Here is a 229,274-nt window from a genome sequence, read left to right on the forward strand (position 1 = left end):
TCATGAAATCAGGCAGCCGGATGATCCACCCTCGACTCACTCCCGCCTCTATGGAAAGTTCCCGCAACAGTTCGGGGTGAGGCCCAATGATCGCCTTGTCGCGCAGCGCCCACCAATCACCCTTCTTCTCCAGCGTCACAAAGATCAACTTCCGAATATCATTCTGCTTCGCGTGGGAGAGGAGTTGCTTCCAAAGCAAAAGATCGCCGAACTTGCTGAGATAGGTAAGCCCGCCATGGGGAAATGAATCGTCGTCTTTCGACTCGTCCTCGAAACCAGGCGGAACCTTATTCGCGTAGCGAACACTGCCGCTCTTGAAAATGTCATCCAACTGGGATTGAGTTGAATATGCTTCACCTATTCTTTCTTCGAGAATTTCATCAAGCTCGTCACGAATCGGGTCGTTAAGTGACAACTCCAACTGAGCGCGATTGGCTTTTCCTAGCGCCGCACATGCGCCTTCCCGGGCAGCCTCTAAAGTGCGGACTATTGCGCCTTCTTCTACGTCAATTCCACGCTTGTCTAGTTCGAGCTCTTGGATCTGAGCTATCAATCCGTTGATGGATGATTTTGCTCGCTCCAACGCCTTGCTAGTGCGGTCACGCTCCGAAGCTATGGCGCGAAGTCGATTCCTTTGAAACTCGAGTCCAACTTGATGCGGAATCCAGATGCGCTCCTTAAGCTCCCTCAGTAGCCCCAAGAGCGCTTCTCTACCATCCTTAGGGAGCGCATAGATCTCAAGCAGTACATTGGTATCAAGGACTATGGTGGCTTCACGCCAAAGATCGCCAAATTCTTCGGGCTTCGGAATGTAGTACTCAGGAAATGCGCTCTTCATTACTTCCTCCTTGATTCAATCTGAGCGACCGTGGCGCTCCTCAGCCTCGAAACGGCTTCAATCTAGATCATGGTCCAAGGGTGGCCAGATACATCCATGCGCAGCCCCGGCTCAGCCTACTACAATGAGATCGATCCTTACCTATGCAACTGGCTGCGCAACCTGATCGCCGCGGGGCTGATCCCTCCCGGCGACGTTGATGACCGAGACATCCGATTTGTTTGCGCAGACGACCTGCGCGGCTACGGCCAATGCCACTTCTTCGCCGGGGTCGGCGGGTTCGCCTATGCCTGCCGGCTCGCGGGCTGGCCGGACGACGAGCCGATCTGGACCGGCGGTTTCCCCTGCCAGCCGTTCAGCGTTGCAGGCCGCCAGCGCGCGCAGGCGGACGACCGCCACCTCTGGCCGGAACTGCGCCGCCTTATTGCATCGGCGCGACCCGCTCTATTCGTGGGTGAGAACGTTGCTGGCCTCATCGCGCTGGGCCTCGACGGAGTGCTTGCTGATCTGGAAGCCGAAGGCTACGCCAGCCGGGCGGTTGGTGTTCCAGCTTGCGCCGTCAACGCCCCGCATCTGCGCCAGCGCGTCTGGATCGTCGGTCGCCGTTTGGCCGACCGCAGTAGCGAACGACGACAACAAGTCGCCCGAGGCGCACTTGGCGATGAAGTCGCGGATGCCGGGCGGGCAGCGGCGGACCATTACCAGTTTGCAAGTGGCGGCGAAGTTAGTCTGGCCGACCGCGACGGCGAACGATCCGGAGAAGCGCGGCGACTTTGCGGCCGAGCGACGCAATGGCCTGCCGGGCGTGGTGAAGGCGGTCTGGAGCACGCCGCGCGCGAGCGACGGCGAGAAGGGCGGCCCCAACCAGCAGTTCGGCAGTGGGTCGACCCGACCACTGACGGCGCAGGCGGTCTGGGCAACGCCGACGACGCGGGATCACAAGGACGCATCGAGCGTTGGCAGCGCACCGGAGAATGGGATGCTTGGCAGACAAGTCAAACCCTCGCCGGTCGCCGGGTACCTGAATCCGGAATTCGTCTTCTGGCTGATGGGATATCCGCCCGAATACCTAAGCTGCGCGCCGCTGGCAATGCGATCGTCCCGCAGGTCGCCGCCGAAATCCTCCGTGCTCTGCGCGGCTGACGCCGCGCTCGCGCGCGGCGCCAAGGCGTTGGCTCAGTCGACCGCCGCAAGACCAACGTAGCGGGCGTAGGCGTGGCCTTCGGGTCGGACATACAGAATCGGGTAGCCCGGCGCTTCGACCGCGACACAGTGCGCCGGGCGACTGTTGTATTTATTGATCCAGTACTGCAGTTGAAAGAAGTCCCGCTCGAAGTGGCGGTACTCGGCGCGGGTCATAAACTTGTGCTCGATGACCCAGACCGTTTCAGGCTCGCAACCGTGGCCGGCGAGTTCGCGTCGCATGGCGCTTGAGTTCGATGCCCTCTTGCTGAAGCTGACTTTGATTTGATAGGGCGGGCAAATGCGGGTGGTCATGGCGCTCTCCGTTTTGGGGTGGCGTCATGAACGCTTCAATCCGGGTAGAAGCCAAGCGATGGCGGCGAGATATTTTGCGGTCCGTTGCGGCCGTTAAGGTGTCGGACAAGGGTCTCGCTTACTCAGCGGCAAGCCCGACGGTGTGGGCGTAGTTGGTTCCCTTCGATTTCACGTAGAGCGTCGAGCGGCCGGGGCTTCGCACTTCAAGCACCTCGTGGCAGATGCCGTCGAAGTCGGCCAGCCAGTCGCGAGCGCGCAGCAGTTGCTTAGCAAAAGCGTCGTACTCTTCGGCGGTCAGGTCTTTGGTCGCAACGACCAGCGCGAGTTCGGCGCGGACGTTGAGGTCGCGCAGTTCCCGCTGAACCCAATACAGGCTTTCAGCCTTGCGCGTAAATCGGACCATTTGGTTGCGAGGCATAATGGTCGTCGTGGTCATGTCGGTCCTCCGTGGTGGGCGTGCGGACATGAACGCTTCATTCCCAGCAGAAGCCAAGCAATTAGTCGAACTATCGAGCGAAAAAGTCGACCTCGTTAAGGTGTCAGACGAGAACGACCATTTTCGGAACAAGAGCGACGCTCATCATCTGCGCGCCATCTTGGATTTCTTCGATTTTTCTGTCTCGACCCGGCCCGCCTGGGAGTTGCAGCGCTGCGCTCCGCCACCCCGAATCGGTGTCTCCCGCCCCCAGTGGACTTCGCTTAGATAGTCATCGCGGTACTCGACGGCGCGGTCCGCTTGCGCAGGCGAAAGTCCACGTCGGATGAAGTAGTCGCGCAGCTCCTCATCGGTGTCCGCCTCGTTGTTGCTGAGCTGATACTCAATCAAGTCGATGAGCAGCTCAGGCAGTGCGGCCAGCAATGGATCAGCTTGTCTCGTCGTGCTCTGGATCATGCCATGGTCTCGAAAGGGGGCGGCGGCCGGAGACAGTCCCCGGCCGCCAGCAGGGTCACTCGGCTTCGTCGCTGCGGCTAGCGCGGTCGTCCTCGGCTTCGGCGCGTGCTTCCGTCGCGATTCGATACACGCGGTCCGCTTTGCCGCTCTTGTCGCTGACGAGCGTGTACCCCTTCTTCTTGAGTGCGCCGGCAAAGAAGCCGCGCGTGGAGTGCTGCAACCAGCCAGTCACCTCCATCACTTGGGGGATAGTGGCTCCTTCGGGCCGAAGCAACATGGCGACGACTTGCTCGACGCGGTTCGCCTTATCCGGCTTCGGCGACTTCGGCGGCTTTGCCGTCTTACCCGGCTTAGCCGCAACCGGGGGCGGAGCGATGGCAAGGCTCGCTTCGCCGTTGTTGGTGCCGTCGCCGGCATCGGGCGAGCTTTCGCCGGGCACACCGATCGGCTCGGCAGCGGCGGCGGATTCGACGCCAGTCTCGGTCTCGATGTCGGCCTCAGTCTCGGCGTCGCCAGCGTCGCCGCCGGCCTCCGCGTCTGCCGGGGGCTGCTGGCCAACCGCCTCGTAGCCGATGTCGGTCAACGCATGGCCCGCGCCGTCGGCGACGATGAGGCCGTTGAGCAGCAGGCCGCGCATCACGCCCGCGCGCGCTCCACCGCCGAGATTTTTGGGGAAGTTCTCGACGCGTCCGTCGGTCTCGACGGCGAGGTCGAGGACGGCACGCTGGCTCGGGGTCAATTCGATCTGGGACATGGTGGTTTCCTTAGTAGGTGGGGTATGTGGATATGCGCGCCCCCTTGACCCGGGGCGCGCGGATAGATCACCCGGCGAGGACGTCGCCGATGGCGCTGCGGACGTCGATTTCGCCTTCGGCGATGGCGCATACAACGTCGTCGGGAAGCTTCTGGAGGAAGAAGGTGGCGCGGCGTTCGATCTCGCGCTGGGCCACGTCCGTCCAGTCCTTCAGCAGCGTGAGTTGCGCCAGCGCCGAGGGCGTGCCCGTCTTCATTCCGCTCAAATAGTCCTTCAGGATTTGCGTTCCGTCTTGCATGTCTGGCCTCCGTGGCCGTCGTTGGTGTGGCGACATGAACGCTTCCTTCGCCGACGAAGCCAAGCGAATGAAGCGGTAAATAACGATCGTTCTCGAACGTAGACAGGTGTCAGACAGCTGCCCCGGGCAGAGACAAGAACGCCCCATTTGGGGGCGTTTCGATTGCGCTTCGGGCAACGCGCTTCAGGCGATACGGCGTTGTCGGATGGCGGTCGGAATGAGCACGTCGCAGGCCTTTCGCTCAGTCCAGTGGTACGCCAGCAGCTTGATCTCGGGGATAGGCAAGGTGACCACGGTTTCGGCCCGCTGGTCGAGCGACCACTCGACGGCTTCGCCTTCGCCGAGCCAAACACCGCCCAGCATCGTGTGTCGCTCCGTGGTCAGCGCGTCGGCCTGGCTGCCATTGGCGGCGCGCACCGCGGCCGCGTAGCCGGCAAAGTAGGCGGCCGTCAGCGCGGCGTCGATACCCCATACCGAAACGCTGTGGAAATCGAGGCTATCGCTTCCGCGCGTTTCCAGCGGCGTGATATCCAAATGCTGTTGGGCGATGGTAGTGATTGTCCTTTTGTGCATGGCAGGCTCCTTGGCCGTGCGTGTTGGGTGCACGCATGAACGCTTCCGTCCGTCAGGAAGCCAAGCGGACCCGTCGTAGTTTTCGCGTTTCCACCGGCGCCGGACAACTGCCGTACAGCTAAGGCCGGAGAGTTGTCTGGCGGCTAAACAGAACGGACGAATATTCGTTCTTCTCGCAACTTCCGCTTTGCTTTCCCACAGAAGGAAGCGTTCATCCCGCTGCCGCGCTTGGCGGCGAACGGAAGGACAAGGGAATGGAAGACGTAGAGCGGGCAATCTTTACGCTGGGTACGCTGCCCGGACGCATCCGATGGTTGGTGGAACAGGCGCCGACGGACCTTGAGCCGGAGTGGTGGCATGGCGTTAGCAGAATTGAGGCGTGCGCGGCACTGGCCGGTTTCCTCGAACCCTGGACTCGCCTCGACCGTGCAGGGCGTACGGAACCCATCGAGCTCTGTTCTCGCGTGGCGGCTGCTGACATCGAACTTCGGGACTGGGAGCAACGGGTACGAAGCGGGTTCAACCCGATCAAACGGCGGCCCAAACTACGCAACGAAGCAGTCGCCAGCGCCCTTGCACAAGCGGCCCGCCAGATCGATGACTTTCTCCAGTGCCGACCGACGCTGACGCCGCGCCAGTGGGTCGAGCTCGCGTTCACGGCTGTCGAGCGGCTGCACGTATGGCGGCCCCGAGACGCCGAGTACCAGCACGGAATCAGCTTCGCGCTCAACGGACTGGAGCAAGCGCTAGGCCAGTTTCCTGAGTAGACCCCATGAGAGATGCGAGGCTGTCGGACACCTGTCTGGAAGTGCAAAGGTACCGACATGCGCTTGGCTTCTGCCAGAAAGGAAGCGTTCATGCCATCGCCGCAACGGAGCGGCGAGAACAAGGAACGACATCATGAAGATTGAGATTTCCGAAGCACATTTGTTTCGCAACGCGATGATCTTGCAGGACGCCTGTGCCATTCGACTCGGGGAGATGGGGGCGCAAGTCGCCGCCCCGCTAGACCCCGAGGAACTGGCAGCGGCCAAAGCTCTAGCGAACGGGGCTTGGCGTCTGATTGAAGGCCTGTTTGAAGCGCAAGGCATGGAGCTATCGCTCCGGCTCAACATGGATATGGTGCTTGACCACCTCAACGAACTAGCCGACGTCTGAACCAGCCTGAGAGCGAATACCCCAGCGCCTACCGGGCGCTGGGGCATTCCCTCTTCCGGAGCGTCGGCCAGCCGCTTCCTGTCCGTCTGCTGTCTCGCTTCTAGTTTGCGCGTGAAAGCACTTGGCTTCTGCCCGAACGGAAGCGTTCATCACGCCGCCGCACCGACGCGGCCCAACGAGGATGAATAGGTGAACGACGTTTGGATTGCGCAGGCGCAGCTTCGTAGCCTTGGTGACTGTCTGGAACGGATACTGCTTTCGAGTACTCCGGTACCCGACGACGACAATCGTTTGCCGCTCGTCAGGTGCTGCGCGCTCGCCGAGGACCTAGCCAAACGGACCACCTCCCTTCGGACGGAACGATTCGGCCCGGCAGAGATGGAGCAATGGGTGGACTATTGTCGGAAGGAACTGGCTCCGCTGGAGCGCCGGATTGACCAAGCAAAGGGTTGGTCCAAAAAGCGCTTGGTGCCCTCCGAGATCAGCGGGGACGAAGTGTCGCTGCGTTGGTTGCTCAGCGGCATCATTCGGTACTTCGATGGCTTGGAACCTGAGTTCTCGGCGCTGCCGGTGCATCAACTCAGCCGTGTGGTACGCGAGGTCCGATTGATGCAGGTCTGGGATGTCATCGATGCCGAGTACCAGCCAAAGCTGAGGTTGGCTCTGCGTCACTTGGAAAGTGCGATCTCGGCTGCGGAATGCGCTCCGCGAAACTGATCTCGCAGGAACGCTTTGAAACCCCTTGGCTTCTGCTCGGAATGAAGCGTTCATGTCATCGCCGCAACCACGCGGCGCAACAAGGAACGCGACGATGAGCGAGTACCGGGAGTTTCGCAGCACGATTAAGCAATTGCAGCGATTCGAGGCCTACCTGCATGAGCTGCTGCGCAGGGACGACACGCTGCCACTGGACCTAGACGACTTCGTGGCGGCCGGAACCATGGCGTGCCACTGTTGGGAAATCGCGAGGATGCTGTGCGAGCGCGCGCGTATTGAACTACCGAGCGAACCCGATTGGCTCGCGATTCTGGCCGAGGTCAACGAGGCGGCGGCGGCTCCCTAACGCGGAGTGGGAAAACCCCAGCGTCCCTCGGGCGCTGGGGTTTGCGTGCTTCGCCTTCACTAACCTCCGCGCCGGGGCCGGCGGGCACCGGATTCGATTGCTTCTATCGTGGGAATTTCCATCCGCGCCTATGGCCGCCATCGGGGCGTGTCGGACACGGCCGTACGCAAAGCCATCGCCGCCGGCCGCATCATGGCCGAGGCGGATGGCACCATCAATCCCGCACGCGCCGACGCCGAGTGGGCAGCTAGTACCCGGGCGCCGGACCCGCCGCTGGCCGCGCCTACGCGGCCGGCTCGGGCGCGCGCGGCCACCGTCGCCGAGGACGATGTAGCCGGCGTAGCGCCGGTCAGCACCAAGGGCGGCAGCAATACCTACGCGCAGGCACGCACCGCCAACGAAGTCCTCAAGGCGCAGCACCACAAGCTGCGCATCGCGCAGCTCAAGGGCGAGTTGATCGACCGCTCGCACGCGATGGCTCAGGTGTTCGCGCTGGCGCGGGCCGAGCGCGATGCCTGGCTGAACTGGCCGGCGCGGATCAGCTCGATGCTCGCCGCCGAGCTGGGCATTGACCCGCACCCCATGCATGTCGCGCTGGAGCGCGAGGTGCGGCAGCACCTGACCGAGCTCGCCGAGTTCAACGCCCGATTGGATTGATCTTTGTACGATGGTTTCGACCACGTTGAGAAGGCGTGGCGCGATGGCCTGACACCCGATCCGTTTCTCGACGTGTCCGATTGGGCGGACCGCGACCGGGTGCTGTCGAGCACCTCGTCCTCGGAGCCGGGCCGCTGGCGCACCGCGCGTACGCCGTACCTGCGCGACATCATGAACGACTTGTCGCCGGCCTCGGCGACCGAGCGCGTCGTCTTTATGAAGGGCGCGCAGGTCGGCGGCACCGAGTGCGGCAACAACTGGATCGGCTACGTCATCGCCTGCGCACCGGGGCCGATGATGGCCGTGGCGCCCACGGTCGAGATGGCCAAGCGCAACTCGAAACAGCGAATCGACCCGCTGATCGAAGAATCGCCGTCGCTGCGCGAGCGCATTGCGCCCTCGCGCGCGCGGGACGCCGGCAACACGATCCTGGCCAAAGAGTTCCGCGGCGGCGTCCTGGTCCTGACCGGCGCCAACAGCGCGGTCGGCCTGCGCTCCATGCCGGTGCGCTATTTGTTTTTGGACGAAGTGGACGGCTATCCACGCGACGTGGAGGGTGAAGGCGATGCAGTGGCGCTGGCCGAGGCCCGCACCCGTACCTTCACCCGCCGCAAAATCTTGCTGGTCTCGACGCCGACCATTGCCGGCGCCAGCACCATCGAGCGCGAATACCTCGCGTCCGACCAGCGACGGTACTTCGTGCCGTGCCCGCATTGCGCCCACGAGCAATGGCTGCGGTTCGAGCAGCTGCGCTGGACCTGGGGCGATCCGCGATCGGCACGCTACATCTGCGAGTCCTGCGAGCAACCGATCGGCGAACACCACAAGACCGCGATGCTGGCGGGTGGCGAATGGCGGGCGACCGCGCCGCAGAACAAAGGCAAGACGGCGGGCTACCACCTGTCATCGCTGTACTCCCCGGTCGGCTGGCGCAGTTGGGCCGACATCGCCGCCGCCTGGGAGGCGGCGCAAGGCTCGGCCACGGCGCTGAAGGCATTCAAGAACACCGAGCTCGGCGAGACCTGGGAAGAGGAAGGCGAGGCCCCGGATTGGGAGCGCCTGCTGGAGCGGCGCGAGAACTATCGGATCGGCACGGTGCCCGCCGGTGGATTGATGCTGACCGGCGGCGCCGACATCCAGAAGGATCGCATCGAGGTCTCCATCTGGGCCTTTGGCCGGGGTCGCGAGACCTGGCTGGTCGAGCACCGGGTGCTGATGGGCGATACCGCCCGCACTGTGGTCTGGAATGAGCTGGGCGCCATCCTGTCGGAGCAGTGGACCCACGCGAGCGGCGCGTTGCTGCCGCTGACCCGATTGGGCCTGGACACCGGCTTCGCAACGCAGGAAGCCTATGCCTTCGCGCGCAGCGTCAGCGACCCGCGGCTACTGCCGATGAAGGGCGTGGGCAGCGGCGCGGCGCTCATCGGTACACCGACCGCCGTCGACGTCAGCGTGCCGGGCAAGAGGTTGCGCCGGGGGCTGAAGCTGTTCGCCATTGCGGGCGGCATCGCCAAGCTGGAGTTCTACAACGCCCTGCGGTTGTCGATCGAGATCGGCCCGGACGGACAGCCGGCATTTCCGGCCGGCTACATCCATCTGCCCAAGATCGACGGCGAGTTCCTTCAGCAGCTGACGGCCGAGCACCTGATCAGCCGCCGGGACCGCCACGGCTATCCCGTTCGGACTTGGGAGAAGCGACGGGACCGGAACGAGGCGTTGGACTGCTACGTCATGGCGCGCGCCGCGGCGATGCAGGCGGGCGTCGATCGTTTCGAGGAACGGCATTGGGTTGAGCTGGAGCGCAGTCTGAAGATCGTGAAGGAATATGCATCAGTGGACACTGCGCCATTGAGGGATATCCCCCATAGCCACGCGATTGGCGGAGCCAGTACCGTCGCAACCGGGCATCGATCGCGCAGGCTGGTGCGGAGCCAATGGCTCGGTGCATGATGGGCAGTGCCAATCGGTGGGAGCCGATAGGACGGCGCACAGGGAATACTCAAGGAGCGGACTCATGATCCCGACATTCTTCAAGGGCAGCACCGACGTCAAGGACATGCTTCAGGACCTGGTGGACGACGGACTGATCGGGATTCATGGGGGACGCGTTGAGGTTCGTAAGCGCCTGACCGAGCTGGACGCCCTGCTAAGGCGCGAAGGGCTGCGGGGTTACAACACCTCCACCAGCATCAATCACCCCGATACAGAAATCGGCGTGGCGTTCTACATGGATCTGTTTACGCCAGCGGAAGCGCGAGCTTCGCTACTTCGTGGATATGAGCTCCGGAACCGCCAGCCGGTCCGGTAGCGCCAAAGGCGCCCGGCCCTTCGGTCGAGGCCGAACACCCCATTCCCCCTCATGAAAGAAGCCGCCCGCTGGGCGGCTTCGTCGTTTCTGCCCCTCCATTTTCCATGTCTTATCTTCCCTATACCCATGAGCAGCTCAAAGCGCTCAGGGCAGCGCTTGCCCGTGGCGAACGTCGCGTCAGCTTCGGCGACCGCCTGGTCGAGTACCGCAGCGTCGATGAACTGCTGGCGGCGATCCGCGAGATCGAAGCCGCCCTCGCCGGCACCGAAGGCCAGCCACGCCGCGTCCGCCGTTTGCGCGTGACCACGAACAAAGGATTCTGATGAGTTGGTGGTCCCGCCTCCGAACCTCGATGTTCGGAGGCTCGCCCGTGCACGAAGCATCGGGCTACGGCCGCCGCTCGACCGCCTGGCAACCCAGCAACCCGGGTGCCGTGGCCGCGTTGCTGGCGACCGGCGACGCGTTGCGGGTGCGCTCGCGCGACCTGGTCCGCCGCAACGCCTGGGCCAATGCTGCGGTCGAGGCGTTCGTCGCGAACGCTGTCGGCACCGGCATCAAGCCGCAATCGTTGCTGGCCGACCAGTCCCAACGCGAGAGTCTGCAATCCCTGTGGCGCGACTGGTGCGACGAGGCCGATGCCGCCGGCCTGACCGATCTGTACGGTTTGCAGGCCCTGGCCTGCCGCGCGTTGCTGGAAGGCGGCGAGTGCCTGGTCCGGTTGCGCCCGCGCCGCACCGAGGACGGTCTGTCGGTCCCCCTGCAGTTGCAGTTGCTCGAACCCGAGCACCTGCCGATGTCGCTCAACCGGGAGGAACCGAACGGCAACCTGATCCGCGCCGGCATCGAGTTCGACCGGCTCGGTCGACGAGTGGCGTACCACCTGTATCTGTCGCACCCGCAGGACGGGGCGATGGCGCCGATGTCGCGGCACGGCGGGATGGAAACGTTCCGGGTGCCGGCGTCGGAGATCCTGCACATCTTCCGGCCGCTGCGGCCGGGGCAAATCCGTGGCGAGCCGTGGCTGGCGCGCGCGCTGGTCAAGCTCAACGAGCTGGACCAGTACGACGACGCCGAGCTGGTCCGTAAGAAGACCGCGGCGATGTTCGCCGGCTTCATCACCCGCGACGGTCCGGAAGACCCCTTACCTGGCGACCAGCCGCCCGACGAGGCCGGCAATGCGCCGCTGGGTCTGGAGCCGGGCACGCTGCAGATTCTGGAGGCGGGCGAGAACGTCACCTTCTCGCAGCCGGCGGATGTCGGGTCGAGCTACGACCCCTTCCTACGCGCCCAGTTCCGCGCCGTCGCCGCCGCCATCGGCATTACTTACGAGCAACTCACCGGCGACCTGTCGGGGGTGAACTACTCCTCCATTCGCGCGGGTCTGCTGGAGTTCCGGCGCCGCTGCGAGATGGTCCAGCACGCGGTGCTCGTCTATCAGCTGTGCCGGCCGATCTGGAGTGCGTTCGTCGATGCGGCCGTGCTCTCGGGTGCGATCGACCTGCCCGGTTACCGCCGCCGCAAGCGCCAGTACCGCGCCTGCAAATGGGTACCGCAGGGGTGGAGTTGGGTCGATCCAGAGAAGGAGTTCAACGCGATGATCCTGGCGATCCGCGCAGGGCTGCTGTCGCGCTCCGAGGCGATCGCCAGTTCCGGCTACGACGCCGAGACGATCGACCGCGAGATCGCTGCCGACGCCGAGCGTGCCGATGCGCTTGGTCTGGTCCTCGACACCGATCCCCGCGTCGTCGCCCGCAATGGCGTCAAGCACGCCCCACCGCCGGCCGACGCGCCGGTCCAAGAATCGAAACCTACGCAATGACCGGACTGCCACACCTGGCCGCGCGTGTGTTCAACACGCCGCTGCTCATTCAACGCGCCAAGCTGGAAGTGATCCTGGGCGTGCTGGCGCCCAAGTTCGAGCTGCAAACCTTGCCACCGTCGCAGATGGCGCCGCCGGGCCCGCTGCCCCCGCCCACCTTGCAGACCCAGAACGGCGTTTTCGTCTTGCCGGTCCACGGCACCCTGGTGCAGCGAACGGTTGGGTTGGACGCGCTATCCGGACTGACCAGCTACCAGTCGATCGCGCGCCGGTTGGATGCGGCGTTAGCCGACGAGTCGGTCCGCGGCATCGTCCTCGACATCGACAGTCCCGGCGGCGAAGCCGCGGGCGTGTTCGATCTGGCCGACCAAATCCACGCCGCGCGAATCCGCAAGCCGATCTGGGCGGTGGCCAACGATGCTGCGTTCTCGGCCGCCTACGCGATCGCCAGTGCCGCCGACCGCGTCTTCCTGACGCGCACCGCTGGTGTCGGTTCGATCGGCGTGATCGCCCTGCACGTCGATCAGTCGCAATCCGATACGAACGCCGGATTGAAGTACACGCCGATCCATGCCGGGGCTCGCAAGAACGACGGAACGCCGCATGGCCCCCTGACCGATGAAGCCCGCAGTTCGATCCAAACCGAGGTCAACCGCCTCCACGAGCTGTTCGTCCTGACCGTCGCGGACCAGCGTGGCGTGAGCGCTGACGCAGTACGCAAGACCGAAGCGGCGCTGTACTTCGGTCAGGACGCCATCAACGTCGGCCTGGCCGACCGCCTCGGCACGCTTAGCGACGCCGTGCAGCAAATGCACACCGAACTCGACGCCACCGCGCGTCTTCCTTTCCTGGAGACCCCCACGATGTCCACCCCCGAAGCGACGGCGCCGGCCGTCGTTGATCTTGACGCTGCCCTGGCACAAGCCCGCAGCGACGCCCTGGCTATCGCCGAGCTGTGCGAGTTGGCCGGCCAGCCGCAGATGACTGCGACCCTGCTCGCCGAAGGCGTTACCCCCGCCGTCGCACGCCAGCGCTTGCTCGCAGCCAAAGCCGATTCCGCAGAGATCACCAGCCACTTGTCGCCGGGCGCGCCGATGGCGACCGCCGCGGTCTCGCTCGAAGACAACCCACTCATCCATGCCGTCAAAGCGCGCGCCGCAGCCGCGCGAAAGGAGCGCTGAGATGCGACTGACCACGTACCCGCCGGTCCACGAAGGTCAGAACCTGGGCGATTTGCTCAAGTTCGAAGCCGACAACCTCTACTCGCGCGACCAAGCCACCGTCGCCGCCGATCAGGTGCTGAAGCTCGGTCAGGTCATCGGTCGCATTACTGCGACCGGCGAAGTGGCCGCCCTCGATCCGGCGGCCACCGATGGCCGTGAGGTCGCGGCCGGCGTTGCCATCGTGCCCATCACGACCGCCACCGACCCGAGTCCGGACGGCTTGATCGTCGCCCGACACGCGACGGTTGCCGACCACGCCCTGGTCTGGCCGATCCGAGTCACCCCTGAACAACGCGCCGCCGCCACTGCGCAGCTGCGCGGCATCGGCGTCCTCGTGCGCCGCGGAGTCTGATCCATGTCGATGAACAACCCGTTCCACAACCCCGCGTTCTCGATGAGCGCGCTGACTACCGCGATCAACATCTTGCCGAACCAGTACGGCCGTCTGGACGAACTGAATCTGTTTCCGGTCAAGCCGGTGCGCACGCGCCAGGTGACGGTCGAGGAGCGAAACGGCGTGTTGTCGCTGCTGCCGACCCAGCCGGTCGGCTCGCCGGGCACTGTGGGCAAGCGCGGCAAGCGCGCCCTTCGCGCCTTCAACGTCCCGCACATTCCGCATGACGACGTGCTGTTGCCCGAAGAGGTCATCGGCGTCCGTGCCTTTGGCTCGGAGAGCGAGCTGCAAACGGTGGCCGGCGTTATGGCGGATCACCTGCAGACCATGCGCAACAAACACTCGATCACGCTGGAGCACCTGCGCATCGGCGCGCTGAAGGGCGTGATCCTCGACGCGGACGGCACCGAGCTCGCGAACCTGTTCGACATCTTCAACATCACGCCGAAGACGTTCGATTTCCAACTGGCCGATCCGAAAACGGACGTACGCGCCAAGTGCATCGAGTTGAAGCGCTACATGAGCAAGTCGCTTCAAGGCGAGCGCATGAGCGGTATCCATGTGCTGGTGTCGAGCGAGTTCTTCGACTTGCTGTCCGCTCACCCAAAGGTGCAGGAGGCCTACCAGCGCTGGCAGGAAGGCGCTGCTCTGCGCGACGACATGCGCTCGGACTTCCGTTTCGCCGGTGTCCGCTTCGAGGAATACGCCGGCGAGGCCAGTGACGCCGAGGGCACCACGCGTCGCTTCATCGAAGTGGGCGAGGCGCATGCTTTTCCGTTGGGCACCCTGGATACGTTCGCGACTTATGTGGCACCGGCGGACTTCAACGAGAGCGTCAACACGCTTGGCCAGCTGCTTTACAGCAAGCAAGCGCCGCGCAAGTTCGACCGTGGCACCGACCTGCACACCCAATCGAACCCGCTGCCGATGTGCCATCGCCCGGCGCTTCTGCCCAAGCTGAAGGCATGAGTCCGTGGACGTCTTCTCCACGATGGACGAAGTAGTCTTCGATACGCTCGGCGTCGTCGCGCGAATTGAACGCGATGGCGGTCACACGGTGAGATCGCACATTGTGGTGCGCGACGGCGTCGAGCGTCTCGGAGAGTTCCAGCAAGTCATCGGCCGATCCCGCCATGTGCTGGCCCGGAATCGCGAGTGGGTGTTCAGGCGCGGCGACGTGGTCGCGTTATCCGATCGTACGCAGATGGTCGAGGCGCTGATTGAGGACGACGGCCTGGTCAACGAAGCCGTCCTTCATGGCTAGTCCCGCCTCCACTTGGACCTTGTTGCAGCGGGTCGCCGACCGGTTGACCGACATCCGTATCGACCGCGAGTATCGAACCAACATCGGCTCGGCAGTCGCGCTGGAGCCGGCCCAACATCCCGACGACGATGCGCTCGGCCTGACCCTGGCGGCCCTGGGCATCCAGCGCGATGTCAGCAAACCCCATGGTCAGCATCGAGTTCTGCAGGCGTTGGCCGAAGCAACGGTACCGGCGTCGCTGGTCGACGCCCAGGCCCGGTCGCATGCGATCGCCGCGGACATCGAAGACGCGCTCGCTGACTGGATACCGTTGCCGAACGCCCTGCCGGTGCAGGTCGAGGACATCGTGTTTCTTGATCGGCCCGAAGGTCTGCCGGTGGTCGCCGTCCAGGTTGCACTGACGATCCGCTATCGCCGCTGATGGACCTGTCTATCGATGCGGATGCTGCGCTGGACGCCGCCAAGCGCATCAGCGAGATCCCGGCCAAGGTCACTCTGGCTCAGCGGCGAGCCTTGGGCACGTTGCGTCGCCGTTGGCCGGTGATCGCCCGTCGCGATATCCAGACCGAGTACGCCCTGTCCGCCACGCGTATCCGCGCAGGCTTGAGCGTACGAACGACCGCGAGCGGGATGGAACTGGTCGGCGTCGCCCGCGGTGTGGGCCTACGGAACTTCGCCTCAAAACGCAGCGCTGATGACCGCGGTCTGGACTACACCGCGGTCCGAGGCCGGCGCAGCTTCAAGCGTTCCGGCTTCCATCGCCGTCACGGCGGCGTCGACATCGCCTTCGAACGCACGCCGATCGCGGGTCCGAAGCGCGTGCCGCGCACCCCGATCCGTCGCCTGTACGGGCCGTCGCTGGCCCAGATTCTGCGCAAGGGCGACCGCCCTGAGCGCATGGGCCAGGCCGGCCTGGACGTGATCACCGCCGAGATCGATCGGCTGCTGCTGCGCTCACTGCGCCGCTGAACCGGCGGCCGTCTGGCCGCCCCGACACCCCTATATAGGAGCAACGCGACCGATGGCCGCGCAGGACCTGTTTTCCTTTCAGGGCAAGGTCTACCTTGCCCAACGCAAATCCAATGGCAAGTCCGGCCCGCTTCGTTGGGTCGGCAACGCCCCCCAATTGCAGCTTGCGCTGGAGGTCCAGAACTCGGACAAGACCGAGTCGTTCAGCGGCAACCGGATGCTTTACGGCCGCCTGGTCCAGAGCAAGACCGCCAACGTCAACCTGACCCTGGACGAAGCCACGCCGGAGAACCTCGCCGAGGGCCTGTACTCGATTCCTGCGACCTTGCCGGCGGGCGCAATCAGCAACGAGCTACTTCCGCCCGGCCTGAAGGCCAACGACCTGATCGCGCTCGACCGCGGCTGGATCAGCGAACTGTCGTTGACCGACAGCGCCACGCCGCCGGTCACGGTTCCCGCTGCGAATTGGTGGACCGAATCGGCGTCGTCGGGCCTGATTGGCCTGCGCAAAGTCGATGGCCTGACCCAACCGTTCAAGGCGACCTATCAACACGGCGAGACGGTCAATATCGCCCTGTTCAACACCCCGCCTCCGGAGCGGATGCTGTTCCTAGACGGCATCAATACGGTCAACGGCCGCCGGGCGAAGGTGACGCTGTACCGCGTCGCGTTCAATCCCATCGAGCAGCTCGACCTGATCTCCGAGGAGTGGGGCAGCCTGCAGCTGTCCGGTGCCGCGCTGTTCGATGAGGCCCGGGCGCTCGACCCGGACCTGGGCGGGTTCGGGCGGATCGAGATGGTGAGGGCGTAATGGCGCGCAAGATCAAACGCCCCAAAAGCCCGCCGGCCGATGACCTAATCGTGTTGCAGCCCAATCGGGTGCTGTCGCTCGGCGAGCACACTGTGACCGTGCGGGAGCTGGGGTTCTTCGAGAGCCTGCGGCTGCACAGCGAGATTGCCGCGCTCGTCGCCGACCTGGTCGAGCAAACCGACGACGGCAACATCGACCTGGGCCGCCTGCATCGGGTCTGCGCCCAGCATCCGGACGCTACCGTCGAGTTGCTCGCGCAGGTCAGTGATCAACCCGTCGAGCTCGTGCATTCGCTCAACGCCGCGCAAGGCGACTTGCTGCTGCTGACGTTCTGGGCGATCAACGCCGATTTTTTTCTGCAGCGCGTGATCGCGGCGCTGGAACTGCGACGCGCGACGCCGGCAGCGACTGGCCCAGCGTCCTCGCCACCCTGATCGACCACGGTCACGACTGGCCTTGGATCGAGCACGCCACCTCGCGCCAACTCGCCTTGTTCTACCGCGTCGCCATTCAGCGCGAACGCGCGCTGCGCGCCGAGCGCATCGAGGACGTCAATGCCGGCTTCGCCGGTGGACGCGACGTCACCGCCTTTATTCAATCCCTTCGGAAGACCCCATGAAGCTGATCGAGAACTGGCGCCACGCATGGCGCTTCGTAAGTGTGCAATCGATGACTCTGGCCATCGCCCTTCAGGGCGTGTGGCTGAACCTGCCCGACGACCTACGGGTGCATGTGCCCGGCCGGATCGCCGCCAGCGTAACGGCGAGCCTGCTCCTGCTCGGCCTGATCGGCCGCCTGTTCCAGCAGCGAGGTCCGGATGGCACGACTCTCCGCTGAGCAGGCCGGCGGCCAAAACGTCCTGGCGTTCCTCGACATGATCGCCCACGCCGAGGGCGTCGAGCGCTTCAGCGAACACGGCGGCTACGACGTGCTGGTCGGCGGCGGTCGATTTACCAGCTACGTTGAGCATCCGCGCAAGATGATCTGGCTGCCGAAGTACCGCATCCACTCCACCGCCGCCGGTCGCTATCAGTTCCTGTGGCGCACCTGGAACAACCTACGCAACCGCCTGAAGCTGCCCGACTTTGGCCCTGCCTCGCAGGACCACGGCGCCATCGAATTACTGAGTGAGACCGGTGCGTTGGCCGACATCAAGAAGGGCTGGATCAGCTCGGCCGTGCGTAGGTCCCGCAAGACCTGGGCTTCGTTGCCCGAGGCCGGCTATGGCCAGCGCGAGGTGCCAATGGAGAGCTTGCTCGCCGTATACGAAAAGGCGGGAGGCCAGATCGCATGATCGCGCTCAAAGTCTGGGCGACGACGCTATTGACCGCGTTGGCCGCCGTACTGGCGGCCTTCGGCTGGGGTCGTTGGCGAGGTCGCCAACGGGCCCGCGACGAGGCCGAAAGCCGTCTGGCTGCCAGTGAACAACAGGCGGCGATAGCCGAGCGCGTCGCGGAACATTCCCAAACCCGATCCGAGGTCGACACCCTTGTCCACCAACTTCCCGATGCCGAAACCACACCGGTGGCGGAGGCTGTGGCTGATTCTGCTGCTGACCGGCTGCGCAACGAATGGTCGCGTGACTGAGGCCGGCACCTCGGGCTGCGAATGGGTTCGCCCAATCTACGTCTCTCAGCAGGATGTCTTGACTGATCCAACGGCACGCCAAATTCTGGCTCACAACGAGACCGGTCGCCGCCTTTGCAATTGGAAGCCTGGCAAGAACTATCGGTCAGCACCGGAGTGATTCAGCATCTCCGGATGCGGCGATCATGTCCGCCCCATGTGGGCCCTGACCAGGCAGGTCGCGTTCCCAATAAGCGCAATTGCGATGCTCGCGATCCAAAGCCAATAGCCGATGTCTTTGGAAATAATCGCGCCGGAATGACCAGCCTCGTTGACGATGATTTCGTGGCGGAAGAGGAAAGCGCCGGCGGTAGCCAATGCGGCTGCGGCAAAAATCCCACCAGCTATAAAGTGCTTCTTCCAGAGCAGCAGCCAAGAAAGAAACAAAGCTGGATTGGCATACCACTCAAAGACACCAATTAGAGGACCAAGGAATCCCATCAGCAGTTTCTCGTAGGCAAGGCCACTGTGCATCTGGCTGCTCGCCGCCGACTGCACCGTGTATGCCGGCAGTACCAGGCACACAACGAAAGAGAGCAGGCTAAAGGCAAGAAACTTTTTGATCACCCGCCGTTCGGCTTCATCGGAAGGTCTGGCTGTACTTGTGCTCATTAGGCTTTGTCTTCCTTGGAGGGGCTTGGATCGAAACCGAAGAGTCTATCGGAACCCGTATTTAGCCACTGAGGCATGGGATTTTGTCCTTTGCACAAAGGCGACCAGTGCAAAGCACATTCTGCGAGGCCCGCTCTCGGGATCGGTATTGGCTTTGAATCTCTCGCGGCGACCTCCAGAGCGATTGTCCGCAGGAAACCGTGACCCGCCTCACCGTCCGCCTGCCGGCGCTCTCGGTATTCTGGGCTAAGCCTGGAGGGCTGTGGATGGAAGGATTCCGAAAGCACATTACCAACGCGCTTGCGTTGCTGGCGCTCTGGCTGGTCGCGACCGGCGCCATGGGAGCCGACTTCCGTCTGGAACGATTGGAGTCGTCGAGTGCTATCTCCTCGGAGCGCATTATCGATGGCACCCGCGATCGCGACTTCCGTTCGGTCAGCAGCACTGAAATCGTCAATCCCACGGCGGCCCCACAGTGGTGGCGTCTGGTCTTGGAGCGTTCGGTCGCAGACACTGAGCTGCCGCAACTGGTCTTCACCCATCCGAATCGTAAGACCATCGAGCTTTGGCAGCCTGGACAGGCGACCCCGCAACGTCGGGCCACGCTTGATGCGGAAGGTCGGGGAGTTCGGCCCTCGCGCTTTCATGTCTTCGCACTAGCTCCGACGCTGCGTGCTGGCGACATCCTTTACTTGAGGGTCGCCTCCGCAACCCGGACTCCGGCCGCGGTATCGATAGCCCCCTTTGGGCAGGTGTACGAAGCCGAGCTCGCCCATGTCCGCTATCGCACGTCGGTGCTAGTGGCTCTGGCGCTGATCTCCGTGTTGGCGTTTGGCTATTTCATAGCGCTTAGTGAGCGCGGCTATGCTTATCTCGGTCTGACCTTGGCGGCGCAGCTGGCGAAGTTGACGATCGACGGCGGCGAGATTGGCCAATGGCCCTGGCTGGCCGAGATGGCCGCTGATCGCCGGGCAAACATCGTCATCAGCACGGCCGCCGTTCTGGCCGGAGTTCGATTCATTGCGTTCTTCCTCGGCTTGCCCCAGCACCAGCCGCGTGTCGCGCGAGCATTGGATATTTGCAGCATGCTGCTGGGCGGATTGCTTTGCGTTTCGGTCATTCAGGTCTGGTCGGTCAGCGCCTACTTCGGTAACTCCGTGATGCTTGCGGCCTTCGCGATCATCGCCATAGGTGGGTTCCGGGCACTTCGGCGCCGCCAGCGCGAAGCGCTGTATCTGTTGATTGCGTGGGCACCGGTAATGGCCATCCTGGTTGCGCTCGTCGGCGGCTACCAAGCGTGGTGGCCGATGACCGATTGGATCGAGTCGTCGCTCCCGGCGGGTTTGGCGTTCAGCGGTTTCGGACTGTTCCTCGGATTGACCGATCGGCTGCGGCAACTGCGAAAGGACCGAGACACGGCGCAGCAGCGTTGGACGTTTGACAAGCTGACCGGGGTCATTACCCGCGATGCCGTCGAGGTGATGCTCTTGGAACAGATGGATCGCGCGCTTCGGTTCAAGCACCCCTTGGCGGTCATCTTCATTGATATCGATCGGTTCAAAGAAATCAACGATCGCTATGGGCACTCGGCAGGCGACGACGCGATCCGCGTCGTGGCACTACGCGCGCGCAACTGGCTGCGTACAGAGCACTTGATCGCTCGCTATGGCGGTGACGAGATGCTGGTGCTGCTGTACAACCACGATCAGTTCGCGGCTCTCCAAGTAGCTGAGGACTTGAGGCTAGCGGTGACGCAGCACCCGTTGGCGGTACAGGGCCAGCTCGTACCCGTCACGCTGAGCATGGGCGTTGCCGATATGCAGCCGGGCGATACGCTCACCGATTTACTGAATCGGGCAGACGCGGCCCTGTATCAGAGCAAGATGAATGGGCGGAGCCGTGTCACTGCTCACGGCATAGTGGCCGCCACGCCATTCGGCGCGACCTAGCCGGACTGTGATCGGGGAATCTGTGAGGCACATCAACCTCTAGTGCAAAGGCACTGGGGCTAGGGTCCGTGCGGGCTAGATTGGGGCACGGCCGATGGGGACATGGCCGTACCTATCCATCATCCCTAAGGACCTAAGCCATGAAGCTCCATCGACTCGTTGCCGTAGCCGTTTCGATCAGCCTGCTCTTCTGCGTCGGCTGCGAAGTGCCCACACCACCCAACATGATCGAGGCCAGTGCCAAGGCGGCAGGTGAACGGGCCAATCGCCTCCTGGTCGAATCGTCTAACACCGCATACGCCGCACCACGGCACTGAGTGCTTCGCGGCTTCCTTGCCGCCGTTTGATGAACCTCTTTAGAGCCGCTGAGGTCAGACCTCAGCGGCTCTAGCTTTCGTGGACGCCGAGCGCGTCCGTCTTCTCATCTCTCAAAGCGCTCTGGTCGCTGACGCGACCGGTGCGTTTTGGCGCGCGCGAACACTTCATGGCCAACCGCGACACCACGATCACACTGTTGATCAAGGCCAACGCCGCACAGCTCAATCAGGCGCTGGAGCAAGCGGGAGTGCGTGCCCGCGCCCTTGGTAACGAAGCCGAGAATGCGGGTCGCCGAAGCAGCAAGGGATTCCAGCAAACCCGGAACAGCGTGGCCGCCATCGGCCAGCAACTCGACCAAGCCAGGACGCAGCTTCTGGCGTTTGTCGGCTTGCAGAGCGCGGGCGACGCGGTCGGCGGCCTGGTCCGTGCGGCCGATGGATACGCCAATCTCTCGGCCAAGATCAAGCTCGCCACGACCTCGCAGGCCGCGTTCAATCTGGCCGACGACGCGGTCTTTGCGATCTCCCAGCGAACCTCGACTGCCCTCGATTCGACGGCCACCTTGTTCGGCCGGCTCAGCAGTGCGCTCAGGGACCAAGGCGGATCGCAGCGCGAAGTCCTCGGGCTGACCGAGACGATCAACAAGGCGCTCGCCGTCTCCGGCGCCACCGCGGCAGAAACGTCGTCGGTCATCGTGCAGCTGAGCCAGGCGTTCGCCGCCGGCCGGCTCAGTGGCGACGAGTTCAACTCGATCAACGATGCCGGCCCACGCTTGATGAAGGCGCTGGCAGACAGCATGGGCGTCACGGTCGGCGAGCTGAAGGCCTTGGCCGAAGCGGGCAAGCTGACCAGCGAGCAGCTCCGTATCGCCTTCTCCGGTCAGCAGGCGAAGAAGATCGCCGCCGAGTTCTCGCAACTGCCGCTCACGATCGAGCGCAGCTTGGTCCAGCTCGATAATGCGTTCACCCGATTTATCGGGCAGCAGGATCGGGCCAGTGGCGTTTCGGTCGCGGTCGCCAGTTCAATCCAAGGGCTGTCGCAGAACTTCGATAGCCTCTCGGCAGTGATCGGTGTGGTCGCGGTGGCGGCGCTAGGCCGGCTGATTGCGACGCTGGCCACGGCCGGTGCGGCGAAGGTATCCGCCCTGCGGAAGACGCAGCAACTGGCGCAGGAAGAACTGGCGCAGGCGCGCGCGGCCGAGGCGGCTGCACAGGCCGAGCTCGCACGCGCCCGGGCCCTGGCGATATCCGGCGCTGGCGCCACGCGGGTGACCAGTGCCGAGGCCGGACTGGCCGCCGCGCAGGCCCGGACCGCGGCGGCGACTCAGGCGGCTACGGCCGCCTTGGGCGCGAAGGCCATCGCGATCCGCAGCCTTTCGTCGGTGCTGACGTTGATGGGCGGGCCCCTCGGCTTGGCGATTACCAGCGTAACCCTGCTCGCAGGCGCGTTCGCGACGGCGAGCGCGAACGCCAGTGCGGCCCGGGCCGAATTCGAAAGCACCATCAAAGCCGCCCAGCGATTCCGCGAGCAGCAGGACGTCGATGCCGGGGTCGATGCCGGCAAGCGGTTGATTGCGCAGCGCGATCGGCTGCGCAAAGAGCTGGAAGATCTGGAAGGTATCCAGAAGGGTGGGGGTGGCTTCCACATCAACCAGGGGCAGAGCGCAGGGCGCCTTCTATACGGCGGCGAGCTGGAAGACGAAATCAAACGCGTGCGCTCGCAGTTGGAGCGAACCAACAAGGAGTTCGACCAAGTTCGAGGCTCGCTGGGCGAGCTGCGCGCCGCGCAGGCCAGTGGCGGACGCACCCGGGTACAGGTCACCAAGCAGGCCAATGACTTCACCAAAGCGCTGACCGAGCAGAACGAATCGCTCAAGGTGGAGCGGATCGAACGCGAGAAGGGGCTGCGGGCGGCCCTGGAGTACCAGGCGGTGAAGGCGGCAGGCGTCAAGGACGCCACGCAGCTGACCGATGCGATGCGCAAAGCGATTGACGTGCAGGTCCGCGAACACGAAGCGGCCGCGGCTGCCAGCAATGCGGGTCGTGCGCAGACCAAGGCTGTTCGCGATGCCGAGCGCCAGCGCAAGGCGGACGAGCGCAAGTTGGCTGCTGATCAGAAGAAGCAAGCGCACGCTGACGCCAAAGAGAAGAAGGACGATGGCGCACTGGATCGTACGGTCCAAGATGTCGACATCGCACTGTTGCGCAACCGCGGCGACGACGCAGCGGCGCGCAGGAAGGAGTTGAATCTTGAGTACAAGCAGGCGCTAGCCGATCTTCAGTCGAAAGGCCGCACCGCCGATGCGCTCAAGGTTCAACTGCGCATCGACACCGACGTGGCGAAGGTCGAGCTGGAAGACCTGCAAGCCCAGGTCGACCGCGTGTTCGGCGAGCAGTCCCGGCAAGAACAATCCATCCAGACACGTCAGCAAGCCGGTCTCCTGACCGAAATTGGTGCGCGTCGGGAGTTGATCGACCTGCATGCCCGCACCGCGGCCGAGGTCGAGCAGCTCTTGCCGAAGATGGATCAACTGGCAGCCAAGACCGGCGCGCCGGAATCGATCGAGCGGGTCCAGGATCTGACCGCGCAGGTCGCTGCGCTCAAGGTGCAGTCGAATGAGCTAGTGGTGACGCTCACCAACGGCTTCGAGTCTGGCCTAAGCAACGCGCTCGAAGGTCTGGCTACCGGCACGCTGACATTGCGCCAAGCGCTGACCGGCCTGGTGCAAGATATGGCGCAATCGCTCGCTCAGCTCGCATCGCAGCAGCTGGCAGCGATAGCGACCGCCAAGCTGATGTCGCTTGTCGGCAAACTGGCCGGTGGCAAGGGCACTCCGGATCTCGCTCAGCCCGATCCGGTGCAGGCCGCTGCTGCGGGTGCGGCCTACGCCGTGCCGATCACGGGCGCCTCAGTCGCGCTCGGGGCCGCCGGTACGGTGGTGATGAATGCAGCGATCGCGATGCAGACCGCGGCGACCACGATGCTGGCCGCCAATGCCACCAAGTCGGTGACGGGTTTTGCCGCAGGTGGCTTCACCGGCATCGGCCCGAAGTATGCTCCGGCCGGTGTCGTTCACCGCGGCGAGTTCGTGCACCGCCGCGAGGTCGTTCGGCAGCCCGGCGCGCGGTCGTTTCTGGAGCGGTTCAACCGTATTGGTATGGCAGCGATTGACGGGCTACGCGGTTATGCATCGGGCGGATTCGTCACGCTGGCTCCGGGTGCGCCGGCACTGTCACGCGCACCGATGGCCGAGCGAAGTTCAACCACGTCTGATGCCGGTCAGCGTCGATCACAGATCACTAACGTCCTGTACCTCGACCCGCGCGAGATCGTGAACGTGATGAGCACCCAGGCAGGCCGTCAAGTAATCCTGTCCACAATTCGCGCCAACGCGCCGACCGTTCGTCAAGACATAGCAGCACTTTAGCCCTGGCCGATCAGGTGCGGCTAGCCCGTTCCTCTAATTGGGCATGATTGTCCTCGCCCGTTGACTGTCCAACTTAAGAGGGGGGTTCTATGAGACTCAGCATGGTGACATTGACGGTCGTCGCCTTGGCAACCTTTTCATACCCAAGCCTGTCGGAGGTGAACGAGACCCATCGATTTACAATCGGCGAGGATCACGACAAAGCTTCGCTACAACCTATGTACGAGTGCGAAACGGCGCACTCTGCGGTGGTCCAAGACCGATGCGAAGTAAAGATGCCTAATGGCAGCCCCTTAGCTTATCGAGCTACCGCACCAATCCTGATCTCTAATCCCGACGGGGGACGCTGCGGATATTCGATCTATGAGTTCACATGCATCAATATGCCAGAACCATCGCGAGTCTCGAAGTTCACCATAGGGCAGTTTGATAGTGCTGCTCCAATAAAACCTAGGTACGACTGTGGAACCGACGCCGAAGTTGTGGCGCAGAACGCATGTACCATCCTGAATGCTGGAGTACCCGAAAAGTTTCCCTTCACGGTACAAAGGCAATCTACGAAATCTGGAAATCGATGCGGCTACTCGGTTTGGGAAATCAAGTGCCGAGATTACCCCGCCTCATTCCGTTCAATGGCTAATTAGCGCGAAGCTGTTTAGCGAACTTCGACGCCGCCTAAGATGGCGGCGTTTTTTGTGCGGATTACAGCGCACCGCTAGCACCCAAACTTTCCATTGCGATCGGTCCCAAGTGCCGGTTGCACTTCCTTTTTTCATGACATGACACTTCGCACCGGCATCGCATCCGACTACTTCGACTTCCTCAATCAGCTTGAATCGGCCTTGTGCAGCGAAGGGCACGCCTGGGGTTCGCTCTATGCGGGCGCCGGCAACGGCACACTGATGGGTTCGGACGGTTCGACTGGGGGCTACCGCGGCGGGGTCGCGTCCGTAGCGGAGGCTTTCACCGTCACCGCGCTCGACACCGAGCGCTTCCAAGTAGTCGGCACCGCCGCGGGCGATCTCGGCACCGCGCGGGTCGGCCAACTATTTGAAACCGATCGGCTGCGATTCCGGATCAACGCGGGTTCCGTCCCGTTTGTTGCGGGCGACCGCTTCACCCTGAATACCTCGCCGGCTTGGACGTTGGTGCGACGCTACGGGTGTCGGAACGCCAACGCACGGACTACCAACTTCGCCAATCCGATCGCCGTCTTCGACAACCGCATGGACACCGTAGCCACGCGTCCCGTCGCAGACCTACCGGCTCACGCTACGATCGAAATGATCGGGCCGACCTCGGTCAGGGCAATGACACTCGGCATCGGCGACAGCGGCGCGCGCGGCCCGGCCGCGTTCGCGCTGCAACGCTCCGATGACGGCGCGACTTGGGCGTCCGTGCAAGCCTGGTTGGAACAGACGTGGCCGACCGCCAAGATGCGGCGCACGTACCCGGTTACCAGCGCGGCACCGTCTGCACGGTTCTGGAGGGTGATGATCACCGCGGCAGCGGGGGGTGATCCGCTGGAAGTGAACGACGTCAGCTTCCACACCGATCTCAATGCCGACTTCGAGCTGGAGGACCGGGCGCAGTGGATCGTGCAGGCGCCGGGCCTGGACGGGCAGAAGGCGATCTTCTTCGGTGCTGAACTGTACGAAGATGCCGCGCGGGCGGCCTACAACCTCAATTGGTACGGTTTCCGCTCGCACAACCCGCTGCGCAGCCTGCGTACCCAGATTAACGTCAGCGGGCTGCGCTGCTTGCCGCTACGCAACGGCCCACTTGCCTACTGGCTGGCCATCAATGGCCAGCGCGTCGCCATCGTTGCCCGAATCGGCACTGTCTACGTCAGCGCCTATCTGGGCTTCGTCAACGCCTACGAGCCGCCGTCGATTCACGAGTACCCACTCGCAATCGGCGCGTGCGGCTCTGTGGAAATACTGACTCCGGACATGACCGATGCCAACTTCCGATGCTTCTTCGATCCTGGCCGCTATAGCCTGGTCGCGAATTACCCGGACAACGTCTGGCGGGTGCACGCCAATCGGTACGCTGTCGGAGCGAACGAGTATGGCGACAGTGAAACCCCGGGCAAGGTCTATCCGAGCGCCATGTCCACGTCCGGTGATCGCGCGTATCTGCGCGAGAACCTCGACGGTTCTTCGCCCATTCTTCCGCTGATCCTCGGCAGCTCGAATCCGCGACACGCGCTCGGCGAGTTCGACGGATGTGGTTGGACCACCGGGTTCAGCACCGCCTCGGAGTCACGCATCGACCATGAGAGTACGGCCTGGATGGCGTTCCAGAACGCCTTTCGCACTTCGCCCGATAACTACTTTGCCCTGAAGCTGGACTGATGGCGTACGCGACTTCCGCAGCAAGCGATCCCAATGAGCTGCTCGACAAGCTGCGTCTGTTCGCTCAGGGCGACGGTTGGATCGTTGATGGGCTGCGCGATCGCACGGCCAAGGTCGGGAAGGCACTGAGCCTGCATGCGGGCCAGTTGTACGCGACGTTCCTGACCGAGCTGACCGGTGGCGACGGCAACCGGCCTCCACCGTTCGTGGGGGCCTTCGGCCACACCGGCTATGTCGCAAGCGCCAATGCCGACGTACAGAACGAAGCCAGCGCGGTTGCCTGGACCAACTACGCCCAGGGGCCGTACAGCGCCGTTCACTTTTTCAGCCAAACCGCGCCCCAGCCTTACCTGCACATCGTGCTGGAAACCCAGGCCGGCACGTTCAAGCACTTTGGGACCGGCCGCCTGATCACGGCGGGGGCGGTTCACACCGGCCAGTACGTCTACGGCAGTCAGTGGTATTACGACGCCAACTACATCAACAGTCCCGACGATCAACGCCATGCCGTAGCGTTTGATGACAACTGGTACAACTTTGTCTCGCCGGTAACGCGGGTGCGCGCCGACTACGACGGCGCTGCGCCACGGTGGCATTCCGTATCGGACTCGGACACGGATACACGTCGGCTGCTGTGCGGCTGGCGGGGTAAATCGGCGCCGACCAATCTGCTGAAAGACCTGGGGCACAGCACGCTCACCGGGCGCGCACCAGGGCAGCCGCTATGGTGCGCGGTGCCGCGGGGCGCCGGTCTGTTCTCGGACATCGGCCACCCGCCGGATCTGCGCTTCATTCGTCTGGACAGCTACGCCCCGGGCGAGGAACTGACCCTGGGCAGCGACCGCTGGAAGCTGTTCCCGGTCCACCGCAAGAACGGACCCGCCGGCACCCCCAACAGCGGCGTCTACGGCTACGCCTACCGCATCACCGACTGAGCCGAACCCTATGCCGTGGACCGCCCTGTGGCCGCTGACCTTCAGCGGTCGGGGCGACTACTTCACCTCGCCGCCGGTCTGGGATGGCCGCGCCAGCGGCGCGCTCGGGTCGGAGCCGCGATTCGGTGCACGCTCCGTGGCGGTGCCGCAGCACGTCGCGGACCAACGCCGCGGCGCGCTGCAGGCAATGTTCGGCGACGACTTTTTCGACCGGATTCACGTCGAGCCGCGCGTACTCAACCTGGGTAACGTCAGCAGCGTGCAGCAGCGTGCCGTGCGCGTCTGGAACGCCTACCGCGCGCGTGCTCTGACGCTAACGGATGCCGCGCTGGTGGCTGGCGAAGGCATCGTGCTGACTGCGCCCGGTGCAACGCCGCTGCCGTTCGCTCCGCTATCGGAGCGGACGTGGCAAATCGCAGTCGGCACCGAAGGCCCGCCGGTCATTGCCGCAACGCTGTCGTTTCAGTTCGCCGGGTTCGGCGCGATCCCGGTCGTCATCACTGGTCAGCGCATCGTCGCCTGGGCCTTTGCCCCGGATTGGTCGCGCGGCGTGCTCGAACGGCTGGCGTGGAAGACCGACATCCTGACCAGCCCGACGCAGGTCGAGCAGCGCCGTAGCCTGCGCTCCACACCGCGCCGTTCGTTCGAGGCCACGATGATCGTGGATGGCCGCGAACGGGTGCTGCTGGACTTGGCCGTATTCGGCTGGGGCGGACGGACTTGGGCGCTCCCGATCTGGCCCGACGTGCAGTGGCTGCCGAACGAGCATGCTCTGGGTATCCGGGTAATCGCTTGCGACCCCCTGCATCGCGACTTCCGTGTTGGCGGCCTGGTGCAATTGCGCGGCAAGACCGCCTTCGAGGTCGAGGTGGCTGAGGTCGAGGCCATTGGTGCCGCCTCGATCACACTGCGGCATCCCACGACGAAGGCATGGCCGCGCGGCACCCGGCTGTATCCGGTCCGTACTGCGCGTTTGGCTGAGCCCCCGAAGGTCACCCGGCTTTCGGATCAAGCGGCATCGGTCAGCGCCCGCTTCGACATCGTCGAGTCCTGTGACTGGCCAACTGTGGCGGACGCATCGATGTATCGCGGCCATCCCGTGTTGGCGAAGCGGCCGGATGAAACCGAGGCCCTGTCGAGCGGCTGGCAGCGGGCGCTGTTGACGCTGGACAACGAGTTCGGCCGACCCTTCGTAATGGACCCGGCGGACTGGGCGGCGGTATCGCAGGCCCACCATTGGCGCATGCACGGCCGGGCCGAGCGGGCGACGGTCCGCTCCTGGCTGTACACCCTGCGGGGCCGCCAGCGCGCCGTCTGGCGACCGACCCATGCCGACGACCTGGTCCTGGTCGCCAACGTCGCCGGTACGGCCACGGCATTGGATGTCGCGAACGTGGGGCTCGCGCGGTTCGCTGGCCTGCGGCCTGGCCGACGCGACCTACGGATCGAGTTGCGGGACGGCCAGGCCTTCCACCGCCGGATCACTGCAGCGGTTGCGTTGGACGACGAGGTCGAGCGACTGACGATCGATTCCGCACTTGGTGTCGACATTCGTCCACAAGCGGTGCGACGCATCAGCTTCCTGGTACTCAGTCGTGGCGACAGCGAGGAGGCCGAAATCGAACACCACACCGACAGCGACGGCGCGGCCGATACTTCCCTTGTCCTTCGCGCTGTGCGCGACCCCGAAAGCGACGACAGCGGCCCCGCACCGGCATGAGTTTCGAGCAACTGGAACGATCGGCTGCCGCGGGCAACCCGCGGCGGCTGTACGAGTTCGTGCGCGGCGCCCGGCGCTGGCGCTACACCGGCGGCGACCGCGACTTCGCGCTCGACACCCAGATCTACCGGGCCGTCGCCGTTCGGGACGACGGTATTCGCCAGTCGGGGCATACCGCCAGCGACATGCTGACGATCACTGCGCCGGGTGATTTCGAGGTCGCACGTCTGTACCGCGGGCTGCCGCCGTCGAGCGAGGTGGCCGTTGTCGTCCGCGATGTCCACGAAGGCGATGGTGATGCGCACGTAGTCTGGATGGGCCGCGTGGCGGGCGTGAACCGGCCGTCGCTGGAAAGCACCGAGGTCCGGTGCCAGTCGCTCGATGCCGCGCTCGGACAGCCTGGGTTGCGGTTGGCCTGGACGCGCGGTTGCCCGTACACGCTCTACGACCGCAATTGCCGGGTTAATCCCGAGTCGTATCGCGTCCCGGCGTCGCTGACCACGCTCGCCGGCAACGTCGTCACCGCCGGCATCTTCAGCCAATACCCGGACGGCTGGTTCGCGGGCGGCTTCCTGGCGTGGGATCTGGGCGAGGCCGGTTTGGAGCGGCGCGGCATCCGCACGCATATCGGCGAGCGTCTGGTCCTGCTCGGCGCCGGAGACGGGCTGCGCGTCGGCCAGGCCGTTGTCGCCTATCCCGGCTGCGGCCGGTCGATGGCGATCTGCCACGCCAAGTTCAACAACGCCCCGAACTACGGCGGCGCGCCCGGGCTGCCGGGCAAATCGCCGTTCGACGGCACGCCCCTCTTCTGATTCGCGGAATCTCGTCATGAACATCTGGGTCCAGCTCGCGATCTGGGTCATCAGCTATTTCGTCTCGGCAGCCGCACGGCCGAAGCCACTGCAGCCCAAGCCGGCCGCGTTCGGCGACTTCCAGTTCCCACAAAGCACCGAGGGCACGCCGCAGTCGGTGGTGTTCGGCGATGTGTGGACACCGGACTGGATGGTGCTGGGCGTCGGCCAGTACCGGACCCAGCCGATCAAACAGAAGGGCGGCAAGAAGTGATCGTGACCCTGGATCACCTACGTCGCGCGCCGGGGTTCGGAGCGCGACCGGGCTTCTGTGCGCGAGGCGGACGCGAGTGGTTTGCCTACTACGGCCTGGACTGGAGCGCGTTCTTGCGCGACGGCATCGACGCCGAGGTCATCGAAGCGACTGGGGATGCCTTGGGCCTGCACCTGGTCGCGTTCGCGCGCGCGGAGGCCGAGCGTGGGCAGCAGTAAGAAGCAGACGGTCGGGCACCGCTATCTGTTCGGGCTGCACATGGGCCTATCGCGCGGTCCGCTGGACGAGCTCGTCGAGATCCGGGTTGGCGACCGCGAAGCCTGGAAGGGCTCGATCACCAAGACCGGGCGCCTCTTCATTAGCAAGCCCGACCTGTTCGGCGGCGACAAGGGCGAAGGCGGGGTCAAGGGCTGGCTCGATGTGCTGATGGGCGAGGCGGCCCAAGCGGTCCTGCCGGCGTTGGGCGCACTCCACGGGGTGCCGACGCCCGCGTTCCGCAACGTCACCACGCAGTACTTCGATGGCCAGATCGCGGCCAACAACCCGTACCCGAAGCCCTGGAAGATGCGCGTTCGCCGCGCGCTCGCGGGATGGGACGGCGCGCCGTGGTATCCCGAAAAGGCGGTGATCTGGCTTGCCAACGGCGCTATCCGGGCGATGAACCCCGCGCACATCCTGGTCGAGTGCCTGACCAATCGGGATTGGGGGCGGGGCCTGGACCGGGGCGTGCTGGACGAGGCGAGCTATCGCGCCGCCGCTGACACGCTGCATGCCGAGGGGTTCGGACTGTGCCTGCGCTGGAACCGGCAGTCACCGATCGCCGACTTCATGCAGGTCGTGATCGACCACGTCGGCGCCGCGCAGTACACCGATCGCTCGACCGGGCGGCTGACGCTGAAGCTGTTGCGCGACGACTACCGGGTCGACGACTTGCCGGTCTTCGATTACGAGTCGGGCCTGCTGGCAATCGAGGAGGATGAGGGGGCGGCGCAGGACGGTGCGATCAACCAACTGATCGTCACTTGGTATGACCCGGTCAAGGACGAAGAGCGACAGATCCGGGTCGAGGATCTGGCCGGCATCCAAGCCACCGGCGGCGTGGCCTCCAGCACCACGGAGTACAAGGGCCTGCCGACCGCAGAACTGGCGGGGCGGGTCGGCATGCGCGACCTGACAGTCGCTTGTTCCGGGCTCAAACGGTTGAAGCTGCGCTTCGACCGCCGCGGCGGCATCCTGGCGCCCGGCGGCGTGTTCCGTGTTCGCGAGCCGTTTCGCGGCCTGGACAACCTGGTCCTGCGGGTGGGGACGTTCGATGACGGTAAGCTCGCCGAGGGGGCGATCACGGTCGCCGCGGTACAGGATGTGTTCGGCCTGCCGGGGACGGCCTATCTGGAGCCGCAGCCGCCTGTGTGGACGCCGCCGGATCGCATTCCGCAGCCGTCGCCGAATCGGCGCTTGGTCGAGGCCAGCTACCGCGACCTGGCTACCACGCTCACTGCCGCGGAGTTGGCGGCTGTCCCGGTCGATGCCGGTGCCGTTCTGGCGGTCGCCGAACAAGCGGGCGGACTCGCACTGAATTACGTGCTGACCACCCGGGTCGGCAGCGGCGAATTCAGCGAGGCCGGCGTGGGCGATTGGTGCCCCACTGCAGTGCTTGCTGAGGCAATGACCGCCACCACCGTGGTGGTGCAGTTGGTCTCCGGTCGAGGGCTGGATCAGATCACGGCCGGCACGGCCGCGCTGCTGGATGACGAGATCGTCCGTGTCGTCGCCGTCGATCCGCAGGCGCAGATCACGACGCTGGCGCGTGGATGTGCCGACACCGTGCCGGCGCTGCACGCAACCAGCGCAAGACTTTGGTTCTATGACGACTACGCCGCTGCCGATCCGAACGACTACAGCGTCGGCGAGACCGTGCAAGCCAAGCTGCTAACGCGCACGTCAAGCGCGCAGCTCGATCCCGCGCTGGCGCCGGTGGACACGGTCAAGCTGGCCCAGCGCCAGGCGCGCCCCTATCCACCGGGTGATCTGAAACTCAACGGCCTGGGCTATCCGACGTCGATCGACGGCGACCTGGTGGTGACCTGGGCCCACCGCGACCGGCGACTACAAGCGGACCAACTAGTCGACCACGGGCAGGGATCGATCGGCCCGGAGGCCGGCACAGCCTATGTGTTGCGGATACTGGACGACATCGCCGGCGGCGTGCTGGACAGCCCGGCGGCGACGACCGGAACCAGCTACGCCGCGCCGCTCAAAGGCGCCTATCGGCTGCGTGCCGAAGTGGCCTCGACTCGCGACGGCCTGACGAGTTGGCAAAAGGCTACTCACACCGTCGACTTCAAGAACGGACTGCTGCGCTCGGAGACCGGCGATGAGCTGGTCTCCGAAGCGGGTGACTACCTGCTCATCGAGTGAACCATGGCGAATCAAAAACTGTCCCAACTACCGGCAGCTAGCGCGCTGACCGGCACCGAGATCGTGCCCATCGTGCAAGGCGGGCAAACGCGAAGCACTACTGCCGCCGCGGTCGCCGACCTCCGCAAGGGGGTGTGGCAGACGCCGACGCTCAACGCGCCGTGGGCGAACTATGGTGACGTCTTCGCGTCAGCCGGTTACCGACGCGATGGAGGCAGGGTCCAGTTGCGAGGGCTGGTGAAGGCGGGTGCTGGCGGAACCGCCATCTTCGTGCTGCCCACGGGCTACCGCCCCCCCACGCAGCAGATTTATACGGCCGTAAGCGATTCGAGCACCCAGGCACGTGTCGACGTGAAAACAAATGGAGAAGTGCTGGTATCGCAGCCGGGCGCCGGAGTGCTTGGCTGGCTATCCCTGGACGGCGTCGCGTTCTTCACCGATTCCTAGATCAAAAGCGAGAGGGCGCCGTAGCGCCCTCTTGTGTCAGTCGGACAATTCCGGAAAGCCAACTAGTGAGGCTTGCTCGATTCGGCGGCATCCGTAACCTGAAATGGCTCCGAAGGGAGCCAACAGCCACGCATCTGTCGAATCTTGGCGCGATAGGTTTCCGGCCCCGCGGGCCTACTCTGCCCAAGGAATGTCAATTGATCACCCGGAGGAACAGTAACCGTTGCAGTCGCAGGTTCCGGATGGTCGATAACCGTAACGTCGTCGCTCCAACCATCGACTGTCTGTTTTTCAATTGTGAAGTCGAGCGGGTACAACTTGATCGGCTGCTTTTCACCTTTATACGTAGCAAATCGCAAGGTTTTCTTCGAGTGATTGATCAGCACGTACTTTCCATATACATAGCCCCAATCACGAGCGCGCTCAGCATCCACCCCACTAAAGGTGATCTGAACCCCCTCGATTGGCTTGTCGCAATCACCGTTTGCAGACGATGTGGCAGGAATGACAAGAGCAACTGGCAAAAAAAACAAAGCCCATAGATTCATAAAGGGTCCTCAGATGAATACGCAACATGTCCGCCAGCGCGCCCGTGATCGTATCTCTTCTTAGAGGCGATTACGGCTGCGCGTGCGCCAGGTTCCAACAAAGCCTGCATCTTCTTGCGGTTCTCAGTCACGCACTCTACCTCGGTAGCATACGAATTCGCTTTAAGCGTTCGCTCCAATGACTCAGCATTAGGCTTGGCCGACTCCATCCACCGCCTCATATCGCGAACATGCTGGTACTCGTCGCGGACCGTATCGCGTTGAACAGCAGGATCTTTGTAGCGCCTGCGAAGATATACCAAAGTGTCTACACGAACTGAGAACTCATTCAGCCGGAACTGACCATTCTCGCAAGTGCAGTTGGGGGTAATAGCCCAGTCCACACCGGTTCTTCCAAGCGTGCCAGGATCGTACGGATGCTGAACGTCCCCGGGATAGGTGGCCATGCTGGCTCCTCGTGCAACCGCTCCCCACAACTTCTGCGTATCAGTCTCTTCCCATTGCAGGAGACCCATAGGATCTGACCACATGAGAGGAGATCCACTGACATAGGTGTAGGTATTGAGTCCGCCCTGCAGGCCTATCGGATCACTCTGGAGGTATCGACCGATCGACGGATCGTAGTCACGGAACATGTTGTAGTGGGTCGAACTTACCGCGTCGAACTGCTGTCCAGCAAATCTTAAGTCGAAGGTGAAGGCCTTGCCGTCCTTGTCTGGGTCTTGATTCGGTAGTCCAGCGCCGAAAGCATCTCCACCTATGTCCCAGTTCCAGACTGCACGCTGGCGGACTGGATCAACCACAACGCGAGGAGCGGCCAGATGATCCGCTTCAATATAGTGAAGCTTACCGGCAGCAATGATGCCAATAGGCAAATCTCCGAGCCAGACCACCTCTTGTACCGCTACACCCGAAGAGTCGTAGCGCCCATGGAAGCGACCAGTCTTATCGTAGACGGTGTAGTCAGTGGTGGCTCCAAGCTGTCGTTGGACCCGCTCACCAACACCGTTGTAGCGATATGAGGCCTTCAAGAGGCTGTTTATTTTTACGGTACTCATTCGGCCGGCTGCATTGTAGCCAAACTCTTTGCCTGTGCCTCCGATGCTGATCGTGTTTCCGGAGGCATCATAGGTCCGGGCGACGTCGTTCCATGCCGTTAACCGATCAACCGTGTAGACGTAGTTGGTGCTTGTCGCACCATTCGAAATCTCTGTCGTGCGGTTCTGGGTGAAGTCGTGGTAAAGGTAGGTCTTGAGGGGAGCATCTACTCCAGTCTTGATATCGGCAAGTTGATCGAGCGCGTCGTATCCATACTTTCGCAAGGCCGGTGTGGACTGATCGCCCTTCCGTAGTTCCACAAGATTGCCGACCTCATTGAAAATGAAGCCCGCCGAAAAGCCGTCCACCCCGGTGTCTTGGATACTGGAAGGCTGATAGTTGAGGTTGTACTGTCGGCGCAACCGGCGACCATTGCCAAAAACTAGCTCCCCAGCTGGGCCGAACGGGTAGTAGCTGATACTACTCAGCAGTGTCTGGATAGGCTGGCCCGGCCGCGTCACAGTGACGCTTGCGACATTGCCTTCGCTGTTGGCTCCGTACGCGACCAGAGTACCGCTTGGGTACGTGATCGATTTGAGTCGACCGCCTTTGGTGTACTCGTAGCGCGAGGTGAACGTCTTCCCATTGATCACTTGAATTTTGCGGGCGATTTGGCCATACCGGTCATAGCAGTAGTCGGTATAGCCGGTCCCGTCCGTGAGGCGCGCGAGACGTCCTTTAGCAAATGTTTCGCCAATGGCGCAAGCCGGCGCGGTCGTATCGTAGGCACGAGTAACGTTCAAGGTAGGATCGGCCGGATAGCTGGTCAGCAAGGACCGTCCGAGCGCGTCGTACGTGTAGTTCGTGATCCGGCCATCTGCATCCGTCGCCGATGTGCGGTTCCCACTATTGTCATAGGTATAGACGCTCGACCCCGTGGCGGGACTCCTCAGCGTCAGCACCTCGCCGAAGCGATTCCGGTCGTATCCCGTCTCTCGACCAAGGCCATCGTAAGTCGAAGTCAGCTCGCCCATTGCATCGTAGAAATGATCCGAGCCGGTGGCCCGGCCGGCCAGGTTCGCGCGCGTTCGGGTCGTCTGCTTGAACCAGTTTGCGCCTTCTGTGGTGTTCCGGCCCAAAGCGTCCGTCGTGTAGTTCGGAGTACCCCCGGCCCAGTACGTGAAGTTCGTTTGGCGACCGTAAGCATCCTTCACGGACTTGATCTGGCCCAGTTGGTTCCGCAGGGTAGTCAAAGTACGCGTGATGACGCCCGCCGGGTCCTTTACGTCCGTCTTTTCGGGGCGCCCCTCATTGTCCAGGGTGTAGTGGATTCGGGCACCGGTCGAGCTAATTACATCAGTTAGGCGACCGGCCGGATCGTATTCGAAGCGGGCGATGATGCCATCGGCGTCAGTGGTCTTCTTTAAGAGTCCGACTGTGTCGTACTCCATCTGCGTGATCGCATCATCCGTCTCCGTCGCATTGTCGCTTCCGCGCACGATCTGCCTGAGCAGCCAGCCGCGGGGGTGATACTCCAGATCCGTAACGATACCGTTGGCGTCACGACTGGAGATGGCTCGACCGCTCCGGTCGTATTTGAGAATCTCTTCGACCTGACCGAGGGCATTGGTCACCTTCCACACGTCCCCCCTTCTATGGCCGCAACTACCGGTGGGTGCTGCGCATCCCGCCTCATCCTGGGCGTAGTAGGCGAAGGATGTGATGTCGTTGACGTCCGTGCGCGGTCCGTCTACCTGCGTGACCAGTCCAATGATCGGGCAGAGGCCCGCCTGGATATCGGTTGCCTCGCAGTAGCTCGTCGCGCTGGTGCGGGTGGTTCCACTCAGCGGGTCCATCTTCGTTGCGGTGAGCTCTTGCCCACGTCCGTTATACGTCCACAGGCGCTTCGTCCAAAGCTGGCCGTCCCGGTTGTAGACGCGCTCCTCCGTCGGAACATCGAATGCCGGATGCCAATCAATCTGCGTCAGCCGTTCCTCACGATCTCCGATAGCTTCGCGCTTCTGCGCCACCAACCCACGGCTGTTGTAGTCGAAGTCCGCAGACGTGCGCCCGAAGTCACCGACTCTATCGGGAAAGCCGTTGGCATCGTAGGTGTAGGCGGCCGTCGCACTGGCGCAGCCATCCGTGCAGACCCGCTCAGCGTCAGTCGTAAGCTTTCGCCCATTAACCGTTGTGAATTTGTACTTGTATCGCAGACCGTTCGCATACACGACGTCTGTGGTGCCGTACTGTCCTCCCTCGACGACATAGCGCTCAGCTCCTTGGGAGTGCTCAGTCGAGTTGGGATAGCCAGCATTGTCGTAACCGAACTTTGCCTTCACCGACCCAGTCTCGTCCAGGATCTGAGTCAGCAGTCCACGCATCATGGTCTCAGTGCCTGCGTAGTATCGGTACTCCCGCTTATACCCTGAAGTAGCCACCACCTTTTCCAGCCGCCGTTCCGTATCCCCTGGGAAGGTCGGGTAGTCGGGAGCCACGTAGATATAGTCGTACCTGACTCCGTTGGGATCGGTCAACGACGAAATCTGCGCATCCCCATCGTGCAAGATGTGCAGGGACCGACCTTGCGGATCGGTGACTTTGGTAAGGAGGCCGGAGGCGTACTCAAGTGTAAGGTGATATCCGTCAAGGTAGTCGATGGCCAGCAAACGTCCGCCTGCGTCATAAGTCTCCACAGACCCATCGGCGGCATTGCTCAGCTCCCAGCTAATTGGCTGGCCAGCCTCCAGGGTTGGGGTCAAGACCATCTTGACCTCAGCGCTAGGCAGCCAAGCACCATCAACCCTGCGGAATATGATCTGCATGCCGTCATCACGATGGACAGTGATGGCTTTGCTGTCCGCCGAGAAGGCATTGAACTCGAGATTCCGACTGTATGTATGCCGCCAGTTCTCGCCCATATCGGCCGATTCGACCTCAGGCGCGCTGTTGTAATAGCGATGGAACTTAAGGCCCCGCCCCCCGGTGCCGGCGTAGTCGGTCTCGTCCTGAAACTTATTGGCTGCGTTCACAACGATAGGATTTCCGATGCAGTTGTTGCTGCAATCGCTCCGGCCCAGGTTCTTGCCGCTGTCTTCCTCGCGTTCTTTCAATGGCCAAAACGCGTTCGCCGTTCCGTAATAGTACGAATACCGTTCCAGGGGCGGATCATCATACGGCGGCAGATCGTAGCGATTGGCCATCTCTAAATGGATGGTCAGCAAACCCCCTGTCGCCTCCGGCGCGATGACCGCCTCCTTACAATCGGTGATGATCCAGGTCCTTTGATTGAACCCATCCTGCAGAGGAGGATACTCAATCAAGTCCTGGGCTCGATCGATCTTTTGTTGCTTGCATGCTGCCATGGCCTCACGAAGCGTATAGGTGCTTGGCCATGCGCCCATCCAAACCGGGCCCGGCGCATGCCCCCCCGGAAGTGCCTGGCCGGTCTCGACCGGGAACGCGGCCATGGCCGAGAATGAGGTCAAGGCAGTCAACGCCACAGCGAGGTTTGCAGCTAGCGGATTTAGTCTTTTCCCAACGAGCATCTTCATTCCTTGGAAGTGTGGTTATCGTCTTTGGCCATGCTCGCCGTGACGCCGCGGCGCATCAAATTCTCGGCCAGTCTTGAGCAAAGGCGTCTCTAGATCTGAGATGTCGCGGCTAGAATCGTTGGCTGGCTCTATTGGCCAGCGAGCCCTCCGGTCCGTTCCCGCAAACAACGAAGCTGCGTTCTAGGATCAGCGTCCGGTCTGCACTAGCGACGGTCTCGGGGCGGTCAGCAACGATTACCCTTGTGATCGCAAGTGAGCGCACCGCCTCGTTGACCAGTCGCTCACGGCCCACATCAAAATGGCTGGTCGCTTCATCGAGGAACAGAATGCGAGGTTGTCTAGACAAGGCCCGTGCGAGAACGATGCGCTGCTTCTGTCCGCCGGACAGAGTGCTCCCCAGGTCGCCGATGATAGTCTGACTTCGCATCGGCATCCTAGTTCGCCGCGGCTGCGTGAGGCTACTGCTTTCAAGCCAGACGTTGCTCTGAGCATCAATGACCTGCTTGCGGAAGAGGTCAGACATGGTCCTTCCCTTTGCGGCACGCCCTATCGCGGGGACCTTGGCGCGGGGGCTGGCAAAGAAGCTCCTCGCGTACGACGTGGACCGTTCTCGGAGCCGTAATGCCGACTCGTACTTCACCGGCGAATCGAGGCGGCAACAGGCGCACCTCAATCTTGTCACCGATCATTACTGCTTGACCCGGGCAACGAGTCAGGACGAGCATTGACGTTCGGCCTTTGACGTTCATGGACGAGCGTGCACCAAACCGTACGCGTCGCACGCTTCGCGCAGTTGACGACTGCTGCCGCTCTCGGTCTCCACACAGTACTCAAGTAGCTCTTGCGGCAGCATGTACGTGACGACTGATTCCAGCGCGCCATCGAGGGCTGGTGCTCGGACTTCCGTGGGCATTCCGGTATCGAGATGCCGCTGGCGGGCACGGGCGCACGCAGCGGAGATGCACGTTGCCCTGGAGGAAAACGGAACATGTTCGTCTTCGCCGTTGACGGAAACTCGCCAGTTCAGGGAGCCTCGGCAGATCGCATCAAAATGCACAACTCTTGTACCTACCATCCCTCGTACTCCTTGAGGACGCCGATTCGACGCGCAAATCCTTCTCCAACCCATTGCGGGTGATATGTGCGCTCCAACATCTGATCCGGATGCATGAAGAGGCCACGAGCTTCACGCTCGGCCGTGTTGCATAGCGCAGGGAACACCGCCCAGAAGGTTGGGTCGACGATTTCGTGACTTGGCAGGGTCAGCCAGGCGTGCAAGCTGACACGCGCACCCGGGGCGATTCCGGTACGCAGCATCTGCTCTAAGCCTTCAACGGGTGTGTGGCAAAGTCGCCGCCCATCCTGGTAGACGTAGCCCAAGGTGAAGGCGATACGGACCCGTAGCTGGGCCTCCAGCATTCCGCGCACCATGGCAGTCACGCCGTACCGCTCAGCTGCAATGACGTCTTCACGCAGTCGTCCTAAGCCGTAATCCCTGAGCCTCCGAGTGGACTCGATTGCTTCGGCCGAAGCGAACCGCATCGGGAGTGGCTCAAAGCGAGGTGGATTAAGTCCCCAGAGGACGGCACGCGCACGCGCCGCCTCGAACTTAGCTTCATAGACGCCAGTAGCGCTCTCCGGCGAACGCTTGGCTTTCTTGAACAGCCGGCCTAGCCAGTTTGGCAAATGGAGGGGCATATACGTTGATGACTGGAATTGAGACACAAAGCCCTCCTGACCGCCCCTGTCGGGACGGTACGGCTGAGGTCGGGTTGGAAGGGGGCGGGCTTAAACGGATCGGAAAGTCCGAGTCCGCGTCAACATTCGACTTTGCTTCGGTCAGACCGAGATTTTGCAGGCAGGGTGTAGGTGGCGAACGTTCTCGATCTCGCGCCGGATGGCCCTTCGCGAAGCGATTTGGTTAGCCGCTTGAGCTGCAGATACCAGCATATGGATACTGAAGATTGCGATCAGCTCGGGAAGCGCGTAGGCAGACCCGATAGCGAAGAGCACTGACGACATCACCGCAGCAACTACCCACGCCCAGAGCGCTCCTCTGGCCAAGTGATCAACTTGGCCCTTGAGCCATCGGACCTCAATGACTTCGGCCGTTCCCCAACGATCATGGAGAAACTGCCTTAGCTCCGACACATACCTTCGTTGAGCTACAGCAAGCCAGACGTGAAGGACAACCACCGCTAACCAAAGAATCGCAGCGAGCGCAGCCAAGGACGGCAGTGATAGCGTCACGGCGAGATGGAGCAGGCTGAGCAATAGCGCGATGCTGAGTGTGGAGGCCAGGGCAAGACGTTCGTGCGTCCTGTCGTCACTCGACCAAGCCGCGACTTCGTTATGAATGGGAATCGTGTTCATTCGGTACTCCGATCACCTATTGCGCGCCGGCAAGCTACAGCCGCTGTAATGAACGCGGCATTCGGCGCCATTGCTCCCTCTCTTGCAGCCAGCGAGGCTGTCTTGCTGAGCTGACGTCTCGTCGGGCGCTCTCGCCGTTGTAGAGGTGACGTCGCTGCTTGCTAGGGCAATGCATTGATCCCTGTAAGTCATGTACACGGCACACTTCGTTCCGCCGCGCGCCTTACAGTCCGCCACAGCCGACTTCTCGGCCCTCTTCTTGCTTGACTCGTTTGCACTTGACCCGAAGCTTCCCGCGCCATCATCTGCGAGGGCGCCCCATCGACTACTCCACTGCCTTGCAGGCGTGTTCGACGGAATCGGGCCGCAACTGGCCATAGACTGGGGCGACCCCATCGGCGCCGTAGCGTTGTAGGGCATCTCGCCCGACGGACACCCGCCCTCCGCGCGCACAGCGCTGGCGAGGATGAGCATCAAGCACGCTGGGACCAACTGGATTGCTCGCATGGCTATTAACCCCTGTCCTTCTTCTTGATCTCGTTGGAATGTTGCGGAGTGGTGTCGCTCATGGCTACCCGGACTGGCGGGCGCTGGACCTCGTCTCGGGTTTGCTGCGGAGCCGGCGGAAGCGGGCTACTCGCTGTGTTGGCGGTCGCCCCAGAGGCCCCGTACTTCCCGAATGCCGAGTTGGACATGACGCTACCGATCTGGCCCTGGAAAAAGACGGCAGCCATCGGCGGGACCGCGATGATGACCACGGTCAAGATCATTCCCACGCTTCCTTGCTGCATGGCCTGGTTACTGATGCCCTCGGTGCTGAGCCCGGGGATATTCACGAGCTTACTGAGCCACATGAAGGTGGCGATCCGGACGGTAAGATCGAGAAGCAGATTCGCTACGAAACTGAGCATGGCGAGGGAGAAGAGCGTGCCTAAACCGTACTTCAGCCAAGTGGTGAACATTCCCTTTGTTGCAGGGAACGCCAAGGCAAAGATGAAGAGGGGCCCGAGCCCGACCCAGAGATTGATTGCGAACGTCCACAGCAGGAGCATGCAGCCGGCCGCGATGGCCGGGCCCGCGGAGCCGATCGTAGCCCACGTCTTCGCAGACCGCTTCTCCTCTATGAGCTCCGGGTCAGGCTCGAGGAGCTGAACCCCATCAATTGCCGTCATCGCGACCTGGACGATGGCAAGGGACCTGTCGATACTGCTCGCAGTGGATTCGTTTTCCTTACCGGTCACAAGATAGTGGACGGCCTTGTCCATGTCCTTCGTGAGGAAGGAGTTGAGCGGGATGCTGTTGACCGCCATCGTGGTAGCGATGCCGAAGATCAAAGCGATCCTCGTTCCCTGAAGGACCAGCCCCATCATCGACTCTCGGGCTCCGCTGAGGATGCGATAGCCTTGGAAAAGTAGCCAGAGCGTCACCAGGCTGAGCCCGACGCCACCGACGAACGCCATCGATCTCCCCATGAGAGCGAGGCCAAAGTCTTCGACCCGAGACGTAATCCAGCCACTGACGAGCCGGAACAAGGAGTAGTCAGCTAGGCCGCTTTGCGAGGAGGGCGAAAGCCAACTGAGTACGTCGGTGGGCAGTTGCAGGAAGTCCATTTCGATTTATCCGTAGATCTCAGTTGCCGAGTGCGGACTTCACAACATCGGTGGGAACAATGCCGTCCAGAGCGCCCTTCTTGCCGCGCATGGCGCGCTTCGCGAGGCGGGTGTGGTCCCACTTGAGGGCCGCGATGTAGTCGTCATACGCCTTCATGCGCGCCTGCCAGTAGTCGAGTTCAAGCTGGTTCCTCGCGACAAAGCGGCTGGCTTCGTTCTCATTCGCAGCCAGGGCTCCCTGGCTGCTGCTGACGCTGTCGCGCTGGTTCTCGATCTGCCCGAACTCGCGGCTGCGCTGCATTAGCGTTCGTAGCATTGTTACGGAGTCGTTGTACTTGGCGTTCTCGGCGTAGACCATGCGCTGACAAATAGCCTGTTGCTCGCCGACGACGTTTCCATCCATCTGTGGCATCGCCGGACGGAACACCTTGGTCAGCTGATCCTTGATGCCCCGGCCGGGGCCGGGACACATGTCTTCCATCCCGTAATCGGCAGCGCGGGGCGGGAAGTTGTCCTCCATCTGCGTCTGTCCAAAGTTCAAACGCTGCAGCTTGATCACCTGCTGCTGATAGTGGCTGGCCGTTTCCTGCCATCGTTTGGCGTTCTTGCCGAACTCGACCGCGTCCTTGCTGATCTGCTCCATCTTGGCCATCAGACCGAACGGGTCCTTCACGACCATCTGTGCACTTGCCTGACCAAACCCGAGCCCGCAGGCGGCGATTAGCAGTGCAGCGACCTTCTTGACGGAGCGACGATGCGCTGTGTTTCGGGACTTCATAGCGACTCCATGTCTTTTCTGTGGATAGAGCTCAGCCGATGGATGGGTGTTGTCCAGAAGCCGAACTGGCTCGGTGGGCTATTGGCCCTGCAACTGGGCAATGCTCGTGAATTCTGTTCGGTAGTAGAGGAAGCGATGCTTGCCTTGGTCAATCACGATCAGCACAAGGCGCTTGCCTTTCCGCTGCTTGAACTTCCACTGGGCAACGCGAAAGCGGAATGCTTGACTGTCCAGCTGCATGACGGCTCCATCCAGACGAAGGCGTTGGACAATGTCTGCCAATGGCTCGATAGTGACCTCTAGACGGGACAGCGGCACATTTTCGCCGTTGCAATAGAAGTGAATGATCGCCTCGATGACATCCGCGTCCTCACTTGAAGTGTTAACGACGGGAAACGGAACTACGTTACTTCCATCCATGGGTTGTTCTTGACTCCTATTAGTCGTCCAGCAAGTAGGTCAGTCCGCTGTTGATCAAGTAAGACGTAAGTCCCGCGCTTTCAGGCAGGTCCAGCTTCTGCAGCGCTCTCACCTTGTGTGAAGAGACGGTCTTGTTGGTAATTCCTAGCGCCTCCGCGACACTGGACACCGATTCGCCCTTACAGAGCATGATGATCACGCTTGCCTCTCGCGGCGTCAGGTCTCGCCACGGGTGGCCCTGGTTCTTTTGGATGTCGACCTGGGGGTCCATATACTTGTGCTGCTGGGTAGCAGACTTGATCGCCTCTAGCAGCACCGACCTTGAGCTTCCCTTGCTTACGTAACTGAATGCTCCTGCATCCAAGACGGCCTCCGCTAGGAGTGCGCTATCCGATCCCGAGTAGGCGACCACACGGATGTCAGCAGCGCGGTCCAACACAGCTCGCAGGAGCGGCAACCGCTTCAGATTGCCTGGCATAACGAGGTCGAGGATCACGACAGCGGGGCCGTCGGTCACGCTACCGAGCACCTCAAAAAGCGACTCGCTATCCTTGGCCGATGAAATGGCCTCTTCCCGCACGTCCATCCGGTCCTGCAACAACTTGGTGACCATCAACACCGAAGAAAGATGATCATCTGCAACGACATACTTCATGCACTTATCCTTAAGCTTGTTCTGCTTGGTGGCCTCCGGCCCCAGTCGCTATGTGCGTAGTCTTGCCCCAACCAAGGGGTCTTGTCATTACTGCCAAAATCTGAGATCTCCATCATCTAGAGAACTTCGAGGCGCGTCCTTATCCTCACGGTGTTGGACGACGCCTTGCTCAGTAGTGCGGCAGAAACCCCATGAAGTGCGAGAAGCTTCCACGTCATGCGGAGTCGCTGACGCGCGGGCAGTAGGAATTTTCTGACAGCAAGTCGAGGCGCTGACTTACGCGTTGATCAGAGTAGCGGCGTGGGGTGGGTGCTTGTAGGCGCCCATAGAGGCTCAATTGGATGATCTGCAACTGACTGTTTGTTGGAATACAACGCTGGCGCGGCGGCTCCGATAAGTGGTTGATTTCGTGACGTTAACTCTCGTTGAAACCGCGTGCATTAACAGCGAGTGTCTGAGGCGGATCTAGTGCGACCGTTGGATGGGTGGCGGCCGGTCCTTCCGTTCTGCCAGCATGCGAGTCGCTTGGCGTCGGAGCCGACGTGCCGACCTAACGACGAGGGCCACGGACCAGCGGTATCAGGTGGCCCTGCTCCGGCTTTGCGAAGAGCGATAGCCCCGAGGGTTGTCTCCCTGGCGATCAGCGATGCCATGGAGCCGCGGGCAGATCGCCATGGCAAGTGCGCTTTGTCATCCGGCTGCCCAGTGCGCGCCGGAGGGCTCGAGCTGCTTTGTAAGCCGTCGAAATTGTGGCGAACAACGGACTTGTCCGATGTCCATCTCAGAAAATTCTGAGGCTTCGTCTCCGCAATTCGGCGATACTCGCGGTTTGCATGGTCGAAGCAGACCGTCTATCCCCTCCAGTTTTGTGAAGGAGCTTTCACGGATGACAACCCCTGGCAATTCCCACGAAGAACAGTTGGCCGACATCCCCTGGCCCCTGACCTTCGATTCGTTCTCGTTCGATGTGCGTTGCTACAACACGCTGGCGTCTAACATCATCTTCCACGGGCAGCAACTCGCGCTCAGTAAAGAAATCGATGGCCCATCCGGTCAGCCACGTTCGCCTGATTGGAAGAATCGATGGACTGGGGGCTTCATCATTCCCAAAGATCGGATGCCGCCTGAACCGGTAGCGATTCGTTGGACTTCGCTGGACGGCGAACAGCATTACGCGGAGATCGACCTCATCAAAGGCATCTTCCCTGAACAAGTGGTCCTCCATAACGTCCCAAGAGAGGACGTGAACGAGGACTGGGCACGTTTCGAGGGTGGCAGGACTAGCTCCCCCGACATCCTCATGGAAGTCAATGACAGAACGATCAGCGTCTATATGAGGGCGCACGTGCTGACCAAGTCCTTCCCAATGCCCGGGCGGGAAGACGTAAGAAGCCGCAGGGACTTGGTTCTGGCCTGGACTCAGACCTACTGAGGGAGCAGCACGTCATGGAAGAAGATAGCAAGAAGCACGTCGTCCACCTCGCTGAAGACGGCATTCCTAAAGACGATGTTTCGCACTACGTCGCCACGCCGGAGCATCTGAACAGCTACGACCGGGCCGCCGATGAACTCTACAAGTTCAAGGTTCCCGCATTGCTTGACACCAAGAATCCGCACTCATACCTCTTAGTCGGATTGATGGATGGCACCAGCAACGATGTCGAGCAGGATCCGGTACACGCCACCAACGTCGCAAGGTTCAGAGACCAACTTCGCGATCTGCAGAAGTCCGGCGCAAATATCGATTTCGAGTACATCGAAGGACCTGGAACCCAGCTCGACAAGATCGCGAACATCTATGACGCGGCTCGTGGCGTTACCAGCCTCGACCGCGCTGAGAAGATGTACACGAGCTTGGTGAATCGTGCTCAGCGAATCTATGAGCTTGATCCCGAGGCCAAGATCGCAATCCACGCAGAGGGGTTCAGCCGGGGCGCTAGTCAGGTCCCGCTGTTAACACGGATGATTCACGAACGCGGCATTCCGAACTTGGATCGCCCCGAATTGGTCCCAGACGAGCACGGGGACCTAACGAAAACCTATCGTCACTTTCATCAAGCGCCAGGGCGTACGCCGATGTCGGTCGGCCTGTACGACCCGGTGGCGACGGGTACGATGGAACTGTATGACCGGCGCTTGCCGCCTTCGGTAGTGTCGGGCTTCCAGATCAACGCCGCAGATGAGCGACGCGGCTTGTTTCCGGTTGATCGCGTCCTTCCGGCCGGACTGTCGGAAGACGGACGCTTTCTCAGCGTCAGCGTGGCGGGCGCGCATTCCGACATCGGCGGCAGCTATCTGCGGAATGGTCTCGGCACGCGCAGCCAAAACCTGATGACGGATTACCATAACGCCTTGTTTAGTGAACCACTGTTGCGGCGACTTCCAGAGACCTACGATCCGCGCCTCAATGTCATTCATCGTTCGGAAGAAGGTAATCTGCTGTTTCGCATCGCACCGAAGGTGGATCGCGCTTCGCCGAAGGGCGAACTAAGCACTCTGGTTCCAGACTACTCTCGCGGCATGCCGGCTGGACAAGTTGCGCATACCGCCGCGCACGCGGTGGAAGAGCTAGGCGAAGAGTATAAGCAGGTGGCCGAAGGCGCTCGCCCTGCCGTTCGCTCGCTTCCGACGCAGATGACTGCGCCAACGGCCGAAGAGGCGATGGCGGAGTGGCGCAAGCAGATAGGCAACGTCGAAATCCGGCCGCATCAGCCGTTCAGCGCCGGCGCAAGAGTTCTGGCGGCGGCCGGCGTCGCCGGCATTGCCGCGAGTGTGGTGGATGCCAAGGCCAGCGCCGACCGCGCCAGCACGTTGCTTTCGCAGGACAATCCGCTGGCCGCACAATCCGAACTGACCCACTATGCCGCGCGTGGCACGGGTGGCTGGATTGGCGGCGCGACGGCGGGCGTGGTCGCCACGGCGGCGGCCACCGGTCCCGGCGTCGTCGGCTTCATTGTGGTTGGCGGCGCGGCCGTGGCCGGCGCACACGTCGGCGAGCACGTCGCCACGGTGTTGGACAGCTACAAAACCTTCAAGCAGACCGACCTTCAGGGTGTTAAGTGGGAGTCCAACGGGCTCCAATGGGTGCGGAAGGACCTGGGCGATATGATCGACGACGGCCAGAACAAGGCCGTGAAGCAAGACTTTTCGGCCGATCCGGAGAAGGCAAACGAGCTGAACTACAAGGCCAGCAATTCCGCAACCGAACTGGCCATTGGGAAGTTGCAGCCACCGCGGAATCCGTACGCGCAGGCGGCGACGGACAACGATCCGCCGAGTCAGCGCCGCGCCGATTGGGAGCGTAACCCGCAGACCGGCACCTGGGATCGCAGGGTCGTCCTAGGGTTTGAGCAGCCTGGCGTGCCAATGGTTCGAGTCGATACGGCAAGCCCAGAACGTGCAGCCGAGCTCGATCGCTCCTCCCTGCAGGTCATCCGCGAGAACATCGCCAACGGGCCTGCCCCCATGGCTGCTCGCTATGAGATGGTGCACCGAAGCGAGGGCTGGGATCGGTTCGGCCCGGTGCCGCCCTCCATTCAGTCGGCGCTTCAGGAGGATTCGCTGGTCGCCTCGGATGGAAAGTTGTATCAGCGCTCCTCGGACGGGCAGTGGCAGCGCAATGGTGAGTCCCTGCTGGCCTCGGGGAATTTGCGTCAAGAATTGGAAAGCACGCGAGCGGCACTGCAGCCTCAGATGACGCTGCATGAGCAGCAGATCGCCGCAATGCCGACTCGCCAGCCGCCGACGTTGGAGGATATTGAGCGAAAAGACTTGTTGGCCACTTTCAAAGTGCACCAGGTCGAAGCCAAGCCGGAGCAATTGGAAGCGGCCCTGGAGGCGGTCAGGCGTACCCAACAGGAACAGGGCATCAATCCTCTGACGACCTCGCTTCACCTGGGACTCAACGCGCGTAAGGGGTTCGACATTGATAGCCCGATTGAACACGTCGGCCGTGACGCGGACGGGGTGAACCGCGTTCAAGCCGTAACAAGTCCCCTGGAAGTGCAAATGGCGATGTTGGATTTACGCTCGCCGCCGCCAACCACCCCTGAGGCTCCGGAACTGCGAATCGCTAACCTGTCGCCGCAGCAACACGAAGCTCTAGAACAAGTCGTGCGCGAGGCGAACCGGTTGGGACTGAAGCGCGACGACGTACAGTCAGCGGCCAAGCAAGCGGTGGCTGGAGCGATCGCAGGAGACCGTGAGCCGGAGATCGCCCTGAACCTGGCGAACGCTGAGCGAGAGCGACCTACCCTCAAACCCGACGTGCAGGGCGAGCCGGAGTCCCCGCCGACTGCAGTCGTGAAGCCAGTCGCGGACGTGCTCGCGGGTGAAGCGCCGCAGGGACTGCACCCGTCGCAGGCACACTCCGAGGGCGGGCGAATCCACGCTGAGCCTGTGGGGGCCGAGCCACAGCCTACTGCCGCTTATCCGGCCGCGCCCCTCAATCCGCCGACCATTGCCGATGCGCAGGCTTTCCGCGCGGTGGCCGAGGCTGCGGCGCAAGACGTCTTGACTGCCAGGCCCCCGGCGCCGGACGCACGCACGCCACAACCGAAGTCCGCGCCCAACTCACCAGCCGAGGCGCCTACCCAGCCTGCACCAGAGCTCGCACCGCCGGTCGTGGCTGAGGCGGCGAAGGTGCCCGAAGACGGCACCTTGCGTCGCGGCGATCGCGGACAGGATGTCGAGATGCTGCAGTTCCGCTTGCAGCGCGTCGGCTACCGCGGGACTGAGGAGAATCCGGTCCCAGAGCGGGGGCATTTCGACGCTGCGACCGAGCATGCCGTTCGCCAGCTGCAACGCGACCATGGCCTGCCCGATACGGGGCGTGTCGACCCGGACACCGTCCAGGCGCTTGCTGTTGCCCAGCAGGCCAAGATCGAGACGCAGAGGACCGCAAAATCAGAGGTCGAAGTACCCACTGCCGAGATGGGCCGGAAGCCAGTGGAGCCGCCATCGGTGCACGACAGTCGCGTCGTCGAGCCGACCGTGGCAGCCATGACTCCGCAGCCGTCCGGGGCGCCCCCGAAGGAAACCGCGACTGCCCGAACTGCGCCTTCGGTGGCGCCTAACGAAAAGTATTCCAACGGACACGACCAGCAGTACGCACAGAACGGCGAAGCCGCCGACAAGGCGATGCCAGAACGGGCAGCAGCGGCTCAGGATCTTTCTCGGCTGTCTCCAGCGGATCAAGCGATGTTCGCGAAGATACGAGGAAAAGTATCGGCTGAGGTACCCGACGAAACCGTTGCGGCGGCGATGCTCGCGGCCAAGCGCAACGGTATCCCGGACGCGGAGAGCATCGGGCCAGTCGGCGTCGCCAACGGGAAGCTTTGGGTGGGAGCGCACTTCCCTGGTTTCCATACTGGGGTCTCGGCCATCCACCCCGCCCCGCCCATGCAACACACCTTGCGCGAAACGCAGTCGTTCAATCAGCAGCGCGATCAGCAACTCGCAGAAGCCGCGCAGCGCGACCCCGATGATCCGAACCGTGGCCCGAAAATTTAGTCTAGCCATCTGCGAAGCCGCCGAAAGGCGGCTGAGCCCAACATTGGTCGCGACGAACAGAATCTCGAGGGCAACTATCGTCTTCTGCGTATCCAGGAATGCGCTTCGCTGGCAATTTTGACAACCACTGCGATCAAAGGCGAATTCGTCTCTCAGAGGCACGGCGGTCTTCCGACTCCGCAAGTTCGGCCCACTGTCTGGCGCTTTCGCGCATCATCGTCGCCGTCCTGGGCCACTCGACCTGCAATTTGTCAGCCGCGCAGGCCGCGGCTTGCGCCAGCGCGTGCTCCGGGGCTCCGCCTCCCTCGAAAGGGCGACTATGCACGCCACGCTTGTTGAATAGTTCGATCACCAAGCCCGCCTCAAGCTCGTCGTCCTGCAGGGTCTCGATGAGTTCACGCACCTCACTTGCAGGCCAAACCTCGTCGAACTTGTCGGCGGGCGCGTAGGCCAGCAGCTTCCCAATTTCCATGGCCGCCACGTCGCGGCGCCCCTTGTCGCCGGCCAACGTCAGCGCGGACTGAGTCCAGGTGTGCATCGCGGCATAGTCGATCGAGTCGTCTTCCCCAAGCCACGGGAGCCGCCGCCACGAGTCCAACACCTTGTACGCGATATCGGCTTTTGCCCGCTTCTGCAGGTCAGCGGCGCTATCGTCGTTCGCCGTCTCAATGCTGGAATGCTCGGTACTGGCACCAGCTTGACCGCCGTCGTCATCGGGGGCACCCCGCACCTCCCAATCTGCCTTGTACAGATCGCTCAACACCTCGACGAAGAATTCCGGTGACTCTCCAAGATGGGCATGGAGTGCGAACTCCTGCTCGTCCCCGTACGAATGTAACGCCGGTAGCCAGTTGTACTCCAAGCCCATCAACACGGTACGGTCGACGTCGGGTCGCTCCCGGAGCGCCTTGAATATCTCTCTCAGCCAATAGGTGTCTAGGCGCGCGATCTCGCCTGGATTGGTCAATGCCTCTCGCAGTGCGCTGGTGAGTATTTGAACCAGCAGGTGGGTGCTGGTGTCCTTCAGGCGGCCGCCAACAAACGCGATCAGCTCGATGTTCCGGCCGTACGTAGAAAGGTTGGCGATTACCGTGTCGAGCAACTGAGTATCGCTGGTCCTTACAAAGACATCGCGACGCTTCCAGTACTCGCCCTTGATCTCCGACCGTATGGAAGCTACGTAGTCGAACAACGCTTGCGTGTCGTCCCAGGCTTGCAACAACTGGGCGAGTTGCGCGGGCGTAGCGCCATCGTCCTGCGCAAGACCAATAGTTTCTTTGCCCCAGGATAGGCCAAACGTGGACGCCCCGTAGGCGGTCACAAGAGATGCGAGCCAAGCAACCGATTCGTCACCGCCGTAGGTCGCCAGAACTACTTCCTGACAGAACGTTGGCGATGTCGCACTGACTATTGAAGGCGCCAGTAGACCCACGGTTCTGACTGCGCGCGCGAGCCGCAGGATTTCGTCGAGGCCGTCTTTGGCGACTTCAGCCACTGCCGCATCGCGCTCGCGCTTAGAGCGATCCGATCGCTCTTCGAAGGTCTCTTCAGGAGATCCTAGGTCGACGAACGTGTTGTCGAAAAGATGTCGATTGAGAGTAATCAGATCCTCCGGTCGAAGCGCGGCTGCACTTTTCTGCAAACGATCCACCATGTCTGCGGGCATAGCCCAATTCGCGGTGGCGAAGCTCAGATGCTTGGCAATCAGCTCGCGTAGTCCTTCCCAGAGTGCTCTGTCCTGGCCGGCGCGCTTAAATTCGGAGGTCCGCGCATCGACCTTGTCCAGGAGTTCCTCGAATCTCGGCGCATTGCGACTCTCACCTGCCGCCTTAATAAGCTCAAGCCATCGCTCCGACTTCAACTCCGCCAGAGGCTGGGCGAGGCTAAAAACTGCGTCATGGTCGCTGTCCCTAGAGCCATAGGTGGGCACGGGCCGACTTGACGCACTCATCTCACGCCATTCTGGCTGCGAGGTACCGTGTGAGACGCGGTGGGCATCGGGCAACAGTTTGCTCAGCAGGACCCACCCGATATCTGGAAAGCGCTCACAGAGCTTGGCAAGCGCACGGTGCCTGTGATGTCCTTGCGCGTTTGTGTGGGGATTCCAAGGCAAGAATATCTCAGCCAAGGAACTAATTGGGCGATTGGTGAGCCGGCCCCCTGGATCGAGCTGCGCCATCCGCGCTAGAACTTGCGTCGTTCGCGTTAAGCGCGTTGGATCCCAAGCCAGCATCTCCAGCGCCCGAAGGGTTCCTAGATAGTAGGTGCGTCCGAACATCGGATCGTCGCTGCCCTCAAAAATCGGAGACAGCTTGGCGCCATCACCCGCGGTCAAGGTTTCGAGGGCCATCAAGAAAGGGTCCGGCGCCGCCTCCGCAAGCACAGGCAACAGCGAGTCAAGGCTCGCCAGCATCTGGTGATCGGTAGCAAGACCCGGTAGTTCGCCGAGTATGCCGTTCACGAAGTGCTGTGCCGAGAAACCGGATATGTACCCGAGCTTGTCGTCATTGACTGCGATGAGCCGCAATATCTCCGCTAAGCCATGCCGCAGCCATCCCGAGTAACGCCTGCGTTTGTCGTATATTTCAGCGTAGGCTCGTTTGTCAGTCGGCAATTCCAAAGCGGGATCCAGTTCGCCGAGTACCTCAAGGACGGCGGCGCGGAACCTATCTAGGAGGGACTTGTTGACGATCTTCAGGTCGAGACTCAGCTGCCACATATCGGCCGGTGCGCTGAGAGTCGTAAGTTTCCCGGCACGCAGCAGCGGGGCGTCATCTACCAAGAGTGCATCCTGGATCGCGTGCTCGATCTCCGTGTAGTCGGATGTGCCGTCGATTTGTGCGACGACTGCCGTGTCAGCGGCGCTGTCGTGGTTCCATGCGCCACAGCACAACGGCCCGACCAGCTTGCGTAATTCCTTTGGGGTGGCCCATTCCGGCAAATGGGATTGGGCTTGATCGGATGCACGGCGAAGAACGGTAATGCTGCAGTGGCAAGCGTTCGCCGCGCCGCGCGCTGCGTCGTCGGCCATTCCCATGCCGATCAGTGCTTCGGCGAACTCCTGCCTGCGTGCCCGTGGCAGATCCACCAATGCGCTGCCGCGAGAACTTGAGTGTGAGTTCCCGTACGGCACGACAACCATATGACCACGCTCGGCGAGTAGGTTAGCAATCTCTGCTGCCCGTCCTGTTGCTATCACGAATAGCCTGTTCTTCGTGTCTGTGAGGAATCTTGCCGAGGTCGGATCGGAGATGACCACACCTTTCGCCAGCATGGCGCTGCGCCTTGCGTCTTCTGCCGGAAGGGAAAGAATCGCAGCTTCAACGAACGCGGCGGCTTCGCCAGGCGAGTCCGCCTTGAAGCGGGTGACGCCGGGCGTCAACGCTGCCTGTGTCAATGCCTCGGCCTTCTCTTTGCGATTAGCCAAGAGCAGATCGGTACTGAGCGGCGGAGAGCACCCATTGCTGTAGTCCTCCCAGGCGTGCTCGATGCTTAGCATGTCGTCGGACACTTGCCCCATCTCACGAGCCAACCAGGCCGCGACCGATGGCGTCTGATCAAGCCAGTCCTCAAGCTGATCGGCATCGATCACCCTCACGTCCTTCCAGACCGCGCCGGATTTCGCCTCGTCGATGAAGGCTTGGCGCCCCGCCTTGTTCTTTCCGCTCCAGCGGCGCATCGTCACCGCAACATAAGAGATGTCTGCCCGGGGCCTTCCCATATAGGAATCTTTGGCATCCGGCGCGCTTCGCTTGTCGAAATCACGTTTACCCTTCGCATGCGGCGTTTGTTCGGTGGATAGCTCCCAGACAGACGCGCCATCGGGTACGAACGGATCCCTTCCGATCGCCTGCAATTCGCCATCCACGCCCGGACGAAAGGTTGATTCGCCAGACGGAAATAGGACGTCTTCGATGTTCTCAGAGGTCGCGCGGATAAGCCTGCGGATTAACTCAGGAAAGATCCGATCAGCGTGATACCTGCCTGAGAAATCGCTCAAAGTCTGTGCAGTAATCTTCAAGGGCAACCCCAAGTTGAAAAACAGTCGTTTGAGAATAGCGCGGAGTATCACGCACTCAACGGGACTTGTACCAAGCGTCCCGCTTGCCATTCACTGCTGAGCGGTAGCACCACTCAAAACATTTTGATTCGTGCAGCACCTGGCGCCAACTGCTGCATCCGTACTTCATTGGCTGTTGCACCGGGTATCGATCCCTGATCCAGGCGATAGCGGTGCCGAGTGGTGCCCAGCCATTGATCGCTAGTGCACCAGCGGCTTCATGAAGGACGTTGACAATGCCGGATGCTCGCCAATCGATGCTGCCGTCGGGCGCAATGCCGTTGACGATCAAGTCAATGCCTGCTTCGGACTGTAAGAAGGCCAAGGTCATAGCGCGCGCCTGGTCTACTTCGATCGCCCAAGAGCGAAGCTCAGCATAGTGCTGCTCGATACGTGCGTCAGCCTCTTGCAAATGGGCTAGCGCATGCTCGCAGCCTTCCAAAGTCCGCAGGTCGAAATTCTCGACGAAGTGATGTACGAGGTCGTTACGCAGCCCCACTAGATCCTTCAGCGACGCTCGGGTGCGATCGAAATCGGTAGCCGACAGGCTCAAGCTCGCGCGGAAGCTTACTGAGCTGACACCGGATACGCTATCGGTTGCTACGTCAGCTTGCTCTGCATCGCCATTTACGATTAGCCCGCCAATGAGCTGTCCGACTAGCGACCCAAGAGTGTTCTTGGCAGCTGCCTCAATGCGCGCCTGTTTGACATTCTGAAGCTCGGATGCCGGACCAGAAAGTTCGTAATGAGCCACGATAACCTTCATTAGCCGTTCGTATTGCTGCAACCGCAAGATGCATCGGCCGAACGTGCGTTGAACCCGCTCTTGCGCAAGAGCAATGTCGATCGGCGCTTTCTTTTCGAGGTCCACTACCGGTTGGCTTGTCATAGGTCATCCAAATCCTACGGTGCTGATCGATTGTAGTCGCTTCGCGGACTCGATTCGGACGGCGGACGCGCAGGATCCCGCATTGAAGGCGCCGCAGGGAGAGATTCAAATCGGCTTTCGAGGGGCTTGGGCGGTGCCTATGCTGTCTCGTCTTCTCTTAGATGTTGGATTGCACGCACCAAGTTGAAGACCCCCACTCCGTCGACGTGCTTCCTTCGCCGTGGGATCCGCTTCTCCCACCTTCCTGAGCCTGGCCAGAAGTCAAACCGCCAGCGCCCTTCCAAGACCAGATGGGCGCCGAGTTCGTCTGCTTGGTAGACAATGTTGTGTTCGTGCAGCGCTCCTGGTGAGTGCCGTCGGTTGAGTGCCTTACGGTAAGTTCGGTCAGTCTTCACCCGATCGGCTGGCAACCCCACTGGAACTGACTGAAGCTCCAGTTCCGTGCCACCGGAGCACCGATTACATTGGCGTGGAAGTCCGGGCGCATCCCCGTCCTTCATCAGGACCCCGCAAGACTCGCACAGCGAGCCGTCCGCCATCATGTCCGCATGTCGCCCATAGAGGTGTCGCTGCAGAGTTGACTGAGCTGATGCTAGACCTTCAGCCACCAGAGTTCACCCGGTCGGCCACCTCAGGTGGTTACAGCAGGCTGGGGTCATGTGCTGCCCGCGAGCCAGTTGCGGACCTTGTCTAACGAGGGGCCTAGGTTCCTGTCCGATCCCAGGTCAGCCGGCCAATCCTTGGGCCAAGGACAAGTTGCCATTCGGACTGCTTCGATCGATGCATATCCGCCCAGGTGTCCCCAAAGGGGCCCTCCACTCGGAGCAGCTTCCGGTGAACCAGGCGCGAAGGCTCCCCCCATTCATCCGCCTCTCGCTCCTCGATCAGAACGGCCACGGCTTCGCCGTCAGCATAGAAGTCCGGCTTGCTGGTACTCCGGAGTCGGCAGGGGTATCGGGAGATGCAGATCGGCATGGCCGACATATGGCAGCCGGACGCCCGTCACATTTTTAAGTCGCCGGGCGTAAGATCTGGCCAGATCCAGCCGGAGACCAGCCATGTGCTATTCCGCAAAGGTCCGAGCCGAGTACCGGGAGTACGTTAAGGAGTTCGGGGCGATCCTCTCGCTCGACCAGTACGTCGCAGAGTACTGGGAGCAGATGGGGGACGATTGGATTAAGAGGATGCCTTCTGCCATCCGCGCCTGGTTCCGCGGTCCTGGGACCGAGGCGAAGGCGCAGATCGGCCAGGCCATCGAGGATTGGACGGCCAGGCAGATCCCGGAATATGAGGCCGAGTTGGCGAAGCAGCTCGCCCGCCTGGAAGAGAACGAGCGGAAGCTGACTAAAAAGATCACCAAGACCGCTCAGGAGGAAGTCCGCAAAGCGACGGCAAAGATTGAGTCGACGGCAGCGATGCTGAAGTTGCTCACCAAACCGAATGTCGCGGCAGACACCGCCCGAATCTTCCCGCAGTCGATTGCGCCCATCATGGTGTGGGAGAACGGCCGGCGCGTGATCAAGATGATGCGCTTTCAGTGCCGCAAGGCGGGCGCGCCATCGAGCAGCGACTGGGTGATCGACCGAGTCACCAAGCAAAAGCGGATGTCGGGCGCGTACAACGCCCGGCGCGACAACTTGGAGCGCTACTGGCGACATCAGTTCGGCTATAGCCACGGCATCGTAATTGCCGACACCTTCTTCGAGCACGTTTGGCGACACAACATGGAAGGCCGAGAGCTGCGTCCAGGCGAAAAGCGAGAAGACGTGATCCTCGAATTCGTACCGGACACCGGCAAGACGATGCTGATCGCTTGCATCTGGTCGCACTGGGATGGTGCCAGTGCCGGCGAGCCTGACGAGCCAGACCTACAGTCGTTTGCGTTCATCACGGACGACCCGCCGCCCGAAGTCGCCGCCGCGGGGCACGATAGGTGCGTAATTCCGATCAAGCCAGAAAACGTGGACGCCTGGTTGCAGCCAAACCCCGAGAACCTCGCCACCCTGCATGCCATCCTTGACGATCGCGAACGTCCCTATTACGACCATCAGTTCGCCGCGGCAGCCTGATTAGGTCTGGCGTTCCGCCGGGTCCATTTTGCCTAGAGCGATCAGGAGCTCGTCGATCCGAGCGCACACATATTCGTGGGCATCACCATCGTTACCGGCTAGCTCGATAATCGGGTCCGCATAGCAAGCGAATGCGGGCCAGAACTCGGCGGCGTCCGGGTGCTGAAGAGCGGCTTCGACTGCATGTCGCTCCAGGGCTTTAAGGCTCCCGCCGAGGAGCGTGAGGGTTTCTGGCGTCATGGATATCTCCAAGGCAGCGTACGAAGGCGAGCGGGAACCTGCCTCGCAAGAAGTCATCGTTCTTAGCGGCCCATTTTTCGCACCAGCGCCGAGCCTGTGTCTCCGAGTCGGCAACCGCGTGCTTGCGCTGGTCCAACCGGCACCAGGCGTAGACCGTTACGAGCCACTGCCCGTTTCCGAGTGCAAGGATCTTGGCGACCTCGTACACGTCGAGGTGCAGAAACCAGATCTCGTCGTCCGGGCTGGGGTCGCCCGGTTTCCAATGGTGGATGCTCCGGGGGCGCCAACGCTCCCACCGATACTGTGATGGGAGTCGTGTCGTGGCCATGAGCAGATTCTGCGCCGGTCGGTCTCTGTGGCTGCGACCGGTGATCGGAGACGATGAAGCGTTCATTTGGATTGCTCCCAATCCGCCGGCCTCGGAACGGCCAGGAAGCCCGTATTTCGCCTCTAGCTACGAGCCCCACCGGCCCACGTCCGCCCTAGCTTGGCCCGCCCAAGGGGACGTCCGTCCGGTACTCGCGAGCGTGGCACCGTGTGCGCGACGGGAGCGACGTGAGGCCGGCTCGATCTGGGACCAAGCCAGCGGGGACAGGAGGGGGCAAGGAGGGAAACTGGGGGATCAGGAGAGTAGGTCCCCAGTTGCCGTGGGCGCGCCAAACTCCCTGCCTCAACTTTTTCTACGCCTCGTATCAACGACGAGTAGGCCTTATTTCCAAGGCTTTCGGCGCTTTCCATTGGTCGGCGAGTTATCCACAGGTAGGCCATTTGGCGATTTTATCGCCTCTCTCCGGGCTTTTTTCTCCAAGCCTGTGGTCGGCCGACCATTGCTCGCCCTTGAAAATCAGGCACTTACAAAGGCCAGTTTTTTCGATCTTTTGGGGCCGAGGCACCATCAAACCACTTGATCCGACCATTGCCGCTGATCGGGGTACGAAGAGGCTAGCTACACACGTTTTCAATCCATCAGTAGCCGCTGATAACCTGAGGCTTCTACTTCTTGGTGAACGTTGAGCTTAAGATTCGATCGCTTCTCAACGGATTGATGCAGGCAAATTTGCGTTTAGATACCTAGCCCCAATGTTGGCCTGTGAAATGACCTATCAGATGACTAGGTGACCAAGCAGAACCAGGGCGGGGTGAGACGCTTGCGCTCGCAGTCAACATGTCAACTTCGACAAGTGGGCCAGGCAGCACCTCGTCAAAGTCTGCCTCCGAGTGAATCCAGCGGAATCCCCACGGACTGGCGAGAAGTAAATCTGACGGGCTGATGGACCCTGTTCGTGCATCCCATAGATCTAGTCGATCGATTTCGCTAATTAAGGCTTCCATGTCGGATTTTGGCAGCTCCACGTCGTGTGGAGCGAATCCCGCTGCCTCGATGTATTTCCAGATTGCCTCCGTTGCGACTGTTTGGTTGGCCATGTATACGGCCAAAACCTTGCCACCCAACCTGCTATTAATACTCTGCTGGCGCAGGAAGTCGGGCGTAGCGGCCGCGCCCGGTGAGGAAGTACTTATGCTTAAGCCTACGCCCGGTCGGTACGAAACTGTCCACGGCATAGGCGGACTTGCGCTGAAACGATCGAATATCTCCCTCGGCGGGTCGAATAGTTTCATTGCGCACATCACGTGCGCCCTGAGATTCTCGAAGAAGTGCTTCCCGATCGTTATTGCTGCACCAACATCTTGGAATGACAGCTTAAAGGCATTGCCCCCATTGCGTTTGCGCAAGCGCAGCCCGTCACTCCTCAGAACATAGTCAGCATGGGCCACGCCATTGCGGATGTCGTCCCTAAAGGCCTCTGTCAGCAGAGATGAAAGACGAGTAAGACCAATATCGTTAGCTTGCTTCGCTAGGTCGCGGAACGTCGCGTTGGCATTTGGGCCAATGACTGCACGCGGCACCGTTCTGACACGTACTAGGTGCTGAAATGGCCAAAGGACGTAGGGTTTGAGTGAAACCACACCCATCATATTCTTGACTGTTTCGTAGAAGCCGCCCGCCTCCGAAAGCTGGCAGTAGAGCAAGAGGATCACGCGTAACTCTGCATGCGTGTAAGCGGCTCTATTGCTGGTGAGGTCCACCAACTCACCGTAGACCTCGTTCGCTGTACCCATAGTGTTCCAGCCCGAATCTTGCGCGCCACGAAATTCACCGCTGAGCGAGCCAGAAAAGTCCAACTCATTGATTTGTCTAGCGAACCCGAAAAGGTACGAGAGTTGAGCAGTCAAATCCTTCGAAAAAACTTCTACGCGCATCGGCAACTCCTTCTGGTGTGGACCTGTCCAGTTCTCCGCCGAAAGACAACGAGGCTTCTGACCGGGTGGCGCGTCGACAGCTCTCGCATATCCAGTAGTCTACTATCGGATCACAATGGTCTTCGGCTATAGGTGCATGTGCAGCGTTAGATCTATCTTTTCCCGCCTACGCTGACGATGGCCTGTAGGTGCGTCGAGTAGGTTAGTTTCGCGCTTCGACACCGAAGCCGCTTCGCGGCTCGGCACAATTCAGACATCGGACCTCTTCAGATCATGTCGATTTCTGTAAAGACGCAAAAGATGCTATGGGGACGGGCCGCGAACAGGTGCGCAATCTGTCGCAATGAGCTTGTTATGGACGCAAGTGAGACGGACGATGAATCAGTTGTTGGAGAGGCATGTCATATTGTTGCTTCTAGCCAGGACGGCCCTCGTGGCGATTTCCCGCTAACGCAGGAGCAGCGTGACAAGTACGCAAACTTGATCCTCTTATGCAACGTACATCACAAGCAAATCGACGATCAGTATCTAGCCTTCTCGGTTGAGAGACTCGTCACTCTCAAAAGAACTCATGAAGACTGGGTAAGAAGCCAGCTAGGATTCGACACGGCGAAACAGCGCGATGACGAATTCTATGCAGGGGTCATCGATGAGTGGGCGTTGCGCATTGATCTTGACAATTGGATTAATCGTGCCTCTCCGATTCTGTGCAACGGCCAGCCGTCGATCGATAAGGAGCTCCTCCAAGCGCTTGAAGATATAAGAGTCTGGCTTCTCTCAAGGCACTGGCCAGGCAGATATCCGACTATTGAATCCGCCTTCGTCAATTTTCGGCTTGTCGCTCAGGACTTCTGCATGACTTTCAAGGAGCATGCTGTGCCTAGGTGGGAAACGTCATTTCAGACGGAAAAGTTCTACAAGATCCCGCAATGGGACCCAGACCTCTATCGGAGGCTTGGCAATAGCTTTGACTCCCACGTCGCACTCGTGTGCGATCTGATGCTAGAGCTAACGCGATCCATCAACTATGTGTTCTCATCAATTCGCGATGGCCTGATACCGAGCTATCGATCAGAGGAGGGAGTTGTAGTAATTCAGAGCGGCCCACTCATGGACCTTTCCTACACGACATACCGGGTTGAGTACCGCGGCGCAGAACGCACTGCGCGCCCCTACCCAGGATTAGCGCAGTTTAAGATCGATCGTGAGAGTAGGGATGTTCATTTTGGTGAGGAGCGGGCGGAGGTCTAACAACTGATTCAAATCAGAGCCGCTTCGCGGCTCGCACGAGGCTAGCGTCGAGATCACATTTCATGTCTCAGTATCTTGAAATTTTGGTGGCGGAATTCGGAGAGATCGATGACTCAGCATGGTCCGAGGCCGAGCGAATCGCCATCGACAATTATTTGCAACTTCTGCAAACCTATCCTTCCAGGCCAATCGAAGGTTCTGTAACAATCCGCAATATAGGCCGGGGCGCAGATTGGTCGGTTATCGCCCTGGCAATCGGCGGACTGTTCCTTGCAATTCCCGAAGCTCACAAGAGGCTCCGAGAGTCGCTAGAAGAATGGCGCCGAATTTTTAAAGAATTCCAGTCAATCTCATCGTGGCTAGGGCTAGTCGGCAAGAAGTCGGTCCTTTACCCCGATCAGTATTTGTTCTTGATCGCTACATTTCATGTCGTGGACCGCTTTGAACCAGATGCAATCATCTTCTTGAATGCATTGCGGTTACCAGAGGACAGGCCAGACCTTACTCAAATGGGCTGCCTGCTCTTCTCGTTTTCTCTCGGAAACGTCGTTCACCAGGTGGCCGTGGATCGCGGAGGCCGCGTTCTATGGGAGAACGCTATATCCATTCCACAAATTGCATTGGGCAGCGATGCCTAAGCTGGAAATTCTTCGTGGGATAACGAGGTGTGATACCAGGTAGTGCATTCGAGTCGAAGCCGCTTCGCGGCTTGACGCTGTTCAGTCCAGGGTAGGCAGGCCAATGCACGCCATTCGTGTCGGCAACCTAGCGATATCTGAGTGAATATTCGTTATGGCGATTTGCCCCCCGCCACGATCAACTAGTTGACGCAACGTTAGAAACCCAGGGCCATTTCGACCTAAAGCGCCGCCAGTAAATTACGGACCTGACTTATGACTTTGCCGGTTACTCACGAGTCCATGAATTTTCTTATGCCGAGACTGGACCAGTCCTTAATGCTTCATCGAAGGCTAGCCGAGGAACTTAGTGCTAGCTCTGCGCCGAATTCGCTACGCAGTCGGCTCATCTACGATGCATATGCGCTGGCAATCGAACACCACGCTGCGATCGGCATGCTACTCAGAAGCGCATCCCTTCCTGCCTCCTACACGCTTATCCGCCCCTTGATGGAGTGCGCTGCAAGGGCAACCTGGGCGCTATTCGTGGCCCAACCTCCGAAAATTCATGATTTTTACATTCATCATGACACGCTAGATCTTGATGGACTCATGAAAGCACTCTCCAGCTCTCAAATTCCTAAGATCGAGAAACTAAAGGGAGAATACGATAGCGTCAAAAAAATCTTCCATAGCTGGACCCATGTCGGATCACACCAATTCGAGTACAGGAGAACCGGCGTTGTGCCGGAGCAATTGCCAGTCAACTTAATGCTTGCCGATAACATGCTTCTTCTTGCGGGCAATGCTTACGCGTTGGACGGGAATGACGTTGCGTTGAAGGACTTCATAGTAGAGCGCGGTATCGCGTTAGGGCTAGAGGTCGCCGCGTTCCATGGCGAGGAGATCATTTCTGAGTTTGGTCTACCGCCGCCGCCGTCGTGGCCTAGTGACCCAGACTGGCAGAATCTCAACTCTGCATAATATGGATCAAACAGGTATCGGAATGGACTTTCAAAGTCTGTCTGAGACGCGGGCATGGCAATCGAGATACTCAAGCCGAAGCCGCTTTGCGACCATTGCCGACCCTGAAAGCGAGATCTAGGGTTACCCCATCGATCCCGGGGCTTTAACCCAAGTCTGATCATCCAATTCTGCCGTCGGCCCGTTCGGTTTCACCGACGCAATGCCACCGTCACAAGCCTAGTCGTTCGAACAGAGTTCGCTGGTCCCGATCACTTGGCCATTTGAAGCCTTGAGGTTGAACATCGGCTTGCCGTTGCTGGAGTCCTTACATTCATAGCGTTCATCGAGCGCCGAGTTCTTCTTTAGCGATTCGATGTCATCCTCCGCAATACCCTACGCATTGCAGAGCTCACTCGTGAGGATGGTCTCGTTATTGCCTGCCTTCAGGACAGATCGAAATTGCGAGTCGGAACGGCAGAGTCCATAACGTGTTGCTATGGACTGCTCCTTTTGATCGAATTTGCCCAGATGGAATCAAAGGCCTGTCGAGGACACTGCCCTTAACCAGGCCAGATGAATCTCACCGAGCAATCGATACCGGCATGCAGGCGATGCGCGAGACAACCGACGTGGGCTCGCTCTATAGCTTGATGACAAGTGTGCTTTGTAATTGATTGATTGGCTGACGCCCTACCTCGCGCAAGCCGGACTTCCACACGGATCGCGGATCCGCCGTGACCAACCGTGGTCGCCTGTTACGTGTCCACTTCAAATCGCCGTTACCGTCGATTAGGTTACGAAGGGTAAGCAACCCCGTCATCTCAAAGGGACTTTAGAATGACCAGCCTGCCTCCTACCCGTAATCTGCTAGCCAGATTGAAAGAAATTGAGATACAGGAAGCGCTGTTCCGCTTAAGCCGGTTCAACCGTGTCTTTCAAGACATTGTCGCGTTTGTCGTTTGCGTTGGCGCTGTGATCCTGTACGCCTGCCTGGGATTGGTTATTGCAGGCTTGGCTGAGAAAGAAGCGTTGCGGACGTTCGTTCTTCTTGTCTTCGTTATTATGCTGCTGGCATTCGTTTCCTGGAGCATCACCAGCTCCGCCGAGGGGATCTGGAAGGGCTGGAAAATTACGCGTCGCTTCAACGCGGTCCAAGCAGACCAGATCGATCACGACGAGGCCGCGGCTCTTCAGTTCCAGGAATACATTTCGTCAGCCACTGCGGAGGATGTCGAAGAACGTAAGGCTCGGATAGAGCAGCATCTCAAGGAGGCGAAGGCGAGAGGTGCATTTGCAGGCGCCGTCACCGCGCTGTTGACCGCTCTGGGATCTTTGAAGAAGTTCCTCTACACCCCTGCGGCGGACAATCCGTTTGACTTCACCTTGATGGGCGCGGCACTGGGGCTCGGCGTATCCGTAGGCCTGGCCTTCTGGCTTTATGCCGAAGAGGGCTTCGGTCGGCTGGCGTTCGAGCTGGAGCGCGCCGCGGTGGCGAAGCGGCTGCGCTCGCCGGCCGTGGCCGCCCCAGCGCCCGCCATGCAGACAATTCGAGCCAACGTAGCGCAGTCTCCGAAACGGACCACAAAGAAGCGGCCAGTCAGATAGGCCCAACGATCCCCCCAGCGGGGTGTACTTCGGTAGACCGGCGCAGATTTCTGAATCGGTTGTCTCAAGGGCAACTCCTTATCAGCGACTCTTGCCTCCCGTCTCCACCGACCCGTCGAGCACGAAGTGGCGGCGGCCAGCGCTCTGTCGTCCCACAGGGGCCCAATCGTAGTTGGGAGCCAAGAGGCGTTCACGGCGGGCGAACTGAACGAGCTGCAGAATTTGCGGCGATGGTCCAAAGCTCCGACGAACTAAAAGTCGAGCGCCTTTCACTTCCCGCCGCGAAGCGCTCGTTAACCGTCGTCCAGGTGGGAGGAGGTTAAAACCGTGTCAAAGTTTATAGATGCCCATCCTATGAAGCCGTTCACGGCGGACCAATTGAGCAAGTTGCAGAACGCGCCCGCTGACGAGTTCGGGGTCACGCACCACGACATTCTGTTCAACGAGAAGGACGACAAGGTTTATTGCGTCCTGGATGCCCCTAGCGCCGAAGCGGTCCATAAGCATCACGCCAAGGCCGGCATCACCTGCGATTGGGTCCACGAAGTGAATTCCACGCGCGGGTGACGAAGGCCCGTCGCTCGTCATAGCCGCGCTGGTCGTTTGGCACTGCCCCCGCGGCAGTGCCATGCGCAATGGCGCCTGACAGTTCACGCTACGCATCGAGGATGGGCATGAGCTTTCGACCTACTCGGCGCCGGTTTCGTCCGGGCTTCGGGCCGGCCATTGCAGGCGTGCGCTGAGGCCGCCGGTTTCGCGGTTGCGCAGGCTCAGGCTACCGCCGTGGCGCAGCGCGGCTGCGCGCGCCATCGCCAGGCCCAGCCCGAGACCGCCGGTGTCGCGGCTGCGGGAGGTTTCCAAGCGCTGGAACGGCTCTTGCAGACGTTCGCTTTGGTCGGGCGGAATGCCAGGGCCCTCGTCGTCCACTTGCAGCACGATCCAGGCGCCTTCGCGCCAGAGGCCCACGTATGCGCCGTCGGCATAGCGAACGGCGTTCTCGATCAAGTTGGTCAGGGCGCGGCGCAGGCCCAGAGGTTCGACGACGGCGCGCACGGGATCGATGCGCGAGGCTTGGGCGGGTTTGCCCAGGGCTTGGGCGTCGTCGATGCATTCCTCCACCAGTTCGGCCAGGTCGGTGTCGATGCGCGGTTCGGCCTGGGATTGGCCGCGAGCGTAATCGAGCACCTGCGCGATCATCGCGTCCATCCGCTCAAGGTCGGCGGCCATGCGCGCAGCCTGTTCCGGCGGCGACATTTCCACGCGCAGGCGCAACGCGGTCAGCGGCGTGCGCAGATCGTGGGCCACGGCTGCCAGCATGTGCGCCATGTCATCGGCTTGACGGCGCAGGCGCGCATGCAGGGCGTGCATGGCCTCGCGCGCGATTTGCACTTCGCGGATGCGGCGGTCCTGCCCAGGCGCCCCGGCGCGCAAGCCCGTGGATGATGCCGAAACTCGATCCAGGCTCAGCTGTTCGGCTTCGGCGGCCAGCCGCCGCAAGGGTTGCGACAAGCGCCGCGCCAACCACCACGCCAACGGTGCGAGCAGGGCGGCGCTGAGTGCGAACGCCAGCAGGATGCGCAGACGCCAGACCTGGGTCGGCGTGTGCGCCGGGCCGACCACGCGCCAGCAGTCGTCGGCCTGGCGCAGCGCCAGCTCGAAGGCCGGCAGGTCCACGCGGGGATCGGTCAGCGCATCGCGCATCGCAGCATTCTTCTGCGCCCGCGATGTGCGGCCGGTAGCGATGATCTGCGGCTTGAGCTGATACTGCGTTCGTTCCGAGGTGGTGTGCACCCATCGTGCGTGCAGCCGCTCGATCGGTACATTCAGGACGTCGGCTGCGACTTGGGTCAGCGTGGTCTCTGTCGGCTGCGAAGGCGTTGCGCAGTCGCGCCGTATCTTCAACCGCTCGTCCTGGACGGTTCCGTCGGCGCGCAGCGCGGCGATGGCGGCGCCGAGGTTGATCTCCGGCGCCAGGGGCACGGGCATGCTCAGCACCACGGCGAAGTTGATCGCCAGAGCCACGGCGATCGTAATCAGGGTCAGCCCGCCCATCAGGCTCAGGAACGTCGGCGCCGAGCGCGGGGCGCCAGTCATCGCCGTTCGACCGCGGGGTTGAAACGGTAGCCTTCGCCGCGCACGGTCTCGATGGGATCGCTGCATCCGGGCCAGCGCAGTTTGCGTCGCAATCGGCTGACCGCCAGATCCATGGCACGGTCGAAGGCGTCGGCGTCGTCGCCATGAGTAAGCTGCATGAGCCGGTCGCGGCTGAGCAGGCGTCCGGCGCGTTCGACGAACGCGCGCAGCAGATTGCATTCCAGCGGAGTCAGCGCGACGAGTTCGCCGTTGGGGTTCAACAAGCGCCGTTCGGCCGCGTCGAACCGCCAGCCATCGAAATGCGCGATGACGACCGCCGGCGCGCCATCGGTTTTGTCGCGCCGGCGCAACAGTGCGCGCACGCGCGCCAGCAGCTCACGCGGGTCGAAGGGTTTGGCGAGGTAGTCGTCGGCGCCTACTTCCAGGCCGATTACCCGGTCCGGAGCGGTGCCCATGGCGCTAAGCATCAGAATGGCGGCCCCGTTGGCGGCGAGGCGACGGCAGATCGACAGGCCGTCTTCGCCGGGCATCATCCAGTCGAGCACGATCAGGTCCGCTTCGCGCTCGGCCAGGTGCCGGTCCATCTCGGCGCTGTCCTTGGCCGAGCGCACCGTGTAGCCGTGCCGGGCCAGGTATTCACACAGGGCGTCGCGAATGCTGGCGTCATCGTCGACGACCAGGATGTTGGAGGCTGCACTCATAGGCCGATTATCCATGGGCTGTGTATCGGGTTTGTATCGGAACCCGGTACGTTGTTACGGAGCGGACAAACCGGCGATACCGGCTTGGGATGCAATGCAGCCACCTTCAGATTCCGGATGATCGCCATGCCCTCGTTCTCCCGTTTCCCCGTGTTGCTCCCGCTGGCCGCCGTAGGGCTAATGGCGGCACTGACGGTCAGCGCCACGACCGAGCCTGCCCGGCTCGCCGCCACGCCCGAGCCAGCGATCGATTATCGGCTGCCGCTGACGATGCGGGGCGCCTTCGCCGTGGTCGAAGCCTGGCTGCCGGGCATCGAGCGGCCGTTGCACCTGATCGTGGACAGCGCAGCCGGCGGGGGCGTGATCGACACGGAGTTGGCGCGGTCGGCGGGGTTACTGAAGGACGAGGCCTCTTCCAGCATGCAAGTACACGGCGCCAACGGGCAAACGGCCGCACTGCCGATGGCGGAGGTCGCCGGGCTGCGCGTCGGCGAGATGAAGCTTAGCGGGTTGTTCATCACCACCGACGCCAAGGCTTTCGCCAGTGCGCCGGAAGTTTCGGTCGACGGCATTCTCGGCAACAACCTGACCGCGATGTACGACGCAACCTTCGATGTGAAGCAGGGCGAGTTGCTGTTGCGCGCGAATGCAGCCGACAAAGGGCGGTGCTACCTCAACAGCTATCCCGAGCGTCCCAAGGACCTGCAGCGATTCGTGTTCATCGATGTGTCGCTGCCGGGCGGGGTCAAGGCGCGGGCGGTGATCGACACCGGTGCGGCGCAGACGGTGATGAACCTGGCCGCGGCCAAGGCATTGGGGTTGCAACCGGGCGACGCGCGATTGCAGCGCCGCGAACGCGGTACCCAAGGCATGGGCCCGGGCAAGGCGACCGACACCTGGCTCTACGATCTGCCTGATCTGGAGATCGGCGAATGGCGGCTCGGCCCGATGAAAGTGCGAATCAGCGAGTTACCGATCTTCACGAAGTTGAGCCCCGACGGACGGCCCGCGGTGATCCTCGGCATCGACGCGCTACGGCAGCGGCGGGTGACGGTCGAGCGGGACGCAGCGGCGTTCTGTGTCGGCGAAGGCTGATGCGGCACTGGCGTCGGGAAGGGCTGACGAAGATCGAGGGGCTAGCCCCTCGCCCCTACGAACGGCCGTCAGACTGGTTTGAACTCAGGCGCCGTGAGCGTGCCAATTTCCAGCGGTGAACCCTCTCCGCCGTCCGCACGCCCCTCCGAAAGCCCGGTCGTGGCGGCCTTCCGCGCGGGGGGCGGCGGCTTGTCGGTGCGTCGCACTCAGGGCCGGGTCAGGCGAATATTTTCTGATCCAGGATGAGCTTCATGGCGCCGGATAGCGGCCACGCAGCAACGATCGGGCTCATGAGTCAACGCTGGGCAGGCCGCTCGGTGTGAAGAACATAGCCATCCGACAAGTACCCCTGCGTGACTCTACCCCCTTCGCTGTCTCTCACTACCGGGCCTTTGGGGCCCTGGGTCACGACACAGCTGTTCGGGCAGATGTGTTCGGCATTACCTATGGCGATGCTTGTCTGGGGCACCTTCGTCTTTGCGACTCTGCCTCCTGCACTGTCGCGCACCAGGGTGCCCTTGGGGCTTTCGGTGATGACACAGCGGTTCGGGCAGACGTACTCGACGTTATCTATCTCTATGGTTTCCGCGGTGGTCTCCGACACGTAGGTCTTCGCTACTCTGGCCCCTGCAATGTCGCGTACCGCGACTCCCTTCGGGCCCTGGCTTACAACACAACCGTTGGAACAGAGGTATTCGATGTTGCCGACCACCGCGGTGTGTTCGGTTGCGCCGCGGAACGCGGCCGCCCCGGCCGCAATGACCGCAACGGCCAAGGATGCTTGCTTCAAAAAAGTCCCGATTCCCAAACGGCATCCCTCTAGCGATTACTTCAGGCAGATCACAACGGCTCGGGGTCATTAGATCAGGCGGAACTGGAGAAGTTCAAACTTCTCCCCGGCCGTCGCCCCAGGGCGGGACATTGCTCTGTACTGCTTGTGCGCCATCAGGCACCGGTGAGAAGCAGGGTCGGACCTATCGGTGTCCAGGGGTGGATCCTCTCCGCCATCGGCACACCCCGTGTGGAAGGCGCGGCCCTGACGGCGCTACCCGAGGGGCTTCCGGTCAGGCGGCAGGAGCCTGGCAATCGGCCCACCGCCCTTCCAAACCGGGCCGCTTTCGGCAAGTTGATCGCCGCATGGCTCTGCCGGGACTTCGCGGGGGGCTAGTCGGCTGCGGTGAAGCCGTGCCGGTTCAGATGTTTCTCGATGCTCTCGTAGCGCGGCTCTTTCCAGTCGAACTCGATCCTCATTGCTTCATCGCTTTGTAGCAGTGGCACGGCAGATGTCACGCCGGGCAAGGTAAGTACCGCGTTCATTGCTTCATCTCGGAATGCATCTGCGGCGCTGCGGTCGACTGAGACTCGCCGGATGATCAGCTTCGGCATTTAGGTTCCTGTGCAAAGTGCATCGACGCGCGCAGCCTAACAAACGATTGAGACAACGATATTGTCGAATTCACATGGGAAACGTGCCACATCGCGCGGATTTTATCGCGAACGACTACATGCGATTGTCGTGCCGCCCGGGAGAACGTTGGATGCGACGTGGATCGCTTCGGATCCATGCGATGTCGGATCGCCATGCGTCGTTACAACCTTCGAGTCGACGTCGTCGCGACACAGGCCCCGCGAGGGCGTGCCGTCGGGTGCCGCGGACGTAGCGCTGTAGCCTGCCGAGGATTCGCTGGCGACCATTGCGAACTAGCCAGATCCGGCTTGGCGAATGCGCCCACTGTGCGCCAGGATTTGGCTTGCTGCACGCCCTCGCCCGGAACCCTCTGGCCACGGTCGGGAGAGGGGCAAGACATCCACCGCGCGCGCACTGGCGTGCGCGCGCGATGGATCGGTACCGCAGGATCAGAAGGTGACGCTCCAGGTATCGATGCGGCCGGTGTCGAACCAGGCGTTATCGTTGACGCGCAACTTCCAGGTGCCGTTGAGCGGCTCGCTCGACAGATTGAACGTAAACGTGCCGCTGACGTTATCGGCGCTGCCGCCGGTGCGGTTGTGGATGTTGTACAGCGAGCCGTCCGGCGCGACCAAGTCGACCTTCAAATCGCCCTTGTAGGTGTGGATGATGTTCACCGACACGCTGGCATTGGTCGGTCCGTTGCCGCTGCGGCCGGATACCGCGATCGAGCTTTCCACCGTGGCGTTGTCGCGGATGGCCACGTCGGTGCCATTGGTGTAGGTCTGAGTGCCGCCGCTGCCGACGGTGACCGTACCGCTCTTGGTGTGGGTGGCGCCGTCGTCGTCGGTGACGGTCAGGCTGACAGTGTAGGTGCCGGCCGTGCTGTAGGTCTTGCTCGGGTTGGCCGCAGTCGATGTCGTGCCGTCGCCGAAAGCCCAACTGCGCGCAGCGATCGTGCCGTCGCTGTCGGTCGAGGTGTCGGTGAAGCTCACCGTCAGCCCGCTGACGCTGGAAGTGAAATTGGCGACCGGCGGGTTGTTGCCGGGCCCTCCGGAGAACAAGGAATACAGCAGGCGGTTCGGCGAGCCACGCAGGTCGGTGATCTTGCCAGGAGTGGTGTTGTTGACGATGGCCGTATGGACCTGATCGGGTGTCGCCGCCGGGTTCACCGCCAGGTACAGCGCGGCGACGCCGGCCACGTGGGGCGAGGCCATCGAGGTGCCGCTGTTGGCGGCCGATGCGGTGGCGCTGCCGATACCTGCCGATACGATCGAGGTGCCCGGTGCGAACAGATCGAGACAGCTGCCCCAGCTCGACGCCTGGCCGCTGGTCCAGATGGAGCGCGCATCATTGCGATCGCTGGCTCCGACCGTGAGCGCACGCGGCACCCGCGACGGGGATTCGGTGCACGCGTCGATATTGCCGTTGCCCGCCGCCACCACTGCGACGACGCCGGCATTGATCAGATTGTTTACCGCGGTGTCCGTGGCCGTCGAAGCCGGGCCGCCCAGGCTCATGTTCGCCACCGCGGGTTTGACGTGATTCGCGGTGACCCAGTCGATGCCGGCGATGATCTGCGAATTCGGCGCCGTAGAACCGCAACCGAACACACGCACCGGATGCACGGTGGCCTTCTTGGCCACGCCCCAAGTGGTGCCCGCGACCGTGCCGGCGACATGACTGCCGTGACCGTGGCAGTCGGTGGTGCTGGAGTCGCCGGGGACCGAGGAGAAGCCGTTACCGATGCGCCCGGTGAACTCGGTGTGGTCGGCGCGCAGGCCGGTGTCGACGACGTAGGCGTGTACGCCGGACGCGTCGGTGTCGTAGGTGTAGCTGGTGCTCAGCGGCAGATCGCGCTGATCGATGCGATCCAGACCCCAGGTGGCGTTGTTCTGCGTTGCCTCCACCGACATGTAGCCGTCTTCCTCCACGAAGGCTATCCGCGGGTCCCTGAGCAGCTGCGCCAACGACGCGTCGTCTGCATCGATGACGAAGCCACGCAACGCGTGTTGGTAACTGCGCTGTAGTTTGACGCGGTACTGCTGGGCGATGCCCTGCGCGACGGCAGGCACGTTGGCTACGCCGTTGCGGCTATCGGCCGACAGCATGGCGGCCTGTGCCTTCAGTACGACGATGTAGCGGCCCTCGATCGGCCTGTCGACGGTCAGCAGCTCGGCGGTCAGGCCTGGCAGCGCGACGGACATCAGTGAAGCACCGATAGCCAGCGACAAAATGCGACGATTCATGCACATCTCTCCGTGTGTGGACGGGACGAGGACAGGCACCGTGGACTACCCATTCGGCGCATTGGCGGTGAGCGACGTCCCACTCCACGCAGTCCGGCGCGCCCGCTAGCGGCGAGCGCCCGGCATCGCACCGGATACAGCAGCGCGCTGCGGCTCCGCCGCCAGCGCTTCTACGGCACTGACCGTTGTTGCGGTCCCGATTGAAACCCCAAAGGTGCCGCGGTACGCGGCGGGTCACCGTCCTGGCTTCCGCAATGCGCAACATCAGAAAACGGGAAGCCCCGACGGCATGTACGGCCGATGCGCTCGCAGGGCCGTGGCCACCAACCTAGGTAGACAAGCAAGCGGCGTCTATGTTCTGAAAACGGTTTACCAGGGCGCAAATCGTGAACGTGACCCGCATTTCCAACTATCCAAAGAAAGCTTCATGAGCGCATGGCGAACCATACGTCGGCGTGCGCGCATCGTCACAGCATGAAATGCTCAGGCACGGGATTTCGGGCTGCGTGATCCTCGTGCCTACGGCTAAGCGCGGGCAGAGCCGGCGGCCTCGCCGCAATCGAATTCAGCTTCGGCACGGCGTCGGCGCATCGCCGACCGAAAAATCCTCTGTACTACGCATCGCGGCTACGGCTCATGCGGCATAGCGGCTACGACCCGGTCGCCGGCGCAGGGCTCGTGTCTTCGTTCATTCGACACAAATCGAAATCTGGAGTTCTTTCGCAATGCCGTTCGTTCATCCGAACGCTCACGCATATCCAGCCAAGGTTTCGAGCGGAGTTGGCGTTCGGTCGTTGCGCTTTCGGTCGACGCCGATCACGGGCGCGTCATGCCGTCACCGAGATATTGCGGGCTCCCTTGAAGTAGCTTAGGAGTCAGATATGTCAGATCGTGCAACCATGCATAATCTCAACGATCTCATCGAGATTGCCCGCGACGGCAAGGACTTCTACACCGAGGCTTCCGGAGAGGTGAAGAACGCCGAGCTGTCCGCCTTGTTCTCCCGCATCGCTTCGACGAAATCCGACATCGTTACCGCACTCAGCACGCAAGTCGCGGCGACAGGAGGAAAGCCGGCCGAACATGGGACCTTCGCAGGTTCGATGCAACAGCTTTACGGCAAGGTCCGCGCGGCCTTTGGCGATACCGCCTACGGCTATGTCGCAGAACTGGAGGACTCGGAAGATCGTCTGCTCAAGGCCTTTAACGAGGTGGCAGGCGACTCCAAGCTGACGCCGGCCGCCCGATCCGCTGTGGAGCGGTTCTTGCCGATAGTCCGGGATACGCATCGCGAAATGAGTCAGCTGAAGCACTCGATGAAGGGCGCGGCATAAGCGTTGTGTTCGCCGCCGAGCGCTGCGTCCGGATCGAAGTCGAAAACTTCATGCTGCGATCCGAGGCCTTGGTCGCACTACGCAGGTCAACTCGTTGGAACTGACTCGCGATCTCAGTATGGGAGATTCCCATCCGTCAGCATCTCAACACGGCAGACCAGCTTCCCCCCTGTAGTTGTTCTGCCTCGCGCGTCCGGTTCCCCAACCGGGCGCGTTTTTGTTTTCGGAGCGTGCCGGTGCTCGCCCGGATCGGCTGGCTCAGTTCCCCAAGGTTTCGACGTTCTTCTGCGGGCGCGACGCTGCTGCTTGACAAAAGGCGTCCGGGTTAGGGCCCGTGTCGCGCAGTTACGGCTCCGCACATCGCGTGAAATCCGCCGCGACTTGGCCGGTCAGCGCCTGCCCGACGATGACTCTTGATGCGCGCAGCGGGCCATTCGCTGAGCCGATGCTTGAGGTGTCGCATCATGCTGCCGCAGGCTTCGATCACAGCCACCTTGGTCTGTATGGTGAATCGGGCCTCGCAGTTCGCGCGCGATGGATGGGGCCGCCAGTGACGTCCCCATCCATTCAACGACTACCCACCGAGGTGACCGATGACCCGGTCAGCGCTCAGGTCAAGGAGTGGCCGCGTTAGTCCGTGCCCCTAGCCCTTTCGTCCCTTCTATCGGCCTCCAGGCGGTTTCGTCGGCGGTGTTGAGATGATCGATGATCCCGTTGGCGACCGCGTCGAGGAGCGGCTGCGGCAGATCGTGCCCCATGCCCACGACCCCCTTCTCCGGGTCTCCGAGCCACTGGGCCCCAGGGATCGCCTTGCGAGTGGCCTTGCCGCCGGAAATGTGGATGAGCGCGTCCTCGTCGCCATGGATGACCAGGGTCGGCAGGGTCAGGCCATTGAGTTCCTTCGTGCGATCGCCTGCGAGCAGGATCGCGCCCACTTGACGAGCACCGCCGCCAGGATGGGCCGGAGTGCCGTTCGAATCGAGCGAACGCTTGTAAGCCGCCTCAGCAAGCGCTCGACGACGTGGGGCCTCTTCGCCAGCATGGGTTTTCGAACCGATAAGAGCGTACAGCGCCGCGATATGATTGATCGCGCCTTCCTGGTCGGACGGCGGCTCCTTGATCAACTCGCCGATGACGCCGGGCTGCGCATATCCGACCCAGATGTTGCCGGTGGTGCTCATGATCGAGCATAGGCTGCGCGCTCGATCGGGACAGTTGATCACCAGCCTTTGCGCGATCATGGCACCCATCGAAGCCCCGACGATATGGGCGCTGTCGATCCCAAGGTGTTTCAGCAACTGGATGGCGTCATTGGCCATGTCCACAAGGCGATAGCCGTCGGCAGGCGGCTCGCCGGTCCGCCATCGGGTCAAGCCGCTGTCGCGGTTGTCGAAGCGGATGACCAGATATTCCTCTTTCAGCTTGTCGATGAGTTGCTGCGGCCAATGGATCAGCTGCGAGTTCAGGCCCATGATCAACAACACGGGCGGGTGCGATGGGTCGCCTTCAACCCGATAGCACAGCTTTACGTCATCGATCTCAACGAATAAGTCTTCGGATTTCGCCGTCATGAGTTTTCTCCGTTACTGGGTTCGTGGATGAGCGTTTATGGATCCGGGGAGAACCATCCAACCTGTCTCGACTACAACCAACCGAGCGACTCGCTTCGCCCCGCAGATCTATCAGCCACGCTCAAGCCGCCTTTAAACTGGCAGCAACGCAGTGGTTAGAGGCACGAGTCGGCTGCCCAAGCCCTTGTCGACGCGGCTCATGGACAGGTGCTGTTGGATATACCGACCATTGAGATCCGATTCCGAGACGGCGTAGTCGGAGTCCGGCTTCATCACCGAATCTAACGAACAAGCACGAAATCTAACGGGAAACTAAGGGTCTCGCGGACTCTCATTGCGTTCACTCATTATGTGACGTGTCGCGTTCGCAGAGTGAGTCCAAAGCTTGAATGTTGCGATGGCGGCAGTGACCCGTCCCACATAAAGAGGTGCATCGCCGACAACGACGGCACCTTTGCGAGCACTCGCACTTTCGCGAGCCTCGCTGCAGGCGCCCCTCCGCAACAGGGATCGCGCAAGCCGATTGGAGCCTGACCGGACCGACGTGCGCCGATCCGACCTCCCCCGGCTTCTGGCAGCGCAGCCCTCGTACTGATTCGCGCAGTGCAACGATGCGAACCGACAGAAATGTCGAACGACCAGCACTGGATGCGGATAGCCGAAAGCTCCCCTGAGAGATCGGCTCCGATGCCCGCAAAGGCACAGAGAACTACCGCTGTTCGATAGATGCCGTCGTGTTCGCTTCTGCAAACCATCTCCATGGCGCGCTCTGCCTGCATCAAACGACGTCCGGCATACGCCCCGTAGCGCTGTTCAGAAACCGGCTGGCCGATGTGCGTACTGGTTCTCGTTACGCGAGAGAAGATCGGCTCTTAATGGGCTTCATTGCGCCTGATACTTTATGAGGTCCGGCATCTGGAGACGGCCGTGAAAGACTCAACGGCGCCATCGCTTGCTGCTCCTAGCTGCCTTGCATCTGGACTTACGCGCCCCTCGAACCGCCGGCCCAACGAAGATCCAACCGCGGGAAGAGGTAAATCGTCCGGCCTTTCTCCGGCCTTTCTATTGTTCGACGCTTAGGTGTATAGGTGTGACGCTGCTTGGCATTACGCGAAACTCGCGGCCTTAGAAGGGGCGTTCAATGCGAGACGTAACAATCCAGAGCGTCGCGAGCCCTCCTGGGACCGAGGCGCGATATCGAGCCGTCGTGCAGTCGGCTCTGGACGCGATCATCGTCATCGACGAACTCGGACAGATAACCGAGTTCAATCCAGCCGCCGAGCGCGTGTTCGGCTGGAGGCGCGAGCAAGTCATGGGCCTTGAGGTCGCAGAAGTCATCATCCCTCCAGACGTGCGGGACAACCATCGGCGGGGCTTTCGCCGGCATTTGATGACCGGCACCTCGACCATCCTCGACCGGAGACTGGAGCTTGTCGCCATTCGGGCAGGCGGCGAGAGGTTCCCCGTCGAGCTGACAGTGACGCGGATCGATGGCGGGACGGCGGCGTATTTCACCGCTTTCATTCGCGATCTTACCGAGCAGAAGCGATTGCTTGCCGCGGAGGCCGACCATGCTAGATACGACGTCGTAACCGGCTTGGTGCGCTATTCCGTTCTGGAGCCTCAGATGATTCGGGCGGTCGAGAACGCTGGGGCGTTCGCCGCGGTGATCTTTATCGACCTGGATCGCTTCCATGGAATCAACGGCTCTCTTGGCCATAAGAACGGCGACGGGGTTCTGAGGGCCGTAGGCGTTCGCCTGCAATCGCTCGCGAGCGAACAGGTCGCTGTATGTCACTTTGCGAGCGACGAGTTTGTCGTCGTCCAACAAGGCGGCGATGCGGCCGCGGCCGTACGTCTCGCCGAGAGTATTCGGAACCTGCTTACCTTGCCGTTCGAGGGCGAGGGTTACCGCGTGTTATTGACCGCGACGATCGGCATAAGCTACGCCCCCGCGCATGGCGACATTACGCTGGATCTGATGCGCCGGGCCCAAGCCGCCGCGGAGCGCGGAAAGGTTCTGGGCCGCAACTGTGTTTGCCCGTTCCAAACCGAGGACATGCAGGACATCGAGGACCGCATCGTAATGGGCGGCCTGTTACGCGAGGCCGTCCAGGCCGGCGAACTGATGCTCCAATACCAGCCTCAATTTTCGGCTTCGGATATGCGCCTGACCGGCTTCGAATCGCTGTTGCGTTGGAGCAGCCCTGTGCTCGGCGACGTCGCACCGGATAGATTCATACCGATAGCCGAAGGCTTGGGGCTGATCCGGGAAATCGGCGACTGGGTGATACGCGAAGCCTGCCGCCAGATCCGCCTCTGGCTGGATGCCGGCTATACCGGGTTCACGATCGCGGTCAACGTATCGCCGCAACAGCTGCGGCGCGCAGGCCTGCATCGCGCGGTCGACGAGGCACTGCGGGAATTTCGGGTGCCCGGCCATATGCTCGAAATCGAACTGACGGAAAGCTCGGTGCTAGAGAACCTGGTTCGAGTGAAGGATGAGCTTGGCAAGCTCAAGTCCTTGGGGACCCTGCTGACGCTGGACGATTTCGGCACGGGTCATTCTAGCCTCGCCTATCTGAAGCACTTCGCCTGGGACAAGCTGAAAATCGACCAGAGTTTCGTGCGGGGGCTGCCGCACAGCGTTCTGGACGCATCGGTATCGCGGGCGATTCTGACCTTGGGACGGGACCTGGGGCTGCGGGTGGCGGCCGAAGGCGTGGAAACCACCAGTCAGGCCGACTTCTTGCGCGAGCTCGGATGCGACGAGTTGCAGGGCTATCTGATGGGACAACCGGCGCCTGCCGACGCGGCTCAGGTTCATTTCAAGGCCGTCTGAGCCTGGAGGAATGCCGTCGACTGAGCTTGGAAGGCGCGCTGGCAGCGAGCCGAATATTTCCGACGAGCGCTCCAGGATCCCCTGACCGGTCGCTGCCTTGCATACAGACGCCGGCGGCGATCGTGTCCAAGTCACAGCTTGCCTATGTCATGACGGGCGCCACCAGGGCCATGTGGGGGGCACGTAGCTTTCAACGTCATGGCCTGGCGGCGTGGCGTTGAAGCGAGGCCAAGGTGTCACACATACGCCTGCGAACCGAAGCCCGGTTTGGACTGGCTTACCGACGCGACTCGAATTGCGGATCGGCCGCATTGGAGCGTAACCGCAGGAATATCGGCGTTGCCGCCGTCGTTTCGCGGGACCGCCTCGGCCAAGCGGATGCGGGACGCCTGGGCCGCGTCGGTGCGGCTCTGCCGCCTTAGTCATGTTGCCGATGTACCTGTCGAACGAAGCGCCTTCCGACCTGCGCTCGAGAAGGCGGTCGATCCTTGCCGAATATGCCGATTGGTTCCACCATCATTAGCCGCACGCTTCCGGAATGCGGCTGGCAGGCTCGCCGGATCGGAGCGGGTTTCTCGCCCGCCGATCGATTGCCCGGAAAAGCGCGGCTGCACTGGATCGTCTTCCCGGGCGTAGTTGCTTTGCGAGGTGAGATCACGATGACCGGCCCCTGGCCTCCCGACATCCGCTACCTGCAGCTGGCCGATCTGACCATCGATCTGCGTTTTCGCCGGCTGATCCACGCCGGGCAGAGCGCGGATGTGCCGCAACGGGTATTCGATCTGCTGGTGCTGTTCCTGGCCGAACCCGACAAGCTTCACACGCGCACCGAATTGTTCGAACGCCTGTGGCCGGGATTGATCGTCGAAGACACCAACCTGTCGCAGACGGTATGGCTGTTGCGCAAGGCGCTGGGCGAAGAGCGCAAGTCATGGATCCGCACCGTGGCCAAGAGCGGCTACGTCTTTCAGGCGCCCGAGCCGGTACGTTCGGTCAGTGAACCGCCGTCGGCGGCGATACCTGCAGAACCGGCGGCCGAGCAGCCCGCGGAATCGACTCCCGCGCAGGTCGACGCGCCGACGCCCTCGCTCGAAGCAGCCAGGTCGACGCGCAGTGCGTGGTCGCGCCACCGTGTTCGGCTGCTGGCACTGGCGGCAATCGGCCTGGCCGCGATCGCAAGCGCATGGTTTTTCAATCAGCGCACCTCGCCTGCCGAACCGCAGCTCACCGTAGCCTTGGTCACGATAGAAGACGATAGCCGCGCGGCTCGCTGGCCGGCGGAACTGCTCGAACAATGGCTCGGTTGGAAATTGGCCAGCCTGCCCGGCATCAATCTGCTCGACGAAGCGCAACTGGCCGCCGGCGCGCCGGGTTCGGTGAAAGTGCTGTTCCTGTCGTCGGCAACCTCGCCGAGCGACCCCGCAAAGATCAAGGTTTATGTCCGTTTGAGGGACCGCGGCAAGGAGCAGCGGCTGGAAGTCGAAGGTCATCGGTCGGACCTGCCGGCCTTGGTCGATTCCTTGTCCCGCCAGATCGTGAAGCGCCTGCAACCTGCTTACGCCGAGCCCTGGCCGGCCCTCGAGCTCAGCGCCGATGCCGCCGAGCGTTACGTGCAGGCAGCGCAGGCGTTCAAGCACGGCGACTGGATCGCTGCGGTGCATCTGGGCGAGGAAGTGATCGCCCGCGCTCCGCGTTTCGGCTTGGCGCGCATGCAGCTGGCGCTGGCACAGGCTCGTCTCGCTCAAGCCACAGCGGCCAAGGTGCAAATGGACCAGGCCGTGAAGTTGCTGGCCGGATCGCCGCCGCCGGTCATCGAACTGCTGCAGGCTCAACGCCTGGCGATCGACCCGACCCGCGGCCCCGAGGCTCTGGCGGCGTACGCCAAGTTGGCCGATCGCTCCCCCGAGACCGTGTCTCTCCAGCTTGAGTATGCGTGGCAGCTCATCAGAGCGGGCGAACCGCAACGAGCGCTGGAGCGACTGGCGGATCGCCCGGTCAACAACGACACCACTTGCATCTGCGTCGGTAAATGGTTGCTGCGGGCGAACGCTTACGCAGTGCTCAGCGATCCGGTGCGCATGCGCGCGGCCGCCAAGGAGGCAGTGGAGCTGGCGCGAAAGGCCGGTCCGGCATGGAATCTGGAGCAGGCCGATGCGCTCATGGTGCTGGCCAGCGCGAATGCCGGGCAGTTCCCCGAGCGCGGCACGCCGCCCGAATTCGAGCAAGCCGCGGTTCTGTACGAAAAGGGAGGCAACGCCACCGGCGCCTTGGAGGCGCGCGTGCTGGCGCGGCTATCCGCCCCGTTGCCGGCCGACGGCGCCGACCCCGCTTTGGAGGCGTTGCTCGCACGCGCCAACGCCGCCGGCTACCGCGGCCTGGAAATCCACATTCTGATCGCCAGCGCGAATCAACATGCACGGGCCGGCGATATCGCCGGTTATCGGTCGCGGCTGACCCAGGCGGCGGCGATCGCGAGCGCGACCGGCGATCTGATTCCGCTGACCGACTTGAATCTATGGTTGATGGCCGACGATTTGCTCAGCGCCCGCCTGAGCAGCGCTTCGGCCCGATTCAAGCAGCTCTCCGAGATGAAACTGCCCAGCGCGCAGCGCATGTCTTCCAGCCTCTACGCTGCCGACATGAGCCTGGTGCGCGGCGAGTACGCTCAAGCCTTGAAGATCATCGACCATGCCGAAGGAATCTTTCCGCCGACTCCCGCCGGGCAGCCCGACTCGGAGATGCTCACAACATTGATCTGCCTGCGTTCGCAGGCCTTGTTGACCATGGGAGAGCCGGCCAAAGCGCGCGCAAACATAGACCGATGCGCAAAAGGCGACCGAGAGAGCCTGCGCCACTTGGCGTTGAGCCTTCGCAGCCGGGCCGAAATGCTCGCTGGCGACCGGCCCCAGGCCAAGGCCTTATTGGAGCAAGCGGAGCAGGCACTGCCCTCGGGCGCAACCGATCGATGGGTCGCGTCCTTGGAAGACGCCAGCCTGGCGACACGTCTGGGCGAGTTCGACCGTTCGCAACGGCTCTACGCGCAAATGCTGCAGCCGATCCAGTCTGCGGGTTATGCCTTGCTGCTAGCCAGAGCCCTGGCCGGCCAGGCCGAGAATGCCGCCGCGCGCGGCGATTGGGCGCGCAGCCGCGATCTGGTCGCGGACGCGCGTCGCCTGATACCGAACGATGCCTGGAACGTGATCGCCCGGCTCGATCTGCTCGAAGCCGCCGATGCACTCGAACGCGGCGACCGCGCCAAGGCGACGGCGCTGGGCGGTGCCCTGCACCGCGAGGCGCGGCGAAGGGGCGACGCCGTTCTGGAACTCGAGCTGCATCGAATATTCGAACCGGGATCAATGTCCGGCGACTGCAGTCCGGCCGAGCGCGAAGCCTTGATTGCACGCACCGGCATGCGCGGCGCCGACGCGAATTGGCTCAATCTTCATTCCGCAGTTCCGGACGGCGGCAGCATCAAGACGCCCGTACCGGCAGGCGCCGGCTCGGACTGATTCGAGTCGGTTTCAATCGGCAAAAAAGCGGACTCCGGGTCCGCTGGGCGAGCCGATTTCCAGCCCTGCCCCTGGCTCGTCCGCACGCCTCTGCGAAAGCCCGGTGCTGGCGGCCTTCCACAAAATGCGTTCGGTTCTGGGCGCATAACACGATCGCGCCCCTTGCCTCTCGTCCGAGCGCGCAAATACGCGGACTTATCGCGATAAGCATCACAAACGTACAGATGCCATGACGACAGCCACTACGACGGCATGGCGGCGCATGGCATCAACGTCCGGTCCGATCTGCCAGCAGCCCGGGCGGAGCCCGTTGAGGTTCCGTCCGCCGGCCGCCGTGGCCAGAGCGGGCCGGTCGCGTTGCCTGCGATCGCCGCCGACTACTTTCACACCGTCATCGTCCAGGGAATTGCGCAGTGGCTATCGACTCTCGTAACTCATCGTCCCGGTGCAGGCGCGTAACGCGCATGCTGCCGGTTTTGTTTTTAAGCGGGCTGATCGTCGCCCCGGCCATCGCGGCGCAACCGCGCCTCGGCGGCGAAGGCCAGGCCCATGCGGGCTTGATGTGGCCGAGCGAGCCGCCGGCGAATTATTGCCAGGCCGGCGTCATGCCGCGCGGCCCGGCGGCGCCGCCGCAAGGTGCGATCGTAGTCCCGGCCGGCGACAACAGCGGTTTCGATTTCCGGCGCGCCGGCGTGACCTTCTGGTTCGAGCCGGGCGTGCACACCCTCGGCACGGACAAGTACAGCCAGATCATCGCCCAGGACGGCAATACCTATCTGGGCGGGCCCGGCGCGATCATCGACGGCCAGAACCGCAACCACTACGCCTTCACCAACACGGCGCAGAACGTCGTGGTGCGCTACCTGACCATCCGCAACTTCGGCCGCTATAGCGACGACCCGACGGAAGACTACGGCAACTTCGACCAGGGCGTGGTCAACCACGACGCCGGCGACCACTGGACGATCGAGTACAACACCATCGCCAACAACCGCGGGGCCGGCGTGTTCCTCGGCAGCCACAACAAGGTCAGCTTCAACTGCCTGAAGGACAACGGCCAGTACGGCTTCAGCATGTACAAAAAGCCGCTGCAGAGCGAGGGTCCGCCGACGCCCGAGCAACCGGCGCCGGGCCGTTCGGCCATCGTCGATATCGAGCTGAGCCACAACGAGATCGCCGGCAACAACGTCGACGACTGGGAAGCCAGCACCAAGTGCGGCTGCACCGGCGGCGGCAAGTTCTGGGACGTGCGCGGCGCCAAGATCGTCGGCAACTACGTCCACGACAACCGCGGCACCGGCCTGTGGGCCGACACCAACAACATCGACTTCCTGTTCGAGAACAATTACATCCGCGACAACGCCGGCGTCGGCATCTGGTACGAGATCAGCTACAACGCCACCATCCGCGCCAACACCTTCATCAACAACGGCTGGACCTCGGGCACCTCCGACCTCGGCGCGCCGGCGCCGGCGATCTACCTGTCCGAATCCGGCGGCGACAGCCGCCTGCCCAAGGACGTCAGCGGTTCGGACCTGCTGCGCATCTACGACAACTACTTCGAGAACAATTTCTCCGGGGTGTCGATCTACGAGAGCTCCAATCGCTTCTGCAACTCCAACGGCAACACCAGCCAGGTGTACTGCACGCCCTTCGTCCACCCGGCGCTGATCGTGCGTCCGGATCCGAAAAATCCGAGCAAGTACCCCGATCCGGTCAGTCATCTGCACCCGTGCTACACCCAGATCAACGGCGATGCGGCCTTGCAACGCGACTGCCGCTGGCACGCCAAGAACATCGAGGTGACCGGCAACGAGTTCTACTTCGATCCGGCGGTGGTGCCGTGCGGCAGTTCCAGCTTCTGCGGCGCGCAGGCGCTGTACGCCACCGGCGACAACAACCTGAGTTGGTCGCCGTACACCGTGCAGCAGGTGCAGAACGATGTGATGTTCAACAACAACAACCGCTTCGCCAACAACCACTACTACGGCCCCTGGCGTTTCGCCAAGCGTTACGGCGAGACGATGAGCTTCAAGAGCTGGCAGGCCGCGCCCTATCTGCAGGACGCCGGCAGCACCACCGACGGCTCGTCGTTCAACCTGCTCGATCCGCAAACCGCCACCCTGGAAGCGTCGGCCGGTCTGTGGACCGCGTGGTACGGCAGCCGCATCGCCCGCGCCGATGTCGGCCACGGCGGCGCGCACAGCCTGCAGGTGGTGGCCGAGGACAGCTACTGGGGCGTGGCCCTCGCCAACCATCCCGGCTACTTGTCCGACAACGCCGCCAAGCGCTTGAGCTTCTGGGTCAAGCGTGTCGCCGGCACCCCGCCGCTGCCCGCCAACGCGCGCGTGCGCCTGCGCTGGCTCAAAGAGGACGGCAAGCCGGCGACCGGCGATGAAGAAACCTCGTTCAGCGACGTTTCGCTAGGCGCGGCCGGCGACGAGTGGACCCAGGTGGTCGCCGATGTGCAACCGCCCGCGCTGACCGCGAGCGTGTGGGTGCTGTTGGTGGGCTCGGGCGGCTCGGCCAATCACAACGCCAGCTTCTACCTCGACGACATCGTGTTGCAGGACGCGCCGCAGTAAGTACAGCGCACGACGTGCCGCGAACGATGCGTTCGCGGCACGTTGACTGCGCCCGCACACCGTTCGGACGGCTCGCTCCGTGCAGCCGCCTGACCAGCCCTCGCACCGAAACCCGTTGGCTTACGGCTTCGGGGCGATCTCGCCTTGCGCACGATGCGCCGCGGGTTCGGAGCGTTACGGCCCGACTGTTGGTAGGTGAGATGCGTCGAGGTCCATCCCGGTACGCACGACGCGACCATCCAGCACGTATTCCATGACATGCCGGAACGTCCCGAGAGCGCTCGGCCCCGTCATGTGTGACATCGTTCATGTGTGACATTTTCGGCGCGATGTGCGCCGCACATGAGGACGATAACGTATGCGCCTCCAACCGCCGGTACGCACCGTGCGGTTCAGACCGTTGAAGTCCGATGCGGCCGAGTCCATCAGCCCAGCGGCGATGCTATGGTTCGATTTCGCCATAGAAGCCAGGCGTCCGGAATCCGCTTGGGTCTGATCGATACGGTTATGTATGGCCAGATTTTCTCACGCATTCATCGTTTTCCTCTCACTGACGGCCCCGCAAGTCGCGGTGGCTTATCAGGCCTCAGCGAGCGCTGCTCCGCCCGGTGGCTATAGCATTCCGCCCGGCGCCTTGGACGATGCGCTCAACGCCTTCGCCTCTCGCAAAGACGTGCAGTTGATCTATTCGCCCGCCTTGGTGGCCAAACGGCGCAGCGCGGGCCTCAGAGGCCATCCCGGAGTTCGTGAGGGCCTGGCTCGATTACTGGAAGGGACCGGCCTCACCGCAGTCGCGGTAAAAGCCAATGTTTACCTGCTTCAGCCCACACCGCGCCCGCGGACCGACGCGAGGCCGGCAGCGCCGAAGGCGACCTCCTCGCCGAGGTCTCCGACCCAGTTGGACACGGTCCACGTCACTGGAAGCCGGATTAAGCGCGCGGGGCTTGAGAGCGCACTGCCTTTGACGCTGATCACGCAAGAGCAGATTCGCGCCAGCGGCCATCAGACCTTGTTCGATGTGCTGCGCTTGATGCCGGGCATGACCGGTCACCATCCCCGCAATATCGCCAGCGAGGGCGGCAACAGCCAAGTGCCGACGGCAGCCGCGGCTTCGGCCAGTTTGTACTCGCTCGGCCCGCGCGCGACCTTGTTTCTCGTCGATGGACGACGCATGGCCAACTACGGCCTGGTCTCGACCGATATGGGCGCGTTGACCGACCTCAACGGCATTCCCTTGAGCATGGTCGATCACATCGAGATCGCTCGCGGTGGAGCGTCGGCCATCTACGGCGCCGACGCGATGGCCGGCGTAGTCAACATCATCCTGAAGAAGGACTACCGCGGGGCCGAGGTCGGCAGCAATTTTGGCGTGTCCCAGCGCGGCGACGCCGAGCAGCAACGCGAGTACGCCAGCTTCGGCGCGCAGACGCGCAGCGGCGGCAACGTTTTCGTCAGCGCCGATCACTTCACCCGTAATCCGCTGATCGGCAGCCAGCGCTCTTGGAGCACACTCGATCGACGGCGATTCGGCGGGACCGATCGGCGGATCACACTGGGCTTCCTGCAGGACGACGGCAACGTGCTCCCGATCGCAGGCTGCCGCAATCGCGATCCCACGCCATCCGGCGTCGAGTGCGGTTTCGACGCTCCGCGCTACAGCAGTCTGCAACCCGGTATCGCCAGCAACTCCTTGTACGCCCACCTGCGTCAGCCGATCAGCGAGAACCTCGAGGCCTACGCCGATCTGCGCCTGTCCCGGGTCGGGCTGGAGCTGCGCAACGCTCCGAGCCATGGGGTGATGCCGCTGTCCGGCGAGCACCCCGATAGCGAAAGAGCTCGCGACTATTCGTTCTTGAATTATTGGTTCTCCGACGTGGGGCCGATCGGCAATCGGGTCGTTACCACCAACCGGGACTACACCATCGGCATAAACGGCTACCGCCGAACTTGGGCCTGGGATCTGAGTCTGTCGCGCCGCGACAACGAGGTCGCCAATCGCATCAATGGCTTGATCTGCCTGTCGGCTCTCGGGTCGGTCGTCGACGATCGAAGCTATCGTTTCAATCGGGTGGACAGGAATTCCGATGCCGTGCTCGCCAAGCTTTCGCCTCCCATCGTATTGGGCGGGAAGATGTCGCTGGAAACCTTGTCCGGCAGCGTGGACGGTCCGCTGTTCGCATTACCCGCCGGCGACGTCCAGGTCGCGGCCGGATTCGAAGCCCGTCACGAGCATCTGAGCAACCGGCCGGACCCCTTGCTGACGAAAGGCGATATCGCGCTGGCGATGGACTTCCAGGGTCGAAGCGACCACCGCGATGCAGCCGCGGTCTATGCCGAGCTCAAGGCGCCGCTGCACCATAACCTCTCGATGGACGCGGCCTGGCGTTTGGATCGCAACCGGGGCTACGGCGATCAGATCTCCCCCATGTTCGGTCTGCGCTGGCAAGCTTTTCAGTCGCTGAGTCTGCGCGCCTCGGTTGGAGAGGGTTATCGTGCGCCTACATTGGCCGAGCTGCGTGGCCCGCTGCTGATCAAGCAACAGACGCTTTCCTACGTCCCCGCCGACGATTCGACCCGCCCCTGCCGTGACGAGTTCGACGACTATTGCGCCGTCGACCTACGCGCACGAGTCAACCCGAGGCTGAAGCCGGAGACATCGACCAACCGCAATCTCGGTTTGACCTGGACCCCCAGCGAAGACTTCTCGCTGACCGGCAGTCACTATCGCATCCGGCGCAGGAACGAGATTCTGCCGATCAATGCGCTGGGTCTCGACGAACTGTCCCCGGAAGCCTTGATTCGCGACGAAAACGGCGAGCTGGTCGCCGTCGCCAGCTATCTCGATAATGTCGGCAGCACCGAAGTGCGTGGCTGGGAGATCGAGGCCGAGTACAGTCACCAGACGCAGCGCTGGGGCGACCTCGATTTCAGCCTGAGCGGCCACTACACGCATCGCCTGCTCCGGCAGCATCGTCCGTCCGCGCCGATCGAGGACCATGCCGGCATCGAAATGCCCAGCCGAAGCGTGCTGGGCGATGTTCGCTGGAGCTATCGCGATTGGATCGTAACGCTCAATCTGTACTACATAGGGCCAACGACGGTGTCCGTGCCGGGGCCAAGCACTACCTTCACTTACGGCAGTAACGTCGACCACACGCGCCGTACGCCCAGCACGACCTTGGCCGGCATCGATATCGCTTACCGCGGCCTCAAACGTTGGCTGTTCAGCCTCAACATTAACAACCTTGGCGATCGCCATCCCGGCAACTACAACTACAGCAACGGTGGCTACACTATTGCCGACAGCGACCCGATCGGACGCTACTACTCGGTTAGTGCGACACATCAGTTCTGAACCGGACATCCGCTTCCTGGGCCGGCCTTTGCATTTCCGTATGCCGCGCAAGCGCGGCTCAGCTCCAAAGAGACGAGAGACAAGACCCGGTCTCGATGCGGTGGACTTCGGGGCAAGCATTGCTGGAGCGCGCGCGCGCCGTAGCAAGATGGCGAAACGGCTCTTTCAGTCCGTTCTCCGCTGTCGCCGCGGCACCACGGAAAGGCTTCTTGCTGGGTTATGGCGATAGCCCGTAATCGGCGACCGATCCCCGCCTAGCGAGTGCGGCCCAAGACCGCCCCCCTCTCTGCTGTCGGCGTTCTCCAGACCTGTCCTCGGCCGAGCGTTGTGCACGCATACGAATCAGCGACTTAGGATTCGCTGGAGACGGCCGCACTTGCTGTTGCCGGCGCCTGGCGTTATCAAGGCAATTCAATCGGATCATCGCGCCTTCAACATCGAAAGGATTCCAGTTTGAACGATCGGTATCGGCGCTCCGCACGGATCGCGGCGTTTTTACTGGCGCTCATGGCGTGTATCGGCCAGGCCCAGGCGCAGTTCGGGGCGAGCGGAACCAGCGACCTGCCGCTGCACCTCGTATTCGGCCCCTGGATCGTCCTGCTCGGCGTACTGCCGGTAGCGGGCTGGTTGCGCCCGTCCTGGCGGCCGCGGCTTTGCAAAGCGGCGCGTCGTGCGGTGGCCGGCTACCTCTTCATCGAGTTCGTTCCGCTGCTTGTCTGCATGCTGGCGGCCGGCCTGTTCGATGTATGGAAGAACGCCGCTTTGATGGCCTGGGCTCTGTCGATGCTGGGCGTGATCTTTTCCGGACTGGTACTCCTGTTATTCGTATCGGTGGCGCTGATCCTGGATTGGGTGTTTTCCTGTCGATGCCGGGCGCAGGCCGACCGGCAGCAACGCGAGCTGGCCCCATGACCCACCAAGGGCCGCTCGCAACCAATCCGCCGCCGGTGGATGCCCGGCTGACGAAACGCCATCGCCGCGCGCGTATCTGCGCGATCGCCTGCCTGATCCTGGCACTGCTGCTGGCAGCCGCTTCAGTCGTCTCCTTAAGCACCGGGGTCTTCGGTTGTTGGGGTGGCGCCTATGTGTTCCTGGCCTGCCTGGTGGTCCTCGGCGTCCCGGCGCTGATCCTGCTGCTGACGGTCGCCTACCTGAGAGCGTTCGAGTTGATCTGGCTGGGCGTCGCGATATGGCTGATCTATTTTGCGGTCGAGGTGGCCTCGCATATCCTTCCGCCGGTGTTTTGCAGCGGCTCCGGCTGAGGTCGCCGATTGCCGGCGGGCGTCGGCCCGCACCGAGCGTGAGTAATCCAACCGACCGAAGCCGCCCCGCGGCTCGGCTCAATCCGAGTATCCGCCGTCAAGATGAAGCCACACTCTGCCGCCGCGCTTTCGGCGCTGATCTTGCTCTGCCTTCTGTCCGCATGCGCATTCCCTGCCAGAGAGAAAGCCGCCGACCTACCCGACTCGGAGCGAGAGATCGCCGAGAACTGCGCACTGGCCAAGGAACGGCAGAATCAGGCGGCCATCGACCACTGGTGCCGTGAGCAAGCGCAGGGGAAGTGATCGCGATGGCCGACAAGCCGAAGCCGTTTCGCTGCTCGCGACGCCAGCGGTCTTCGTCGACATCCGCGTATGCTTACGCAGGCAGATTCGATGCGGCCGAGAACTGAGACCGGCCTGGGCTTCCCCCGCTACCGCAAGAGAAAAGGACTTTTCAGATGAGTACGCAAGCCGATACCCGCCATGTGTCGATCCCGGCCCTGCTGATGGTCGCGGCCCTGTGCAGCGGACCGGTCCTGGCTCGGAGCCCGGCGCCGCCGCCGATTCCGCCTCCGCCGCCGGAGCCATCCGGAGTGGTGCTGGAGGCGCCACCGATGCCGATGGCGCCGCCGCCGGCGTCCTCGTTGCCGCTCAAAAGCCCGGTCGACGTCAACGACTATCTCGGCTACCCGGCGGTCCAGCCTGCGCATCATGTCGGCGATGCCATCAGGGTGTTCGCGCTTAAATCGACCTGGGCCAAGCCACCGGCCGCCAGCAGTTCTCAGGACGTGTCCAACGACCTGCTGACCATCATTCCGGCGGAGGTGGTCGCCGTGAAGCCGGACGGCAGCGTGCAGATTCAGGGGCTGCTGGCGCTCGATGTCAGCGGCATGCAACAAACCTACCGGGTCTCCGGCTTGGTCCGCCGCGAAGACCTCGACATCGATAACGCGGTGGTTTCGAACCGGATCGCCGACGCCGGGCTGGAATTGGTCGACGATGGCGGAATGGATTCCTCGCGGCGCCAACGCGCCATCGAGAACATGTACAAGTTTCTGAGTCTGCAGCGGGCGCGATGACGGCTTTCATCCAGCCGCCTCAACACTAGCGGGAGGCGACCACTACCAGCGAGGTCCCTCAGGCGATGACGATCGCGATGGCGAACATCGCCCAAAGCAACGTCTTCCTGTTCTTTTCGTTCATCGATCACCCCTGAGTAACCCCGGCTGTTCTTGAATCCTAGCACCGCCCCCCTCGCAGGCGCCGCGATTCGTACCCAGGCTCTGGTTTGCGTTCGTTTGAGTCCTTAGCCTGCCAAGTTTCATGCCGCCTATCGGGGATACCCGTCCTCGCCGGAGCCGAAGCACGAACCAGGAGCCGTCCGAATGATCGACTACGACCTCGAGCTGCAACGCCACAACGCCGTGTTGCGGCGCGCGTACGGCATCCTCGCTTCCGATCGGGTCCTCGACATCGGCTGCGGGACCGGGCAGACGACACGCGAAGCGGCGCAACTCGCGGCAACGGGGTCTGCGCTAGGTATCGACCGCTCGGATGAGATGATCGAGCGCGCACGGGAACTCACTCGTGCAGCAAGGCTCGGCAACGTCGAATACTCATGCGCCGACGCCGAACGACATGGGCTGCCGCACGAATCCTTCGACGTGGCCATCAGCCGATTCGGCACGATGTTCTTCGAGCATCCGTTCGCGGCCTTCTCCAACATACGCAGCGCATTGCGTCCGCAGGGACGGCTGGTGATGATGGTGTGGCAGCAGCGCGATCGTAACGAATGGGCCACCGCCATCGAAAGCGCGTTCCCGCCCGATGAAGCAGGAGTCGAAAACTCCCCCGCCGCTCCGCCCGCCTTCTCCCTGGGCGATCAGGACTTCGTCAAACGCATTCTCGATGCCGCCGGCTTCGCTGCCCCGATGTTCGACGAAGTGCATGAGCCCGTCTTCTACGGGACCGACGTCGATGCCGCCTTCGAGTTCGTCTCCGGATTTTCTACCGTGCAGGAGAAGGTCGCCCGCCTCGATACCGGCCCACGCGAACAGGCCCTCGATCGCCTCCGCGGTCTGTTGACCGAGCACCAACAGGCCGATGGCGTCTGGTTCGATTCGCGTGCCTGGATCGTGACCACACACCGGAGATGACCCGCCCGCCGACATCGCGAGATCTGCATGCGTCATAGCATCGGTCTGCTACCGGGTGCGGACACGCCATACGACTTGGCCGTCACGCTCGGGGTCATCTCCCATTTTCCCGGCGACCTTTATGAAACCGTTATGGTGATTAGCGCCGGCGCCCTTATGCCTTGGTCGTGAACGGCAAGGCTTTACCCTCGCCCCCCGCACTCGCCAACGACGGAAGCGATCGCTCGCTTCCGTCGGGGCGTCATCGGGATCGCAAGGCGATCGCGATCAGTTGGTGGGCACCGAGAACACCGTCTTCAGGAAGCCCGGCCAGGCCGACTCCTGCACATAGCGAATCGGGCGATCGGTATTGCCAACCTTATAGCCGCCGCTGGAGTAGTCGGCGTTGAACTCCTTGGCGTTCTGCGGGAAGAACACCGCCAGACCGGTGTCGCCGTAGAACTTGTTGCCGATCTTGTTGCCGCTGCTGTAGTTCGCCTTGACCGCCAGCGCCAACGCGTCCTGCGCGTCCTGCACCGCGGCCTTGCTGTCGGCGTCGATGGCCTTGGTCTTGAGCGTGGCCAGCCACGCACCGATGTCCACCCCATAGGAAGTCTCGTACGGGGTCATCGCCTTGCGCGCATCGCGCGCGGCCTGCTTCTCGGCGGTGGTGGTCAGGCTTTCGGTCACCGCGTCGAGCGCGTCGGCGACCAGACCGGTCTTGCTCAGGTCGATCGAGGACAGCGTGGTGTGGCCCGACGGCTTGTTGGTGTAGTAGGCCTTGTAGCTGTCGACCACCCACTTGCCCAGCGCCTGCGCCTCGGTCGTGGCCGGCTGCTTGGCCAGATTGGCCAGGAAACCGTAATCCCAACCTTCGCCCGGCTCGAGTTCTTCGCTGCCGACCAGGAACTTGGCGCGATCGCGCAGTTCGTAAGCCGGTTCGATCATCGCCATCAGGCAGGCGTCGAAAGAAACGATGTCGAGCTTCTTGCTGCCAAGCGCGGTCTTGATCGCATCGGCGACGTCGGAGTTGTAGATGATATTGCCGGTTTCGTCGTCCGAGGACACCGAGCGGTGGGTGTTCTTCGCCCCTGGCGCAACGCGGAAGCCTTGGCCGTGGTTCCAGATCACCAGCATCGTGCGCTTGGCCGGATACTTTTGCGTGCCCCACTTGATGAACTCGGCGAGCGTTTCCTTATCGCCCATGTCGGTGTTCAACTTGGACTTGCCCAAGTCCATCAGCGCGCCCGCGGCCGTCGGCTTGTCGCCCTTCTTGACCCGGAACCGCTTGACGCCGGTCCAGTCGCCGTTGCTGCTGTCGTAGCCTGCGATGCGGCCGTATTCGACGAGGATGTTGACCTTGTCGGAGCTGCCGACTTTCGCCATCTGGTTCCAGTTGTGGACCGTGAACGGTTCCAGGTTGTTCTTGCCGTTCATGAACACCAGCACGTTCCACTCGGCCTCGGCGGCTTTGGCAACGGGTTTGCTCGGGACTTTCGCGGTCGCCGCGGCACTGCCGCAAGCGAACAGCGCCGCGGCAAGCAGTGACTTGTTTAACAGCTTCATGGATTCGATTCCTGTGTGGGTAAGGTAAGCCGCGCGCACGGCGCGCTACGTTCGCGCGGCGAAAGCGAGTGCACATTCGCTACAGGTAAAAGCGCAGGCAGGCGCATGTCTCCCCCGGCTACCCCAGCCGATCGCATGGCGATTTGTGTGATCCCTATAGAGGAACGCAGAGGAACACGATGACGACGCCCGCCTCGAGCGCGTCGAGGACCCGCCTTGCGACGCGCGAGTGCTCAGAGAAATCCGTCCGCAACAAGACTGTTTATCGCAGATCGACGCCACCACAATCCGTCGCTCCCAACCGCAGAGACGGACCATGAAACATTGGATATTCCTGGCTCGCGATTTTCGGCGAAGTAACGGCAACGTCCGCGCTCAAGGCAAGCGACGGCTTCAGCAAACTTGTTCCGTCGCTCGTGGTGGCCGCGGGATATGTGACGGCCTTCTACTTCCTGTCGCTTGCGCTGCGCTCGATTCCACTGGGTATCGCCTACGCCATCTGGGCCGGCCTCGGCGTGGTCCTCGTCACCGCGTTCTCGTGGATCTATTAAGGACAGAAGCTCGACCCTGGGGCAGGGGCCGGCATGGCTTTGATCGTGGCCGGAGTCGTCGTCATGAATCTGTTTTCCAAGACCATGTCGCACTGATGTGCGCGCCGACATGCACGGTCTGCGAATCGAATCCGGGCGCGGACCTCTGGGCAACTTCACCTCGCATCGGCACAGAGCGCGGCCAATGAACCGCGATGCATTCCGGGCGGCCATGCCACAGCCGCCAGGCACCGACCCGGTCTAAAGCGCAGGGCCGCATGGCCGCGGGTATCGACGGGAACGAATCGACGTAATTATCAGGCGCAGCGCGGGGTTACGGCGTTCCAGAAGCGACCTGCGTACGTTCGTCAGCGAGGAGCCGCATCGCCGCTTGACCCGCGTCGTTCCCGGCATGGCCCGGTTTCGGCCTTGAGCGATGGCGGGCACTGCCTAGTATCGACCCGGGGCATCGGACGCGCACGGCGGCTTCGCATGGAGCGAGTGTCCTGCCTGCCCCGCGAACGCGCGGACAGGTTTCCGCTGCGCAGGAACTCGTGCACCGACGTCCTCGCCATGGCCGCGGGTGCGCATGCGCCGCGTCGGCAGGCACTCCATCGGTCTCAACCTACGAGGGAACAAGATGAAGATGCTTTTGAAAGTATTGGTGCTGGGCACTGCGCTGCAGGCCGCGGCGTGGTCGACGGGTGTCGGCCAGGCCCAGGCGCAAGCAGGCAACGGCCCGAGCAATCCGGACTATTCGTTCTGCGCCGAGGGCGAAATCGCAGTGGATTATCCGCCCTACTGCATCAACCCGAACGATCCGGGCACCGGGCCGGGCGGGCCGGGCTCGGGCGGAGAGTGCGTGCCGCCGCCTTGCGTGCCTGGCAAACCTTGCCTCGATCCCTGCCCTTCGTTCGACCCCAATCAAACCGTACAAACCGTCTCGGCCTGAGCGTCGATGGCCAGGCACGGCGGAAGCCGGCGCCTGCCCGTAGCGGAGCGTGTTTGCCTTGTCTGACTGCCACCCGGCCCCATCCCTCGGAGGATTCATGAAACGTCCCGTCCGCACCGCTCTGTTGATCGCAGCATCGCTTTCCGCACTGGCCTTCGGCGCTTCGGTCGCGCGCCCGCCGCCGACCGGTTCCGGCTGGATCGAATACAAGTACTACGACAGTTCCAACAATCTGGTGGGAGCCCGGTTGATCGACTGCACCGGCATCGTCTCGACCTTCGGTGTCTCGCAGGGCCGTGTCGAGGTCGAGCAAGGCCCCTGCTTCTGAAGCGCTCCCCTCGGACTGACGCGTTTCGATCGCTCATGCGATCGCGACCCGAAGTCTGAATCGTGCACGGAGCTTTCCCCGCCAGTCGAGGAAGCTCCATCAGCGGCGGCTGGGCTGCGCGGTCAGCCCAGCCGTCCATATTCGGCCCTTGCTGAATTTGCGCCCTCGTGGGCACCGCTCAGTCGCCGATGCCCCGCGGCAAGGCCAGCCCCGCTGAGCCCGCGACCACTTTGCGTACGCTGGAGACGGCGGCCGACGAAAGCGACCGGTGCGCCAGAAACGCGGGGGTCTGGCCGCCGATGTCGGTCAACGACAAATAGGTCAGTCGCGTCCCGGCACTGGTCGGGGTCATGGTCCACTCGCCGCGCGAGCGCAGCGCAATGCAGTCGGGCTTGGGTTTTCTGCCGACATAGTCGAGGGATACGAACTTCACCCGTATCTCTCCGTTGGCCAGGGCCCGCCGCTCGAAACGCATGGAGTAGCAGCGATCGCTGGTGACCGGCGTGCTGAGCACGTCGGACCAGATCGCCTGGTCCGGTCCGCGCTGGACGAAGCTGCGGCGGATGTTCTTGTTCTTCTCGTCTAGATACTTGCCGAGCAGGTAATCCGCAATGGTTTGCGGCGAGGCTTTCAGCGAGGTGGTGACGCGAAGCTCGTCGAAACGTTCGCGGGGAACGCTGCGGGCTTCCAGGCGGATGCCGTCCTTGTCGCTGACCGTCCGCCACGCCGGGGCCTGTGCGCCAAGATTCGCCGACCAGGCGATCGGCAAGAACGCAAGGCAGGCCAAGTACCGGGCCAGCCCCTCGCGGACGGCCGCGACCCGACGGGTCGCAAGCGTGTGGAACGAAACCATGACTCGTCTCCCCGGCACTGAGCCGTTCCGGGGATTCGATGCCCAGGCCATGACAGGATCAAGACAGGCGAGATCCGATCGGCCGAATCAGGCTAGTTCGCTTGCTCGGCCGCAGCCTAAGTGCCGCATTCGAGATCCGCCGCGCCCATGTGGTCGAATCCCTGCAGCGTGAGACAGGATTTTCCCAGCGCACAATCTTGAAGATCCACAGACATGACGTTCTCCGGCTTCGGGCCATCGATGCGCAGACCGAACATGGCCTCGACCTCGCGCGCGCTCACCTTTCGATCGAATGTCACGGACAGGTCCTGCAGCTCTCCGTGCTCCCATTCAAGGTCGACCTCACTGATCGGCGAAGGCAGGGACTTGGCAACGCTGAGCGGAAGTGCTGGCCCGACATTGTAATTAGTTGTAGCACCGAGACAGGCGTCACCCCAGTCCATGCGGTCGAAATCGGCCGCGCAGCCGTATGTTTTGTCTTGTATTCCGAAACGCTTTTCGAGCATGCAACCGAAATCGGTTGCCTTCATTCTCGGCCACGTCGCCAGTTCGGGCGGCACCAGCTTGATAACGAAGGGTTTTTTTGCGGGCAGGGCGGCGAAAACCACATCCGCGCAAGCAATCGTCAAGACAGCGATAAGCACTGTTTTTCGCACAGCTGACACTCTCCTTGTATTCGGATTTCAGCCTATCACGTGCCGATTCGCGAACTCGGACAGTGCAAGCGAGCGCCGATCCGGACACTCTCATCGACATCCGTCATCCAGGCATTGCAAGACGATCGTCTGCGTCGCCCACGACAGGGCCGAGCCGGTGCCATGGACCTTATCGCTGCCGGTCTCGCCCACAGAAAGAAACTGTAGCGGTGCAGTGATTCGGTCGGCAGCCGGGAGTGAAGGGCCGCGGTTCGTTCGAGCGGTCCGACGTATGCGGGCCGACCTTCGAGCTGCCCTCACTGTCCCCAATCGACCCAGGCGCCCGGCGTCAGCGGCTGTATGTCGATCGCCTTTCCACGAGCCGCCTTTTTCAATTGCTCGATCGGGTCGGCGACCTCCACGTATTCGTCCATGCCGGACACGCCGTAGTGGATGGGGACCAAGCGTCTCGCACCCAGGATGGTCGCGGCGGCAACGGCTTGCTCCGGCGTGAGCACGCCGGGCTGGCCGCTGACCGGCTTGCGCCAACCGAAACGCGCGCCGTTGACCGGCAGGAATGCCGCATCGAAGGGGCCGAACTGGCGGCCGATCCGCCACCAGTGCCCGTGCCAGAGCGTGTCTCCGCCGTGGAAGATGCGGCGCCCGCCCGCCGATACCACCCAGGACACTTGCGGGTCGCCATAGCCGTCCGACGCCGGCACGGCCGTGGCGGTGAAGTCGCCGATCAGTTGCGGCTCCCACAGCGGGCTCGGCCGCACCCGGGCCTTGGCAGGCAGCGGCAGCGGGTTCGTTCCCGCCGGATGCGCGAGGACGCCGCCGTTGCCGAGCGCCTGCGCGACCGCCTTCGCGTCGAAGTGATCGCCATGCGCATGGGTAATGAGGACCGAAGCGTCGCCCACGGCATCGCCGACCGGAATCAAGGCGTCCTTGAGCGCTGCGCCCCATTCCTGCGGATTCACCAGCGGATCGATGAACAAGGTGGCCTGCGGCAACTGCAGGCGGATACCGGCCCAGGCCAGCCGCTGGATGCGCAAGCCGTCGGCGCGGCCCGCCGCGAACGCGGCACCGCCGAAGGCCGCACCACCCAAAGCCGCACCGGCCAGGCCGGCGCAGCCGAGCAGGAACTCGCGGCGACGGATGGGTCGGCCCAGGATTTCGTCGTCGCGGCTCATGCGCAGCGCTCCCGCGAGGCCATCGCCGTATCGAGCTCGAACACCGACTGCGCGACGATGACCTCCAGGTTGCGCTGGTGCCAGTCGCGTTCGAACGGTGTCGGTTCGACCTGCGGCGCCAGGCAGGCTTCGACGGCGATCGCGGCGAGGCGCCGCTCGATCTCCTGTCCTGCGGCTTCGTTGCGAATGCGGACGACCTGATCGCGCAGCCGATCCAGGTAATGGATCGCGTTGTCGAGCACGGTGGCGGGGAATCGCCCCAGGTGTCCGCCGATCACCGTGCTCCGGCCGAACTGCCGTATCCGGCCGATCGCGGCACGGATCAACGCGGGGTCCGCCTTGGACAGGTAGACGATGTTGCCGACGATGTTGTCGCCAACGCAGACCAGGTCGGCGGTGGGCACATCCACGCTGACGTGGTCCATGGTCTTGCCGGGGTTATGCACGAAACGCAGTTCGTGTGCGCCCCAGCGCAGGGTCATGGTGCTGTCGAAGACCAGCCTCGGCTCGCGATAGAAATCGTCGACACGCCGGTTCTGCGACAAAAACGTATGGCGATGATGGCGGTGGGCGAGCGTGAGCGCGTCGGGGAACAGCGACAAGCCCGCCATGTGGTCGCTCATGTAGTGCGTCGCGGCGATGGCCCGCACGGTCTTGCCCAGGTCCTCGCACAGGACCCTGCGCATCCACTTCGCATCGTCCGCGCTGCTCAGCGAATCGACGAGCAGAACATCGTCGCCATCGAGAAAGGCGGTGGCGACCGACTCGTAGTCGTCGCCGACGAACATCAGTACATCGGAACCCAGGGACTCGAATCTCATGACCAATGCTCACCATACTGCGACGGGCCATCATTGCCAGCGCCCCGGGCGCCGACAAACGAGATGTTTTGAGGCCCTCATTAGAAAAACTAACTTGATAGGATGCGCGCTTCGGTCCGCGAACCCGAGGCGCTCTTGAAGTCACGCCCCCCTGCCCCGCTCAACGCCCTACGGGCCTTCGAAACGGCCGCGCGCTGCCTGAGTTTCCAGGAGGCGGCCGGGCAGTTGTTCGTCACTCCGGGGGCGGTCAGCCACCAGGTCAAGCGCCTGGAGGCCTACCTCGGCGTGAAGCTGTTCGAGCGCGGCCACCGCGCGGTCGAGCTGACCGCCGAAGGCGCCGCGCTGGCGGCGTCGTTGAGTGAACTGTTCGGCCAGCTCGATCGGGTGCTGGACCGGGTCGCCGCTCCCGCGGCGGTGCATCTGCGCGTCAGCACCGTGGAATCCTTCGCGGCGAAGTGGCTCGCGCCGAGGCTGCACCGGTTTCACCACGACCATCCCGATATCCAACTGCGCATCGAGACCGGTAACGAGCGCGTCGATTTCGTCCGCGACGGCATCGACGTCGCCATCCGCTACGGGCCCGGCGCCTACACGGGCGTCCATGCCGAGCGCTTGCTGGATGCGCCGGTGTTTCCGGTGTGCGCGCCTGCGCTGGCGAAGGACGAGGGCCGGCCGCTGGCCACTCCCGACGACCTGCGCCAGCACACCCTGCTGCATGACGAAGGTTCGACCGGGCGCACCGGCGTACCGGATTGGGCCGCCTGGCTGGAAGCCGCCGGCGCGATGGGAGTGGATGCGACCCGAGGCCCGATGTTCGCCAGCATGTACCTGGCCCAGGAAGCCGCCGTCGCCGGACACGGCGTCGCCTTGGGCGTCGCCCCTTTGGTCGAGGAAGACGTGCAACGCGGCCGCCTGATCAAGCCTTTCGACGGTTCCCTCGACAACGCCTACGCGTTCTGGATCGTCCGTCGACCAGGCGCCGACACGGCGCCGGCCGTCGATGCGTTCTGCCGGTGGTTGCGGAAGGAAGCGTCCACGAACGCGGTCCCTTCGTCTAGCTAAGGGACGTCGCTAAAACGATCGTCGCGCCGCCCCGCGGCCATGAGTGGGTGGAGATGCGTGCCGGAGCGGCCGTGCCCACCATCAATGCAAGTGAATCGCCAACCACAGTGCGCCCTCGGAAACACGGCGCACGCTATGCGGCGTGCCGGCAGGCAGGAACAGGTAGTCGCCGGAGCGCAGCTCGACGGCCTCGCCTGCGACCTCGAGCGTCGCCTCACCCTGCAGCATCGCCACCCACTCGTCCTGGGTTTGCACATACTGCGTCGGCGTGACCGCCGCCGAACTGACGATGCGCTCGATCACCAGGTTCTTGTGAGTGAGCAAGGCTTCGAAGCGCTCGCCTTGCGCCGGCGCCGCGGCATTCGCAAACAGGTTGTCGATTCGCATGAGGATGCTCTGGGTGGGACGCCTGGCGTCAGGGGCCAGCCGGGCCGCGCCCGGTCCTGGTTCGGCTGAATTATCGGACAGGCCGCCCGCACGAACCGGGATCAGAAGCACTCCGAGCTCTCGATCGACCGAGCCGGATAGCGGCTATCCGCGCAGGCCCGATTGCTAGAATCCCCGCCCGCAGAACGGTGAGACAAACTCGTGACCCAAGACGAAATTCGGCGGTATCTCGCCGCAAACGGCTCGGTTCGCATCCAGGTGGCGGCGCGCGAAGACGGCAGCCCGGAGATGGCCTGGGGCGATACCTTCTGCTTCGCCGTGGGCGCCGACGGGCAAGCGAAGAAGATGCCGTTCGTCACCATCGTCACCAAGGACTATGCCGGCTTCGACGAGGAGTCCCGACTCGATCGCGGCCTGTACCGGGTCAACCTCGATGTCGGCAAGGCGAAGTTCGAGGCGCTGTTCGGTTTCGCTCCCAGAGATCTGGCCGATCGTCGCGGCGACTTCGACTTCGCTGCGGTCGATACGCTGATTCCGCACCCGACCTATGGCGCGAACGGCTGGGTGTCGATCGTCGAACCGGGCGAGCGATCGCGGAACGCGCTCGAAGAGCTGCTGGCTTTCGCGATTCATCGGGCAACGCACTGAGTTCGCGTTGCGGCCTTGGGCGGAGGCTCTCTCCCCTCTGGAGCCGCAGCCGACCTGTCTGTGGTTACCGCGGCAGGCCTCGTACCGTTTCGCCTGCCGTCATAGCCGACGCCCGGCGCTCGATTGCACTTGCCGCCCGCCTTGAAGGAATCAGTTCACCGAACAACTCAGGGTGATGGTTACCGTCGCCCCCATCGGCAGAGTGCCCAATGCGACGCCTGCGTCGAGCGCTGCCAGGGTGATCGGCGCGGCCGGACAACCCGCGCCGCTGCAGGTCGGTGGCGTGGTGCAGGTCAGGCCGATACGGCTCGCTATCGGGTCGGCGACGATCGCGCCGGTCACGCTGTCGGGTCCGTTGTTGGTGATCACGATGCTGTAGGTTTGCGGCGCGCCCCGGCTGACGGTATCCCCGGCCTGGTCGCTCGGACCCGCCACCGGCGTGTTGGTCTTGGTGATGCTGAGATCGACGATCGGATTGCGGGTGTTGGCGAAGGTGCAGGTCAGGTCGTCGCCGACCGCCGCGGTCAGGCTGAAGCTGGTACCGCTGCCGCTCGGCGTCTGCCCGCCGGCGAGCGCATTGGCGCAGGTGTAAGCGCTGGCGTAACGGGCCAGGTCGGCACCGGCCGCTGCGGTCTCGGACAAAGTGTAGGTGCCGCCGACATTAGCCGGATTCAGGGCCGCCTCTCCGTTGACCTCGGTGCCGGTACCGGTCGTCGTAACGGCCACCGGCCCGCCTGGGCCGGCGATGTTCAAAGCGAATTGGTCCCCGCTGACGAAACGGCCCAACGGCAGCGATTTGCGCAGACGCAGGATCGGGCGTTTGCCGTTGCTGAAGGTGCAGGTGATGTCCGCGGTCGACGACAGCGCGCTGCTGGGCAAGGTCGCGCGGCGATTGGCCAGATCGTAGATCGCCCCGGCGACGGCGGAACCGCCCGACTGAGTGCAGGCGATCGCGGTCAGCGTCCAGTCCGCGGGCAGCGTCGCCTCGGTGACGACCAGGCTGGCAGCGAGATCGTCGATCGAGACCGGCGTACCGGTCACCGCGGTTCCGGCCGTCGCCGTCGTCAACGCGGACGGCTGGCTGAGCGTGTTGGTGGTGGAAAAACCGAACGGACCGCCGGCGCCGGCCTGGGTGATCTTGGCGACGCGAATCTTCGGATCGGCGATGGTCACGGTGTAATCCTCGACCTCGCCGGTGCCGGCGACGCCGATGGCGTTGAGGATCTCGAGCGCATTGGTGGCCGTGCGCACGCGCAGGAAACTGGCCCCGGGCGCGATGTCGGCGGGCACGGTCCAACTCAGGGTCGCGCTGCCGGTCGCGCATATCGCGGTCGCCGAACGCTCGTCGCTGTCGAAGGTGCCATTGCGGTCGAAATCGATCCAGCCGGCCAGCGACGCGGTGCCGATGCAGCTCACCGCGGCGGTGTAGGTGTTGCCGGACAAGCCGCGATACAGCGGCGCCAGTGCACCGGTGTTGACGCCGTCTTCGTCGTCGGCCGCGCCGTCGCTGTCGTCGCCGAGCGCATTGGCGCTGAACAGCGATGCGCCCTCGACATCGGCCCGCGCGCCCAGCAAGGCCGTCACCGGCTGCGCCTGCGTGGCCAGCGTGAAACCCGCGCCGAAGATGTTGACGTTGCCGGCCGGCAAGGTCCCGCCGTTCCAGCTGTATTGCGGGACGTGTCCGGCCAGGCCGTAGCTGTTGGGCGCGTCGCCGAAGTCGGCGACGTTGAGCATCACGCCCAGCGCAACGGCCTGCAGGCCCGAGGTCGCCGGCCCACCTTGCAGGACGATGTTCGCGCTGCTGGCGTTGTCGATGAAGAACACGCCCATCGGCGCGATGTCGCCCACGCCGCGGCATTCGCCCAGGGTGGAGAAACGGTAGGTCACGCCGGTGCGATTGACGTTGTAGCCATCGGTGCAGCCGGTGCCGCGCAGGCGTTCGATGACGCGCATGGTCGCGCCGGCCGGCAGCGCCACTTCGGTGTATTCGCCGGGGCTCGTGGTTTCGGCATCGGCGAACACCAGGCCATCGAGCGCATACGGCACGCCGCCGAAGGTCGCCGAGCAACTGTAGGTAAAGGCGACGTTGGCGCCGCCGACCCGGTTCATCAGGCCGATGTCCATGGTGTTGGATGCACCGGAGCCGCCGATGTTGTAGAGGTCGTCCAGGCCGTCGAGGAAGAACGCGCCGGGCCGGCTGATACGCAGGTCCGGGTCGGTGGCGGCCGAGGAGATGTTGCTCAGGCTGCACGACACGATCAGGGTCTGCCCGGCGATGTTGAAGGTGTTGGTGACCGACGTGCCGCCCTGCGGGATGCTGTTGGGCGTGGTACCCCAGTCGAACCACAAGATCTGACTGCGGTATTGGCCAGAGCCACCGGTGGCGTACTGAGCGAACGTCGGTGGCGCGAAACAGGTCAACAACAGCAGCGCGGCCAGGACAACGTTGGCGCGGCCGCCGATGCGATGACGGCCTGCATCGGCAGAGCGATCGCCTGCCGTCATCGCGCGCACTACGAGAGCCTCGGCGAATCCAATGATCGATCCCCATTGGAAGCGACGCCCCTCAGGCCCGCTGCTCGCGAGCCCCGTCCGACCGATCTCGCGCATGTCCCACCCCTGCCTGCGACACATAAATGTGACGAACGTCACCAAATATACCCGGACCGCAAGGCCGAAGTAAGCGTGCCCGGTCGTTTTCCGCGGCGCCCGTATGGAGTTCAGAGGTCCAAACCCTTTGAATACGGCCTGTGCGGGACCTGCCCAACCGGCGGGTGAACCTGAGTGCGCCCGACGACCGGCCGTTCCGGAAAGATGGGCGGCCTGGGATTGAGCCTCGGCGGCGACGGCGCCAGAAGAAAGCACATTGCCCGCGCGACTCTGCCAAGCCGCCGATGGAACGCGTAAGCGACACAGTCAGGACCCGGTCCCGGGCACGGCGAGGCAGCGGCATCGGCATCGGAACGAACGCTAGACTGACAGCGCCATCCAGATTGTCTGCCGATACCTTCGCCTTCACTCTCCATTCCGACGCCATCGACCGTGCCCGACGCCTGCATCACCGCACCGCCCGCCGATCGCGCCTGGACCGGCACCCTGCTGCTCGGCGAGCACCTCGCGGTGCTGCAGGGCCAGGCCGGCGGCAGCGATCGCCATGCCCATTACGCGCACCAGTTGTTGCTCAGCGATGGCGCGCCGTGGCAGGTCGAGATCGACGGCGAACCGCGTACGGGCCAGCGTCTGTGGCTGCCCTCGTTTCGGCCGCATGCGGTGCTGGCCGCGCCGAGCGAAGGCTGCACGGTCTATCTCGAACCCGGCCATGCCAACGTGGAAGCGATCCTGCAGCGATTGCCGCAGCTGCCGGCCCGGCTGCCGGCGCTGCAGCCCTTATTGCCCGAGTTATGCCGGGCGCAGCCCCTCGACCGTCGCCTGCAGGCGGCCATCGCCGAGGTCGTTGCGCGTCTGCCCGACAGCGTCTGCGCCACCGACATCGCCGAGGCCGCGCATCTCTCGCCGAGCCAGCTGCATCGTCGCTTCCAGTCCGACCTGGCGATCACCTTGCGCGGCTGGGTCTTGTGGCGACGCCTGCATCATGCCTTGGCGCGCTTCCTGGCAGGCGACAGCCTCACCGCCAGCGCGCACGCGGCCGGTTTCGCCGACTTGCCGCATCTGTCGCGCAACTTGCGGCGCATGTTCGGCATCGGCGCGGCGCAGTTACACGGCTTGCAACTGCAGGCATATCGCTAACCGCGCCGAACACGCGCCTGCAGCAGTTCGGTCGGCAACGCCGGCACATCGCCCTGTGGCAGCGCGCGGAACGGCGCCAGCAACTGGCCGGCATAATCGCGCGGATAATCCGGCTGAGTGCCGATCCCCAGGTCGCGGCCGCCCAGTCGATAACCGGGCGCATCGAACGCGGTGCCCAACAACCGATCCCAAACGGTGAAGAACAGGCCGAAGTTGACGTCGCCGGCGGCGCCGTAGCGCAGATGGTGGAAACGATGCAGCGGCGCCCACGCCATCAGCCGGCCCAACAGGCCCGGCCGCATGTCGACGTTGGAATGCTGCAACAGCAACTGGATGGCGATGGCGAACGCAAGCACCGCCGCGACCGGATACGGCAGGCCGAGCAGCAACAACGGCAACACCCCACCGACCGCTTCGACCGCCTGATGCAGCGGATGCTTCATCAAGCCGTTGAAACCGTACATGCGGGTCACGCTGTGGTGCACCGCATGCAAGCGCCAGAGCCAACCGATGCGGTGACTGGCGTAGTGCATGAGAGTAACGCCGAGGTCGGCCCCGATGACCGCCAGCGATAGTTGCAACGCGAACGGCCAGTGCGTGGGCCACCATTGCCACGGCATCCACGCCGCCAACAGCGGAACGGATGCGATCGACAGCAGATTAAGCGCCTCATTGACCACCGCGTGCGCGACATCGCGAGCCCGGTCGCCATGGTCTTGGTTGAAATGCGGGTCGTACGGCCAACGGCGTTCGGCCAGAAAGGACAGCGCCACCGCCAGACCCAGCAATGGCAACAGCCACAAGGCAGGGCCGTGGCGGTAACCGACCCACCATGCGGCCGTGCCGACGAAGCCGAACAAAAATAGCGGCGCATACCAGCGCAACATCCAGTCTTTCATCTTCAACCCAGGCATCGACGAGGCCAGCATGCTGGCCCCGACGCTGGGCTTGCGGCTTGGATAAACCGCGCATGTTGGTGGCGAATTGCAGCCTGTGGACTGAGTGGCCATCCGAGCTACGAGCAGGAGGCACCGAGCGGAAGCGGAACGATGATTCGCCGGGAGCGAATCTACGCCGAATCAGAATTTCCCTACATCCGCCCGGGCAGTTCCTGCACTAAGCTCGCCGGCACCTCCAAGCCGATATCCGATCAGAAGAAAGCACATATAGCGCCATGCTTTTTTACCGGCTATAAGCAGTTTCAGATCGCCCCCAATGCGACCGGGTATGCCGCCAGAGCCGATCGGCCGTTGCGGACACACCGTCACCGGCTAACAATCCGGCCACGAATGCCAGGTGGATAGGGGCAAGTCACCGGGGCTGTCCAGGCGAGCACGAAGCATCAACTGCAGCAGGAAGCACACGAGCACAAGGACTGGGCATTTTTCGCCGACTGAAGACGAATAGATCAATCCCAATGCGTATCCGCAGCCATTCAAAGCCGCGGCTTCTCAGCGCTTGGGACAAGGTGTTGTTGTACTGGGAATCCGTTGATCGACAGAGCCGCCCGGTAAGGGCGCAGAAAGGGGACAGCATGAAGGGATCGATCGAGCGGCGCGCAGCTTGCGTGCTGGCCGCTGCCGTGGTTATTGCGATGGGGACGGCACACGCCCGTACGCCGGTCGCGCCGCTGGAGGAGTACTCCAAACGCGTACGTTCGGCCGAGATGGTCAGCCCACTGCAGTCCGATCTGATGGGCGAAAGCGTGAGCCTCTACAACGGCTCCACCGAATTCGTCGCGACCGATATCGATCTTCCGGGCAACAACGCCCTTCCCGTACGCCTCGGCCGGCGTTTCAAGGTCGAGTCGCGCAAGGAGACAGAAGTACTGGGCGGCTTCGGCGCCTGGGATATCGATGTCCCTTATATGTATGGCGTGTTTCCAGCAGGGTCCAAATGGAACGTGTCGGGCACGGGCACTACCCAGAGATGCTCGCAGGTCTGGTATCCGGACGTCGGAGCCCCCTTCAGTACCGCCGACATCTGGAGCGGGACCTACATGCATATTCCAGGAGGCGGAGATACCGAGATGCTTCTGCTCTTGGCGAATACCGTCGTCCCCAATGACGGAGCTACCTACAAATGGGGTTCCCGGTCGGACCATAGATTCCGCTGCAAGCCCAATACCAGCAACGGCTACCCGGGCGAAGGCTTCATCGCCGTCGATACGCAGGGCAATCGCTATACCTTCGATGTGGGCATCGAACGCGGAGCCCCGGTCGTCAGCAAGTACGGATCCGAGGACGGCAGCGCCATGATCGGGCGCGTCAAGGTCTTCCTGATGGCCAGCCGGGTCGAGGACAGACACGGCAACTGGGTCGCCTACAACTACTCGGGCGACCAGCTCGCCAGCATCACCTCCAGCGACGGCCGATCGATCCAGCTCGGCTATACCGACGGACGGGTGTCCAGCGCGACCGCCGATGGGCGCCAGTGGACCTATGAATACGCGACGCAGACGATCGGCGACTATTACCCCAAGAAGCTCTTGTCCCGGGTGGTGCAACCGGATGGATCGTCCTGGCAGTACCGCATCTATGGCGAGAACGGCACCATCAGCAATGCCCTGCTGCTGCCCCAATACCAGGGCCTCGACGCCAATCTGCGTTGTGCGCAACCCCTCGAGCCGGTCGACATGCTCGGGGTGCAGATTACCCACCCCTCGGGCGCCTTGGGCACGTTCCGATTCAACTTCATGCGCCATCTGAAGAACGGCACGCCTGCCAACGCCTGCGTATTCGATCATCGCGACAACATGGGTAACGAGTACTACTCGCTGGGCATCCCCGAGTATTTCGACAACTACTCGTTGGCCACCAAAACCATTGCAGGGCCCGGCTTGCCGGCCATGCAATGGACTTACGAGTACGAAGTTCCGCAGGAATTCGGCCGCGTCAATCAGATACCTTGCACCTCCTGCCGCGACTGGAAGCGGGTCTGGGTCACCCAGCCCGACGGTAGCGTTCAGGAGCAGAAGTATGGGGCGTTGTGGCTGGTCAATGACGGCCGCCTGCTCGGCACGACCATCAAGAAGGCCGATGGAACCGTGCTTAGAACCCAGACCTCCGAATACGTGTCCGAAAGCGAGATATCTTCGATGCCGTTCCCGGACATCTACGGCGTCCTGACGGGTTCCGACGACTCCAGCTCCGTCCGTATTCGCCCGATCAGGCGCAACACCATCGTGCAGGACGGCGTCGAGTTCAGTTCATACGTCAACCAGTTCGACAGCTTCGCCCGGCCTGTCGCCGAGAGGAAGTGGAGCTCGCTCGGCCCCTCGAAGGTGCAGACCACCGCTTATCACGACAATCTGACGAGTTGGACTTTGGGGCAGGTCAGGTCGACCAGTATCGACGGCGTAGTGAGCGAAGAAACCCTCTATCACTCGACGACCGCGCTGCCGACGGAGATCCGCTCCTTCGGCAAAACCATCCAGACGCTGGTTTACAACCCGGATGCGACGCTGGAGAGCGTGGCCGACGGCCTGAATCAGAGGACCAGTTTTTCGAACTGGAAACGCGGAGTGCCGCAGAACATCAGCTACCCCGGTGGCACGTCGCAATCCGCAGTCGTCAACGACAGAGGCTGGATCGGCTCGGTGACGGACGAAAATGGCTTCGCCACCAATTACGGCTACGACGCCATGGGACGTCTGGCCAGCATCGCCTATCCCGCCGGCGACAGCACGGCATGGAACCCGGTCTCGCTGTCGTTCCAGCAGATTGCCGCCGATGAACATGGCCTGCCTGCCGGACACTGGCGCAGCAGTCGTGTCGAAGGCAACAAACATATCAATTTGTACATGGACGCCCTGTGGCGGCCGGTACTGGAAGAGCAGCACGACGCTGCCGACACGGCCGGGACCTTGAGCCAGGTCGTCAAGCGTTACGACTCCAACGGCCGGCTGAGCTTTCAGTCCTATCCGCTACGGAACGTCGGCAACTTCGGCGATATAACTCAAGGCACCCGAACTTTCTACGATGCCCTCGACCGGGTGACACGCGTGGAACAAGACAGCGAACTGGGCGTCCTGGCCACGACCACCGAATACCTGGCGGGCTTCCAGCGACGGATCACCGACCCGCGCCAGAAGGTCTCCACGCAACGGTTCCAGGTCTTCGACCAACCATCCTATGACGCACCCCTGGGCATAGATTCGCCCGCAGGCGTGTCGACGACCATCAATCGGGACATCTTCGGGAAGCCGCTGGAGATGATTCGTTCCGGCCCAGAAGGCTGAGTACGCACTCGTCGATACGAAGACTGAAGCTCGCAGCGATTTCGAGCGTTCCAGTGCCCAGGACCTGAAGGACCGACCCCGATGCTGTACTCAATGATTTCCCGACTGCTGCTGACGCTGTTGTTGATCGGCGCGGTCACCGATGCCAACGCCACGTACGTCACCATGACGTCCTCGGAATACGGCAACGTCGTAGCGCCTGCCACCGTGACCGTCGGCGTCAACGGATACAACGACGACGACGGCATTCCGATCCAGCAGGTCAACCTGTTCCATAACGGGCAGTTGATCGCAAGCAATCCGTACGGGCTGTCGCACACCTTCACCGGCCTGCAGATCGGCACGCATCACTTCACCGGCCAGGCCGTCGCGGACGGTGCTGGGGCTAGCGAGACCATTACGATCCAGGTCATCGCACCCGGCGGCAATCTCCCAACGGTGACAATCAACGCTCCGACTGGTGGCCCCTTCATCGCTCCGGCGACCATGACCTGGACCGCAAACGCCTCGGACTCGGATGGGCAAGTCGTTCGGGTCGAGTACTACGCCAATGGCAACCACATCGGCACCGCGACCAGCGCACCTTATGGGATCACCGTAAACAACGTCGCCGTCGGCACCTATTCGGTCTATGCGAAAGCCGTCGACAACAATGGTGGAGCCACTTCATCCGCACCGGTATCGGTCACGGTAACTCAAACGGAAGTTACCGGTTCCATCGATACCGTCGGCCTGGCCAACGGTGAGTACAAAGTCTTCGGCTGGGCCTGTTCGACCGGCAGGAATCAGTCCATCGACGTGCATATGTACGTGGGAGGCGCCTACGGCACCGGGACATTCGTCGCCGTGCAAACCGCGAATCAGCCTAGCGAACCCGCGGTCGCGGCAACCTGCCACGCTCAAGGCACGGCCTACCGCTTTTCGATTCCGCTGACGCCGACAATGCGGCAGGAACATGCCAACAAGAAAATCTATATTCATGGCATCTCGCCGGAAGGTGGTTCTAGCCCTCTATTAAACGGCTCAGCTGTATACAGCGTGCCTGCCCCCTTGGCGCTGGCGCGTCGTTACGTGTACGACCAACATCAGCGCCTTTGCAAAGTGATCGAACCGGAGACCGGCTCGACCGTGATGGAGTACGACGCAGCCGGCAACCTGGCATGGTCCGCCAGCGGGCTGAACCTGCCCAGCACCACCGCTTGCAACCGCTCAGAGGCCCAATCTTCCGGCCGTGCCATCGGACGCGGTTACGACGTCCGCAACCGCCTGACCGCCCTGAATTTCCCCGATGGCCGCGGCAACCAGATCTGGACCTATACCCCGGACGGACTGCCTCAGGTACTGACGACCTATAACAGCGCCAACCAAGGCGACCCGGTCGTCAACGGCTACAGCTATAACCGGCGCCGCATGCTCGAGAGCGAGTCGGTCAGCCGCGCGGGCCTTCCCGCGTCGACCGTCATCCACGGCTATGACGCGAACGGTAATCCGAACCGTACGACCTATCCCAGTGGCATGGTCGTCGAGTATTTGCCCAATGCGCTTGGCCAGACCAAGACGGTTCGAGATACCTCCGGCCAAGTGTATGCATCGGATATCGGCTACTACCCGAACGGCGCGATCCAGACGTTCCGTTACGGCAACGGCATCCAGCACACGATGACCCAGAACGCCCGGCAGTTGCCGGCGCGCAGCACCGACGCCGGCGTGCTCGATCACGAGACCGGATTCGATGCCGCCGGCAACGTCTCGCAGATTCTGGATCGCTTGAGGGGCGACCACTACAGCCGCTGGATGGCCTATGACGACCTGAACCGGCTCACGGCCGCTGGCTCCTGCAGCTTCGGCGGAGACTGCTGGCATCGCTTCAGCTACGACGCCCTCGACAACCTGCGGACCTGGTCGCTGGGCGGCGTCAAGGATCGCCGCTATCACTACGATCCCCGCAACCAACTGATCAACATCAAGAATGCAGATGGCCAAAGCATCATCGGCCTGGGCTACGACGCACAAGGCAATCTGTCGAACAAGAATGGCGTGACCTACGATTTCGACTACGGCAATCGCCTGCGCGAAGTCAAAGCAGCCGCGTCGCCCCCTGCTTCAACCTGCACCTCCGGCCCAGGCTGCCTGGGACCGTCCGAACCCGGCGACGGTGGCGGAACCTTCATCCCGGACGACAGCACGCCCGCGCCAACCGCTTCCACCGGGATTCTGGAGCGCTATCTCTACGATGCCGGCGGCCTACGCGTGTTGACCGCGGGGGCCAATGGGAACGTAACGAGTCACTACGCAAAGTCCGGCCAGTTGGTACGGCGCGTCAACGAGGCAACCAGCAAGGAAACCGAGTACGTCTACCTGGCCGGCAGCCAGCTCGTCCAACGCGAGCGTACGGGCGCGGGTGCATGGGCAGTCAAGTATCAACATACCGACGCCCTCGGTAGCCCTGTTGCTGCGACAGACGCGAACAGAACGGTCCTCGATCCGACCGATTGGGAGCCTTATGGAGCCGCCGTCAATAAGCCCGCCTATGACGGCGTGGGATACACCGGTCATGTCATGGATGGCGCGACTGGGATGACTTATATGCAGCAGCGCTATTACGATGCGGATGTCGGAAGGATGCTGTCAGTTGACCCGGTATCAGTAGACATAACCGTTGGTGCGAACTTTGGTCGTTATGTTTACGCCAATAACAACCCCTACAGATTCACGGACCCAGACGGCCGGCAATCACGTGATCTCGAGAACGAATATAGGCATTCTGGCGCCAGCCCGCCAAAGGGAGGAAATGGTCCAAATCTGTTAGCGTGGGGAGTTGCAGAGGCCCTCTGTGGTTTTTGCGATCTGAGTTACACCGCTCCATCAGGTAGCGGAGCAGTCGAGTCTATAGCGGCCCCCTGGGAAGCGTTGATCCCGACTCGCGCTCTGCTTTCCGTCGCCGGTCGAGTTGCTGCAAATGGCACTGCAAGACTTGCAGACAATGCACTTGTTGTTCGTGGCGGTTCCCCCATCGGAGCAAATTCGGTTGAAGGCCTTGCAAAAGGAATCGGCGACCATCCATCAGGAGTCAGAGGATTTTCTGCTGAGAGCGCAAATGGAGCCACTCTATGTCAGCTCTGCTCAAATGTCGCTCACAATCAAGTGGGGGTAACTACAGCCGGTCAGATCCGCGCGAGCGGCGGCGAAGTAGTGCGAACAGCCGGGAAGTCACCAACACATGTAACGGTTAGCGGGCTGAAACCAGACAGGGCTAACCAGCTCTTGACACCAACACGTGATAACCCTGTGCCAAAGTTAGAGCGCCGGAACTTTGATTGAGGTGATTTATGATTATCTACGCGGACTTTAATAACTTCGACCCGGACGGCTTCATCCGCCTAAACTGCTCAGGAACTGAAAGCGATCTTTCTAATCATTCGCTCACCCTAGTAGATGGAATGGAGTTGACTGTCTCTGACGGCGATTTAACTGCCACCATCATTGTCCGTGCGCCGAGCCCGGAGGGCGTGTGGCGAGGCGAAATAGTTGGGGCGATTCGTGGACAAACGTAGAAGTAGATATCATTTTCGGGCATAGGCCCACCGAAAGGAGGCTATAGGCCAGTCATACTACGGAGGCTTCTAATGAAAAATCCGATAGTTCTTATCGACAATGGAGATGTTCTACTCTTTCGGACGGCACATGATCTCGAGCAGTATGTCGAATCTCCTGACATCTCCGGATATGTTGCTTATGACTCCGAAGGAATGCGTCTCAGGCTAATTTCGAGTTCAGATAATTCTGAAACCAGACTGATAAAGCCGGTCCACTCTGTTCTCCTTAATAGATCCGACCCAATCGAGTACGCGGCTGAAGATTTGCAGCAAGAGCTCGCTCAGTTCCTACAACGATTAGGGGTTAGTGCTCGCGACCAATCGCTGGAATCGCTAATAGCTGCTGTCGAGAAGAGCATCGGCTATACAGATTAGACGAAGTTATCTATCTACTTACGCACAAGCCACTACCTGGCGGCTTGTGCGTTCAATCCGCTACGGAACAAGCAGGATTGGCCGCGACAAAGCCGTTATTGATGGTGCATAGCTAATTGCGGGTTATTGCTTAACTGCACAAGCCTGGATAGTCATGGTTCACCGAGAAGGTGCAGTCTCATCCTTGCCGTAACGCATGGGCAAGTGCAGAACAGTGCGTACGAGCTTCCGAACGGCGTCACCGCGCGAGCCATGGACCCTTCGGGTCAAGCTCCACGAAGAAGGTCATTTGACCACGCGAATGGCGGACCAGTTACACCTGAAGGTGCAGTGCCGCACCTTCCATGGGGAGCTACAACCGCAGAACGCCGGAATTACGTCGGGGAAAGAACACATGTGGAGCAACGAGATTAAGCATGAACTCGAATAGCATGGAAATGCTAGCTCGGCAGCTCCCGCTCGTGGCTAGGAATGTGACCTACACGGATCCTTGTCTCCTGATTCACGGCCATGGATGGCATCTGAGGCTGCTGACCGCGTGGCGAGTACTCAAGACAGGGAAGTTCCTGATGGGATCTGACGAGGTCGACGTTCCTTCACTTCAATCGGTTCTTGTCGGAAACATGATCGTTGAATGCCGCAGCCAGAGCTCCACTGCTGGCTTCGATCCGGCGCTGGTATTCGCCACGGGCCACGTACTGGAAGTCTTTTCCGTGTCGGCTCTTGAGCCGTGGATCTTCAGCATTGATGGCGTCGGACCTTTTGCAGCTTCCCCGTCGGCCTAATAGGACAAGCTCACTCCCTGGCAGCGCATGAAGCTCAAGACCCTCGTCGCGCCGCCCTTTTTGGCATCGATTTTTGGTGCTAGTTACTATTCGCGATGCAACTGGTTTCTATCAGCAAGGAGTCAAGCATTTGTGCGGCGGAGTTCTGTTTGACGACCGACCTCGACTCGTTCAGTTCCGACCGAGAAACAACTTTCAACCTATTGGCCCAAGAGTGCAGGCACACGAAGGCACACATCTCTACTGTTACTTGAGCGATATAACAATGACCCCGTTGCCCCCGAGTACTCGTTGGCCCAGTGGTGATTACATTGAAATGGCGATCCTGCAACTGGATGAGTTGCTGCTAACCACCTATTTCGGCGGAAAGCTTTTAGAAGGCGATGAGGCAGGTCTCGGACCATGGAGATCCATCGGTGCCCAACTAAAGTCTGGCTCCATCATTGAGCTAATTTCCTTTCTTCATCAGCCGGCAGGACAATTCACTTTACGCCTCGATTCCGCGAGTAAACGGGAAGAGGTGATTGATGAAGTCATTGACTCTCTTAGCTTGGACCGTAGCGCTGTTCTTTGGGTGGCGCCGAGCAGAGGCGGCGGGCGTAACTAGCTCGTTCGATGGATGGCACTATGAGGATTTTTTGAAGTACTCAGGAGAAGGCAGGGCCACAATGGGTCAATTGATAGAGCTAGTGTTCGAAGCGGTTCCGGTAGGCGCGCTAGAACCGTTTGTAGCGGAGCTCCTTTCCACAGAGCCGCCTTTTGATCTTTCGGCAAGCGAATTTGAGATGGAGGCCGGTGCTCACCTGGGTGATTATATTTCCGTCTTCAGTTCAGCACAGCCGCCCTCTCCTGGGATGTTGAGCTTAAGAACAAATAGACTTTTGATTGGCGAGGCTTCAATTTCCCAGCCCTTAGTCCAGTTGATCTGTGCGGAAGGGGTTACCGATGCTCTGATCATCTTCGAGTGGAAGGACACGACTTCTGCATCGGGGCAGACGGCGACATCACTGAGACATGGAGCGGAACGGTTGGCGCTCAAGTACGGAGTTCGCTCTTTTGCGTGCGGGTACGAGCCGGTTTCTGACGGCGCCACTCTCATCTTTAGCGGCAGGATGGAAGGGCCGCTTTGGGATGCATACGCATCGCGCTAACCTGGAGGTTGCGTAGGGCGGGCTTGATTCCGCCCTACGCCAACTGAAGCTCCACGATTTGGCAGCACCCGCTCGCGAACTTTATAAGTCAGCGCATTGACCGCGGTGGAGACAGGCCGATCTCCGAATGTCGATTCGTTTACCGCTGGTGCGATCCAGATCGAGCCCCTGCTCACACCGAACTCACTGCCCCCAAGACGCTGCGTCAGCGAGCGGGCTCGCCTTTGCCGTAACGCATCGGCAAACGCAGAATCGTGCGCACGGGCTTGCCGTCGAGCAGCGCCGGCTCATATTTCCAATTCTCCGCGGCATTCACGGCTGCGTAATCGATATCCGGGTCGCCGCTGGTGGTTTCGACCCTGACCGCATGCTTCCAGCCGTCTTCTTCTAGCAGCACCAGCAACACGACCTCCCCGCTGAGCCCGTTCTCGTCGATGATAGCGGGCCACCGCGGCGGGGAGCGCTCTACCGACGACGGCTCGGGTCGGGCCGGGGTGTCGGGCATGAGCTGGGTCCAGCAGCTTTCGTGCGCTTCGAAATCCACCGGAATACGGATCTTGTCCGCCACTTTCCGGCCCTGCTCGTCGCTCGCGGGGCTGTAGCCCCACCGGCGCGAGGCTTCCAGCGCGGCCCGGTCGAGATGGGCATTGCGACTGGACTTCTCGACGACGGCATCGATGAAACGACCATCGGCATCGACGTCGATGATGATGACCGCCGTGCCTGAGGCGCAGGTGTGGATCGCCTGCTTGGGATAGACCGGGGGATGGCGGAACTTCGACATCCGATCCACGCGCGCATCGATGCTTGGGACGTCTTGCGCATACGCTCCGTTCGCGAAGAATACCAGTACGCCCACCAGCGCGCCGCAACATATAGGCTTCATGAGTTCAATCCACAGACTGTAAAATAGCAACTCGCCCCCTCAAACTGCAGCGATGGGCAGCGACCAGACGCCCTCTTGAAGGGACGGTCGATCGGCAGGTCCCGAGCGAATCACTCGGGATAAGGACCGATGAATCCATCCACATTTCGTAAGCGAATCTTCGTTACGGCACCAAGGTCAAAATCAGATAGCGGCACATTTTGGATTATTTTCTCCGCCGCGGCCTCTGCGAAGGTCGCCGGTTGCAAGGGAGTCGCGACGAGCTCGTAGCAGCCGCTTTCCTCTTTTGTCGCTCGGTGCACATCGCGCCAATCAAATACAAAGAACCCGCGCTCTGCCATCGCGATGAAGTCATCCGGCCTGGGAACTTCGACGTGAAGCTTCACGCCAGAGACCTCAGGAAGGTCGAGAATCGCTCTCTCGATATCGCATAGCATCTCGCCGCTCTTGCCGAGCAGGCTCTTCGGAATCTGACCGCCCCCGGCAGTGACGAAAGCCGCCAGGCGACCCTTTTCATCACGCCCGATCCACACGAAATCAAAGCCTGCTGGATAAATCTGATTTTCTTCCATCCTGTTCAGCACCGTTGAATTTGGCGGTTTCTTTCCGAAAGGAATCGGGCATATCGAAGATTTCTCACTACGCTAAGACCTCACGGGCTTGGATAGAAAATAACTCGAAGCGCCCCATGACCGCCGACACGTGGATTCATACGTTCAGTTCAGGACGGATGGAGCGCTCAGAGAGGCTTTAGCGGGCTTCTTGCTGGCCGTACGGCAATGGCAGCTGCAGCAAGGACCGCACCGGCTTGCCCTTCAGCGTCGCCGGCTGGAACTCCCAATCGAGCGCTGCGAGCATGGCCGCCTGGTCGATGTCGTGGTCGCCACTGGATACGCCGACTTTCACGTTCTTCCTGGTGCCGTCCTTGTCGACCTGGATCAGCAGCACGACCAGGCCGCTCAGATGTTGCTCTGCGACGATCGCCGGCCATTTCGGCGGATGCTCCTTCAATGAAGCGGCCGCGAGACGGGCTTCCACGTCCGGGGCGGCCGTCCAGCACCCGTCGTACTCGGCGAAGTCGACCGGTATGCGCACCTTGCCGGGTACGCGCTGGTCGTTTTCCGTCGCCGGGTTGTATTTCCAGCGCTTGCTCGCCTCGATGGCGGCTTGATCGAAATAGGCGTAGCCGCTGGAACGTTCGACCACGGCCTGGCTGCGCTGACCGTCCTTGTCGATATCGATCAGCAAGACCGCCGTGCCGGCTACGCAGGCCTCGATGGCTTCGCGCGGATACACGGGCGGGTTCAACCGGTACGAGGATATGTCGATGCTGGCGCCGATGTCGGTGGCTCCCTGAGCCCGCGCATCGGCAGTGGCGAAAGCCAGAAGCACGCCGACCATCATCCACTTGCCTGTCTGTCTCATGAGTCCGTTCCTTGGGTTCGCGTCCTGCGCGGACGTCCGGCGTTCACTTTGCTCACGAAGACTAACATACCGATAACAAACCACCGCTTTCGGCCGGTATGACGACGCTGCTGCGGCGCATCCGCACGGCATCGAAGCGATAGAGGGAATCGCTGGAAGCGCGGCCGCCGCCTGCCGCGTTCTGCGTTTTCCTGTTTGCGCATCGATCGCCTACTCGCGTCGAGTTCCACGACGAACGTTCGACCGATTCTTCTGGCTGGCATGCGTGTCGAATTTGAGACAGGCGGCGCTGTCGCAGTTCCGCGATCGCGCTAAATCGCGATCTAGAGCATCAGAGAAACTGATGCGATACAGGAGCTGCGATATGAAGCGCTATCTCTTGCTCATCCTGCTGTCCGCACTGCTTCATGCAACGACTGCGCATGCACTGGATGCGCGCAAAGCCGGCGCCGATCTGACTGCCGCGTTCTATGCGAAACGAATCGATACCGTATGGGATAGCTTCGGCGCCAGAATGCAAGGCGCACTCAAGACCCGCGACGGCCTCGCGAGCTTTCGCGATCAGATCGACACTCATCTGGGCGTCGAGCAGACCGTCCTCGAAGAGTCCGTTAGCGAAGACCCCCTCGCGAGCGTGTACAGGCGCCGGGTCCGGTTCGAGAAGTCTCCCGATATCTACCTGGTTATCTGGTCGTTCGCGAAGGATGGCGAGGTCGCCGATTTTTCCGTCGTCCAGGAGCCGAGAACGCCGAAACAGGCCGCTCCGAGCAAGCACCTCGATTATCGGACCAAGACCGCGCTGCAATTGCCGTTCGAGGAAGAGTTCATGGTGTTCTGGGGCGGCCGCACGCTCGAGCAGAACTACCATGCCGAATTCGTCGGCCAGCGTTTCGCCGCCGACCTGGCCATCGTTCGCGGCAGCGCCACTCATGCCGGCGATGGACTTCGCAATGAGGATTACTATTGCTTCGGCAAGCCGATCCTGGCGCCGGGCGCGGGCGAAGTCGTCGAGGTGGTGGACTACGTCGCCGATAATCCGCCCGGCAAGTTGAATGCCAGGGACCTGACCGGCAACCGCGTCATCATCGATCACGGCAACGGCGAGTTTTCGATGCTCGCCCACCTTCGCAAGGGCTCGCTGCGTGTGAAACGGGGCGACCGCGTGGATGCCGGCGACCGTCTGGGCGAATGCGGCAACAGCGGCCATTCCTCGGAAGCGCATCTGCATTATCAGTTGCAGGACGGCCCGAAGTTCAACGGCTCGACCGCGCTGCCCGCGCAGTTCACCCACTACCTCGCCGATGGTGCGCCGGTGACGCGAGGCGAGCCTACCAAGGGGCAACGCATTCGCCCATCGTCCCAGTAATGCCTGTTTCAATCACCGCACGACATACCCACCGAACGCGGATTGTCGCCTTGAAGCCGGACCATGGCCGGCATGGGGCGCCGTCCGCGTTGTGCTCATCAGTCCACGACCGAAGCGGGAACCTCCATGAACCACGAAACCAGGGATTGGGCAGGACTGCAGAAGGAAGTCGGCTTCGAGTACAAACTCAGAAGGCTGTCGGAAGAGGTTTTCCGCGTGGTCGAGTGGACTACGCTCGTCGCCGCCGTAGGCTATGTCGGAGCGAAATTCGGCAGCAACCTGCTCACCTATGCGTCCTATGCGCTCGCGGTACTGCTCTCGATCTACATCGGCAATCGATCCGTCTACATCGTGGCGGGACTGCAGAAGGCATCGAAGGTCAGCGGCACCGGATGGAGGTGGAGGGCACTGTTGGCCGCGCCCATTACCTTCGCCTCCATCTGGCTGATCGTCTCGATGATCGGCTATCTGGTCAGGGCGCAAGGCGCTGCGTAGCGAATCGCGGCGACACCGGACCGCCCCCGAGCAACGGCCGAACAAACTTCGGCGAGCCTGACCCGATGCTTGCCCGCTGTCCGTCAGTGCGCAGCCCAACACTTTGCGCCCCTCGAATTGAGCGATGCGATGCGCTCGTCTCGCACGATCATCGACCGCGGCAATGACGTGGCCCCGACGCTCGCCCACCTTCGCGAAGGTTCGCTGCGATTGAAGCGGGGCGACCGCGCGAACACCTTCGACCCTACGGGAAAAATCCGGACGACTTCGAGATCGCTCTTCCGGCCGAAACGGTGTCGTTCATCGCGCTCCGGGTTTCGGTATTCGTGACTCGCGCTTGAAACCTGTGTGTCGAAATGCGCAGCGGTTTTCCATGCCTCGACGCTAGCATTCTTACAGCACGATCCCTCCATGTGATCTTCCACACCGTCCCGAGTCGAGGCAAGCACGCTCGGCCGTTGTGGCGACCGCGGTCGCCGGTGCGCGGTCCTCGCCCATCCCAGCCTGGTGCCAGGGCAGGCCAAATGGACACTGCCCTGTTCCGGCCGGCGCGACCAAGGCTCGATGCCGCTTCCGGCTCAGCGACACGATCGGCGCCCCCGATCCTCGACCGGATCGCGCTCGGCCCCCTGCGCTGGGCGGAGGTTTCACAGCTGTGACATTTAGCCCAGCAACTTGCGTCTTCCGCGCTCCGGCAAGCTATTCTCCACGCCAGGAGCAACAAGAGGGGGCGCGACGGTCGAGTCGCCAGGACAGTGCAGTTTTACGACGTCATCGAAGAACAGCCTGGCGCCTGGTGCGTGCGCGCGGAAGCGTCCGATGTGCCGCCGGTGGCGTACTCGTCGCGCGCCGATGCGATCGCCGGCGCCTGCCATGCCGCCAAGACGCATTACCAGGAGCAGCAGACGACGACCGCCGTGCGCCTGATCCATCCGCCCGACGCACCGGAGATCATCGTGCGCTATCTGTCGCCGGCGGAGCTGGATGCGCTGTGCTGGTTCGGCGACGCCAGCGGCCCCAGCAGCGGCTGATCGCAGCCGCTGTGTCGCGGCCGACATTCAAGCTGACTGGTTCAGCTGCAGCGAAGGGCAGGCGCCGCGCTTTGCCTCAGGCAACGACGGGCAACACCAGGCTCGCGCGCAACCCGCCTTCGCGGCGATTGGTGAGCTGCAACTCGCCGCCCAGGTGAGCCGCCAACTGCTCGGCGATCGCCAATCCCAATCCAGTGCCGCCGGTATCGCGATTGCGCGAGCTCTCCAGGCGATGGAAGGGCTGCAGCACCGCCTGCATGTGCTCCTCGGGAATGCCGGGGCCGGCATCGTCCACGTCGATGGCGAACCGGTCCGGCGCGATGGCGCGAACGCCGACGTCGGCGCTGCCGCCGTACTTGATCGCGTTGTCGATCAGGTTCTCGAGCACGCGGCGCAGCGCTTGCGGGCGCGTGGTCAGCGACAGATCGCTATGGCCGCTCAGGCGCACCGGCTTGCCCGCGTCCTGGTAGTCGCAGACGACGCTGTCGAGCAAAGCCTGCAGATTCAGCTGGACCGGCGGGGTAGTGGCGCCGTGGGTGCTGCGCGCGTAGGCGATGCCCTCGCGTACCAGTTGCTCCAACTGCAACAGGTCCTCGCCGAGGCGCGCGCGTTCGGGGCTGGCGTCCATACTCTCGACGCGCAGCTTCATGCGCGTGATCGGGGTCTGCAGGTCGTGCGAGATCGCCGCGAGTATCTGCAGGCGCTCGGCCAGGTAGTGACTGATACGCGCCTGCAAGGCGTTGAAGGCGATCGCGGCCTTGGCCACTTCCACCGGCCCCGACTCGCTCAGCGGCGCCGAAGGATGGGCAGGGTCGAGCCGCTCGGCGGCATCGGCCAGCCGCACCAACGGGCGGGTCGCCAAGCGCACGGCCAGCCACGCGCACAGCAGCAGCAAGGCGAGTTGCGCCACCAGCACCCACGGCAGCCAGCGCGCGATCGGCATCACCGACGGCGTCACTTCCAGGGTCAGCGGCTGCCCGTCGGCCAACTTCAGCTGCACCTGGAAACGCTCCGGCGATTGCGAGACCGCCGTGGTCACGAGCCGATAGCGGTGCTGCAGGCTGCGGTCTATCAACGCGGCGACCTGACGCGCGCGTTCGCTGGAGAGCGGTGCGCCGGCCTGCGCCGGTTGCAGCAGGTAGCGATAGGTGCGGCGCTCCAGGCGCGGCGTCCACTGACGGCGCTCGGCCGGCGACATCCGGTCGAGCAAGGCCACGCTGATGGCGACGTCCTGCTCCATGTTGCCCAGCATCATCGAGCGCGCCGAGACGTAGCGTTCGTAGAACAACAACGCGAACGACAGCGCGTGCGCCAGCAGCAGGCCGGCGAACAGGATCAGGGTGAGGCGCGCGGCGATGGTACGGGGCAACCAGCGCCAGCGCGGCGCCGCGTTCATGGCGCCTCGTCCAGCAGGGTGACGGCCTGGCAGAACACATAGCCTTCGCTGCGCACGGTCTTGATGTAGGCCTGTTCGCGCGGATCGTCCTGCAGGCGCTGGCGCAGGCGGCTGACCAGCAGGTCGATGGAGCGATCGAACAGATTGGCGTCGCGGCCCTGGGTCAGGTTCAGCAACTGGTCGCGGCTGAGCACGCGCTGGGAATGGTCGAGGAACACGCGCAGCAGGCGGAATTCGGCACCGCTGAGCGGGTAGGCCGTGCCCGCGGCATCGAGCAGATGGCGCGCGGTCGTGTCCAGGCGCCACTGGCCGAAGCCGATCAGGCGCGCCGCCTCGCTGACCTGCAGGTTCGGCGGCAACATGCGGGTGCGGCGGATGACCGCGCTGATGCGGGCCAGCAGTTCCCGCGAGGAGAACGGCTTGACCACGTAATCGTCGGCGCCCATCTCCAGACCGACGATGCGGTCGGTCTCGTCGTCGCGCGCGGTCAGCATCACCACCGGTACGGCGCGGTGAGGGCCGGCGCGCAGGCCGCGGCACAGCGACAGGCCGTCTTCGCCGGGCATCATCACGTCGAGAACGATCAGGTCGACGTCGCTGGTCTCCAGCGCCGCGCGCATTTCGCGGCCGTCGGCGGCGGTGGTCGTACGCAGGCCGTTCTTCTGCAGATAGTCGGCGACCATCTGGCGGATCTCGCGGTCGTCGTCGACGATCAGGATGTGGTCTACATGAGTCATGGCGTGGTTCCGGAGGGCTTATCGCACTGCGCCAGCGATGGTAACGCGCGGCGCCGGCGCGGCGGACGGGCGTGCCAGCTGTTCGCGGATCGCCGCTTCGGTGACAGCGTAGTCGCCTTCGCCGAAATGGCGGTAGACGATCCTGCCCTGGCGGTCGATCAGGTACAGCGCCGGCCAATACCGGTTGCCGTAGGCGTTCCAGATACGGAAACCGTTGTCCTGCACGACCGGATAACCGATGCCCAGGCGCTTTACCGCTGCGCGGACATTGGCGCCGACCCGCTCGTAGCCGTATTCGGGCGTGTGCACGCCGATCACCACCAGGCCCTGCGCGGCGTAGCGCTCGTGCCATCGCGAAACATGCGGCAGCACGCGGATGCAGTTGATGCACGAATAGGTCCAGAACTCGACCAGCACCACCTGGCCGCGCAGCTTCGGCAACGACAACGGTTCGCTGTTGATCCAGGGGCCGCCGCCGGCGAGGTCGGGCGCGACGGTCGAGGCGATGGCGCCCTTGCCGTGCGCGCCTGCCTCCGGCCAGGCCAGCGCGGGCGCGATGGCGAGGGCGACGACGATGACGACGGCGGCCGTGAGCAGTGCGGTTATGGTTTTCGACATGGTCATAGTCCGGTGGAGATCGAAGGAAGCCATGGCAGCAGCCAGGCGACGAGCGCGGTATCCAGTTGCGCGAGTTGCAGCAGGGCCATGGCCACCGCCACCACGCCGAATGCGCGGCGCAGCCAAGCGCTATGCCGTTGCAGCGAGGCCATGCGCGCGGCGACCCAACGGCCGCCGTAAACGAAGGCCAACAACGGCACCGCCGCGCCGAGCGCGTACATGCCCAGCAGCGCACTGGCCCGCGCCGGGTCCTGCGCCCCAGCGGCGAGCGCCAACACCGAGGCCAGGACCGGACCGGCGCAGGGCGTCCAGGCGATGCCGAGCGAGACCCCGACCAGGAGCGCACCGCCCGGCCCGGCGGCGCGCGGCTGCCAGGCCAGCAGCCGCGATCCGGCCAGCCAGCGTTGTTGCACCCGTTCGAACACGCCCGGCCACACGCAGGACAGCCCCGCGAGCAGCAACACCGCTATCGCGGCGAGGCGCACGGCGGCTTCGAAGCGCCCCGACGACGACGCCAGCAGACCGAGCGCGATGCCGCCGGCAGCGAACGCGCCGATGAAGCCGGCGCCGATCAACAGCGGCTCGCGGCGATCGCCGCCGGCACCGCGCGCCAGCACGATCGGCAGCACCGGCAGCACGCAGGGCGAGAGAAGGGTGGCCATGCCGGCAAGCGCGGCCAGGGCAAGGGCGATCACCTCAGCCTCCGCTATCGGCGGTGGCGGCAGCGGCCTGGATGCCGGCGGCCTCGAGAATGGCGTTGGTCACTGCGTCCGGTTGCGACAACAGCGACACATGGCTGGCCGACAGCGAATGCACTTGCGCACCGATACGGCGGGCGGTCGCGGCCTGCAACTGCGGCGACAACATGCGGTCGTGTCGCGACAGCACGTACCAGCTCGGCTTGCCGCGCCATGCGGCTCGAGTCACCGGCTCGGCCAAAGCGCTCGCCTTCAGCGGACCCTGGGTGCGGTAGATCAGGCGCGCGGCGGCGGGCTTGAGGTCCTGGGCGAAATCCTCGCGCACTGCCGCTTCGGGCAAGGACAGGAAACCCTCGCGCTCGAGCAGGCGGCTCAAGCCCGGAGCGACCGGATAGCCCTGCCCTTGTTGGGCGGAGTTCTCGCCGGCATCGGGCGCGAACGCGGCGACATAGACCAAGGCCGACACCTTGGGGTCGTTGCCGGCCTCGGTGATGACGGTGCCACCCCAGGAGTGGCCGACCAATACCACCTTGCCGGGCGCGGCGCGGATGGCGCGACGGGTGGCGGCGACGTCGTCTTCCAATGAGGTCAGGGGGTTCTGCACCGCCACTACGGGCACGCCCCAGGACGCCAGACGGGGAATGACCTGGCTCCAGCTGGAGCCGTCGGCGAAGGCGCCGTGGACCAGTACGACGGTGGGCGCGTACGGATCGATCGGGCGGACGTGCTCGGCGGCCGCGGACGAGCCGGCGGTCGCGGCCAACAGGGAAGCGAACAACAGCGTGCGGATCATGGGGACACTCCTGGGCTGGGGAGTGGCCATTGCGCGCCGCGGCTGTATCGCCTGTGTTTCCGCGTGCATCGCTTCTTGTATCGCAAGGCCTCGCCGGCGGCGCCGGATACGTTCGCTTACAAACCGATGCCGCCGCGTCGGTGGACAACCCCCGGTGCCGGGCGCAGGCAGGGCCTTCGTGGCGGTCGCCGAGCGCCGCACTGCCGCCGATTCGTATCGCAATGTATCCGCGGCCGCGCGCGGCCACATTGGTACACAAATCCGCGCTTCGCCCGACACCCTGCGGATACGTCGCGATCGCGTAATGGCTCCCGGTCTTTCGTCACTCGTCCAGCCAGGAGCCTCGCATGTTGCCGTCCTTCATCACCCGCCTCGGCCCGCGCCTCGACCGCGTCGGAGCATCGCTGTCGCCGCTCGGCCTGCGCGTCCTGCTGGCCTGGGAGTTCTATGAGGCCGGCATCGAAAAATTGCACGGCCAGAACTGGTTCGCCGACATCGCCCAGCGCTTTCCGTTTCCGTTCTCGCGCCTGAGCCCCGATCTCAACTGGACCATGGCGACCTGGCTCGAACTGGGCTGCAGCCTCGCCCTGTTGCTCGGCCTGGGCACCCGCGCGGTCGCGTACGTCTTGTGGGTGCTGACCGTGGTGGCCATTGCCGCGGTGCACTGGCCCGAGCACTGGAGCGGCCTGGCCGAGCTGTGGCGCGGCTATGCGATCAGCGACCAGGGCTACGGCAACTTCAAGCTGCCCCTGATCTATCTGGCGATGCTGTTGCCGCTGATGCTCGGCGGCGGCGGCACGCTGAGCCTGGACCGGCTGTTCCGGCACGCGGCACCCGACCTCGCGCGCGGCGGCTCGCTCGGCTGGGGCGTGGTCGCCTTCGCCCTGTGCCTGCCGTTGATCGCGCTGCTGCCCTTGCCCGCGACGATCGGCGCGCTGATCGGGCTGGCCTCGATCGCCTTGCACCTGGCGAAGTCGCGACGGCCGGCCCCGGCGCTGTCCGCCGCCTGATCCGTTCCGGCTCGGCAATCCCTTCCCTGCTTCCCTGCCGCAGCCGCGGCAGCCATCCCGCACGCCTGGCGTGCATCCAATCGGAGTACCACCCATGTCCACCTCCCACTCCCGCAACTCCCTCGTCGGCGCATTGAGCATCGTCCTAGCCGGCGGCGCCTTGTTCGGCGCTCAAGCGATGGCCGCGCAACCGCAGGCCCTGGCCGGCTTCGCCGGCGTCGCCGCCGCCGAAGGCAAGTGCGGCGAAGGCAAATGCGGTGCCGGCAAAACCGGCACGTCCGCAAAGAAGGCCACGGCCGAAGGTGCCTGCGGCGAAGGCAAGTGCGGCGATGCTTCGTTCGCCAAGACCGACAGCAACCACGACGGCAAGGTGTCGCGCGCCGAGTTCCTCGCCGTCGCGGCCGGTCGCGCGGCCGACTTCGATCGCATCGACCGCGGCCACGACGGCTACATCAGCGAGGCCGAGGCGCACGACTTCCTCAAGCGCACCTACCAGGCCAACGGCAAGCCGATGCCGAAGGGACTGTTCTCGCAGATCGCCGACTGAAACCCGCCGACTGAAACCCCGCGCCGCCATCGCCCTGCGGTGGCGGCGCTCATCCACGCGGAGCACCGCCATGAACCAGACATTGCCTGCGGCCTCGGCCGGCCTCGGCCTGCGGCGCAGCCTGATCGACGAGTTGCTCGGGCTGGCGCCGGGCCAGGTCGATTTCCTCGAGTGCGCGCCCGACAACTGGATCGGCGTCGGCGGCCATTTCGGCGAGGCCCTGGCCGACCTGTCGGCACGCTTTCCGATCGCCTGCCACGGCCTGTCGCTGTCGCTCGGCGGCACCGATCCGCTCGACGGCAAACTGCTCGCCGATACGCGCCGCTTTCTGGATCGCCACCACGTCGGTCTTTACAGCGAGCACCTGAGCTATTGCGCCGTCGGCGGTCACCTCTACGACCTGTTGCCGTTGCCGTTCACCGACGAGGCAGTACGGCATGTGTCGGCCCGCATCGCCCAGGTCCAGGACACGCTGGGCCGGCGCATCGCGGTGGAGAACATCTCCTACTACGCGGCGCCGCAGCCGGCCATGAGCGAAATCGACTTCATCAACGCGGTATTGGCGCAGGCCGACTGCGATCTGCTGCTCGACATCAACAACGTCTTCGTCAACGCCTGCAATCACGGCTACGACGCGCTGGATTTCATCGCGCGTATTCCGCGCGAGCGCGTGGCCTCGTACCACATCGCCGGGCACCTGGACCAGGACGACGGTTTCAAGGTCGACACCCACGGCGCACCGGTGAAGGCGATGGTCTGGGCCCTGCTCGAGCAGGCGCACCTGCGCTTCGGGGTAAGACCGACCCTGCTCGAACGCGACTTCAATTTCCCGGCCTGGGACGAACCGCTCGGCGAGCTCGCGCAGATCCGCGCGCTGCAGGCCGAGGCCGTCCGCTCGACGCATCCGTCGGAGCCCGTCCATGACTGAATCGCTGAGAAGCGTGCAACTGGCGTGGGCGCGGCATCTGCGCGACCCGTCGCATCCGCCGCCGCAGGACGTAGCGCCGCAACGCATGGCGCTGTACCGGTCGTTGTGCGTGGGCGCGGTCGAGAACCTGTTGGCCGGCAGCTTCCCGCGGCTGCGCCGGGCGCTGCAGGCGCCGGGCTGGCAAGCCTTGGTGGCCCGCTTCTATGCACGGCATCGCTGCGAGACGCCGCTGTTCCCCCAAGTCGGCGGCGAACTCGTCGACTACCTGAGTCGGGCGGATGCCTGCGACCTGCCGGCCTGGGCCGCGGAACTCGCGCATTTCGAGTGGACCCAGCAGGCGCTGTTGCTGGCCGCAACGGCCGCAACGGCCGCGCCGCCGACAGGCTCCGTAGCGATGACCGGCGACAGCGTGCCGATGCTGTCGCCGCTGGTGCGCATCTGCGGCTATCGCTGGCCGGTCGATGCGGCCGAAGCCGGGCTGAGCGATCTCGAAGACCCACCCGAGGCGCCGACCTTGCTCATCGTCCAGCGCGGCGCCGATCACGAACTGCGGACCCTGCGCTTAACCGTCTTCGGCTATCGCTTGTTGCTCGCCGTGTCGGCGCAGCCGCTGAGCAGCCGCGATCACTTGCGGGCGTTGGCCGAGGAAGCGGGCGAACCGGCCGATGGCCTCATCGAGCATGGCCTCGATGTGCTTGCGCAGTTACAAGCCCTCGGCATCGTCGACGCCCAACTTCAAACGACCGGCGCCGCCGCCGGAGAGTCCCGCCCCCACCCGAACCCGAGCTTTGGAGCATTCGCATGATCGCCACCTCCGTCCTGCAACGCCTCACCGGTTGGCGGCTGTTCCTGCTGCTGGCCATCGTCCTGTGCGCGATCGCGGCAGCCGCTTTCCTGATGGGCCCCGACGCGGTCGAAGGCAGCCGCCGCGCCATCCGGGCGACCGCGCGCACCTCGTTCGTGCTGTTCCTGGCAGCCTTCACCGCGTCTTCGTTCGCAACCCTGTTGCCCGGCGACTTCACTCGCGCACTGTTGAAGGAGCGGCGCGTCGTCGGGCTGTCGTTCGCGTTCTCGCATTTGCTGCATGCCTTCGCGATCTACGCTTTCGGACAGCTCAACCCGGAGTTCTGGCCGAGCCGTTCGGCACTGACCAACGTGCCCGGCAGCCTCGGCTACGCCTTCATCGCCTTGCTCGCGATCACCTCGTACCGGCCCCTGGCGCGGCGCCTGGGACCGACCGCCTGGCACCGGCTGCACGTCGTCGGCATGTGGATCATCGCCACGATCTTCGCTTACTCGTACTTCAAGCGGGTGCCGGTCAATTTCTGGTACGCGGTGCCGTCGGCGCTGCTGTTCACCGCGGTGGTGATCCGTTTGATCGCCAAGCGCGCGCAGGCCATCAAACGCGGCGCGCGCACCGCGCCGTCGTCACGGCCGCTGCGGGCGTCGGCATGAGCAAGGGAAACCGCGGCATCCGATTACGATGAGATGCCTTCCTCGGACTGGGCGTTCTGATCGCGCGTTCGATCAGTCGCGCGATCGCTGCGGAGGCTTGCGCGTGCGCGTACCGAGGGCGCCGGAGGCGGCGGCCTGGACGATGCGACGGAAGGTCGGGCATTCCATGTGGCTCGGCGCCTTGCAGGCCGCGGCGTGGCGCAGGCCGTCGCGCATGGCGCTGAGCTGGCGGATGGTCCGGTCGAGCTCGTCGGCCTTGGCGCGCAGTTGCTCGCGATCGATGCGCGGGGGGCCATCCGGCGCGAACATCGATGCGATCTCGTCGAGGCGGTAACCGGCGGCTCGCCCCAGCGCGATCAGCGCCAACCGTTCGAGCACGCCGGCGGCGAACACGCGCCGCAGGCCGTGCCGTCCGATCGAGGCGATCAGGCCTTTTTCTTCGTAATAGCGCAGGGTCGAAGCGGGCACTCCGGAGCGCTGTGCCACCTCGGCGATGTCCAGTTCCTGCACCCTCTTGACCTCAAGTCGACTTGAATTGGCACAGTGCCGCTTCCGCCGCTGAATGGCAATCGGGACACGGACATGAACACCGCATACGACGCCGGTAACGAGCAGGCGCAACTTTGGAACGGCCTGGCCGGTCGGGCCTGGGTCGACACCCAGGCCTTGCTCGACGGCATGTTCCAACCCATCCAGGAACGACTGGTCGAAGCGGTCGCCGGCTCGGCGCGCGAGGTGCTCGACATCGGCTGCGGCACCGGCGCGGTCACCCTCGCACTGGCGCGTCGGCTCGGCGCCGGCGGACGCTGCGTGGGCATCGATATTTCCGAACCGATGATCGCGCTGGCGCGGACGCGGGCCGATGCCGACGGCATATCCGCCGAGTTCCTGTGCGCCGATGCGCAAACCCATGCCTTCGCGCCGGCCCGCTTCGACGCGATCGTTTCGCGCTTCGGCGTGATGTTCTTCGCCGACCCGGTCGCCGCCTTCGCCAATCTTCGACACGCCGCGAAAGACAGCGCCGAGTTGCGCCTCATCGCCTGGCGCGGCGCCGCCGACAATCCGTTCATGACCACGGCCGAACGCGCCGCCGCCCCGCTGCTGCCGACACTGCCCGCGCGCAAGCCCGATGGCCCCGGCCAGTTCGCCTTCGCCGATGCGCAGCGCGTTCATCGCATCCTGGACGACAGCGGCTGGACCGACATCGGCCTGCAGCCCATCGATGTGACCTGCAGTTTCCCCGCGAGCGAGCTGGCCCGCTATCTGAGTCGGCTGGGGCCGCTCGGCCTGTTCCTGCAAGAAGCCGACGAGCGCACCCGCGCTGAAATCGTCGAAACGGTACGCGCCGCGTTCGATCCCTTCGTACACGGCGCCGAGGTCCGCTACACCGCCGCTTGCTGGATGATCGGTGCGCGCGCCTCGTCGTCTTCGCTGTCATCGAACGGCGCAGACCGTGCCTGAGCTCGTCGAAGCGCTGGTGCGTGCCGCTGCCATCGGAATCGGTGCGACCGCACTGATGGACGTCTGGGGTCTCGTCCGGAGCCGGTGGTTGCGCATGGCGGCGGCCGATTACGACCTGGTCGGCCGTTGGATCGCCTACCTGCCACGCGGACGCTTCCGCCACGACCCGATCGGCGCGACGCCGCGCGTACGCGGCGAACGCGCGATCGGCTGGACCGCGCATTATCTGATCGGCATCGCCTTCGCGGCGGTGCTGCTCGCCGCATGGGGACTCGACTGGGCGGGCCAGCCGAGCCTCGCCCCGGCCTTGATCGTCGGCATCGGCAGCGTCGCCGCACCGTTCCTGCTGATGCAGCCGGGCATGGGCGCCGGCCTCGCCGCACGCCGCACGCCGCGTCCTGGCCTCGCGCGTTTGCACAGTCTGATCAACCACGCCGTGTTCGGGGTCGGGCTATACCTGGCGGCGCTCGCGACCAATGCGTCGGCGATGCTTCTGGCGCGCATGGCCTGAGCCGGCCGGGTGATCGACGTGAGCGGCGAGCCACCGACGAGCGGCGCGCGCGTGTCAGGCCACCGTCTTCGGGTCCTTCTTCGCCTTCTTGGCGACGGCCTTCGCGGCCGGCTTGTGTTCGTCGCTTTTCGCGAGCTTGGCCAGGGCCTTGGTCGCCTTGACCGTGCCGTTGGCGTCGCGCGCGACGATCGCCGCGGCCAGCACGACCACGCCGGAGAAGATTTCGATCGCCTTGCGGACCTGCTTGATCGTCGCGATCTTGGCGCGCGCCTCGGCGATGGCCTGGTCGAGCTCGGCCTGCGGCAATTGCGCATCGGTCAGCACGTAGTCGATGGCCTTGCTGTACAGCACCATGGCCTGGCCGCGCACGCGCAGCTCTTCGGGAATCTGGGCGATGAATTCTTCGATGCTGATGTCGCCGGCATCGAACCCGGCCTTGGCGCGTTTGCCGACGTCGTCGGCGCAGGCGACGAACTGGTCGGCCGCGGCTTGGACGCTTTCGGCGGTTTCGAGTATCTGCTTGGCCATGTCCTTCCCCTGTCGGTCAGAGTGCGTCCAGCTGGGTGCGCACGGTTTTCATGTCGGCGACGGCCTGCTTCAGCAGCGCCTGCAATTGCTTGGACTTCAGACGGTCGGCGTCCTTGAGCATGGCGGCGTGGCCGCTGCGCACCTGTGCCAGGCCTTGCGATGCGGCCGCCGCGGCCTGCAGCGCCTTGGCCTGCTGCTCGGCGATGCCGGCATAGGAATTGTTGGACATGGCGACGATGGCATCGCGGCGCGCCTCGTCGAGCAGCCCATCGCCGCTCTTGGGCTGTTTCCACACGGTCAGCCTGAGCATCTGGATGCTGTCCGCCGATGCCTTTTCCTGTTGCAGGACGCCTTCGTAGGACCGGGCCGCACGTTGCATGGCGCCGAGCAAACGGTCCATGTCGTCGCCGTAGGTCTTCAGCATGGCCTTGACGTCGCGCGCCTGCTTGGCCGCGAGCGCCCAACTGCTGACCAGCTTGGCGATCTTGCCGTAGGCGGCCACGTCCTCGGCGCCGATGCCGAGCTCGGGCGCGGCGGTAATCGCGCCGGAGACTTTGTCGATATCGGCGTTGAGGCTGTAAGCGTCCTCGCCGGCGAGTTCGGCCAGCGCGCTCATATACCCGGTGGCGGTGTCGTGCAGCTTGAGCAGGCTGTCCTTCTGCTGCTCGCTGCTCTGCTTCAGCGCCTGCAGCTCTTTACGGGCCGGGTCGTAGAGCTTGCTTGCGGGCAGATTCGCCAGTTGCCGATCGGCGCTGCCGACATAGCGCTCGGTGACTTCGCGATAGCCGGTGAGCTGGCTGGAGGTCGCGGCGAAGCTGCGGACCGCGCCGAGGTTGGCGCACCCCATGCTCGTCGAGACGATGGCGAACAATGCAAACAACAACGCGAAGCGCTTGGCTCGATGCACGGCCTTTCCCCCTGGAGACGACCGCGGCACCGGTGCCGGCGGTCTCACCAGAGTTACGCGATGTCGACGCGTATCCGGCCACATTCCGCGCTGTGTTCGCGCGCGTGCGATGGCGAAGCGCGGTTGCGCTTGCCCGACGCGTGATCGCGACGAGATGGTGCGAAGGTGACCGCTTCACTTCGTCGTGTTACAGATCGAGCGCCAGAAAACGCGCGCCCGCCACCGGGTTGTAGACATAAGGCGCGATCGGCCGGAAGCCGAGCGACTCGTACAGTTTCTGGGCCGGCGCCATGCTCGGCAAGGTGTCCAGGCAGATGCGCGAATAGCCGGCATCGCGCGCTTCTGCGCAGATGCCCTCGGCCAACCGGCGCCCGAGTCGTTCGCCGCGCGCTTGCGGCCGCACGTACAGGCGCTTCATCTCGCCGGAGCCGGCCGACAGCGCGCGCAGCCCGATGCAGCCGAGGGCTTCCTCGCCGCGCCAGGCGATCAACAAGCGTCCGCCGGGCGGCGCGTACTTGCCCGGCAACGCGGCGACTTCGTTCTCGAACCCCTGGAAACCGAGGTCGATGCCGAGACTCTCGGCGTATTCGTGGAACAAGCTGCGCACCACAGGCAGATCCTGTGGCCATCGTGCGGCTCGGATGTCCGTCGTCATCGTGGTCGTCGGCGCCTGGTTGCCCTATCCAATGGGTGCTCGGGCCGGGTTTTCAACCCGGGTCGACTTGGCGATGCCGACCCGGTGCAGGCGCCGTGCTGCGTGTACGGCGCTCAGTCGACCGTGCACGGCAGGGTCACGGTCACGCTCGCTCCGCTCGTCAGCGTGCCCAGGGCTGCGCCGGTCTCGAGCGCGGCCATCGTCAGACCGCCCGGACAGGCGCTGCCGGTGCAGGTCGGCGTTCCGTTGCAGGTCAGCCCGGCGCGGCCGGCGGCCTGGTCGCGCAAGATCGCGCCGGTGACCGCATCAGGGCCGTTGTTGGTGACCACGATCGAATAAGTCGTTGCGGCGCCGCGGGTCAGCGTGTCGGTGCCCTGATCGTCGGGACCGGAGCCCGGGGTGTTGGTCTTGCTGATGACCAGGTTGGCCAGCGGTGCGCGGGTATTGGAGAAGGTGCAGGTCAGCTCGTCGCCGGCCACCGCCGTGACGTTGAAACTGGCGCCGCTGCCGCTCGGGGTTTGCCCGCCGGCGAGCGCGTTGGTGCAGGCATAGGTCGTGGTGTAGTTGGCCAGGTTGGCGCCGGCCGCGCCGGCTTCGGTGAAGCTGTAGGTCGCGGCGACGGCGCCGTTCAACAGCGCCTCGCCGGTCGCAGTGCTGCCCGTGCCGGTGGTCGTCGCCGTGGCCGGGCCGCCGGTGCCGGCGATGCTCAACGCGAACTGGTCGGCATCGACGAAGCGGCCCAGCGGCAGCGTTTTGCGCAGGCGCAGGATCGGCTGCTTCTGGAACACCAGCGGACCGCTGGCGGTGTCGTTCGCGGTGTTGAAGTCGTTGTTGGTGGTATCGCCATCGCCGTCGGGCACGCTGCGGCCGAGCGCGGCGTTCGCGGTGTAAGTGCCGCTGAGCGTCGGCGAGTTGACCGTGACCGGAATGGTGAAGCTGACCGTGCCGCCGTTGGCGCCGGGCGATGCCGAGGCCGCGAGCGGGGTCGGGTTGAGCGCACAGGTGACGATGGTGTTGGCGCCATTGGCGGTGCAGTTGGCCGGCAAGGTGCCGGCGGTCCAACCGGCGGGCAGGGTCGCGACCACGGTGAAGCCGTCGTTGCCGTCGGTCGCGCCGGGGCCGAGATTGGTGGCGGTGAGGACGATGTTCTGCAATTGGCCGTAGTTGCTGTACACCGGCGCCGGCGTGGTCAAGCTCACCGCGATGTCGGGCAGACCGTTGACCACCAGCGGGCAGGCGAGGTCCTGCTCGTCGGTGCGGGTCTGGTTGGTGCAGGAGGTCGTCACCACATAGGTATTGGCGGCGATGCCGGCCGGCGCGATCGGCGTAGCCGAGTAGCCCGCGCCGGGAATCACGTACAGCTCGTTGGCGCCCTCGAACTGGGTGACGTTGTTGACGCCGGCCGCGCGCGGATCGCGCACGGCCATGTTGCCGCTGGTGTGGGTCAGCTGCGCGGTCCAGCCGCCTGCGCCCAGGGTGGTCGACCAGGAGAAGTCGGTGAAGTTGAGTGCGGCGGAGAAGCGCGCTTGTACGAACTGGCCGCAGCGTTGCTGGATACCGTCGATGCCCTCGCCTCCCAGGCGTCCAAGGTAGCCGACTTTTACGGTATCGATAGTGTCGGCGCAGAACGGGCTGCGAAGCGTATGCACGGCATAGGCCTCGTTGATGCCGATATCCTGCGTCGACGAACTCGTCCCGGAGCGTTTGACCCAGTCGTTCGCATCCAAGACCAAGGCATAGCAGATGTGCCGGACCGAGCTCGGCCAGACACCGGCTCCCAGATAGTTACGGTCGTAGCCGCCGCCTCGTCCTACGACCTGATTAGCGGCGCAGGTATTTTCAAGCTCCGTGTTTCGTTGATCGTAGCTGGGAAAGTCGGTAAACGCCGCATCGTTCGTTACCGTGACGCTCACTCCGTCGGTCGCGATGGACGCGCAGCGCAGATCGTAGTCGACGGTCATGCCGTCGGCGGAGTTGGCCGGCCCTATCGCGCGGTCGGTATGGCGGCCGCCGACCACTACCTTGTTCGCAGCGCAATCCCGATTCGCGGTATTCGGATGAGGCGACCCCACCAGCCCAGCATCCGTGACCACGTTGCCGATGCCGATCCCCTGCTGAGCGAACACCGAGCCCGCGGGCAACACCGACAGCAGCGACGCCAGCAGCAGGGCGGAAGACCGGCGGCGGATCGGCAGCGTCGTCTGCGGCGAACGTTCTGTCTTGAACATGCTCGGGTCCCCACAGTTGATCGACGACAGCGACGATGAAGCGGCGTGGACGGCAGGCGGGTTCAATCGCCACCCTCCTGGGGCATTTACTCGTTGATGGACGGTTGCGGCTCGTATCGCCTTCCGGCATCGCTTCTTCATCTGAGTGTTCCACTTGGTCGCCAGCCGCACGGACGGAGCCCGCGAACCGCTTATCGCCGTAATTTAGTGATACACGTCACAAAAATCGTGCCAACCTCCGCTATCAAGCAGATGTGCCGGGGTTACCGCGTCCTGGGCCGGGCCCGTCCCGCGGAGGCCTCTTGGGTAGCGTGCGGAATGCGGCAGTTTCTGACCCTCACGGCCAAAGCACATTAGTCGCCGCGAGCTGCCTCCCGGCGAGCCAGCTCGGCCGGCCCGAGGCCCCATTGCGGACCCGGACTGGTCTTCGATCTGTCGTCGCTGCATCCGCAAACCTCCCGATGCGCGTCGCTCGCCGGCCTTCGCTTATCGACGACCACCGATTCGTACTGCCGCCATGGGCCGCATGGTTCGCGGGAACCGCGGAACGAAGGCCAAGCGGATGACCGCTGTCGAACCCAACTGTCGTAGTCGTATAGGAATGTCGACACTGTGGGGAGACGACTGCGTGGGCCGCCGACGAATCCGAGCCATGCCGCGATCGCGGTATCGCCATCGCGACTTCGCTCTCGACGGCGCACGGCCGGCAATCGAGCCGCGTGCGCAACCGCGCCGAAACGCCTGTGACCCGTGTCACGCGCACGCCCGCGGCCGTATGGTCACCCCTTCTTTACACCCGCCGTCCTAGCCTCCGGACCAGGATGGCGACGGCGCATGCAGCGAAGGACGTCACGACAAACAGGCAAAGCGCAGGCGCACTCTAGAGCCGGCCGCCTTGTGCAGGAGGGAGTGTGAGAGACGCACCCGCAATGCCCAAGCGCGCCTGGACGGACTACGCGCTGATGGCGCTGCTGATCGGAACCTCGGCCTGGGCCTCGCTGACGCTCTCTCGCGGCCCCGGCGAACTCGCCGCCGTCTGGATCAGCAACGGCATCCTGGTCGGCTGGTTGTTGTCGCGCGCCACCGCCCACTGGCCGGGTTATATCGTCCTGGCCTTCGCCGTCGAGTTCGCGGCGCGGCTGGCGACCGCGGAAACCGTCGCCCAGGCCGCGCCGATCTCGGCGACCAATGTGGTGGAAGTGCTGATCGTCGCCGGCGTGGTCCGGCGTTTCGTGCCGAACGTCGGCGACCCGAAACGCTGGATCAGCCTGGGCGGCATCGCCACCACGAGCACCCTGGTGGCCTGCGCGACCTCCGGGCTGATCGCCGCGTCGATCATCGCCGCTCTGCACTCGACCTCGTTCGTCATCGACTTCGTCACCTGGTTCGCCGCGCACGTGGTCGGCATGGTGATCTTCGCCACCTCGACCCTGGTCGTGCATCGCGAGGGTAAAGGCCTGATCGCCGCGCCCGGACGGCGCTGGTCGTTCGTCCTCACCATGCTGTTGCTCGCCGTCATCAGCCTGGCGATCTTCCTGTCGCGCTATCCGATCCTGTTCATGGCCTACCCGGTGTTGCTGCTGGGCGCGTTCCGGCACCGCTTCGCCGGCGTCGCGGTGGGAGTGATCCTGCTGACCCTAATCGGCAGCACGGCGACGGCGCTCGGCTACGGGCCGTTGTGGCTGGTCGACGGCTTCGGTACCGCCGGACGCGTCGCACTGTTGCAGCTCTATATCGCCGGTGGTTGCCTGATGACCATCCCGGTGGCGCTGGCGATGGCCGAACGCAAGCGACTCGTAGCCGGGCTGCGCGAGAGCGAGCACCGCTATCGCTTGCTGACGGATTATTCGCACGACGTGATCGTGCGCATGCGCGTCGACGGCGAGCGCATCTACGTATCGCCTTCGGCCCAGGACATCCTGGGCTGGACCCCGGCCGAAATGCTCGGCACCCGCACCAGCCTGATCCATCCCGACGACCTGCAACGGCAGACCCAGATCATCGCCAACGTCATCGCCTCGCACCAGCCGGTGACCTCGATCTACCGGGTCCGCCACAAGGAAGGCCATTACGTCTGGATCGAGGCGGTCACTCGCACCATACCTTCCTCCGACGGCGACGGCTTCGACCTGATCTACGCCGGCCGCGACGTCACTCGCAGAGTCATCGCCGAGCAGGCCCTGGAAGCGAATCGTCTCGAATTGCGGCGCCTGGCCCTGGTCGACACCCTGACCGGGCTGGCGAACCGACGTCAGTTCGACGAACGCATGGCGCTCGCGTTGGCACGCCTGCAACGGCACGGTACGCCGACCTCGCTGATGTACCTCGACATCGACCACTTCAAGCGCATCAACGACAGCTACGGCCATGCCGCCGGCGACGAGATCCTGCGCATATTCGCCCATCGTCTGTTGCACTGCGTGCGCAACAGCGACCTGGCCGCGCGCCTGGGCGGCGACGAGTTCGTGGTGCTGATCGAGGATGCGGCCGTACCGCAAGCGGCCGAGGCGGTCGCGCGCAAACTGATCAAGACCATGAACCAGGACGTCGTCGTCGACGGCACCACGATCCGGGTCACCACCAGCATCGGCATCGCCTACACCCACGTGCCGACCGATGCGGCGACCTTCATGTCGGTCGCCGATGCCGCGCTGTACCACGCCAAGCGCGAGCGCAATACCTTCCACATCGAATCGGTGACCGCGCCGCCGCCGGGCAGCGTCGAGAACGGTTTCGCCTGAGCGTCGACGCGGCCCGTGCGATACACAGGCCAGGCTCTATACCGGGCAGGCTCGCCACGGATCAGCGTCGCCGCGCGACCGGTCCGGCCGCGCGGCGACGCTGACGACAGCGCTTACTACGGCATCAGACCGGCGGTGGACTGATCCTCAGGATGTCGGCCTGCGACGGCGTGCCCAGGCTGTTGATCACGAACAACAGGTACGAACCCGGCGGTGTATGCGCCTTGTTCTGCGGTAACACCGCCGTCAACGTATGGTCGGCGACGGTGAACGGCAGTTCCACGTAACGCTGGTCCATGTCGAAGGAGTGGGTGACCGAACCGGTCTTGACCAGGGCGACGCGCTTGATGCTGCCGGCGTTGGGCGTGCCGATCGAAATCGTCGCCCCGGCCTGGACGTTGAGCGGTGCCGAGGTGATGACCGGCCTGGGCGCGCGCTTGCCGCTCGGCAGGAACAAGTACGGCGGGTAATAAATCTCCGCGTCGAGATTATTGACCGGCGCCGACCCCGCCGCGCCGCCGGCCATGGTCAGCACCGTCGCGTCGGGCAACAGCAACGCGGTCGAATGATAGAGCCGCATCCGCTGCGCCTTCGCCGCCTGGGTCCAACGCTTCTGCGCGGGATCGTAGATCTCGCTGGTGTAGGCGACGTTGACGGCTTTGTTCGCGACCTGGCTGCCGCCGGACACCAGCACCCGGCCATCGGCCAGCACGGTGGCGTTGTGCCAGTGGCGCGGATAGGTCATCGATGCGACCTGCTCGACGTTCGGCACGGTCGTGGCAATGTCGATGACGTGCGCTTGGCTGGAGGCCGCCTGCAGATTGCCGCCGCCGACCTGCAGGATCTTGCTCGGCGCGATCATCACCGCCGAGGAGGTCCAGCCGATGTTAGGACCCGGGAAGGTGCCGACGCGCTGGAAGGCACCGGCGCCGGCGGTCTTGATGCGATACATGACCTGGTTGTTGAAACCGAACACCTGGCCGTCGGGGGCAAGGAAGTTGCGCGGGTAGTACTCGAATACGCCGCTGGTGTTCGCCCCGGTCAACAGACGATAGGTGCCGTTGCGCTGGCGCACCTCGGGCAGGTCCTTGCCGCCTGCGCCGCCCTGCACGTAGATCTCGCCATTGGCCAGCGCGGTCGCGGTCGCATACCAACGCTTGCGATGCATAGCGCCGGTCTTGCTCAGGCTGTCGTCGAGAGATCGATAGAGCGTGGTGTCTGCGTTCGGATTGTTGGTGCTCTGCCCGCCGGCACTGGTGATGTCGCCGCCGAACAGCTGGATGTTGCCGGTGCCGGGCACGATCAGCTGGGCGCCGCAGAAGACATCGACGCTGGTCCGGTTCGGCAGGGTGTTGTGCGACAGCGAGCCGGTGCCCAGCAAGGGGTCCCAGATGTCGTAGACGAACTTGCCGGTCTGGATGCCGTTGCGGTCGGTGCCATAGGACAGCACCCGCCCGTCCGGCGTCAGCACGGCATGGATGCCGATCAAGGGCCACTTCATGACCGGCGAGTAATTGCCCTTGACCGGGTCGCCGACCTCGGGGATGGAAGCCGACGGCGAGGGCGCCATCGCCGCCGTCGGTGTCGCGGCCGCGGCCGCTGACGTCGCGCTGGGCGACTTGGCGGCGTTTGCCGGCGCCGCGGCCGGTGTCGCTTTCTGCGTTGACGCGGGGCTGTTCGTCCCGGGAATGACGGTAGCCGCCAATGCTGCGCACGACGCGGCCAATCCGACGATCAGGGGCAGCCTCTTGTGTTGATCCATACCAACTCCTTAATTGCATCCATGAAAGAACGTGGCGCTGCACCCCCTGTGTTTGCCGCACCGCTACCAGTTCAATCACGGAACGCCTGGGCTGTCACCGCGGTTTTCGTTAACTCAATGAATCATCTTCGCGAGCGCTGTCGTCGAGCCATCGCTGGGTGATGGCACACAAACGATGACGAGTTCGCCGAAGCTCAAGGCTGATCGCGCTTGCACGCGCTTTCGCCGATTCGGACCGAGGCCGTCGAGGCAAGGCGATCCAAGTAACGTGCTTCAAAACACATTCCAAAGATTCATGTAATTCGCTCAACGGCCTGCATCGATCGCAGGGCCATCGCCATCGCGGTGCGCAAGTCAAGCGCATCGTTCGCCGCAACGACCTTGCATGCGCGGCGAGACCTCGGTTCGTGCGGTCGGAGCGGAAACCCCCGCCCCGTTAAGTTGACATTGTCATCTCCGCATCCCGACAATCCTTCGGTCGTCCACGATGGAACGCCCATGCCGGCCAGCCGCGACATCGAGATACTCAATCTCGTCAACACGATCATGCATCAGGCCACCGCGCGCATGCAGCGTTCGCTGCGCGAAGCCGAGCTCGGTCTGGCGGCGATGGAAGCGCGCACCCTGCGCTTCGTCGCACGCCATCGCGGCTGCACCCAGAACGACATCGTCCGCGAGAGCGGGCGCGACAAGGCCCAGATCGCGCGGATCATCAAGACTCTGCTGGAGCGCGGCCACGTCGAGCGGATCGACAACGAAGCCGGCGAGAAGCGCCAGCGCCTGTGCCTGACGGCGAGCGGCGCCGAAACGCATGCCGAGGCCGAAGCCCTGCGTGCGGTGGTGGCGAAGGACCTGCTGCATGACCTCAACCAGACCGAACGCAAACAGCTCGAAAGCCTGCTGCGGCGCATGTCGCACGGCCCGACGTCCGACCCGGGCTGACCGGGGCTGACCGGGGCTGACCGGGGCTGACCGTTAATAAGTTGACTTTATCAACTTGCAACGGGATAGTTGACAATATCAACTCTGTGCCGGCGCGGCATCGCGCGGGCGCGGCTTAGCCCTACGGGAGTCCCCGACATGACCCAGGCTGCGAACGAAACCGCCGGCGCACCGGCGCCCGCGCACTCCGGCGAAGCGCTCGATGCGCTGCGCCGCACGCTGTCGCAACAGCCTCCGGCCGTGCTGATCGACGGCACCTGGCGTGCCTGCGTATCGGGCCGCACGCTCGAAGTCGACGATCCGGCCAGCGAAAACCGCATCGCCGTCATCGCTGCCGGCGACGGCCACGACATCGACCTGGCGGTCGCCGCGGCCCGGCGCGCGTTTCGCGAGGGTCCCTGGCCGCGCCTGCCCGCATCGAAGCGCGCCGCCCTGCTGTTCGCCCTGGCCGACGCCATCGAAGCCCGGCAAGAGGAATTCGCCCTGCTGGAATCGCTCGACGCCGGCCACAGCCTGGCCTCGATCCGCAAAGGCGACCTGCCGCTGGGCCTGCGCTCCTTGCGCGACTACGCCGGCTGGGCGACGAAGATCGCCGGCGAAGTGCCGATGCGCTCGGCCGACCAAGCCGGCATGGACTACTTCCTGCGCGAGCCGATCGGCGTCGCCGCCATCGTCACGCCCTGGAACGCGCCCTTCCTGATGGTGCTGCAGAAGCTCGCCGCCGCCCTTGCCGCCGGCTGCACGACGGTGATCAAGCCGGCCGAACTGGCGCCGCTGTCGGCGCTGCGCATCGGCGAACTCTGCCGCCAAGTCGGTATCCCCGATGGCGTCGTCAACATCGTCACGGGCGAGGGCGCGAGTGCGGGGCAGGCGCTGGCCGAGCATCCCGACGTCAACCTGATCAGTTTCACCGGCTCCACCGAGGTCGGCCAATCGATCATGGCCGCGGCCGCGCGCAGCAACCTGAAACGGGTCGTGCTCGAACTCGGCGGAAAGTCCCCGGTGGTGGTCTTCGCCGATGCCGACCTGGACAAGGCGGCGCAAGCCATCGTCGCCGAGATCGCTTTCAAAAGCGGCCAGTATTGCGCGGCGGGATCGCGCGTCTTCGTCCAGCATTCGATCCACGGCGCCTTGCTCGAACGGATGCACGCGGCGATGGACCGGCTGCGCATCGGCGCCGGCTACGACGAGACGACCGATATGGGGCCGATGATTTCGCAGCGGCAACGGCAGCGCGCCGAGGCCATCATCCAGCACAGCCTCGCCGCCGGCGCACGGGCACTGCGCGGCGGCCGCGCGCGGCCGGGCCCGGGCTATTTCTTCGAGCCGACCTTGTTGACCGAGGCCAGCGCCGATATGCGGATCGCGCGGGAGGAGATCTTCGCACCCGCGATCGTGGTGACCCCGTTCGCCGACGACGCCCCGCTCGCCGCCGTCGCCGCGCTCGCCAACGATTCGCGCTACGGCCTGTCGGCGAAACTGTGGGCGCGCGACCTGGGCACCGTGCACGGCCTGATCGGCCTACTCGAAACCGGCCAGGTCATCGTCAACGGCGGCGGCGGCGAAGCCACCCTGCCGTTCGGCGGCGTCAAGCAATCCGGCTACGGCCGCGAGAACGGCCACATCGGCCTGTCGGCGTTCACCGAGATCAAGGCGGTGCGCCTGGGCTATTGAGGCCCGGCGCGGATGAACCCACGCGGTTCATCCGCGATAGCCGGTGCCCGGCACGCGGCGCACGAATTGCTCGCACAGACAGGTTTCCAGCCCCAGACGTTCGTGTCGCCCGTGCACCGCCCAGAATTCGTTCTTCGAGGCGACCCGAAGGTACTCGTACTCGTCCTTGATGTTGCGGAAACACAACATGCTGCCCAACGCCTGTCCGTAGGGGCTGTAGTCGGAATAGAGGCAGTCGATGCAGGCCCTGAGGCAAAACGTCTCGGGCAATGGCCGCTGCCGGTCGAGCCGTTCGGTCTCGAACAGATCGCTGGTGCCGGCGGAAACGAACTCGTATCCGGCGAAAGTATGTCCACAGCGTTCACCGGCTGCGCCGGCCTGTGCTTTGTCCGGCCTGTCCTTTGTTCGGTAGATTCACCGTTTTGGACTAAGGACTTCGCGGTAGCTCGTGCGGTGCAAGGCCATCCTCTCCATCGAAGCCGAGCATCGGTCCAGCGTGGGCCGCAGGCTCATCCCCTACCGATTCGTGCCGTGTGCCGCGGCGCGCTCGGCGGTGGCGATGGCGGTGAAAGCAAACGCAAGCAATCGACCGAGAACAGCGGCCCACAGCGCCATCGAGGAATGCCATGAGTGAAAACGTGTCGGCAGAAACCCGATCCACCCTGCTCGCCCACGAGCACAGCTATCGTCGCTCGGCCTGGTGCTGGAAGGTCGGATACCGCGCGCTGCTGGTGATGTCGGCCTTGCTGAGTTCTTTCGCCGCCATCGTCGGCAAGATCCAGATCCTCGGCTTCGAGCATCCCGGCGATGTCGCCTCGATCGCCGCGGCAGGCGCCGCCGTCATCACCACCTTGATCGCGGCCCTGGACTTCGAAACCAATTCTCGTGCGAACCGACGCTCTCGGCACGAAGTCAGAATCCTGTTGATCGAAGCCGAGAAATCCACCGCCGACAACGACGCCCTGCTGGCCGGGCTGCAGGACGTGGTCAGGCGCCGCAGCGACGAACTCTACAAACTCGATTAAGCCGGCTCGATTGAATGGGCTCGATTGAGTGGGCTCGATTGAATCGGCGAACATGCGCCGGCCCGGCGGTGAGCCGGCACCTACCGCGGATCCAGCTTCTAGCCGGCCGCCGCCAGGATGTCGGTCGCACGATGCTGCTCGTCGGTTCCGTCGACCAGGATGACGTCGCCGACCGAATTGTCGCTGCGCAACGGCAAGATGGCCTGATAGGCCGGCGAGTAATACCAGGCCTTGGCCTTGGCCATATCGGCAAAGCCGATCAGGATCAGGTGCCCGGGAAACGCACCCTCGACCACGTCCGGCTGCGCACCGTGCACGAGGAAGCGGCCACCGAACGGTTCCAGGGTGGCGTCGATGCGCTGCAGGTATTCGACGATGGCGGGGTTGAACGAAACTTCGCGAAGATGAGCGACGGCGTAAGCTGGCATGGTGCGTCCTGTGAGGGGTGGATGAGCGACGCTGGCCCAGCGATCACGGGTGTACTCGGATGCGCCGCGAGCGGCGCGAGGAAACGCTGTGGAGACTCGCAACGACCCGCGCGCGCGCCGCGCATCGGCCGCGGTGGCGGCGCTGGCCTGGTTCGGCGTGCTGCTGCAGCTGTGGCTGTCGCTACGGCTGGCCCAGCATAACGGCAAGTCGGCCTTCGACGGCCTGGTCGCTTTCCTGGGCTATTTCACCGTGCTGACCAACGGCTTCGTCGCCCTGATGTTCTCGCTGCCTTTCGTGCTCGGCCATGCCCGGTCGGACCGCTGGCTCGGCACGGGGCAGCTGCGGGGCTGCGCCACCACCGCCATCGTCATGGTCGGTCTCGCTTATCACTTCCTGCTGCGCAACGTCTGGGCGCCCGAAGGCTGGCAATGGGTCGCCGACATCAGCCTGCATTACGCGACGCCGCTGATGGTGCTGGGGCACTGGATCGCGTTTCCTCCCGCCCGCGTGCCGACACTGCGCTCGGCGCTGATCTGGTGCGCCTATCCGATGGCGTATCTGCTCTATGCGCTGGTGCGCGGCGAATTGCTCGGCGCCTATCCCTATCACTTCATCGATGTCGCCGCCCTCGGCTATACCAAGGTCCTGATCAACTCGCTGTGGCTGCTGCTCGGCTTCGTGCTCGTCGGCGGCGCGATCGTCGGCCTGGCGCGTTGGCGTGGGCGATAGCCCTCGCTCCACCCTTCTTCCCTGTAGAGAAGAGCGAATGGTCGCTCAAACCGAGCCGGGCCGCCCTTCCATGCCGCTCGGATCGGCGGTGAGCAATTCCTCGTGCAGGTTGAAGACGTCGTCGCCGTCCACGCCGGGGTCGCCAAGGGCGTAGAGGGTCGCGAACACCGTCTCGTAGGCGGTTCCGCGCATCAGCAGACACAGGTCGCGCGGCGTGGCGCCGAGTGCGAGCAGACGCCCGATCGCCGCTCCGGTATCGGCGAACGGTTCGTCCGGCCGCTTTTCGTAATGGGCGGCGATGCGCTGCGGCACCGCCTCGTCCATGTTCGTGTCGATGACTTCCAGCCACAGGTGCTGCAACAGTTCTGCGCGTGTCGCCATAATCGTGGCCGCTGATCCAGGCAGGGAGTGAGTGCGCCGCAGCCCGGACGAATCGATCGCCGGGCGCGGATGCTACGTCATGTCAGGGCTCGCGATGCGCCCACGGGCGCATCGCGACGGACCGGCGGTGCTCACGGCGTCGGCAGTTGGGCAATGCCGAAGTCGCGCACCACCGCGTCGATGTGGCCGACCGTGGCGACGATGCCGTCGACCTTCGCCGCTCCGCCGCGGGTGGCGATATAGGCTTCGGGGCGAACCACGGTGGTGTCGCTGCCGAGCTTGGACACGTCGCCGTCGAACTTGTCCAAGGCCTGGTGCAGCTCGGTGCGCAAGCGCTCCAGTTTGTCGGTCGGCATGGCGTTGACCCAGGCGACGAACTGGTCGCGCGCGCCGGGCTCGTCGAGCTTGTAACCCTTGGCCTCGGCATACCGCGCCAACAGCGTCACCGGGCTCCAGCCTTCGCCGCTCTGGTCGACCAGGGCCTGCGAGACCTGCGGATTGAACTTCGCATGCTCGAGGAACTTCGCCGAGGCCTCGTTCATGTGCGCGTTGGAGTGCTCGATGCGGTCCTTCATGGTCAGGCCGGCGGTGGCGACCACGACCAGGCCGATGCCGACCGGGCCGAGCCAACTGCCGGCGCCGAGCGCGGAGGCGAAGGTGGTGCCGGACAGCGCCGCCATGGTGCCGCCGACGCCGGCGGTCAGGTACATGCCGGCGCGAACGTCGTCGCCCTTCTGATGCGCCTCGACCGCATTCCAGTAATCGAAGCCGGCGGACAGATAACCGAACACGCGATCGGCGCGGGTCCAGCGGCCCGGATCGATGCTCACGCCGTCGAGCTTGTTGCCGGCGCCGAAACGGCCCAGGGTCGAGTCCTCGGTGACCATGCCCAGGCCGACCGCGAGCTCGGTGCCCTTCTGGCCCAGGTTGGCGGCGTCGACGATCGCCTTGAGATCGTTCTTGTTGGTCAGGCTGAACTGGCCGTCGTTGGCCTTGCTCGCCGAATTCATGAAGCCCATGGTCGCGAAGCCCAGGCCGACCATGCGCAGCAGCTGGCCGGCCGGCTGGTTCTTCTCGAACACCGGCCGGCTCGATTCGGCGGTGAAGCGGCGATCGACGTTGTTCATCGCTTCGGCGTGGGTCTTGAGCTTGGCGATGATCTGCTCGGTGCCGTCGCCGGCCGCCGGCAGACTCTTCTTCAACTCGTCGACCAGCTTGACGTAGCTCTGGTACTTGCCGCCTTCGACGTCCAGGCCGAGCAACTTGATCAGCGCAGGGTTCTTGAGCTTATCGATCGACTGCTCGGCCTGCCGGATGCTCGCCGGGTTGCGCGGATCGTAGTTGTGCGCGGCCGAGAGCACGTCGTTGCGGATATAGGCGTTGGCGATTTCCTTGCCGAGCTTGATGCCCTGCTCGCCGAACTTGCCGGTGTAGGCCAGGTTCTGCATCAGTCGCTTGCCGGCCAGGGAATCGATGTAGTCCGGGTGCTGCTTCAGGGCCAGGCTGATCGCGTAGGCAGACTTGGTGTCGCCGAGAATGCCCTCGATGGCTTTCTTGGTCTTGTCCTGCTGGTCGGCCGGCGCATTGCTCAGGCTGTCGATCTGGTCGAGCAGGGTCTTGCCCTGGTCGGCGACCTTGTTCTGCAATTCTTCCGCGGTCTTCGCCCAGTTCGATCCGGCGCCGCTGGTGTAGTCCTTGATCGCCTGGTTGAGCTGGTCCGGCGTCATCGAGCCGCCGTGGTTGTTGATCAACCAGCTCAGTTCGTCGGTGTGCTTGGCGAGCTTGTCGACATTGCCGTTGACGCTGCCGGCGTACATCTGCACGCCCATGATCGCCGCGTCGACCGACTGCGGGCCGCCGTGCGCCTGCGCCATCGCGATCGACAGGTTCGGACGCGCGCCTTCGGACACGCCCAGATGGATCTGCGAGCCGTCCAGAGGCAGATCGGTCATGCCCTGGATCGCGATATCGCCTTCGGAGGTGCCGCCGACCTGGCCGGCGATGTGGACCAGCGAGCGGGTGCCGTCGATGCCGAGGCGGATGCTGTAACCGTCGTTCTCGGCGCGGCCGAGGAAGTCCTTCAAGGCATCGACGCCGTGCTCGGCCAATGCGCCGGCGATGCGCGGTTCGGCGCCTTCGATCAGCTTCTCGAGTTTCTGCAGGCTTTCGGCCGGCTTGGAGGCCGGGCCGCTGCGCGAGTCCTTCCACGGTTCGCCCTTCAGCGAATCGGTGAATGCCGGCCCGATCTTCTGCTCGACGAGTTTGTCGAAACCGTCGCTGGACAGCAGGCGCGTCTGCGCCTCGGGCGACAGCTTCGGCAACTCGCGGCTGAGCGTATCGACCGCGCCCTTCGCGTCCGGTGCGGCCCCCGCCGCCTTGAGCGTGCTGTCGACCTCGTGCTGGATGCCGACCTCCTTGACCGCCGCTTCGGCCGCGGCCTTACCGGCCGGGTCGTTGTCGTAGCGTTTGACGACTTCGGCGCCGTACTGCTGGATCGCCTTGGCGTCGAGGACGCCGCCGTTGGCGCTTGCGTCGAAATCGGCCTTGATCTCGGCAGCGATGCTCTTTTGCAGTTCCTCGCGCGCGGTCGTGCTGAGGCTGGCGTAGCCGGAACGGATCGGCTGGTAGTCCGGGTCGTTGTGCTGGCGGGTATAGCCGCTGTCGAAGGCGGCGAGGTTGTCCTCGGCGTTGAGATATTTCTTCATCGCCTCGTCGCTCTTGGCCTGCTCGGGCGACGGGTTCGGATCGGCCTTGGGCGCGGCGTGCTGCTTGATCGTCGGCACGATCAGGTCCTTGCCGGGATCGATCGCACCGTTGTCGATCTGGTTGCGCTCGGCGATCTGCTGGGCGGTGACCGGCGCTTCCGGCGTGCTGTATTTCTGTGCGATCGACTCCAGGGTGTCGCCGGCCTCGACCTGGTGGTACTCCTCCTGCGGCTGCGGCGGCGGCACCACGGCCTGCGCGGGAGCCTGCGGGTACTGCAGGTGGTAGGGAACGCCATCGATGCTCGGGATGCCCATGGAGTCGAACGCCTGCGATGAGAGATCGCGGAATTAGATCAACCGATCGTCGTCTCGCCTAGCTAGGGCGAGTACGGATATGCACTGTCATCGCATTGACATGTGTTCGCGATGTTTTTGCATGTGCATGTTTGTGCGCGATCTCGCGTCCGTGCACGACATCACGGACAAACGATCGTCGCATTGCTTTCGAGTTTCCCGGCCGGACGCGGCCGACGCGCCGCCGATGCATGGGCTCGCCGTCGATTCGGCGTTTTGTGGCGGCCGAACCGATCATGTTGCGACCGACGCGAGGACGCAGCGCAGCCGTCAATCACAAAACACTGCCGGTCCGCGGCCGCAACGCGCGATTGCGACGCAATGCCGCTGAAAACGCGGCAGGTTTACAGGCGATGACCCTCGCATAACCTTGCCGGGACTAGAGAGGCGGTTGCAGGGGATGCGCAGGATTGCGGAGACAGGCTCATGTCCAGACTCACCGTTTCTTCCAAGTGCTTGCTGTGCGCAGGCTTTGCCGCGTCGATGATGTGCGCGGGCCCGGCCGCGGCCGATTCGTTGTTGACCTATGTCGACCCGAACACCGGGCAGCGGCATACCTACACCGCCGCGACCGCCGATTTTTCGCTGCATCAGGCCGGCGAGTACCTGACGATCAGCGTGCAGGGCCGCGATGGCCGCCCGCCCTCGACGAGCGTGTTGATCGTGCCGCCCGCGGGGCAGACTCTGATTCCCGGACGTTACTACGAAGCGCAATGCCCCGGCTTTTTGTTCGGCCGTACACCGGGGCTCGTCGTGTCCGGATGGACGGGCTACGACTGCGGCGACGATCCCGGCCACGACGGCGACGAAAGTTGGGGCTGGTACGCCCTGCGGCAGATCCAGCGCGACGCCGCCGGCGCCATCACCGGCGCGGAAATCGCCTACAGCCAGCACTTCAACGGGCCCGACAGCCCGGCCGTGGTCGGCACCATTCGTCATGGCGTCGAGCCGCTGTCGTTCGTGTTGAACGGCCTGGTCGCCCCGGACACCTATTCCAACAAGGGCTTCTATGGCGACACCAGCTTCTTCGCGTTGAGCGGCAGCACGAGCGGCGTGCATTTCGAAGTCGCCGGCCGGCGCGACACCTGGTCGGTAGGCATCAAGCCGCCTTCGGGACGGACGCTGCAGGTGGGCACGTATTCGCTGGCGGAGTTCGCCGATGCGAGTCACGCGAGCGTCGGCGTCGACGGCGAGCCCAACGGCAGCTCCAACGGCGGCTACTGCCCCAGCGTGTCCGGTTCGCTGCAGATCAAATCGATCGGTTTCGACGCGGCCGGCAAGGTGACCGGGCTGTATGCGATTTTCGAGCAGCGCTGCAGCGCGGATGCGCCGCAGAGCCTCAACGGGGTGATTCATTACCGCCGCTGATCGGCCTGCGGCGGTGCAGGCCGATACCGATGCCGACGTCGATGCGCTCGACACGGCTCTGCGATCGGGCGCGGGAGCCGGTTCATGAGCGCGCGTGAACCGGCTCCCGCGATCGAGTCGTGCCTGCGATGCAGGCGTCCGGCGCCCCGGTCGCGCGCCTAGAATGGACCGGCATTACGCCGCCGAACCGAGGAAACCGCTTGTCCGCAGCAGACGTCCACGCCCGCGCCAACGGCCCCGGCAATGCGAGAGAAGTGTTTCGGGTTTTCCTGCGCCTCGGGCTGACCTCGTTCGGTGGCCCCATCGCCCACCTGGGCTATTTCCGCGAAGAGTTCGTACGCCGTCGCGGCTGGCTCGACGATGCGTCCTTCGCCCGCTTGCTGTCGATCTGCCAGTTCCTGCCGGGCCCGGCCAGCAGCCAACTCGGCTTCGCGATCGGGCTGCTGCGCGCCGGCTGGCGCGGCGCCCTGGCGGCGTTCCTGGCCTTCACCCTGCCCTCGGCGCTGCTGATGTTCGGCTTCGCCCTGTATGCGCCGCAATTCCTGCACGGCCCGGTGGGCAGCGCCGTGGTCCACGGCTTGAAGTTGGTCGCGGTGGTGGTGGTGTCGCACGGGCTCGTCGGCATGGCGCGGTCGCTGACGCCCGATCTGCAGCGCCTGGCGATCGCCGCTGGCGCCTGTGCCTTGGTGCTGCTCGCCGATGGCGCAGGGTGGCAGTTCGTGGCCATTCTCGGCGGCGGCATGCTCGGTGCCTGGCTATGCCGGCCCGCCGCCTTCGACGCGGCCGCGACGCCGCCACTGCGCTACGGGCGGCGTCTCGCCGGCGCCTGCTTCGTGGTGTTCCTGGTGGCGCTGGCATGCTCGCTGATTCCCTCGGGCAGCGCGCCGTCGCTGCGCGGATTAGCCGGCGCCTTCTATCGCGCCGGCAGCTTCGTGTTCGGCGGCGGCCACGTCGTGCTGCCGCTGCTCAAAGACGAACTCGTGGTCAGCGGCTGGATCGGCGCGGACACGTTCCTGGCCGGGTACGGCGCTGCGCAGGCGATGCCCGGGCCGATGTTCACCCTGGCGGCCTACCTGGGCGCCAGCCTCGACCTCGGCCCGCCGCCGTGGTTGAGCGCCGGCGTCGCACTGATGTGCATTTTCCTGCCAGGGTTCCTGCTGCTGGTCGCCGCCCTGCCGGCCTGGACCGCATTGGTAAGCCGCCCCTGGGCGGCACGGACCGTCGCCGGCATCAACGCTGCGGTGGTCGGCCTGCTCGCCGCCGCTCTGTACGACCCGGTCTGGCGCGAAGGCGTGAGCGGACTGGCCGACGCCGCGATCGTCGCGGTCGGCTGGGTGCTGGTGTGGCGACTGCGCCTGTCCGCGTTGTGGGTGCTGGCCTGGTGCGTCGGCGCGGCGGTGGCGGGGTCGCTGTGGATTGGCTCCCCGGCCTGAGCGAGCGGTGGTACTGGCGGCACGATGTCGTCGGCGCGAAGCTGACCGGTCTTCCAGCCTCGATGGAGTGCGCAATGAAGAAGTTCCTGGCGGTCTACCTGGGCTCGGCGGAAGCCTTCGAGCGCTCCGAATGGAGCAAGGCGCCCGACGAAGCCCGCCGCAAGCAACTCGAACAGGCCGGCATGCACGCCTGGGGCGCATGGGTCGGCGCGCATCGGAGCAGCATCGTCGACCCGGGCACGCCGCTCGGCAAGACCAAGCGCATCGACGCCCACGGCGTTTCCGACAGCAGCAATCGGTTGACCGCCTACACCGTCATCGAAGCCGAGTCGCACGAAGCGGCGGCGAGCCTGTTCGAACGGCATCCGCACTTCACGATATTCCCAGGCGACTCGGTCGAGGTCATGGAGTGCCTGCCGTTGCCGGGCTCGCCTCTTTAGCGGGCTGCGTTCAAACCTCGCTCGCGCAATGGCGCAAGGCCTCGATATCGCCGGCGACGATGCACTGAAGATGCCGGGTGATCTTCTCGACCGGCCAGTCCCACCAGGCCAGCGACTCCAGGGCGGCGATCTCGTCGGGCGCGAAGCGCTGCCGGATCGGCTTGGCCGGATTTCCGCCGACGATGGTATAGGCCGGAACGTCGGCGACCACGACCGAGCGCGACGACACGATCGCGCCGTTGCCGATCCTGACGCCGGGCATGATCAAGGCTTCGAAGCCGATCCAGACATCGTGGCCGACCACGGTATCGCCCTTGTACGGCAGTTCTTCGGCTTCGGGCATCACGCGTTCCCAACCGTTGCCGAAGATCTGGAAGGGATAGGTCGATATGCCCGAAAGCTTGTGGTTGGCGCCGTTCATGATGAACTTGACGCCGCGCGCGATGGCGCAGAACTTGCCGATGATCAGTTTGTCGCCGATGAACGGAAAGTGGTACAGCACGTTGCGCTCGAAGTTCTCCGAGTCGTCCGGATCGTCGTAATAGGTGTAGTCGCCGACGACGATGTTCGGATTCTTGATGGTGTTCTTGATGAAACACACCTGCGGAAACCCATCCATCGGATGAGTCTGTTCGGGACTGGGACCTTGCAAGACGAACTCCTGGACGATCGTTGGACACCGCGCCAATGCACGCCGGGTGATCGCGCCGGGCCATTGCGCATCGGGCGATGGCGAGCCGGACGAGATCAGCGCTCGAAGGCCATGCCGACCGACGCCGGCGCGGTGAGCTCGAAACCGTATTGCGCGTACAGATGGCGCGCCTCGCCGTCGGCGATCAAACTGACGTAGGCGGTTTCCGGCGCATGGTCGCGCAAATAGGCGGAGATGTCCTGCATGATCCGCTTGCCCAGGCCCCGGCCCTGATGGCCCGGCAACACCGCGATATCGACGACCTGATAGAAACAACCGTCGTCGCCGATCACCCGGCCCATGCCGATCGGCGCGCCGTCGGCGAGAATCTGCACCGCGAACAGAGTATTGGCCAAGCCGCGCACAGCGGCGGTTTCGCTCTTCGCGCTCAGGCCGGAATCGACGCGGAGCATGCGATACACCTCGACGGAGGGGGTTTCGTGGATCGCGGTATAGGCGGTCATCGGGCTCTCGACAATGAATGAAGGGCGCAGCGCGCGCGCCTCACGGCCGGCATAGCAAGTCCAACGGCGATCTCACGGCGAATGCTTGCCGGTTGCGATATGCGCGGGCGCCCATGCTATCGCCGCATACCGAAAGGCGGCCCGGCCGATGCGCCAGTTCGCGCAAAAATCACGAATCGACCGCCCGGCGACGCCAAGACGCAAGGATTTTCCGGTATTTGGCGTTATCGCCCCCGTTCGGTACTCTTGCCCCAGCCACTCCCGGAACCGATATGCCAAATCTCGCTTCGATCCTCAAAGACGAAATCGCTCGTATCTCGCGCAAGGAATGCCGCCGCCTCGTCGACCCGCTGAAGAAGCAGGTCGTCGCCCAGCGCCAGGACATCGCCTCGCTCAAGCGCGAACGCGACAGTCTCAAGCGTGAGGTCGCAGCGCTAAGCAAGGCGCTCAGCAAGTCCGGCAACAAAGCCGTCGCGGCCAAGCCGCAAGCCGAAGGCGAAGGCCGCCACCGCTTCTCCGCGGCCGGTCTGCGCACGCTGCGCAAGAAGTTGGGCGTGTCGGCGGAAGAGTTCGGCAAGCTGATCGGCGCCAGCGGCCAGTCGGTCTATAACTGGGAACAGGAAAAAGCGCGTCCGCGCCAGGCCCTGCTCCAGCAGATCGCGGCCTTGCGCGGCATCGGCAAACGCCAGGCGCAGAAGCTGCTCGAAGCCGGCTGACGAAGTTCGGGGGGATGGATGCGAGGCAGTCCCCGCTGCCGCCGTCGTTGACGAACGTCATCGACGGCGAGCAACGGCGCGATCGCCCGCCCCCTCCTGCGACGACGCGGCCTATTTGCCCGACCTGAGGCTCGCCACCGATCGGTTGGGGCAGACCAGGCGCAGCAGGCCATGCCGCAACAGGCCCGAGGCATCGAAGCCATGGCTGTCGATCTCGACCACGAAGCGCGGCTTGAACCACAGCGCGCCGGGTATTTCTCTGACGTCCGGACTCACCGTGACCGTCGGTTTGATCGTCCCGCCTTTCAGCCGCGATCCGAGCTCGGCGATCAGCGCGCTGTTGAAATCCCCGCGCGCCTGGCCGGCGTAATGCCAGGCCGCCTTGCCTTTGGGTTGTGCGAGCAACAGCGATCCGAAGCCCCGGTCCGCATGGCGCACGCCGGGCGGGGTGTAGCCGACCACGGCGAACTGGCTGGACTGAAGCAAGCGCGTCTTGCGCCAGTCCGGGCTGCATCCGCGCATGTACGACGCGAAGGCGCGTTTGGAAATCAACCCGTCGAAGCATTGATTGACGCTCACCGCACGCGCGATGTCGCCGTTGCCGAGGATGTGGCTGCTATAGGCCAATTCCCGCGGCGCCTGTCGCAGCAGATGCTCGAGCACGGCCTTGCGATCGACCAGGGGCGCGCGCTCGATGCCAATGCCGTCGATTTGCAACAGATCGAACAACATATAGGTCAAGGGCTCGCAGCGGTCTCCCGATAACACCGCCTGCAGCGCGGCGTAGTCGGCTTCGGCGCCGGCACCGACGATCAGCTCGCCGTCGAAGACCGCCGATTGCAGCCCCAGCCGCTCCAGCGCCTCGACGATGGCCGGAACGCGCTCGGTCCATTCCGCGCCATCGCCCGACCACAGGCGCGCGCGGCCATCGGCGATCACCGCCAGCATGCGCTGCCCGTGCCATTCCAGTTCGTGCAACCACTTGCCGTCGTTCGGCGGCGACGGCCCGGCTACCGCCCGTTGCGGCTCGAAGGCTTCGGCGGGCCACTCGGCCGGCTTCGCACCGAGCAACAGACTGGCCAGGCCGGCCCAATCGATCCTGTTGCGCGCGATGTCCGCGACCGGTTCGATCCGGCCGGAAATATCGATGATCGCGGGCGCCATCGGGCGCGGGTCCCGCTTCGGTTCCGCGGCGATCCCTCTATGGGTGGAAACACCGGCTGGCGCGGTGCGCTGGTCGGCGGCATGCGATTCCGATCGGGCGCGGTCCCGCTCGTTCGTGGGCCTGAAAGGCGCGTGCTCGTTAGTACCCAATGCGCTCGCTCCCTGCGGTCGGCGCCGTGACGACGCCACTAGTGTCCGCGATCCGCACGATTGCAGCTGAGGCTTGTGCGGCGAGATCGCAGTGACGCACGTCGCAGGCAGCCATCTCGGTCGTCGCAGCGACGCTCCAACGATCGCGGACTAGCCGATGCCGCATCGACAGCGAGATATCGTCATTGCGCTGCGATAAGCAAGCAGCGTCATGGAATATCCCCGCGACTCGGGCGCCCGGACCGGACGAACCGATCGAAATCCGCAACTGGCGTCTCTGATTACGCTTATACGCCTGCCGACGCAGGGCAACCACTAACGCCGTCGGCGGCTTCGCAAACATCGACGCACGTCAAACTAATGAGTACGTTCACGCCGATGCGCGACCTCACGACGGTCATCACTCGTTCTTGACACGGCTGCGAGCCGAGCCCGGCTCAGCCGCTCGCCACGGCCTTCGACGGCGGATTCGACCGTTCAACCGCCCTGGTCGGTGAAGCCGTGCCTGGCCGCGAGCTTGCTCAAGGAAATCGCTCCGCGCAGACCCAGCTTCTTGTAAACGCGCGAACGGATGGTACGCACGGTGGTCTCGTCGACCCGCAGCACTTCGGCGATCTGCCGGGTCGTGTACTCCTGCACGGTCAATGCCGCGACCTCCTTCTCGCGCGCACTCAAGCGGCGAAACGGCGACAGGCCCAGCAGAACATTGCGCGGCAGAGCATCGTCGACGAACTCGTGCCCGGCCGCGACCTGGCGGATCGCATACACCAGCTTGTGCGCGCTGCTCGCCTTGGTCAGATAACCGCGCGCGCCGGCATCGAACAACAACCGCGGGATCGAACTGTCGTCGAGCCCGGAGACGATCAGGACCTTGTGCTCGGCGTTCTCGTGCAGCAGCTTGCGGGTCAAACGCAGGCCGTCGGTATCGGGCAGATCGAAATCGCAGAGCACGACATCGACGGCGAGCTTTGGAATCGCCGCCAGCGCCTCGGCGCCGTTGCCCGACTCGCCGACGACGTGGATGTCGGTTTCCCGCTCGATGATCGAGTGCAAGCCTGTCCTTAGCACCGGATGGTCGTCGACGACATAGATCCGAATCATTCCGATCCTCTAGCAAATCCATAGATCGGGGGCGCCGATACTCCAGTGTTGATCTTGCGGAACGACCGATGCGCACGGCGCATCGATGGGCAGCACAGGTCCTTCAATCCGAAGCCCTCGAAGTGTGGATGACGACAATGCAAGAAGCAAAATGTTCTATCCCACACATTACAACGCGGCGGATCGATGGCAACGCAGCGACCGCAACCATGGGTTTCGCAACACGCTTCCAAATCGAATCCGTGGCTACAAATCGTCTTCGTTCGTCTACAAATGTGGACTAGCGTCCACAACAATTTTTAGATGACTCATGCCGCATCACAGTCCGTATGCGATAGTTGCTTCGCAAGGGACGGTGCCGGTGATCGAGGTGTTCCGCACGGCCGAATCGAGCGTCGCGGACGCGGCCCGAGGCGGGCCGCAGGCACTCGATGTACGAAGGTTTCGCATGGCGGCACCGGCAAGGTTTTGCAGTCGATCGAGCAGGAAAGGAATCGCAATGAAGCCCGCAAGCACAGGAAGCATCGCCAAGCTACGGTTCTGGTCCATGGCGCTGTTGCTCATCGGCGGTTCGATGGCCACCGACGCCAGCGCCCAACTGGTCGTCAACGACCCGGTCAACCTCACCGCGCATATGCAGCAGATCGCCGAGGACGCGGTCGAGTTCGGCAAGGAGGCCAAGCGCTGGAACGACACTTACAGCCACTATCAGCAACAGCTGATCAAGCTGCAGCGGCTGAACTTCAACTCTTCGCAAATGAGCGATACGTTTCCGCTGCGCCCCGACGACTACGGCATGCAGGACATGTGCCCCGCCGGCGGCGAGGGCGGCGGCGTGCGCGAGCGCATGACCGGCCTGCTGCGCCAGATCGCGCCGAAGATGGACGGCAACATCGTCGAGGAGCAGAAGGCGATCTGCCAGCGCATGGTCCTGGCCGAGAACGCCAAGTACAACGAATCGGTGCGGATGTTGAAGACGCTGATCGAGCGCAACCAGCAGTTCCAGCAGATCGAAGCGCAGCGCGACGGCGCGAGTTCCAGCCAGGGCGCTTTGGCCGCCAACGACAACGAGGCGCAGCGCTTCCTGGTGCGCACCTCGATGGACCTGGATTACTGGCAGGCGCGCATGAAGGCCTATAACGACTACATCGAGTCGCTGAAGTGGGACCAGTCGCGCCTGGCCAAACGCGCGCTGCAGGGTAATCGCGGCTCGCTGTTGGGCCAGGTGGTGCAGGCCGCAGCGCTCAAGGCCGCACTCTCTAAGTAGACCTACCAAGCCGGGTCGCGACGACGCGCTCCGGACCGCCACGATGCCAGGGGAAGGCCATGCACGGGCTCAATGGATTGAACGGACTGGTCGATTGGATCGCCCCCTACAGCCAATCGGGCATCGGCGATTTCGTCCTGTTCCAGTTGGTCAACGATTACCTGACCGACCGCATCGACGAGTTCGGCATGCAGTTGATGGGCAGGACCATGACCTGGGCCAGCAGCATCGCCCTGGCCCTGGTCACGCTGTGGATCCTGCTAATGGGCTATCGCATCGTCACCGGACAGTTGCGCGAACCGATGATGGCGCTGGTGGCCAACGCCACGCGCATCGCCGTGATCGTCGGCGTGGCGACGACGATGTCGTTCGGCGGCAGCGACTTGCACCGTTATCTGACCTACGACCTCGACCGCGAAATCCACGGCCTGTTCTCGGGCCGTAGCGGCAAGACCACGGCGCAGAGCATCGACGAGAACCTCGCCTATACCCAGCTCGCCATGAGCGCGATCGACGCGGTCCAGATCGTCCCGGGCGACCCCGAACTGCAGGACCGAAAGGCGCGTGCGGTGTTGTTCGCCGGGGTCGGGGCGGCCAGCCCGGCGATGTCGGCCGGCGCCATGCTGCTGATGTTCAAGTTCGCCATCGCCTTGTTCATCGGGCTGGGGCCGTTGTTCATCCTCTGCCTGATCTTCGATCAGACCAAGGACCTGTTCCGCCGCTGGCTGATGTACGGCATCGGCACCCTGTTCTCGATGGCCATGCTGAGCGTGGTGACCGGGATGTTGCTGGAATTGATGGCGCGCGTGTCCGCAGCCCTCTGGGTGGCGAAGATCGGCGCGATCTGGGGCGTCGATGCCGAGGGCATCAGCAACCAGGCCATGCAGCAGGGCGGGCTCGGCCTGGTGATGACCGTGGTCATCATCACCGTGCCGCCGTTCGCAGCCAATTTCTTTCAGGGCACGCTGGGCGGCTTCATGCAGTTCTCGGCGTTTGGGAGTGGGGCTGGCACATCGAGCGTATCGGCTCAGCCCGCTGATTCGACACGGCAATCGCCTGCTCAAGAACAGAGAAGCGGGCAGAGCGTAGGGGTAACCGGTGGTCCAAACTCAATGCATCATTCCACGACGAGGACGACTCAAACTCCCAACTTCGATGCCGATCAGATTCGCAGCGCCAACAGCATCGGCAACCGGTCATGATGGCCTCCCTTCGGTTTTCTGTGGTGTTAGCCATCGCCCTACCGATGGCTTCCGGATGGTCCCAAGCGGAGGGCGGTTGCCCCGCCGGCATGATTCCTTATTCCGGCACATCAACTTCTTCATGCGGCCCGATACCCTCGGGTCCGAGCGGCTCTTGGCTACCAACTGCCAAATGGAAGAATCGCTGGGGCGCGGTTGCAGGCGACGATGCTAGGGGCGTGGTCGGCGCAGTGACCGATCTTCCGAGCAAGCGTGAGGCGAAGCAGGCGGCCATCGAGAACTGTCGCAGTCGTGGCGGAGTCGATTGCACCTTGACCGTCGCCTACGTCAATCAGTGTGTAGTCATCGTCGCCAGCGCCACCCGCTACGCCGCGATCAATGCAGAGAGCGCCGAGACAGCAGCCGAGATCGGTATGGAATCCTGCGAGAAGAAGAACGACGGCGAGTGCAGGCTGTACTACGCTGGCTGCAGTTGGCCGGTGAGGGTCCGTTGAGAATGGCGTCAAAACCTTTGGTATACAGCGCCCATGCTCTTCGCCCACTAGGCTTAAAACGGGAACCGACTATGACGACTCGATTTCTGCTTTCACTCTTGTTGCTGGTTGTTTCAAGCATTGCCCACTCCGAAGGCGGCTGCCCTGCGGGAATGATTCCTTATTCGGGGACATCGACGCGTTCTTGCGGCCCTATCCAATCGGGTCCCGGTGGCGGCATCGCCGGCCCCAAGTGGAAAACCCGCTGGGGAGCCATCGCCTCCGACGATTCCGGCCACTATGGCGTGTCCGTGAATCAGACCAGCAAGGCCCGCGCCCGCGATGCGGCGATCGAGGATTGCCGCGGGCATGGCGGACAGACCTGCAAGTTGCACTTCGCTTACGAGAACCAATGCGTCGCTGTGGCGTCCAGTACCGCCGAATCCTTCTCTGCGAGCGCAGCGACCGGCCTGCAGGCGACAGCGATCTCCATGGAACGCTGCGAAGCCAGCAAGACCGGCAAATGTTGGCTTTACTACACCGACTGCAGTCTCGCGGTACGGGTTCGCTGACAGCCCCACCCCATGCACAGGACGAAGGAACGCCCATGCCCATCACCCTGCCCTCGCCGAACGCCAAGGATTGGTTCGCCGAGGTCCGTTCGATCGAGAACGCGTCGCTGTCGGCCTTGATGGTCTTCATCCTCGCCGTGGCCCTGGCCGTGATCGGCATCCAGACCGGGGCCGAGTCGTTGACTCATTTGTCGCGCTGGGTCGCGGCCGCATCGGCGCTGTTGCACGTGTGGGTCGCCTTGTCCGGAACGCGGCTGGCAGTGTCGGCCCGGCGCCATCTGATGGCACGCTGGGGACGCACGCGCTCGGCACGTCTGGCGCCGCTGCGTCGCGGTCTGCGCAATGCAGCGGCCGGCCTGATCGCGGCCTGGGCGGTCGCGGTGCTGTTCGTGCTGATGGTGCCGTTCATGCGCCTGCCCGTGCATATTCCGGACGCCGGCCTGATCTACGCGTTCTCGATCATCGCCTCGAGCATCCACGCGATCTTCGGCACCGCGCTGTACCGGCAGTTGGCGTATCGGCTGCAGGAGGCGCTGCGCCTGCCCGCGGCCGGCAATATCCGCCTGTAGGGCGCAAGCGCCGGTCGGCCGTCGCTATGAGTCGCCCGCGTCTGCGTCGTCCGTTGCAGGTTCGCGGTCGCGGCTTATGACCGAAGGAAATCCCGTGGGACGCTGCCGCTGCAGAGGGGCAGTGCATCGTCGCCCGTTGAACGGCGCATCAGTCCTTAGCGACGCGCAGACGCAAGCGCTCGGCTTCCAGCTCGTAGGCGAAGCCGTCGCCGCCATCGCCGAGGTAGCGCCAGACCGGCCGCAATACGGCTTCGGCCTTGAGCAGGACTTCCTGGAATTCGGCCTCGGGATCGGACAGATAGGTGATCGCGCCGCCGGCGCCGAAGGCGACCGCGACGCCGTCATAGGACAGGGTGCGGATGCCGATGTTGAGATCGGCCACGCGGTTGTAGCCGAGATAGCCGATCGAGCCGCAATAGACGCCGCGCGGGCTGCGCTCCAGGCGGTCGATGATTTCCATGGTGCGTTTTTTCGGCGCGCCGCTGATCGAGCCGCCCGGAAAGGTCGCGCGCACCAGGTCGATCAGGCTGCAGTCCGGGCGCAGCTGCGATTCCACCGTGCTGACCAGCTGGTGCACGGTGCGATAGCTCTCGACCACGCGCAGTTCCGGCACTTCGACGGTGCCGGCGACCGAAACCCGATTGAGATCGTTGCGCATCAGGTCGACGATCATCAGGTTCTCGGCGCCGTCCTTGACCGACTCGGCCAGCTCGCGCGCATAACGCGCGTCGAGTTGCGGGTCGCCGGAACGGCGCGCGGTGCCCTTGATCGGCTTGGTCTGGACACGGCCGCTGCCATCGACGCGCAGGAAACGTTCCGGCGAGGTGCTCAGCACGGCGATGCCGCGGCCGCGCAGGAAGGCGCCGAACGGCGCGGCGTTGCCGCGACGCATCTGCCGGTACAGCGCGTAAGGGTCGAGCTCGGCTCGGAAACGGAAATGATTGGTCAGGCAGACTTGATAGGTTTCACCGTCGACGATGGCGCGCTGGCATTCGCCGATCGCGGCCAGGTAATCGTCGCGGCCGAGATCCATCTCGACCTCGAGCGCTTGCAGACCTTGCGACGGAACCGGGGCATCGTCGACGCGCGCCTGCGCGGCCGCGGCGGCGACGCTTTCGATCCAGGCGTCGGCCTCGGCGCTCTCGTCCTCGAACGCCAGCGCCAGCGCCCAGGCGCGCGCGGTCGCATGGTCGAAGGCGAGGAAGCGGCGTACGCGCATCCACAACGCGTCCGAGGTCGGATTGCCTTCGCCGCGGTCGCCGTCGAACAGCGCCTTCATCTCATAGCCCAGGAAACCGACGAAGCCGCCGCGGAAGTCGAAGGGCAATCGCTTGCCGTCTTCCGCAATGCCGTCCTCGATGGCGACTTCTTCGAGCTCGCGCTCCATGTCGGCGAGCAGGCCTTGGCCGCGGCTCAGCGCCGCGTCGTCCCCGTCGATCCGGTAAGCCAGTACATCGGCATCGTCGACCGCGCCCATGAACGAGCAACCGGCGCTGTCGTCGAGCGCAACCTGGCTGTCGAGCCAGAACGCGTTGGTGCGGCCGGCGAATAAGGCCGAGAACACCGCCTCCGGGTCGCCGACGCCGTCGAGCGGCCGGCAGACCACGCGCAAGCTGCGCACAGGCGTTGCCGGGCCGGCGTCGGGCGCCATGGCGGGCATCGCTGCTTCAAGCTGCGCCACGATGGGCGCCTGCTCGTCGAGCGTCGACGCAACGGGTGCCTGCTCGACGGGCGCCGATGCTGCCGAGGGCAGCGCCAGATTCACCGAGGGCCGTCGCTGATGAGCGTGCGCCAGGTCGCGGAAGTTCGCGATCAGGTCGATGCCGTGTTCGGTCAGGATCGATTCCGGGTGGAACTGCACGCCCCACTGCGGCAGGCGGCGGTGGCGCAGGGCCATGATCAGGCCGGGATCGGCGTGGGCGGTGGCCACCAGGTCGGGCGGCAGCGGCGAGGCCACGATCAGCGAGTGGTAGCGGATCGCCTCGAACGGCGTCGGCACGCCGGCGAACAGGTCGCTGCCGTCGTGATGCACCGCCGAGGCGCGGCCGTGGTACGGCACCGGCGCGTGGACGATGCGGCCGCCGTGGGCATGGGCGATGCCCTGGAATCCCAGGCAGACGCCGAGCAAGGGCAGGCCGCTGCGGGCGATGGCCTGGCGCGAGACATGCACGTCAGCCTCGCGGGTCACGCTGCCCGGCCCCGGCGAGATCACCACGCAGTCGAAACGGTGGCGGGCGCGCAGCCCATCCCAGTCGTCCTCGTCGTTGTGGACCACGATCGGCGCTTCGCCGAACGCCCGGCCGATCTGGTCGGCGAGGTTCCAGGTGAACGAGTCGTAGTTGTCGATCAACAGGCAACGCATGATCCGGCCATTGTCTTACAAGTCGCCGCCGGCGCATCCGCGCGCGGCGTTGGCAGGATCAGCCCGGCCGGCGCACGCAGGCCACGGTGCGCACCTCGCCGTCGGCGACGAGGTAGTGGGCGGCGTACTCGGCGCCGGACGCGACCGTGGCCGACAGCTCCTCGGTCGCGGCGAAAACGATGCGCTCGGCCTCGATCCGCACGATCCGCATCGCCTCGAAGCCGAAGAAGCGGCCGACCTGGGGATACAAGGCCTTGTACAGGCTCTCCTTGGCCGAAAACACCACCGCCAGGCCGAGGGTGAAATCGGGGAAATGCGCCTGTACGGCCTCCTCCTCGGCCGCATCGACCACTTCGCGGCGTATGTCGGCAGCCATGCCCGGTTGCAGACTGCCTTCGATGTCGATGCCGAGCCCGACCACGTCGGGGTCGGTCGAGGCGATGCAGACCGCACGGTCGCCGGCATGCGAGATCGAGGCGACCACGCCGGCCGGCCAGACCGGCTCACGGTTCGGGCCGATCGCGATGTCGGCGCCGATGATGCCGAGCGCGGCCAGCGCACGCTGCGCGCAGATGCGCCCGGCCAGGTAGTCGCTGCGGCGCTTGGACACGGCGCGGCCGAACTGGGCCGGGAAATGCACGCCGTGGCGTTCGTAGAGCTCGTCGCGATACATCGAGGCGCGGAACCGGCAGCCGTAGCCGGTCAGACGCTTGCCTTCGGCCTCGCACTCGAACGCGGAGGCGGCGAACAGGAAGCCGTCGTCGGTGTCGGGAAACTTATCGGACGCCATCGCACGCGCCTCCGATACGGTTCGGCGCGGGGGCGCACCTGCCCGGCCTGGCCGGAGGGGGCGGCATCGCGGCAGGACGGCGGCTCGACGCGCGGTACGGACGACCATGGCTCATGAAAGGCTCGGTTCGGACGGAGTTGCGGCCCGCATGTTCGATGGCTCGAACCGACGGGGCATGAGGATCGCACACGGACGCGCCGTGCGCGCGGCGCAGGGCCGCCGTGCTCAAACGCGCGCAGCCGCTATTCACCCCACATGATTCACCACACGTCGCGAACGGCCCGCGCCAGCGGGCCGTTCGCACTCGGTCGTTCGAGCCTTGTTTAAGTCAGGCCCGCCTCAGTTGACGTTGGCCGCGCTCCAGGCCCGCGCCACCGCCGCCTGCTCCGGCGAACCGGCGCCGTACAGCTCGCCCGCGGCGGCGATGGTCGCCGCGCGCGCCTGCGGATAGCTGGTGCTGGAGGTGAACTTGGTGGTTAGCGCGCGATACCAGATCTTGCCGGCCTTATCGCGACCGATGCCGGTAATGCCGGTGTCGCCGTTGCAGACCAGCTGGGCCGGGGTCAGGCCCGAACCGGCCGGCACCACCGCGCCTTCGGAAACCAGGTAGAAGAAGCGGTTGCCGACGCCGGAGGTGTAGTGCGGGTCGTGGATGCCGCCGGCGCCCAGGTTCGGATCGAAGCCGCCGGCGATGTAGCAATTGAACGACTTGCCGTCGACGCCCTGGTTATACATGTCGCGGAAGGCGAGCCCGCCGGTGCGCATGATCTCGCCGATGCGGTAGTCGCCGGGGTCGGCCGGGTTGTTGGCGTAAAACTCGACCAGGGTGCCGAAGATGTCCGAGTTGGCTTCGTTAAGGCCGCCGGCATCGCCCGAATAGGCTAGGTTGGCGGTCGCGGCGTTGACGCCGTGCGACATCTCGTGGCCGGCGACATCGATGCCAACGATCGGGCCGTAACCGCGCGTGGCGTCGCCATCGCCGTAGAACATCACCTTGGTCAGGGCAAAGTAGGCGGCGTTGACGCCGGTGGTGCTGCCGTCGGCGCGCTTGAAGTTGGTATGGGCGTAACTCTTGATGCCGGCGCCGTCGTTGTACAGGCCGTTGCGGCCGTGCACGTTCTTGAAGTAGTCCCAGGTCGCGCCGACGCCGTAGTGGATGTCGGTGGCGACGGTAGCGCGATCGCTGAGGGCGTTATTGCCCCAGAGGTTGTCGGTATCGGTGAACAGGCTCGCGCCCCAGGTCGCGAATAGGATGTCGAACAGGTTCGAGATCGCCGCGCCCTTGGCGTCGTAGACGCTGCCGTTGCCGCGGGTGGTGTCGATCAGGTCGAACTTGGTCGCGCTCTTTTGGTCGGTGGCGATGCTGAGGTTGCCGTAATAGAACGTCTTGCCGGTGCCGACCGCGCCGGCGGTCTGCAGGCGGTCCTGGACGTCGAGCACCTTGCCGCTGAGGGCATCGACGTAATAGGTGACGAAACCCGAATGCGTTCGGGTTTCCTCGCCCTGCAGGGTCACCTCGTAGGCGAGCACCGGCTTGGCGCCGCGCGCGTACACCACCAATTGGTTGCCGTGCACCTGGCTGACCTTGCCGTTGAAACGGGCGCCGGCCTCGACCGCGGCGGCGTCGCGGCTGATGCGCGCGCGCAGGCTGGGGCGCTGCTGGCTGCGCAGGGTCGACTGGGTGGCGGCGAGTTGGCCGCGCCGCGATTTGGTCACCACGTCGCCGCCGATCACACGCAGGCCTTGGTAAGTGCGGTCGAAGCGCACGTGCGTGGTGCCGTCGCGATCGACGACGGTGTCGCGCGCTTGGAATGCGTCCTCGGCTACGCCTTGCACCGCGCCGAGATGATCGGCGATCAGTCCGCGCGCCTGGGTTACCGCCGCCGAGCCCTCGAGCTCCGCCGCCTGGCTCGCCGGTGCGGCGACGATGGTCGCTGCGATGGCGAGAAAGAGTCCTTCCAGCTTCAACCGCTTCGAATGGATACGCATGGTTTCCTTACTCCCGAAGTGATGATCGAAACACCGGCCCGCGGGGCGGGCGACGGCGGGCCACCCAGCCCGCGCTTCGATCATCGGCACAATCCAGGAGCGCGAAGCGGCTTTTCACGGCCGCAATCACGGCAAAACTGCGCAGCAGTTCGGAAATCGTCCAATCGGCGAGGCCGGCGGCGCAACGCACCATCGGATGTCACCTGTCGGCCGCCGCGGTTGCTCGTTGCCGTGCTTGCCGTGGTAGCTTTTGCTTTTCCGGTCCATCGTAGACCGGTAGGGCGGACCGCATGGACGCGGGCCGTGCGCAAGCAGGCCATGGATGGCCTGTCTGGAGCATCCCTGCGTCGGCGTCGCACGCCCGGGCTTGTGCCCTTGCAAGGAGAGCCCTTTTCTTTGGTTAGCTTTGACCGAAGGGAATCCAGACGGACCTTTGGGCTTAGCAAAAGAAAGTAACCCGGCCGCGTCAGCGGGCGGAAGCTTTGCTCTTGCTTGAAGCAGAAGTCGTCGGGAATCCTTCCCTTGTAGGAGCGACGTAAGTCGCGACCGCGACCTCTCAACATCACGCCGACGCCGGCCGCAGCCCGTCAGGGTAGGAGCGGCGCAAGCCGCGACCACGCCGTAACGGTCTAGCGGCGCATCGCTCGAGCAAGAGCAAGAGCAAGATCAAACGCCAAGAGCTTCCGCCGCTAAAGCGGCGGGTTACTTTCTTTTGTCATAAGCAACAAAAGTCCGTCTGGATTCCCTTCGGTCAAAGGTAACCAAAGAAAATTGCTTCTCTTTGAATCACAAGCCCGCGCGTTCGATGCCGACGCAGGGCTCTACATACGGGACATCCCTGTCCCGATGAAAAACGGCCTGCATCCATGCAGGCCGCCCTCCGGGTCTTCGATGGCCTTCGCGAGCGCTCGGCTACGCACAGCAACAGCAAAATCATTCCGGCAACGGCAACGGCAACGGGCATCGAGGCTCGTTGCAGTTCGCTTCAGTCGACTATCGCGTGCGGCACGAAGCGCGAGCTGTCCTGGGTGATCGGGCCGGCGTCTTCGCGCAGGCCGATGCCGGCGGCCTGGTCGGCGACGACCCAACTGCCGATCAGCGGGTAGTTGGCGGCGCCGGCCGCATCGTCGAAACGCGGCAGCGCGTGATGGGCCTGGCGGATCGTCGGCGCATCGCTATACGGGCCGTCGCTGCTGAGGCGTTCGCCGCTGGCGGTGACCAGCTCGATGTTGGCACCTTCGCGCGAGAACAGCGGCTTGCGTACCCAACCCGGCGGCAAGGCGATCGCCGGGGTCTCGTCGAAATGCGCTTCGAGCAGGTTCGGGTGGCCGCGATGACGCTGCCACAACAACGGCAGCACGCCTTTATTGCTGAGGATCGCCTTCCAGGCCGGCTCGATCAGTTGCATCTGCGAGGCGGCGAGCTTGGAGCCGTATTCCTCGACGAACATCCATTCCAGCGGATACAGCTTGAACAGGGTGCGGATGACCCGGTCGTCGCCGTCGGTGAACCAACCCTCGGCGCTGATGCCGATGCCTTCGATGCTGAGCTCCAGCGTTTCCACGCCGGCTTGCTCGGCGCAGTCGCGCAGGTAGCGCACCGTGCCCTGGTCCTCGGCCGAGCCTTCGACCGCGGCGAAATGCACCGGCGTGGCGATGCGCTGGTCGCGCGCCAGGGTCGCGAAGGTCTCGATCAACAGTTCCTGGATGCGGTTGTATTGATCTGCCTTCGGCCCCAACACGCCGCGTTCGACACTCTGCTCCAGCCACAACCACTGGAAGTAGGCGGCCTCGTACAGCGAAGTCGGGGTGTCGTAATTGAGTTCGTAGAGCTTGGCCGGGCCGGTGCCGTCGTAGGCCAGGTCCATGCGCCCGTACAAATGCGGCTCGCGACGGCGCCAGGAATCGGCGATCCAATCCCAATACGCCGGCGGGATCGCCAAGCGGGCGAGCAATTCCTCGGACCCGGCGACCTCGTCGACCAGGGCCATCGCCATGTCGTGCAGTTCCTGGGTCGGCTGTTCGAGGTCGTCCTCGATCTGCTTCAGGCTGAAGGCGTAGTACGCCGACTCGTCCCAGTACGGCGCGCCGTCGATGGTGTGGAAATGGAAGCCCAGCGACTGGGCCTGATCGCGCCAGTCGGGGCGCGGCGTTACCGCGATGCGTTTCATGCTGACTGCAGTCCGCCGGGTTGCGTATCGATGGGGGCGCTGGAGACCGGCTTCAACCGCCGCGGCCGCCGCCACCGCGACTGCTGCTGCCGCCGAAGCCGCCGCGCGCCGCGGCGCTGGAACCGAAGCCCGAACGCGAGACGGTGACCGCGCGCGTCGGCAAGGCGGTGTTGCCGTACTTGCCGTAGACGGTGCCGCTGTTGCTGCTGACGCGTTCGCCGCCGGGGCGCAGATAGCCGCCGCTGCGGTAGTCGCGGTACAACGGCGAAACCCCGCCGATGCCGTAGTAACCGCGCGGCTGCATCGCCTGCGACAGGGCGTAGCCGATCAGGAAACCCGACATCGACGGCATGTAGCTGTGGCTGCCGCCGGTCGGGTTGGCCGGCGCCGACTGGCAGGCACCGAACTGTTCGTTGCACTCGCGCTCGCTCTCGAAGCGCGGCGCCAACTTTTCGTGCTCGACCAGGGCCTTGTAATAGGCCGCCTCGCATTCCGCCGGCGCGATCTCGGTCTGCACCTTGCACTCTTCCAGCGAGGTCAGGACCTTGCCGCTGGGTTCGTCCTCGCAGCCGGTCAGCAGCGCCGGCACCGCCGCGGCCATCAACACCAGCTTGAGGTTGCGCGATCGCTTGCTCGTAGAGGGCGTCATGGCGGCGCTCACGGCGTCATGGCGGCGGCGTTGATCAGGCCGACGCTGATCGACACGCCGGCCGAGAAGATGCCGGCGGCGGTCTGGTTGAGGGTGATCTGCTGCGACAGCTTGGGCGCGACCAGGCGCGCCAGCAGGAACGCGAACAGCTGCACGATCACCGACACCGCGCCCCAGATCGCCGCGTCGATCAGGCTGACCGAGTTGGAGATCGCCGAATGCAGCGGCAGGGCCAGGCCGATCAGGGTGCCGGAGAACGCGGTCGCGGCGGCAGTGTTGCCTTCGCGGATCAGGCTCAGCTCGCGGTGCGGGGTGATCAGCAGCACGGCCACGGCCGCGGCGATCAGCACGCCGATGCCGATGCCGGCGTAGGCGAGGAAGTTGAGGAAACTGTGAGCGGTGATCGGGGCGTCCATGGGGATCCTTGCGGCGTGCGGTGAGGTGGCGGGCTCAGGTGATGTCGAGATCGGCGGTGGTCAGGTCCAGGCCGATCGCATAGGTCACGCAGAACTCGTTGGGGCCGTAGTCTTCGGCGGTGACGAGGAGGAATTCCTCGCGGTCCAGCTCGACCACATCGCGCCGGTACAGCATGGCGTAATGGGTCAGGTCGTCGTCCTTGCGCGGCGGGTCATGGCGGTACAGCACCTCGTCGTAGACCACCGGCGGCACTTTCTCGGCCGCGCCTTCGTTGCCGAACTCGCGGTACCAGGTGCGGCCGGCGTACTCGATCTGCGCCGCGCCCAGATGGCGGTGCTCGGCGATGAAGCGCTTGAACTCGGCCTGGGTCGCCGGGTTGACCGTTTCCAGGAACACGAAGGCCTTGATGCCCTCGATCTGGCCGCTCGCGGTGCTGATCTGCAGGTAGCCGTCTTCGTCGAGATAGAAGCGGTGCAGGTCGTGGCCGCCGCCCAGGTCGATATGGCCGTAGCAGGGAATGCCCTGGTGGCCTTCGGGCAGCTGCACACTCCACGCCTGCGGATGGGCGCGGAACATCATCGTGTCGAAAGCGACCCGGCCGTTGATGCGCAGGCCCAGCGGCAACTCGTGCGCGAACGGCGCCGGCGCCGAAGCGGGCGTTTTCTTGCCGCCGAATAATCCGTCCAACCAACCCATCTGCGTTCTCTCAGGTGACCGCCAGCGAGGCCCACGGCACGCGGCGGCTGTCGATGCGTGCGTCGGCAAGGTAATACAACACGCTGCCCGGCGCGATCTCGACATGATCGGCCGGATTCAGTACCGGCGCCGCGCTGCGGCCGTCGCGGAAGCCGATCCACAGCGCCGACTGGCTGCGGAACGCGCCGGCGAGTTTGCCGGCGAGCAGCGGCTGCGCGTCGGCGGGCACCGGCAAACTGAATTGGGTCGGGCCGCCGCTCGACAGCCATTCGCCGGCGACCAGCGAGCTGCCGGCGTCCTGCACGGCGCGCGCGATCACGTCGACGTGCAAGGGCCGCGTGCATTCGACGTGCGGGTAATGGCTGCGCACCAGGTCGGCGACCGCGGCCGACTCGAAGTGGGCGACCACGTGCGCAACCGGGCGATGCGCCATCACCGCGAACACCGCCGCCAGCGAGCGGTCGTCGTTGTCGGCATGGACGATCACGCGTGCGGCGCCGCCGATCGCGGCGCGGGCGTATTCGCCACAATCGGCATAGGAGGCGGCGGAGACGAAGCGGATCTGGTCCGGCAACGGGTTCTCGGCCAGTCCTTCGGCGACCAGGACGATGCCTTCGTCGTCGGTGTGGGTGTCGGCCAGCAACAACTGCACCAGCCGCACCGACTCGCGTCCGTGCCAGCCGATCAGCACGGTATGGCCCTGCATGTCCTCGTAACTCATCTTGCCCACCTGATGGCGCTTCCAGAAATGCAGCAGGCTCGCGCTGGTCTTGGCCAGCACCGAGGCGAACAGCGCGACCGCGCCCGGCATCACGAACAGGGCGACGACGTAGCGCCCGGCTGCGCTGCCCGGCGACAGATCGCCGTAGCCGATGGTGCTGGCCGTGGTCATGTAGTAGTAGACGAACGCGTCCCAGCCCAGCAGCTTGTCTTCGCCGGCCCAGGACAGCAGCAGCCAGGTGCCGGTCATGTGCAGGACCAGCGCGGCCGCGACCACGCCCCAGCTGATGCGGCGCAAATGGCCGCGCATGAGGCGGTAGAACTTGCCGATTACGATCATGTCAGCGGGTTACGTCCGTGTGTGGGAGGCGCCGGGTGCCGCATGGTGTCATTAACGCCGTCATCCCATCCAGGCGCGGATGACGATCCGAAACCGACTGCATTCAAACCGTCACTCCCCGCCAAGGCGGGAGGATCCACCGGATTTTCGTGCGAGAGCCCCTGAAATCTCTACCGCCCGGCCAGGGCGCACAACGCCCTGGCGTTCATGGATGCGCGAGCCAGTGGCTCGCAAGCGACATCCATTCACCCCCGCCTACGCGGGGATGACGAGCAAAACAGAGCGGTCGACAGATCGACCGCCCTGTCGCGACAGAGTCTCGAATCATCGCTAAGCGGGGATGACGAGCAAAAAACGGGAGCATCGCCCACCACCCTATCGCGGTCGAATGGCGTGATGGCCAAGCGGCCGCCGAACCCAGAACGACCGCCGCCGAGCGATGCCCGGCAGCGGCAGCGCCTGCTCAGTTCTTCCGCTCGACGTGCTCGGCGTCCTTCACTTCCACCGCCGGCAGCGACAGCGGCTCGTGGCTGAGCTGCTGCACCGGCTTCTCGCGGAAGCGCTCGAGGATGTTGTCGACGCTGGCCGATTCCGGCAGCAGGCCGGCGTTGGCCAGCTTGGCGTTGAGATCGCCGTCGCCGCTCTCGGCTTCGAGCTGCGCCGCCGCCTGCAGGCGGGCGCCGCGTTCGGCCTGGCGGGTCTGGATGCGTTCCAGCGAATCCAGCGCGGTGGTGACCTTGCCGGTGGCGCCGGAGTGGCGCGCGGCGACCGCGGTCTGGGCGCGCTGCACGGCCTCGGTGGCCTTGACCGTGTCGACCTGCTGCTTGACCCGCGCCAGCTTGCGCTCGGTCGCTGTGATCGCGGTCTTGAGCTGGGTGATGCTGGCGTCGTAGCTGGCGATGGCCTGCTCGTCGTTCCTGAGGTCGGTCTCGACCGTGGCCAGGCGCTCGGCGACTTCGCGCGCCAGCGCTTCGTCGCCCTTGCGCAGGGCGCCGGCGATGTAGGTCTCGTACTCGGCCTTCTTGGCGAAGCGGTCCTTGCTGCGGTTGGCCTGCAGCTGGCGCTGGGCCATGACCTTGGTCAACTCTTCCTTCGAGCGGATCAGCTCGTTGCCGGCGTCGCGGATCTCCTGGTCGAGGATCTTCAGCGCGTTGGCGTCGACCACGGCCTGACCGGCCTCGTGGGCGGTGCCGCGGAACAGGGTCAGGATTTTCTGCAGCAGGCTCATGCGGTCACCAGAAAGGACTTGAGGGCTTCCACCGCGTCGATCGCGTTGTCGGCCAGGGTGCGGATTTCGAGTTCGATCTGCTCGGCGGTGGAATCGGGCGCCATCTCGCCGAAAACGATGTAGACGTCGCGCTCGTTGATCGTGGTCAGACCGAGGTTGGACAGCGGGTTGACCGGATTCAGGCGCAGGCAGGCCTCGTTGAAGCCGGCCGCGTCGGCGACCTGGGCGGCTTCGACCAGCGGCGTGGAGACGAAGATCTCGCGGTCGGTCAGGGCGATGGTGACGCCCAGGTCGCCGCTTTCGGGCAGGGTCACCTGGATCGCGCCATCGGCGGTCGGCACTTCTTCGACGTTTTCGCCGCCGAACGAGGCGGCCAGTCGGGTCAACAGTTCTTGCGTGGTCCAACGGGACATTAGGGCGGTCCTTGAAGGTAAAGGCGGCGCGGAAGATAAGGCTTGCGCGGGGAGCGTCCGGGTCGCGGGCGACGAAGGAGGCGGGCGGCTGCCCGTCCCTGGCCCTGCGATCATCGTCCGTGACCGTGCTCGTGGATCGTGCAGGTTATAGGGGCGAGCGGTGACCGGCGCAAGGCGCACAGGTCCCGGCCGGCGCGCCGACGACGTTACTGGGGCGCACGGCAAGCCCGCGCGGCCCGGAGTGAGATAAACTGTCCGGCGGAACTACCCGACCGGCATTCCCGGCCCGCGGCCCTGCATTCGATGGCAGAAGGCCGGCGGGGTCGTCTCGGCGGGTCCCGTGCAGCGGCCGCGCCGATCCCCGGTGCGGCCACGTCGATGGCTTTAGTGCACCCGAACGGGGGCACGCAATAGGTGGATCGTGCGCAATTACGACCTCGAATTCCTGAAGAAATTCTCGATGGTGATCGGCTTTCTGATGCTGGTGACTCTCGGCCTGATGATCGCGGCCTACTTCGTCCACCACCAGTTGCCGCAGGAAGTCGACCCCAGGGCGGCCAAGCGCACCGAGAACCGCATCGGTCCGGTCGGCGCGGTCTATGCCGGCGCGACCGGCGCCGCCTCGCAGCAGGCCGCGGTCGCCGCGGCGGCCGCCAAGGCCGCTTCGCAAGTCGCCTACGGCGGCACCCTGGACGGCAAGGTCATCTTCGACAGCCTGTGCGCGGGCTGTCACAAGTCCGGCGCCGGCGGCGCTCCGACGATGGACGCGGCGCACTGGTCGGCGCGCATCGCCCAGGGCAAGGACACCCTGCACAAGCACGCGATCGAAGGCTTCACCGGCAGCGCCGGCATCATGCCGCCGAAGGGCGGCAACCCGGCTCTGACCAACGAGCAGGTCGCCTCGACCGTCGACTGGATGCTCGAAAACATCAAGTAAGCCGCGCTCGCGCAGGTTTGCCAGACGCCGCCTTCGGGCGGCGTTTGCGTTTGCGCTCCCGGCGCGCCGGCTTCGGCAAGGGCCACGGCAAAGGCTGCGGCCCGATGGCACACGACGCGACACCGGTGCGCTGCCGATAATGGCCGCTCCCGCCGCCGCCGAGCCCGCCATGACGCGATTCCGCCCCGCCCTCGCCTTCGCGCCCTGCCTGCTGCTGGCGGCCTGCGCGAGCGCGCCGCATCTGCAACGCGGCGCCGGTGCGCTGGCCATCGGCGAGATCCAGGGCTCGGCCGCGGGCAGCCCCTGGCTCGATCGCGAGGCGACCGTCGAAGGCATCGTCACCGCGGCCCTGCCCGCAGCCGACGGCGCCCCGGGCTGGTTGTTGCAGGACGGCGGCGACGGCGATGCCGCCACCTCCGACGCGATCTGGATCACCGGCGCCCAGACCGCCGCACTGACGCCCGGACAAGCGCTGCGGGTCAGCGGGCGCGTCTACGAGGGGGCACTCGCCAAACAGGGCCGGCTCACCGCGATCGAGGCCGGACATATCGAACCGCTCGCGCGCCGCAAGGCCATGCGCCTGCCGGCCGCGGTAGCGATCGCCGAGGCCCCGGATTGGCGCCGCCTCGAAGGCATGCGCGTGCGCATCGCCGCGCCGCTGACCCTAGCCGAACGCGACGGCGAACGCGGCACCGTCACCGCCTCCTTCGACGGCCCGATGTGGCAACCCGGCGAACGCGCCGTGCCCGGCAGCGACGCCGCACGCGCCATCGCCGCCGACAACCAACGCCGCCGCCTCGTGCTCGGCGGCGACGCCGCCACCCTGACCGCGGCCGCGTTCGCCGCGCGCAGCGGCAGCCGCCTCGACGCGGTCGAAGGTGTGGCGGTGCCGATCGACGGCGGCCACGGCCTGCGCTTGACCGCGCCGCCGACCGTGCAGGCCGCGCCGCGTCCGCAGCCGCCCAAGGTCGCCGGCGACCTGCGCATCTCCGCCTTCAATCTGGAAAACCTGTTCAACGGCGACGGCCGCGGCGCAGGCTTTCCGACCCCGCGCGGCGCACGCACCCCGGCCGAATACCAGGCGCAGTTGGCCAAGCTCGTCGCCACCATCCACGCCCTCGATCCCGACGTCGCGGCGTTGATGGAACTGGAGAACGACGGCTACGGCCCCGAGTCGACCCTGGCCGAACTCGTCGCCGCGCTCGACCGCGCCGATGCCGCGAACGGCGGCGCCCAGGACTGGCGCTATGCCGCGCCGTGCAAGCAACCCTGCGCCGCGCAGCAGCGCGGGCCGGGCAGCGACGCGATCCGGGTCGGCCTGATCTACCGCGGCGCGCGCGTGGCCGCGCGCGGTCTCGCCGCAACGCTGGAACAAGGACCGTTCGGCCCGCTCGCGCGCGTGCCGATGGCCCAGGCCTTCGCCGCGATCGGCCGCGACCGCACGCCGGGCCCGACCTTCGTGGTCGTCGCCAACCACTTCAAGTCCAAGGGCTGCGGCAAGAACGCCGCCGGCGCCGACCGCGACCAGGGCGACGGCGCTTCGTGCTGGAACGCTTCGCGCAGCGAATCGGCGCGACGCCTCGACGCCTGGCTCAAGACCGACCCGACCGCGAGCGGCAGCGCGCTGAGCATGATCGTCGGCGACCTCAATGCGCATGCACAGGAGCAACCGCTGCGCGAGTTGTACGCGGCCGGCTGGCAGGACGCCTTCGCGGTGGCGAAGGACGAGGCACCGTACAGCTATGTCTACCAGGGCGAACTCGGCCGCCTCGACCATGCCTTGCTGTCGCCGGCGCTGGCCGCGCGCCTGCGCGGCGCGGCCGAGTGGCACAGCAACGCCGACGAACCCGAGAGCGCCGGTTATCGCGCCGGCGGCACCGGTCCGTGGCGCAGCTCCGATCACGATCCGGTGCTGCTCGGTTTCGAGCTGATGCCGCGCTGACGCCTGCGCCGACACCGCCGTATACCGCCACACACACAGGCGTAACACCCCGCTCACAGCGCCCCGTATCATGAGCGCATGAGCATTCCCGCCTTTCCCAGCGACGCCTCCACGACGATGACCCTGCCCGGTCCGGCCGGCGCGATCGAGATGATCGTCGAGGCCGCCGAGACCGCGCCGCGGCCGATCGTGGCGATCGTCTGCCATCCGTTGCCGACCGAAGGCGGCACCATGCACAACAAGGTCGTGACCATGGCCGCGCGCGCCCTGCGCGAGTCCGGCGCGGCCACGGTGCGATTCAATTTCCGCGGCGTCGGCGGCTCCGAAGGCGAGTTCGACGAGGGCGAAGGCGAATGCGAGGACCTGCGCGCGGTCGCCGCCTGGGTGCGTGCGACGCGCCCGGACGCCCAGCTGTGGCTGGCCGGTTTCAGCTTCGGCGCCTATGTCTCGCTGCGTATGGCCGACGAATTGCAGCCCAAGCTGCTGATCTCGATCGCGCCGCCGGCCGGGCGCTGGGACTTCGACCGCATCGCACCGCCGAGCGGTTATCCCTGGCTGGTGATCCAGGGCGAGGCCGACGAGATCGTCGATCCCAACGCCGTCTACGCCTGGATCGAAAGCCTGCGCCAACCGCCCGAACTGGTGCGCATGCCCGACACCGGCCACTTCTTCCACCGCCGCCTGATCGACCTGCGCGGTGCGATCAAGCACGGCGTGCGCGCCCACCTGCCGCCGGAAATCGCCCCGGACCTGTCCTGAGAGGTATGTCTATGCTGCCACTGGCCCTGAACCTCGGGCGGCGGCCCGGCTGCGCGTCGCCGTTGCCGATGGCACCGCGCCGCGACCATCGGAGGCAGCGTTCGCGATGACCGGCAAGACCCCTTCCCAGGCCTATGCCGAGGGCGTCGCGCGCGGCGACTGGAGCGAAGATCCGGCGCAGCGCCCGGCCCTGCGCGAACTCGACCGCATCCATGCCGGCGTGCTCGCCCCACCCTCGCACGGCCTGTTCGATCGCCTGCGCGGCAAGCCGCGCGACGGCGTGCGCGGGCTGTACCTGTGGGGCGGCGTCGGCCGCGGCAAGACCTTCCTGATCGACCTGTTCTACGAACAGCTGCCGATCCACGAGAAGCGCCGCACCCATTTCCACCGCTTCATGCGCGAGGTCCACGCCCAGCTGCGCGCCCACGCCGGCGAGAGCGACCCCTTGGCGAAGATCGCTCGGCAATGGCGCTCGCAGCTGCGGGTGCTGGTGCTGGACGAGTTCTTCGTCATCGACATCGGCGATGCGATGCTGCTCGGGCGCCTGCTCGACCGCCTGTTCGCCGAGGGCGTGACCCTGGTGACGACCTCCAACACCGCGCCGCCTAACCTGTATGCCGATGGCCTGCAGCGCGAGCGCTTCAAGCCCGCCATCGAGCTGATCCAGCGCCACTGCGAGGTGCTGCTGCTCGACAGCCAGCAGGACTACCGTCTGCGCGCGCTGACCCGCTCGCCGGTGTACCGCGCCCCGCTCGATGCCGAATCCGACGCCTGGCTGGGCGGACGCTGGAAGGAGCTGACCGCGGCCTGCATCGCCGAAACCGGGCCGCTGCGCATCGACGGCCGCGACATCCCGGTGCGCGCGCTGGCCGACGGCCACGCCTGGTTCGACTTCGCCGCGCTGTGCGAAGGCCCGCGCGCGGCCGGCGACTACATCGAGATCGCGACCGAGTGCCACACCGTGCTGGTCGGCGGCATCCCCGTGTTCGACGGCCGCAACGACGACCCGGCGCGGCGTTTCATTAACCTGATCGACGAGTTCTACGACCGCCACGTCAACCTGGTCTGCACCGCGGCCGACGCGCCGACCGGGCTGTACCGCGGCCACCGCCTCGGTGGCGCCTTCGAGCGTACCGCCTCGCGCCTGATCGAAATGCAGTCGGCCGAATACCTGGCGCTCGAACACCGGGGCTGAGCCGCCGGTGTTATCCACAACGCGGCGCCGGCACTGGCACATTGCCGGCGTCGCAACGACCGCGCAAGTCGCGCGCGCGGAGCGCCGGCAACCGCACGGCGACTGAACCGCATTGCGACATCGCGACGACGGCGCCGGATTGCGTCACAGATTCGCGCCGCGCGTCGCGCAAACCGTCGCTGCGATGCCGCAGGAACCCGTTCGAGCCGTGTTTTGCAGGGCTTTTCGCTCGAAGCGACGAGCGGCGCGAAACATCGAGGGGCGCGCAAAACCCCTCATTCGCAAGGGATTTTGTCGCATCGGCACGGGCCATCCGGGGCGCGCGTCTGAAAAACAGCCACTATTTGCATCGAAAACTCTTGGCGGCGCGTCGGGCTTGCCCTACATTCCGCCATGCCGAGGGGTTATCCAGGCAACCCATCCATTCAACGAGTGCTACCGGAAAAAACTATGGCTACGAAAAAAACCGCTGCAAAGAAGAAGGCCGCTCCGAAGGCCGCTGCGAAGTCCGCCGCCAAGACGGCTGCTCCGAAGCCGATCAAGGAAGTGCTGAGCAAGTCGGGCCTGGTCGCACACCTGGCTGAAGTCACCGGTGTCGTCGCCAAGGACATCCGCTCCGTGCTCGGCGCGCTCGAAGGCGCGGTCCACGCCTCGATCAACAAGAAGGGCGCCGGCGCGTTCACCCTGCCGGGCATTCTGAAGATCACCGCCGTCAACGTGCCGGCCAAGCCGAAGCGCAAGGGCATCAACCCGTTCACCAAGGAAGAGCAGTGGTTCGCCGCCAAGCCGGCCACGGTGAAGGTCAAGGTCCGTCCGCTGAAGAAGCTGAAGGACGCTGCGGCCTGATGCCGCGAGATGCGGCGCGCCCTGGGCCGCCGCATCGCGTACTGCCGGACGCCGCCCTCGGGCGGCGTTCTTTTTTGGGCCCGCCTTTCCGCGCCGGCTTTTTTGCGCCCGTCTCGGGCCTGGCGCGACCGGATCGCGCGATCGCATACCGATACGGCCCGCCCGCGGCCCCGCAGCGCGGGCTGAATGCGTCAGCTTGCAGCACGCACGCGGCAGGACGCGGTCATTTGCGCCGCGCTCGTCCGTGGCATAGTGCGCGCAGTCGTTGTGGAGCCTCACCGTGGACCCGATCAGCCTGGAAGAGCTGGCTTTGCTTAATGTGCTTCAGCGCATCGACCAAGGGCATGCGCCGGAAAATCATTCCGGTGCCTTGCGCGATCGGCTGGTCGAATCCGGTCTGGCCGAAGCCGGCGAAGGCGACGAAGTGCACCTTACCGATGCCGGCATCGAACGCTGCAAATCGCTGCGTCATCGCGTCGCCGCCGACGCCGAAGCGGCGCTGGTGCTGAAGGAGCGCGAAGAAGCCGCCGCCCAGGACGTCGAGACCGCCGACGAGGCGAAGTAGCCCGGGCGCTCGCCGTCGCCGCGTGCGACGACTTTACCTTTCCTGTTGTTTCGCCGCCGCCGGTCGCGCGCGGCGATGGCGCCGCTTGCATCGACCGCGGCGATCCCGATATCGATACGAACGCCGACTCCGCCTTCGTGCTGCATGACGCCCTTCGACCAGCATCTCGCCCAGTGGAGCCTGATCCCCGACGGCGCCCCGATCCACACCCACAGCAGCGACCTATTGCCGGTGCGCTACCGCGACACGCCGGCCATGCTGAAGATTCCGCGCGAACCCGAAGAGCGCTACGGCGCGGCGATGATGCGTTGGTGGGACGGCGACGGCGCCGCCCGCGTGCTCGCCTGGGACGACGACGCCCTGCTGCTCGAACGCGCCAGCGGCGCGCGCTCGCTCAAGCACATGGCCCGCAACGGCCGCGACGACGATGCCACCCGCATCCTGTGCACGACCGCCGCGCGCCTGCATGCGCCGCGCGCGGCGCCGCCACCGCCGCATCTGCTCGGCCTGCAGCCCTGGTTCGCCGAACTCGAACCGTACGCGAACAGCCATGGCGGCGCGCTCGCACTGGCCTGGAGCGCTGCCTGCGAATTGCTGGCCGAACCGCGCGAGATCGTGCCGTTGCACGGCGACCTGCACCACGAGAACGTGCTCGACGCCGGCGCGCGCGGCTGGGTCGCGATCGATCCCAAACGCCTGATCGGCGAGCGCGGTTTCGATTTCGCCTGTCTGTTCACCGACCCCGACGAAGAGACCGCCCTGGCGCCGGGCCGGCTGCTGCGCCGTGTCGATCTGGTCGCTGAAGCTGCACGCCTGGAGCGCCGCCGCTTACTGCAATGGATTGTCGCCTTCACCGGCCTGTCGGCCGCTTGGTATCTGATGGACGAGGAGTCGCCGGACAAGGAGTTCGCCGCGATCGAGCTGGCGCATGCGGAGTTGTTGCGGGCTTGAGGGATGCGGCGATCAACTCCCTCTCCGGTAAAACGGAAGAGGGAGACCAGCACGGCTAATCAACTGGAACACAGCAACCTCACCGCTCTCCCCCTTCCCAACCGCCGCCCAGGGCCTTGTACAGGTTGACCTCGGCGGTCAGCGCCTCGCCCTGCAGCTGCAACACTGTCAACTCGGCGTTGAACAGGTTGCGTTGCGCGTCGAGCTCCTCCAGGTACGAGGCATAGCCTTCGTTGTAGCGGTTGTGGGCGATGCGCAGCGCTTCGCTCAAGGCGGCCCGCTGTTGCTCGGCCTGATCGCGCTGTTCGTGCAGGTAACGGATCGCGGCCAAGGCATCCTCGACTTCGGCGAACGCGGTCAGCACGGTCTTGCGATAGGCGAGCACGGCCTGGTCGCGGCGCGCGGCGCCGGCCTGCACTTGCGCGCGCAGGCGGCCGCCGTTGAACAACGGCGCCAGCACGCTGCCGCCGACGCTCCACAGGCGGATCGGGTCGCCATGCAGCAGGCTCGATTCGAGGCTGCCGAGCGAGCCGGTGAGGCGCAGCGACGGCAGCAATTGCGCGCGCGCCGCCGCCAGGTTGGCGTCGGCCGCGGCGATCTGCGCCTCGCCCTGGGCGATGTCGGGACGGCGCCGCAGCAATTGCGAAGGCACGCCAGCCGACGGCAGCGCCGGCGCGGCGATCTCGGTCAGCGCGCGGCCGCGCGGCACCGCTTCGGGTGCGCGGCCGAGCAGCACCGACAGGGCGTCCTCTTGGCGTCGGATCGCGAGCCGCAACTGCGGCACGACCTGAGCGGTGGCGCGGTACTCGGCCTCGGCCTGGCTCAGCTCCAGGCGCGAGCTGTAGCCGGTGTCGAAACGGCGCTGGGCGACGTTACGCGCGCCGGCGCGCGAGGCCAGCGTGCGCTGCGCGACTTCGAGCCGCGCATCGCTCGCACGCAAGCCCAGATAGGCCGAGGCCACCGCCGCGGCAACGCTGAGCCGTACGCTGTCGGCGGCAGTTTCGTTGGCGAGCAGATTGGCGCGGGCGGCGTCGGTCAGCGCATCCAGGCGGCCCCACAGATCGACCTCGTAGGCGGCCTGGAACTGCGGCTGGGTCACGCTGGAAAGGTTGGCGCGGCCGGTCGCTGCGCCGACGCTGCGCGCGCGTTGCGCGCTCATCGAGAAATCCAGGGTCGGCCATCGCACCGCGCCTTGCGCATCGAGCAGGGCGCGCGCCTCGGCGACGCGGGCCGCGGCCAGGCGCAGGTCGGTGTTGTCGGCGAGCGCGCGTTCGACCAGTTCGCCGAGCACCGGATCGTTGTAGCCGCGCCACCAATCGCGTTGCACGGCGACACCGGCGCCCGGCGCATCGCGCCAGGCCGGCGGCGGCTCGGCGAAGCTCGGCGGCGGCGCGACGCTCACGCAGGCCGCGAGCGTGCACGTCGCCAAGGCGATCGCGGCGATGCGCCAGACGATGCGGGTCGACCTCATCGGGTCGTGCCCTGGTCGCCTTGCGACTCGGCCGCGGCGGGCGGGCGCTGATCGGGGCCTCGCTCGCTTGCGCCGTGCGCAGGGTTCGCGACCACCGGCACCGCGGCATCGCGCGCCGCATTGGCCGCGGCAGCCTGTTCGGCGCGACGCACGGCGTCTTCGTCGATCTCGCTCGCCGTATCCACCGTCGCCTCGACCGACATGCCGGGGCGCAGGCGCGCCGCCATCGGCTGGTCCGGGTCGATCGCGATCCGCACCGGCAGCCGCTGCGCGACCTTGGTGAAGTTGCCGGTGGCGTTGTCGGTCTTGATCACGCTGAATTCCGAACCGGTCGCCGGCGACAGACGCTCGACCCGGCCGCGCAGCACCGCGCCGTCGAGCGCGTCGACGCGGAAACTCGCGGCCTGCCCGGCGCGGATGCGCGCGGTCTGCGATTCCTTGAAGTTGGCGACCACCCAGACCCGCTGCGGCACCAGTTGCATCAACTGCGTGCCGGGGGTGACGTACTGGCCCAGGCGCACGCCGATCTCGCCGAGCTGGCCGGCCTGCGGCGCGTGGATACGGGTGTTGGCCAGGTCGATCTCGGCCAACTGCACCGCGGCCTGGGCGTTGGCGACCGCGGCGGTCAGCGCGTCGCGGTTGACGATCACCGAGCGTACGTCCTCGTCGGCGGAGCGGCGCCCGGCCTGGGCCTGCCCGAGTGCGGCCTCGGCCTGGCGCAGCGCCGCCAGGGTCTGGTCGCGTTCGCGCAGCGACAGCGAGCCGTCGCCGACCAGGGCGCTGGCGCGGCGCATGTCGGCCTGGGCGCGGGCGAGGTTCGCCTGCGCGGCCTTGAGCTGGGCCTCGACGTTGGCGACCGCGGCCTCGCGCACGCGCCGGGCCTGGGTCGAGTTGGACAGGTTGGCCTGCTGCGCGGCGAGATTGGCGCGCGCCTGGTCGAGGCGTTGGCGGTAGTTGCGGTCGTCGAGTTCGACCAGCACCTGCCCGGCGCGCACCTGCATGTAGTCCTGCACCCGCACTTGGGCGACATAGCCGTCGACCTTGGGCGCGATCACGGTGACGCTGCCGCGCACGTAGGCGTTCTCGGTGGTCTGGCGCGCGCTCGAGAACGGCCATAGCCGCCAGGCGTAGAGGATCAGCAACACGCCGACGACGGCGATCGCGACGACCGGCACGGTGGCCTTGGATTTGAAGGGCGTCTTCAGCGGCATGGGGCGTCCTTCGGATCAGGTAGCGGGAACGGGAGAGGAAGCGGGAAGCGCGGCGGCTTCGCCCGGCGTGTCGCGACGTTCGTCCTGGACGGCTGCGGGCGCCGCCGCGGCCGGCGGACCGAACGGACCCGGCACCTGCGAAGCGAAGCTCACCACGGTGTGGCCGCGCCGCCACAGATGCCACTTCAGCAGCAGCACCCAGACCAGCACACCGAGCGCGAGCCAGGCCACGGCCAGGAACACGTCGTTGTAGGCCAGCACCCAGGACTCGCGCGCGACCTGCTGGCTCAGCGAGGTCAGCGCCTGGTTGCCGCGCGCGGCGTTGTCGCCGACCACGCGCGCGACCGCGCCGCCGAGTTGTTGGGTGCGCAGCACCACCTGCGGATCGCCGAGGGTCAGCGACTGGGTCAGATGTTGATAATGCGCGGTCTGGCGCTGGCTCAGATAGGTACCTAACACCGCCGAACCGAGCAGGCCGCCGAGTGCGTTGGTGGTGCTGAACAAGACGATGAAGGTGACCAGGTTGCGCACGCCGTCGGCGACCACCCGCACCAGGGCGAGCAGGATCGAGCTGGCCAGGAACATCGAGGCGGCCATCGCGATCAGGGTCTGGGTGATGTAGAAATTCGCCGGCCGGGTCAGGTTGGTCGCGTACGAATCGAACCAGGCGCAGATGCCGACCAGGCCGACCGCGATCAGGCCGAGCATGTCGAAACGCTGCTTCGGCAGGAACGGCAGGGTGACGACGAAGCCGGCCACGGTGCCGGCCAACACCAGCCAGAACAGCGTATGCATCTGCTCGTTGTTCAGACCCAGCACGTTGAGCAGGCCGACTGCGCCGACCGATTGCTCCGACAGCACCATGCGCGAGAGCACGATCGCCAGGCCCAGCCTGACCATGTAGCCGCCGTGCAACAGCCAGCGGATGTTGACCATGGGCCTGGAGCGGTTCATCTCGATCACCACGAACAAGGCGCCGCACAGCACCGCCGCGACCAGGCACTCGCCGAGCCAGGGCGTGTCGAACCACCAGCGCAGCCGGCCCTGGGTCAGCACCACGCACAGCAGGGCGATGGCCGAGGCGTAAAGCGGGAAGCTGGCGATGTCGAGGCGGTCGAACATCGGCTGGCGCGGCACCGGCGTGACCCGCAGCAGGTTGATCGCGGCCAGGCAGGCCAGGGCCAGGCCGAGTTCGAAGATCACGATGCCATGCCACTGCGCGTTGAGCAGCAGCGGTTCGGCGATGATCCGCGACAGCGGCGCGCCGGTCTGCAGCGCGGCGAAGCCGAACATCAGCCCGAGCACTTTCTTCGGCCCGTCGAAGACCTCGGCCATGTACAGCACGGTCAGCGAACTCAACGGCGCCGCAGCGATGCCCAGCGCCGCGCGCGCGGCGATCGCCGAGTCGAGATCGTTGGCGAGCAGATGCACGACCGCGGCGACCACGAACAGGCCGATGCCCAGATCGGCGAACAGGCGCAGGCCGTAATGCAGGCGGAACTTGGTCAGCAGCAGGCTGGCCGGGATGTTGGTGGCGAAATAGGCGGTGAGCAGCCAGGTCGCTTCGGCGCTGGTCGCGCCGAGCGCGCCCTGCACTTGCTGCAGGTTCGAGGCGACCAGGTTCATGCCCAGGCTCTGGGTCAGGCCCAGCAGCAGCGAGATCGAAACGAAGCCGGCGATGCGCCAGCGCGACATCGGCAGCGGCGCTGCGGGCGGCCCGGCCGGTGGCGCGGAGGCGGAAGGCGTCGCGGCGGTGGCGGCGGTGCTGGCCATGGATCGAGGCGCGCGGCTCCCGCTGTGTTCCGGACGAAGGCGATGCAGGCCGTTAGTAGGCAACAGCCGGCGGTCAAGGATCAAGCGCGTGGCCTGCGGATGCCGGCATGGTGGCCGCTGCGTTGTGTGCGTCGCGTCTAAGCCTGTGGACGCCAACGCGAGGACCATGCCGTCAAGCCGGGCCGCTGCGCCCGGCGCAGCGCTCGACAGGACTCGCCGCCTCGCGCGGGACACGACCAGGAACCCGCCGCATGAGCGTTGCCGGATGGTTGGCCTCGACCCTCGCGCTGCCCCTGCTGGCGCTCGCGACCGCGCACGCGGCGCCGCCCGACACCGCCGACCCCGGCGCGCTCGAAGCCGCCACCGACGCGATCTTCGCGCAATGGAACCGCCGCGACACGCCGGGCTGCGGGGTGGCGGTGTATCGCGACGACGCGACCGTGTTCCAGCGCGGCTACGGCATGGCCAGCCTCGAACTCGGGGTGCCGATCGGCGCACGGACCGTGTTCGACATCGGCTCGACCTCTAAACAGTTCACCGCCGCCAGCGTGTTGTTACTCGCCCAGGACGGCAAACTTTCGCTCGACGACGACATCCGCCAGCATCTGCCGGAGATGCCCGACTACGGCCGTCGGATCACCATCCGCCAGTTGCTGCAGCACACCAGCGGCCTGCGCGATTACATCGCCCTGCTGATCCTCGGCGGCGCGGCCTTCGACGACCAAGCCACCGACGCCCAGGCGTTGGACGCGTTGACCCGCCAGCGTGCGCTCAACTTCCCGCCCGGCAGCGAACATCTGTACAGCAACTCCGGCTATTTCCTTGCCGGCCAGATCGTCGAACGCGTGTCCGGGCAATCCCTGCCCGCATTCGCGCAGCAGCGGATCTTCGCCCCGCTCGGCATGCACGACACCCGCTTCCGCCGCGACCACGCCGAGCTCGTGCCCGGTCGCGCGATGGCCTATGCGCGCGCCGAGGCTTCCGTGGACGCGCCGCCGCACGACACCGCGACACGCTACCGGCTCGATCAGCCGCACTGGGACCAGGTCGGCGACGGCTCGATGCACACCACCACCGCCGACCTGCTGCGCTGGGACCGCAATTTCTACGAGCCCAAGGTCGGCACCGCGGCGATGCTCGCGCAGATGCAGCAAGCCGGCGCGCTCGACGACGGCAAGCGCATCGACTACGGCCTCGGCCTCAAGATGGGCGAGTACCGCGGCCTGGCCACGGTGCGGCATGGCGGCGCCTGGGGCGGGTATCGCGCCGAGCTGCTGCGTTTCCCGCAGCGGCATCTGAGCGTCGCCACTTTGTGCAATTTCGCCGAAGCGCAACCGCAGCGTTGGGCCGAACGCATCGCCGACCTGTGGTTGGGCCTGCCGCCTTCGCTCGCGCAGGACAGCGCCACGGTGCAGCGCAAGTCGGCGCACCTAACGCCCGCTCAATTGCAACAGTGGACGGGCGTCTATCGCCATGCCGAAAGCGGCGACCTGCGCAAGATCGTCCATGCCGACGGCCGGCTCGCCCTGCACCACTTCGACGACGAATTCATCCTGCGGCCCTTGGGCAGCACCGAGTTCGAACTGAGCGCGCCCTCGGTCGCCACGCTGCGCTTCCATGAGCGCACTCGCGACCGGCCACGCAGGATGACGGTGACCACCGGCGACCGCGGCGGGGATTACCTCGCCGTCGACGTCGCCGCGCCTACGGCCGACGAATTGCAGGCCTATGCCGGCCGCTATCGCTGCGACGAGCTCGGACGCGACTACGAGTTCGAACTCGTCGACGGCGCCCTGCAGCAACTCGACCCGCGCTTCCCCGCCGTCGCCCTGGAACCGCTGGAACGCGACCGCTTCGTCCAGGGGCTGTTGAGCTACCGTTTCCATCGCGGCGCCGACGGCCGCATCGACGGCGTCGCGCTCGATGCAGGCCGTGTGCGCGATCTAGCCTGTTCTCGTTTGTAGGCGCGGCGCGCTCAGCCGCGCCGACGCAGCACCCGCAGCACGCCGTACAACGCGACCAGCACCGCCAGCGAGGCGGCGATCGCTGCCCATTGCGCGCGCGTCATCGTCGCCAGGATCGCCGCCATCGTCAGCACCGCCAGCGCGGGCATGACCCAGGCGCCGCCCGGCATCGCGAAGGGTTCGCCGGGTCCGCGCAGATCGACGGCCTGGGCGCGCCAGGCGGCGATCGACACCGCCGCGAACAGCAGGCAGATGGCGCCGCCGGAGATCAGCGCCAGGGTTTCGAAATTGCCCATCCACGCCAGCGCCAGGGCGATGCCGGCATGCGCCGCTAGCGCCACGCGCGGCACGTGGTGCCGCGCATCGACGCGGCCGAAGGCCTGCGGCAGGTAGCCGTCGCGGCCGAGCGCGAACAGCAGCCGCGATGACGCGAACAGATTGCCCATCAGGAAGCCGGTCATCGACACGCCGGCGGTCAGCAGCAACAGGCCGTGGCCGGGCGACCAGATCGCGCCGGCGGCATCGGCGATCGGCGCGGTGCTCGCAGCGAGCCGCGCGCCCAACACGCCCTGGCAGACCACCTGGATGCCGACGTAAAGCAACACCACCACCACGATCGCCGACAAGGTCGCGCGCGGCACGTGGCGCGACGGGTCGCGCACTTCGCCGGTCGGCACCAGCGCGGTTTCCATGCCGGAGTAAGCGAACACCACCAGCACCATCGACGAACCGAGCGCGCTCCACGACGGCACCTCGCTCCAGCCGACCTGCTGCCAGTCGACGAAGTACAGCCCCAGCGTCGCCAGCAGGAACAGCGGGGTAAGTTTCAAAGTCGCCAGCAGCACGATCATGCGCGCGCCCAGGCGCACGCCGAAGGCATTGAGCGCGAACAGGACCGCGTAGACCGCGGCGATGAAGGCGCCGCGCGGCAGCGGCTCGCGCAGCACCGCCCAGGCATTGCCGGCCTGCTCGGCCAACGCCGCGGCGACACCGGCGCTGGAGGCGGTGTTGCAGATCCACATCAAGGCGCCGGCAAGAAAACCCGAGAACGGCCCGAACGCCGCACCGACGTAGGTATAGGGCCCGCCGGTCGCGGCGGCGCGACTGCCGATGGCCGAGAAGCACAGCGCGATCGGCACGATCGCGATGGCGCCGGCGACGAACACCAGCGGCGCGCTGACGCCCATGCGCCCGGACAGCAGCGCCGGCAGCATGAAGATGCCGGCGCCGACGATGATGTTGATGATCGAGGCGCCGAGCTGGAACGGGCCCAGCGCGCGCACCAGCGCGGCGTCGCCCTGCAATGCTTTCGATGGAGCGGCGGGCGCGACGGTTGCGGTCATGGCGAGTCCCGGGCGGGTCGCCGCAGCCTCGCACGGGCCGCGGCGAAAGGCGAGCGCGATGCGACCGGAACGCGCCCCCTGCCCTTGACCGCAAGCTCGAACGAATCGCCGCTCAGCAATGCTCGCGCATGAAGTCCACGAACACGCGCAGCTTGGTCGGTAACTGCTTGCGCGCCGGGTAATAGATATGGAACCCCGGGAACGCCGGCGTGTAAGCGTCGAGCACTTGCACCAGGCCGCCGCTGCGCAGGTCCTCGGTCACCATCGGCTCGAAGGCCTGCATCAGGCCGCAGCCGGCACGGACCATGTTCAAGGCCAGGCTGCTGTCGTTGTAGATCAGCCGCCCGGCGACGTCGACCTCGTACTCGCGGCCGTCGCGGGTGAACTCCCAGGCCATCAGCCGACCGCTGCCGGGCAGGCGATGGCGCAGGCATTCGTGGTCGACCAATTCCTCGGGTGTGCGCGGGTGCGTCCGCTGCTCGAAGTAGGCCGGCGACCCGACCACGATCTGCCGCTGCGGGCCTCCGAGCGGCAGCGCGATCATGTCCTTGGCCAGGCATTCGCCGAGGCGGATGCCGGCGTCGAAACCGCCCGCGACCAAGTCGGCGAGGGTGTCGTCGGCGAAGACCTCGACCTGCATCTGCGGATAACGGGCGAGGAACGCCGGCAGGTTCGGTTCGAGCAACAGGCGCGCGGCGACCCGGCCGGTGTTGATGCGCAGGCGCCCGGTCGGGCGGTCGCGGACCGCGTTGAGGTCGTCGAAGGCGGCCTCGATCTGGGCCAGCCCCGGGCCGATCTGTTCGAGGAAACGTGCGCCATGCTCGGTCAGGCCGACCCGGCGAGTGGTGCGGTTGAGCAGACGCACGCCGAGCTTGGCCTCCAGGGTGCGTACGGTTTGCGACAGCGCCGACGGCGACAGCTCCAGCTCGGCCGCGGCGCGAGTGAAGCTTTCGTGGTGGGCCACGCGGGCGAAGGCGATGACGGCGGGGAGCGGGTGGGAAGCCATACAGGGCACCGTTGATTATGAAGCAATGCTTCAAGAGTCATTCGGATAATTCCTGTTTTTTCAGCAATCCGCCAGGCCTATCGTCTGTCTCCTGGCCCCAGCCGACCCGGCCCGGGACGAGGACGCCGTATCGCCTACACGGGGTCGGGCCCATCGGACCGGTCTGATTGGCTCGGCCTGTCCGTCGCGACCTCGCCGCGCCGTGCTGCAAGGCCCGGCGCCGCCGGCCAGTTCGCTTCCGCCTTTCCCCTCCCCCGTTCGCAGAGGACTCCGCATGAACGCTACCGCCATCCCGACCCGCCGCCTCGGCCGCAACGGCCCGGCCGTCTCCGCACTCGGCCTGGGCTGCATGGGCATGAGCTTCGCCTATGGCGATGCCGACGAGGGCGAGTCGCTCGCCACCCTCGACCGTGCCCTCGAACTCGGCGTGACCCTGCTCGACACCGCCGACATGTACGGCCCGCACACCAACGAGCGCCTGCTCGGCAAAGCCTTGCGCGGCCGCCGCGAGGAGGTGTTCCTGGCGACCAAGTTCGGCATCGTGTTCGATCCCGACCGCCCCGAGCTGCGCGGCATCAACGGCCGCCCCGAATACGTGCGCAGCTCGATCGAAGGCAGCCTGCAGCGCCTGGGCACCGACCATATCGACCTGTACTACCAGCACCGCATCGACGCCGAGGTGCCGATCGAGGACACCGTCGGCGCGATGGCCGAACTGGTGCAACAGGGCAAGGTGCGCTACCTCGGCCTGTCGGAACCGTCGGCGCAGACCTTGCAGCGCGCGCATGCCGTGCACCCGATCACCGCGGTGCAGAGCGAATATTCGTTGTGGACGCGCGACCCCGAGCGCAACGACGTGCTCGCGACCTGCGAGCGTCTCGGCATCGGCTTCGTCCCCTACAGCCCGCTGGGCCGCGGCTTCCTGACCGGCAACATCGCCAGCCCGAGCGAGCTGCAAAGCGACGATTTCCGCCTGTCGACCCCGCGTTTCCAGGGCGACAACTTCGTCCGCAACCTGGAACTGGCCGAACAGGTGAAGCGATTGGCCACGAACAAGGGCTGCACGCCGGCACAACTGGCCCTGGCCTGGGTGCTGGCGCAGGGCGAGCACATCGTGCCGATCCCCGGCACCAAGCGCCGCAAGTACCTGGAAGACAACTTGGGCGCCTTGCAGGTGATGTTGTCGCCCGACGAACTCGCCGCACTCGACACGGTGTTCCGCCCGGACGCGATCGCCGGCGACCGCTACACCGCGGTCGGCATGGCGCTGATCGGGCGCTGAGGTTTAGCGGCTGGTTTGCGGCTGTTTTCGACAACAAGCGCGTAATCCGTTGCCCCCTTTGAAAAAGGGGGCCAGCGCCCTGCGCCGGCACTAGGTCCGAAACGGGTTGCGGCGCGGGGGATTTGCTTCTCGGCGTGATTCGCACTAGATGCGCAAAAGCAAATCCCCCTGCCCCCCTTTTTCAAAGGGGGAACTGCAACGGCTATTCGGACAATGAAGTCAGCGGCTGGTTTGCGGCCGACCGCAAGCGCGTACTCCATTGCCCCCTTTGAAAAAGGGGGCCAGCGCTTTACGCGAGCACGAAGCCAGATGCATCTTCAGCGCGGGGGATTTGCTTCTCGGCGTGATGCGCACTGATGCGCAAAAGCAAATCCCCCCTACCCCCCCTTTTCCAAAGGGGGGAACTGCAACGGCTAAAGCGTCGGTCACCACTGGTAGCGCACCGTCGCCGTCACCGTGCGCGGGTAGCCGTAGTAGCACCACGCCGCACTGTTGCAGACGCTGATGTATTCCTTGTCGGTGAGGTTGCTGGCATTGAGCTGGAAGCGCCAGTTCTGCAGGTCGTAGCGCAGCGAGGCGTCGAACACGGTGTAGGACGGGGTCTTCCACTGGTTGTAGATATCGCCGTAGTGCTCGCCGGTGTAACGCACGCCGGCGCCGACGCCCAGACCCGACAAGGGGCCGTAGGGAATCGTGTAGTCGGCGCCCAGCGAAGCGACGTTGCGCGGTTGCAGGGCGATCTGCTTGCCGAGCGCGGCGGCGTCGTTGGTCCGCGTCACCTCGCTGTCGGTATAGGTGTAGGCGCCGTACAGGCTCAGGCCGTTGCGCAGGTTCCAGCGGCCTTCGAGTTCGGCGCCGCGCACTCGGGTCTGGCCCTGCTGCACCGAGAACAAGGTGTGGTTCGGGTCGACCGTCAGGGTGTTTTCCTGCTTGATCTCGTAGACCGCCAGAGTCGCCAGCGCGCGGCCGTTGGCCGGCTGGAACTTCAATCCGGCTTCGATCTGTTCGCCGGTGGTCGGCTTGAATGATTGCCCGGCGAAGTCGACGCCCACGGTCGGCTCGAACGATTGCGACCAGGCCAGGTACGGCGCCCAGCCCGAATCGAACAGGTAGTTCACGCCCAGACGGCCGGAGAAGCGGCTGTCGCTCTGGCGTTCGCGCGCGACCGGCGTGGCCAACAGTTGTTCGGTGCGGGTGCGCACGCGGTCCTGGCGCCCGGCGGCGGTGATCACCCAGCGGTCGATCTCGATCTGGTCCTGCAGGTATAGCCCGAGCTGCTGCTGGGTCTTGTCCTGGCGCGAGGTATAGGCCGGCTTGACGATGGCGGCGCCGTAGACCGGAGCGAAGATATCCAGCGACGGCGCGCCGAAGGCGAACGCCGAGGCGTAGTCGCTGTTGAGGCGGCGGTAGTCGACGCCGGCCAGGACGGTGTGGCGCCAGGCGCCGGCATCGAGGTTCCACTGCAGGTTGTTGTCGACCGCGAACGAGGTCGACTCTTCTTCGAGCGGGAAGTAGTAGCGCGTCAGCGTGCGCTGGTCGGCCTGCAGGCCGAATGCGCCGACGCCGGCGTCGTGGTCGACCTCGACCTTGCCGTAGCGCAGGTTCTGGCGGAACTCGAGCGCGCCGCCGAAGCGGTGGCTGAATTCGTAGCCGACCGAGGTCATGGTCTTGAGGTAATCGTTCCAGCCCGGCTCGCCGGTGTAGCGATGGCTCGGAATCTTGCCGTTCGGGTTCGCAAGCAAGGTGCCGGCAGCCGGTAGGAAACCGCCGCCCTGGGCGGTGTCGGCCTTCTGGTAGCGCGCGAGCCAGGTCAGCGAGGTCGCTTCGCTCGGTTTCCAAGTCAAAGCCGGGGCGAAGAAGTAGCGATCGTCGTGGACGTAGTCGACGTGGTTGTCGCTGTTGCGCGCCAGGCCGGTGAGCCGGTAGGTCCAGCGGCCGCTGTCGCCGAGCGGGCCGCCGAAATCGAACGCCGCCTGGCGCAGATCGTAGTTGCCGACGGTGACTTCGACTTCGCGCAGCGGCTCGGCGACCGGGCGCTTACTCACCATATTGACCAGGCCGCCCGGCGGCATCGCCCCGTACGACACCGACGACGGCCCCTTCAGCACTTCCAGGCGTTCAAGGCCGTAGGGCTCGATGCGGGTGCCGCCGGTCCAGACGCCGTCGGTCAAGGCCAGCCCGTCCATGTAGCGCGCCGGGCTGAAACCGCGCACCAACAGCCAGTCGCTGCGGGTGTCCTGGCCGTAGCCGCCGCCCTGCGCGCCGGCGGTGTACCAGACCGCTTCCTCGACCCCCTGGATACCGCGGTCGCGCATCTGCTGCGCAGTCACCACCGAGATCGACTGCGGCACCTCGATCAGCGAGGTGTCGGTCTTGGTCACGGTCTGGCTGCGCCTGGCGATCGGCGCGCGCACCTGCACCTCGTCGAGCGTGGTCGGATCGCTCGCCTCGGTCGGTTCGGCCGCCCGCGCGGCGAACGCGCCGAGCAGCAGCGGCAAACCCAACAGAGCCAGACGGATCGCCTGCGGCAGCGCGGGCGGGTTCGATGCGGACGAGAACGGCATGGACGGAAGCCTGAGGGAGTCGGAAGGTACGGAACGCGCGCGGCGCGTCCCTGGGCGTCGTCGCCGGACCGTCGCGACCAAGCGCGACGCGGCCGGTGGCAGGACCCTGGAATTCCGGGCGCGCCACATTCACGAACAATAATCATTCTCATTTTACCCCGATACGGCGGCGGCGCAATCTGGCGCCCGTGCAGTGAAGCTGTCGAGCGCCGCAGTACCCGGCCACAGTCGCTCGGATGCCGTTCGTACTCGGTCTGCCGCCAACGCCGGCCCAGGACTTGGCGCAGCCGTCCCGCCCAGGCAGGCTGCGCTTCTCCCCTTCGTCGTCGAGAGCTCCGATGCGACTCGTTTCCCTGCGCGCACTGCCGGTCGCGCTCACTGCGGCCTGGTCCTGCCTGGCTGCAGAATCCGCCATCGCTGCCACGGCCGCGGAACCTGCGCAGGTCGCCGAGGCCGCGCAGCAGGTGCGCGACCAGGTCGTGACCTGGCGCCGCGACATCCATCAGCACCCGGAACTCGGCCAGCACGAAGTGCGCACGGCCAAGCTCATCGCCGACCAGTTGCGCAAGCTCGGTCTGCAGCCGCGTACCGGCATCGCCCACACCGGCGTGATCGCCGTGCTCAAGGGCGGCAAGCCGGGGCCGCGCATCGCGATCCGTGCCGACATGGATGCGCTGCCGGTGACCGAGCCGGCCGGGCTACCGTTCGCTTCGCAGGTCAAGGCCGACTACCGCGGCCAGCCGGTCGGGGTGATGCATGCCTGCGGCCACGACGCGCATGTCGCGATCCTGCTCGGCGTAGCCACCGCCTTGGCGGCGCAGAAAGAGCAACTGCCCGGCGAGGTGATGTTCGTGTTCCAGCCGGCCGAAGAAGGCCCGCCGGTGGCGGGCGCGCCGTTCGGTGCGGCGATGATGCTCAGCGAAGGCGTGTTCAAGGCGTTCAAACCCGAGGCGGTGTTCGGGCTGCACGTCTGGGCCGGCTTGAGTGTCGGCGAGGTCGGCTACCGCAGCGGGCCGATGCTCGCCAGCGCCGACGAATGGAGCCTGACCGTGCGCGGCAAGCAGACCCACGGCTCGCGCCCCTGGGACGGCGTGGACCCGATCACCGTCGGCGCGCAGATCCTGCTCGCCAGCCAGAGCCTGATCGCACGCCAGGTCAACATCGCCGCGACTCCGGTGGTGCTGACCGCCGGCCAGTTCAATGCCGGGGTGCGCTTCAACATCATTCCCGACGAAGCCAAGTTGGTCGGCACCCTGCGCACCTTCGATGTGGCGGTGCGCGAGGACGTGATCGCGCGCCTGCGCCGCACCGCCGAGGACTACGCCCACGCCGCCGGCGCCAGCGCCGAGTTGCAGGTGGTCAACAACGCGCCGGCGACGATCAACGACCCGGCCCTGACCCGGCGCGTGCTCCCGTCGCTGCAGCGCGCGGCCGGCGAGGCGCGGGTGAAGGAGTCGGCGATGGTGACCGTGGCCGAGGATTTCTCGCAGTTCGCCAACACCGTGCCGGGATTCTATTTCTTCGTCGGCTCGACCGCGGCGGGCATCGACCCGGCCAAGGCGCCGATCAATCATTCGCCACAGTTCCTGCTCGACGAGGGCGCGCTCGAAGTCGGCACCAAGACGATGCTGCAGGTGGCGCTGGATTATCTGCACGGCGGTTAGAGCGGGCCTACGCTGCAACGGGTAGGAGCGGCGTCCTAGCGGATTTCCTTCGGTCACAAGCCGCGATCACGGCATGGGGGTTACGACGCAGGCGCGGTTTCGCGGTCGCGACTTGCGTCGCTCCTACAGGGGGTGCCCCGCGATTCGATGAACACGGGGCGGGGCGAACCGAACCGACCAAGGTCGCGCAGCCCCGCCGGCGGGCATGGGCTAGGATCGGGACTTTCCTGCCGGAGTCCGTCGATGAAGCGTCCGCTGTCCGTCGCCTTGAGTTGCGTCCTGAGCTGCTCCGCCTTCGCCGCCCTCCCGCTCGCCGCCACGGCGCAAACCGCCGCGGCCTCGGCCGAACGCCCCGAAGTGAAAGCCGCCGCCGCTCAGGTCAAGGCCGATGTGATCGCCTGGCGCCGCGACTTCCACCAGCATCCGGAGCTGTCCAACCGCGAGGAGCGCACCGCGGCCAAGGTCGCCGAGCATCTGCGCAAGCTCGGCCTCAAGCCACGCACCGGCATCGCCCGCCACGGCGTGGTCGCGATCATCGAAGGCGGCAAGCCCGGGCCGAAGATCGCCCTGCGCGCCGACATGGACGCGCTGCCGGTCACCGAGCAGGTCGATCTGCCGTTCGCGTCCAAGGCCACGGCGAACTTCCGCGGCGAAACCGTCGGGGTGATGCACGCCTGCGGCCACGACGCCCACACCGGCATCCTGCTCGGCATCGCCGACGCCCTGGTGGCGATGAAGAAAGACCTGCCGGGCCAGGTGATGCTGGTGTTCCAGCCGGCCGAAGAGGGCGCGCCCGCCGACGAAGAGGGCGGCGCTTCGCTGATGCTCAAGGACGGGCTGTTCAAGGACTTCAAGCCCGAGGCCATGTTCGGCCTGCATGTGTTCTCGACCCTGTCGGCCGGCCAGCTCGGCGTGCGCCAGGGCCCGCTGATGGCGGCGTCCGATCGGTTCACCATCAAGATCAAGGGCCGCCAGACCCACGGCTCGGCGCCCTGGGCCGGGGTCGACCCGATCGTCGCCGCCGCCGACGTGATCGGCAGCGCCCAGACCATCGTCAGCCGCCGCACCAACATCGCCAAGCTGCCGGCGGTGGTGAGCTTCGGCGCGATCAAGGGCGGCATCCGCTACAACATCATTCCCGACGACGTCGAAATGATCGGCACCATCCGCACCTTCGACGAGGGCATGCGCCAGGCGATCTTCAAGGACCTCAAGAACGTCGCCGAACACGTCAGCACCGCGCACGGCGCCCATGCCGAGGCCACGGTGCCCGACCAGGACGGCAACCCGGTGACCTACAACGACCCGGCCCTGACCGCGCGCATGCTGCCGAGCCTCAAGGCCGTGGCCGGCGACGCCAACGTGGTCGAGATGCCGCTGGTGATGGGCGCCGAGGACTTCTCGTACTACGCCAAGGAGGTGCCGGCGATGTTCTTCTTCGTCGGCGCGACCGCGCCGGGCGTCGACGCGGCCACCGCGCCGAGCAACCATTCGCCGAAGTTCAAGCTCGACGAGAGCTCGCTCGACGTCGGCCTGCGCGCGATGCTGCAGGTGACGCTGGACTATCTGCATGGGGCGAAGGCGGCGGGCTAAGGCGGGAAGCACCCCCGGCCCCCTTTTCCAAAGGGGGAACAGCCGAGGCAAGTCAGAAGGCGCAACACCGGCGAGATGCGCAACACCAACCACTCGCCCTGCGTAACTCCCTGCCCCCTTTGACAAAGGGGGCAAGCGCCCGGCCTGTGTTCGAAGTGCGCGTCGTCTGTCGGCGCGGGGGATTTGCTGTTCGGCGCGATGCGCCGCAAGCACCAGCAAATCCCCCTCCCCTCTTTTTCAAAGGAGGGAAACGCAAAGGCCAGGCTGGGGCGGGGTTGCGGCGGGCTGGAGCAGGCCAGGCAACCGATCCTAACGGGCCTCCCCATCGCCAGCGGCTAAAATGTCGCCATGACTTCCCATGACCTCCCCCTCGGCCGCCACGTCGATTACCCGCGCGAGTACGACGCCTCGCTGCTGTTTCCGATCGCCCGCTCGCTCGGCCGCGCCCATATCGGCCTGGCCGACGACGCCCTGCCCTTCGTCGGCATCGACCGCTGGCACGCCTACGAGCTGAGCTGGCTGGACGCTCGCGGCAAGCCGCGCGTCGGCACCGCGACCCTGTCGGTGCCGGCGACTTCGCCGCAGCTGATCGAGTCCAAGTCGCTCAAGCTCTACCTCAACTCCTTCAATGCCACCCGCTTCGACGACGATGGCATGGTCCTGGCGACCATCGCCCGCGATCTGTCGGCCGCCGCCGGCGCGCCGGTCGAGGTCGCATTCGGCCTGCCGCCGATCGACACCGCCGACGGCGTCGAGTCGATCGACGAGCTCGACGTCGTGATCGACGACTACGGCCCACCGAACGCCGAGCACCTCGCCGCCGATGCCGGCGAGATCGTCGAGGAAACCCTCGGCAGCGCGCTGCTCAAGTCGAATTGTCCGGTCACCGGTCAACCGGACTGGGCGCGGGTGGTCATCGCCTATCGCGGCCCCAAGCTCGATCGCGCCGCGCTGTTGCGCTATCTGGTCTCGTTCCGCGACCACGCCGAGTTCCACGAGCAATGCGTCGAACGCATCCATTCCGACCTCAGCCGCCGCTGCCAGCCGCAGTGGCTGTCGGTCGAGGCGCGCTACACCCGCCGCGGCGGCTTGGACATCAACCCCTGGCGCGGCAGCCCGGGCCTGTCGCGTCCGAGCGTCGGCCGCGACGAACGCCAGTAATGTGCCTTTGAGCCCGGCCTCTGGGCCGGGCCGTCCGCTGCGCTGAATGCGCAGAATCACATTATTCAGTTTTGTAATGTGAGTTCACGCCGGCGCTATACATTTTTAACAAGCCGCATGTCATGTTGCGCTCGCCACTTCGGCAGGAGCCCTCAACCCATGACTACCCCGGACAAGAAAGCCGATTTTTCCGATGTGACCACCCATGTCGATACCACCGCGGAGAAAGTCGAGAAGGCCGACTTCTCCGACGTGACGGTGACGGTCGATACGACTGCGGAAAAAGTCGGCGAACAGACCTATACGGTCGAAAAGGGCGACACGCTTTCGCATATCGCCAAACAGTTCTACGGCAAGGCGAGCAAGTGGAACGCGATCTTCGAGGCCAATCGCGATCAGCTCGACGATCCCGACCAGATCCAGCCCGGCCAGATCCTCAAGATTCCGACCATCAACGACTGATCCGTCGACTGCGTTTCACCATCATCACCATCGTCTTTCCAGGAGATCCACCATGTTGATCCGCAATCGTACGCATTACGCCGTTGCCGCTGCCCTCGTGGCCGCGTTGGCCCTGGCCGGCTGCAAGAAGAAGGAAGAAGCGGTGGCGCCCGCACCGGCTCCGGCCCCGACCGAAACCCCGGCTCCGGCGCCGGTCGAACCCGCTCCGGCCCCGGCCGCGTTGAGCGTGGTGTCGGTGACCTTGGGCACCGCCGCCGGTCCGGACAAGAAGATCGCCGCGCCGACCACCAGCTTCAAGCCGACCGACAAGATCGTCGCCTCGGTCGCCACCGACGGCACCGCAAGCAACGCCGAAGTGGCCGCCAAGCTCGTCTATCAGGACGGCCAGACCGCCGGTGAAGAGAAGCAGACCCTCAACACCACCGGTGCCGAAACCACCAACTTCCAGTTCGCCAAGGCTTCGCCGTGGCCGGCCGGCAAGTACAAGGTCGAGATCAGCGCCAACGGCGCCGTGGCCAACACCACCGAACTCGAAGTGAAGTAACCCTCTCTCTCCGCCTCATGGGCGGGCAAGCCCGGGCGCGGCTCACTGCCGCGCCCTTTTTTTGTCCGCGCGATCCGTAATCGCCGATGGACCAGGGCTTGCAGCAGATCGCTTCAGAACTTCAGCAAACGGGTTCCCCCTTTTGAAAAAGGGGGGCCGGAGGATTTGCTCCTGCTGCGCCAACCCCGCATCGATTCCGCGGCGCCGAACCCGCCACTACCCCTGCGGAAACTCCCCGTCCACGTACAGCCAGCGCCCCTCGACCCGGACGAAGCGACTGAGCTCGTGCAGGCGCGCCGCCGAACCGCCGCCGACCCGATAACGGGCGACGAATTCGACCGTCGCCGCGTCCTCGCCGTCGAGACGGTGCCGCTTCACGTCCAGGCCGAGCCAGCGCACCCCCGGCTCGAAATCGAGCTCGCTGGGGCAGGTGTCCGGGAACCAGCTGGCCCGCAGGTACTCCAGGTCGCCCAAGGCGTAGGCGCTGTAGCGCGAGCGCATCAGGGCCTCGGCGGTAGCGGCGGCGGCCCCGGCATGCAGCCGGCCGCAGCAGTCGGCATAGCGGCGCGAAGGGTCGCAGGGGCAGGCGGCGGGCAACGCGATACGGGCGGTCATGGCGATATTTTCGTCGCAAGCACGCCGCTGCGACTACCATGCGCGTCCTCTCCCCTGTCCCGAGCCCCGCCATGAAACCGCCTGCCTACCTCGACGACGAGCAGATCGAACGCCTGGCCGACCTGCTCGATCAGCGCGCCGTGCCCCACAAGGGCTTCAATCTGGAAGCGCTGGACGGCTTCCTGTCGGCCCTGGCGGTCAGCCCCGAACAGCCGACGGCCGAGGAATGGCAGCCGGTGGTCTGGGGCGGAAAGGCGCCGCGCTGGAACGACCAGGCCGAGGCCGACGAGATCCAGGCCTTGTTGCTCGGCCACTGGAATATGGTCAGCTCGCGCGTCTGCCACGGCGACGACGACCTGCCCGACCACCTGGCGCCCCTGCTGTGGCTGCCGGAAGAGCCCGAAGCCGATGCCCCGGACGAACTCGACGTCGGCCGCGACTGGGCCTTCGGTTTCTTCCGCGGCGTCGAGCTGCGCGAAGGGGCCTGGGACCAGTGGCTCGACGACAACGACTGGATGGACGAAATCTTCGGCCTGTTCGACCGCCTCGCCAGCGGCGAAGTGCTCGGCGAGGACCCGGCGGCGCCGCCGACCCCGATCAGCTACCGCGAGCGCCTGGAGATCGTTGCCGGCCTGCCCGGCATGCTGGCCGACCTGCACCACCACCGCATCGAGGCCCTGACCCCGCGCGAACCGCTGCGCCGCGTCGAGACCCCGGACCGCAACGACCCCTGCTCCTGCGGCAGCGGCAAGAAGTACAAGAAGTGCTGCGGCGCCTGAGCCGCGCGCGCTGAAGCACGGCCACCGCTGCGCCATCGCAGCTCGCCATGCAGCGGGGCCGCATCGACATCGTCGCTGCGGCCCCGATCGGTTTCGTGTCCATAGCCATAACCGCTGACTCGAAACGCACCCGCCGCATCGCCGGCGCCTCTTGCCGGCCGCGCCGGGGCCGATGAGAAAATGGCGCCGATCCCATCGGTTCCGTTCGGCGATGTCGACCCATCCCTGCCTGCGCTGCGGCGCCTGCTGCGCCCATTTCCGCGTCGCCTTCCACTGGAGCGAAACCGACGCCCACCCGGACGGCCTCACCCCGAGCGCCGCGACCGAAGTCCTCGACCCGCACCGCGTGGTCATGCGCGGCACCTATGCCGGCCGCATCCATTGCCATTCCCTGCGCGGCACGGTCGGCGCCGACGCCCAGTGCGGCATCTACCCGCTGCGCCCTTCGCCCTGCCGCGAGCTGTACCCCGCGTGGGAAGACGGGCGACCAAGCCCGCAATGCGATCAGGCGCGGGCAGCGTATGGCTTGGAGCCGTTATCGCCGCAGCATTGGTCGGCGAGCGCGCGGTCCGTTACGGATCACGACCGCCCGAGCACGAACGCAATGACCCACCGTTCGGCGAACGCTACGGACTAGACCGATCCACGGCGGCCCCGCTCCACGCCCTCAGCAAGGGCTCGCGGTAGTCGGCGTCTTTTTCGTTCCAATGGACATAACCGTTGGGCAGGTCGATGTGGAAGAAGCTCTCGTAGTAATCCTCGTCGAGCGCGGCTTCGTCCTGGTCGCGGCCGAAGATCTTGGCCCGGACCGCATGGGTTTCCAGCTCGGTGTCTTCCTGCTGCAGCGCGATCAAGGTGTAGGACTCGCTCGCGGCGGCGACGCGCTCGAACGGCTCGATCGCGTACAGCTTCGCCAACGCGCGGATCAGGCGGTCGCTGGCCGCACCGGTCGACGACAGCACCAGGCCTTCGCCGTAGACGTGCTCTTGCCGCAGGTGCATGTCGGCATCGAATCCCGGACCGATCCGCTTCACCAGTCGCGCGTCCAGCCCGACGATCTCGCCCTCGTGACGCGCCGACATGCGGAAGTAGTAGTGATCCGCATCCGAGCGCAGATCTTCGATCTTGAAGGTGCAGTCGACGAAACCGTCCTCGCAGGCTTCGGTCAATTCCGGCAGCGCCGAGTCGGTTTGCTCCGTTTGCATCGCAGGTCCTCCACGGATGGTTCGAGCGGTCGACGACTCGGCCGCCGCAGCAATGAGCCGGGCCCGTCCAGGGCAAGCCCGGGACGCATCATTCCATAGCGCGTCGGCCTTATACCCGTCCGGTCTTTGCCTCGCCCCGCCCGAACCGCGACAATGGCGGGCCGGATCGCAGCCGCACCGCTTTCCGCAAGGACCCTGCTCCGCCCCGTGCGCCAGCGCACGGCGGCCCCACTGGAGATCGTAATGACCGAGTTCGTAGCGACGCCGCCCGCAGGCGGCGCCAAGATCACCAAGACCCCGACCGGCCTCAACGTGCCGGATCGTCCGATCATCCCGTTCATCGAAGGCGACGGCACCGGCCCGGACATCTGGCGCGCTTCGGTGCGCGTGCTCGACGCCGCGGTCGCCAAGGCCTACGGCGGCCAGAAGAAGATCGAATGGGTCGAGGTCTTCGCCGGCGAAAAAGCCAACAACACTTATGGCACCTGGCTGCCGGACGGCACCGTGCAGGCCTGCCGCGACTACCTGGTCAGCATCAAGGGTCCGCTGACCACGCCGGTCGGCGGCGGCATCCGTTCGCTCAACGTCGCCCTGCGCCAGATGCTCGACCTGTACGTCTGCCTGCGCCCGGTGCGTTGGTTCGAAGGCGTGCCCTCGCCGGTCAAGAAGCCGGGCGACGTCGACATGGTGATCTTCCGCGAGAACACCGAGGACATCTACGCCGGCATCGAATGGGCCGGCGGCAGCGCCGACTCGCAGAAGGTGCTGGATTTCCTGCAGAAGGAATTCCCGCAGGCATTCGACAAGATCCGCTTCGGCACCGCCGAGAAGAACGCGGCGTGGCTCGGCGAACTGCAGGCCATCGGCGCTCCGGCGCGCGAGCTGCCGGTCGAAGTCGGCCTGGGCATCAAGCCGGTCAGCCGCCTCGGCACCGAGCGCCTGGTGCACAGCGCGATTTCCTACGCGATCGAGAACAAGCGCAAGTCGGTGACCCTGGTCCACAAGGGCAACATCATGAAGTACACCGAAGGTGGCTTCCGTGACTGGGGCTACCAGGTGGCGCGCGACTACTTCGGCGCGGTCGAACTCGACGGCGGCCCCTGGCACGTGATTCCGGAAGGCAAGCCGGGCGCGGGCCTGGTCATCAAGGACGCCATCGCCGACGCCTTCCTGCAGCAGATCCTGCTGCGTCCGAAGGAATACGACGTGTCGGCGACGCTGAACCTCAACGGCGACTACCTGTCCGACGCGCTCGCCGCGCAGGTCGGCGGCATCGGCATCGCCCCGGGCGCGAACATCAACTACGTGACCGGCCACGCCGTGTTCGAGGCGACCCACGGCACCGCGCCGAAGTACGCCGGCCTGGACAAGGTCAACCCGGGTTCGGTGATCCTGTCGGGCGAGATGATGCTGCGTTACCTGGGCTGGACCGAAGCGGCCGATGCCATCATCGCCGCGATGGACAAGGCGATCGCCAGCAAGCGCGTGACCTACGACTTCGCCCGTCTGATGGACGGCGCGACCGAGGTCAAGTGCTCGGAGTTCGCCGACGAGATCATCAAGCACCTGTAATCGGGTCGCCGACGACGATCGTACAAAGGGGCGCTTCGGCGCCCCTTTGTTTTGGCGGGGTCTGTGCGCCGCAAAGCCGTCGATCTGCTTAAGGGTAGGAGCGGCGCGAGCCGCGACCGCGCTGCGTCGGTCTCGCGCCGGCTCCGGCGCAACCCTCTGTAGGAGCGACGTGAGTCGCGACCAAGGGACCAGCAGGAGTAACAGAGCCTATGCCATTCATCGAAGCGGCGTGCCGTCGCGAGGGTAGGAGCGGCGCGAGCCGCGACCGCGCTATGACAGTCTTGCGACGTATCGGTATGGTTAGGCGGCAGGCGCTCAAAGCAAAGCTTCCGTCCGCTAACGCGGCCGGGTTACTTTCTTTTGCTAAGCCCAAAAGTCCGTCTGGATTCCCTTCGGTCAAAGGTAACCAAAGAAAAGGGCTCTCCTTGCAAGGGCACAGGCCACGAGTGCGATGCTGTCGCAGGGATTTTCCGATAAGACATCCTTGTCTTATCGGAAAACGGCGCACGTCCTGTGCGCCGCCCTCCGGGTCTCCAGGTGTTCTCGCTAGCTCATCGCCGCGCCAAGCTCTTCAGAGCAACAGCAACAACAAAATTGCCGTTGCCGTTGCCGTTGCCGTTGCCGTTGCCGCAAGGATTTTGCTGTTGCTGTGCGTCGCCTCGCACTAGCGAAGGCAGACGAAGACCCGGAGGGCGGCGCGCACGGATGCGCGCCGTTTTTCATCGGTACAGGGATGTCCCGTATGAAAAATCCCCGCGTCGGCACCGCTCGTGCGGGCCTGTGATTCAAAGAAAAGCAACTTCTTTGGTTACCTTTGACCGAAGGGAATCCAGACGGACTTTTGTTGCTTATGACAAAAGAAAGTAACCCGCCGCTTTAGTGGCGGAAGCTTTTGGCGTTTGATCTAGATCTTGCTTAAGCGAAACGCGGCAAACCTGTTACAGCGCGGTCGCGGCTTGTGACCGAAGGAAATCCAGTAGGACGCCGCTCCCACCCTTGGCGGCGTCGCTGCAGCGGATTCGACGAGGCGCTTTAGTGGCGGAAACTTTTGGCGTTTGATCCTGATCTTGCTTGAGCGAAGCGCCGCGAGACCGAAACAGCGCGGTCGCGGCTTACGCTGCTCCTACCCTTAGGCTTCGGGAAATCGAACCAGCCCCGCTCAGCGCATATACGGCGCCTGCGTACTCTCCACCTGCTTGCGCTGGATCTGTTCGATCTTGGCGCGCTCCTCTTCCGCAGTCAGGCGGTGCTTCGGCGCGATGTTCGGTTCGATCAGGCGCATCCAGCTGCGGGTGATCTGTTTGCTCTCTTCTTCGCAACGCAGCGCGCGCGCCTCCGGCAGACGGCCGGTGGTGACGATGCGCAGGTACTTGCCCGGGTTGTTGCCGTAGATCATGCACTGCAGGTTGAAGTAGCGCTGCGCCCCGACCGAGTGCTCGTCGGCATAGGTGGCCATGTCGTGCTGGCCATCGTCGGTGGCGATGAAGAAGGTCGCGGCGAGCTGCAGTTTCTGGGCGATGTCGCTGGAGGACTCATCGGCGCTGACCAGGGACAGCATCAGGGTCGTGGCCAACTGGTCGACGGCGTCTTCCTCGCGACCGGTCGAAGGCAGGTCGAGCATGTCGATCAGGGCGTGGCCGGTCTCGTGCAGCATCAGGAAACGCAGATTCGCCAGCAGGTAGTCGAGCTGGTCGCGCGTGGCGCCGCCGTTGGCCTGGACGAAGGCCGCACCCTGGCGCACCAGCAGATCGATCATCTCGTAACACAGGACGACATCGCCCTTGTCCTTGGCGTAGAAGGCGTTGACCGTGCCGCATTCGGCGGCGATGAAGTTGATCGGCCGCGGCAGGGTGAGCCAGCCATCGAGCTGGTTGACCTCGGGTAAGTGCCTGAGCAGATCGATCTCGCGCGCCATCTCGTACGTCGGCAGCAACTCGCCGCTGCGCGGAACCACGTACTGGTAAGTGAAATGCGTGCCGTCGGCCTTCTCTTCCGGCACCACGGCAGCGACTTCGGTCGCGGCCGCTTCCGGCGGCTTGACCGCTTCGAGCGGCTTGATGGCGGCGACGGGTTTGGCGGCGGCGACCAGCGCCGCGGCGGCCTGTTTCTGCGACCAGACGCTGTAGCCCCAGATCGAGCAGACCGCGATCAGAGCGGTCGCCAGCAGGCCGATGATGATCTTCTGTACCATGTTTGTGGCTCTTGGCTGGAATACTGCAAGACCGAAGGGATCGGCCCACTTCCGAGCGCACAGGACGCGGTGACGATTGGATTCCCCCAACGGCCGTGATTCCAATCGGTGCCTACAGCGTCCTTGCCCCGTCAAGGGCGGATGGTACTCCGATGCTTATGTGACTGCATCCGCTTTTTTGACAGTAGATTTCCTTGCCGATGCACCGTCGATAGTGCGTTCTAAGCCGCCCGCCGCACCGCATGAGACCTGCGAGCAAGCGCCGGCGAACACCACACGCCCCACCCGGAACGGACGCCATGACCGCTACCACTGACGACCCGCTCGATGGCGGTCCCTTCGCCGGCGTCGACCTCGACGCCTTCGGCGAACCCGCTCGCGGCGCCGTCCTCGAAGCCTCGCAGGATTTCCGCGACGTCCTCGCAGGCCGTCGACCGAGCTTCGCCCAACCCGACATGGACGCGCCGCTGCCGGCCGACGGCGGCAGCCACGGCTACATCGGCCGCGGTTACCGGCTCTGGATTTGCCGCAGCCTGTCGAGCTTCGGCGGCGTCCACGGTTATGTGTACGGCCCGGTGCTGAGCTTCGATCAGGACGTCGCCCCCGGCAACGAACGCTCGCTCGCCGCTACCCGTTTCTATACCGCCGCGCAGCTGCACGCGCTGTTGGCGCAGGCATGACGACGTTCGCTCGCTACCTTTGGCTTCTGGTCGCCGCGATCGCACTGCCGGCGTGGGTACATTGGCCCTACGTGGTCGGCGAGATCGATCTGGCCTCGGTCGAGATCATGACCTCGACCCGCTTCCTGTTCGAACTCGCGCTGTCGACGAGTTTCGGCTTCGTGCTGCTGGTGCTGCCGTGGTCGCTGTGGTTGCGGCAACGGCGCCGCGGCGTGTTGCCGCGCGATACCTGGATCGCGGCGACGGCGATGACCTCGGCGACCCTGCTCGGCCTGCACTCGAACATGACCATGTACGCGCCGTTCTACGGCAATACCTGGGCACCGTGGGAACCGACCTTCGAGTTGTTCCTGCCGCACGCCCTGTCGGTGCTGGCGATCCTGGCGCTGACCATCGCGCTGGAAGCGATCGGCGCGCAACGTGCGTTGCGCGCGGGCGTGTCGGCCGCCGTGTCTTCCGGCCGGTCCTGAGCCGCATTCGACTGAGCCGCGCTCGGCGGCGCCGTTGCTTCTCAGCAGTCGTCGTTCTCGTGGGCGAGGCGTTCGAGCTGATCGTCCAGCTTCTCGCGCTCGGCCTTCGACAAGGCCGCCTTGTGCAGTTCCACCGGCAGCAGGCGTTCGCCGTCGGGGCTGATCCAGCGCCCCTTGAGGGCGCCGTCGCGGCCGTTGAGCATCATCGCGCCGGTGACGCCGGTAACGCGGCCGTTCTCGACCAGGGCCAGATGACCGGCTTCGTCGCGGGTGGCCTGGACGCTGAGCCACTGCGACACGCCGTCGTAACGATACATCGCGGTGAGCAAGCGCTGGCCGCCGCCGCATCCGCTCTCCTGGTCGACCAGGTACAGGGTCGCCGCGCGCTTGCCGACGTGGCCGGTGTAGCGGGTCGCAATCGGCTCCTCGGCGCAGGCCAGGCCGGCCCAACACAGCAATGCGAGGGCGAGGCCGTAGCGATGCGAAACCGGCAGCGGCGTCCTTGTCGTGGCGATCATGATCGTTTCATCCGTAAGCAAAGCGGCGCTGCCGCGGCGGCGGCGAGCATGCCACACGCATCGCGGCTGCGCCGTACACTCCTGACATGGCCCCCCTGCCCGCCGCCGACGTCACCATTGAAGCCGCCGCCGTCGCCGGTCTGATCCGCGACGCCTTCGCCGATTACCACGCGCGTTTCGCCGCGATCACCCGCCGCGCCCAGGGCCGGTTCGAGCGCAGCGACTGGAGCGGCGAACGCGACGATGCGATCGAGCGCATCGAGCTCTACGACCTGTGCATCGCCGAGGCCAGCGACTCGCTCGAACGCCGGCTCGGCGAGCGCGCCCGCGACCGCGTGCTGTGGTCGGCGGTGCATGCGGCCTATGCCGAAACGATCGCGCCGCTGCTCGACTGCGAGCTCTACAAGACCTTCTTCAATACCCTGACCCGGCGTTTCTTCAAGACCCGCGGCGTCGACCCGGCGATGGAGTTCGTCGCCCTCGACATCGAGCCGACCGACGCCATCACCCACCCGGTGGCGCGCCACAGCTATGCGGTGTCGGAGGATCGCCTGGTAGAAACTTTCATGCGTGTGCTCGGCGACTACCCGTTCGCGGTGCCGTACGCGCACCGCACGCGCTGCGCCGCCGGCATCGCGGTGCGGCTGCAGGAGGACTTGCAGCACTGGGGCCCGCATCCGGTGCGCGCGGTCGAGCTGCTCGACACCGTGTTCTATCGCGAGCGCCGCGCCTATCTGGTCGGACGCGTGTTCGGCGAGCGCTCGTTCTCGCCGTGCGTGATAGCCCTGGTCAACGACGGCGGCGCGCTCAAGGTCGACGCGGTGCTGACCTTGCGCAGCGAAGTCGTGCAGTTGTTCAGTTACTCGCGCAGCTATTTCCATGCCGACCTCGGTACGGTCGGCGATGCGGTGGTGTTCCTGCGCACCCTGCTGCCGGGCAAGCCCATCGACGAGCTCTACACCGTACTCGGCCGCGCCAAGCAGGGCAAGACCGAGCGCTACCGCACCTTCTTCCGCCAGTTCGCGGCGCAGCCCGGCGAACGCCTGATCCGCGCCGAAGGCGAGCGCGGCATGGTCATGGCGGTGTTCACCCTGCCCAGCTATCCGCTGGTGTTCAAGATCATCCGCGACCGCTTCGCCTACCCGAAGGAAGTCGCGCGCGAGGAGGTCGAGGCCAAGTACTCGCTGGTGTTCCGCCACGATCGCGTCGGCCGCCTGGTCGACGCACAGCCGTTCCGTTTCCTGCGCTTTCCGCGCGCGCGCTTCGCCCCGGACCTGCTTGAGGAGTTATTGAGCACCTGCGCCAGCAGCATCAGCCTGGACGGCGACGACCTGGTGTTGCACCTGTGCTATGTCGAGCGCCGCCTGCGCCCGCTCAACCTGTACGTGCGCGAGCAGACCGCCGAGGCGGCGCGCGCGGCGGTGATCGACTACGGCCAGGCGATCCGCGACCTGGCCTTGAGCAACATCTTCCCGGGCGATCTGCTGCTGAAGAACTTCGGCGTGTCGCGGCACGGCCGCGCGGTGTTCTACGACTACGACGAGTTATGCCTGGTCACCGACTGCCGCTTCCGCAACGTGCCGGAACCGCGCAACCACGAGGAAGAGATGGAGTCCGGGGCCTGGTTCTATGCCGCCGGCAACGACGTGTTCCCGGCCCAGTTCCCGCGCTTCCTGGGCCTGTCGCCGGCGCTGCTCGGTGCGCTGATGCACGCGCATGCCGACATCTTCCGGGTCGAGTGGTGGCAACAGGTGCAGGACGGTCTGGTCAGCGGCCGTCACAACGACGTGGCGCCGTACCCGGAGCAGCGGCGGCTGCCTTAGTGGACGGACTCGCTTGCCGCTTGATGCTGAGGCTATCGCCTCACTGATGCCCTCATCCGGCTCTTCGAGCCAGCTTCTCCCGCGAACGGGAGAAGGGCTAGTCCCGCCGCTGCGTTGTTCCCTCTCCCGCTTGCGGGAGAGGGTTGGGGTGAGGGCACGACCGCCGCGCCCTGCACACCTCACGCACAACCATGCGCATCGCGGCAGGCGTCCTGACGGGTCAGGCTTTCCGGGGTGCGAGCGAACCAGGCGCGCCAACCGGCGACGGCGGCGGTCGCCGAACGCCGGGCGACGACTTGCCGGCTGCGCTCGACCACGGCCGCGGCAGCGGTCTCGGCGACGTCGTCGTCGGCATCGCGCGGATCGACGAAATGGCCGTGCAGGAACATCAGGTTCTTGTAGATATTCATGGCTCGTCTCCCTGCGGCGCCGGCCCGGTATGGACTGGCTTATTGAGTGATTCGCAAGGTACGCTCGCCGGATACGGCAAAAAAGCGCGCCGTTTGCAAGCCAGACTTGAAAGGGATTCAAGATGAATCGACCGCCGCTGCATGCGCTGCTGGGCTTCGCGACCGCTGCGCGCACGGGCAACCTGACCCGCGCCGCCGATTCGATGAACCTGACGGTCAGCGCCCTCAGCCACCAGATCCGCACCCTGGAAGAACGGCTGGGCCGACGCCTGTTCGAGCGCGGGCCGCGCGGAGTGCGGCTGACCGCCGACGGCGAGCGGCTGCTGTCGGTGGTCGCACCGCACCTGGATGCGCTCGACCATGCCCTGCGCCCCTACAGCCCGCGCCGCGACGAGGTGCTGACCCTGAGCCTGATGGCCTCGATGGCCTCGGCCTGGCTGGTGCCGCGGCTCGGCAGCTTCGTCGCCCGCTGCCCGCAGCTCGAACTCAATCTGTTCTCGTCCGCGGCAGTGGTCGATTTCGATCGCGAGCCGGGCATCGACGCGGCCATGCGCGGCGGCTACGGGCGTTGGCCGGGATTGGTCACCGAGCATCTGTTCAACGAGACCCTGATCCCGGTCGCCAGCCCAGCCCTGATCGAACGCATGGGCGGCGAGTTGCCGGCGCAGGAGGACCTGCATCGCTGGCCCTTGCTCGGCGACCTGTCGCCGTATTGGAAAGACTGGTTCGAGCGTTACGGCGGCAAGATGCCGAACCGCTACGTCGCCCATTTCGACGATTCCGAAACCATGCACCGCGCCGCGGTCGAAGGCCTCGGCGTCGCGCTGGGGCGCATGGCGCGCACGCGCCTGTTGATCCAGAACGGCCAGTTGGTGCCGCTGAGCCAATGCCGGCTGCAGATCGATTGGGGCCATTACCTGGTGTACCCGCAGCGCTCGATCGATCACGCCGGGCTCGGCTCGTTCCGCACCTGGTTGCACGAGCAGGCGACGGCCTACGTCGCTGAGATGGAAGCCGATCACCTCGCCCGCCACGGACGCACCGCCAAGACGGCTAATGGCCCCGCCGCCAGCCCCGCGAGCGGCCCCGCCGGCAGCGGCGCCAAGGTCGTCCGCAAGCGCCGTTGAGCACATCCCCTGTGCAGGGCGCTTGCGGTAGGCTGGCGCCCCCTGTCCGATGCCACCGGAGTCCGTTGCATGGAACGTAACCGTACTGCCCGATTGCTGTTGCTCGCCGCGTTGCTGCCCGGCCTGGCCGTGGTCGCGCACGCGCAGAAGCCCGCCGCCAAGGCCAAGGCCGCCGAGAGCGCCGCCAAGACCGCCGAACCGGCCGCCAACGCCGCACTCAAGAAGGTCATCGCCGGCAGCTGGCGCGACCCGAAGAACGTCGCCCGCGACGCCTACCGTCATCCGCTGGAAACGCTGCAGTTCTTCGGCGTGCGTCCGGACCAGACCGTCATCGAGATCACCCCGGGCGGCGGCTGGTACGCGGAAATCCTCGCGCCGTATCTGTCCGAGCGCGGCCGCTACGTCGCCGCCGTGGTCGACCCCGACACGCAGTCCGAGGACGGCGCGCGCAAGTACTACGCCAAGGCCAAGACCAACCTGGAAACCAAGTTCGCCGGCGCGCCGGCGCAGTTCGACAAGGCCGTGGTCGCCGCCTACGACAGCTACAAGCCGGCGTTCGGCCCGTCCGCTTCGGCCGACGTCGTGCTGACCTTCCGCAATGTCCACAACTGGCGTTCGGCCGACCAGGCCGAGGGCATGTTCAAGGGCTTCTTCGACGTGCTCAAGCCGGGCGGCACCCTCGGCGTGGTCGAGCATCGCGCCAAGACCGACGTGTCGGCCAACGACAAGAGCGGTTACGTCGGCCAGGCGCAGGTCATCGCGATGGCCGAAGCGGCCGGCTTCAAGCTCGAGGCCAAGAGCGAGATCAACGCCAATCCGCGCGACACCAAGGACTACCCGAACGGCGTGTGGACCCTGCCGCCGTCGAACGACCACGCGGCCGCCGACGCGGCCAAGTACAAAGCCATCGGCGAAAGCGACCGCATGACCCTGCGTTTCCGCAAGCCGCGCTGAGTCCACCGACACAGCGCCGTAGTACACCGCGAGGCGGCCCGCGCCGCCTCGCGCCCTGCCCGGCCCCGCCCGCGTGCTGATCGCCTTCAACAAACCCTATGGCGTGCTGTGTCAGTTCACCGACCGCAGCCTGCCGCCGCGCCCCACCTTGGCCGGCTTCGGCCTGCCGCCGGACGTGTACGCGGCCGGTCGCCTGGACCACGACAGCGAAGGCCTGTTGCTGCTCACCGACGACGGCGGCCTGGCCCATCGCCTGACCGACCCGCGCCACAAACAGCCGAAGACCTATTGGGTGCAGGTCGAGGGCGATCCGCAGGATCAGGCGCTGAGCGCCTTGCGCGATGGCGTCGAACTCAACGACGGCCGCACCCTGCCGGCGCAGGTCGAACGCCTCGACGCGCCGGCGCTGTGGCCGCGCGATCCGCCGGTGCGTTTCCGCAAGACCGTGCCCGATGCCTGGCTGGCGATCACCATCCACGAAGGCCGCAACCGCCAGGTGCGGCGCATGACCGCCGCGGTCGGCTTGCCGACCCTGCGCCTGGTGCGCGTGGCGATCGGGCCGCATCGGTTGGACGGGCTGATGCCGGGGCAATGGAGCCCGCGCTGAGGACCGCTCAGTCGCGGCAGTGCCGCGCGGCCTCGGTGAGTTCGCGCACTTCCACGCCCTTGCAAAAATAGCCCGGCACCACGCAGTCCAGGTACGGCCGCGCATGCCGGCGCGATTCGGCCTTGCTCGACAGCACGGCCGGCGCAGCTGCGCCGGCTTCGGCGACGCAGCGCGCGTGCTTGTCGCGCATGTAGTCCTCGCAGGCGGCCGGGCTCAGGCCGTAGTTCTCTCGCGCCTGCGGACAGAATCCCAGGGCGGTCTCGCGCCAGAGCTCGAAGAACTCGCGCTTGGGAATCGGCCGCTGCTCGATCTCGGCGATGCGGTAGTCCGACGCCGGTGCGGCGAACCAGTGCAGATAAGCGAACACGCCGGCGGCGGCCAGGGCGATCGCGATCAAAATCCGTTGCATTCCTGTCCCGATACGTAGTGCGGCATTCGTGCGGCGGGAGATTGTCCCGCGCGAGGCGCTCTTAAGGGTAGGAGCGGCGTCCTGCTGCTTGGATTCGCTTCGCTGCGCGCCGATCTGCGACCGCCGTCGCAAGCATGCGGCCAATCGCGAAGCCGCATGAGATATCGACCCGGTTTGATCCCGGGTCTGTCGTGGCGACACGGCGCCGCGCCCTCTAGCGTGCCGTGACGGGCGCGTGCCAGGACCGGCCGATGCGCCACCAGCCAAGTTCTCTCTGGGGGAGACTAGCCATGACACGACTGCGTTCGATTTCGTTCGGCTTCGGCGCGATGCTGTGTGCGTCCGCCGCGTATCTGTCGTATCCCGCACCGGCCGACAGCGCGGTCGGCCGGGTCGCCGCGGCCGAGGAGCCCGGGTTCGAACAGACCCCGCCGGTGCTCGAAGACAGCTTCATCACCCCGGTCGACGACCACCCCGACGGCAATGCGTTGCTGGAATTCACCTACGTCAAAGGCCAGGACCTGCCGGCCGAGATTCCGTTCAACGTCGGCGACAAGCCGGTCAAGCTGCAGCGCGACGAGCAAAACCCGCAGCTGTACCGGGCCATGATTCCGTTCGACTTCGACGGCTTGATCAAGGAACAGGAACTGCGCCAGGCGCTGGCCACCGAAGAGAAGGCCACGGTGCCGAGCTTCGACGGCCGCGAGCATCTAGGCGACAGCCCGATCAGCTTCCTGCCGCCGGACAAGCTGCGCGAACAGATCGCCGCGCGCACCCGCATCCGCATTCCCGGCGGCGTGCTGCTCGGCCCGCCGGCGATCGTGCGCCCCGAGCGCTCGCTGCTGGTCACCCACCCGGCCGTGGTCGAAGACCCGACCCGCACCTTCGACGCCTGCACCAACGCCGGCAATCCGAACGGCGCCTGGACCTTCAACCGGCTCATGACCAACATGGCCAACCAGCCGCTGACCGGCGTGGACCCCTCCGACTTCGTCGAGAACTGGATCCGCACCTGGAACACCTCGACCACGGTCAACAGCTTCGTGGTGCCGGCGCGCACCTCGGTCAATTCGCAGGTGCTCGCCAGTTGGCCGCGCCTGAGCAACGGCAAGCTCGACCTGGCCCGTTCGCCGATGCGCCTGCTGGCGATCGTCAACCGCGTCGACCTGCGCGGCAACGCCGGCTACGGCGGCGGCAACGCCGGCGAGGGACGCTTCGTGTTCGGGGTGATCCGCCGCAACGCCACCGGCAGCTGCACCGTGCACCGCTTCACCGTGATCCTCGAATACGGCGTGCCGATCAACGGCTGCCCGGCGGTGCGCAGCTTCGCCCAGCAGTGGGGCGCCTTGGGCTCGATGAGCCTGGGCTCGTCGCTGTACAACTCGTCGCTGCAGGCGATCACCGACCAGTTCACCGGCGCCAACGCCGCGCCGCGCAAGCCCAACGGCAGCGCCATCAACCAGATCCGCACCAACGAGTTCCTGCAGAGCCCCTGGGAGCTGCGCGAGTTCAACATCGTGCGCGCCACCGCCCAGCTCGGCATCGTGCCGGCCAAGCAAACCCCGAACCACGTCTTCAACAACGCCGGCACCCTGCTCGCCAGCTACGTCAACGCCAACCAGGCGCAGGTGCTGGTCGAACAGCACTCGGTGCCGCTGAGCTATCTGGGCACGCCGTTCCTGACCGGTTCGGTGCGCAACCCCAGCCCGCAGGTGGCCTGGACCCATCCCGGCATCGTCAACAACAACGCCCGCAACAAGCTCTCGCTCAACACCTGCGACGCCTGCCACGGCCGCGAAACCCTGACCACCAGCTTCCTGCATGTCGGCCCGCGTTCGTCCGGCGCGCAGGCGACGCTGTCGCGGTTCCTGATCGGCAACGGCACCCTGGCCAGCCCGACCACCTTCAACATGGCCGACCCGGTGGTTGGCTCGACCGTCCGCAACTACGGCGACATGGTCCGCCGCCAGGCCGATCTAGCGACCCTGCAGAGCAATGCCTGCCTTTCCGGCGGCGTGTTCCAGCAGGCGCAGTTCCAGCCGATGCTGGCCACGCACTGAGCCTTACCCCGCAGCAAACGAAACAGGCGCCGCAAGGCGCCTGTTTCTTGTCTGCGGACCATACAAGCCCGCGCAGCCGCGCCGCTCATTTGCCGTCTGGCGCCACCGGCACCGAGTTAGCCCCCGGCCGCGACAGCAGCACCACCCCGCCCAGCACCACCGCGGTGCCGACCAGTTGGATCGCGGTGATCGACTCGCCGAGCACCCAGGCGCCGAGGAACACCAGCGACACCGGCCCGATCACCGAGAACTGCGCGGCGGTGCCGGCGCCGAGCCGGGCCACCGCGGCCATGGTGAAGGTCACCGGCAGGAAGGTGCAGAACACTGCGTTCGCCGTCGCCAGGCCGTAGACCTGCCACGGCAGGCCGAGCAGGCCGCTCGGGTCGCGCGCGATCAGGTAATGGATCAGGGTCGCCGCGGTCGACACCACCATCGCGTAGGCGACCAGCTGCAGCGAACCCATGCGCTTGACCAGCTCGCCGGACATGGCGAGGTACAAGGCATAGCTGACCGCCGCGCCGAGCACGAGCGCGCTGCCGAACAGCACGTGCTCGCCCTGCACGCGCAGGTTCTCGACCATCACCAGGACCACGCCGGCGTAGCTGACCGCCAAAGCGATCCACTCCTTGGCCGCGACCTTGCGCCGGTAGGCGAACAGGCCGATCAGCAGCACGATGGTCGGGTTGAGGAACAGGATCAGCCGTTCCAGCGACACCGGCACGTACTCCAGGCCCCAGAAATCGAGCAGGCTGGACAGGTAATAGCCGAGCACGCCGAGCACCAGGATCAGGCCGAGGTCGCGGCGCGACGGCAAGGCCTGGCGCTGGCGCGCGCGCTGGGTCTCGCGGATGCCCAGCAGCACGAACAAGGGCAGCGACAAGGCCATGCGCAGGGTCAGCACGTCGAGCGAATCGACGCCGTAGCGGTATTGCAGCTTGGCCAGGATCGCCTTGGCCGAGAACAACACCGCACCGCTCGCGGCGAGGGCGATGCCGAGGCGTCGGGCGCGGTTCGGAGCGACGACGGGAACGGCGGGAGATACAGCAGTCATGGCGGGCAGGCGTTGGGGGCGTGGAAGACTACGGCGGCGGCGGGCGGAATCGAACCACGGCGCAGCAGCGGGCCCCGGGCGGCGCCGATCATGGCAGAGCGCTCAGGCCTCGGCACTGGCCGCATCCAGCGCGGCGATCTCGTCGGCCGACAGAGACAGCCGCGTCGCCGCGAGCAGCTCCTGCAACTGCGCCACGCTGGTCGCGCTGGCGATCGGCGCGGTGATCGAGGGCCGCGCGATCAGCCAGGCCAGGGCCACCTGGGCCGGCGTGGCGCGCTGGCCGGCGGCGACCGCGTCGAGTGCGGCGAGGATGCGCAGGCCGCGTCCGTCGAGATAACGGGCGACCGCGCCGCCGCGCGCGCGGCTCTTGTCGAGATCGGCGCGGCTGCGGTACTTGCCGGTCAGGAAGCCGCTGGCGAGGGCGTAGTAATTGATGACGCCGAGCCCGCGCTCGCGCACCAGCGGCTCCAGCTCGGCTTCGTACACGGCGCGGTCGTAGAGGTTGTAGTGCGGCTGCAGGGTTTCGTAGCGCGGCAGGCCGTGGCGTTCGGCGACGTCCAGGGCCTCGGCCAGGCGCGCGGCCGAGTAGTTGGAGGCGCCGATGGCGCCGACCTTGCCCTGCTCGATCAGCCGAGCGAACGCGCCCAGGGTGTCTTCGAGCGGGACTTTCGGGTCGTCCGCGTGGGCCTGGTAGAGATCGATGCGGTCGGTGCGCAGGCGGCGCAGCGAGTCCTCGACCGCCGCCTGGATGTTGGCCGGCGACAGCCCGGGCCGCTGCGACCATTTGGCGACCTTGGTGGCGATGACGATGCGCTCGCGACGGCCGCCGCCCTGGGCCAGCCAGCGGCCGATCAGGGTCTCCGACTCGCCGCCGGCGTTACCGGGCACCCAGGCCGAGTAGGCGTCGGCGGTGTCGACCAGGCCGAAGCCGGCTTCGGTGAACGCGTCCAGCAGGGCGAAGGTGGTCGCCTCGTCGGCGCTCCAGCCGAACACGTTGCCGCCGAAGGCCAGCGGCGCCGCCGACAGAGATGAACGGCCGAGCGGTCGCAGGCTCATTGCGGATTCCTTAATCGAAGAGCGTCCATGATGCGCCGCCGCATTCGACCGTGGCATCACCGAATCTGCAACGCCGCGTTGCCGAGCGCGGCGGGTTGTCGCAGGGGCTGTGAACTGTTCAGCTTTTCGGCTTTTTACCCCGCCTTTATGTGAAGGTTTCTGTTAACTTTCGACCGTTTCCTCGCGGTTCATTTATGCGAATTCAGCGTGAAATATCCGCCCTAGGGGATTCCAAGGACGTATGAGCACTGCCGCGACTTCCACGGGCCGGATTCTTGTCGTCGACGATCAGGCTGCGAACCTGCGCGTCGTCACCGCCCTGCTCTCGCGCCAGGGTTACGAGGTCGTGTCCGCCTCGACCGGCGACGAGGCCCTGCGCCTGTACGCCGAATCGCCGCCGGACCTGATCCTGCTCGACGTGATGATGCCGGGCATGGACGGTTTCGAAGTCATGGCCGCGTTGCGCGCCGACTCGCCGCTGCGCGTGCCGGTGGTGTTCGTGACCGCCGCCCACGACCGCGACCTGTTGCTGCGCGCTTTCGATGCCGGCGTGGTCGACTACGTCACCAAGCCCTTCCTGCCCGAAGAGCTGCTGGCGCGGGTCAACGCCCATGTCGGCCTGAAGCTGACCCGCGACCGCCTCGAGCGCGTCGCCCGCGAGCGCGAGGAACTGGTCAACCTGGTCGCCCACGACCTCAAGAACCCGCTGACCAGCGTGCTGTTCGCCAGCGACCTGCTGTTGCACAACGGCTGTAAGCCCGAACGCGTGCCGCGCTACCTGCAGATGATCCACGAGAGCGCCGACGACGCGCTGGGCTACATCCGCCATTACCTGGAAAGCCAGGCCGGCACGCGCGAGCACGGCGCGATGCAGGGCCGCGCCGACCTCAGCGAAACCCTGGGCTGGCTGGTGCGCCGCTACGAGATGCAACTCGACGCACGCGGCATCCGCGTCGAGATCGCCCCGCCGCCGCACGGCACCGCGCAAGTGGCGATGGACCCGCGCGTGTTGCGCCAGGTCAGCGAGAACCTGGTCACCAACGCGATGAAGTACGCCCCGAACAGCGACCTGCTGCTGGCCGCGCGCAACAGCGCCCCCGGCTTCTGGCAGTTGATCGTCGCCGACCGCGGCCCCGGCATCCCGGTGGCGCGCCAGCGCGAACTGTTCAAGCCCTTCGTGCGCCTGCACGACGACGACGTCGACGACGGCCTGTCGAGTGGCTTGGGCTTGTCCTTGGCGAAACAGATCGTGGTCAACGCCGGCGGCCAGCTTTGGTACGAGGAACGCAAGAACGGCGGCTCGCGCTTCATCATCGAGTTGCCGGAAGCCGCGCCGGAGTAGTCGGCTCTCGGGCCGGCGTCTGGGGCTCGGGGTCGGTGCGGCGCGAGCTGCGACCGCGGGATGCGCAGAAGGATCAACGCAGATGGCGTTGCCCGAAGCCGTTCCTCCTCGTGTGTAGGAGCGGCGTGAGCCGCGACCGCGGGACGCGCAAAGACGACAATGCCAAAGTCGTTCATCGAAGCGGCGTGCTTTCGCGGGGGTAGGAGCGACGCAAGTCGCGACAACGTTGTTTCGATCTCGCGGCGTACCACTCAAGCAAGATTTAGATCAAGATCAAACGCTAAATGCTTCCGCCACTAAAGCGGCGGGTTACTTTCTTTTGTCATAAGCAACAAAAGAAAGGTAACCAAAGAAGTTGCTTTTCTTTGAATCACAGGCCCGCATGAGCGGCGCAATCGCAGGGATTTTTCATACGGGACATCCTTGTCCCGATGAAAAACGGCCTGCATCCATGCAGGCCGCCCTCCGGGTCTTCTGTTGCCTTCGCTAGTGTTTTGCGACGCATAGCAACAGCATCCCTGCAGCTATGACGGTTCAAAGGGTAGGAGCGGCGCAAGCCGCGACCGCGCAACCACAATCGCCCGCGCTGGCAGCCGTAGATTCGCGGTCGCGGCTCGCGCCGCTCCTACCCTAAGAGCATGGCAACTGTTGCTGTTGCTGTGAAAGCTTGGCGCAGTCCCGAACCGCGAGAACACCGGAGACCCGGAGGGCGACGCACAGGACCTGCGCCGTTTTTCGATAGGACAAGGATGTCCTATCGAAAAATCCCGGCGCTAGCTGCGCACTCGTGGCCTGTGCCCTTGCAAGGAGAGCCCTTTTCTTTGGTTACTTTTCTTTTTGGCTTAGCAAAAGAAAGTAACCCGGCCGCGTCAGCGGACGGAAGCTCTGCTCTTGCGCTGGCTTCTTAAAGAAATAAGATCAAACGCCTAAAGCTTTCGCCACTAAAGCGGCGGACGGAAATTTTGCTTCGGCCTTTATCCGATTGATGCGCCGCTAGACCGTCACATCGCGGTCGCGGCTCGCGCCGTTCCTACCCCTTAGGCTCCCGAAGCCGCTAGGCGAAACCGAAAACACGCGACCACCTTCGGCATGCCCCAAACGAACGAAGCCGGCGCTAGCGCGCCGGCCTCGGGGTATGACGGTTTCAAGCGACTACATTCGCAATCCGGCCACGGCGCAACCACACGCCGATGCCCTATCACTCGGCCTAGTCCACCAGCCCGACGACTTACTCGCTGGCGCTTTCTTCGCTCGCCGCCTTGCGTGTGCCCGACTTGCGGCGCGAGGCGCTGCCGTTGCTATCGGCGCGGCGCGCATCGATGCGGCGGGCGCTGCCTTCGATCGGGTCGCCTTCGGCCTGCTGTTTCGCCTTGCGGCGCGCGGCGGCGTACCAGAGCAGGCCGGCGCCGGCCACGGCGGCGACCGCGATCACCGGGTTGCGGCGGATGAAACCGCCGGCGGTGCGGGCACCGGTCTTCAGTGCGCCCAGCTTGACGCCCGTCTCCAACCACTGGCCGGCCTTGGGCACATGCTGCTTGATGTTATCGCCGACCGACGACACCAGCTCCAGTGCGCGCTCCGGGAATGAAGTGAACTTGCTCATCGTGTCGATCCTGTGACGAGAGAAACAGACTCCAGTGTCGACGCGGAACCGTTGAAATTCTGTGAGCGCAGTCGCGTCGGACCGGCTGCCGGCTGAATACGGCGCGGTATCGACGACTTCGGCCGATACATAGCCCTTGCACAGCCAACCCATGACCAACACACCTCGCTCATCGCGGTTGACGCATCGGCGCCTTGTGCGACGCCGCTGTGCTCAGGTGCCGCGCGGCTTGGCCCGGTGGGTCGCAGTCGCCGTCCACGGATCGTCGGGCCAGGGGTGCTTGGGATACCGCCCCTTCATTTCCTTTTTGACCTCGGGGTAGGTGCGCTCCCAGAAACCGCGCAGGTCCTGGGTAACCTGCAACGGCCGCCCGGCCGGCGACAGCAAGTGCAAGGTCAGCGGCACGCGGCCTTCGGCGATGCGCGGCGTATCGGCCAGGCCGAACAGTTCCTGCAGCTTCACCGCCAGCACCGGTGGTACGGCGGCGCCACGTCCATCGGCGGCATGCTCGTCGTAGGCGTAGTCGATGGCGCGCTCCATCCCCGACGGCACCACCATGCGGGTCGGCGCGAGTGCGTCCAGCCGTTGCCGCCACGACCAGTCCGACAGCGAACGCAGGGCTTCGCCGAACGCGCCCTCGTCGAGCGCATCGAGGCGGGTCTTGCCGCGCAAGGCCGGCTTCAGCCAGTCGTCGATACCGGCCATCAAGGCCTCGTCGGACAGGTCCGGTAGCGCGTTGTCGCCCTGGGCCAGCTCGGGCATCCACTCGCGCAGGCAGCGCACACGCGCACGCCACTGGCGCAGGCCGCCGGTCCACGGCAGCGCGTCGAGACCGAGTTGGCGCACCGCATCGACCAGGGCATCGGCGTAACGCGAGGGATCGGGTTTGGCGAGCGGACGGCTGTCGAGCACGATGCGGTCGTAGCGGCGCTCGCGCACCGCCGCGATCGCGCGCGCGGCGGCGTCCCAGACCACCCGGTCCTCGCTGACGAAACGCTGCGGGAACTCGCGCTCCAGGCGCGCTTCGTCGAGCGGCGAGGCGCGCAGCACGCGCGCATCGCGCGGGTCGTCGCGCAGCTCGCTGATCACCAGCCACGGTTCGCCGTAGACCGCGCTGTCGTCGAACAACTTGGCGCTGCGGCCGTTGGCGAGCTGATAGCGGTAAGGGTCGCTCGGGTGCTGGCGGGCGATGCGGTCGGGGAAGGCATGCAGCAGCAGGTCGCCGAGCGCGTGCGCGGGCACCTGGGTCGGCGGTGTCGCGTCGACACGCAGGCGCCGGCGCCATTGCTTGGCGGCCTGGTCGAGCGCGGCCAAGGCCGAACGCGAAGCATCGGCCGGTGCGCGGCCCTGGCGGAACGCGGCCAGCGCCTGCCAGCGCGCGGCCAGCGCGTCGCCACCGCTGCGCAGCGGGTCGCGCGCTTCGATCAAGGCGGCCAGGTCGCCGGCCAGGGCGCGTTCGCGCGCATCGCTGGGCGCCAGCAGCATCGCCGCCAGGCGCGGATGGGTGCCGAGCGTGAGCATGCGCCGGCCGAACGCGGTGATGGTCGGCGCCGCATCGCCGCGGCCGGCTTCGAGCGCGCCGAGCCGCAGCAACAGTTCGCGTGCCGCGCCCATCGCCCCGCCCGGCGGCGCATCGACGAAACGCAGGCCGGCATCGCCCCAGGCAGCGAGTTCGAGCGCCAGCCCGGCCAGTTCGACCTGGGCGATCTCGGGGCGCCGCTGCGGTTCCAGGCGTTGCGATTCCGGCCACAAGCGATACGCCCAGCCTTCGGCGACGCGGCCGGCACGGCCGGCACGCTGATCGGCGGACGCCTGGGCGATGGCGACCACGTCGAGGCGCGAGAAGCCGCTGTTGGGGTCGTAGCGCGGCTCGCGGGCCAAGCCGGCGTCGATCACCACGCGCACCCCGGGCAGGGTGACGCTGGACTCGGCGACGTTGGTCGCCAGCACGACCCGGCGGCGGCCGTCGGGATCGGGCTGCAGGACCCGGCTTTGCTGCTCGACCGGCAGTTCGCCGTGCAGGCTCAGCACGTCGATGCCGCGCAGCGCCTCGCTGCCGGCCAGGGCGGCATCGGCACGCGCGATCTCGCGCTGTCCGGGCAGGAACACCAGCACGTCGCCGGGATGCTGCTGCAGGGCGTGCTCGACCGCACGCCGCAGTTGGTGTTCGAGTTTTTCCTCGCGCCGCGCCGGGTAGTGCCCAATCGTCACCGGATAGCTGCGCCCGGCGCTGCTCAGGCGCGGCGCATCGAGAAACTGGGCCAGCCGTTCGCCGTCCAGCGTCGCCGACATCACCACGATGCGCAGGTCCTCGCGCAGCGAGGCCTGCACGTCGAGCGCCAGCGCCAGGCCGAGGTCGGCGGCGAGATGGCGCTCGTGGAATTCGTCGAACACCAGGGCGCCGACGCCTTGGAGGCTGGGGTCGTCCTGGATCATCCGGGTCAGGATGCCTTCGGTGACCACTTCGATGCGGGTGCGCGCGGAGACTTTGTTCTCGAAGCGGATCCGGTAGCCGACGGTTTCGCCGGCGGCCTCGCCGCGTTGCCGCGCCATGAACTGCGCGGCGGCGCGCGCGGCGACGCGGCGCGGTTCCAGCATGACGATGCGTTGGCCCTGCAGCCACGGCGCATCGAGCAGGGCCGGCGGCACCTGGGTGGTCTTGCCCGCGCCGGGCGGCGCTTCCAGGACCAGGCGCGGATGCGCGGCGAGGCTGTCGCGGATCGACGGCAGCAGGGAATCGATCGGGAATTCGGCGGCGTTCACGCGCGCAAGGATACGGTGCGCGGCGCCGATGCGTGCGCGATCGACGCAACCGCCCCGCGAGCACGCCCGCGCGCGACGACGCCGCGGCCGCGCCGGTATTCCTCGGCGTTACGACGAACCTGGGTACGGCTCAGTCCTTGGCGAACTCGCCGCAGCCGTACAACAGCCGGCCGCCGTCCTCGATATCGCCGATGAACACCAGGATCGCCTGACTGTATTTCTTGCGCTTGGTGTCCTGGCAGGGTTTGTCCTTCGGGCTGGCGGTGAGCATGACCAGAAGCTCCTGTTGCTCGCCGGCGATGCTCTGCTTGCCGGACAGCGCGTACTGGGCGGTCAGCTCCAGCGGACCCGGCTCGGGCTTGACCGAGGTCAGGGTGCTGTGGGCGGCGCGGACGCCGCGCGGAAGGGCTAGATCGAATACGACCTGGCCGGGGCCGCTGCGCTTGAGCTGGATGCTCCAGCCGGCCTGACCGTAGTTGCCGCCGTCGAAAGTCGCTTTCGGAAAGTCGTACTTGGGCTTGGATTCGGCAGGTGCGGACGCCGGCAGGCAGGCGAGCAGCGACGCCAGCCCCAGCGCGAAGATCGTCGAGGTGATGCGCATTGCGATTTCCCCATGGCGACCGCCCGGCCGCCTTCGAAGGGCATAACGCCGCGTCGCTACGGTCGTGAATCCGCCGCCCGCGACGGCAGGGCGGAACCACGATGCGGGCACCGCGCGGCCGTGGACGGCCGAAACTTGGGCTGGCCCGGCCCAGCGCCTACACTGCGCGCTGTTTTCCGCAGCATCTCCACTCATGCAACTGATCGACATCGGCGCCAACCTCACCCACGACAGCTTCGACCACGACCGCGACGCCGTGCTGCAGCGCGCGCGCGACGCCGGCGTGGCGCGCATGGTGATCACCGGCGCCAGCCGCGAGCATTCGCCGCAGGCGCTGGAACTGGCGCGCCGCCACCCGGGCGAGCTGTTCGCGACCGCCGGCGTGCACCCGCACCATGCGAGCGAGTACACCGCCGAATGCGACGCCGAGATGCGCGCGCTGCTGGCGCACGACGAGGTGGTGGCGGTCGGCGAATGCGGGCTGGACTATTTCCGCGACTTCTCGCCGCGCCCGGCGCAGCGGCGTGCTTTCGAGATGCAGCTGCAGACCGCGGTCGACACCGGCAAGCCGCTGTTCCTGCACCAGCGCGATGCGCACGCCGACTTCATGGCGATGATGCGCAACTTCGACGGCAAGCTCGGCCCGGCCGTGGTGCATTGCTTCACCGGCACGCGCGAAGAGCTGTTCGATTACCTCGACCAGGACTGGTACGTCGGCATCACCGGCTGGCTCTGCGACGAACGCCGTGGCCTGCACCTGCGCGAGCTGGTCAAGCACATCCCGGCGGCACGGCTGATGATCGAAACCGATGCGCCGTACCTGTTGCCGCGAACGGTCAAACCGGCGCCGTCGCACCGGCGCAACGAACCGATGTACCTGGCGCACATCGTCGAGGAACTCGCCCGCGACCGCGGCGAAGACGTGGCGACGACCGCGGCCAACAGCAGCGCGGCCGCCACCGCCTTCTTCGGGCTGCCGGCGGCGTAAGCACTCGCCGCCGGTTGACGCCCTCGGGCCGGCGAACTCACTTCATGGTGAAGTTGCCGCAGCCCTTCCATACCTTCCACGGCCCGAGCTTGGCCGGCGTAAGCACGACGGTGTAGGTGTAGGAACCGTACCTTCCGGTGCTCTTGCCCTTGGCGTCGATGCATTGTCTGCCGAGCGGCACCGGCGCCAGCTTCGTGCTCAGACCCGTCGCGGCGGTCCCGTCGCCTAGCTTGCCGACCAACAGGTAATCGCCCATGCCCGAGGCCGCCTTCTGCTGCAGCTTGCCTCTCAGCGGCGTCCGCGACTCCGGCACGGTCAGGGCGTAGTCGACCGAGTAATCCGGCTGGGTGGTCATCGCCACGATCCAGTCGGCGCCATTGCCGCCGCGGAAGACCGGCGCCGGGAAAGTGATCTGCTGGGCGGCCGCGGGCGCGGCTGCGAGAGCGGCGGCCAGGCCCAATCCGGCGACGGCGGCGAACATGATGCGCATAAGAGACTCCTGTAGGGGCGACGTGGTGCCGCCGATACCGCTACCAACGCAGCTTCACCGCCGCCGTGAAGCGCCGTCGTCGCGCCGGGCGGTGGCCCGTGGCCGCGATGAAGGCGAAACGACGGTGCGGGGAAGACTGCCGCGGCAACAGGAAAGGCGGCGTCAGCCTCCATCAACGCGGCACGGCGCGGCTTGAGGACAGCGTCCTGGGACGGCGACGGGACAGGCACTAGACTGGGCCGCCTTCGCCGCCCGTCGCGCGCCTTTCGCACGGCGCTGACGACCGCCTCCCCCGCTGCTCGCCTGCCCCGCAAGGATCGACTTCATGGATCACCCCGCATCGCGGTCGCCCGTCTGGTTTCCGCTCGCGCTCGGCGCCTGCGTCTTCGTACTGACCGCAGCGTTCTTCCTGGTCGCGCAGATCGAGCATCCCCTGCCCGAGGGCGCCGACGGCGCCGCCAGCCAGGTCTACGCCTGGCTCGAATGGCTGTGCGGCATCGGCCTGCTGATCGGCGTCAACCTCGCCCTGGCCAGCGCGCTGATCGCGCGCCGCGGCCCGCCGCAACGCGCCTGGGCCGCGCTGTTGGTCGCGGTGGCGCTGGTGTTCGGCCTGGGCTATCTGTGGTCGATCGCGGTCATGCAATCGATGCAGGCCCTGAGCGACAGCGTGTCGACAGTGACGCTGTATCGCTGGGTGCCGCCGCTCAACGCCGTCAAGGTGGTGGTCACTTCTTCGATCGGCCTGGCGATCGCCTTCGCCGTCGGCGGCCGCGGCCCGACTCCGGTGGTCTGGAGCGGTGGCCAGCGGCGCCTGATCGGCGCGCTCGTCGCGTTCGGCGTCTGCGCCGGCGTGTTGTTGCTGCTTCAGCACAGCCTGAGCCGCTTCACCGCTCTGGACGACAACGCCCAACGCCACGGCATGACCCTCGCCGCGCTCGGCATCGGCTTCCTGCACGGCCTGTGCTGGGCTCTGCTGCCGGCGCGCCGCGGTGCCGGCGCGATGCCGGCCTTGATCTCGGCCCTGCTGACGCCGCTGCTGATCGTGCTGTCGACGCTGCCGCTGCTGTTGTTGGGCGACAAGCTCGGCCTGGCCGAGCTGCTGGTCATCGTGTTGCTGCTGCTGTTCGCCGCGCCGGTGCTGGCCTCGCTGCTGGTGGTGTGGCTGCACCGCAGGCGTTATCCGGCAGCGCAGGCCTGACGATCTGCGTGGGTCGCACTGAAACCAACGGCCCGCTCGCAGCGGGCCGTTGGTTTTAGCGGGGCGCGGTAGCGCGATCAGTACATTGCGAGGTCGCCGCAACCGCGCATCTGCGGCAGGCCCTCGACGGTGACCTGGACGCTGTGCCGGTGCGCGCCGTCGCCGTCGTCGGTGCAGTCCTTGCGGCTGATCTCGACCACCATCGGCTTGGCGCCCTGCTTCGTCGCCAGTTCGCCGCTCAACACGATCAGGGAACCCGGCGCGTCGGCCGGCTGGCCCTTGTAATCGATCGTGCCGCTGGCCTTCTCGCTGCCGCTGCCCCAGGTCAGCTCGACCTGGTGCGACCTCTCGCCGGTGGCCTGGATCTCGATGCCCCAATGCTCGCCGAAGCCCTTGAACGCCGGCACCGGACTGACCTTGCCGACCTGATCGGCGCCGATCTTGCCCATCGGCCGGCCCGCCGGCCCCGGATCGCTCGCCGGCGTCGCGGCCGCATCGGCGCGCACCGTGTCCTTGGCCTGCTCGGGGGCCGCGCAACCGGCGGCGAAAGCGATCGACAGGATCGCAGCGAAAGGCATCGGGCGCATGGGGTTCTCCTGGGTAACGTGGGGCCGGTCCATCGCGGCCGGTGCGACGTTGTAACGCAGCAACGGTGCACGAGGGGTCAATGGCGGCGGAGCGCGTTCAGTCGCGCGGCAATGCCGACGCGGGCCGTTGCCGTTGCCGTTGCCTTGAAGATTTTGCTGTTGTTGTGGCTGTGCGTCGCCTCGCACTAGCGAAGGCAACAGAAGACCCGGAGGGCGGCGCGCAGGGATGCGCGCCGTTTTTCATCGGGACAAGGATGTCCCGTATGAAAAATCCCCGCGTCGGCACCGCTCGTGCGGGCCTGTGGTTCAAAGCAAAAGCATTTTTCTTTGGTGACTTTTGACCGAAGGGAATCCAGACGGACTTTTGTTGCTTTAGACAAAAGAAAGTTACCCGCCGCTTTAGTGGCGGAAGCTCTTATCGTTTGATCTTGCTTGTATGAAAGCCATAAGCAAGTGCAGAGCTTCCGCCCGCTACGCGGCCGGGTTACTTTCTTTTGCTAAGCCCAAAAGAAAGCTAACCAAAGAAAAGGGCTCTCCTTGCAAGGGCACAGGCCACGAGTGCGATGCTAGTGCCGGGATTTTTCGATAGGACATCCTTGTCCTATCGAAAAACGGCGCACGTCCTGTGCGCCGCCCTCCGGGTCTACAGTCGCATCGCGAGTTCAGAACTGCGCCGAGCTTTCACGGCCACAGCAACAGCAGCAACAGCAGCAGCAGCAGCAGCAGCAGCAAAGTTGCCGTTGCCGTTGCCGTTGCCGCAAGGATTTTTCTGTTGCTGTTGCTGTGCGACGCCCAGCACTAGCGAAGGCCATAGAAGACCGGAAGGGCGGCGCGCAGGGATGCGCGCCGTTTTTCATCGGGACAGGGATGTCCCGTATGAAAAATCCCCGCGTCGGCATCGAGCGCGCGGGCCCTTGATTCAAAAGGAAGCATTTTTCTTTGGTTACCTTTCTTTTGTTGCTTATGACAAAAGAAAGTAACCCGCCGCTTTAGTGGCGGAAGCTTTTAGCGTTTGATCTGGATCTTGATCTTGCTTGAACGAGACGCCGCAAATCCGTTACAGCGCGGTCGCGACTCACGTCGCTCCTACAAAGGCGGAATGCCGCGCTGGGAAACCCTCCAGCAGGCGCAGCCTCAGCTGCGCAACCCCACGCCCCGCTTGAGCAACCACAACGCCAACGACGACAGCGCCACCACGAAACCGATCATCAACGCATACGCCACCCACAACGGCACGTCGCTGCTGCCGAGCAGGCCGTAGCGGAAGGCGTTGACCATGTAGAAGATCGGGTTGGCGTGGGTCGCCGCCTCGGCCCAGGCCGGCAGCAGCTTGACCGAATAGAACACGCCGCCGAGGTAGGTCAGCGGGGTCAGGATGAAGGTCGGCACGATCGCGACGTCGTCGAACTTCTTCGCGTACACCGCATTGACGAAGCCGGCCAGCGAGAAGATCGTCGCGCCGAGCAGCACCGTGGTCAGGGTCACCAGCGGATGCGGCACGCGCACCGAGGTGAAGCACATGGCGATCAGCAGCACGATCACGCCGACCATCAACCCGCGCAGCACCGCGCCGGCGACGTAGCCCCACAGGATCACCCAGTTCGGCATCGGGCTGACCAACAGCTCCTCGACGTGGCGGCCGAACTTGGCGCCGAAGAAGCTCGAGGAAATGTTGCCGTAGCTGTTCTGGATCACGCTCATCATCACCAGGCCGGGGACGATGAACTCCATGTAGCTGTAGCCGCCCATCTCGCCGATGCGCGAGCCGATCAGGCCGCCGAAGATCAGGAAGTACAGGGTCATGGTGATCGCCGGCGGCACCAGGGTCTGGCCCCAGATGCGCAGGATCCGCATCACTTCGCGACGGACGATGGTGCCCAGCGCGACCAGGTTGCGGCGCATCGGGGTGGGTTCGGCGACGGCCGCGGGCAGGGTCTGGCTCATGCGGCGGTCTCCGTCTGCGTGGCTTCGGGCTGGTTGATCATGCGGACGAACAGTTCTTCCAGGCGGTTGGACTTGGTGCGCATCGAGCGCACCCGGATGCCGGCCTCGCCGAGCGCGGCGAAGACCCGGTTGAGGTCCATCGCGCGCGGCATTTCCAGGTCGAGGGTGTGGTCGTCGGTGGCGACCACGGTGGTGCCCTCGATCTGCGGCAACGCCGCCGGCAGCACGCCGTCGATGTCGAACAAAAAGCCCTCGACGTCGAGCATCGCCAGCAGGGTCTTCATCGGCCCCTGCTGGACGATCCGGCCCTGGTCGATGATCGCCAGGTTGCGGCACAGGCTTTCGGCCTCTTCCAGGTAATGGGTGGTCAGGATGATGGTGGTGCCGGCGGCGTTGATCTCGCGCAGGGTCTTCCACATGCCGCGGCGGATCTCGATGTCGACGCCGGCGGTGGGCTCGTCGAGGATCAACAGGCGCGGGCGGGTCATCATGGCGCGGGCGATCATCAACCGCCGCTTCATGCCGCCCGACAGGGTGCGGCTCATCATGTTGGTCTTTTCCCACAGCTGGGCGCGTTTGAGCTCTTCCTCGGCGCGCTGCAGCGCCACCGCCCTCGGCACGCCGTAGAAGCCGGCGTAATTGACGAGGATGTCGATGGGCTTCTCGAACATGTTGAAGTTCAGCTCCTGCGGCACCAGCCCGATCAGGCGCATCGCCGCTTCGCGCTGGGTCGCAAGGTCGGTGCCGAAGATCGACACCGAGCCTTCGCTGAGGTTGACCAGCGAGCTGACGATGCCGATCAGAGTCGACTTGCCGGCGCCGTTGGGGCCCAGCAGGGCGAAGAAGTCGCCCGGGGCCACGTTCAGGGACACGCCCTTCAGGGCCTGGACGCGGTTGTCGTAGGTCTTGCGCAATGCGCGCACGCACAGGGCCGGCACCGGCTCGGCCGATGCCGCTGGGGAGGCGGCCTGGGACTGGGTCATTCGGAGTGTTCTCGGGAAGCCTGGCCGCGGGCCCCGCGGCGAATGCCTTAGTATAGGCGGCCCCGCGGTGGCGCTCCGGTCACAGACTGTTGCGAATTCCCGCGTTGCGCAGCCCCGCACAGTCCCCAGACTTTGCACCAGACGGCCGCACCGACCATCGCCCGGGTCGCCCTACGCGTCCGAACGCCCACGCGCCTTAGACGGCACGATCCAGAAGCACGATCTCCATGAAGCAGTTTCCGCTCAAACTCGTTTCGCGCCGGATGTTGGCCCCGACCGTCGGCCACTACGTCTTCCTGCGCGACGACGGCGAGCCGCTGGACTACATCCCCGGCCAGTTCATCCAGGTTCACTTCCAGTACGCCGACGGCACCGCGACCAAGCGCAGCTACTCGCTGGCGAACATCCACGACCATGCCCTGGGCGCGGGCGAGACGGTCGAGATCGCGGTCAGCTACGTCGCCGGCGGCGCTGCGACGGCCCTGTTCGAGGGCATGGGCGACGGCGATCTGGTCCAGGCCAGCGGGCCGTTCGGCCGCTTCTGCCTCAACCCGGCCGACACCAATCGCCGCTACCTGCTGATCGCCACCGGCACCGGCGTGACCCCGTACCGGGCGATGCTGCCGCAGTTGGAAGCGCTGATCCGCGACCGCGGCATCGAGGTCGTGCTGCTGTACGGCGCACGCTCGCCGGTCGAACTGCTGTACGGCGACGACTTCCGCGCCTTCGCCGACCGTCACCCGAACTTCCGCTTCGTGCCCTGCTTCTCGCGCGAGCTGCCCGAGCAGCCGCACGCGGACGTGCGCCACGGCTACGTCCAGCAGTTCCTGGAAGAGTTCGCGCCGAGCGCCGACGGCGACATCGCCTACCTGTGCGGCAACCCGAACATGGTCGACACCTGCTTCGAGGCGCTCAAGGGCTACGGCCTGCCGGTGCCGCAGATCCGCCGCGAGAAGTACGTCTCCTCGAAATAAGCGCCCAGCGCGCGACCCGGCGCCGCAGCGCGCCGCCGGGCCCGGCGGCGCCTGCCTGGAAGCACCGCAGCGGCTCCATCGCCGCCTCGGTCGCGAGCGCGCAGCCCCGCGTCGAAATCCGTCGCTTCGGTCCGGTCACATTTTTCCCATCGCGCCCGTCTGTCATTCTTGAAGGCGCACCGCCTGGGAACGAGAAACGGACATGCACCCATTTCGATACGGATACCGACCGCGCAGCCTCGCGGTCGTCGGACTCGCCGCGATGCTCGCGGCGGCCGCGCTGAGCGGCTGCGACCAGGCCGGCTCCGCCGACAACAGCGCCAAACGCCACGACGGCAACGCGATCAAGCGCCACTACGGCCGGATCGTGTTCGATCCCTGCACCCTGTCCACGCCCTACGCCAGCGGCACGATCGCGGCGCAGTGCACGCAATTCGAGGTGCCGGAGAACGCCGCCGAGCCCAAGGGCCGCAAGCTCAAGCTCAACCTGGCCTGGTTGCCGGCCACCGACGAGGCCGGCGTAGCCGAGGACCCGGTGTTCTTCCTCGCCGGCGGCCCCGGCCAGGCGGCGACCGAATCCTGGCCGAGCGTCGATGCCGCCTTCCGCGAGGTGCGCAAACACCGCCATATCGTCCTGATCGACCAGCGGGGCACCGGCAAGTCCTCGCCCCTGGCCTGCCGCGACGCTAGCGGCGAAAACCAGCCCCACCGCGACGAGGCCGCCCAGTTCGACGCCGCGGTGCAGGCGGTCGAGCACTGCGCCAAGCAACTCAAGGTCGACGCCAGCCGCTTCACCACCAGCGACGCGATCGCCGACCTCGACGCCGTGCGCGCGGCCATCGGCGCAGCCAAGATCGACCTGGTCGGGGTGTCCTACGGCACCCGCGTCGCCCAGCAGTACGCCACGCGCTACCCGCAGCACACCCGCAGCGTGGTGCTCGACGGCGTGGTGCCGAACGAACTCGTGCTCGGCAGCGAGCACGCGCGCAATCTCGACAACGCCCTCGCCCTGCAGTTCAAGCTGTGCCAGCAGATCCCGGCCTGCCGCGCGCGCTTCGGCGGCGAACCGCGCGAACAGCTGCGCCAGCTGATGGCGCGCCTGCAGACGCCGGTCGAGGTCGATTACCGCGACCCGCACACCGGCGAGCAGAAGCGCGCGCCGATCAGCGCGGTCCAGGTCGGCATGCTGACCCGGATGTTCTCGTACGCGCCGGAAGCCGCTTCGCTGTTGCCGCTGGTCTTGAACGAAGCCGACCAGGGCCGCTACGCGCCGCTGATGGCGCTGTCGAAGATGATCGAGAGCCAGCTCAACGACGAGCTCAACTACGGCATGCAGTTGTCGGTGATCTGCGCCGAGGACGTCGACCTGCTCCAGCCCGATCCGAGCGATGCCGACACGGTGATCGGCGACGCCATGAGCAAGACCCTGATCGCGCAGTGCAAGGCCTGGCCGACCGGGCAGCGCCCGAAGGATTTCCACGCGCCGTTCAAGTCGAGCCTGCCGACCCTGCTGCTGTCGGGCGAACTCGATCCGGTCACGCCGCCACGCTACGGCGACCAGGTGGTCAAGCACCTGGCGAACGGCCGTCATCTGATCCTGCGCGGCCAGGGCCACGGCGCGCTGCGCATCGGCTGCACCCCGAAGCTGCTCGGCCAGTTCGTCGAAACCGCCGACGCCAAGCAGCTCGATGCGCGTTGCCTCGATGCGCTCGGCTACGTGCCGCCGTTCGTCTCTTTCAACGGCTGGGAGCCGTAAGAACCGGGAATCGACCATGGGAATCGGGAATCGACGAAACCGCTCGATGAGACCGTCCGATGAAACCGCCCCGTGCCGACCACCTTCGCCGTTCCGACTCCCCGTCCTCATAACCGAATCGCGTGGAAGCCATGATTTCAGCTCACGATCTGCATAAAAGCTTCAAGACCAAGACCGGTACCGTCCACGCCGTGCAAGGCGTCGACTTCGAGGCCCGCGACGGCCAGATCACCGGCCTGCTCGGCCCCAACGGCGCCGGCAAGACCACCACCCTGCGCATGCTCTACACCCTGATGCGGCCCGACCGCGGCGAAGTGCGCGTGGACGGCCTGGACGCCGGCCGCGACCCGGCCGCGGTGCGGCGCGCGCTCGGCGTGCTGCCGGATGCGCGCGGCGTCTACAAGCGCCTGACCGCGCGCGAGAACATCGCCTACTTCGGCGAACTGCACGGCCTGTCGCGCGGCCTGATCGACGAGCGCACCCGCGCGCTGTCGCAGGCGCTGGACATGGGCGACATCCTCGACCGCCAGACCGAAGGCTTCTCGCAAGGCCAGCGCACCAAGACCGCGATCGCCCGCGCCCTGGTCCACGACCCGCGCAACGTGATCCTGGACGAGCCCACCAACGGCCTGGACGTGATGACCACGCGGGCGATGCGCGGCTTCCTGCGCGGCCTGCGCGAGGAGGGGCGCTGCGTGATCTTCTCCAGCCACATCATGCAAGAGGTGGCGGCGCTGTGCGACCGCATCGTCATCATCGCCAAAGGCCAGGTCGTAGCCGCCGGCACCGCCGACGAGCTGCGCGCGCAGACCGGCCAGGACAATCTCGAAGACGCCTTCGTCCAGGCGATCGGCAGCGACGAGGGCCTGCACGCATGAACACCGCCGCCTTTTCCGCCATGTGGGCGGTGATCCGCAAGGAACTGCTCGACATCTCGCGCGACCGCCGCACCCTCGCCATCGCCTTGTTGCTCGGCCCGCTGCTGTATCCGCTGCTGATGCTCGGCATGGGCGCGCTGGCCGAGAACCGCGCGCGCACCCAGCTCGACACCGAGCTGCGGGTGCCGGTGCGCGGCGCCGAGCACGCGCCGAACCTGATCAAGTTCCTCGCCACCCAGAACATCGTCGCGATCCCGGCGCCGGCCGACCTGGATGCGGCGATCCAGAACCAGGACCACGACGTCGCTCTGATCGTCGCCAAGGACTACGCCGAGAACTGGAAGCAGGGCGAGCCGGCCCTGGTCGAGATCGTCCAGGACAGCACCCGCCGCGACGCCGAGATCCCGAGCCGGCGCGTGCGCGCCGCGCTGGAGGGCTATAGCCGCCAGGTGGGCGTGCTGCGCCTGCTCGCCCGCGGCATCGCCGCCACGGTCGCCCAGCCGGTCAACGTCGGCGACCGCGACGTCGCCACGCCCGAGGCCAAGCGCGGCCTGGTGCTGTCGGCGCTGCTGCCCTACCTGCTGATCATGACGTCCTTCATCGGCGGCGCTTACCTGATCATCGACGCCACCGCCGGCGAACGCGAACGCCAGTCGCTGGAGCCCTTGCTGGCCACTCCGGCTTCGCGCGGCTCGATCGTCAGCGGCAAGATCGCCGCGGCCTGCATCCTCGGCCTGCTGTCGCTGTTGCTGACCCTGTTCGCCTTCAAGCTCAGTTCGCAGATGAGCAGCGGCATCGGCCAGATGCTCGACGTCAGCCTGCCGGCGATCGGCCAGATGCTGCTGATCCTGATGCCGATGTCGTTCATCGGCACCGCGCTGCTGACCTATCTCTCGGCCGCGGCCAAGAGCCTGAAGGAAGCGCAGAGCCACATCACCTGGCTGATGCTGATGCCGCTGCTGCCGACCTTCGTGTTGATGGTCAACCCGCTCAAGACCCAGCTGTGGCAGTTCGCGGTGCCGTTCCTGGCGCAGAACCAGCTGCTGCTCAAGGTGATCCGCGGCGAGGCGATCTCGGGCCAGATCTGGGCGGTGTACCTGGCCACGGCCTTCGCCCTGGCGGCGCTGCTGTGGTTCGCGGCGGTGCGCCGTTATCACAACGAGACGCTGGCGATTTCAGGCTGATTCGGCCGCCTCCAGCGGCCTTGGGCTGAGCCGGGCTTGGTCGAGCCGGCCAGCGTCGACTGGCCGGGCCGGCGGCAGCGAGGCCCTGGATCGAACCCTATCGCTGCGACACCCGGCAACACCCAAGAAAAAGCCCGGCTCACGCCGGGCTTTTTCGTTCTGCGATGGCGGCGAACGCCGCGCGGATCAACCGCCCGGGTTGAAGCCGATCGTGCGCCGGGTGGTGACCTGGCTCGGGACCGGCTGGAAACGCCACTTGCGCACCGCGTTGACGGCTTCGCGATCGAACACGCGGGCCGGGTTGGAGCGGACCACGCGCGCGGCGGTGACCGAACCGTCGGTGCCGACGGTGAACTCGACCTGGACCTCGCCCGACTGGCCGGCGCGCAGGGCTTCCGGCGGATAACGCGGCGCCGGGGTCGACACGGCGCGCAGTTCGCTGGCCGGGGTCGCGGTCGACGCCGTCGCCGCACGCTCGGTCGCGGCCGGGCGCTCGGCGCTGCGCTGTTCGCTGGCGCGCTGCTCGGCGGCGCGTTGGTCGGCCGCACGTTGCTCGGCTTCGCGCTGCGTCGCCG

At 65.0% G+C, this 229,274-nt stretch carries 210 protein-coding genes and 2 pseudogenes (2 of these 212 running past the window's edge); 119 read left to right on the top strand and 93 right to left on the bottom strand.

Annotated features, from left to right (window positions below; all coding sequences use genetic code 11):
* Positions 1-838, bottom strand: partial view of a PIN domain-containing protein gene (locus tag LC490_RS01070; RefSeq protein WP_223618979.1) — the 5' portion only. The gene continues 533 nt to the left of window position 1, outside the view; the window shows 838 of its 1,371 coding nt (coding positions 1-838); its start codon is at positions 836-838; its stop codon lies beyond the left edge, outside the window.
* 96 nt (positions 839-934) lie between these two features.
* On the opposite strand from LC490_RS01070, the gene LC490_RS01075 reads away from it, so the two are divergent.
* Complete coding sequence (locus LC490_RS01075; protein ID WP_223618980.1) at positions 935-1,981, top strand: DNA cytosine methyltransferase; 1,047 nt, start codon at positions 935-937, stop codon at positions 1,979-1,981.
* A 33-nt stretch (positions 1,982-2,014) separates the two neighbouring features.
* Here the strand turns inward: LC490_RS01075 and LC490_RS01080 are convergent, their stop codons facing one another.
* The 6 genes from LC490_RS01080 to LC490_RS01105 all read right to left on the bottom strand — a co-directional run bounded on the left by LC490_RS01080 (position 2,015) and on the right by LC490_RS01105 (position 4,852).
* Entirely contained in the window at positions 2,015-2,335 is a 321-nt protein-coding gene (locus LC490_RS01080) for a hypothetical protein (protein ID WP_223618981.1), read from the bottom strand.
* Positions 2,336-2,453: 118 nt separating this feature from the next.
* Positions 2,454-2,771 carry a hypothetical protein gene (locus LC490_RS01085; RefSeq protein ID WP_223618982.1) on the bottom strand — a complete coding sequence of 106 codons (318 nt, stop codon included), beginning with the start codon at positions 2,769-2,771 and terminating at the stop codon, positions 2,454-2,456.
* Positions 2,772-2,915: 144 nt separating this feature from the next.
* Entirely contained in the window at positions 2,916-3,227 is a 312-nt protein-coding gene (locus LC490_RS01090) for a hypothetical protein (RefSeq protein WP_223618983.1), read from the bottom strand.
* Between the two features lie 55 nt (positions 3,228-3,282).
* Complete coding sequence (locus LC490_RS01095; protein WP_223618984.1) at positions 3,283-3,981, bottom strand: DUF3489 domain-containing protein; 699 nt, start codon at positions 3,979-3,981, stop codon at positions 3,283-3,285.
* A 67-nt stretch (positions 3,982-4,048) separates the two neighbouring features.
* The gene (locus LC490_RS01100; RefSeq protein ID WP_223618985.1) at positions 4,049-4,279 is read right to left on the bottom strand and encodes a hypothetical protein; all 231 of its coding nucleotides are present in this window, start codon (positions 4,277-4,279) and stop codon (positions 4,049-4,051) included.
* Between the two features lie 183 nt (positions 4,280-4,462).
* Positions 4,463-4,852 carry a hypothetical protein gene (locus LC490_RS01105; RefSeq protein ID WP_223618986.1) on the bottom strand — a complete coding sequence of 130 codons (390 nt, stop codon included), beginning with the start codon at positions 4,850-4,852 and terminating at the stop codon, positions 4,463-4,465.
* 254 nt (positions 4,853-5,106) lie between these two features.
* Here LC490_RS01105 and LC490_RS01110 point away from each other — a divergent pair, with 254 nt between their 5' ends.
* The 21 genes from LC490_RS01110 to LC490_RS01205 all read left to right on the top strand — a co-directional run bounded on the left by LC490_RS01110 (position 5,107) and on the right by LC490_RS01205 (position 18,105).
* The gene (locus tag LC490_RS01110; protein WP_223618987.1) at positions 5,107-5,619 is read left to right on the top strand and encodes a hypothetical protein; all 513 of its coding nucleotides are present in this window, start codon (positions 5,107-5,109) and stop codon (positions 5,617-5,619) included.
* Positions 5,620-5,752: 133 nt separating this feature from the next.
* Entirely contained in the window at positions 5,753-6,010 is a 258-nt protein-coding gene (locus LC490_RS01115) for a hypothetical protein (RefSeq protein ID WP_223618988.1), read from the top strand.
* A gap of 189 nt (positions 6,011-6,199) precedes the next feature.
* Positions 6,200-6,727, top strand: a complete 528-nt coding sequence (locus LC490_RS01120) for a hypothetical protein (RefSeq protein WP_223618989.1) — start codon at positions 6,200-6,202, stop codon at positions 6,725-6,727.
* Between the two features lie 94 nt (positions 6,728-6,821).
* Entirely contained in the window at positions 6,822-7,073 is a 252-nt protein-coding gene (locus LC490_RS01125) for a hypothetical protein (RefSeq protein ID WP_223618990.1), read from the top strand.
* Positions 7,074-7,181: 108 nt separating this feature from the next.
* Positions 7,182-7,730: an elements of external origin gene (locus LC490_RS01130; RefSeq protein ID WP_223618991.1), complete on the top strand. Its 549-nt coding sequence runs from the start codon at positions 7,182-7,184 to the stop codon at positions 7,728-7,730.
* A gap of 3 nt (positions 7,731-7,733) precedes the next feature.
* On the top strand, positions 7,734-9,680 hold the full coding sequence (locus tag LC490_RS01135) for a phage terminase large subunit family protein (RefSeq protein ID WP_223618992.1): 1,947 nt from the start codon (positions 7,734-7,736) through the stop codon (positions 9,678-9,680).
* A 64-nt stretch (positions 9,681-9,744) separates the two neighbouring features.
* Complete coding sequence (locus tag LC490_RS01140; protein WP_223618993.1) at positions 9,745-10,038, top strand: hypothetical protein; 294 nt, start codon at positions 9,745-9,747, stop codon at positions 10,036-10,038.
* Positions 10,039-10,142: 104 nt separating this feature from the next.
* A complete protein-coding gene (locus LC490_RS01145) occupies positions 10,143-10,361 on the top strand; it encodes a hypothetical protein (RefSeq protein ID WP_223618994.1) in 219 nt (72 codons plus the stop codon).
* A gap of 29 nt (positions 10,362-10,390) precedes the next feature.
* Positions 10,391-11,857, top strand: coding sequence for a phage portal protein (locus tag LC490_RS01150; protein WP_223619284.1), 1,467 nt, complete (start codon positions 10,391-10,393; stop codon positions 11,855-11,857).
* Complete coding sequence (locus tag LC490_RS01155; RefSeq protein WP_223618995.1) at positions 11,854-13,038, top strand: S49 family peptidase; 1,185 nt, start codon at positions 11,854-11,856, stop codon at positions 13,036-13,038. The genes LC490_RS01150 and LC490_RS01155 overlap by 4 nt, the downstream gene beginning before the upstream one ends.
* A 1-nt stretch (position 13,039) precedes the next feature.
* On the top strand, positions 13,040-13,432 hold the full coding sequence (locus LC490_RS01160) for a head decoration protein (protein ID WP_223618996.1): 393 nt from the start codon (positions 13,040-13,042) through the stop codon (positions 13,430-13,432).
* Positions 13,433-13,435: 3 nt separating this feature from the next.
* Complete coding sequence (locus tag LC490_RS01165; RefSeq protein ID WP_223618997.1) at positions 13,436-14,443, top strand: major capsid protein; 1,008 nt, start codon at positions 13,436-13,438, stop codon at positions 14,441-14,443.
* A gap of 4 nt (positions 14,444-14,447) precedes the next feature.
* Positions 14,448-14,738, top strand: a complete 291-nt coding sequence (locus LC490_RS01170; protein WP_223618998.1) for a hypothetical protein — start codon at positions 14,448-14,450, stop codon at positions 14,736-14,738.
* 43 nt (positions 14,739-14,781) lie between these two features.
* Complete coding sequence (locus tag LC490_RS01175) at positions 14,782-15,159, top strand: hypothetical protein (RefSeq protein ID WP_223618999.1); 378 nt, start codon at positions 14,782-14,784, stop codon at positions 15,157-15,159.
* On the top strand, positions 15,159-15,707 hold the full coding sequence (locus tag LC490_RS01180) for a hypothetical protein (RefSeq protein WP_223619000.1): 549 nt from the start codon (positions 15,159-15,161) through the stop codon (positions 15,705-15,707). Before LC490_RS01175 ends, LC490_RS01180 begins: the two co-directional genes overlap by 1 nt.
* A 52-nt stretch (positions 15,708-15,759) precedes the next feature.
* On the top strand, positions 15,760-16,518 hold the full coding sequence (locus LC490_RS01185; protein ID WP_223619001.1) for a hypothetical protein: 759 nt from the start codon (positions 15,760-15,762) through the stop codon (positions 16,516-16,518).
* Entirely contained in the window at positions 16,518-16,952 is a 435-nt protein-coding gene (locus LC490_RS01190) for a DUF6631 family protein (RefSeq protein WP_223619002.1), read from the top strand. Before LC490_RS01185 ends, LC490_RS01190 begins: the two co-directional genes overlap by 1 nt.
* Positions 16,953-17,008: 56 nt before the next feature.
* A complete protein-coding gene (locus LC490_RS24370; protein WP_255610577.1) occupies positions 17,009-17,137 on the top strand; it encodes a hypothetical protein in 129 nt (42 codons plus the stop codon).
* Positions 17,134-17,355 carry a DUF4175 domain-containing protein gene (locus LC490_RS01195; RefSeq protein WP_223619003.1) on the top strand — a complete coding sequence of 74 codons (222 nt, stop codon included), beginning with the start codon at positions 17,134-17,136 and terminating at the stop codon, positions 17,353-17,355. Before LC490_RS24370 ends, LC490_RS01195 begins: the two co-directional genes overlap by 4 nt.
* Positions 17,336-17,812, top strand: coding sequence for a glycoside hydrolase family 104 protein (locus LC490_RS01200; protein ID WP_223619004.1), 477 nt, complete (start codon positions 17,336-17,338; stop codon positions 17,810-17,812). The genes LC490_RS01195 and LC490_RS01200 overlap by 20 nt, the downstream gene beginning before the upstream one ends.
* The gene (locus LC490_RS01205) at positions 17,809-18,105 is read left to right on the top strand and encodes a hypothetical protein (protein WP_223619005.1); all 297 of its coding nucleotides are present in this window, start codon (positions 17,809-17,811) and stop codon (positions 18,103-18,105) included. Before LC490_RS01200 ends, LC490_RS01205 begins: the two co-directional genes overlap by 4 nt.
* 183 nt (positions 18,106-18,288) lie before the next feature.
* Here LC490_RS01205 and LC490_RS01210 read toward each other — a convergent pair whose 3' ends face one another.
* A complete protein-coding gene (locus tag LC490_RS01210; protein WP_223619006.1) occupies positions 18,289-18,756 on the bottom strand; it encodes a hypothetical protein in 468 nt (155 codons plus the stop codon).
* A 200-nt stretch (positions 18,757-18,956) separates the two neighbouring features.
* On the opposite strand from LC490_RS01210, the gene LC490_RS01215 reads away from it, so the two are divergent.
* The 11 genes from LC490_RS01215 (at position 18,957) to LC490_RS01265 (ending at position 33,392) form a co-directional block, all read left to right on the top strand.
* Positions 18,957-20,705, top strand: a complete 1,749-nt coding sequence (locus LC490_RS01215; protein WP_223619007.1) for a diguanylate cyclase — start codon at positions 18,957-18,959, stop codon at positions 20,703-20,705.
* A 140-nt stretch (positions 20,706-20,845) separates the two neighbouring features.
* Positions 20,846-21,022, top strand: a complete 177-nt coding sequence (locus LC490_RS01220; protein ID WP_223619008.1) for a hypothetical protein — start codon at positions 20,846-20,848, stop codon at positions 21,020-21,022.
* 167 nt (positions 21,023-21,189) lie between these two features.
* On the top strand, positions 21,190-24,450 hold the full coding sequence (locus tag LC490_RS01225) for a tape measure protein (protein WP_223619009.1): 3,261 nt from the start codon (positions 21,190-21,192) through the stop codon (positions 24,448-24,450).
* A gap of 779 nt (positions 24,451-25,229) precedes the next feature.
* Positions 25,230-26,807 carry a hypothetical protein gene (locus LC490_RS01230; RefSeq protein WP_223619010.1) on the top strand — a complete coding sequence of 526 codons (1,578 nt, stop codon included), beginning with the start codon at positions 25,230-25,232 and terminating at the stop codon, positions 26,805-26,807.
* Positions 26,807-27,742 carry a hypothetical protein gene (locus LC490_RS01235; protein ID WP_223619011.1) on the top strand — a complete coding sequence of 312 codons (936 nt, stop codon included), beginning with the start codon at positions 26,807-26,809 and terminating at the stop codon, positions 27,740-27,742. Before LC490_RS01230 ends, LC490_RS01235 begins: the two co-directional genes overlap by 1 nt.
* Before the next feature lie 10 nt (positions 27,743-27,752).
* Positions 27,753-29,462 (top strand): hypothetical protein, encoded by a 1,710-nt coding sequence (locus LC490_RS01240; RefSeq protein ID WP_223619012.1) that lies wholly within the window; start codon positions 27,753-27,755, stop codon positions 29,460-29,462.
* The gene (locus LC490_RS01245; protein WP_223619013.1) at positions 29,459-30,274 is read left to right on the top strand and encodes a phage BR0599 family protein; all 816 of its coding nucleotides are present in this window, start codon (positions 29,459-29,461) and stop codon (positions 30,272-30,274) included. The genes LC490_RS01240 and LC490_RS01245 overlap by 4 nt, the downstream gene beginning before the upstream one ends.
* Before the next feature lie 16 nt (positions 30,275-30,290).
* Entirely contained in the window at positions 30,291-30,527 is a 237-nt protein-coding gene (locus LC490_RS01250) for a hypothetical protein (protein ID WP_223619014.1), read from the top strand.
* A gap of 2 nt (positions 30,528-30,529) precedes the next feature.
* A complete protein-coding gene (locus LC490_RS01255; protein ID WP_343123768.1) occupies positions 30,530-30,745 on the top strand; it encodes a hypothetical protein in 216 nt (71 codons plus the stop codon).
* A complete protein-coding gene (locus LC490_RS01260) occupies positions 30,732-32,945 on the top strand; it encodes a phage tail protein (protein ID WP_223619015.1) in 2,214 nt (737 codons plus the stop codon). The genes LC490_RS01255 and LC490_RS01260 overlap by 14 nt, the downstream gene beginning before the upstream one ends.
* A 3-nt stretch (positions 32,946-32,948) precedes the next feature.
* A complete protein-coding gene (locus tag LC490_RS01265; protein WP_223619016.1) occupies positions 32,949-33,392 on the top strand; it encodes a hypothetical protein in 444 nt (147 codons plus the stop codon).
* Positions 33,393-33,454: 62 nt separating this feature from the next.
* On the opposite strand, the gene LC490_RS01270 is transcribed toward LC490_RS01265, so the two are convergent.
* The 10 genes and pseudogenes from LC490_RS01270 to LC490_RS01320 all read right to left on the bottom strand — a co-directional run bounded on the left by LC490_RS01270 (position 33,455) and on the right by LC490_RS01320 (position 44,368).
* Positions 33,455-33,940, bottom strand: coding sequence for a hypothetical protein (locus tag LC490_RS01270; RefSeq protein ID WP_223619017.1), 486 nt, complete (start codon positions 33,938-33,940; stop codon positions 33,455-33,457).
* Entirely contained in the window at positions 33,937-38,532 is a 4,596-nt protein-coding gene (locus tag LC490_RS01275) for an RHS repeat-associated core domain-containing protein (RefSeq protein ID WP_223619018.1), read from the bottom strand. Before LC490_RS01275 ends, LC490_RS01270 begins: the two co-directional genes overlap by 4 nt.
* Before the next feature lie 109 nt (positions 38,533-38,641).
* Positions 38,642-38,968 (bottom strand): annotated as a pseudogene (locus LC490_RS01280) (ATP-binding cassette domain-containing protein); the annotation flags it as partial.
* 79 nt (positions 38,969-39,047) lie between these two features.
* Positions 39,048-39,281 (bottom strand): carbon storage regulator, encoded by a 234-nt coding sequence (locus LC490_RS01285; protein ID WP_343222991.1) that lies wholly within the window; start codon positions 39,279-39,281, stop codon positions 39,048-39,050.
* Positions 39,282-39,600: 319 nt separating this feature from the next.
* Entirely contained in the window at positions 39,601-40,257 is a 657-nt protein-coding gene (locus LC490_RS01290) for a hypothetical protein (RefSeq protein ID WP_223619019.1), read from the bottom strand.
* Positions 40,258-40,371: 114 nt separating this feature from the next.
* Entirely contained in the window at positions 40,372-40,905 is a 534-nt protein-coding gene (locus LC490_RS01295; RefSeq protein WP_223619020.1) for a hypothetical protein, read from the bottom strand.
* A 512-nt stretch (positions 40,906-41,417) separates the two neighbouring features.
* Positions 41,418-42,515, bottom strand: coding sequence for a type IV secretion system protein (locus LC490_RS01305; RefSeq protein ID WP_223619021.1), 1,098 nt, complete (start codon positions 42,513-42,515; stop codon positions 41,418-41,420).
* Between the two features lie 19 nt (positions 42,516-42,534).
* On the bottom strand, positions 42,535-43,293 hold the full coding sequence (locus tag LC490_RS01310; protein ID WP_223619022.1) for a hypothetical protein: 759 nt from the start codon (positions 43,291-43,293) through the stop codon (positions 42,535-42,537).
* A 78-nt stretch (positions 43,294-43,371) separates the two neighbouring features.
* Positions 43,372-43,713: a hypothetical protein gene (locus tag LC490_RS01315; RefSeq protein ID WP_223619023.1), complete on the bottom strand. Its 342-nt coding sequence runs from the start codon at positions 43,711-43,713 to the stop codon at positions 43,372-43,374.
* Between the two features lie 19 nt (positions 43,714-43,732).
* Positions 43,733-44,368: a response regulator transcription factor gene (locus LC490_RS01320; RefSeq protein WP_223619024.1), complete on the bottom strand. Its 636-nt coding sequence runs from the start codon at positions 44,366-44,368 to the stop codon at positions 43,733-43,735.
* Between the two features lie 772 nt (positions 44,369-45,140).
* Here LC490_RS01320 and LC490_RS01325 point away from each other — a divergent pair.
* Together LC490_RS01325 and LC490_RS01330 are read left to right on the top strand one after the other, a co-directional pair.
* Positions 45,141-45,800 (top strand): hypothetical protein, encoded by a 660-nt coding sequence (locus tag LC490_RS01325; RefSeq protein ID WP_223619025.1) that lies wholly within the window; start codon positions 45,141-45,143, stop codon positions 45,798-45,800.
* A gap of 14 nt (positions 45,801-45,814) precedes the next feature.
* Complete coding sequence (locus LC490_RS01330) at positions 45,815-49,879, top strand: peptidoglycan-binding protein (RefSeq protein ID WP_223619026.1); 4,065 nt, start codon at positions 45,815-45,817, stop codon at positions 49,877-49,879.
* Positions 49,880-50,012: 133 nt separating this feature from the next.
* Here the strand turns inward: LC490_RS01330 and LC490_RS01335 are convergent, their stop codons facing one another.
* Both LC490_RS01335 and LC490_RS01340 read right to left on the bottom strand, forming a co-directional pair.
* Positions 50,013-53,900 carry a hypothetical protein gene (locus tag LC490_RS01335; protein WP_223619027.1) on the bottom strand — a complete coding sequence of 1,296 codons (3,888 nt, stop codon included), beginning with the start codon at positions 53,898-53,900 and terminating at the stop codon, positions 50,013-50,015.
* A gap of 55 nt (positions 53,901-53,955) precedes the next feature.
* On the bottom strand, positions 53,956-54,828 hold the full coding sequence (locus LC490_RS01340; RefSeq protein ID WP_223619028.1) for an OST-HTH/LOTUS domain-containing protein: 873 nt from the start codon (positions 54,826-54,828) through the stop codon (positions 53,956-53,958).
* Positions 54,829-55,886: 1,058 nt separating this feature from the next.
* Here LC490_RS01340 and LC490_RS01345 point away from each other — a divergent pair.
* A complete protein-coding gene (locus LC490_RS01345) occupies positions 55,887-56,897 on the top strand; it encodes an SOS response-associated peptidase family protein (protein ID WP_223619029.1) in 1,011 nt (336 codons plus the stop codon).
* Here LC490_RS01345 and LC490_RS01350 read toward each other — a convergent pair whose 3' ends face one another.
* Together LC490_RS01350 and LC490_RS01355 are read right to left on the bottom strand one after the other, a co-directional pair.
* Positions 56,898-57,137, bottom strand: a complete 240-nt coding sequence (locus tag LC490_RS01350) for a hypothetical protein (RefSeq protein ID WP_223619030.1) — start codon at positions 57,135-57,137, stop codon at positions 56,898-56,900.
* A gap of 1,071 nt (positions 57,138-58,208) precedes the next feature.
* Entirely contained in the window at positions 58,209-59,399 is a 1,191-nt protein-coding gene (locus LC490_RS01355) for a hypothetical protein (RefSeq protein ID WP_223619031.1), read from the bottom strand.
* A 300-nt stretch (positions 59,400-59,699) separates the two neighbouring features.
* Between LC490_RS01355 and LC490_RS01360 the strand changes: the two genes are divergently transcribed.
* The 3 genes from LC490_RS01360 (at position 59,700) to LC490_RS01370 (ending at position 62,251) form a co-directional block, all read left to right on the top strand.
* Entirely contained in the window at positions 59,700-60,650 is a 951-nt protein-coding gene (locus LC490_RS01360; RefSeq protein WP_223619287.1) for an HNH endonuclease, read from the top strand.
* 62 nt (positions 60,651-60,712) lie between these two features.
* The gene (locus LC490_RS01365) at positions 60,713-61,288 is read left to right on the top strand and encodes a hypothetical protein (RefSeq protein ID WP_223619032.1); all 576 of its coding nucleotides are present in this window, start codon (positions 60,713-60,715) and stop codon (positions 61,286-61,288) included.
* A gap of 282 nt (positions 61,289-61,570) precedes the next feature.
* Positions 61,571-62,251 carry a hypothetical protein gene (locus tag LC490_RS01370; protein ID WP_223619033.1) on the top strand — a complete coding sequence of 227 codons (681 nt, stop codon included), beginning with the start codon at positions 61,571-61,573 and terminating at the stop codon, positions 62,249-62,251.
* Positions 62,252-62,470: 219 nt separating this feature from the next.
* On the opposite strand, the gene LC490_RS24560 is transcribed toward LC490_RS01370, so the two are convergent.
* Positions 62,471-62,623 (bottom strand): YegP family protein, encoded by a 153-nt coding sequence (locus tag LC490_RS24560; RefSeq protein WP_343222995.1) that lies wholly within the window; start codon positions 62,621-62,623, stop codon positions 62,471-62,473.
* Positions 62,624-63,070: 447 nt separating this feature from the next.
* On the opposite strand from LC490_RS24560, the gene LC490_RS01380 reads away from it, so the two are divergent.
* A complete protein-coding gene (locus LC490_RS01380) occupies positions 63,071-63,838 on the top strand; it encodes a hypothetical protein (RefSeq protein ID WP_223619034.1) in 768 nt (255 codons plus the stop codon).
* 327 nt (positions 63,839-64,165) lie between these two features.
* On the top strand, positions 64,166-64,405 hold the full coding sequence (locus LC490_RS01385; RefSeq protein ID WP_223619035.1) for a nickel-binding protein: 240 nt from the start codon (positions 64,166-64,168) through the stop codon (positions 64,403-64,405).
* Positions 64,406-64,525: 120 nt separating this feature from the next.
* Here LC490_RS01385 and LC490_RS01390 read toward each other — a convergent pair whose 3' ends face one another.
* Positions 64,526-65,932 (bottom strand): ATP-binding protein, encoded by a 1,407-nt coding sequence (locus LC490_RS01390; protein WP_223619036.1) that lies wholly within the window; start codon positions 65,930-65,932, stop codon positions 64,526-64,528.
* Positions 65,929-66,633 (bottom strand): response regulator, encoded by a 705-nt coding sequence (locus LC490_RS01395; RefSeq protein ID WP_223619037.1) that lies wholly within the window; start codon positions 66,631-66,633, stop codon positions 65,929-65,931. Before LC490_RS01395 ends, LC490_RS01390 begins: the two co-directional genes overlap by 4 nt.
* 126 nt (positions 66,634-66,759) lie before the next feature.
* Between LC490_RS01395 and LC490_RS01400 the strand changes: the two genes are divergently transcribed.
* Positions 66,760-67,728 carry a retropepsin-like aspartic protease gene (locus LC490_RS01400; protein ID WP_223619038.1) on the top strand — a complete coding sequence of 323 codons (969 nt, stop codon included), beginning with the start codon at positions 66,760-66,762 and terminating at the stop codon, positions 67,726-67,728.
* Between the two features lie 295 nt (positions 67,729-68,023).
* On the opposite strand, the gene LC490_RS01405 is transcribed toward LC490_RS01400, so the two are convergent.
* The 3 genes from LC490_RS01405 to LC490_RS01415 all read right to left on the bottom strand — a co-directional run bounded on the left by LC490_RS01405 (position 68,024) and on the right by LC490_RS01415 (position 71,385).
* Complete coding sequence (locus tag LC490_RS01405) at positions 68,024-68,503, bottom strand: hypothetical protein (RefSeq protein ID WP_223619039.1); 480 nt, start codon at positions 68,501-68,503, stop codon at positions 68,024-68,026.
* Positions 68,504-68,892: 389 nt separating this feature from the next.
* A complete protein-coding gene (locus tag LC490_RS01410) occupies positions 68,893-69,114 on the bottom strand; it encodes a hypothetical protein (protein ID WP_223619040.1) in 222 nt (73 codons plus the stop codon).
* 471 nt (positions 69,115-69,585) lie between these two features.
* Positions 69,586-71,385, bottom strand: a complete 1,800-nt coding sequence (locus LC490_RS01415) for a S8 family serine peptidase (protein ID WP_223619041.1) — start codon at positions 71,383-71,385, stop codon at positions 69,586-69,588.
* A gap of 881 nt (positions 71,386-72,266) precedes the next feature.
* On the opposite strand from LC490_RS01415, the gene LC490_RS01420 reads away from it, so the two are divergent.
* Positions 72,267-72,719 (top strand): PA2169 family four-helix-bundle protein, encoded by a 453-nt coding sequence (locus LC490_RS01420; protein ID WP_223619042.1) that lies wholly within the window; start codon positions 72,267-72,269, stop codon positions 72,717-72,719.
* 614 nt (positions 72,720-73,333) lie between these two features.
* Here the strand turns inward: LC490_RS01420 and LC490_RS01425 are convergent.
* A complete protein-coding gene (locus LC490_RS01425; protein WP_223619043.1) occupies positions 73,334-74,290 on the bottom strand; it encodes an alpha/beta hydrolase in 957 nt (318 codons plus the stop codon).
* Between the two features lie 1,141 nt (positions 74,291-75,431).
* Here LC490_RS01425 and LC490_RS01430 point away from each other — a divergent pair.
* The 8 genes from LC490_RS01430 to LC490_RS01465 all read left to right on the top strand — a co-directional run bounded on the left by LC490_RS01430 (position 75,432) and on the right by LC490_RS01465 (position 89,999).
* The gene (locus tag LC490_RS01430; protein ID WP_223619044.1) at positions 75,432-77,132 is read left to right on the top strand and encodes a GGDEF domain-containing phosphodiesterase; all 1,701 of its coding nucleotides are present in this window, start codon (positions 75,432-75,434) and stop codon (positions 77,130-77,132) included.
* A gap of 497 nt (positions 77,133-77,629) precedes the next feature.
* Positions 77,630-80,641 (top strand): winged helix-turn-helix domain-containing protein, encoded by a 3,012-nt coding sequence (locus LC490_RS01435; RefSeq protein ID WP_223619289.1) that lies wholly within the window; start codon positions 77,630-77,632, stop codon positions 80,639-80,641.
* A 464-nt stretch (positions 80,642-81,105) separates the two neighbouring features.
* Positions 81,106-83,226: a right-handed parallel beta-helix repeat-containing protein gene (locus LC490_RS01440; RefSeq protein WP_223619045.1), complete on the top strand. Its 2,121-nt coding sequence runs from the start codon at positions 81,106-81,108 to the stop codon at positions 83,224-83,226.
* Between the two features lie 511 nt (positions 83,227-83,737).
* Positions 83,738-86,581 (top strand): TonB-dependent receptor, encoded by a 2,844-nt coding sequence (locus tag LC490_RS01445; protein ID WP_223619046.1) that lies wholly within the window; start codon positions 83,738-83,740, stop codon positions 86,579-86,581.
* A 453-nt stretch (positions 86,582-87,034) separates the two neighbouring features.
* The gene (locus tag LC490_RS01450) at positions 87,035-87,493 is read left to right on the top strand and encodes a hypothetical protein (RefSeq protein ID WP_223619047.1); all 459 of its coding nucleotides are present in this window, start codon (positions 87,035-87,037) and stop codon (positions 87,491-87,493) included.
* The gene (locus LC490_RS01455) at positions 87,490-87,843 is read left to right on the top strand and encodes a hypothetical protein (protein WP_223619048.1); all 354 of its coding nucleotides are present in this window, start codon (positions 87,490-87,492) and stop codon (positions 87,841-87,843) included. Before LC490_RS01450 ends, LC490_RS01455 begins: the two co-directional genes overlap by 4 nt.
* Before the next feature lie 485 nt (positions 87,844-88,328).
* Positions 88,329-88,922, top strand: a complete 594-nt coding sequence (locus LC490_RS01460; protein ID WP_223619049.1) for a flagellar basal body L-ring protein FlgH — start codon at positions 88,329-88,331, stop codon at positions 88,920-88,922.
* 306 nt (positions 88,923-89,228) lie between these two features.
* Positions 89,229-89,999 (top strand): class I SAM-dependent methyltransferase, encoded by a 771-nt coding sequence (locus LC490_RS01465; protein WP_223619050.1) that lies wholly within the window; start codon positions 89,229-89,231, stop codon positions 89,997-89,999.
* A gap of 267 nt (positions 90,000-90,266) precedes the next feature.
* Here the strand turns inward: LC490_RS01465 and LC490_RS01470 are convergent, their stop codons facing one another.
* Complete coding sequence (locus LC490_RS01470) at positions 90,267-91,544, bottom strand: clostripain-related cysteine peptidase (RefSeq protein WP_223619051.1); 1,278 nt, start codon at positions 91,542-91,544, stop codon at positions 90,267-90,269.
* 316 nt (positions 91,545-91,860) lie between these two features.
* Between LC490_RS01470 and LC490_RS01475 the strand changes: the two are divergent.
* From LC490_RS01475 to LC490_RS01485, 3 genes and pseudogenes are all read left to right on the top strand, one after another.
* Positions 91,861-92,191 (top strand): annotated as a pseudogene (locus LC490_RS01475) (multidrug efflux SMR transporter).
* Positions 92,192-92,714: 523 nt separating this feature from the next.
* Positions 92,715-93,026 carry a hypothetical protein gene (locus LC490_RS01480; protein ID WP_031370237.1) on the top strand — a complete coding sequence of 104 codons (312 nt, stop codon included), beginning with the start codon at positions 92,715-92,717 and terminating at the stop codon, positions 93,024-93,026.
* 97 nt (positions 93,027-93,123) lie between these two features.
* On the top strand, positions 93,124-93,354 hold the full coding sequence (locus LC490_RS01485; protein WP_031370238.1) for a DUF6289 family protein: 231 nt from the start codon (positions 93,124-93,126) through the stop codon (positions 93,352-93,354).
* 178 nt (positions 93,355-93,532) lie between these two features.
* On the opposite strand, the gene LC490_RS01490 is transcribed toward LC490_RS01485, so the two are convergent.
* From LC490_RS01490 to LC490_RS01505, 4 genes are all read right to left on the bottom strand, one after another.
* Positions 93,533-94,207: a hypothetical protein gene (locus LC490_RS01490; protein ID WP_223619052.1), complete on the bottom strand. Its 675-nt coding sequence runs from the start codon at positions 94,205-94,207 to the stop codon at positions 93,533-93,535.
* A 116-nt stretch (positions 94,208-94,323) separates the two neighbouring features.
* Positions 94,324-94,851 (bottom strand): hypothetical protein, encoded by a 528-nt coding sequence (locus LC490_RS01495; protein WP_223619053.1) that lies wholly within the window; start codon positions 94,849-94,851, stop codon positions 94,324-94,326.
* Positions 94,852-95,159: 308 nt separating this feature from the next.
* Positions 95,160-96,035: an MBL fold metallo-hydrolase gene (locus LC490_RS01500; RefSeq protein ID WP_223619054.1), complete on the bottom strand. Its 876-nt coding sequence runs from the start codon at positions 96,033-96,035 to the stop codon at positions 95,160-95,162.
* Positions 96,032-96,856 (bottom strand): MBL fold metallo-hydrolase, encoded by an 825-nt coding sequence (locus LC490_RS01505; protein ID WP_223619055.1) that lies wholly within the window; start codon positions 96,854-96,856, stop codon positions 96,032-96,034. Before LC490_RS01505 ends, LC490_RS01500 begins: the two co-directional genes overlap by 4 nt.
* Positions 96,857-96,991: 135 nt before the next feature.
* Here LC490_RS01505 and gcvA point away from each other — a divergent pair, with 135 nt between their 5' ends.
* Positions 96,992-97,918, top strand: a complete 927-nt coding sequence (gcvA, locus tag LC490_RS01510; RefSeq protein WP_223619056.1) for a transcriptional regulator GcvA — start codon at positions 96,992-96,994, stop codon at positions 97,916-97,918.
* Between the two features lie 81 nt (positions 97,919-97,999).
* On the opposite strand, the gene LC490_RS01515 is transcribed toward gcvA, so the two are convergent.
* On the bottom strand, positions 98,000-98,416 hold the full coding sequence (locus LC490_RS01515; protein ID WP_223619057.1) for a cupin domain-containing protein: 417 nt from the start codon (positions 98,414-98,416) through the stop codon (positions 98,000-98,002).
* Between the two features lie 90 nt (positions 98,417-98,506).
* Between LC490_RS01515 and LC490_RS01520 the strand changes: the two genes are divergently transcribed.
* The gene (locus LC490_RS01520) at positions 98,507-98,953 is read left to right on the top strand and encodes a DUF6194 family protein (protein ID WP_223619058.1); all 447 of its coding nucleotides are present in this window, start codon (positions 98,507-98,509) and stop codon (positions 98,951-98,953) included.
* Positions 98,954-99,103: 150 nt separating this feature from the next.
* Here LC490_RS01520 and LC490_RS01525 read toward each other — a convergent pair whose 3' ends face one another.
* Complete coding sequence (locus LC490_RS01525) at positions 99,104-101,458, bottom strand: CshA/CshB family fibrillar adhesin-related protein (protein WP_223619059.1); 2,355 nt, start codon at positions 101,456-101,458, stop codon at positions 99,104-99,106.
* A gap of 537 nt (positions 101,459-101,995) precedes the next feature.
* Between LC490_RS01525 and LC490_RS01530 the strand changes: the two genes are divergently transcribed.
* A complete protein-coding gene (locus LC490_RS01530; RefSeq protein ID WP_223619060.1) occupies positions 101,996-102,700 on the top strand; it encodes a helix-turn-helix transcriptional regulator in 705 nt (234 codons plus the stop codon).
* Here the strand turns inward: LC490_RS01530 and LC490_RS01535 are convergent.
* The gene (locus LC490_RS01535; RefSeq protein ID WP_223619061.1) at positions 102,697-103,599 is read right to left on the bottom strand and encodes a sterol desaturase family protein; all 903 of its coding nucleotides are present in this window, start codon (positions 103,597-103,599) and stop codon (positions 102,697-102,699) included. The genes LC490_RS01530 and LC490_RS01535 overlap by 4 nt on opposite strands.
* A 518-nt stretch (positions 103,600-104,117) precedes the next feature.
* Here LC490_RS01535 and LC490_RS01540 point away from each other — a divergent pair.
* From LC490_RS01540 to LC490_RS01560, 5 genes are all read left to right on the top strand, one after another.
* Positions 104,118-106,940, top strand: coding sequence for an RHS repeat domain-containing protein (locus LC490_RS01540; RefSeq protein ID WP_223619062.1), 2,823 nt, complete (start codon positions 104,118-104,120; stop codon positions 106,938-106,940).
* An 81-nt stretch (positions 106,941-107,021) separates the two neighbouring features.
* Positions 107,022-110,261 (top strand): Ig-like domain-containing protein, encoded by a 3,240-nt coding sequence (locus LC490_RS01545; protein WP_223619063.1) that lies wholly within the window; start codon positions 107,022-107,024, stop codon positions 110,259-110,261.
* An 8-nt stretch (positions 110,262-110,269) separates the two neighbouring features.
* Entirely contained in the window at positions 110,270-110,494 is a 225-nt protein-coding gene (locus LC490_RS01550) for a hypothetical protein (RefSeq protein WP_223619064.1), read from the top strand.
* 833 nt (positions 110,495-111,327) lie between these two features.
* Complete coding sequence (locus tag LC490_RS01555) at positions 111,328-111,696, top strand: hypothetical protein (protein ID WP_223619065.1); 369 nt, start codon at positions 111,328-111,330, stop codon at positions 111,694-111,696.
* A 527-nt stretch (positions 111,697-112,223) separates the two neighbouring features.
* A complete protein-coding gene (locus LC490_RS01560) occupies positions 112,224-112,847 on the top strand; it encodes a hypothetical protein (protein ID WP_223619066.1) in 624 nt (207 codons plus the stop codon).
* Positions 112,848-113,052: 205 nt separating this feature from the next.
* Here the strand turns inward: LC490_RS01560 and LC490_RS01565 are convergent, their stop codons facing one another.
* The 3 genes from LC490_RS01565 to LC490_RS01575 all read right to left on the bottom strand — a co-directional run bounded on the left by LC490_RS01565 (position 113,053) and on the right by LC490_RS01575 (position 115,137).
* Positions 113,053-113,733: a TonB family protein gene (locus tag LC490_RS01565; protein ID WP_223619067.1), complete on the bottom strand. Its 681-nt coding sequence runs from the start codon at positions 113,731-113,733 to the stop codon at positions 113,053-113,055.
* Positions 113,734-113,843: 110 nt separating this feature from the next.
* Positions 113,844-114,305, bottom strand: coding sequence for a hypothetical protein (locus LC490_RS01570; RefSeq protein WP_223619068.1), 462 nt, complete (start codon positions 114,303-114,305; stop codon positions 113,844-113,846).
* Between the two features lie 178 nt (positions 114,306-114,483).
* Positions 114,484-115,137: an energy transducer TonB gene (locus LC490_RS01575; protein ID WP_223619069.1), complete on the bottom strand. Its 654-nt coding sequence runs from the start codon at positions 115,135-115,137 to the stop codon at positions 114,484-114,486.
* A gap of 385 nt (positions 115,138-115,522) precedes the next feature.
* On the opposite strand from LC490_RS01575, the gene LC490_RS01580 reads away from it, so the two are divergent.
* The 3 genes from LC490_RS01580 to LC490_RS01590 all read left to right on the top strand — a co-directional run bounded on the left by LC490_RS01580 (position 115,523) and on the right by LC490_RS01590 (position 118,050).
* Positions 115,523-116,524, top strand: a complete 1,002-nt coding sequence (locus LC490_RS01580; protein WP_223619070.1) for a M23 family metallopeptidase — start codon at positions 115,523-115,525, stop codon at positions 116,522-116,524.
* A 126-nt stretch (positions 116,525-116,650) separates the two neighbouring features.
* Positions 116,651-117,019: a hypothetical protein gene (locus tag LC490_RS01585; protein ID WP_223619071.1), complete on the top strand. Its 369-nt coding sequence runs from the start codon at positions 116,651-116,653 to the stop codon at positions 117,017-117,019.
* 755 nt (positions 117,020-117,774) lie between these two features.
* Positions 117,775-118,050, top strand: a complete 276-nt coding sequence (locus LC490_RS01590) for a hypothetical protein (RefSeq protein WP_223619072.1) — start codon at positions 117,775-117,777, stop codon at positions 118,048-118,050.
* A gap of 76 nt (positions 118,051-118,126) precedes the next feature.
* On the opposite strand, the gene LC490_RS01595 is transcribed toward LC490_RS01590, so the two are convergent.
* From LC490_RS01595 to LC490_RS01615, 5 genes are read right to left on the bottom strand one after another with little or no spacing between them, the layout of a single operon-like run.
* A complete protein-coding gene (locus LC490_RS01595) occupies positions 118,127-119,446 on the bottom strand; it encodes an ATP-binding protein (RefSeq protein ID WP_223619073.1) in 1,320 nt (439 codons plus the stop codon).
* The gene (locus LC490_RS01600; protein ID WP_223619074.1) at positions 119,443-120,183 is read right to left on the bottom strand and encodes a response regulator; all 741 of its coding nucleotides are present in this window, start codon (positions 120,181-120,183) and stop codon (positions 119,443-119,445) included. The genes LC490_RS01595 and LC490_RS01600 overlap by 4 nt, the downstream gene beginning before the upstream one ends.
* A gap of 18 nt (positions 120,184-120,201) precedes the next feature.
* A complete protein-coding gene (locus LC490_RS01605; protein WP_223619075.1) occupies positions 120,202-120,801 on the bottom strand; it encodes a thioredoxin family protein in 600 nt (199 codons plus the stop codon).
* Between the two features lie 2 nt (positions 120,802-120,803).
* Positions 120,804-121,496, bottom strand: coding sequence for a cytochrome c biogenesis CcdA family protein (locus LC490_RS01610; RefSeq protein ID WP_223619076.1), 693 nt, complete (start codon positions 121,494-121,496; stop codon positions 120,804-120,806).
* Position 121,497: 1 nt separating this feature from the next.
* Positions 121,498-122,292 (bottom strand): alpha/beta hydrolase, encoded by a 795-nt coding sequence (locus LC490_RS01615; protein ID WP_223619077.1) that lies wholly within the window; start codon positions 122,290-122,292, stop codon positions 121,498-121,500.
* Between the two features lie 347 nt (positions 122,293-122,639).
* Between LC490_RS01615 and LC490_RS01620 the strand changes: the two genes are divergently transcribed.
* From LC490_RS01620 to LC490_RS01640, 5 genes are all read left to right on the top strand, one after another.
* Positions 122,640-123,302 carry a DoxX family protein gene (locus LC490_RS01620; RefSeq protein WP_223619078.1) on the top strand — a complete coding sequence of 221 codons (663 nt, stop codon included), beginning with the start codon at positions 122,640-122,642 and terminating at the stop codon, positions 123,300-123,302.
* A gap of 94 nt (positions 123,303-123,396) precedes the next feature.
* Complete coding sequence (locus LC490_RS01625) at positions 123,397-123,849, top strand: hypothetical protein (RefSeq protein WP_031370265.1); 453 nt, start codon at positions 123,397-123,399, stop codon at positions 123,847-123,849.
* 70 nt (positions 123,850-123,919) lie between these two features.
* Positions 123,920-124,777: a DUF692 domain-containing protein gene (locus LC490_RS01630; protein ID WP_223619079.1), complete on the top strand. Its 858-nt coding sequence runs from the start codon at positions 123,920-123,922 to the stop codon at positions 124,775-124,777.
* Positions 124,770-125,582 (top strand): putative DNA-binding domain-containing protein, encoded by an 813-nt coding sequence (locus LC490_RS01635; protein WP_223619080.1) that lies wholly within the window; start codon positions 124,770-124,772, stop codon positions 125,580-125,582. Before LC490_RS01630 ends, LC490_RS01635 begins: the two co-directional genes overlap by 8 nt.
* Positions 125,579-126,232 (top strand): ferric reductase-like transmembrane domain-containing protein, encoded by a 654-nt coding sequence (locus tag LC490_RS01640; RefSeq protein ID WP_223619081.1) that lies wholly within the window; start codon positions 125,579-125,581, stop codon positions 126,230-126,232. Before LC490_RS01635 ends, LC490_RS01640 begins: the two co-directional genes overlap by 4 nt.
* A 72-nt stretch (positions 126,233-126,304) precedes the next feature.
* On the opposite strand, the gene LC490_RS01645 is transcribed toward LC490_RS01640, so the two are convergent.
* Positions 126,305-126,742: a helix-turn-helix domain-containing protein gene (locus LC490_RS01645; RefSeq protein ID WP_343222992.1), complete on the bottom strand. Its 438-nt coding sequence runs from the start codon at positions 126,740-126,742 to the stop codon at positions 126,305-126,307.
* Between the two features lie 72 nt (positions 126,743-126,814).
* On the opposite strand from LC490_RS01645, the gene LC490_RS01650 reads away from it, so the two are divergent.
* On the top strand, positions 126,815-127,693 hold the full coding sequence (locus tag LC490_RS01650; RefSeq protein ID WP_223619082.1) for a class I SAM-dependent methyltransferase: 879 nt from the start codon (positions 126,815-126,817) through the stop codon (positions 127,691-127,693).
* Positions 127,686-128,204, top strand: a complete 519-nt coding sequence (locus LC490_RS01655; protein ID WP_223619083.1) for a DUF2938 domain-containing protein — start codon at positions 127,686-127,688, stop codon at positions 128,202-128,204. The genes LC490_RS01650 and LC490_RS01655 overlap by 8 nt, the downstream gene beginning before the upstream one ends.
* 54 nt (positions 128,205-128,258) lie before the next feature.
* On the opposite strand, the gene LC490_RS01660 is transcribed toward LC490_RS01655, so the two are convergent.
* From LC490_RS01660 to LC490_RS01675, 4 genes are all read right to left on the bottom strand, one after another.
* Complete coding sequence (locus LC490_RS01660) at positions 128,259-128,732, bottom strand: hypothetical protein (RefSeq protein ID WP_223619084.1); 474 nt, start codon at positions 128,730-128,732, stop codon at positions 128,259-128,261.
* A gap of 16 nt (positions 128,733-128,748) precedes the next feature.
* The gene (locus LC490_RS01665; RefSeq protein ID WP_223619085.1) at positions 128,749-129,639 is read right to left on the bottom strand and encodes a hypothetical protein; all 891 of its coding nucleotides are present in this window, start codon (positions 129,637-129,639) and stop codon (positions 128,749-128,751) included.
* Between the two features lie 187 nt (positions 129,640-129,826).
* Positions 129,827-130,246: a GNAT family N-acetyltransferase gene (locus tag LC490_RS01670; RefSeq protein WP_223619086.1), complete on the bottom strand. Its 420-nt coding sequence runs from the start codon at positions 130,244-130,246 to the stop codon at positions 129,827-129,829.
* A gap of 161 nt (positions 130,247-130,407) precedes the next feature.
* Positions 130,408-132,522, bottom strand: a complete 2,115-nt coding sequence (locus tag LC490_RS01675) for a DUF11 domain-containing protein (RefSeq protein WP_223619087.1) — start codon at positions 132,520-132,522, stop codon at positions 130,408-130,410.
* Positions 132,523-133,433: 911 nt separating this feature from the next.
* Here LC490_RS01675 and LC490_RS01680 point away from each other — a divergent pair.
* Positions 133,434-135,263 (top strand): sensor domain-containing diguanylate cyclase, encoded by a 1,830-nt coding sequence (locus LC490_RS01680; protein WP_152566368.1) that lies wholly within the window; start codon positions 133,434-133,436, stop codon positions 135,261-135,263.
* 124 nt (positions 135,264-135,387) lie between these two features.
* Here LC490_RS01680 and LC490_RS01685 read toward each other — a convergent pair whose 3' ends face one another.
* Positions 135,388-136,833 (bottom strand): galactose oxidase-like domain-containing protein, encoded by a 1,446-nt coding sequence (locus tag LC490_RS01685; RefSeq protein WP_223619088.1) that lies wholly within the window; start codon positions 136,831-136,833, stop codon positions 135,388-135,390.
* On the opposite strand from LC490_RS01685, the gene LC490_RS01690 reads away from it, so the two are divergent.
* From LC490_RS01690 to LC490_RS01700, 3 genes are all read left to right on the top strand, one after another.
* On the top strand, positions 136,808-137,020 hold the full coding sequence (locus LC490_RS01690; protein ID WP_051885314.1) for a hypothetical protein: 213 nt from the start codon (positions 136,808-136,810) through the stop codon (positions 137,018-137,020). The genes LC490_RS01685 and LC490_RS01690 overlap by 26 nt on opposite strands.
* Before the next feature lie 503 nt (positions 137,021-137,523).
* Positions 137,524-137,967, top strand: coding sequence for a MarR family winged helix-turn-helix transcriptional regulator (locus LC490_RS01695; protein ID WP_051885315.1), 444 nt, complete (start codon positions 137,524-137,526; stop codon positions 137,965-137,967).
* Positions 137,968-138,105: 138 nt separating this feature from the next.
* Positions 138,106-139,641 (top strand): aldehyde dehydrogenase family protein, encoded by a 1,536-nt coding sequence (locus tag LC490_RS01700; protein ID WP_223619089.1) that lies wholly within the window; start codon positions 138,106-138,108, stop codon positions 139,639-139,641.
* A 27-nt stretch (positions 139,642-139,668) separates the two neighbouring features.
* Here the strand turns inward: LC490_RS01700 and LC490_RS01705 are convergent, their stop codons facing one another.
* A complete protein-coding gene (locus LC490_RS01705; protein ID WP_223619090.1) occupies positions 139,669-139,911 on the bottom strand; it encodes a hypothetical protein in 243 nt (80 codons plus the stop codon).
* 356 nt (positions 139,912-140,267) lie between these two features.
* On the opposite strand from LC490_RS01705, the gene LC490_RS01710 reads away from it, so the two are divergent.
* Positions 140,268-140,666 carry a hypothetical protein gene (locus LC490_RS01710; protein ID WP_223619091.1) on the top strand — a complete coding sequence of 133 codons (399 nt, stop codon included), beginning with the start codon at positions 140,268-140,270 and terminating at the stop codon, positions 140,664-140,666.
* A gap of 98 nt (positions 140,667-140,764) precedes the next feature.
* Here LC490_RS01710 and LC490_RS01715 read toward each other — a convergent pair whose 3' ends face one another.
* The gene (locus LC490_RS01715; protein WP_031373601.1) at positions 140,765-141,094 is read right to left on the bottom strand and encodes a DUF1330 domain-containing protein; all 330 of its coding nucleotides are present in this window, start codon (positions 141,092-141,094) and stop codon (positions 140,765-140,767) included.
* An 88-nt stretch (positions 141,095-141,182) separates the two neighbouring features.
* Here LC490_RS01715 and LC490_RS01720 point away from each other — a divergent pair, with 88 nt between their 5' ends.
* A complete protein-coding gene (locus tag LC490_RS01720) occupies positions 141,183-141,824 on the top strand; it encodes a Pr6Pr family membrane protein (RefSeq protein WP_031373602.1) in 642 nt (213 codons plus the stop codon).
* 45 nt (positions 141,825-141,869) lie between these two features.
* Here the strand turns inward: LC490_RS01720 and LC490_RS01725 are convergent, their stop codons facing one another.
* Both LC490_RS01725 and LC490_RS01730 read right to left on the bottom strand, forming a co-directional pair.
* Positions 141,870-142,205 (bottom strand): hypothetical protein, encoded by a 336-nt coding sequence (locus LC490_RS01725; RefSeq protein WP_223619092.1) that lies wholly within the window; start codon positions 142,203-142,205, stop codon positions 141,870-141,872.
* A gap of 131 nt (positions 142,206-142,336) precedes the next feature.
* Positions 142,337-145,225: a LysM peptidoglycan-binding domain-containing protein gene (locus tag LC490_RS01730; protein WP_223619093.1), complete on the bottom strand. Its 2,889-nt coding sequence runs from the start codon at positions 145,223-145,225 to the stop codon at positions 142,337-142,339.
* A gap of 465 nt (positions 145,226-145,690) precedes the next feature.
* On the opposite strand from LC490_RS01730, the gene LC490_RS01735 reads away from it, so the two are divergent.
* From LC490_RS01735 to LC490_RS01745, 3 genes are all read left to right on the top strand, one after another.
* Positions 145,691-146,632, top strand: coding sequence for a hypothetical protein (locus LC490_RS01735; RefSeq protein ID WP_223619094.1), 942 nt, complete (start codon positions 145,691-145,693; stop codon positions 146,630-146,632).
* 200 nt (positions 146,633-146,832) lie between these two features.
* Positions 146,833-148,065: a chromate efflux transporter gene (gene chrA, locus LC490_RS01740; protein WP_223619095.1), complete on the top strand. Its 1,233-nt coding sequence runs from the start codon at positions 146,833-146,835 to the stop codon at positions 148,063-148,065.
* Positions 148,066-148,139: 74 nt separating this feature from the next.
* The gene (locus LC490_RS01745) at positions 148,140-148,505 is read left to right on the top strand and encodes a hypothetical protein (protein WP_223619096.1); all 366 of its coding nucleotides are present in this window, start codon (positions 148,140-148,142) and stop codon (positions 148,503-148,505) included.
* Positions 148,506-148,515: 10 nt separating this feature from the next.
* On the opposite strand, the gene LC490_RS01750 is transcribed toward LC490_RS01745, so the two are convergent.
* Both LC490_RS01750 and LC490_RS01755 read right to left on the bottom strand, forming a co-directional pair.
* Entirely contained in the window at positions 148,516-149,157 is a 642-nt protein-coding gene (locus tag LC490_RS01750) for a Vat family streptogramin A O-acetyltransferase (RefSeq protein WP_223619097.1), read from the bottom strand.
* A 95-nt stretch (positions 149,158-149,252) separates the two neighbouring features.
* A complete protein-coding gene (locus LC490_RS01755; RefSeq protein ID WP_223619098.1) occupies positions 149,253-149,660 on the bottom strand; it encodes a GNAT family N-acetyltransferase in 408 nt (135 codons plus the stop codon).
* Positions 149,661-149,932: 272 nt separating this feature from the next.
* Here LC490_RS01755 and LC490_RS01760 point away from each other — a divergent pair, with 272 nt between their 5' ends.
* Positions 149,933-150,376, top strand: a complete 444-nt coding sequence (locus LC490_RS01760) for a helix-turn-helix transcriptional regulator (RefSeq protein ID WP_223619099.1) — start codon at positions 149,933-149,935, stop codon at positions 150,374-150,376.
* A 111-nt stretch (positions 150,377-150,487) separates the two neighbouring features.
* Here LC490_RS01760 and LC490_RS01765 read toward each other — a convergent pair whose 3' ends face one another.
* The 3 genes from LC490_RS01765 to LC490_RS01775 all read right to left on the bottom strand — a co-directional run bounded on the left by LC490_RS01765 (position 150,488) and on the right by LC490_RS01775 (position 153,355).
* The gene (locus tag LC490_RS01765; protein ID WP_223619100.1) at positions 150,488-151,690 is read right to left on the bottom strand and encodes a hypothetical protein; all 1,203 of its coding nucleotides are present in this window, start codon (positions 151,688-151,690) and stop codon (positions 150,488-150,490) included.
* Positions 151,691-152,167: 477 nt separating this feature from the next.
* Positions 152,168-152,791 (bottom strand): response regulator transcription factor, encoded by a 624-nt coding sequence (locus tag LC490_RS01770; protein WP_031373612.1) that lies wholly within the window; start codon positions 152,789-152,791, stop codon positions 152,168-152,170.
* Positions 152,792-153,109: 318 nt separating this feature from the next.
* Positions 153,110-153,355: a hypothetical protein gene (locus LC490_RS01775; protein ID WP_223619101.1), complete on the bottom strand. Its 246-nt coding sequence runs from the start codon at positions 153,353-153,355 to the stop codon at positions 153,110-153,112.
* On the opposite strand from LC490_RS01775, the gene LC490_RS01780 reads away from it, so the two are divergent.
* The 5 genes from LC490_RS01780 (at position 153,339) to LC490_RS01800 (ending at position 156,874) form a co-directional block, all read left to right on the top strand.
* Positions 153,339-154,058, top strand: coding sequence for a hypothetical protein (locus LC490_RS01780; protein WP_223619102.1), 720 nt, complete (start codon positions 153,339-153,341; stop codon positions 154,056-154,058). The genes LC490_RS01775 and LC490_RS01780 overlap by 17 nt on opposite strands.
* 59 nt (positions 154,059-154,117) lie before the next feature.
* Positions 154,118-155,260 (top strand): type IV secretion system protein, encoded by a 1,143-nt coding sequence (locus tag LC490_RS01785; RefSeq protein WP_223619103.1) that lies wholly within the window; start codon positions 154,118-154,120, stop codon positions 155,258-155,260.
* Positions 155,261-155,349: 89 nt separating this feature from the next.
* Complete coding sequence (locus tag LC490_RS01790) at positions 155,350-155,754, top strand: DUF4189 domain-containing protein (RefSeq protein ID WP_223619104.1); 405 nt, start codon at positions 155,350-155,352, stop codon at positions 155,752-155,754.
* 71 nt (positions 155,755-155,825) lie between these two features.
* Positions 155,826-156,305: a DUF4189 domain-containing protein gene (locus tag LC490_RS01795; RefSeq protein WP_161786150.1), complete on the top strand. Its 480-nt coding sequence runs from the start codon at positions 155,826-155,828 to the stop codon at positions 156,303-156,305.
* 35 nt (positions 156,306-156,340) lie between these two features.
* On the top strand, positions 156,341-156,874 hold the full coding sequence (locus LC490_RS01800; RefSeq protein ID WP_223619105.1) for a hypothetical protein: 534 nt from the start codon (positions 156,341-156,343) through the stop codon (positions 156,872-156,874).
* Positions 156,875-157,022: 148 nt separating this feature from the next.
* On the opposite strand, the gene pabB is transcribed toward LC490_RS01800, so the two are convergent.
* The 10 genes from pabB to LC490_RS01850 all read right to left on the bottom strand — a co-directional run bounded on the left by pabB (position 157,023) and on the right by LC490_RS01850 (position 168,648).
* Positions 157,023-159,236: an aminodeoxychorismate synthase component I gene (gene pabB / locus LC490_RS01805; RefSeq protein ID WP_223619106.1), complete on the bottom strand. Its 2,214-nt coding sequence runs from the start codon at positions 159,234-159,236 to the stop codon at positions 157,023-157,025.
* Positions 159,237-159,294: 58 nt separating this feature from the next.
* Positions 159,295-160,026, bottom strand: a complete 732-nt coding sequence (locus LC490_RS01810; protein ID WP_051885324.1) for a 4'-phosphopantetheinyl transferase superfamily protein — start codon at positions 160,024-160,026, stop codon at positions 159,295-159,297.
* A gap of 339 nt (positions 160,027-160,365) precedes the next feature.
* The gene (locus LC490_RS01815; protein WP_223619107.1) at positions 160,366-162,015 is read right to left on the bottom strand and encodes a M4 family metallopeptidase; all 1,650 of its coding nucleotides are present in this window, start codon (positions 162,013-162,015) and stop codon (positions 160,366-160,368) included.
* A gap of 985 nt (positions 162,016-163,000) precedes the next feature.
* Positions 163,001-164,185 carry a glutathionylspermidine synthase family protein gene (locus LC490_RS01820; protein WP_223619108.1) on the bottom strand — a complete coding sequence of 395 codons (1,185 nt, stop codon included), beginning with the start codon at positions 164,183-164,185 and terminating at the stop codon, positions 163,001-163,003.
* Between the two features lie 52 nt (positions 164,186-164,237).
* Positions 164,238-164,834, bottom strand: coding sequence for a DUF1190 domain-containing protein (locus LC490_RS01825; RefSeq protein ID WP_031372563.1), 597 nt, complete (start codon positions 164,832-164,834; stop codon positions 164,238-164,240).
* Between the two features lie 8 nt (positions 164,835-164,842).
* On the bottom strand, positions 164,843-165,250 hold the full coding sequence (locus LC490_RS01830; protein ID WP_031372564.1) for a DUF350 domain-containing protein: 408 nt from the start codon (positions 165,248-165,250) through the stop codon (positions 164,843-164,845).
* A gap of 34 nt (positions 165,251-165,284) precedes the next feature.
* Entirely contained in the window at positions 165,285-165,947 is a 663-nt protein-coding gene (locus LC490_RS01835; RefSeq protein ID WP_255610580.1) for a DUF2491 family protein, read from the bottom strand.
* Between the two features lie 10 nt (positions 165,948-165,957).
* Positions 165,958-167,007, bottom strand: coding sequence for a potassium channel family protein (locus LC490_RS01840; protein WP_031372566.1), 1,050 nt, complete (start codon positions 167,005-167,007; stop codon positions 165,958-165,960).
* 463 nt (positions 167,008-167,470) lie between these two features.
* Positions 167,471-168,235 (bottom strand): PspA/IM30 family protein, encoded by a 765-nt coding sequence (locus tag LC490_RS01845; protein ID WP_031372567.1) that lies wholly within the window; start codon positions 168,233-168,235, stop codon positions 167,471-167,473.
* The gene (locus LC490_RS01850) at positions 168,232-168,648 is read right to left on the bottom strand and encodes a DUF2170 family protein (RefSeq protein WP_031372568.1); all 417 of its coding nucleotides are present in this window, start codon (positions 168,646-168,648) and stop codon (positions 168,232-168,234) included. The genes LC490_RS01845 and LC490_RS01850 overlap by 4 nt, the downstream gene beginning before the upstream one ends.
* A gap of 421 nt (positions 168,649-169,069) precedes the next feature.
* On the opposite strand from LC490_RS01850, the gene LC490_RS01855 reads away from it, so the two are divergent.
* From LC490_RS01855 to LC490_RS01885, 7 genes are all read left to right on the top strand, one after another.
* A complete protein-coding gene (locus tag LC490_RS01855) occupies positions 169,070-169,585 on the top strand; it encodes a c-type cytochrome (protein WP_031372569.1) in 516 nt (171 codons plus the stop codon).
* 169 nt (positions 169,586-169,754) lie between these two features.
* A complete protein-coding gene (locus LC490_RS01860; protein ID WP_223619109.1) occupies positions 169,755-171,527 on the top strand; it encodes an ExeM/NucH family extracellular endonuclease in 1,773 nt (590 codons plus the stop codon).
* Positions 171,528-171,605: 78 nt separating this feature from the next.
* Positions 171,606-172,286: an alpha/beta fold hydrolase gene (locus LC490_RS01865; protein ID WP_031372571.1), complete on the top strand. Its 681-nt coding sequence runs from the start codon at positions 171,606-171,608 to the stop codon at positions 172,284-172,286.
* A 106-nt stretch (positions 172,287-172,392) separates the two neighbouring features.
* Entirely contained in the window at positions 172,393-173,481 is a 1,089-nt protein-coding gene (gene zapE / locus LC490_RS01870) for a cell division protein ZapE (protein ID WP_223619110.1), read from the top strand.
* Positions 173,482-173,931: 450 nt separating this feature from the next.
* The gene (locus LC490_RS01875; protein WP_031372573.1) at positions 173,932-174,327 is read left to right on the top strand and encodes an HU family DNA-binding protein; all 396 of its coding nucleotides are present in this window, start codon (positions 173,932-173,934) and stop codon (positions 174,325-174,327) included.
* 280 nt (positions 174,328-174,607) lie between these two features.
* Entirely contained in the window at positions 174,608-174,892 is a 285-nt protein-coding gene (locus tag LC490_RS01880) for a hypothetical protein (protein ID WP_152566266.1), read from the top strand.
* 144 nt (positions 174,893-175,036) lie between these two features.
* Positions 175,037-175,843: an aminoglycoside phosphotransferase family protein gene (locus LC490_RS01885; RefSeq protein ID WP_223619111.1), complete on the top strand. Its 807-nt coding sequence runs from the start codon at positions 175,037-175,039 to the stop codon at positions 175,841-175,843.
* 79 nt (positions 175,844-175,922) lie between these two features.
* Here the strand turns inward: LC490_RS01885 and LC490_RS01890 are convergent, their stop codons facing one another.
* From LC490_RS01890 to LC490_RS01900, 3 genes are read right to left on the bottom strand one after another with little or no spacing between them, the layout of a single operon-like run.
* A complete protein-coding gene (locus tag LC490_RS01890; protein WP_223619112.1) occupies positions 175,923-177,314 on the bottom strand; it encodes an efflux transporter outer membrane subunit in 1,392 nt (463 codons plus the stop codon).
* Positions 177,311-178,525 (bottom strand): HlyD family secretion protein, encoded by a 1,215-nt coding sequence (locus LC490_RS01895; RefSeq protein ID WP_223619113.1) that lies wholly within the window; start codon positions 178,523-178,525, stop codon positions 177,311-177,313. The genes LC490_RS01890 and LC490_RS01895 overlap by 4 nt, the downstream gene beginning before the upstream one ends.
* Before the next feature lie 15 nt (positions 178,526-178,540).
* Positions 178,541-180,298: an MFS transporter gene (locus tag LC490_RS01900; protein ID WP_081930973.1), complete on the bottom strand. Its 1,758-nt coding sequence runs from the start codon at positions 180,296-180,298 to the stop codon at positions 178,541-178,543.
* 251 nt (positions 180,299-180,549) lie between these two features.
* Here LC490_RS01900 and LC490_RS01905 point away from each other — a divergent pair, with 251 nt between their 5' ends.
* Positions 180,550-182,262, top strand: coding sequence for a serine hydrolase domain-containing protein (locus LC490_RS01905; RefSeq protein WP_223619114.1), 1,713 nt, complete (start codon positions 180,550-180,552; stop codon positions 182,260-182,262).
* Between the two features lie 11 nt (positions 182,263-182,273).
* Here the strand turns inward: LC490_RS01905 and LC490_RS01910 are convergent, their stop codons facing one another.
* Both LC490_RS01910 and LC490_RS01915 read right to left on the bottom strand, forming a co-directional pair.
* Complete coding sequence (locus LC490_RS01910) at positions 182,274-183,605, bottom strand: APC family permease (protein ID WP_223619115.1); 1,332 nt, start codon at positions 183,603-183,605, stop codon at positions 182,274-182,276.
* Positions 183,606-183,717: 112 nt separating this feature from the next.
* Positions 183,718-184,611, bottom strand: coding sequence for a LysR family transcriptional regulator (locus LC490_RS01915; protein WP_223619116.1), 894 nt, complete (start codon positions 184,609-184,611; stop codon positions 183,718-183,720).
* A gap of 289 nt (positions 184,612-184,900) precedes the next feature.
* Here LC490_RS01915 and LC490_RS01920 point away from each other — a divergent pair, with 289 nt between their 5' ends.
* Complete coding sequence (locus tag LC490_RS01920) at positions 184,901-185,893, top strand: aldo/keto reductase (RefSeq protein ID WP_223619291.1); 993 nt, start codon at positions 184,901-184,903, stop codon at positions 185,891-185,893.
* 425 nt (positions 185,894-186,318) lie between these two features.
* Here LC490_RS01920 and LC490_RS01925 read toward each other — a convergent pair whose 3' ends face one another.
* Positions 186,319-188,457: a TonB-dependent siderophore receptor gene (locus LC490_RS01925; protein ID WP_223619117.1), complete on the bottom strand. Its 2,139-nt coding sequence runs from the start codon at positions 188,455-188,457 to the stop codon at positions 186,319-186,321.
* 338 nt (positions 188,458-188,795) lie between these two features.
* On the opposite strand from LC490_RS01925, the gene LC490_RS01930 reads away from it, so the two are divergent.
* The 5 genes from LC490_RS01930 (at position 188,796) to LC490_RS01950 (ending at position 193,881) form a co-directional block, all read left to right on the top strand.
* A complete protein-coding gene (locus tag LC490_RS01930; RefSeq protein WP_223619118.1) occupies positions 188,796-190,121 on the top strand; it encodes an amidohydrolase in 1,326 nt (441 codons plus the stop codon).
* Positions 190,122-190,364: 243 nt separating this feature from the next.
* On the top strand, positions 190,365-191,714 hold the full coding sequence (locus LC490_RS01935; protein ID WP_223619119.1) for a M20 family metallopeptidase: 1,350 nt from the start codon (positions 190,365-190,367) through the stop codon (positions 191,712-191,714).
* Between the two features lie 348 nt (positions 191,715-192,062).
* The gene (gene queF, locus LC490_RS01940) at positions 192,063-192,875 is read left to right on the top strand and encodes an NADPH-dependent 7-cyano-7-deazaguanine reductase QueF (protein WP_031372586.1); all 813 of its coding nucleotides are present in this window, start codon (positions 192,063-192,065) and stop codon (positions 192,873-192,875) included.
* A gap of 159 nt (positions 192,876-193,034) precedes the next feature.
* The gene (locus LC490_RS01945; RefSeq protein WP_031372587.1) at positions 193,035-193,337 is read left to right on the top strand and encodes a LysM peptidoglycan-binding domain-containing protein; all 303 of its coding nucleotides are present in this window, start codon (positions 193,035-193,037) and stop codon (positions 193,335-193,337) included.
* 52 nt (positions 193,338-193,389) lie between these two features.
* On the top strand, positions 193,390-193,881 hold the full coding sequence (locus LC490_RS01950; RefSeq protein ID WP_031372588.1) for a hypothetical protein: 492 nt from the start codon (positions 193,390-193,392) through the stop codon (positions 193,879-193,881).
* Positions 193,882-194,097: 216 nt separating this feature from the next.
* Here LC490_RS01950 and LC490_RS01955 read toward each other — a convergent pair whose 3' ends face one another.
* Entirely contained in the window at positions 194,098-194,496 is a 399-nt protein-coding gene (locus LC490_RS01955) for a YchJ family metal-binding protein (protein WP_223619120.1), read from the bottom strand.
* 71 nt (positions 194,497-194,567) lie between these two features.
* Between LC490_RS01955 and LC490_RS01960 the strand changes: the two genes are divergently transcribed.
* Positions 194,568-195,275 (top strand): UPF0149 family protein, encoded by a 708-nt coding sequence (locus LC490_RS01960; protein WP_223619121.1) that lies wholly within the window; start codon positions 194,568-194,570, stop codon positions 195,273-195,275.
* Positions 195,276-195,486: 211 nt separating this feature from the next.
* Positions 195,487-195,912: a YkgJ family cysteine cluster protein gene (locus LC490_RS01965; protein WP_223619122.1), complete on the top strand. Its 426-nt coding sequence runs from the start codon at positions 195,487-195,489 to the stop codon at positions 195,910-195,912.
* On the opposite strand, the gene LC490_RS01970 is transcribed toward LC490_RS01965, so the two are convergent.
* Positions 195,902-196,480, bottom strand: a complete 579-nt coding sequence (locus LC490_RS01970) for a hypothetical protein (protein ID WP_031372592.1) — start codon at positions 196,478-196,480, stop codon at positions 195,902-195,904. The genes LC490_RS01965 and LC490_RS01970 overlap by 11 nt on opposite strands.
* A 243-nt stretch (positions 196,481-196,723) precedes the next feature.
* Between LC490_RS01970 and icd the strand changes: the two genes are divergently transcribed.
* Positions 196,724-198,052 carry an isocitrate dehydrogenase (NADP(+)) gene (gene icd / locus LC490_RS01975; protein ID WP_031372593.1) on the top strand — a complete coding sequence of 443 codons (1,329 nt, stop codon included), beginning with the start codon at positions 196,724-196,726 and terminating at the stop codon, positions 198,050-198,052.
* Between the two features lie 1,159 nt (positions 198,053-199,211).
* On the opposite strand, the gene LC490_RS01980 is transcribed toward icd, so the two are convergent.
* A complete protein-coding gene (locus LC490_RS01980; RefSeq protein WP_051885378.1) occupies positions 199,212-200,243 on the bottom strand; it encodes a DUF4344 domain-containing metallopeptidase in 1,032 nt (343 codons plus the stop codon).
* Between the two features lie 299 nt (positions 200,244-200,542).
* Between LC490_RS01980 and LC490_RS01985 the strand changes: the two genes are divergently transcribed.
* The gene (locus tag LC490_RS01985; protein WP_223619123.1) at positions 200,543-200,923 is read left to right on the top strand and encodes a hypothetical protein; all 381 of its coding nucleotides are present in this window, start codon (positions 200,543-200,545) and stop codon (positions 200,921-200,923) included.
* The gene (locus LC490_RS01990) at positions 200,920-201,393 is read left to right on the top strand and encodes a hypothetical protein (protein WP_223619124.1); all 474 of its coding nucleotides are present in this window, start codon (positions 200,920-200,922) and stop codon (positions 201,391-201,393) included. Before LC490_RS01985 ends, LC490_RS01990 begins: the two co-directional genes overlap by 4 nt.
* Before the next feature lie 41 nt (positions 201,394-201,434).
* On the opposite strand, the gene LC490_RS01995 is transcribed toward LC490_RS01990, so the two are convergent.
* Positions 201,435-201,911 carry a hypothetical protein gene (locus LC490_RS01995; protein WP_051885379.1) on the bottom strand — a complete coding sequence of 159 codons (477 nt, stop codon included), beginning with the start codon at positions 201,909-201,911 and terminating at the stop codon, positions 201,435-201,437.
* An 86-nt stretch (positions 201,912-201,997) separates the two neighbouring features.
* On the opposite strand from LC490_RS01995, the gene aceK reads away from it, so the two are divergent.
* A complete protein-coding gene (aceK, locus tag LC490_RS02000) occupies positions 201,998-203,734 on the top strand; it encodes a bifunctional isocitrate dehydrogenase kinase/phosphatase (protein ID WP_223619125.1) in 1,737 nt (578 codons plus the stop codon).
* A 179-nt stretch (positions 203,735-203,913) separates the two neighbouring features.
* On the opposite strand, the gene LC490_RS02005 is transcribed toward aceK, so the two are convergent.
* Complete coding sequence (locus LC490_RS02005) at positions 203,914-204,144, bottom strand: hypothetical protein (RefSeq protein WP_223619126.1); 231 nt, start codon at positions 204,142-204,144, stop codon at positions 203,914-203,916.
* A 122-nt stretch (positions 204,145-204,266) separates the two neighbouring features.
* Between LC490_RS02005 and LC490_RS02010 the strand changes: the two genes are divergently transcribed.
* From LC490_RS02010 to LC490_RS02020, 3 genes are all read left to right on the top strand, one after another.
* Positions 204,267-205,271: a LysR substrate-binding domain-containing protein gene (locus LC490_RS02010; RefSeq protein WP_081931320.1), complete on the top strand. Its 1,005-nt coding sequence runs from the start codon at positions 204,267-204,269 to the stop codon at positions 205,269-205,271.
* A 69-nt stretch (positions 205,272-205,340) separates the two neighbouring features.
* Positions 205,341-206,225 (top strand): class I SAM-dependent methyltransferase, encoded by an 885-nt coding sequence (locus LC490_RS02015; protein WP_031373928.1) that lies wholly within the window; start codon positions 205,341-205,343, stop codon positions 206,223-206,225.
* Positions 206,226-206,298: 73 nt separating this feature from the next.
* Positions 206,299-206,832: a pseudouridine synthase gene (locus LC490_RS02020; protein ID WP_031373929.1), complete on the top strand. Its 534-nt coding sequence runs from the start codon at positions 206,299-206,301 to the stop codon at positions 206,830-206,832.
* A 7-nt stretch (positions 206,833-206,839) separates the two neighbouring features.
* Here LC490_RS02020 and LC490_RS02025 read toward each other — a convergent pair whose 3' ends face one another.
* On the bottom strand, positions 206,840-207,241 hold the full coding sequence (locus LC490_RS02025) for a hypothetical protein (protein ID WP_223619127.1): 402 nt from the start codon (positions 207,239-207,241) through the stop codon (positions 206,840-206,842).
* 290 nt (positions 207,242-207,531) lie between these two features.
* Here LC490_RS02025 and LC490_RS02030 point away from each other — a divergent pair, with 290 nt between their 5' ends.
* On the top strand, positions 207,532-209,301 hold the full coding sequence (locus LC490_RS02030; RefSeq protein ID WP_223619128.1) for a hypothetical protein: 1,770 nt from the start codon (positions 207,532-207,534) through the stop codon (positions 209,299-209,301).
* An 85-nt stretch (positions 209,302-209,386) separates the two neighbouring features.
* On the opposite strand, the gene LC490_RS02035 is transcribed toward LC490_RS02030, so the two are convergent.
* Both LC490_RS02035 and LC490_RS02040 read right to left on the bottom strand, forming a co-directional pair.
* A complete protein-coding gene (locus tag LC490_RS02035) occupies positions 209,387-210,352 on the bottom strand; it encodes a DMT family transporter (protein ID WP_223619129.1) in 966 nt (321 codons plus the stop codon).
* A 102-nt stretch (positions 210,353-210,454) separates the two neighbouring features.
* Positions 210,455-211,408: an aldo/keto reductase gene (locus tag LC490_RS02040; protein WP_223619130.1), complete on the bottom strand. Its 954-nt coding sequence runs from the start codon at positions 211,406-211,408 to the stop codon at positions 210,455-210,457.
* 241 nt (positions 211,409-211,649) lie between these two features.
* Between LC490_RS02040 and LC490_RS02045 the strand changes: the two genes are divergently transcribed.
* Positions 211,650-212,750 (top strand): hybrid sensor histidine kinase/response regulator, encoded by a 1,101-nt coding sequence (locus LC490_RS02045; protein WP_031373934.1) that lies wholly within the window; start codon positions 211,650-211,652, stop codon positions 212,748-212,750.
* A 1,228-nt stretch (positions 212,751-213,978) separates the two neighbouring features.
* Here LC490_RS02045 and LC490_RS02050 read toward each other — a convergent pair.
* The 3 genes from LC490_RS02050 to LC490_RS02060 form a co-directional block, all read right to left on the bottom strand.
* On the bottom strand, positions 213,979-214,353 hold the full coding sequence (locus LC490_RS02050) for a hypothetical protein (protein ID WP_031374121.1): 375 nt from the start codon (positions 214,351-214,353) through the stop codon (positions 213,979-213,981).
* Between the two features lie 213 nt (positions 214,354-214,566).
* Positions 214,567-217,116, bottom strand: coding sequence for an ATP-dependent helicase HrpB (gene hrpB / locus LC490_RS02055; RefSeq protein ID WP_223619131.1), 2,550 nt, complete (start codon positions 217,114-217,116; stop codon positions 214,567-214,569).
* 130 nt (positions 217,117-217,246) lie between these two features.
* Complete coding sequence (locus LC490_RS02060) at positions 217,247-217,717, bottom strand: hypothetical protein (protein WP_223619132.1); 471 nt, start codon at positions 217,715-217,717, stop codon at positions 217,247-217,249.
* 193 nt (positions 217,718-217,910) lie between these two features.
* Between LC490_RS02060 and LC490_RS02065 the strand changes: the two genes are divergently transcribed.
* Positions 217,911-218,705, top strand: a complete 795-nt coding sequence (locus tag LC490_RS02065; RefSeq protein ID WP_223619133.1) for a TatD family hydrolase — start codon at positions 217,911-217,913, stop codon at positions 218,703-218,705.
* Between the two features lie 37 nt (positions 218,706-218,742).
* On the opposite strand, the gene LC490_RS02070 is transcribed toward LC490_RS02065, so the two are convergent.
* Positions 218,743-219,195 carry a hypothetical protein gene (locus LC490_RS02070; protein WP_223619134.1) on the bottom strand — a complete coding sequence of 151 codons (453 nt, stop codon included), beginning with the start codon at positions 219,193-219,195 and terminating at the stop codon, positions 218,743-218,745.
* Positions 219,196-219,520: 325 nt separating this feature from the next.
* Between LC490_RS02070 and LC490_RS02075 the strand changes: the two genes are divergently transcribed.
* Positions 219,521-220,393 carry a hypothetical protein gene (locus LC490_RS02075; protein ID WP_223619135.1) on the top strand — a complete coding sequence of 291 codons (873 nt, stop codon included), beginning with the start codon at positions 219,521-219,523 and terminating at the stop codon, positions 220,391-220,393.
* 77 nt (positions 220,394-220,470) lie between these two features.
* Here the strand turns inward: LC490_RS02075 and LC490_RS02080 are convergent, their stop codons facing one another.
* Positions 220,471-220,980, bottom strand: coding sequence for a hypothetical protein (locus LC490_RS02080; protein WP_223619136.1), 510 nt, complete (start codon positions 220,978-220,980; stop codon positions 220,471-220,473).
* Between the two features lie 80 nt (positions 220,981-221,060).
* On the opposite strand from LC490_RS02080, the gene LC490_RS02085 reads away from it, so the two are divergent.
* A complete protein-coding gene (locus LC490_RS02085; protein ID WP_223619137.1) occupies positions 221,061-221,321 on the top strand; it encodes a hypothetical protein in 261 nt (86 codons plus the stop codon).
* A 302-nt stretch (positions 221,322-221,623) separates the two neighbouring features.
* On the opposite strand, the gene LC490_RS02090 is transcribed toward LC490_RS02085, so the two are convergent.
* The 3 genes from LC490_RS02090 to LC490_RS02100 form a co-directional block, all read right to left on the bottom strand.
* Positions 221,624-221,779, bottom strand: a complete 156-nt coding sequence (locus LC490_RS02090; RefSeq protein ID WP_223619138.1) for a hypothetical protein — start codon at positions 221,777-221,779, stop codon at positions 221,624-221,626.
* 335 nt (positions 221,780-222,114) lie between these two features.
* The gene (locus tag LC490_RS02095) at positions 222,115-222,924 is read right to left on the bottom strand and encodes an ABC transporter permease (RefSeq protein ID WP_031374023.1); all 810 of its coding nucleotides are present in this window, start codon (positions 222,922-222,924) and stop codon (positions 222,115-222,117) included.
* Complete coding sequence (locus tag LC490_RS02100) at positions 222,921-223,907, bottom strand: ABC transporter ATP-binding protein (RefSeq protein WP_223619139.1); 987 nt, start codon at positions 223,905-223,907, stop codon at positions 222,921-222,923. The genes LC490_RS02095 and LC490_RS02100 overlap by 4 nt, the downstream gene beginning before the upstream one ends.
* A gap of 227 nt (positions 223,908-224,134) precedes the next feature.
* Here LC490_RS02100 and LC490_RS02105 point away from each other — a divergent pair, with 227 nt between their 5' ends.
* The 4 genes from LC490_RS02105 (at position 224,135) to LC490_RS02120 (ending at position 228,699) form a co-directional block, all read left to right on the top strand.
* Positions 224,135-224,881 carry a ferredoxin--NADP reductase gene (locus LC490_RS02105; protein WP_031374025.1) on the top strand — a complete coding sequence of 249 codons (747 nt, stop codon included), beginning with the start codon at positions 224,135-224,137 and terminating at the stop codon, positions 224,879-224,881.
* 202 nt (positions 224,882-225,083) lie between these two features.
* Positions 225,084-226,637 (top strand): alpha/beta hydrolase, encoded by a 1,554-nt coding sequence (locus tag LC490_RS02110; protein ID WP_223619140.1) that lies wholly within the window; start codon positions 225,084-225,086, stop codon positions 226,635-226,637.
* 131 nt (positions 226,638-226,768) lie between these two features.
* Positions 226,769-227,515: an ATP-binding cassette domain-containing protein gene (locus LC490_RS02115; protein ID WP_031374027.1), complete on the top strand. Its 747-nt coding sequence runs from the start codon at positions 226,769-226,771 to the stop codon at positions 227,513-227,515.
* Positions 227,512-228,699, top strand: coding sequence for an ABC transporter permease (locus LC490_RS02120; RefSeq protein ID WP_031374028.1), 1,188 nt, complete (start codon positions 227,512-227,514; stop codon positions 228,697-228,699). Before LC490_RS02115 ends, LC490_RS02120 begins: the two co-directional genes overlap by 4 nt.
* A 186-nt stretch (positions 228,700-228,885) precedes the next feature.
* Here the strand turns inward: LC490_RS02120 and LC490_RS02125 are convergent, their stop codons facing one another.
* Positions 228,886-229,274 carry the final stretch of an energy transducer TonB gene (locus LC490_RS02125; protein ID WP_152566405.1) on the bottom strand. Its footprint extends 607 nt past the window's final position, so only the last 389 of its 996 coding nucleotides appear in the window; its start codon lies off the right edge, out of view — the gene reads right to left on this strand; the stop codon is at positions 228,886-228,888.

Source organism: Lysobacter sp. ESA13C (assembly GCF_019970005.1).
In the GTDB taxonomy this organism is placed as follows: domain Bacteria; phylum Pseudomonadota; class Gammaproteobacteria; order Xanthomonadales; family Xanthomonadaceae; genus Lysobacter; species Lysobacter antibioticus_B.

What these genes read in the sequence shown, in the direction of transcription:
- LC490_RS01075 (WP_223618980.1), top strand. Translation starts at nt 935, where the DNA reads ATGCGCAGCCCCGGCTCAGCCTACTACAATGAGATCGATCCTTACCTA.
- LC490_RS01080 (WP_223618981.1), bottom strand. Translation starts at nt 2,335, where the DNA reads ATGACCACCCGCATTTGCCCGCCCTATCAAATCAAAGTCAGCTTCAGC.
- LC490_RS01085 (WP_223618982.1), bottom strand. Translation starts at nt 2,771, where the DNA reads ATGACCACGACGACCATTATGCCTCGCAACCAAATGGTCCGATTTACG.
- LC490_RS01090 (WP_223618983.1), bottom strand. Translation starts at nt 3,227, where the DNA reads ATGATCCAGAGCACGACGAGACAAGCTGATCCATTGCTGGCCGCACTG.
- LC490_RS01095 (WP_223618984.1), bottom strand. Translation starts at nt 3,981, where the DNA reads ATGTCCCAGATCGAATTGACCCCGAGCCAGCGTGCCGTCCTCGACCTC.
- LC490_RS01100 (WP_223618985.1), bottom strand. Translation starts at nt 4,279, where the DNA reads ATGCAAGACGGAACGCAAATCCTGAAGGACTATTTGAGCGGAATGAAG.
- LC490_RS01105 (WP_223618986.1), bottom strand. Translation starts at nt 4,852, where the DNA reads ATGCACAAAAGGACAATCACTACCATCGCCCAACAGCATTTGGATATC.
- LC490_RS01110 (WP_223618987.1), top strand. Translation starts at nt 5,107, where the DNA reads ATGGAAGACGTAGAGCGGGCAATCTTTACGCTGGGTACGCTGCCCGGA.
- LC490_RS01115 (WP_223618988.1), top strand. Translation starts at nt 5,753, where the DNA reads ATGAAGATTGAGATTTCCGAAGCACATTTGTTTCGCAACGCGATGATC.
- LC490_RS01125 (WP_223618990.1), top strand. Translation starts at nt 6,822, where the DNA reads ATGAGCGAGTACCGGGAGTTTCGCAGCACGATTAAGCAATTGCAGCGA.
- LC490_RS01140 (WP_223618993.1), top strand. Translation starts at nt 9,745, where the DNA reads ATGATCCCGACATTCTTCAAGGGCAGCACCGACGTCAAGGACATGCTT.
- LC490_RS01145 (WP_223618994.1), top strand. Translation starts at nt 10,143, where the DNA reads ATGTCTTATCTTCCCTATACCCATGAGCAGCTCAAAGCGCTCAGGGCA.
- LC490_RS01150 (WP_223619284.1), top strand. Translation starts at nt 10,391, where the DNA reads ATGTTCGGAGGCTCGCCCGTGCACGAAGCATCGGGCTACGGCCGCCGC.
- LC490_RS01155 (WP_223618995.1), top strand. Translation starts at nt 11,854, where the DNA reads ATGACCGGACTGCCACACCTGGCCGCGCGTGTGTTCAACACGCCGCTG.
- LC490_RS01160 (WP_223618996.1), top strand. Translation starts at nt 13,040, where the DNA reads ATGCGACTGACCACGTACCCGCCGGTCCACGAAGGTCAGAACCTGGGC.
- LC490_RS01165 (WP_223618997.1), top strand. Translation starts at nt 13,436, where the DNA reads ATGTCGATGAACAACCCGTTCCACAACCCCGCGTTCTCGATGAGCGCG.
- LC490_RS01180 (WP_223619000.1), top strand. Translation starts at nt 15,159, where the DNA reads ATGGACCTGTCTATCGATGCGGATGCTGCGCTGGACGCCGCCAAGCGC.
- LC490_RS01185 (WP_223619001.1), top strand. Translation starts at nt 15,760, where the DNA reads ATGGCCGCGCAGGACCTGTTTTCCTTTCAGGGCAAGGTCTACCTTGCC.
- LC490_RS01190 (WP_223619002.1), top strand. Translation starts at nt 16,518, where the DNA reads ATGGCGCGCAAGATCAAACGCCCCAAAAGCCCGCCGGCCGATGACCTA.
- LC490_RS01195 (WP_223619003.1), top strand. Translation starts at nt 17,134, where the DNA reads ATGAAGCTGATCGAGAACTGGCGCCACGCATGGCGCTTCGTAAGTGTG.
- LC490_RS01200 (WP_223619004.1), top strand. Translation starts at nt 17,336, where the DNA reads ATGGCACGACTCTCCGCTGAGCAGGCCGGCGGCCAAAACGTCCTGGCG.
- LC490_RS01205 (WP_223619005.1), top strand. Translation starts at nt 17,809, where the DNA reads ATGATCGCGCTCAAAGTCTGGGCGACGACGCTATTGACCGCGTTGGCC.
- LC490_RS01210 (WP_223619006.1), bottom strand. Translation starts at nt 18,756, where the DNA reads ATGAGCACAAGTACAGCCAGACCTTCCGATGAAGCCGAACGGCGGGTG.
- LC490_RS01220 (WP_223619008.1), top strand. Translation starts at nt 20,846, where the DNA reads ATGAAGCTCCATCGACTCGTTGCCGTAGCCGTTTCGATCAGCCTGCTC.
- LC490_RS01225 (WP_223619009.1), top strand. Translation starts at nt 21,190, where the DNA reads ATGGCCAACCGCGACACCACGATCACACTGTTGATCAAGGCCAACGCC.
- LC490_RS01230 (WP_223619010.1), top strand. Translation starts at nt 25,230, where the DNA reads ATGACACTTCGCACCGGCATCGCATCCGACTACTTCGACTTCCTCAAT.
- LC490_RS01235 (WP_223619011.1), top strand. Translation starts at nt 26,807, where the DNA reads ATGGCGTACGCGACTTCCGCAGCAAGCGATCCCAATGAGCTGCTCGAC.
- LC490_RS01240 (WP_223619012.1), top strand. Translation starts at nt 27,753, where the DNA reads ATGCCGTGGACCGCCCTGTGGCCGCTGACCTTCAGCGGTCGGGGCGAC.
- LC490_RS01245 (WP_223619013.1), top strand. Translation starts at nt 29,459, where the DNA reads ATGAGTTTCGAGCAACTGGAACGATCGGCTGCCGCGGGCAACCCGCGG.
- LC490_RS01250 (WP_223619014.1), top strand. Translation starts at nt 30,291, where the DNA reads ATGAACATCTGGGTCCAGCTCGCGATCTGGGTCATCAGCTATTTCGTC.
- LC490_RS01265 (WP_223619016.1), top strand. Translation starts at nt 32,949, where the DNA reads ATGGCGAATCAAAAACTGTCCCAACTACCGGCAGCTAGCGCGCTGACC.
- LC490_RS01270 (WP_223619017.1), bottom strand. Translation starts at nt 33,940, where the DNA reads ATGAATCTATGGGCTTTGTTTTTTTTGCCAGTTGCTCTTGTCATTCCT.
- LC490_RS01275 (WP_223619018.1), bottom strand. Translation starts at nt 38,532, where the DNA reads ATGAAGATGCTCGTTGGGAAAAGACTAAATCCGCTAGCTGCAAACCTC.
- LC490_RS01285 (WP_343222991.1), bottom strand. Translation starts at nt 39,281, where the DNA reads ATGAACGTCAAAGGCCGAACGTCAATGCTCGTCCTGACTCGTTGCCCG.
- LC490_RS01295 (WP_223619020.1), bottom strand. Translation starts at nt 40,905, where the DNA reads ATGAACACGATTCCCATTCATAACGAAGTCGCGGCTTGGTCGAGTGAC.
- LC490_RS01305 (WP_223619021.1), bottom strand. Translation starts at nt 42,515, where the DNA reads ATGGACTTCCTGCAACTGCCCACCGACGTACTCAGTTGGCTTTCGCCC.
- LC490_RS01310 (WP_223619022.1), bottom strand. Translation starts at nt 43,293, where the DNA reads ATGAAGTCCCGAAACACAGCGCATCGTCGCTCCGTCAAGAAGGTCGCT.
- LC490_RS01315 (WP_223619023.1), bottom strand. Translation starts at nt 43,713, where the DNA reads ATGGATGGAAGTAACGTAGTTCCGTTTCCCGTCGTTAACACTTCAAGT.
- LC490_RS01320 (WP_223619024.1), bottom strand. Translation starts at nt 44,368, where the DNA reads ATGAAGTATGTCGTTGCAGATGATCATCTTTCTTCGGTGTTGATGGTC.
- LC490_RS01325 (WP_223619025.1), top strand. Translation starts at nt 45,141, where the DNA reads ATGTCCATCTCAGAAAATTCTGAGGCTTCGTCTCCGCAATTCGGCGAT.
- LC490_RS01330 (WP_223619026.1), top strand. Translation starts at nt 45,815, where the DNA reads ATGGAAGAAGATAGCAAGAAGCACGTCGTCCACCTCGCTGAAGACGGC.
- LC490_RS01340 (WP_223619028.1), bottom strand. Translation starts at nt 54,828, where the DNA reads ATGACAAGCCAACCGGTAGTGGACCTCGAAAAGAAAGCGCCGATCGAC.
- LC490_RS01345 (WP_223619029.1), top strand. Translation starts at nt 55,887, where the DNA reads ATGTGCTATTCCGCAAAGGTCCGAGCCGAGTACCGGGAGTACGTTAAG.
- LC490_RS01350 (WP_223619030.1), bottom strand. Translation starts at nt 57,137, where the DNA reads ATGACGCCAGAAACCCTCACGCTCCTCGGCGGGAGCCTTAAAGCCCTG.
- LC490_RS01355 (WP_223619031.1), bottom strand. Translation starts at nt 59,399, where the DNA reads ATGCGCGTAGAAGTTTTTTCGAAGGATTTGACTGCTCAACTCTCGTAC.
- LC490_RS01360 (WP_223619287.1), top strand. Translation starts at nt 59,700, where the DNA reads ATGCTATGGGGACGGGCCGCGAACAGGTGCGCAATCTGTCGCAATGAG.
- LC490_RS01365 (WP_223619032.1), top strand. Translation starts at nt 60,713, where the DNA reads ATGTCTCAGTATCTTGAAATTTTGGTGGCGGAATTCGGAGAGATCGAT.
- LC490_RS01370 (WP_223619033.1), top strand. Translation starts at nt 61,571, where the DNA reads ATGAATTTTCTTATGCCGAGACTGGACCAGTCCTTAATGCTTCATCGA.
- LC490_RS01380 (WP_223619034.1), top strand. Translation starts at nt 63,071, where the DNA reads ATGACCAGCCTGCCTCCTACCCGTAATCTGCTAGCCAGATTGAAAGAA.
- LC490_RS01390 (WP_223619036.1), bottom strand. Translation starts at nt 65,932, where the DNA reads ATGACTGGCGCCCCGCGCTCGGCGCCGACGTTCCTGAGCCTGATGGGC.
- LC490_RS01395 (WP_223619037.1), bottom strand. Translation starts at nt 66,633, where the DNA reads ATGAGTGCAGCCTCCAACATCCTGGTCGTCGACGATGACGCCAGCATT.
- LC490_RS01400 (WP_223619038.1), top strand. Translation starts at nt 66,760, where the DNA reads ATGCCCTCGTTCTCCCGTTTCCCCGTGTTGCTCCCGCTGGCCGCCGTA.
- LC490_RS01410 (WP_223619040.1), bottom strand. Translation starts at nt 69,114, where the DNA reads ATGCCGAAGCTGATCATCCGGCGAGTCTCAGTCGACCGCAGCGCCGCA.
- LC490_RS01415 (WP_223619041.1), bottom strand. Translation starts at nt 71,385, where the DNA reads ATGAATCGTCGCATTTTGTCGCTGGCTATCGGTGCTTCACTGATGTCC.
- LC490_RS01420 (WP_223619042.1), top strand. Translation starts at nt 72,267, where the DNA reads ATGTCAGATCGTGCAACCATGCATAATCTCAACGATCTCATCGAGATT.
- LC490_RS01425 (WP_223619043.1), bottom strand. Translation starts at nt 74,290, where the DNA reads ATGACGGCGAAATCCGAAGACTTATTCGTTGAGATCGATGACGTAAAG.
- LC490_RS01430 (WP_223619044.1), top strand. Translation starts at nt 75,432, where the DNA reads ATGCGAGACGTAACAATCCAGAGCGTCGCGAGCCCTCCTGGGACCGAG.
- LC490_RS01435 (WP_223619289.1), top strand. Translation starts at nt 77,630, where the DNA reads ATGCCGATTGGTTCCACCATCATTAGCCGCACGCTTCCGGAATGCGGC.
- LC490_RS01440 (WP_223619045.1), top strand. Translation starts at nt 81,106, where the DNA reads ATGCTGCCGGTTTTGTTTTTAAGCGGGCTGATCGTCGCCCCGGCCATC.
- LC490_RS01445 (WP_223619046.1), top strand. Translation starts at nt 83,738, where the DNA reads ATGGCCAGATTTTCTCACGCATTCATCGTTTTCCTCTCACTGACGGCC.
- LC490_RS01455 (WP_223619048.1), top strand. Translation starts at nt 87,490, where the DNA reads ATGACCCACCAAGGGCCGCTCGCAACCAATCCGCCGCCGGTGGATGCC.
- LC490_RS01465 (WP_223619050.1), top strand. Translation starts at nt 89,229, where the DNA reads ATGATCGACTACGACCTCGAGCTGCAACGCCACAACGCCGTGTTGCGG.
- LC490_RS01470 (WP_223619051.1), bottom strand. Translation starts at nt 91,544, where the DNA reads ATGAAGCTGTTAAACAAGTCACTGCTTGCCGCGGCGCTGTTCGCTTGC.
- LC490_RS01480 (WP_031370237.1), top strand. Translation starts at nt 92,715, where the DNA reads ATGAAGATGCTTTTGAAAGTATTGGTGCTGGGCACTGCGCTGCAGGCC.
- LC490_RS01485 (WP_031370238.1), top strand. Translation starts at nt 93,124, where the DNA reads ATGAAACGTCCCGTCCGCACCGCTCTGTTGATCGCAGCATCGCTTTCC.
- LC490_RS01490 (WP_223619052.1), bottom strand. Translation starts at nt 94,207, where the DNA reads ATGGTTTCGTTCCACACGCTTGCGACCCGTCGGGTCGCGGCCGTCCGC.
- LC490_RS01500 (WP_223619054.1), bottom strand. Translation starts at nt 96,035, where the DNA reads ATGAGCCGCGACGACGAAATCCTGGGCCGACCCATCCGTCGCCGCGAG.
- LC490_RS01505 (WP_223619055.1), bottom strand. Translation starts at nt 96,856, where the DNA reads ATGAGATTCGAGTCCCTGGGTTCCGATGTACTGATGTTCGTCGGCGAC.
- LC490_RS01525 (WP_223619059.1), bottom strand. Translation starts at nt 101,458, where the DNA reads ATGACGGCAGGCGATCGCTCTGCCGATGCAGGCCGTCATCGCATCGGC.
- LC490_RS01535 (WP_223619061.1), bottom strand. Translation starts at nt 103,599, where the DNA reads ATGAAAGACTGGATGTTGCGCTGGTATGCGCCGCTATTTTTGTTCGGC.
- LC490_RS01540 (WP_223619062.1), top strand. Translation starts at nt 104,118, where the DNA reads ATGCGTATCCGCAGCCATTCAAAGCCGCGGCTTCTCAGCGCTTGGGAC.
- LC490_RS01545 (WP_223619063.1), top strand. Translation starts at nt 107,022, where the DNA reads ATGCTGTACTCAATGATTTCCCGACTGCTGCTGACGCTGTTGTTGATC.
- LC490_RS01550 (WP_223619064.1), top strand. Translation starts at nt 110,270, where the DNA reads ATGATTATCTACGCGGACTTTAATAACTTCGACCCGGACGGCTTCATC.
- LC490_RS01555 (WP_223619065.1), top strand. Translation starts at nt 111,328, where the DNA reads ATGAACTCGAATAGCATGGAAATGCTAGCTCGGCAGCTCCCGCTCGTG.
- LC490_RS01560 (WP_223619066.1), top strand. Translation starts at nt 112,224, where the DNA reads ATGAAGTCATTGACTCTCTTAGCTTGGACCGTAGCGCTGTTCTTTGGG.
- LC490_RS01565 (WP_223619067.1), bottom strand. Translation starts at nt 113,733, where the DNA reads ATGAAGCCTATATGTTGCGGCGCGCTGGTGGGCGTACTGGTATTCTTC.
- LC490_RS01570 (WP_223619068.1), bottom strand. Translation starts at nt 114,305, where the DNA reads ATGGAAGAAAATCAGATTTATCCAGCAGGCTTTGATTTCGTGTGGATC.
- LC490_RS01575 (WP_223619069.1), bottom strand. Translation starts at nt 115,137, where the DNA reads ATGATGGTCGGCGTGCTTCTGGCTTTCGCCACTGCCGATGCGCGGGCT.
- LC490_RS01580 (WP_223619070.1), top strand. Translation starts at nt 115,523, where the DNA reads ATGAAGCGCTATCTCTTGCTCATCCTGCTGTCCGCACTGCTTCATGCA.
- LC490_RS01585 (WP_223619071.1), top strand. Translation starts at nt 116,651, where the DNA reads ATGAACCACGAAACCAGGGATTGGGCAGGACTGCAGAAGGAAGTCGGC.
- LC490_RS01595 (WP_223619073.1), bottom strand. Translation starts at nt 119,446, where the DNA reads ATGAACGCGGCGCCGCGCTGGCGCTGGTTGCCCCGTACCATCGCCGCG.
- LC490_RS01600 (WP_223619074.1), bottom strand. Translation starts at nt 120,183, where the DNA reads ATGACTCATGTAGACCACATCCTGATCGTCGACGACGACCGCGAGATC.
- LC490_RS01605 (WP_223619075.1), bottom strand. Translation starts at nt 120,801, where the DNA reads ATGTCGAAAACCATAACCGCACTGCTCACGGCCGCCGTCGTCATCGTC.
- LC490_RS01615 (WP_223619077.1), bottom strand. Translation starts at nt 122,292, where the DNA reads ATGATCCGCACGCTGTTGTTCGCTTCCCTGTTGGCCGCGACCGCCGGC.
- LC490_RS01620 (WP_223619078.1), top strand. Translation starts at nt 122,640, where the DNA reads ATGTTGCCGTCCTTCATCACCCGCCTCGGCCCGCGCCTCGACCGCGTC.
- LC490_RS01625 (WP_031370265.1), top strand. Translation starts at nt 123,397, where the DNA reads ATGTCCACCTCCCACTCCCGCAACTCCCTCGTCGGCGCATTGAGCATC.
- LC490_RS01630 (WP_223619079.1), top strand. Translation starts at nt 123,920, where the DNA reads ATGAACCAGACATTGCCTGCGGCCTCGGCCGGCCTCGGCCTGCGGCGC.
- LC490_RS01635 (WP_223619080.1), top strand. Translation starts at nt 124,770, where the DNA reads ATGACTGAATCGCTGAGAAGCGTGCAACTGGCGTGGGCGCGGCATCTG.
- LC490_RS01640 (WP_223619081.1), top strand. Translation starts at nt 125,579, where the DNA reads ATGATCGCCACCTCCGTCCTGCAACGCCTCACCGGTTGGCGGCTGTTC.
- LC490_RS01650 (WP_223619082.1), top strand. Translation starts at nt 126,815, where the DNA reads ATGAACACCGCATACGACGCCGGTAACGAGCAGGCGCAACTTTGGAAC.
- LC490_RS01660 (WP_223619084.1), bottom strand. Translation starts at nt 128,732, where the DNA reads ATGGCCAAGCAGATACTCGAAACCGCCGAAAGCGTCCAAGCCGCGGCC.
- LC490_RS01675 (WP_223619087.1), bottom strand. Translation starts at nt 132,522, where the DNA reads ATGTTCAAGACAGAACGTTCGCCGCAGACGACGCTGCCGATCCGCCGC.
- LC490_RS01690 (WP_051885314.1), top strand. Translation starts at nt 136,808, where the DNA reads ATGGAAGCCGACGGCGAGGGCGCCATCGCCGCCGTCGGTGTCGCGGCC.
- LC490_RS01685 (WP_223619088.1), bottom strand. Translation starts at nt 136,833, where the DNA reads ATGGCGCCCTCGCCGTCGGCTTCCATCCCCGAGGTCGGCGACCCGGTC.
- LC490_RS01695 (WP_051885315.1), top strand. Translation starts at nt 137,524, where the DNA reads ATGCCGGCCAGCCGCGACATCGAGATACTCAATCTCGTCAACACGATC.
- LC490_RS01700 (WP_223619089.1), top strand. Translation starts at nt 138,106, where the DNA reads ATGACCCAGGCTGCGAACGAAACCGCCGGCGCACCGGCGCCCGCGCAC.
- LC490_RS01710 (WP_223619091.1), top strand. Translation starts at nt 140,268, where the DNA reads ATGAGTGAAAACGTGTCGGCAGAAACCCGATCCACCCTGCTCGCCCAC.
- LC490_RS01715 (WP_031373601.1), bottom strand. Translation starts at nt 141,094, where the DNA reads ATGCCAGCTTACGCCGTCGCTCATCTTCGCGAAGTTTCGTTCAACCCC.
- LC490_RS01725 (WP_223619092.1), bottom strand. Translation starts at nt 142,205, where the DNA reads ATGGCGACACGCGCAGAACTGTTGCAGCACCTGTGGCTGGAAGTCATC.
- LC490_RS01730 (WP_223619093.1), bottom strand. Translation starts at nt 145,225, where the DNA reads ATGGGCATCCCGAGCATCGATGGCGTTCCCTACCACCTGCAGTACCCG.
- LC490_RS01735 (WP_223619094.1), top strand. Translation starts at nt 145,691, where the DNA reads ATGTCCAGACTCACCGTTTCTTCCAAGTGCTTGCTGTGCGCAGGCTTT.
- LC490_RS01745 (WP_223619096.1), top strand. Translation starts at nt 148,140, where the DNA reads ATGAAGAAGTTCCTGGCGGTCTACCTGGGCTCGGCGGAAGCCTTCGAG.
- LC490_RS01755 (WP_223619098.1), bottom strand. Translation starts at nt 149,660, where the DNA reads ATGACCGCCTATACCGCGATCCACGAAACCCCCTCCGTCGAGGTGTAT.
- LC490_RS01760 (WP_223619099.1), top strand. Translation starts at nt 149,933, where the DNA reads ATGCCAAATCTCGCTTCGATCCTCAAAGACGAAATCGCTCGTATCTCG.
- LC490_RS01770 (WP_031373612.1), bottom strand. Translation starts at nt 152,791, where the DNA reads ATGATTCGGATCTATGTCGTCGACGACCATCCGGTGCTAAGGACAGGC.
- LC490_RS01780 (WP_223619102.1), top strand. Translation starts at nt 153,339, where the DNA reads ATGGCGCTGTTGCTCATCGGCGGTTCGATGGCCACCGACGCCAGCGCC.
- LC490_RS01775 (WP_223619101.1), bottom strand. Translation starts at nt 153,355, where the DNA reads ATGAGCAACAGCGCCATGGACCAGAACCGTAGCTTGGCGATGCTTCCT.
- LC490_RS01785 (WP_223619103.1), top strand. Translation starts at nt 154,118, where the DNA reads ATGCACGGGCTCAATGGATTGAACGGACTGGTCGATTGGATCGCCCCC.
- LC490_RS01790 (WP_223619104.1), top strand. Translation starts at nt 155,350, where the DNA reads ATGATTCCTTATTCCGGCACATCAACTTCTTCATGCGGCCCGATACCC.
- LC490_RS01795 (WP_161786150.1), top strand. Translation starts at nt 155,826, where the DNA reads ATGACGACTCGATTTCTGCTTTCACTCTTGTTGCTGGTTGTTTCAAGC.
- LC490_RS01800 (WP_223619105.1), top strand. Translation starts at nt 156,341, where the DNA reads ATGCCCATCACCCTGCCCTCGCCGAACGCCAAGGATTGGTTCGCCGAG.
- pabB (WP_223619106.1), bottom strand. Translation starts at nt 159,236, where the DNA reads ATGCGTTGCCTGTTGATCGACAACTACGACTCGTTCACCTGGAACCTC.
- LC490_RS01810 (WP_051885324.1), bottom strand. Translation starts at nt 160,026, where the DNA reads ATGGCGTCCGATAAGTTTCCCGACACCGACGACGGCTTCCTGTTCGCC.
- LC490_RS01815 (WP_223619107.1), bottom strand. Translation starts at nt 162,015, where the DNA reads ATGCGTATCCATTCGAAGCGGTTGAAGCTGGAAGGACTCTTTCTCGCC.
- LC490_RS01820 (WP_223619108.1), bottom strand. Translation starts at nt 164,185, where the DNA reads ATGAAACGCATCGCGGTAACGCCGCGCCCCGACTGGCGCGATCAGGCC.
- LC490_RS01825 (WP_031372563.1), bottom strand. Translation starts at nt 164,834, where the DNA reads ATGACGCCCTCTACGAGCAAGCGATCGCGCAACCTCAAGCTGGTGTTG.
- LC490_RS01830 (WP_031372564.1), bottom strand. Translation starts at nt 165,250, where the DNA reads ATGGACGCCCCGATCACCGCTCACAGTTTCCTCAACTTCCTCGCCTAC.
- LC490_RS01835 (WP_255610580.1), bottom strand. Translation starts at nt 165,947, where the DNA reads ATGGGTTGGTTGGACGGATTATTCGGCGGCAAGAAAACGCCCGCTTCG.
- LC490_RS01840 (WP_031372566.1), bottom strand. Translation starts at nt 167,007, where the DNA reads ATGATCGTAATCGGCAAGTTCTACCGCCTCATGCGCGGCCATTTGCGC.
- LC490_RS01845 (WP_031372567.1), bottom strand. Translation starts at nt 168,235, where the DNA reads ATGAGCCTGCTGCAGAAAATCCTGACCCTGTTCCGCGGCACCGCCCAC.
- LC490_RS01850 (WP_031372568.1), bottom strand. Translation starts at nt 168,648, where the DNA reads ATGTCCCGTTGGACCACGCAAGAACTGTTGACCCGACTGGCCGCCTCG.
- LC490_RS01860 (WP_223619109.1), top strand. Translation starts at nt 169,755, where the DNA reads ATGACGCGATTCCGCCCCGCCCTCGCCTTCGCGCCCTGCCTGCTGCTG.
- LC490_RS01865 (WP_031372571.1), top strand. Translation starts at nt 171,606, where the DNA reads ATGAGCATTCCCGCCTTTCCCAGCGACGCCTCCACGACGATGACCCTG.
- zapE (WP_223619110.1), top strand. Translation starts at nt 172,393, where the DNA reads ATGACCGGCAAGACCCCTTCCCAGGCCTATGCCGAGGGCGTCGCGCGC.
- LC490_RS01875 (WP_031372573.1), top strand. Translation starts at nt 173,932, where the DNA reads ATGGCTACGAAAAAAACCGCTGCAAAGAAGAAGGCCGCTCCGAAGGCC.
- LC490_RS01885 (WP_223619111.1), top strand. Translation starts at nt 175,037, where the DNA reads ATGACGCCCTTCGACCAGCATCTCGCCCAGTGGAGCCTGATCCCCGAC.
- LC490_RS01890 (WP_223619112.1), bottom strand. Translation starts at nt 177,314, where the DNA reads ATGAGGTCGACCCGCATCGTCTGGCGCATCGCCGCGATCGCCTTGGCG.
- LC490_RS01895 (WP_223619113.1), bottom strand. Translation starts at nt 178,525, where the DNA reads ATGCCGCTGAAGACGCCCTTCAAATCCAAGGCCACCGTGCCGGTCGTC.
- LC490_RS01900 (WP_081930973.1), bottom strand. Translation starts at nt 180,298, where the DNA reads ATGGCCAGCACCGCCGCCACCGCCGCGACGCCTTCCGCCTCCGCGCCA.
- LC490_RS01905 (WP_223619114.1), top strand. Translation starts at nt 180,550, where the DNA reads ATGAGCGTTGCCGGATGGTTGGCCTCGACCCTCGCGCTGCCCCTGCTG.
- LC490_RS01910 (WP_223619115.1), bottom strand. Translation starts at nt 183,605, where the DNA reads ATGACCGCAACCGTCGCGCCCGCCGCTCCATCGAAAGCATTGCAGGGC.
- LC490_RS01915 (WP_223619116.1), bottom strand. Translation starts at nt 184,611, where the DNA reads ATGGCTTCCCACCCGCTCCCCGCCGTCATCGCCTTCGCCCGCGTGGCC.
- LC490_RS01925 (WP_223619117.1), bottom strand. Translation starts at nt 188,457, where the DNA reads ATGCCGTTCTCGTCCGCATCGAACCCGCCCGCGCTGCCGCAGGCGATC.
- LC490_RS01930 (WP_223619118.1), top strand. Translation starts at nt 188,796, where the DNA reads ATGCGACTCGTTTCCCTGCGCGCACTGCCGGTCGCGCTCACTGCGGCC.
- LC490_RS01935 (WP_223619119.1), top strand. Translation starts at nt 190,365, where the DNA reads ATGAAGCGTCCGCTGTCCGTCGCCTTGAGTTGCGTCCTGAGCTGCTCC.
- queF (WP_031372586.1), top strand. Translation starts at nt 192,063, where the DNA reads ATGACTTCCCATGACCTCCCCCTCGGCCGCCACGTCGATTACCCGCGC.
- LC490_RS01945 (WP_031372587.1), top strand. Translation starts at nt 193,035, where the DNA reads ATGACTACCCCGGACAAGAAAGCCGATTTTTCCGATGTGACCACCCAT.
- LC490_RS01950 (WP_031372588.1), top strand. Translation starts at nt 193,390, where the DNA reads ATGTTGATCCGCAATCGTACGCATTACGCCGTTGCCGCTGCCCTCGTG.
- LC490_RS01955 (WP_223619120.1), bottom strand. Translation starts at nt 194,496, where the DNA reads ATGACCGCCCGTATCGCGTTGCCCGCCGCCTGCCCCTGCGACCCTTCG.
- LC490_RS01960 (WP_223619121.1), top strand. Translation starts at nt 194,568, where the DNA reads ATGAAACCGCCTGCCTACCTCGACGACGAGCAGATCGAACGCCTGGCC.
- LC490_RS01965 (WP_223619122.1), top strand. Translation starts at nt 195,487, where the DNA reads ATGTCGACCCATCCCTGCCTGCGCTGCGGCGCCTGCTGCGCCCATTTC.
- LC490_RS01970 (WP_031372592.1), bottom strand. Translation starts at nt 196,480, where the DNA reads ATGCAAACGGAGCAAACCGACTCGGCGCTGCCGGAATTGACCGAAGCC.
- icd (WP_031372593.1), top strand. Translation starts at nt 196,724, where the DNA reads ATGACCGAGTTCGTAGCGACGCCGCCCGCAGGCGGCGCCAAGATCACC.
- LC490_RS01980 (WP_051885378.1), bottom strand. Translation starts at nt 200,243, where the DNA reads ATGGTACAGAAGATCATCATCGGCCTGCTGGCGACCGCTCTGATCGCG.
- LC490_RS01985 (WP_223619123.1), top strand. Translation starts at nt 200,543, where the DNA reads ATGACCGCTACCACTGACGACCCGCTCGATGGCGGTCCCTTCGCCGGC.
- LC490_RS01990 (WP_223619124.1), top strand. Translation starts at nt 200,920, where the DNA reads ATGACGACGTTCGCTCGCTACCTTTGGCTTCTGGTCGCCGCGATCGCA.
- LC490_RS01995 (WP_051885379.1), bottom strand. Translation starts at nt 201,911, where the DNA reads ATGATCGCCACGACAAGGACGCCGCTGCCGGTTTCGCATCGCTACGGC.
- aceK (WP_223619125.1), top strand. Translation starts at nt 201,998, where the DNA reads ATGGCCCCCCTGCCCGCCGCCGACGTCACCATTGAAGCCGCCGCCGTC.
- LC490_RS02005 (WP_223619126.1), bottom strand. Translation starts at nt 204,144, where the DNA reads ATGAATATCTACAAGAACCTGATGTTCCTGCACGGCCATTTCGTCGAT.
- LC490_RS02010 (WP_081931320.1), top strand. Translation starts at nt 204,267, where the DNA reads ATGAATCGACCGCCGCTGCATGCGCTGCTGGGCTTCGCGACCGCTGCG.
- LC490_RS02015 (WP_031373928.1), top strand. Translation starts at nt 205,341, where the DNA reads ATGGAACGTAACCGTACTGCCCGATTGCTGTTGCTCGCCGCGTTGCTG.
- LC490_RS02025 (WP_223619127.1), bottom strand. Translation starts at nt 207,241, where the DNA reads ATGCAACGGATTTTGATCGCGATCGCCCTGGCCGCCGCCGGCGTGTTC.
- LC490_RS02030 (WP_223619128.1), top strand. Translation starts at nt 207,532, where the DNA reads ATGACACGACTGCGTTCGATTTCGTTCGGCTTCGGCGCGATGCTGTGT.
- LC490_RS02035 (WP_223619129.1), bottom strand. Translation starts at nt 210,352, where the DNA reads ATGACTGCTGTATCTCCCGCCGTTCCCGTCGTCGCTCCGAACCGCGCC.
- LC490_RS02040 (WP_223619130.1), bottom strand. Translation starts at nt 211,408, where the DNA reads ATGAGCCTGCGACCGCTCGGCCGTTCATCTCTGTCGGCGGCGCCGCTG.
- LC490_RS02045 (WP_031373934.1), top strand. Translation starts at nt 211,650, where the DNA reads ATGAGCACTGCCGCGACTTCCACGGGCCGGATTCTTGTCGTCGACGAT.
- LC490_RS02050 (WP_031374121.1), bottom strand. Translation starts at nt 214,353, where the DNA reads ATGAGCAAGTTCACTTCATTCCCGGAGCGCGCACTGGAGCTGGTGTCG.
- LC490_RS02060 (WP_223619132.1), bottom strand. Translation starts at nt 217,717, where the DNA reads ATGCGCATCACCTCGACGATCTTCGCGCTGGGGCTGGCGTCGCTGCTC.
- LC490_RS02065 (WP_223619133.1), top strand. Translation starts at nt 217,911, where the DNA reads ATGCAACTGATCGACATCGGCGCCAACCTCACCCACGACAGCTTCGAC.
- LC490_RS02070 (WP_223619134.1), bottom strand. Translation starts at nt 219,195, where the DNA reads ATGCGCATCATGTTCGCCGCCGTCGCCGGATTGGGCCTGGCCGCCGCT.
- LC490_RS02075 (WP_223619135.1), top strand. Translation starts at nt 219,521, where the DNA reads ATGGATCACCCCGCATCGCGGTCGCCCGTCTGGTTTCCGCTCGCGCTC.
- LC490_RS02080 (WP_223619136.1), bottom strand. Translation starts at nt 220,980, where the DNA reads ATGCGCCCGATGCCTTTCGCTGCGATCCTGTCGATCGCTTTCGCCGCC.
- LC490_RS02085 (WP_223619137.1), top strand. Translation starts at nt 221,061, where the DNA reads ATGGCGGCGGAGCGCGTTCAGTCGCGCGGCAATGCCGACGCGGGCCGT.
- LC490_RS02095 (WP_031374023.1), bottom strand. Translation starts at nt 222,924, where the DNA reads ATGAGCCAGACCCTGCCCGCGGCCGTCGCCGAACCCACCCCGATGCGC.
- LC490_RS02100 (WP_223619139.1), bottom strand. Translation starts at nt 223,907, where the DNA reads ATGACCCAGTCCCAGGCCGCCTCCCCAGCGGCATCGGCCGAGCCGGTG.
- LC490_RS02105 (WP_031374025.1), top strand. Translation starts at nt 224,135, where the DNA reads ATGAAGCAGTTTCCGCTCAAACTCGTTTCGCGCCGGATGTTGGCCCCG.
- LC490_RS02110 (WP_223619140.1), top strand. Translation starts at nt 225,084, where the DNA reads ATGCACCCATTTCGATACGGATACCGACCGCGCAGCCTCGCGGTCGTC.
- LC490_RS02115 (WP_031374027.1), top strand. Translation starts at nt 226,769, where the DNA reads ATGATTTCAGCTCACGATCTGCATAAAAGCTTCAAGACCAAGACCGGT.
- LC490_RS02120 (WP_031374028.1), top strand. Translation starts at nt 227,512, where the DNA reads ATGAACACCGCCGCCTTTTCCGCCATGTGGGCGGTGATCCGCAAGGAA.